The organism is Streptomyces sp. BBFR51 (genome assembly GCF_044591655.1).
In the GTDB taxonomy this organism is placed as follows: domain Bacteria; phylum Actinomycetota; class Actinomycetes; order Streptomycetales; family Streptomycetaceae; genus Streptomyces.
Genome location: NZ_CP172448.1, coordinates 339324 through 565038 on the forward strand (window position 1 = coordinate 339324; position 225715 = coordinate 565038).

The 225715-nt window shown below is 72.0% G+C and carries 205 protein-coding genes, 4 pseudogenes and 1 riboswitch (2 of these 210 only partly in view); of the genes and pseudogenes, 106 read left to right on the forward strand and 103 right to left on the reverse strand.

The window, feature by feature from the left end; all coding sequences use genetic code 11:
• The 4 genes from ACGH7X_RS01540 to ACGH7X_RS01555 form a co-directional block, all read right to left on the reverse strand.
• Positions 1–14, reverse strand: partial view of an FtsX-like permease family protein gene (locus ACGH7X_RS01540; protein ID WP_399880699.1) — the beginning only. The gene continues 2494 nt to the left of window position 1, outside the view; the window shows 14 of its 2508 coding nt (coding positions 1–14); its start codon is at positions 12–14; its stop codon lies beyond the left edge, outside the window.
• Positions 11–826, reverse strand: a complete 816-nt coding sequence (locus ACGH7X_RS01545; protein WP_399880702.1) for an ABC transporter ATP-binding protein — start codon at positions 824–826, stop codon at positions 11–13. The genes ACGH7X_RS01540 and ACGH7X_RS01545 overlap by 4 nt, the downstream gene beginning before the upstream one ends.
• Positions 827–974: 148 nt before the next feature.
• Positions 975–1349: a hypothetical protein gene (locus ACGH7X_RS01550; protein WP_399880705.1), complete on the reverse strand. Its 375-nt coding sequence runs from the start codon at positions 1347–1349 to the stop codon at positions 975–977.
• Positions 1350–1515: 166 nt separating this feature from the next.
• Positions 1516–1983 (reverse strand): FAD-dependent oxidoreductase, encoded by a 468-nt coding sequence (locus ACGH7X_RS01555; protein WP_399880707.1) that lies wholly within the window; start codon positions 1981–1983, stop codon positions 1516–1518.
• Positions 1984–2061: 78 nt separating this feature from the next.
• On the opposite strand from ACGH7X_RS01555, the gene ACGH7X_RS01560 reads away from it, so the two are divergent.
• From ACGH7X_RS01560 to ACGH7X_RS01570, 3 genes are all read left to right on the forward strand, one after another.
• Positions 2062–2628: a TetR/AcrR family transcriptional regulator C-terminal domain-containing protein gene (locus ACGH7X_RS01560; RefSeq protein ID WP_399880710.1), complete on the forward strand. Its 567-nt coding sequence runs from the start codon at positions 2062–2064 to the stop codon at positions 2626–2628.
• Between the two features lie 65 nt (positions 2629–2693).
• Positions 2694–3680: a LysR family transcriptional regulator gene (locus ACGH7X_RS01565; RefSeq protein WP_399880713.1), complete on the forward strand. Its 987-nt coding sequence runs from the start codon at positions 2694–2696 to the stop codon at positions 3678–3680.
• 27 nt (positions 3681–3707) lie between these two features.
• Positions 3708–4112, forward strand: a complete 405-nt coding sequence (locus ACGH7X_RS01570) for a hypothetical protein (RefSeq protein WP_399880716.1) — start codon at positions 3708–3710, stop codon at positions 4110–4112.
• 89 nt (positions 4113–4201) lie between these two features.
• On the opposite strand, the gene ACGH7X_RS01575 is transcribed toward ACGH7X_RS01570, so the two are convergent.
• On the reverse strand, positions 4202–4789 hold the full coding sequence (locus ACGH7X_RS01575) for a TetR/AcrR family transcriptional regulator (RefSeq protein WP_399880718.1): 588 nt from the start codon (positions 4787–4789) through the stop codon (positions 4202–4204).
• Between the two features lie 127 nt (positions 4790–4916).
• On the opposite strand from ACGH7X_RS01575, the gene ACGH7X_RS01580 reads away from it, so the two are divergent.
• Positions 4917–6365 carry an amidase gene (locus ACGH7X_RS01580; RefSeq protein ID WP_399880720.1) on the forward strand — a complete coding sequence of 483 codons (1449 nt, stop codon included), beginning with the start codon at positions 4917–4919 and terminating at the stop codon, positions 6363–6365.
• Between the two features lie 103 nt (positions 6366–6468).
• Here ACGH7X_RS01580 and ACGH7X_RS01585 read toward each other — a convergent pair whose 3' ends face one another.
• On the reverse strand, positions 6469–6927 hold the full coding sequence (locus ACGH7X_RS01585) for an ABC transporter substrate-binding protein (RefSeq protein WP_399880723.1): 459 nt from the start codon (positions 6925–6927) through the stop codon (positions 6469–6471).
• A 315-nt stretch (positions 6928–7242) separates the two neighbouring features.
• On the opposite strand from ACGH7X_RS01585, the gene ACGH7X_RS01590 reads away from it, so the two are divergent.
• Both ACGH7X_RS01590 and ACGH7X_RS01595 read left to right on the forward strand, forming a co-directional pair.
• Positions 7243–8409 carry an alanine--tRNA ligase-related protein gene (locus tag ACGH7X_RS01590; RefSeq protein ID WP_399880725.1) on the forward strand — a complete coding sequence of 389 codons (1167 nt, stop codon included), beginning with the start codon at positions 7243–7245 and terminating at the stop codon, positions 8407–8409.
• A gap of 102 nt (positions 8410–8511) precedes the next feature.
• Positions 8512–10386 carry a Na+/H+ antiporter NhaA gene (locus ACGH7X_RS01595; RefSeq protein ID WP_399896700.1) on the forward strand — a complete coding sequence of 625 codons (1875 nt, stop codon included), beginning with the start codon at positions 8512–8514 and terminating at the stop codon, positions 10384–10386.
• A gap of 12 nt (positions 10387–10398) precedes the next feature.
• Here ACGH7X_RS01595 and ACGH7X_RS01600 read toward each other — a convergent pair whose 3' ends face one another.
• Positions 10399–11022 carry a class I SAM-dependent methyltransferase gene (locus tag ACGH7X_RS01600; RefSeq protein ID WP_399880728.1) on the reverse strand — a complete coding sequence of 208 codons (624 nt, stop codon included), beginning with the start codon at positions 11020–11022 and terminating at the stop codon, positions 10399–10401.
• A gap of 71 nt (positions 11023–11093) precedes the next feature.
• Positions 11094–12035, reverse strand: coding sequence for a MurR/RpiR family transcriptional regulator (locus ACGH7X_RS01605; protein WP_399880731.1), 942 nt, complete (start codon positions 12033–12035; stop codon positions 11094–11096).
• Positions 12036–12278: 243 nt separating this feature from the next.
• Between ACGH7X_RS01605 and ACGH7X_RS01610 the strand changes: the two genes are divergently transcribed.
• Genes ACGH7X_RS01610 through ACGH7X_RS01620 form a run of 3 tightly spaced genes read left to right on the forward strand, consistent with a single transcriptional unit; the run spans position 12279 to position 16050 of the window.
• Positions 12279–13232 carry an N-acetylglucosamine kinase gene (locus ACGH7X_RS01610; RefSeq protein WP_399880734.1) on the forward strand — a complete coding sequence of 318 codons (954 nt, stop codon included), beginning with the start codon at positions 12279–12281 and terminating at the stop codon, positions 13230–13232.
• 8 nt (positions 13233–13240) lie between these two features.
• Positions 13241–14812 carry a sodium:solute symporter gene (locus ACGH7X_RS01615; RefSeq protein ID WP_399880736.1) on the forward strand — a complete coding sequence of 524 codons (1572 nt, stop codon included), beginning with the start codon at positions 13241–13243 and terminating at the stop codon, positions 14810–14812.
• Positions 14813–14868: 56 nt separating this feature from the next.
• Positions 14869–16050 carry an anhydro-N-acetylmuramic acid kinase gene (locus ACGH7X_RS01620; RefSeq protein WP_399880739.1) on the forward strand — a complete coding sequence of 394 codons (1182 nt, stop codon included), beginning with the start codon at positions 14869–14871 and terminating at the stop codon, positions 16048–16050.
• A gap of 24 nt (positions 16051–16074) precedes the next feature.
• Here the strand turns inward: ACGH7X_RS01620 and mgrA are convergent, their stop codons facing one another.
• The 5 genes from mgrA to ACGH7X_RS01645 form a co-directional block, all read right to left on the reverse strand.
• Entirely contained in the window at positions 16075–17121 is a 1047-nt protein-coding gene (gene mgrA / locus ACGH7X_RS01625; RefSeq protein ID WP_399880742.1) for an L-glyceraldehyde 3-phosphate reductase, read from the reverse strand.
• Between the two features lie 67 nt (positions 17122–17188).
• Positions 17189–18616, reverse strand: a complete 1428-nt coding sequence (gene rox / locus ACGH7X_RS01630; protein WP_399880745.1) for a rifampin monooxygenase — start codon at positions 18614–18616, stop codon at positions 17189–17191.
• Positions 18617–18824: 208 nt separating this feature from the next.
• Positions 18825–19619: a DeoR/GlpR family DNA-binding transcription regulator gene (locus tag ACGH7X_RS01635; protein ID WP_399880747.1), complete on the reverse strand. Its 795-nt coding sequence runs from the start codon at positions 19617–19619 to the stop codon at positions 18825–18827.
• Positions 19620–19699: 80 nt separating this feature from the next.
• Complete coding sequence (locus tag ACGH7X_RS01640) at positions 19700–21058, reverse strand: gluconate:H+ symporter (protein WP_399880749.1); 1359 nt, start codon at positions 21056–21058, stop codon at positions 19700–19702.
• On the reverse strand, positions 21055–22467 hold the full coding sequence (locus ACGH7X_RS01645; RefSeq protein ID WP_399880752.1) for a homoserine dehydrogenase: 1413 nt from the start codon (positions 22465–22467) through the stop codon (positions 21055–21057). The genes ACGH7X_RS01640 and ACGH7X_RS01645 overlap by 4 nt, the downstream gene beginning before the upstream one ends.
• 217 nt (positions 22468–22684) lie before the next feature.
• Between ACGH7X_RS01645 and otnK the strand changes: the two genes are divergently transcribed.
• Together otnK and ACGH7X_RS01655 are read left to right on the forward strand one after the other, a co-directional pair.
• Positions 22685–23986 carry a 3-oxo-tetronate kinase gene (otnK, locus tag ACGH7X_RS01650; RefSeq protein ID WP_399880755.1) on the forward strand — a complete coding sequence of 434 codons (1302 nt, stop codon included), beginning with the start codon at positions 22685–22687 and terminating at the stop codon, positions 23984–23986.
• Entirely contained in the window at positions 23983–24639 is a 657-nt protein-coding gene (locus ACGH7X_RS01655) for a class II aldolase/adducin family protein (RefSeq protein ID WP_399880757.1), read from the forward strand. Before otnK ends, ACGH7X_RS01655 begins: the two co-directional genes overlap by 4 nt.
• 6 nt (positions 24640–24645) lie before the next feature.
• Here ACGH7X_RS01655 and ACGH7X_RS01660 read toward each other — a convergent pair whose 3' ends face one another.
• Both ACGH7X_RS01660 and ACGH7X_RS01665 read right to left on the reverse strand, forming a co-directional pair.
• A complete protein-coding gene (locus tag ACGH7X_RS01660; protein ID WP_399880760.1) occupies positions 24646–25011 on the reverse strand; it encodes a darcynin family protein in 366 nt (121 codons plus the stop codon).
• Between the two features lie 44 nt (positions 25012–25055).
• Positions 25056–25949, reverse strand: a complete 894-nt coding sequence (locus ACGH7X_RS01665; RefSeq protein WP_399880762.1) for an NAD(P)H-binding protein — start codon at positions 25947–25949, stop codon at positions 25056–25058.
• A 104-nt stretch (positions 25950–26053) separates the two neighbouring features.
• Between ACGH7X_RS01665 and ACGH7X_RS01670 the strand changes: the two genes are divergently transcribed.
• A complete protein-coding gene (locus tag ACGH7X_RS01670) occupies positions 26054–27022 on the forward strand; it encodes a LysR family transcriptional regulator (protein WP_399880764.1) in 969 nt (322 codons plus the stop codon).
• On the opposite strand, the gene ACGH7X_RS01675 is transcribed toward ACGH7X_RS01670, so the two are convergent.
• The 9 genes from ACGH7X_RS01675 to ACGH7X_RS01715 all read right to left on the reverse strand — a co-directional run bounded on the left by ACGH7X_RS01675 (position 27019) and on the right by ACGH7X_RS01715 (position 37000).
• Positions 27019–27978, reverse strand: coding sequence for a DUF1152 domain-containing protein (locus ACGH7X_RS01675; RefSeq protein ID WP_399880767.1), 960 nt, complete (start codon positions 27976–27978; stop codon positions 27019–27021). The genes ACGH7X_RS01670 and ACGH7X_RS01675 overlap by 4 nt on opposite strands.
• Before the next feature lie 95 nt (positions 27979–28073).
• Entirely contained in the window at positions 28074–29546 is a 1473-nt protein-coding gene (locus ACGH7X_RS01680; protein ID WP_399880770.1) for an MFS transporter, read from the reverse strand.
• On the reverse strand, positions 29539–30792 hold the full coding sequence (locus ACGH7X_RS01685) for a 2-hydroxyacyl-CoA dehydratase (RefSeq protein WP_399880773.1): 1254 nt from the start codon (positions 30790–30792) through the stop codon (positions 29539–29541). The genes ACGH7X_RS01680 and ACGH7X_RS01685 overlap by 8 nt, the downstream gene beginning before the upstream one ends.
• Positions 30789–31913, reverse strand: a complete 1125-nt coding sequence (locus tag ACGH7X_RS01690; RefSeq protein WP_399880775.1) for a 2-hydroxyacyl-CoA dehydratase — start codon at positions 31911–31913, stop codon at positions 30789–30791. Before ACGH7X_RS01690 ends, ACGH7X_RS01685 begins: the two co-directional genes overlap by 4 nt.
• 59 nt (positions 31914–31972) lie before the next feature.
• Positions 31973–33211, reverse strand: a complete 1239-nt coding sequence (locus tag ACGH7X_RS01695; protein ID WP_399880778.1) for a CaiB/BaiF CoA transferase family protein — start codon at positions 33209–33211, stop codon at positions 31973–31975.
• Positions 33208–34350 carry a CapA family protein gene (locus tag ACGH7X_RS01700; RefSeq protein ID WP_399880781.1) on the reverse strand — a complete coding sequence of 381 codons (1143 nt, stop codon included), beginning with the start codon at positions 34348–34350 and terminating at the stop codon, positions 33208–33210. Before ACGH7X_RS01700 ends, ACGH7X_RS01695 begins: the two co-directional genes overlap by 4 nt.
• A complete protein-coding gene (locus ACGH7X_RS01705; protein WP_399880784.1) occupies positions 34347–35147 on the reverse strand; it encodes an amino acid ABC transporter ATP-binding protein in 801 nt (266 codons plus the stop codon). The genes ACGH7X_RS01700 and ACGH7X_RS01705 overlap by 4 nt, the downstream gene beginning before the upstream one ends.
• Complete coding sequence (locus ACGH7X_RS01710; protein ID WP_399880786.1) at positions 35144–36073, reverse strand: amino acid ABC transporter permease; 930 nt, start codon at positions 36071–36073, stop codon at positions 35144–35146. The genes ACGH7X_RS01705 and ACGH7X_RS01710 overlap by 4 nt, the downstream gene beginning before the upstream one ends.
• A gap of 3 nt (positions 36074–36076) precedes the next feature.
• Positions 36077–37000, reverse strand: coding sequence for a transporter substrate-binding domain-containing protein (locus ACGH7X_RS01715; protein WP_399880788.1), 924 nt, complete (start codon positions 36998–37000; stop codon positions 36077–36079).
• A 137-nt stretch (positions 37001–37137) separates the two neighbouring features.
• Between ACGH7X_RS01715 and ACGH7X_RS01720 the strand changes: the two genes are divergently transcribed.
• Positions 37138–38145, forward strand: a complete 1008-nt coding sequence (locus ACGH7X_RS01720) for a PaaX family transcriptional regulator C-terminal domain-containing protein (RefSeq protein ID WP_399880791.1) — start codon at positions 37138–37140, stop codon at positions 38143–38145.
• 49 nt (positions 38146–38194) lie between these two features.
• On the opposite strand, the gene ACGH7X_RS01725 is transcribed toward ACGH7X_RS01720, so the two are convergent.
• Entirely contained in the window at positions 38195–38692 is a 498-nt protein-coding gene (locus ACGH7X_RS01725) for a MarR family winged helix-turn-helix transcriptional regulator (RefSeq protein ID WP_399880794.1), read from the reverse strand.
• Between the two features lie 170 nt (positions 38693–38862).
• Here ACGH7X_RS01725 and ACGH7X_RS01730 point away from each other — a divergent pair, with 170 nt between their 5' ends.
• From ACGH7X_RS01730 to ACGH7X_RS01750, 5 genes are all read left to right on the forward strand, one after another.
• A complete protein-coding gene (locus ACGH7X_RS01730) occupies positions 38863–39774 on the forward strand; it encodes an SDR family oxidoreductase (protein WP_399880797.1) in 912 nt (303 codons plus the stop codon).
• A 16-nt stretch (positions 39775–39790) separates the two neighbouring features.
• Positions 39791–40663 (forward strand): amidohydrolase family protein, encoded by an 873-nt coding sequence (locus ACGH7X_RS01735; protein ID WP_399896702.1) that lies wholly within the window; start codon positions 39791–39793, stop codon positions 40661–40663.
• Between the two features lie 11 nt (positions 40664–40674).
• Positions 40675–42249, forward strand: a complete 1575-nt coding sequence (locus ACGH7X_RS01740; RefSeq protein ID WP_399880800.1) for a long-chain fatty acid--CoA ligase — start codon at positions 40675–40677, stop codon at positions 42247–42249.
• Positions 42246–42704, forward strand: coding sequence for a MaoC family dehydratase (locus ACGH7X_RS01745; RefSeq protein WP_399880803.1), 459 nt, complete (start codon positions 42246–42248; stop codon positions 42702–42704). Before ACGH7X_RS01740 ends, ACGH7X_RS01745 begins: the two co-directional genes overlap by 4 nt.
• Positions 42705–43135: 431 nt before the next feature.
• Complete coding sequence (locus ACGH7X_RS01750; RefSeq protein ID WP_399880806.1) at positions 43136–44656, forward strand: catalase; 1521 nt, start codon at positions 43136–43138, stop codon at positions 44654–44656.
• An 82-nt stretch (positions 44657–44738) separates the two neighbouring features.
• Here ACGH7X_RS01750 and ACGH7X_RS01755 read toward each other — a convergent pair whose 3' ends face one another.
• Positions 44739–45239 carry a cupin domain-containing protein gene (locus ACGH7X_RS01755; RefSeq protein WP_399880808.1) on the reverse strand — a complete coding sequence of 167 codons (501 nt, stop codon included), beginning with the start codon at positions 45237–45239 and terminating at the stop codon, positions 44739–44741.
• A gap of 138 nt (positions 45240–45377) precedes the next feature.
• On the opposite strand from ACGH7X_RS01755, the gene ACGH7X_RS01760 reads away from it, so the two are divergent.
• The 12 genes from ACGH7X_RS01760 (at position 45378) to ACGH7X_RS01815 (ending at position 56600) form a co-directional block, all read left to right on the forward strand.
• Positions 45378–45812 (forward strand): RrF2 family transcriptional regulator, encoded by a 435-nt coding sequence (locus tag ACGH7X_RS01760; RefSeq protein ID WP_399880811.1) that lies wholly within the window; start codon positions 45378–45380, stop codon positions 45810–45812.
• Entirely contained in the window at positions 45809–46726 is a 918-nt protein-coding gene (locus ACGH7X_RS01765; protein WP_399880814.1) for a DsbA family protein, read from the forward strand. The genes ACGH7X_RS01760 and ACGH7X_RS01765 overlap by 4 nt, the downstream gene beginning before the upstream one ends.
• A gap of 555 nt (positions 46727–47281) precedes the next feature.
• Positions 47282–48844, forward strand: a complete 1563-nt coding sequence (locus ACGH7X_RS01770; protein ID WP_399880816.1) for an ABC transporter substrate-binding protein — start codon at positions 47282–47284, stop codon at positions 48842–48844.
• Positions 48841–49818: an ABC transporter permease gene (locus ACGH7X_RS01775; protein WP_399880818.1), complete on the forward strand. Its 978-nt coding sequence runs from the start codon at positions 48841–48843 to the stop codon at positions 49816–49818. The genes ACGH7X_RS01770 and ACGH7X_RS01775 overlap by 4 nt, the downstream gene beginning before the upstream one ends.
• A gap of 2 nt (positions 49819–49820) precedes the next feature.
• Positions 49821–50708, forward strand: a complete 888-nt coding sequence (locus ACGH7X_RS01780; protein WP_399880821.1) for an ABC transporter permease — start codon at positions 49821–49823, stop codon at positions 50706–50708.
• The gene (locus ACGH7X_RS01785) at positions 50708–51625 is read left to right on the forward strand and encodes an ABC transporter ATP-binding protein (protein ID WP_399880824.1); all 918 of its coding nucleotides are present in this window, start codon (positions 50708–50710) and stop codon (positions 51623–51625) included. The genes ACGH7X_RS01780 and ACGH7X_RS01785 overlap by 1 nt, the downstream gene beginning before the upstream one ends.
• Entirely contained in the window at positions 51622–52482 is an 861-nt protein-coding gene (locus ACGH7X_RS01790) for an ABC transporter ATP-binding protein (RefSeq protein WP_399880827.1), read from the forward strand. Before ACGH7X_RS01785 ends, ACGH7X_RS01790 begins: the two co-directional genes overlap by 4 nt.
• Before the next feature lie 83 nt (positions 52483–52565).
• Positions 52566–53906, forward strand: a complete 1341-nt coding sequence (locus tag ACGH7X_RS01795; RefSeq protein WP_399880829.1) for an LLM class flavin-dependent oxidoreductase — start codon at positions 52566–52568, stop codon at positions 53904–53906.
• Between the two features lie 10 nt (positions 53907–53916).
• Complete coding sequence (locus ACGH7X_RS01800) at positions 53917–54948, forward strand: LLM class flavin-dependent oxidoreductase (RefSeq protein ID WP_399880832.1); 1032 nt, start codon at positions 53917–53919, stop codon at positions 54946–54948.
• A 1-nt stretch (position 54949) separates the two neighbouring features.
• Positions 54950–55729 (forward strand): alpha/beta hydrolase, encoded by a 780-nt coding sequence (locus ACGH7X_RS01805; RefSeq protein WP_399880835.1) that lies wholly within the window; start codon positions 54950–54952, stop codon positions 55727–55729.
• A gap of 72 nt (positions 55730–55801) precedes the next feature.
• A complete protein-coding gene (ssuE, locus tag ACGH7X_RS01810; RefSeq protein ID WP_399880838.1) occupies positions 55802–56359 on the forward strand; it encodes an NADPH-dependent FMN reductase in 558 nt (185 codons plus the stop codon).
• 19 nt (positions 56360–56378) lie between these two features.
• Positions 56379–56600, forward strand: coding sequence for a hypothetical protein (locus tag ACGH7X_RS01815; protein ID WP_399880841.1), 222 nt, complete (start codon positions 56379–56381; stop codon positions 56598–56600).
• On the opposite strand, the gene ACGH7X_RS01820 is transcribed toward ACGH7X_RS01815, so the two are convergent.
• The 3 genes from ACGH7X_RS01820 to ACGH7X_RS01830 all read right to left on the reverse strand — a co-directional run bounded on the left by ACGH7X_RS01820 (position 56567) and on the right by ACGH7X_RS01830 (position 59563).
• A complete protein-coding gene (locus tag ACGH7X_RS01820) occupies positions 56567–57856 on the reverse strand; it encodes a phosphatase PAP2 family protein (protein ID WP_399880843.1) in 1290 nt (429 codons plus the stop codon). The genes ACGH7X_RS01815 and ACGH7X_RS01820 overlap by 34 nt on opposite strands.
• A gap of 148 nt (positions 57857–58004) precedes the next feature.
• The gene (locus tag ACGH7X_RS01825) at positions 58005–58604 is read right to left on the reverse strand and encodes a sigma-70 family RNA polymerase sigma factor (protein WP_399880846.1); all 600 of its coding nucleotides are present in this window, start codon (positions 58602–58604) and stop codon (positions 58005–58007) included.
• A gap of 263 nt (positions 58605–58867) precedes the next feature.
• Positions 58868–59563 carry a hypothetical protein gene (locus ACGH7X_RS01830; protein WP_399880849.1) on the reverse strand — a complete coding sequence of 232 codons (696 nt, stop codon included), beginning with the start codon at positions 59561–59563 and terminating at the stop codon, positions 58868–58870.
• A 153-nt stretch (positions 59564–59716) separates the two neighbouring features.
• Between ACGH7X_RS01830 and ACGH7X_RS01835 the strand changes: the two genes are divergently transcribed.
• Both ACGH7X_RS01835 and ACGH7X_RS01840 read left to right on the forward strand, forming a co-directional pair.
• On the forward strand, positions 59717–60472 hold the full coding sequence (locus tag ACGH7X_RS01835; protein WP_399880852.1) for a molybdopterin-dependent oxidoreductase: 756 nt from the start codon (positions 59717–59719) through the stop codon (positions 60470–60472).
• Positions 60456–61166 carry a cytochrome b/b6 domain-containing protein gene (locus ACGH7X_RS01840; protein WP_399880855.1) on the forward strand — a complete coding sequence of 237 codons (711 nt, stop codon included), beginning with the start codon at positions 60456–60458 and terminating at the stop codon, positions 61164–61166. Before ACGH7X_RS01835 ends, ACGH7X_RS01840 begins: the two co-directional genes overlap by 17 nt.
• Positions 61167–61203: 37 nt before the next feature.
• Here ACGH7X_RS01840 and ACGH7X_RS01845 read toward each other — a convergent pair whose 3' ends face one another.
• Positions 61204–62277: an alkene reductase gene (locus tag ACGH7X_RS01845; protein ID WP_399880858.1), complete on the reverse strand. Its 1074-nt coding sequence runs from the start codon at positions 62275–62277 to the stop codon at positions 61204–61206.
• A 114-nt stretch (positions 62278–62391) separates the two neighbouring features.
• On the opposite strand from ACGH7X_RS01845, the gene ACGH7X_RS01850 reads away from it, so the two are divergent.
• Both ACGH7X_RS01850 and ACGH7X_RS01855 read left to right on the forward strand, forming a co-directional pair.
• Positions 62392–62769, forward strand: a complete 378-nt coding sequence (locus ACGH7X_RS01850) for a MerR family transcriptional regulator (RefSeq protein WP_399880860.1) — start codon at positions 62392–62394, stop codon at positions 62767–62769.
• A gap of 83 nt (positions 62770–62852) precedes the next feature.
• The gene (locus ACGH7X_RS01855) at positions 62853–63425 is read left to right on the forward strand and encodes a TetR/AcrR family transcriptional regulator (protein WP_399880862.1); all 573 of its coding nucleotides are present in this window, start codon (positions 62853–62855) and stop codon (positions 63423–63425) included.
• Between the two features lie 38 nt (positions 63426–63463).
• Here ACGH7X_RS01855 and ACGH7X_RS01860 read toward each other — a convergent pair whose 3' ends face one another.
• Positions 63464–65377: a glycoside hydrolase family 9 protein gene (locus tag ACGH7X_RS01860; protein WP_399880864.1), complete on the reverse strand. Its 1914-nt coding sequence runs from the start codon at positions 65375–65377 to the stop codon at positions 63464–63466.
• Positions 65378–65514: 137 nt separating this feature from the next.
• Here ACGH7X_RS01860 and ACGH7X_RS01865 point away from each other — a divergent pair, with 137 nt between their 5' ends.
• Both ACGH7X_RS01865 and ACGH7X_RS01870 read left to right on the forward strand, forming a co-directional pair.
• On the forward strand, positions 65515–66732 hold the full coding sequence (locus ACGH7X_RS01865; protein ID WP_399880865.1) for an AAA family ATPase: 1218 nt from the start codon (positions 65515–65517) through the stop codon (positions 66730–66732).
• Between the two features lie 20 nt (positions 66733–66752).
• Positions 66753–68372: a vWA domain-containing protein gene (locus ACGH7X_RS01870; protein WP_399880867.1), complete on the forward strand. Its 1620-nt coding sequence runs from the start codon at positions 66753–66755 to the stop codon at positions 68370–68372.
• A gap of 29 nt (positions 68373–68401) precedes the next feature.
• Here ACGH7X_RS01870 and ACGH7X_RS01875 read toward each other — a convergent pair whose 3' ends face one another.
• The gene (locus tag ACGH7X_RS01875) at positions 68402–69217 is read right to left on the reverse strand and encodes an SAM-dependent methyltransferase (RefSeq protein WP_399880869.1); all 816 of its coding nucleotides are present in this window, start codon (positions 69215–69217) and stop codon (positions 68402–68404) included.
• Positions 69218–69277: 60 nt separating this feature from the next.
• Positions 69278–70153: a helix-turn-helix domain-containing protein gene (locus ACGH7X_RS01880; protein WP_399880871.1), complete on the reverse strand. Its 876-nt coding sequence runs from the start codon at positions 70151–70153 to the stop codon at positions 69278–69280.
• A gap of 356 nt (positions 70154–70509) precedes the next feature.
• Between ACGH7X_RS01880 and ACGH7X_RS01885 the strand changes: the two genes are divergently transcribed.
• Positions 70510–70980, forward strand: coding sequence for a hypothetical protein (locus tag ACGH7X_RS01885; RefSeq protein WP_399880873.1), 471 nt, complete (start codon positions 70510–70512; stop codon positions 70978–70980).
• Between the two features lie 32 nt (positions 70981–71012).
• Here the strand turns inward: ACGH7X_RS01885 and ACGH7X_RS01890 are convergent, their stop codons facing one another.
• Entirely contained in the window at positions 71013–72122 is a 1110-nt protein-coding gene (locus ACGH7X_RS01890) for a glycoside hydrolase family 43 protein (protein WP_399880875.1), read from the reverse strand.
• Positions 72123–72381: 259 nt separating this feature from the next.
• Between ACGH7X_RS01890 and ACGH7X_RS01895 the strand changes: the two genes are divergently transcribed.
• Both ACGH7X_RS01895 and ACGH7X_RS01900 read left to right on the forward strand, forming a co-directional pair.
• The gene (locus ACGH7X_RS01895) at positions 72382–73575 is read left to right on the forward strand and encodes a glycoside hydrolase family 64 protein (RefSeq protein ID WP_399880878.1); all 1194 of its coding nucleotides are present in this window, start codon (positions 72382–72384) and stop codon (positions 73573–73575) included.
• Positions 73576–73681: 106 nt separating this feature from the next.
• Positions 73682–74533, forward strand: a pseudogene (locus tag ACGH7X_RS01900) (family 16 glycosylhydrolase); the annotation flags it as partial.
• Between the two features lie 96 nt (positions 74534–74629).
• On the opposite strand, the gene ACGH7X_RS01905 reads toward ACGH7X_RS01900, so the two are convergent.
• A complete protein-coding gene (locus ACGH7X_RS01905) occupies positions 74630–75469 on the reverse strand; it encodes a helix-turn-helix transcriptional regulator (protein ID WP_399880881.1) in 840 nt (279 codons plus the stop codon).
• Between the two features lie 176 nt (positions 75470–75645).
• Here ACGH7X_RS01905 and ACGH7X_RS01910 point away from each other — a divergent pair, with 176 nt between their 5' ends.
• Both ACGH7X_RS01910 and ACGH7X_RS01915 read left to right on the forward strand, forming a co-directional pair.
• Positions 75646–76668 carry an aldo/keto reductase gene (locus ACGH7X_RS01910; protein WP_399880884.1) on the forward strand — a complete coding sequence of 341 codons (1023 nt, stop codon included), beginning with the start codon at positions 75646–75648 and terminating at the stop codon, positions 76666–76668.
• 109 nt (positions 76669–76777) lie between these two features.
• Positions 76778–77227: a DoxX family protein gene (locus tag ACGH7X_RS01915; protein WP_399880887.1), complete on the forward strand. Its 450-nt coding sequence runs from the start codon at positions 76778–76780 to the stop codon at positions 77225–77227.
• Between the two features lie 43 nt (positions 77228–77270).
• On the opposite strand, the gene ACGH7X_RS01920 is transcribed toward ACGH7X_RS01915, so the two are convergent.
• Together ACGH7X_RS01920 and ACGH7X_RS01925 are read right to left on the reverse strand one after the other, a co-directional pair.
• On the reverse strand, positions 77271–77417 hold the full coding sequence (locus tag ACGH7X_RS01920; protein WP_217169051.1) for a hypothetical protein: 147 nt from the start codon (positions 77415–77417) through the stop codon (positions 77271–77273).
• Positions 77418–77527: 110 nt separating this feature from the next.
• Positions 77528–78268 (reverse strand): sigma-70 family RNA polymerase sigma factor, encoded by a 741-nt coding sequence (locus tag ACGH7X_RS01925; protein ID WP_399880891.1) that lies wholly within the window; start codon positions 78266–78268, stop codon positions 77528–77530.
• Between the two features lie 437 nt (positions 78269–78705).
• On the opposite strand from ACGH7X_RS01925, the gene ACGH7X_RS01930 reads away from it, so the two are divergent.
• Both ACGH7X_RS01930 and ACGH7X_RS01935 read left to right on the forward strand, forming a co-directional pair.
• On the forward strand, positions 78706–79053 hold the full coding sequence (locus ACGH7X_RS01930) for a hypothetical protein (RefSeq protein WP_399880894.1): 348 nt from the start codon (positions 78706–78708) through the stop codon (positions 79051–79053).
• 30 nt (positions 79054–79083) lie between these two features.
• Positions 79084–79509, forward strand: a complete 426-nt coding sequence (locus ACGH7X_RS01935) for a hypothetical protein (RefSeq protein WP_399880896.1) — start codon at positions 79084–79086, stop codon at positions 79507–79509.
• Here the strand turns inward: ACGH7X_RS01935 and ACGH7X_RS01940 are convergent.
• A complete protein-coding gene (locus tag ACGH7X_RS01940) occupies positions 79445–79996 on the reverse strand; it encodes a YciI family protein (RefSeq protein WP_399880899.1) in 552 nt (183 codons plus the stop codon). The genes ACGH7X_RS01935 and ACGH7X_RS01940 overlap by 65 nt on opposite strands.
• 125 nt (positions 79997–80121) lie before the next feature.
• Here ACGH7X_RS01940 and ACGH7X_RS01945 point away from each other — a divergent pair, with 125 nt between their 5' ends.
• On the forward strand, positions 80122–80466 hold the full coding sequence (locus ACGH7X_RS01945; protein WP_399880902.1) for an STAS domain-containing protein: 345 nt from the start codon (positions 80122–80124) through the stop codon (positions 80464–80466).
• 26 nt (positions 80467–80492) lie between these two features.
• Here the strand turns inward: ACGH7X_RS01945 and ACGH7X_RS01950 are convergent, their stop codons facing one another.
• From ACGH7X_RS01950 to ACGH7X_RS01965, 4 genes are all read right to left on the reverse strand, one after another.
• A complete protein-coding gene (locus ACGH7X_RS01950) occupies positions 80493–83417 on the reverse strand; it encodes an FAD-binding and (Fe-S)-binding domain-containing protein (protein ID WP_399880905.1) in 2925 nt (974 codons plus the stop codon).
• Between the two features lie 136 nt (positions 83418–83553).
• The gene (locus tag ACGH7X_RS01955; RefSeq protein ID WP_399880907.1) at positions 83554–83961 is read right to left on the reverse strand and encodes a RidA family protein; all 408 of its coding nucleotides are present in this window, start codon (positions 83959–83961) and stop codon (positions 83554–83556) included.
• Positions 83958–85085 carry a mandelate racemase/muconate lactonizing enzyme family protein gene (locus ACGH7X_RS01960; protein WP_399880909.1) on the reverse strand — a complete coding sequence of 376 codons (1128 nt, stop codon included), beginning with the start codon at positions 85083–85085 and terminating at the stop codon, positions 83958–83960. The genes ACGH7X_RS01955 and ACGH7X_RS01960 overlap by 4 nt, the downstream gene beginning before the upstream one ends.
• A 14-nt stretch (positions 85086–85099) precedes the next feature.
• A complete protein-coding gene (locus ACGH7X_RS01965; protein WP_399880912.1) occupies positions 85100–85873 on the reverse strand; it encodes a creatininase family protein in 774 nt (257 codons plus the stop codon).
• Positions 85874–85935: 62 nt separating this feature from the next.
• On the opposite strand from ACGH7X_RS01965, the gene ACGH7X_RS01970 reads away from it, so the two are divergent.
• The gene (locus ACGH7X_RS01970) at positions 85936–86874 is read left to right on the forward strand and encodes an ROK family protein (protein WP_399896705.1); all 939 of its coding nucleotides are present in this window, start codon (positions 85936–85938) and stop codon (positions 86872–86874) included.
• 11 nt (positions 86875–86885) lie between these two features.
• Here the strand turns inward: ACGH7X_RS01970 and ACGH7X_RS01975 are convergent, their stop codons facing one another.
• The 5 genes from ACGH7X_RS01975 to ACGH7X_RS01995 are packed head-to-tail and all read right to left on the reverse strand — an operon-like array spanning position 86886 to position 92098.
• Positions 86886–87761, reverse strand: coding sequence for an ATP-binding cassette domain-containing protein (locus tag ACGH7X_RS01975; RefSeq protein WP_399880915.1), 876 nt, complete (start codon positions 87759–87761; stop codon positions 86886–86888).
• Positions 87758–88618, reverse strand: a complete 861-nt coding sequence (locus ACGH7X_RS01980; protein WP_399880918.1) for an ATP-binding cassette domain-containing protein — start codon at positions 88616–88618, stop codon at positions 87758–87760. Before ACGH7X_RS01980 ends, ACGH7X_RS01975 begins: the two co-directional genes overlap by 4 nt.
• Positions 88615–89535, reverse strand: coding sequence for an ABC transporter permease (locus ACGH7X_RS01985; protein WP_399880920.1), 921 nt, complete (start codon positions 89533–89535; stop codon positions 88615–88617). Before ACGH7X_RS01985 ends, ACGH7X_RS01980 begins: the two co-directional genes overlap by 4 nt.
• On the reverse strand, positions 89532–90524 hold the full coding sequence (locus ACGH7X_RS01990; protein ID WP_399880921.1) for an ABC transporter permease: 993 nt from the start codon (positions 90522–90524) through the stop codon (positions 89532–89534). Before ACGH7X_RS01990 ends, ACGH7X_RS01985 begins: the two co-directional genes overlap by 4 nt.
• A complete protein-coding gene (locus ACGH7X_RS01995; protein ID WP_399880924.1) occupies positions 90521–92098 on the reverse strand; it encodes an ABC transporter substrate-binding protein in 1578 nt (525 codons plus the stop codon). The genes ACGH7X_RS01990 and ACGH7X_RS01995 overlap by 4 nt, the downstream gene beginning before the upstream one ends.
• A 54-nt stretch (positions 92099–92152) precedes the next feature.
• On the opposite strand from ACGH7X_RS01995, the gene ACGH7X_RS02000 reads away from it, so the two are divergent.
• The 4 genes from ACGH7X_RS02000 to ACGH7X_RS02015 all read left to right on the forward strand — a co-directional run bounded on the left by ACGH7X_RS02000 (position 92153) and on the right by ACGH7X_RS02015 (position 96145).
• On the forward strand, positions 92153–92989 hold the full coding sequence (locus tag ACGH7X_RS02000) for an IclR family transcriptional regulator (protein WP_399880927.1): 837 nt from the start codon (positions 92153–92155) through the stop codon (positions 92987–92989).
• Positions 92986–94047, forward strand: coding sequence for a serine hydrolase domain-containing protein (locus tag ACGH7X_RS02005; RefSeq protein WP_399880929.1), 1062 nt, complete (start codon positions 92986–92988; stop codon positions 94045–94047). The genes ACGH7X_RS02000 and ACGH7X_RS02005 overlap by 4 nt, the downstream gene beginning before the upstream one ends.
• A gap of 4 nt (positions 94048–94051) precedes the next feature.
• Positions 94052–94549 (forward strand): NUDIX hydrolase, encoded by a 498-nt coding sequence (locus ACGH7X_RS02010; protein ID WP_399880931.1) that lies wholly within the window; start codon positions 94052–94054, stop codon positions 94547–94549.
• A 399-nt stretch (positions 94550–94948) separates the two neighbouring features.
• Positions 94949–96145 carry a glycoside hydrolase family 64 protein gene (locus tag ACGH7X_RS02015; RefSeq protein WP_399880933.1) on the forward strand — a complete coding sequence of 399 codons (1197 nt, stop codon included), beginning with the start codon at positions 94949–94951 and terminating at the stop codon, positions 96143–96145.
• A gap of 109 nt (positions 96146–96254) precedes the next feature.
• Here the strand turns inward: ACGH7X_RS02015 and ACGH7X_RS02020 are convergent, their stop codons facing one another.
• The 4 genes from ACGH7X_RS02020 to ACGH7X_RS02035 form a co-directional block, all read right to left on the reverse strand.
• Positions 96255–97694 carry a GH1 family beta-glucosidase gene (locus ACGH7X_RS02020; protein ID WP_399880935.1) on the reverse strand — a complete coding sequence of 480 codons (1440 nt, stop codon included), beginning with the start codon at positions 97692–97694 and terminating at the stop codon, positions 96255–96257.
• A 136-nt stretch (positions 97695–97830) separates the two neighbouring features.
• Positions 97831–98754, reverse strand: a complete 924-nt coding sequence (locus ACGH7X_RS02025) for a carbohydrate ABC transporter permease (RefSeq protein ID WP_399880937.1) — start codon at positions 98752–98754, stop codon at positions 97831–97833.
• A gap of 12 nt (positions 98755–98766) precedes the next feature.
• Complete coding sequence (locus ACGH7X_RS02030) at positions 98767–99762, reverse strand: carbohydrate ABC transporter permease (RefSeq protein WP_399880939.1); 996 nt, start codon at positions 99760–99762, stop codon at positions 98767–98769.
• A gap of 109 nt (positions 99763–99871) precedes the next feature.
• Positions 99872–101182, reverse strand: coding sequence for an ABC transporter substrate-binding protein (locus ACGH7X_RS02035; protein ID WP_399880941.1), 1311 nt, complete (start codon positions 101180–101182; stop codon positions 99872–99874).
• Between the two features lie 336 nt (positions 101183–101518).
• Here ACGH7X_RS02035 and ACGH7X_RS02040 point away from each other — a divergent pair, with 336 nt between their 5' ends.
• Positions 101519–102532 (forward strand): LacI family DNA-binding transcriptional regulator, encoded by a 1014-nt coding sequence (locus ACGH7X_RS02040; protein ID WP_399880943.1) that lies wholly within the window; start codon positions 101519–101521, stop codon positions 102530–102532.
• Positions 102533–102548: 16 nt separating this feature from the next.
• Here ACGH7X_RS02040 and ACGH7X_RS02045 read toward each other — a convergent pair whose 3' ends face one another.
• The 3 genes from ACGH7X_RS02045 to ACGH7X_RS02055 all read right to left on the reverse strand — a co-directional run bounded on the left by ACGH7X_RS02045 (position 102549) and on the right by ACGH7X_RS02055 (position 104485).
• Positions 102549–103457, reverse strand: a complete 909-nt coding sequence (locus ACGH7X_RS02045; protein WP_399880945.1) for a GNAT family N-acetyltransferase — start codon at positions 103455–103457, stop codon at positions 102549–102551.
• A gap of 66 nt (positions 103458–103523) precedes the next feature.
• The gene (locus ACGH7X_RS02050) at positions 103524–103949 is read right to left on the reverse strand and encodes a hypothetical protein (RefSeq protein WP_399880947.1); all 426 of its coding nucleotides are present in this window, start codon (positions 103947–103949) and stop codon (positions 103524–103526) included.
• Between the two features lie 47 nt (positions 103950–103996).
• Complete coding sequence (locus tag ACGH7X_RS02055; protein ID WP_399880949.1) at positions 103997–104485, reverse strand: DUF6083 domain-containing protein; 489 nt, start codon at positions 104483–104485, stop codon at positions 103997–103999.
• Positions 104486–104657: 172 nt separating this feature from the next.
• On the opposite strand from ACGH7X_RS02055, the gene ACGH7X_RS02060 reads away from it, so the two are divergent.
• Positions 104658–105500, forward strand: coding sequence for a class I SAM-dependent methyltransferase (locus ACGH7X_RS02060; RefSeq protein ID WP_399896708.1), 843 nt, complete (start codon positions 104658–104660; stop codon positions 105498–105500).
• Between the two features lie 262 nt (positions 105501–105762).
• On the opposite strand, the gene ACGH7X_RS02065 is transcribed toward ACGH7X_RS02060, so the two are convergent.
• On the reverse strand, positions 105763–106725 hold the full coding sequence (locus tag ACGH7X_RS02065; protein WP_399880951.1) for a zinc-binding dehydrogenase: 963 nt from the start codon (positions 106723–106725) through the stop codon (positions 105763–105765).
• A 78-nt stretch (positions 106726–106803) separates the two neighbouring features.
• On the opposite strand from ACGH7X_RS02065, the gene ACGH7X_RS02070 reads away from it, so the two are divergent.
• The 4 genes from ACGH7X_RS02070 to ACGH7X_RS02085 all read left to right on the forward strand — a co-directional run bounded on the left by ACGH7X_RS02070 (position 106804) and on the right by ACGH7X_RS02085 (position 109184).
• Positions 106804–107421, forward strand: coding sequence for a TetR/AcrR family transcriptional regulator (locus tag ACGH7X_RS02070; RefSeq protein WP_399880953.1), 618 nt, complete (start codon positions 106804–106806; stop codon positions 107419–107421).
• Positions 107422–107485: 64 nt separating this feature from the next.
• Positions 107486–107689 carry a hypothetical protein gene (locus tag ACGH7X_RS02075; RefSeq protein WP_399880955.1) on the forward strand — a complete coding sequence of 68 codons (204 nt, stop codon included), beginning with the start codon at positions 107486–107488 and terminating at the stop codon, positions 107687–107689.
• Between the two features lie 178 nt (positions 107690–107867).
• Positions 107868–108740 carry a glycerophosphodiester phosphodiesterase gene (locus ACGH7X_RS02080; RefSeq protein ID WP_399880957.1) on the forward strand — a complete coding sequence of 291 codons (873 nt, stop codon included), beginning with the start codon at positions 107868–107870 and terminating at the stop codon, positions 108738–108740.
• Positions 108741–108839: 99 nt separating this feature from the next.
• Complete coding sequence (locus ACGH7X_RS02085) at positions 108840–109184, forward strand: hypothetical protein (RefSeq protein WP_399896711.1); 345 nt, start codon at positions 108840–108842, stop codon at positions 109182–109184.
• An 18-nt stretch (positions 109185–109202) separates the two neighbouring features.
• Here ACGH7X_RS02085 and ACGH7X_RS02090 read toward each other — a convergent pair whose 3' ends face one another.
• Entirely contained in the window at positions 109203–109835 is a 633-nt protein-coding gene (locus ACGH7X_RS02090) for a sulfite exporter TauE/SafE family protein (protein WP_399880958.1), read from the reverse strand.
• Positions 109836–109901: 66 nt separating this feature from the next.
• Here ACGH7X_RS02090 and ACGH7X_RS02095 point away from each other — a divergent pair, with 66 nt between their 5' ends.
• Positions 109902–110513 (forward strand): dihydrodipicolinate synthase family protein, encoded by a 612-nt coding sequence (locus ACGH7X_RS02095; protein ID WP_399880960.1) that lies wholly within the window; start codon positions 109902–109904, stop codon positions 110511–110513.
• On the opposite strand, the gene ACGH7X_RS02100 is transcribed toward ACGH7X_RS02095, so the two are convergent.
• From ACGH7X_RS02100 to ACGH7X_RS02125, 6 genes are read right to left on the reverse strand one after another with little or no spacing between them, the layout of a single operon-like run.
• Complete coding sequence (locus ACGH7X_RS02100; RefSeq protein ID WP_399880962.1) at positions 110510–111469, reverse strand: formylglycine-generating enzyme family protein; 960 nt, start codon at positions 111467–111469, stop codon at positions 110510–110512. The two genes, ACGH7X_RS02095 and ACGH7X_RS02100, sit on opposite strands and share 4 nt — an antisense overlap.
• A gap of 26 nt (positions 111470–111495) precedes the next feature.
• On the reverse strand, positions 111496–113016 hold the full coding sequence (locus ACGH7X_RS02105) for a sulfatase-like hydrolase/transferase (protein WP_399880964.1): 1521 nt from the start codon (positions 113014–113016) through the stop codon (positions 111496–111498).
• Positions 113013–114014, reverse strand: coding sequence for an aliphatic sulfonate ABC transporter substrate-binding protein (locus tag ACGH7X_RS02110; protein WP_399880966.1), 1002 nt, complete (start codon positions 114012–114014; stop codon positions 113013–113015). The genes ACGH7X_RS02105 and ACGH7X_RS02110 overlap by 4 nt, the downstream gene beginning before the upstream one ends.
• A 20-nt stretch (positions 114015–114034) precedes the next feature.
• On the reverse strand, positions 114035–114847 hold the full coding sequence (locus tag ACGH7X_RS02115) for an ABC transporter ATP-binding protein (protein WP_399880968.1): 813 nt from the start codon (positions 114845–114847) through the stop codon (positions 114035–114037).
• Positions 114844–115740 (reverse strand): ABC transporter permease, encoded by an 897-nt coding sequence (locus ACGH7X_RS02120; protein WP_399880970.1) that lies wholly within the window; start codon positions 115738–115740, stop codon positions 114844–114846. Before ACGH7X_RS02120 ends, ACGH7X_RS02115 begins: the two co-directional genes overlap by 4 nt.
• Complete coding sequence (locus ACGH7X_RS02125; RefSeq protein ID WP_399880972.1) at positions 115727–116992, reverse strand: ROK family transcriptional regulator; 1266 nt, start codon at positions 116990–116992, stop codon at positions 115727–115729. Before ACGH7X_RS02125 ends, ACGH7X_RS02120 begins: the two co-directional genes overlap by 14 nt.
• Positions 116993–117227: 235 nt before the next feature.
• Here ACGH7X_RS02125 and ACGH7X_RS02130 point away from each other — a divergent pair, with 235 nt between their 5' ends.
• From ACGH7X_RS02130 to ACGH7X_RS02140, 3 genes are all read left to right on the forward strand, one after another.
• Positions 117228–118577 carry a family 43 glycosylhydrolase gene (locus ACGH7X_RS02130; protein WP_399880974.1) on the forward strand — a complete coding sequence of 450 codons (1350 nt, stop codon included), beginning with the start codon at positions 117228–117230 and terminating at the stop codon, positions 118575–118577.
• A 114-nt stretch (positions 118578–118691) separates the two neighbouring features.
• Positions 118692–120851, forward strand: a complete 2160-nt coding sequence (locus tag ACGH7X_RS02135; RefSeq protein WP_399880976.1) for a SpoIIE family protein phosphatase — start codon at positions 118692–118694, stop codon at positions 120849–120851.
• Positions 120851–121522 (forward strand): CBS domain-containing protein, encoded by a 672-nt coding sequence (locus tag ACGH7X_RS02140; RefSeq protein WP_399880978.1) that lies wholly within the window; start codon positions 120851–120853, stop codon positions 121520–121522. The genes ACGH7X_RS02135 and ACGH7X_RS02140 overlap by 1 nt, the downstream gene beginning before the upstream one ends.
• 82 nt (positions 121523–121604) lie before the next feature.
• Here the strand turns inward: ACGH7X_RS02140 and ACGH7X_RS02145 are convergent, their stop codons facing one another.
• A complete protein-coding gene (locus tag ACGH7X_RS02145) occupies positions 121605–123848 on the reverse strand; it encodes an MMPL family transporter (RefSeq protein ID WP_399880980.1) in 2244 nt (747 codons plus the stop codon).
• 183 nt (positions 123849–124031) lie between these two features.
• Here ACGH7X_RS02145 and ACGH7X_RS02150 point away from each other — a divergent pair, with 183 nt between their 5' ends.
• The gene (locus tag ACGH7X_RS02150) at positions 124032–124763 is read left to right on the forward strand and encodes a TetR/AcrR family transcriptional regulator (RefSeq protein WP_399880982.1); all 732 of its coding nucleotides are present in this window, start codon (positions 124032–124034) and stop codon (positions 124761–124763) included.
• An 8-nt stretch (positions 124764–124771) separates the two neighbouring features.
• Here the strand turns inward: ACGH7X_RS02150 and ACGH7X_RS02155 are convergent, their stop codons facing one another.
• A complete protein-coding gene (locus ACGH7X_RS02155; RefSeq protein ID WP_399880984.1) occupies positions 124772–125719 on the reverse strand; it encodes a LysR substrate-binding domain-containing protein in 948 nt (315 codons plus the stop codon).
• Positions 125720–125814: 95 nt separating this feature from the next.
• Here ACGH7X_RS02155 and ACGH7X_RS02160 point away from each other — a divergent pair, with 95 nt between their 5' ends.
• Positions 125815–127128: an aspartate aminotransferase family protein gene (locus tag ACGH7X_RS02160; protein WP_399880986.1), complete on the forward strand. Its 1314-nt coding sequence runs from the start codon at positions 125815–125817 to the stop codon at positions 127126–127128.
• A 53-nt stretch (positions 127129–127181) separates the two neighbouring features.
• Here ACGH7X_RS02160 and ACGH7X_RS02165 read toward each other — a convergent pair whose 3' ends face one another.
• The 4 genes from ACGH7X_RS02165 to ACGH7X_RS02180 all read right to left on the reverse strand — a co-directional run bounded on the left by ACGH7X_RS02165 (position 127182) and on the right by ACGH7X_RS02180 (position 132364).
• Positions 127182–129401, reverse strand: coding sequence for an MMPL family transporter (locus ACGH7X_RS02165; protein ID WP_399880988.1), 2220 nt, complete (start codon positions 129399–129401; stop codon positions 127182–127184).
• A 235-nt stretch (positions 129402–129636) separates the two neighbouring features.
• Positions 129637–130215 (reverse strand): hypothetical protein, encoded by a 579-nt coding sequence (locus ACGH7X_RS02170; protein WP_399880989.1) that lies wholly within the window; start codon positions 130213–130215, stop codon positions 129637–129639.
• Positions 130212–131666 (reverse strand): ATP-binding protein, encoded by a 1455-nt coding sequence (locus ACGH7X_RS02175; protein WP_399880991.1) that lies wholly within the window; start codon positions 131664–131666, stop codon positions 130212–130214. Before ACGH7X_RS02175 ends, ACGH7X_RS02170 begins: the two co-directional genes overlap by 4 nt.
• Positions 131660–132364 carry a response regulator gene (locus tag ACGH7X_RS02180; protein WP_399880993.1) on the reverse strand — a complete coding sequence of 235 codons (705 nt, stop codon included), beginning with the start codon at positions 132362–132364 and terminating at the stop codon, positions 131660–131662. The genes ACGH7X_RS02175 and ACGH7X_RS02180 overlap by 7 nt, the downstream gene beginning before the upstream one ends.
• A gap of 145 nt (positions 132365–132509) precedes the next feature.
• Between ACGH7X_RS02180 and ACGH7X_RS02185 the strand changes: the two genes are divergently transcribed.
• From ACGH7X_RS02185 to ACGH7X_RS02195, 3 genes are all read left to right on the forward strand, one after another.
• Entirely contained in the window at positions 132510–133367 is an 858-nt protein-coding gene (locus ACGH7X_RS02185) for an SGNH/GDSL hydrolase family protein (RefSeq protein ID WP_399880995.1), read from the forward strand.
• An 85-nt stretch (positions 133368–133452) separates the two neighbouring features.
• A complete protein-coding gene (locus ACGH7X_RS02190; RefSeq protein ID WP_399880997.1) occupies positions 133453–134709 on the forward strand; it encodes an acyltransferase family protein in 1257 nt (418 codons plus the stop codon).
• 87 nt (positions 134710–134796) lie between these two features.
• Positions 134797–135873 (forward strand): MerR family transcriptional regulator, encoded by a 1077-nt coding sequence (locus ACGH7X_RS02195; protein WP_399880998.1) that lies wholly within the window; start codon positions 134797–134799, stop codon positions 135871–135873.
• A 39-nt stretch (positions 135874–135912) separates the two neighbouring features.
• Here ACGH7X_RS02195 and ACGH7X_RS02200 read toward each other — a convergent pair whose 3' ends face one another.
• Both ACGH7X_RS02200 and ACGH7X_RS02205 read right to left on the reverse strand, forming a co-directional pair.
• Positions 135913–137013 carry a winged helix DNA-binding domain-containing protein gene (locus ACGH7X_RS02200; RefSeq protein WP_399881000.1) on the reverse strand — a complete coding sequence of 367 codons (1101 nt, stop codon included), beginning with the start codon at positions 137011–137013 and terminating at the stop codon, positions 135913–135915.
• On the reverse strand, positions 137010–137432 hold the full coding sequence (locus ACGH7X_RS02205; protein WP_399881002.1) for a VOC family protein: 423 nt from the start codon (positions 137430–137432) through the stop codon (positions 137010–137012). Before ACGH7X_RS02205 ends, ACGH7X_RS02200 begins: the two co-directional genes overlap by 4 nt.
• Before the next feature lie 141 nt (positions 137433–137573).
• Between ACGH7X_RS02205 and ACGH7X_RS02210 the strand changes: the two genes are divergently transcribed.
• A complete protein-coding gene (locus ACGH7X_RS02210; protein ID WP_399881003.1) occupies positions 137574–138572 on the forward strand; it encodes a helix-turn-helix transcriptional regulator in 999 nt (332 codons plus the stop codon).
• A gap of 19 nt (positions 138573–138591) precedes the next feature.
• Here ACGH7X_RS02210 and ACGH7X_RS02215 read toward each other — a convergent pair whose 3' ends face one another.
• The 4 genes and pseudogenes from ACGH7X_RS02215 to ACGH7X_RS02230 all read right to left on the reverse strand — a co-directional run.
• On the reverse strand, positions 138592–139800 hold the full coding sequence (locus tag ACGH7X_RS02215) for a Cmx/CmrA family chloramphenicol efflux MFS transporter (protein ID WP_399896713.1): 1209 nt from the start codon (positions 139798–139800) through the stop codon (positions 138592–138594).
• Positions 139801–139921: 121 nt separating this feature from the next.
• Complete coding sequence (locus ACGH7X_RS02220; RefSeq protein WP_399881005.1) at positions 139922–142216, reverse strand: FdhF/YdeP family oxidoreductase; 2295 nt, start codon at positions 142214–142216, stop codon at positions 139922–139924.
• A 39-nt stretch (positions 142217–142255) separates the two neighbouring features.
• On the reverse strand, positions 142256–142774 hold the full coding sequence (locus tag ACGH7X_RS02225) for an SRPBCC family protein (RefSeq protein ID WP_399881007.1): 519 nt from the start codon (positions 142772–142774) through the stop codon (positions 142256–142258).
• Positions 142771–142884: pseudogene (locus ACGH7X_RS02230) on the reverse strand (hypothetical protein); the annotation flags it as partial. The pseudogene ACGH7X_RS02230 and the gene ACGH7X_RS02225, both read right to left, overlap by 4 nt.
• A 227-nt stretch (positions 142885–143111) precedes the next feature.
• Between ACGH7X_RS02230 and ligA the strand changes: the two are divergent.
• Positions 143112–145202 carry an NAD-dependent DNA ligase LigA gene (gene ligA, locus ACGH7X_RS02235; protein WP_399881009.1) on the forward strand — a complete coding sequence of 697 codons (2091 nt, stop codon included), beginning with the start codon at positions 143112–143114 and terminating at the stop codon, positions 145200–145202.
• A 15-nt stretch (positions 145203–145217) separates the two neighbouring features.
• Here the strand turns inward: ligA and ACGH7X_RS02240 are convergent, their stop codons facing one another.
• The 4 genes from ACGH7X_RS02240 to ACGH7X_RS02255 all read right to left on the reverse strand — a co-directional run bounded on the left by ACGH7X_RS02240 (position 145218) and on the right by ACGH7X_RS02255 (position 151604).
• Complete coding sequence (locus ACGH7X_RS02240) at positions 145218–147638, reverse strand: glycosyl hydrolase family 95 catalytic domain-containing protein (RefSeq protein ID WP_399881011.1); 2421 nt, start codon at positions 147636–147638, stop codon at positions 145218–145220.
• 78 nt (positions 147639–147716) lie between these two features.
• On the reverse strand, positions 147717–149510 hold the full coding sequence (locus tag ACGH7X_RS02245) for an alpha-galactosidase D (protein ID WP_399881013.1): 1794 nt from the start codon (positions 149508–149510) through the stop codon (positions 147717–147719).
• 173 nt (positions 149511–149683) lie between these two features.
• A complete protein-coding gene (locus tag ACGH7X_RS02250) occupies positions 149684–150868 on the reverse strand; it encodes an ROK family protein (protein WP_399881015.1) in 1185 nt (394 codons plus the stop codon).
• Positions 150869–150953: 85 nt separating this feature from the next.
• Positions 150954–151604: a GntR family transcriptional regulator gene (locus tag ACGH7X_RS02255; protein ID WP_399881017.1), complete on the reverse strand. Its 651-nt coding sequence runs from the start codon at positions 151602–151604 to the stop codon at positions 150954–150956.
• A gap of 193 nt (positions 151605–151797) precedes the next feature.
• Here ACGH7X_RS02255 and ACGH7X_RS02260 point away from each other — a divergent pair, with 193 nt between their 5' ends.
• From ACGH7X_RS02260 to ACGH7X_RS02300, 9 genes are all read left to right on the forward strand, one after another.
• Positions 151798–152886: a substrate-binding domain-containing protein gene (locus ACGH7X_RS02260; RefSeq protein WP_399881019.1), complete on the forward strand. Its 1089-nt coding sequence runs from the start codon at positions 151798–151800 to the stop codon at positions 152884–152886.
• A gap of 35 nt (positions 152887–152921) precedes the next feature.
• Positions 152922–154010 (forward strand): mandelate racemase/muconate lactonizing enzyme family protein, encoded by a 1089-nt coding sequence (locus ACGH7X_RS02265; RefSeq protein WP_399881021.1) that lies wholly within the window; start codon positions 152922–152924, stop codon positions 154008–154010.
• Entirely contained in the window at positions 154007–155083 is a 1077-nt protein-coding gene (locus ACGH7X_RS02270; RefSeq protein WP_399881023.1) for an ABC transporter permease, read from the forward strand. The genes ACGH7X_RS02265 and ACGH7X_RS02270 overlap by 4 nt, the downstream gene beginning before the upstream one ends.
• The gene (locus ACGH7X_RS02275; protein ID WP_399881025.1) at positions 155080–156156 is read left to right on the forward strand and encodes an ABC transporter permease; all 1077 of its coding nucleotides are present in this window, start codon (positions 155080–155082) and stop codon (positions 156154–156156) included. The genes ACGH7X_RS02270 and ACGH7X_RS02275 overlap by 4 nt, the downstream gene beginning before the upstream one ends.
• The gene (locus tag ACGH7X_RS02280; RefSeq protein ID WP_399881027.1) at positions 156153–157697 is read left to right on the forward strand and encodes a sugar ABC transporter ATP-binding protein; all 1545 of its coding nucleotides are present in this window, start codon (positions 156153–156155) and stop codon (positions 157695–157697) included. The genes ACGH7X_RS02275 and ACGH7X_RS02280 overlap by 4 nt, the downstream gene beginning before the upstream one ends.
• Before the next feature lie 173 nt (positions 157698–157870).
• Positions 157871–159193 carry an enolase C-terminal domain-like protein gene (locus ACGH7X_RS02285; protein ID WP_399896716.1) on the forward strand — a complete coding sequence of 441 codons (1323 nt, stop codon included), beginning with the start codon at positions 157871–157873 and terminating at the stop codon, positions 159191–159193.
• Positions 159190–159966, forward strand: a complete 777-nt coding sequence (locus ACGH7X_RS02290; RefSeq protein ID WP_399881029.1) for an SDR family NAD(P)-dependent oxidoreductase — start codon at positions 159190–159192, stop codon at positions 159964–159966. The genes ACGH7X_RS02285 and ACGH7X_RS02290 overlap by 4 nt, the downstream gene beginning before the upstream one ends.
• Positions 159967–159998: 32 nt before the next feature.
• Positions 159999–160991 (forward strand): aldo/keto reductase, encoded by a 993-nt coding sequence (locus tag ACGH7X_RS02295; protein ID WP_399896719.1) that lies wholly within the window; start codon positions 159999–160001, stop codon positions 160989–160991.
• Positions 160988–161848: an amidohydrolase family protein gene (locus tag ACGH7X_RS02300; RefSeq protein ID WP_399881031.1), complete on the forward strand. Its 861-nt coding sequence runs from the start codon at positions 160988–160990 to the stop codon at positions 161846–161848. Before ACGH7X_RS02295 ends, ACGH7X_RS02300 begins: the two co-directional genes overlap by 4 nt.
• 17 nt (positions 161849–161865) lie before the next feature.
• On the opposite strand, the gene ACGH7X_RS02305 is transcribed toward ACGH7X_RS02300, so the two are convergent.
• Together ACGH7X_RS02305 and ACGH7X_RS02310 are read right to left on the reverse strand one after the other, a co-directional pair.
• Complete coding sequence (locus ACGH7X_RS02305) at positions 161866–162582, reverse strand: GntR family transcriptional regulator (RefSeq protein WP_399881033.1); 717 nt, start codon at positions 162580–162582, stop codon at positions 161866–161868.
• A gap of 77 nt (positions 162583–162659) precedes the next feature.
• Entirely contained in the window at positions 162660–163310 is a 651-nt protein-coding gene (locus ACGH7X_RS02310; RefSeq protein WP_399881035.1) for a CatB-related O-acetyltransferase, read from the reverse strand.
• Between the two features lie 236 nt (positions 163311–163546).
• Between ACGH7X_RS02310 and ACGH7X_RS02315 the strand changes: the two genes are divergently transcribed.
• The 4 genes from ACGH7X_RS02315 to ACGH7X_RS02330 all read left to right on the forward strand — a co-directional run bounded on the left by ACGH7X_RS02315 (position 163547) and on the right by ACGH7X_RS02330 (position 167173).
• On the forward strand, positions 163547–164647 hold the full coding sequence (locus ACGH7X_RS02315; protein WP_399881037.1) for a serine hydrolase domain-containing protein: 1101 nt from the start codon (positions 163547–163549) through the stop codon (positions 164645–164647).
• 66 nt (positions 164648–164713) lie between these two features.
• A complete protein-coding gene (locus tag ACGH7X_RS02320) occupies positions 164714–165922 on the forward strand; it encodes an MFS transporter (protein ID WP_399881039.1) in 1209 nt (402 codons plus the stop codon).
• Between the two features lie 101 nt (positions 165923–166023).
• Positions 166024–166605, forward strand: coding sequence for a sugar O-acetyltransferase (locus tag ACGH7X_RS02325; protein ID WP_399881041.1), 582 nt, complete (start codon positions 166024–166026; stop codon positions 166603–166605).
• 10 nt (positions 166606–166615) lie between these two features.
• Positions 166616–167173, forward strand: a complete 558-nt coding sequence (locus ACGH7X_RS02330; protein ID WP_399881043.1) for a TetR/AcrR family transcriptional regulator — start codon at positions 166616–166618, stop codon at positions 167171–167173.
• Positions 167174–167223: 50 nt separating this feature from the next.
• Here the strand turns inward: ACGH7X_RS02330 and ACGH7X_RS02335 are convergent, their stop codons facing one another.
• The 5 genes from ACGH7X_RS02335 to ACGH7X_RS02355 all read right to left on the reverse strand — a co-directional run bounded on the left by ACGH7X_RS02335 (position 167224) and on the right by ACGH7X_RS02355 (position 173960).
• Entirely contained in the window at positions 167224–168522 is a 1299-nt protein-coding gene (locus ACGH7X_RS02335) for a YeeE/YedE family protein (protein ID WP_399881045.1), read from the reverse strand.
• 335 nt (positions 168523–168857) lie between these two features.
• The gene (gene htpG, locus ACGH7X_RS02340; protein ID WP_399881047.1) at positions 168858–170798 is read right to left on the reverse strand and encodes a molecular chaperone HtpG; all 1941 of its coding nucleotides are present in this window, start codon (positions 170796–170798) and stop codon (positions 168858–168860) included.
• Positions 170799–170876: 78 nt separating this feature from the next.
• Positions 170877–171857: a TAXI family TRAP transporter solute-binding subunit gene (locus ACGH7X_RS02345; RefSeq protein ID WP_399881049.1), complete on the reverse strand. Its 981-nt coding sequence runs from the start codon at positions 171855–171857 to the stop codon at positions 170877–170879.
• A complete protein-coding gene (locus ACGH7X_RS02350) occupies positions 171854–173290 on the reverse strand; it encodes a sensor histidine kinase (RefSeq protein ID WP_399881051.1) in 1437 nt (478 codons plus the stop codon). Before ACGH7X_RS02350 ends, ACGH7X_RS02345 begins: the two co-directional genes overlap by 4 nt.
• A gap of 10 nt (positions 173291–173300) precedes the next feature.
• Positions 173301–173960 carry a response regulator transcription factor gene (locus tag ACGH7X_RS02355; RefSeq protein ID WP_399881053.1) on the reverse strand — a complete coding sequence of 220 codons (660 nt, stop codon included), beginning with the start codon at positions 173958–173960 and terminating at the stop codon, positions 173301–173303.
• Positions 173961–174217: 257 nt separating this feature from the next.
• On the opposite strand from ACGH7X_RS02355, the gene ACGH7X_RS02360 reads away from it, so the two are divergent.
• From ACGH7X_RS02360 to ACGH7X_RS02405, 10 genes are all read left to right on the forward strand, one after another.
• Positions 174218–175243 carry an amidohydrolase family protein gene (locus ACGH7X_RS02360; protein ID WP_399881055.1) on the forward strand — a complete coding sequence of 342 codons (1026 nt, stop codon included), beginning with the start codon at positions 174218–174220 and terminating at the stop codon, positions 175241–175243.
• A gap of 1 nt (position 175244) precedes the next feature.
• A complete protein-coding gene (locus ACGH7X_RS02365; protein ID WP_399881057.1) occupies positions 175245–176162 on the forward strand; it encodes an amidohydrolase family protein in 918 nt (305 codons plus the stop codon).
• A gap of 59 nt (positions 176163–176221) precedes the next feature.
• Positions 176222–177580: an MFS transporter gene (locus ACGH7X_RS02370; RefSeq protein WP_399881059.1), complete on the forward strand. Its 1359-nt coding sequence runs from the start codon at positions 176222–176224 to the stop codon at positions 177578–177580.
• Positions 177581–177695: 115 nt separating this feature from the next.
• Entirely contained in the window at positions 177696–178568 is an 873-nt protein-coding gene (locus tag ACGH7X_RS02375; RefSeq protein ID WP_399881061.1) for an SGNH/GDSL hydrolase family protein, read from the forward strand.
• Positions 178569–178597: 29 nt separating this feature from the next.
• On the forward strand, positions 178598–179554 hold the full coding sequence (locus ACGH7X_RS02380) for a GlxA family transcriptional regulator (protein WP_399881063.1): 957 nt from the start codon (positions 178598–178600) through the stop codon (positions 179552–179554).
• Between the two features lie 137 nt (positions 179555–179691).
• Positions 179692–180690, forward strand: a complete 999-nt coding sequence (gene gap / locus ACGH7X_RS02385) for a type I glyceraldehyde-3-phosphate dehydrogenase (protein WP_399881065.1) — start codon at positions 179692–179694, stop codon at positions 180688–180690.
• A gap of 49 nt (positions 180691–180739) precedes the next feature.
• Positions 180740–181237 carry a peptidylprolyl isomerase gene (locus ACGH7X_RS02390; RefSeq protein WP_399881067.1) on the forward strand — a complete coding sequence of 166 codons (498 nt, stop codon included), beginning with the start codon at positions 180740–180742 and terminating at the stop codon, positions 181235–181237.
• Between the two features lie 156 nt (positions 181238–181393).
• Complete coding sequence (locus ACGH7X_RS02395; RefSeq protein WP_399881069.1) at positions 181394–182872, forward strand: glutamate--cysteine ligase; 1479 nt, start codon at positions 181394–181396, stop codon at positions 182870–182872.
• A gap of 29 nt (positions 182873–182901) precedes the next feature.
• Positions 182902–183735 (forward strand): class II glutamine amidotransferase, encoded by an 834-nt coding sequence (locus ACGH7X_RS02400; RefSeq protein WP_399881071.1) that lies wholly within the window; start codon positions 182902–182904, stop codon positions 183733–183735.
• 310 nt (positions 183736–184045) lie between these two features.
• Positions 184046–184984 carry a TauD/TfdA dioxygenase family protein gene (locus ACGH7X_RS02405; protein WP_399881073.1) on the forward strand — a complete coding sequence of 313 codons (939 nt, stop codon included), beginning with the start codon at positions 184046–184048 and terminating at the stop codon, positions 184982–184984.
• Between the two features lie 51 nt (positions 184985–185035).
• On the opposite strand, the gene ACGH7X_RS02410 is transcribed toward ACGH7X_RS02405, so the two are convergent.
• The 4 genes from ACGH7X_RS02410 to ACGH7X_RS02425 all read right to left on the reverse strand — a co-directional run bounded on the left by ACGH7X_RS02410 (position 185036) and on the right by ACGH7X_RS02425 (position 190192).
• Complete coding sequence (locus tag ACGH7X_RS02410) at positions 185036–186862, reverse strand: glycoside hydrolase family 2 protein (RefSeq protein WP_399881075.1); 1827 nt, start codon at positions 186860–186862, stop codon at positions 185036–185038.
• A gap of 79 nt (positions 186863–186941) precedes the next feature.
• The gene (locus ACGH7X_RS02415; RefSeq protein ID WP_399881077.1) at positions 186942–187841 is read right to left on the reverse strand and encodes a carbohydrate ABC transporter permease; all 900 of its coding nucleotides are present in this window, start codon (positions 187839–187841) and stop codon (positions 186942–186944) included.
• 2 nt (positions 187842–187843) lie between these two features.
• On the reverse strand, positions 187844–188797 hold the full coding sequence (locus tag ACGH7X_RS02420) for a carbohydrate ABC transporter permease (protein ID WP_399881079.1): 954 nt from the start codon (positions 188795–188797) through the stop codon (positions 187844–187846).
• 21 nt (positions 188798–188818) lie between these two features.
• On the reverse strand, positions 188819–190192 hold the full coding sequence (locus ACGH7X_RS02425) for an extracellular solute-binding protein (RefSeq protein WP_399881081.1): 1374 nt from the start codon (positions 190190–190192) through the stop codon (positions 188819–188821).
• 267 nt (positions 190193–190459) lie between these two features.
• Here ACGH7X_RS02425 and ACGH7X_RS02430 point away from each other — a divergent pair, with 267 nt between their 5' ends.
• On the forward strand, positions 190460–191515 hold the full coding sequence (locus ACGH7X_RS02430; RefSeq protein WP_399881083.1) for a LacI family DNA-binding transcriptional regulator: 1056 nt from the start codon (positions 190460–190462) through the stop codon (positions 191513–191515).
• 28 nt (positions 191516–191543) lie between these two features.
• On the opposite strand, the gene ACGH7X_RS02435 is transcribed toward ACGH7X_RS02430, so the two are convergent.
• On the reverse strand, positions 191544–193046 hold the full coding sequence (locus ACGH7X_RS02435) for a family 43 glycosylhydrolase (RefSeq protein ID WP_399881085.1): 1503 nt from the start codon (positions 193044–193046) through the stop codon (positions 191544–191546).
• A gap of 195 nt (positions 193047–193241) precedes the next feature.
• Here ACGH7X_RS02435 and ACGH7X_RS02440 point away from each other — a divergent pair, with 195 nt between their 5' ends.
• The 3 genes from ACGH7X_RS02440 to ACGH7X_RS02450 all read left to right on the forward strand — a co-directional run bounded on the left by ACGH7X_RS02440 (position 193242) and on the right by ACGH7X_RS02450 (position 196312).
• Positions 193242–194729 (forward strand): NCS1 family nucleobase:cation symporter-1, encoded by a 1488-nt coding sequence (locus tag ACGH7X_RS02440; RefSeq protein ID WP_399881087.1) that lies wholly within the window; start codon positions 193242–193244, stop codon positions 194727–194729.
• Positions 194730–194809: 80 nt separating this feature from the next.
• Positions 194810–195535, forward strand: coding sequence for an aspartate/glutamate racemase family protein (locus ACGH7X_RS02445; protein WP_399881089.1), 726 nt, complete (start codon positions 194810–194812; stop codon positions 195533–195535).
• Between the two features lie 126 nt (positions 195536–195661).
• Entirely contained in the window at positions 195662–196312 is a 651-nt protein-coding gene (locus ACGH7X_RS02450) for a GntR family transcriptional regulator (protein ID WP_399881091.1), read from the forward strand.
• Positions 196313–196439: 127 nt separating this feature from the next.
• Here the strand turns inward: ACGH7X_RS02450 and ACGH7X_RS02455 are convergent, their stop codons facing one another.
• On the reverse strand, positions 196440–197369 hold the full coding sequence (locus ACGH7X_RS02455) for a GNAT family N-acetyltransferase (RefSeq protein ID WP_399881093.1): 930 nt from the start codon (positions 197367–197369) through the stop codon (positions 196440–196442).
• Positions 197370–197547: 178 nt separating this feature from the next.
• Here ACGH7X_RS02455 and ACGH7X_RS02460 point away from each other — a divergent pair, with 178 nt between their 5' ends.
• A complete protein-coding gene (locus tag ACGH7X_RS02460) occupies positions 197548–197988 on the forward strand; it encodes a hypothetical protein (protein ID WP_399881095.1) in 441 nt (146 codons plus the stop codon).
• 74 nt (positions 197989–198062) lie between these two features.
• Positions 198063–198286: riboswitch (cobalamin riboswitch) on the forward strand.
• Between the two features lie 156 nt (positions 198287–198442).
• Positions 198443–200761, forward strand: coding sequence for a 5-methyltetrahydropteroyltriglutamate--homocysteine S-methyltransferase (gene metE, locus ACGH7X_RS02465; RefSeq protein ID WP_399896722.1), 2319 nt, complete (start codon positions 198443–198445; stop codon positions 200759–200761).
• A gap of 83 nt (positions 200762–200844) precedes the next feature.
• Here metE and ACGH7X_RS02470 read toward each other — a convergent pair whose 3' ends face one another.
• Complete coding sequence (locus ACGH7X_RS02470; RefSeq protein ID WP_399881097.1) at positions 200845–202668, reverse strand: RICIN domain-containing protein; 1824 nt, start codon at positions 202666–202668, stop codon at positions 200845–200847.
• A gap of 143 nt (positions 202669–202811) precedes the next feature.
• Entirely contained in the window at positions 202812–204641 is a 1830-nt protein-coding gene (locus tag ACGH7X_RS02475; protein ID WP_399881099.1) for a beta-galactosidase family protein, read from the reverse strand.
• 214 nt (positions 204642–204855) lie between these two features.
• Between ACGH7X_RS02475 and ACGH7X_RS02480 the strand changes: the two genes are divergently transcribed.
• A complete protein-coding gene (locus tag ACGH7X_RS02480; protein ID WP_399881101.1) occupies positions 204856–205899 on the forward strand; it encodes a LacI family DNA-binding transcriptional regulator in 1044 nt (347 codons plus the stop codon).
• On the opposite strand, the gene ACGH7X_RS02485 is transcribed toward ACGH7X_RS02480, so the two are convergent.
• Genes ACGH7X_RS02485 through ACGH7X_RS02500 form a run of 4 tightly spaced genes read right to left on the reverse strand, consistent with a single transcriptional unit; the run spans position 205889 to position 211105 of the window.
• Positions 205889–207814 (reverse strand): glycogen debranching N-terminal domain-containing protein, encoded by a 1926-nt coding sequence (locus ACGH7X_RS02485; protein WP_399881103.1) that lies wholly within the window; start codon positions 207812–207814, stop codon positions 205889–205891. The two genes, ACGH7X_RS02480 and ACGH7X_RS02485, sit on opposite strands and share 11 nt — an antisense overlap.
• Positions 207811–209235 (reverse strand): amylo-alpha-1,6-glucosidase, encoded by a 1425-nt coding sequence (locus ACGH7X_RS02490; RefSeq protein WP_399881105.1) that lies wholly within the window; start codon positions 209233–209235, stop codon positions 207811–207813. The genes ACGH7X_RS02485 and ACGH7X_RS02490 overlap by 4 nt, the downstream gene beginning before the upstream one ends.
• Positions 209232–210032: a sugar phosphate isomerase/epimerase family protein gene (locus tag ACGH7X_RS02495; protein WP_399881107.1), complete on the reverse strand. Its 801-nt coding sequence runs from the start codon at positions 210030–210032 to the stop codon at positions 209232–209234. Before ACGH7X_RS02495 ends, ACGH7X_RS02490 begins: the two co-directional genes overlap by 4 nt.
• Positions 210033–210058: 26 nt before the next feature.
• Entirely contained in the window at positions 210059–211105 is a 1047-nt protein-coding gene (locus ACGH7X_RS02500) for a zinc-binding alcohol dehydrogenase (RefSeq protein ID WP_399896725.1), read from the reverse strand.
• Positions 211106–211257: 152 nt separating this feature from the next.
• Here ACGH7X_RS02500 and ACGH7X_RS02505 point away from each other — a divergent pair, with 152 nt between their 5' ends.
• From ACGH7X_RS02505 to ACGH7X_RS02525, 5 genes are read left to right on the forward strand one after another with little or no spacing between them, the layout of a single operon-like run.
• The gene (locus ACGH7X_RS02505; protein WP_399881109.1) at positions 211258–212661 is read left to right on the forward strand and encodes an ABC transporter substrate-binding protein; all 1404 of its coding nucleotides are present in this window, start codon (positions 211258–211260) and stop codon (positions 212659–212661) included.
• 33 nt (positions 212662–212694) lie between these two features.
• Positions 212695–213726, forward strand: a complete 1032-nt coding sequence (locus ACGH7X_RS02510; RefSeq protein WP_399881111.1) for a carbohydrate ABC transporter permease — start codon at positions 212695–212697, stop codon at positions 213724–213726.
• Positions 213723–214607: a carbohydrate ABC transporter permease gene (locus ACGH7X_RS02515; protein ID WP_399881113.1), complete on the forward strand. Its 885-nt coding sequence runs from the start codon at positions 213723–213725 to the stop codon at positions 214605–214607. Before ACGH7X_RS02510 ends, ACGH7X_RS02515 begins: the two co-directional genes overlap by 4 nt.
• Before the next feature lie 18 nt (positions 214608–214625).
• Positions 214626–215828, forward strand: a complete 1203-nt coding sequence (locus tag ACGH7X_RS02520) for an ROK family protein (RefSeq protein WP_399896728.1) — start codon at positions 214626–214628, stop codon at positions 215826–215828.
• Between the two features lie 43 nt (positions 215829–215871).
• Positions 215872–216765: a Gfo/Idh/MocA family protein gene (locus ACGH7X_RS02525; RefSeq protein ID WP_399881115.1), complete on the forward strand. Its 894-nt coding sequence runs from the start codon at positions 215872–215874 to the stop codon at positions 216763–216765.
• Positions 216766–216787: 22 nt separating this feature from the next.
• Here ACGH7X_RS02525 and ACGH7X_RS02530 read toward each other — a convergent pair.
• Together ACGH7X_RS02530 and ACGH7X_RS02535 are read right to left on the reverse strand one after the other, a co-directional pair.
• Positions 216788–217107 (reverse strand): annotated as a pseudogene (locus ACGH7X_RS02530) (RidA family protein).
• 30 nt (positions 217108–217137) lie between these two features.
• A pseudogene (locus ACGH7X_RS02535) lies at positions 217138–217374 on the reverse strand (transposase); the annotation flags it as partial.
• Positions 217375–217630: 256 nt separating this feature from the next.
• Here ACGH7X_RS02535 and ACGH7X_RS02540 point away from each other — a divergent pair.
• Positions 217631–217993 carry a zinc ribbon domain-containing protein gene (locus tag ACGH7X_RS02540; protein ID WP_399896731.1) on the forward strand — a complete coding sequence of 121 codons (363 nt, stop codon included), beginning with the start codon at positions 217631–217633 and terminating at the stop codon, positions 217991–217993.
• 38 nt (positions 217994–218031) lie between these two features.
• On the opposite strand, the gene ACGH7X_RS02545 is transcribed toward ACGH7X_RS02540, so the two are convergent.
• Positions 218032–218505 carry a GtrA family protein gene (locus ACGH7X_RS02545; protein WP_399881117.1) on the reverse strand — a complete coding sequence of 158 codons (474 nt, stop codon included), beginning with the start codon at positions 218503–218505 and terminating at the stop codon, positions 218032–218034.
• A gap of 189 nt (positions 218506–218694) precedes the next feature.
• Here ACGH7X_RS02545 and ACGH7X_RS02550 point away from each other — a divergent pair, with 189 nt between their 5' ends.
• On the forward strand, positions 218695–219270 hold the full coding sequence (locus ACGH7X_RS02550) for a tellurite resistance TerB family protein (RefSeq protein ID WP_399881119.1): 576 nt from the start codon (positions 218695–218697) through the stop codon (positions 219268–219270).
• A gap of 7 nt (positions 219271–219277) precedes the next feature.
• Here the strand turns inward: ACGH7X_RS02550 and ACGH7X_RS02555 are convergent, their stop codons facing one another.
• Positions 219278–219850, reverse strand: coding sequence for a CGNR zinc finger domain-containing protein (locus tag ACGH7X_RS02555; RefSeq protein WP_399881121.1), 573 nt, complete (start codon positions 219848–219850; stop codon positions 219278–219280).
• Between the two features lie 38 nt (positions 219851–219888).
• On the opposite strand from ACGH7X_RS02555, the gene ACGH7X_RS02560 reads away from it, so the two are divergent.
• Positions 219889–221061 carry an MFS transporter gene (locus ACGH7X_RS02560; RefSeq protein ID WP_399881123.1) on the forward strand — a complete coding sequence of 391 codons (1173 nt, stop codon included), beginning with the start codon at positions 219889–219891 and terminating at the stop codon, positions 221059–221061.
• Positions 221062–221094: 33 nt separating this feature from the next.
• The gene (locus ACGH7X_RS02565) at positions 221095–222000 is read left to right on the forward strand and encodes an aminoglycoside phosphotransferase family protein (RefSeq protein ID WP_399881125.1); all 906 of its coding nucleotides are present in this window, start codon (positions 221095–221097) and stop codon (positions 221998–222000) included.
• Positions 222001–222007: 7 nt separating this feature from the next.
• Here the strand turns inward: ACGH7X_RS02565 and ACGH7X_RS02570 are convergent, their stop codons facing one another.
• Positions 222008–223471, reverse strand: a complete 1464-nt coding sequence (locus ACGH7X_RS02570; RefSeq protein ID WP_399881127.1) for a hypothetical protein — start codon at positions 223469–223471, stop codon at positions 222008–222010.
• Between the two features lie 269 nt (positions 223472–223740).
• Here ACGH7X_RS02570 and ACGH7X_RS02575 point away from each other — a divergent pair, with 269 nt between their 5' ends.
• Positions 223741–224958 carry an alginate lyase family protein gene (locus ACGH7X_RS02575; RefSeq protein WP_399881129.1) on the forward strand — a complete coding sequence of 406 codons (1218 nt, stop codon included), beginning with the start codon at positions 223741–223743 and terminating at the stop codon, positions 224956–224958.
• 22 nt (positions 224959–224980) lie between these two features.
• Here the strand turns inward: ACGH7X_RS02575 and paaE are convergent, their stop codons facing one another.
• A protein-coding gene (gene paaE / locus ACGH7X_RS02580) for a 1,2-phenylacetyl-CoA epoxidase subunit PaaE (protein ID WP_399881131.1) crosses the window boundary here: on the reverse strand, positions 224981–225715 show its 3' portion. 372 nt of this gene lie beyond the right edge of the window; only the last 735 of its 1107 coding nucleotides appear in the window; its start codon lies beyond the right edge, outside the window; its stop codon occupies positions 224981–224983.

Consider the following 225715-nt stretch of genomic DNA (forward strand, 5'->3'; position numbering starts at 1 on the left):
GCGAGACCTCTCACGCGGCGACCCCGGACACCGCGCCCGTACGGGAGGTGAGGGCGGCCATGCGTGCCGCGATCTGCTCGGCGGAGCCGTGCTCCAGGCCGCCGGCGAAGGCGCCGTCGGCGAGGAACAGCACGCGGTCGGCCCACGCGGCCGCGGCCGGGTCGTGGGTGACCATGACGACGGTGGCGCCGAGGGTGTCCACCGCGTTGCGCAGCAGGCCGAGGACCTCGGCGGCGGTGCCGGTGTCGAGGGCGCCGGTGGGCTCGTCCGCGAACACCACGTCCGGGCCGGTGACCAGGGCGCGGGCGATGGCGACGCGCTGCTGCTGGCCGCCGGAGAGCTCGCCGGGCCGGCGCCTCGCCTTGTCGGCGAGTCCGACCTGCGCGAGCACCGTCTGCGCCCGGCGCCGGTCCTGGCGCTGCCCGGCCAGGCGCATCGGGAGCAGCACGTTCTGCTCGACGGTGAGGGAGGGCAGGAGATTGAAGGCCTGGAAGACGAAGCCGAGGCGGCTGCGGCGCAGCTCGGTGAGCTGGTTCTCGCCCATGCCCGTGATTTCCGTACCGCCGAGGCGCACGGATCCCGCCGACGGCCTGTCGAGGCCTGCGGCGCACTGGAGGAAGGTGGACTTGCCCGAGCCGGAGGGTCCCATGACCGCGGTGAACGTGCCGCGCGGCAGGGCGAGGTCGACGCCCGCGAGGGCGTGCACGGCACCGGCGCCACGCCCGTAGTGCCGCCGGACACCGCGCAGTTCGACGGCGAGAGAGGGTGTGCCCTGGGCCTGCGGCCGGTCGTCCGTCTTGTGCCGCTTGCCCTTGCGCAACCTCATGGTCCGTCCTCTCGCGATCTTCCCGAGCCGATGACTCGAAGCTACGGATCACGGTCGTCGCGGACCATGGCGGTTACCGGCGGATCGGGGGTGGGGTTAACCCGAAGGCGACGCCTCCCACGACGTCGGTGATCGACGTCCGTTTCCTTCAGCCGGCGTCGCGGTCCGGGGGTTTTGGGAGCTTCCAGGCGCCTCCCCGGTCCTCCTTCGAGCGGCGCGCGACGAGCTCGGGGACCCGCAGGAAGCAGGCCAGTGCCGTGACGGCGTGAAAGGCGTCGATCGCCAGTTGCTTCATGGGCATGCCCAGGCGCAGGAGGCGCGGTTTCACCTGGGCCTGGATCTCGTCCACGAAGGGCCGCAGCGCGGTGTCGTAGTTCGCCAGGGCCCTGGGCAGGTCCTGGGCATGCCGGTTGAGCTCACCGGCCAGGACGTACGCGCCGACCAGGACGACGCGCCCCTGCGACCAGGTGGGCGTGCGCACCTGCACGACCTCCTGGGAGTAGAAGCTCTCGGTCGTCTCCATGCCTCGGAGGAAACCTCGGTCTGCCACCCCGCGTCGCGGAACCTGTCGGTCCAGAACTGCTTCTGGCGTTCGAGCGGTTGCCGGTGGACGGCCGAGGCTTCCGCGGACTGTTCCCGGAGCACGAAATAGGCCTGGGTCTGTGTCGGGTGGTGGCTCCTACGCATGATCATCCGGCCGCCGGGCGCGTTGTAGGTGTCCCGGATGCCGCTGTCCGACGCGATGCGCGGGACGAACCAGTAGGCCATGTGGACCCCCACCCGCCGGTACGGATCAGGAGTACCGGGCGGCAGGACGGCCCGCCGTGTGCGCGAGCCCTGCCCGTCCGCGCCCACCAGGAGGTCGAACTCGTCGCACGAGCCGTCGGAGAAGTGGGCGACGACCCGCTCCGCGCATGATCTCGTACTCGGACGACGAGCCTGCTCCTGACGGCGTCGAGGAGACCCATGCGCTCAACGGCGTCGATGCCCTGGCCCCGAAGGTCCACCTGTGCACCCGTCGCCCGCAGCGACGGGAAGCGTTCGACGACGGTCACCCGGTGACCGCCCCGGGCGAGCCAGTGGGCCAGGGCCTGCCCGGCGACCCCGCCGCCGCAGATGAGGACCTTCAGGGATGGGCTTCCCGATCCGTATGTCATGCCCGCTCACACTTTCTATCGGTGATAGATTCCTTTCGCCGAGTCGCCTATCGGCGATAGATTGTCAACGTGGCGAAAATGAACCGCGAGACCGTCCTCACCGAGGCGCTCGACCTGCTGGACGAGGTCGGCCTGGACGGTGTCAGCACGAGGCAACTGGCGAGGCGACTGGGCGTCGAGCAGCCGTCGCTCTACTACCACTTCCGCAACAAGAAAGAGCTGCTCGGCGCCATGAGCGAGGCCGCCATGGCGCCGCACGCGACGGCTGCGCTACCGGCGCCCGCCGACGACTGGCGTGAGTGGTTCCTGGAGAACACGCGCAGCTTCCGGCGCACCCTGCTGCTGCGCCGCGACGGCGCACGGCTCCACGCCGGCAGCAGCCCCGGCGTGCCGGATCTCGGCAGGATCGCCCACAAGATGGATTTCCTGGTCGCGTCGGGTGTGCCCGAACACCACGCCCGGACGGCCATGCTGGCGGCCGGCCGCTTCACGGTCGGCAGCGTCCTGGAGGAGCAGGCGGACCCCGACCCCGACCCCGGCGCGGACCGTACGGCCGACATGCCGCCGATCGACCACGAGTCCGCCTTCGAGGCCGGCCTGGCCCTCATCCTCGGGGGCCTGGACCGGCATGTGACAGGCATGTGACCGGGCATGTGACCCAACGGGCGGAGTGAGCCACAACCATTGGTTGCGCGGTCTATGCTCGATCCATGGATACCGAGGCGGTGCGATCGTTCGTCCGTGCGGCCGAGCTCGGCCAGCTCCGGCACGCCGCCGACGAGCTCGGCGTGACCCAGCAGGCCGTCTCGAAACGGATCGCCGCTCTCGAACGCGAACTCGACGTCCGGTTGTTCACCCGCACCGCCCGAGGGGTCGAGCTGACGCTCGACGGGCAGGCGTTCCTGCCGCACGCCCGGCACGTCATCTCGGGTGTCGACCGGGCCGTCACCGCGATCAGACCGGGCTCGCGGGCCCTGCGGATCGACGTTCTCGGCCTGCGATCCGCACAGGCAGTCGTCCTGCACGACTACTGGCGCTCACATCCCGAAACCGACCTCGACGTGGTGACGCTCAGGGTCAACGACCCGCTCCTCGCGGTGGCCGCCGTGCGGGCGGGCGACATCGACGCCTCGTTCCGCTCGGTCCCGGACCCGGCCGCGCTGCCGAGCGACGTGCAGATGATCCACGCGTTCCACTCCCCGCTGGAACTCCTCGTCGGCCCGAGGCACCCGCTCGCCGCCGCACGCACCCTGACGCCCGCCCAGCTGCTTCGGCACCGGATCTGGGTGCCCGGCATCGCGCCGCGCAGCGAATGGGCGGACTTCTACGACCGGCTCGCCGCCGACTTCGACCTCCACGTCGACGCCGCGGGCCCGAACTTCGGCAACGAGGTACTCCTCGACGTCCTCGCGGACTCCGACGACGTGGCCACCCTCGTGGGCTCGCGCGACCGGTACATCTGGCCGACCAACCACGACCTGCGCCGCATCCCGATCGCGAATCCGACGCTCGCCTACCCGCTCTCGCTCCTCCTCCCCCGAACGAATCCGCACCCGGGACTCCGGGCGATCATCAACCACTTCGCAGGCCTGGCACCGCCGCCCGAGCCGATCTGGCTCCCCTCCTGGGCAACGACATCACGCCTCGGCGACGGAAACCGCGACGACGACGGCGACATCGAGCGCACCCGTCGCTGACAGCCTCAGGCCGTGTAGCTCTACGGCATGATGTCCGCCGTGAACACCGAGATGCTGATAGACGTCTGGCAGCGGCTTCTTGCCGACCCTCGCAAGTCGTGGGTGCTGTTCGAGCATGGCACTTGTGTCGTGCTGACCGCTCCGGACGGAGAGCTGGCTGAACAAGCCACCGAGATCCTGAGGGAGTTCGGCCCGGCCCATGCCGGGTCGTCAGCGGGAGACTTCGGGGTGATCGACCTCGAGGATGCCGAGGGATGGGTCGTCACCGGACACCACCACGACGTCCTCACCCATGTCGGCCCTGATGAGCCCGTGGATGCGTCGGAGATCGCTGTCGGGCTGTTCGGACGTTCCAAGCGCCACCGCGACGGCACCGAACTTCACGTCGTCCACGTTGAGGACAAGCGAGGCTCAACGGCCCAGCGCAAGTAGCCGCGCTTCACCGCTGGAGGCAGCCCGGGGCGTATCGGCTCCGGGGTCCGCCGGCTTCGGTGACCAGGCGCAAGACGACGTGGGCGGTGCTACTGGTCCAGGATCCCCTCGACGATGCTCATCAACCGCTCCCCCGCCCGGTCGATGCTTCCGTTCTGTGTGCTGACCTGCGCGCCTTCGAGGACGAACGTGATCTGGGCCGCGACCTGCTCGGGGTCGGCCAGCCCCGCCTCGGCGCACATGCCGACCAGTCGGCGGGTCTGGCGTGCCTTGTGCTCCTCGATCACCTGCCGCGCGGGGTGGGAGCGGTCGGGCAGTTCCGCGAGGGAGTTGATGAAGGGGCAGCCCCGGTGCGAGAGCGCCGGCAGTCCCTCGGCGATGAAGCGGGCCAGACCCAGGATCTGTTCCCTGGGCCGGCCGGGGTGTTCGGCCTCCACACGGTCGAAGGCCGCCTGGTAGTCGGCGGCGACGATGCGCAGCCACTCGGCGACCAGCGCGTCCTTGGTTTCGAAGTGCCGGTAGATCGCCATCTTGGTCGTCTCGGCCCGCTCGGCGATCGCCTGGACACCCACACGCCGGATTCCCTCGCCCTGGAAGAGCTCCTCGGCCGCGTCGAGGATGCGTTCGCGAGGCGGCAGCTTCGCCACCCTGCTCGGCCTGCTGGCGGTCGATGTCATGACTGCTCCGTGACGTCCGGTCGGTGGGGGCCCCTCACCTGCTGCTACGGTACCAGTCCGTGCCAGGCGATACCGCTGGGTATCGTTCGGTACTGAACCGTACCTTTCTTTGTGCCGAGGAGTGACAGTGAGAGTTGCCGAGTACGTGCGCTTCGACGCGGTGGGGCTCGCGGAGCTGGTGGCCAGGGGCGAGGTGACCCCGGCCGAAGTGGAAGCGGCCGCACGCGAGGCCGCGCAGAGGGTCAATCCGCGGATCAACGCGATCGTGGAGACCTGGCCGGCCGACGACCGACCCTCGCCCGGCGCCACACCATTGGCCGGCGCACCCTTCCTGATCAAGGACTTCGGTGTCTCCATGGCGGGCCGGCGCACGGAGCTGGGCAGCCGTCTCGCGGGCGGGAACGTCGCCCGCGCCGACTCGTCCCTGATGCTGCGCTTCCGCCGCGCCGGCCTCCTGACCATCGGTCGTACCACGACGCCGGAACTGGCCTACGCCGTCACCACGGAACCGGTGCTGTACGGCCCGACCCGCAACCCGTGGAATCCCCGACTGAGCGCCGGCGGGTCCAGCGGGGGCGCGGGCGCGGCGGTCGCCTCCGGAGCGGTTCCCCTCGCACACGCCACCGACGCGGCCGGCTCCCTGCGCATCCCCGCCGCGTACAACGGTCTCTTCGGGCTGAAGCCCACCCGTGGCCGGGTCTCCATGGGTCCCGACGTCGACGAGGGCTTCAACGGCCTGGCCGTCCACGGAAGCGTCAGCCGCACCGTGCGGGACAGCGCGGCGCTGCTCGACGGGATACGCGGCCCGGAACCGGGTGACCCCTACTTCGCCGAGCAGCCGCCCCGGCCCTACGCGGAGGAAGTCGCCCGGCCTCCGGGCTCGCTGCGGATCGGGGTCCTCCCCCGGGCCTGGGGCGGGCGCCGGACGGCCGCCCCGGTGGCCGAGGCGCTGGCCCGTACCGTGCGCCTGCTCGAATCCCTCGGCCACCGCGCGGAGGAGGTCACGGTCGGCCTCGGTGTCGACTGGGAGGAGTTCGTGCTGGCCAACGCCCGTCTGTCGACGGCGAATCTCGCGGCCTCGGTCGACGAGCTGGCTGCCGCCTTCGGCCGGCCCGTCGACTCCTCGACCCTCGAGCCGGTGACACTGGCCGCCCACCGCTACGGGCGGGGAGTCAGCGGCGTCGAGTTCGTCGCCGCCCTGACGGTCCGCAACCGGGTCGCGCGCAGCCTTGCCGGGTACTTCGGCACCTACGACATCCTGCTCACGCCCACCCTGCCGGAGCTTCCCCCCGCGCTGGGCGCCTACGCCGAGGGCGCGGAGGCGTTGGACGGCCTGGGCTGGATCGACCGTCTCAACGACCGTTCGCCGTTCACGACGGCGTTCAACGTCGCAGGTACGCCCGCCATGTCCGTGCCGGTGACGGCGGACGCCGCGACGGGGCTCCCGATCGGTATGCAGTTCGCTGCCGGTTACGGGCTCGAAGGGCTTCTCTTCCGCCTCGCCGGACAGCTCGAACAGGCCCAGCCGTGGTCGGGCCGAACCCCTGCCGTGTGGGCGGGTGACCTCACGACCTGATGCGTCCGTGGAGGATCGTGGCCGAGGACGACCACGACGGCGGGGACCACGGCGGCGGGACCACGGCGGCGGCCATGGCCACGGCCGTTGAGGCCCGCGGAGATCACTTGCCCCGCAGGTCCCGGTAGTTCCCGAGGAAGACCGGTGAGCCCCGCTCCACGCGGTAGAGGAAGAGCCCTGCCGCGCGCTCGAACTCTCCGGTGTCCGAGGTGAAGCCGATCGGTTTGGCGAGGCCCCCGTACCGGGCCCGGCGCAGTCGCGCGGTGGTGGAGCCGCGTTCCGGGCCTCCGTCGGAGGGGCGGCGGAGCGCGGAGGCGACGAGCAGCAGGGCGTCGTAGGCCTCCAGGGCGAAGGGAGCGGCGGGGCCGGGTGGGGGCGCGGCGGGGAACCGTTCGGCGTAGGCGGTGGTGAAGGGCCGGGCCGCGGGGAGCCGGGGCGCGTCGGCGTACGTGGTGACGCACAGCCGGCCCTCCGCGGCCTCCCCCGCTTTTTCGATGAACGGGAAGCCCGGTGCGTGCCCGTCCTCGGTCGGCTCCGGGTACAGGACCGGTTCCGGTGCCATGCGGGGGCCGTCGAAGCCGGTACGTCGCAGGGCCCGCGCGCACCGGGCCGCGCGGGCCGGCGCGGAATATCAAGTGCCCTCGGGCGCAGGAGGCGTTATCGTCGTAGACATGAACGTCATCGGCCGAAGCATCTTCGCGACCGCGCGAGCGACCAGCTCGCCGGTTGCCGCCGTCTGACCTTCCCCACCCCCACCGGCGACCGGAAACGGTCCGTCGGTGGTTCACGTGGCGCTCTGACCTCCTCGCCTCGGTGCGACGACCGCACGCTTCCGTTCTCCGGTGCCGCTCCCGCCCCGACGCGAAGGAGTCACCCCATGAACACCGGGGACGTCGTCCGCACGTTCGTCGAGTTCTACGAGGAACAGGGTCATCGCCGGATCACCGGCTCGACGCTGCTGCCACCGCCCGGCGACCCCGTGCTGTTCACCACCTCCGGCATGCATCCGCTCACGCCGTACCTGGAGGGCCGTCCCCATCCCCTGGGCCGGCGGCTGGCCAACGTACAGCGCTGTCTGCGCACCACCGACCTGGAGGAGGTCGGCGACAGCACCCATCTGACGGTCTTCCAGATGCTAGGCACCTGGTCGCTGGGCGACTACGAGGGCCCGCGGAGCCTCGATTGGGGCTACCGGCTGCTCACCGAGGGGCTGGGTGTCGATCCGGGCCTGCTGCACGCCACCGTGTACGGGGGTGGCGAGCAGGTCGGGCCGGACACCGCTTCCCTGCGGCTGTGGCAGGACCGCGGTGTTCCCGTGGAGCTGACGGTGGAGGACAACTGGTGGTCCAACGGGCCGGCCGGCCCCTGCGGACCCGACTCGGAGATCTTCCTGTGGAGCGGTGACACCCCGCCCCGCTCCACGCCCTCCCGCGACGACCGATGGGTGGAGGTGTGGAACCACGTGATGATGCGCCATCGCCGGCTCGACGACGGCCGCCTCGTGCCGCTGCCGCAGCGCAACGTCGACACCGGTCTCGGCCTGGAGCGCCTCGTCTCGCTCCTCCAGGGCAAGTCGTCGGTGTTCGAGTGCGACGTCTTCGATCCGTGGCGGCGTCTCGTGCCGGCCCTGTGGCCGCTGGACGAACCGTCGCTCCGTCTGGTCTGCGACCACCTGCGCTCTGCCGTCGTGGTCGTCGGCGACGGGGTCCGTCCGGCCAACACCGGCAGGGGCTACGTGCTGCGCCGCCTGGTACGCCGGGTGCTCACCGTGCTGTGGCGGGACGATCCCTCCCGCGGGCTCGGGGACCTGCCCGACGAGTTGGTCGCCCACACGTGGGACCACTTCCGGCAGGAAGGGGATCCCGACCTCGCACGGCGACTGCTGGTGGAGGAGGAGCACCGGTTCGGCCGGCTCCTGGAACGCGGCCGGAAGGTGCTCTCCCGGCCCCGCTTCCGGGGTCCGCTGGGAGAGGAGGACTTCCACTACCTCCACGACACCCACGGTCTGCCGCGGGACCTGGTGACGAGCCTGCGCGAGGGCTGACGGGCCCGGGCCCGTCCGGACCGTCCCCCGGGGCGGACCGGGGGAGGCACGGTGATAATCGCCCGTGTGAGCGATGGTGAGTACTTCGGGACGGGGCAGGGGATGTCGACCCGGGGCGATGCGCGCTGGCGGTCCTTCGTGCAGACGGAGACCGGCAGCGCCGCCCTGCTGCTGGCGGCCGTGGTCGTGGCGCTGCTGTGGGCCAACATCGACATCCACTCCTACGAGGCCGTGTGGGGCGCGCGCTTCACGATCGGTTTCGACGCCCACCACCTGTCGCTCGACCTGCACGAGTGGGTCAACGCGGGGCTGATGAGTCTGTTCTTCTTCGTCGTCGGCCTGGAGGCGCGGCGCGAGTTCGACATGGGGGAACTGCGGGACCGGCGCTGGGTGCTGCTCAGCGCGGTGGCCGGCCTCGGCAGCATGGTCGTTCCGGCGGTGATCTACGTCCTGATCAACGCGGGGCACGACTCGGTGCACGGCTGGGGCACGGCCATGTCGACGGACACCGCCTTCGCGCTGGGCATCCTGGCCGTCTTCCGTTCCCGGCTGCCGGCCTCCCTGCGGGCGTTCATGCTGTCGATCTCGGTCGTCGACGATCTCGTGGCGCTGCTCGTCATCGCCGTGTTCTACAGCGACGACGTCCATGTGCCCGCCCTGCTGGTCGCCCTGGGCACGCTGCTGGTCATCGCCGTGCTGCGGTGGGTGGGAGTGCGCGGCGGCGGGTACTGCGCGGTGCTGTCGGTGGTGGTGTGGGGGGCGCTGCACGAGGCGGGCATCGATCCGGTCGTGACGGGGCTGGCCGTCGGGGCCCTGGTCCTCGCGTACCCGGCGCCCCGTGGGGACCTGGAGCGGGCGAGCCGCCTCTTCAGGCTGTTCCGGGAGCAGCCGACGCCGGAGTTGCAGCGGTCGGCGGCTCGCGGGCTGGCCTCGGCGATCTCGCCGAACGAACGGCTGGAGCAGAGGTTCCTGCCGTGGGTGAGCTACGGCATCGTGCCGTTGTTCGCGCTGGCGAACGCGGGGATCGAGCTGAGCGGCGCGCGCCTGGCCGACGCGTTCACCTCGCCGATCACGCTGGGCATCGTGTGCGGCTGTGTGGCCGGCAAGATCGTGGGGGTGGTGGGGTCCATGGCGGGCTCGCAGGTGCTGTCGGGCGGGCGGCTGCGGCCCAACGTGGGCTGGGGTGCGGTCACCACCGCCGGAGCGATCGCCGGGGCCGCCTTCACGGTGTCGCTGCTGATCGCCGCCCTCGCCTTCGAGGGCGAGGAACTCAACCAGGCCCGCATCGGCATCCTCGCCACGCTGCTCGGCTCGTTCGCGGCAAGCTGGGCGGTCTCCGGAGTGATCGGGCTCCTGCCGGCGGCGCGGAAGGCGCGGGCCCTGCTGGGCAGTTCCGATCCGCTGACGGATCTGGCGGTGGCCGTCGACGAGCGCCACGACCGGGTCCGCGGTCCCGAGGACGCCGCGGTGACCCTGGTGGAGTACGGCGACTTCGAGTGCCCGTACTGCGGTCGGGCCGAGGCCGTGGTCCGCGATCTGCTGGGCAGTGAGAGCGACGTCCGCTACGTGTGGCGGCATCTGCCGCTCACCGACGTGCACCCGAACGCCCAGTTCGCGGCGGAGGCGTCGGAGGCGGCCGCGCGCCAGGGGGCGTTCTGGGCCATGCACGATCTGCTCCTGGAACGGCAGGACGAGCTGAGCGAGCGGGATCTGCTGCGGCACGCCCGGGAGCTCGGCCTGGACGTGGACGTGTTCCGCCGGGACCTGGACCGGCACCGCGGCGCCCGCCGGGTCGCCGAGGACGTGGACTCCGCCGACCTGAGCGGGGTGTCGGGCACGCCGACCTTCTTCATCAACGGCAGGCGCCACCACGGCGCCTATGACATCGCGGCGCTGACGCGTGCGGTGGACCAGGCCCGCCGGCGCGTCCTGGCCAACCGGACGGGGGCGGGGCGGCGGGCCCCGGAGGCCGGGTGAGTGTACGTGTGATCAGTGAGGCCGTCGGGCCCAGAACAGCGCATGGCCGGCGTCGCCCTCGGGGACGAACTCCTCCTGCTCCACCGTGAGGCCGGCGGCGCCGATCCAGCCCCGGTTGGTGGCCGCGTCGGCATGGCTCCACCACATCGCGACGCCGCCGCCCAGCCAGTCCTCGTCGACGCCGCTCCACGCGTGCTGACCGGTGCTGCACAGGAACCAGCCGCCGGGGCGGAGCCACGAAGCGATCTTCGTCAGCAGCGCGGGCTGCTCCTCCAGCGGGATGTGGATCAGGGCGTAGAGGGACACGACGGCGTCGAAGGACGCGGCGGGGAATTCCACCGAGGTGGCGTCGGCCCGGATGAAGTCGGCCCGGGGCACGCGCTGTCGGGCCCGGCGGATCTGCGTCGCGCTGATGTCGACGCCGGTGACATGGTGGCCGGCCGCCGCCAGGTCACGCACGACGGGGACTCCGCTCCCGCAGCCCAGGTCCAGCACCCGGCTGCCGGCCGCGAGCCGAGCCGCGAGGCTCTCCATCCACCCGCGGTACTTCGCGTCCGAGTCGTAGGCCTCGTCATAGCGCACCGACAGCGCGTCGTACCCGCGGCGCACCAGGTCTTTCAGGTCTTCGGACGACATGGTCGGCCACACTGGTCGCTTCATCCCGGCGGGACGCGACGGCGCAACGGGCCCGGCTGTGGGCCACCGCGTCAGGTGGCGGTGGGGCGGCGTGTGGGGCGCCGGCGGCGCTGGACGGCTCCGTAGGTCTCTTCGAGGGCGGTGGTCGCCGCGTCGTAGGAGCGCTGGGCGACGCCGACGAAGAGGCAGTCGATGACGGCCAGCTGGGCGATGCGGCTGACGGTCGCGCCGGAGCGGAACGGCGTTTCCCGGACGCAGGTCGTCAGCACGAGGTCGGCGCTCGTGGCGAGGGTGGAGCCCGGGTCGTTGGTGAGGGCGATCGTGGTGGCGCCGCGTTCGGCCGCGGCCTGGAGGGGTTCGGTGGTGTCCTCCGTCTCCCCGGTGTGGGAGACGGCCAGGGCCACGTCGCCGGGCCCCAGCAGGGCCGTCGCGGTGAGCGCCGCGTGCCGGTCGCTCCAGATGAACGCCATGTGGCCTATGCGGTGCAGCTTTTGATGCAGGTCCTGGCCGACGAACGCGCTGGCCCCCACACCGAAGATGTCGACCCGGCGGGCCTTCGCCACCGCGTCGACCGCCCGGCTCAGCGCGTCGACGTCGAGTCCGGCGCCCGAGTCCTCCAGGGCGCGGACCTCGTTGTAGATGATCTTGCTGACTATCCGGTCCAGCGAGTCCGTCGGACTGATGTCCGTGCCGCCGTGCGCCGCCCGCTCGCCGCCCAGGGCGTGTTCCCGCGCGGCCGCGGCGGCCAGCGCCAGACGCAGCTGGGGGTAGTTGCCGGTGCCGATGGTGCGGCAGAACCTCATGACGGTGGCCGCCGACGTGCTCGCCCTCTCCCCCAGCGCGCCGATGGACAGCTCCGCGACCTGTCCCGGGTCGGCCAGGACCGCGTCGGCCACCCGGCGTTCCGAGGGGGCCAGGGAGGGCAGGGCGGCGCGGACGCGCGTGAGGATGTCGGCGAGCGGGGCGTCCTGGGCGGACTGCTCCGGCACGTGGGACGAGGACTGCCGGACCATGGCCCCTCCTGGGTGTGATGGACACAGGGTAATGGGGTGACCCGAGGGGGTCAAAAAGTTACGTGCCGAACAACGAGCCGTTACTTATTGACATCCGGAGGGCGGCGTTCCCATACTCGGACGGCGATCCGCGCCGGTCACCGACGACCTGGTGGCTCTCGACGTGCCGGGTCCCTGGGGCAAAGGGCAAGCCGTATGACTTCAGTAGTGGCGGTAGATCTCGGGAAGACCGGGTGCCGCGCCATGCTGTGGAACCCCGCCGACGCGTCACGGGCCGTCAGTTCCGTAGCCGGCGCTCCCGGTCTGGCGGCGCCCGACGGTGTCGCCGCGGCCCGTGCAGCGGTGCGCGCCGCCGTCGAGCCGCTTCTGCGGGAGGCCGGCGCCACCCGGCCGGAGTCGGTCCTGGTGGGGGCCGCCGGAGCGGCTTCGGCCCCCACGGCGGCTCGCGCCCTGGTGGGCGCCCTCCTGGAGGACCTGCCCGTCCAGGAGGCCGCCGTCACCAGCGACGCCGTGACCGCCCACGCCGGGGCGCTCGGCGGCCGGGCGGGTGTGGTCCTGGCGATCGGCACCGGGGCGGTCGCGGTCGGCATCGGCGCCGACGGCTCGTACGCCCGTGTCGACGGATGGGGTCCCCTGCTCGGCGACGACGGCAGCGGCGCCCGGATCGGCACGGCCGGACTGCGCGCCGCCCTGCGGGCCCACGACGGACGGGGCCCGGCCACCGCTCTGCTGGACGCGGCCGTCGCCCTCTTCGGTGACCCCGAACGGCTGCCGGCGAGCGTCGGACGGGACGGCAATCCCGCCCGTACGGCCGCCTCGTTCGCCCCCGAGGTGGCACGCGCCGCCGACGCGGGGGACGCCGTCGCCTCGGCGATCGTCCGGGACGCGGCCGCCGACCTCGCCGAGACCGCCCTCGCGGCCGCCCGCCGCATCACGTCGGACGGCGGCCCGCTGCCCGTGGCCGTCACCGGCGGCCTGACGGGGCTCGGCCCGGTCCTGATGGCGCCGCTGACCGCGCGGATCAGCGGTCGCGGACTCCCCCTGCGTCTCAGGTCCGCACTCGGTGACCCCCTCGACGGGGCCCGGCTGCTGGCCCTGGACCGCACCACCCCTCATGCGTCCCTCGTCGTCCGTGTCCGCCGGACGACGCCTCCCACCCCTCTCCCCACGCCGGCGACCCCACCGGCCAGTGTCTAGGAGCAAGCGTGCGCCAGCTCGACCTCGTGGTGATCGTGGTCTATCTGATCGGGATCGCCTGGATCGGCCTGCGGAAGGCCGGCCGGCAGAAGTCGGCGAAGGACTACTTCGTCGGTGAAGGCCACATGCCGTGGTGGACCGTGTCCTTCTCCGTCGTCGCCACCGAAACCAGCGTGCTGACCGTGATCAGCGTCCCCGGCGGCGCCTACAGCGGCCAGGGCTTCGGAAACGTCGAACTCGCCCTGGGTTACGTCATCGGACGCGTCGTCGTGGCCACCGTGCTGATCCCCCTCTACAAGCGCGGCGGATTCGTCAGCGCCTACCAGTACCTGGGCGACCGGTTCGGACTGAAGCTGCAGGGGCTCGCCTCGGTGACCTTCGTCTTCACCCGGCTCCTGGCCGAGGGCGTCCGGCTGTTCGCCTCGGCCATCCCGATCAAGCTGCTGCTCGACGAGTTCGGTGTGCACGCGAGCTACCGCGTGATCATCATCGTGATCACGCTGATCACGGTGGTCTACACCTACCTGGGCGGCATCAAGGCGGTCATCTGGACCGACGCCATCCAGATGGTCCTCTACCTCGGCGGCGCGGTCCTCGCCGTGGCCGTGCTCTCCGCCCACGTCGGCGGTGACGGCTACACACGTGCCCTGGACGCCGGGAAGTTCGCGCTCTTCGACACCGACTTCGACCTCGCCCACATCCTCACCAGTCCGTTCGCCCTGCCCACGGCCATCATCGGCGGCGCCATCTTCGCCATGGCCTCGCACGGCTCCGACCAGCTGATCGTCCAGCGCGTGCTGGCCACCCGGACGCTGCGCGAGGGCCAGAAGGCCATGATCGCCTCGGGTGTCTTCGTCACCATCCAGTTCGCCGCCTTCTCGCTCGTCGGCGCGCTGCTGTGGTCGTACAACGAGGGCAAGTCCTTCTCGGAGCTGGGGCTGTCCAGTTCGGACAACCTCTACCCCGAGTTCATCCTGCACGGGCTGCCCGTCGTCGTCTCGGGCCTGCTCGTGGCCGGCATCCTGGGCGCCGCGATGGGATCGCTGTCCGCGGCCCTGAACTCCATGTCGAACTCGACGGTCGCCGACATCATCCACAGCTTCTTCCGCAGTACACCGTCCGAGGAGGCGCTGCTGAGGCTCGCCAGGTGGATGACGCTGGTGTGGGCGACGCTCATGGCCGTCTTCGCCTGCGCGTTCAGCGCGAGCACGGGCAACGTGTATCTGACCGGACTGACCATCGCGGGCTACACCTACGGCGCGCTGCTCGGCGCGTTCCTCCTGGGGCGGCTCGTCAAACGCGCGGGCGAGGTCGACTCGGTCGTGGCCTTCCTGGTCACCATCGGGGTGATGACCTACATCGTGCGCGTGGTCAAGATCGACGTCACCACGGGCGGGACCACTACGTCCCAGGCGATCGCGGCCCAGTGGCTCGTGCCGATCGGCGTGCTGATCACCCTGCTGGTGGGTGGTGTGCTGAGTCTGTTCCACCGGGCCCCGGCGACCGGTGGGGGCGCCGCGCAGGACGAGGAGCCGGGAGCCGGCCCCGACCAGCTGACGACGACGGCCGGGCGGAGCTGATCCCGGCCGCCCCTCCGTCGTCGTCCGACCCGCTCAACCTCTCGCAGGAGAACATCGTGCGTGTGATCGGCCTGATGTCAGGCACGTCCTACGACGCCGTCGAGGCGGCCGCCGCGGATCTCGTACTCCAGGACGAGGTGCTGGTGATGCGCCCCCTCGGCCATCTCTCCGCCTCTTATCCCGACCACCTGCGTGACCTGATCGCGGGGGGCCTGCCGCCGTCCGCCACGACGGTCCGGACCGTCGCCGAGCTCGACACCGGCATCGGCCGCGCGTTCGCCGACGTGGCGGTGCGCGCCGTGCGCGAGCTGTGCGACGGGAGCGCCGATCTGGTGGTCTCGCACGGGCAGACCATGTACCACTGGGTCGAGGACGGCGCCGTCCGCGGCACCCTGCAGCTCGGCCAACCCGCCTGGATCGCGGAGGCGACCGGCCTGCCCGTCGTCTCCGACCTGCGCAGCAGGGACGTCGCGGCCGGCGGTCAGGGTGCGCCGCTGGTGGCCATGACCGACGCCCTGGCCCTGGCGGCGCTGCCGGGCGTTCCCGCGGCCCTCAACCTGGGCGGCATCGCCAACGTCACCGTCGTCGCCCCGGGCGCGGAGCCGCTCGCCTTCGACACCGGGCCGGCCAACGCCCTGATGGACGCCGCCGTACGGCACTTCAGCGCCGGGGCCGCCGAGTACGACGAGGACGGACGCCGGGCCGGGGCGGGCCGGGTCGATCCGGCGCTGCTGCGGGTGCTGCTGGACGACCCCTACTACCGCAGGCCGGCCCCGAAGAGCACCGGCAAGGAGCGGTTCCACCTGCCGTACCTGCTCCAGGCGCTCGCCGCGGCCCCTGTTCCGGAGCCGGACGACGTCCTGGCGACACTGGCCGAGCTCACCGCCGTCACGGTGGCCGACGCCTGCCGCGCGCACGGGGTCACGCGGCTCGTCGTCTCGGGCGGCGGCGCGCACAACCCCGTGCTGATGGGCATGATCGCCGAAGAGCTGCCCGGAGTGCCCCTCGGCTCGAGCGACGCGCTCGGGCTGCCGTCCGACGCCAAGGAGGCCCTGGCCTTCGCCCTGCTGGGTTTCCTGACCGTCAACGGCCTGCCCGGCGCGATCCCCTCGGGCACGGGTGCGCGCCGGGCGTCACTCCTCGGCAGCATCACGCCGGGGCTGGAGCCCTTGCGGCTGCCCGAACCCGCCGCCGGGCCGCCCAGGATGCTCCGCGTCACCGGTGACCCCCTGTCCTGACCGCCTCCGCGTGGCGGGGGGGCTTCAGCCGAGGTCGCCGGTGCGAGCCTGACGCCACAGGTCGACGTCGCCGTCGACTACCGCGTACTTGTCGATCTCGGCGAGCTCGTCGTCGCCGAAGGCGAGGTTGTCCAGGGCTGCCACGTTCTGCTCCAGTTGCTCGGTGCGGGAGGCACCGATCACCAGGGAGGTGACGCGTGGGTCGCGCAGGGCCCAGGCGAGCGCCATCTGGGCCAGGGTCTGGCCGCGGCGGGCGGCGATGTCGTTCAGGGCGCGCAGACGCGTGAGGGTGTCCTCGCTCAGCCAGCCGGTCTCGAAGGACTTGCCCTGGGTGGCACGGGACCCCTCGGGGACGCCTTCGAGGTAGCGGCCGGTGAGCAGCCCCTGGGCGAGCGCGGTGAACCCGATGACACCGAAGCCCTCGTCGGCCGCGGCGTCGAGCAGGCCCTCGGTCTCGATCCACCGGTTGAGCATGTTGTACGACGGCTGGTGGATGAGCAGGGGCGTGCCCAGGTCGCGCAGGATCGCGGCGGCCTGCCGGGAGCGCTCGGCGTCGTAGGAGGAGATGCCGACGTAGAGGGCCTTGCCCTGCCGCACCGCCGTGTCCAGGGCCGTCATGGTCTCCTCCAGCGGGGTGGAGGCGTCCAGGCGGTGGGAGTAGAAGATGTCGACGTAGTCCAGGCCCGTGCGCTTCAGGGACTGGTCGAGGGAGGCGAGCATGTACTTGCGGGAGCCGCCGCCCTGGCCGTAGGGGCCGGGCCACATGTCCCAGCCGGCCTTGGTGGAGACCACCAGCTCGTCCCGGTACGGCGCCAGGTCCTGCCGCATGATCCGGCCGAAGTTGAGCTCGGCGGATCCGTAGGGCGGGCCGTAGTTGTTGGCCAGGTCGTGGTGGGTGATGCCGAGGTCGAAGGCGCGCAGGGCGATCCGGCGCTGGCTCTCGAACGGCTTGTCGTCGCCGAAGTTGTGCCAGTAGCCCAGGGACAGCGCGGGCAGGTCGAGCCCCGAGTGCCCGGTGCGGCGGTAGTGCATGGTGCCGTCGTAGCGGTGGGGGTCCGCGACGTGGTTCATGGGGGTTCTCCGGGTTCTCCGGGTTCTCCGGTGGGGATGCGGGGACGGGCGGCCCGTGACGGGGAGGTCAGTCGGTGGCGGCGCCGAACCACCGGGGCAACCGGTCGAACAGGTCCTGCTGGTCGTCACCGACCCATGCCACATGACCGTCCGGCCGCAGCAGCATCGCGGGCACGGTCAGTTTCTCACCGTCGTCGACTACATGATCGACCCGGTCCGACCAGCCCTTCACCGACAGCCGGCCGGTACGGTCCAGCAGCAGCCCGCGGCCGGAGTGCATCCGGCCGTAGAGGTGCCCCCGCTTCAGCTCGACGTCCCGCATCCTGCGGCCGAGCAGCTCGTGTCCCGGGCCGAAGTCGTAGTGGACGTCGAGCGCCGTGACCTTCTCGGTCAGGTGGCGGCTGACCTCCTCGAACCGCATCAGTTCCGACAGCAGCCGGCGCACCGCCCGAGGGCCCGGCTCGGTGGACAGCAGTTCCATCTGTGCGCGGGTGTTCTCCAGCACGCCGGCGGCCACCGGGTGCCGTTCGGTGTGGTAGCTGTCCAGCAGTCCCCCGGGCGCCCAGCCGTTCACCTCGGCGGCCAGTTTCCAGCCGAGGTTGAAGGCGTCCTGGATGCCGAGGTTGAGTCCCTGCCCGCCGACGGGCGGATGGATGTGCGCCGCGTCGCCGGCCAGCAGTACCCGGCCGGTCCGGTAGCGCTCGGCCAGCCGGGTGGTGTCGCCGAAACGGGACAGCCAGCGCGGTGAGTGCACGCCGAAGTCGGTGCCCGCGCACTGGCGCAGCTGCTCCTTGAACTCTTCCAGGGTCGGTGGGACCGACCGGTCCTCGGCGACACCCGCGGCGGGGGCGACCACGCGGTACACCCCGTCCCCCACGGGCCCGAGGCCGAACCGCTTCTGGGTCCGGCGGACCTCGGCCACCCGGGCGGCGACCGTCTCCGGCTCCGCCGTCACGCGCATCTCGCCGATCAGCGTCTCGGTACGGGAGGGTTCCCCGGGGAAGCCGACGCCCAGCAGCTTGCGTACCGTGCTGCGGCCGCCGTCGCAGCCGACGAGGTAGCGGGAACGCAGTCGCGTGCCGTCCGCGAGTTCCGCGTCCACCCCGTGCTCGTCCTGGCTCAGCCCGGCCAGTTCACGCCCGCGAGCGACTTCGGCGCCGAGTTCGGTGGCGCGCTCGGCCAACAGGCGGTCGGTGGTGGGCTGCGGGATGCCGAGGACGTAGCCGTGCGCGGTGTCCAGCCCGTGCGGCGTGGACTTGTCGATGGCGGCGAAGAAGCCTCCGACCGGGTGCCGCCGGCCGTGTTCGAGGAAGCGCTCCAGCAGTCCGCGCTGGTCCATCACCTCGATGCTGCGCACGTGCAGGCCCAGTGAGCGCACCACCCGCGTCGGCGCCGGCTCCTTTTCCAGCACCAGCACCTGTACTCCGTGCAGCCGCAGTTCGCCGGCCAGCATCAGGCCGGTCGGTCCGCCGCCGACGACGAGCACGTCGATCATGAGTCCCCCATGGAGCGAAATCGTCAGGTCGGGCCGCCCGCGCTGTACGCAGCGCGGCGGCCGAGGGCGACGATTCTGCGCCATGAACGGGCCCTTGCCGCAAGGCCCCCCATGCGCTATAGGTTGATAGTGGCGGGAGGAAAGCGTTCCTCGTGCCTTTTTGTTGCCGCTCTGGTTGCCGCTTTCGTTGCCGCTCAGTCGCCGCGGGTCAGGGCTGGGCCAGGACGAGAGACGAACCGCCGGACCGGATGCCCTCGGCGGCGGCGTCGGTCAGGTCGGTGTCCGTGACGATGGTGTCGAAGGCCGTCAGCGGCGCCACGCGGTAGCGGCCGAAGGTGCCGTACTTGGACGAGCCGGCCACCAGGACGGAGTGCGCGGCCGAGGCCATGGCCGCCTGTTTGACGTCGACCTTGGACTCTGAGGGCGTGGTCGTGCCCCGGAGCAGGTCCCAGGAGCTCGTGCTGATGAAGGCGACGTCCAGGGCGAGTTGGCGCAGGGTGTCCGCGGCGAGGCGGCCGACGCTGGAGCGGTTGGAGACGTCGACGCGGCCGCCGACGTGCACCAGTTCCAGGTTCTCGGCGTCCATCAGCCGGCCGATGGTGGTGAAGTCGTTGGTGACCACGGTGAGGTGGGGCAGTTGGGCGAGCGCGGGCGCCATGGCGAGCAGGGTGGTGCCCGCGTCGAGGTAGACGGTCATCCCGTCCTGGACCAGGCGGGCGGCCTCGGCGGCCATCGCCCGCTTCTGCGGCTGCTCGAGCTGCGACTTGTCGAGGAACCCCGGTTCGCTGCTGATGGTGCTGGCGATACGGACGCCGCCGGGGACGGAGAAGACCAGGCCGCCTCGTTCGAGTTCGGCGATGTCGCGTCGCACGGTCATGTGGGAGACACCGAGGAGCCGGGTGATCTGCTGGACGCTGAGCACGCCGTCGCGCCGCAGGTGTTTCAGCAGCTGTTCGCGGCGCTGGTCGGGGATCAGCGGAGGGTGCTCGCCGTCCGAGGTCATGGTCTGGTCTCCCTTCGACCGTGATGACGTTAGCCGATGATCATGCCGGTGACGGCCGGGACCGTCACCGGCAGGTGGTCTCAGCCGTGCACGACGGTGCTGAGCAGCATCACGCCGCCCAGGCTGAGGAGTGACTGGAGGGACAGCATCAGGGTCCAGGTGCGGAAGGTCTGCGCCACCGACAGCTGGAAGTACTCCTTGAACAGCCAGAACCCGGAGTCGTTGACGTGCGAGAGCATGACCGCTCCCGAGGCGGTGGCCAGCACCATCAGTTCCGGCGAGGTGCCGGGCGAGGCGCTGAGCAGCGGTGCGACGATGGCGGTCGCCGCGGCGGTGGCGACGGTCGCCGAGCCGAGGCAGATCCGCAGCAGGGCGGCGACCAGCCAGCCGAGGAGCAGCGGGGGTATCGCCCAGTCCACGGCGTAGTCGGAGATGAGCTGGTCGATGCCGGTCTCCGTCAGCATCGCCTTGAAGCCGCCGCCGGCGCCCAGGATGAGGATGATCGCGCCGACCGGCGCGAGTCCCTTGGACGCCATCTTCTGCAGCTGGCCGAGGCCGAATCCGGACCGTACGCCGAGGGCGAAGAAGGCGAAGATCACGGCCGCCAGCAGGGACAGCACGGAGGAGTTGCAGGCGTCGAAGAACTGGTAGGGCAGTGTGCCCTCGGCCGTGTTGGCCGTGCCGAGGGTGCCGATGAGCATCAGGCCCGGCGGGAGCAGCACGGTGATGAGCGCGAGAGTGAAGGAGGCGGGCTTGCGCCGGTTCTCGGGCTCGGTGGTGGCGGACTGGACCGGGCCGCGGTCGAGGTCGGGCGCGGGGCCGAACCAGCGGCTGATGAACCTGGTCAGCACCGGGCCGGTGAGCACGGCCATCGGGATGCCGATGATCAGGCCCCACAGGATGGTGAGTCCGGTGTTGGCGCCGTACGCGGCGACGGCCAGGGTCGGTGAGGGGTGGGGCGGCAGCAGGCCGTGGGACACGTAGAGTCCTGCGGCCATCGGCAGGCCCACCCACAGCAGGTGGGTGTTGCTGCGCTTGGCCACGGTGTACACCAGCGGCACGAGCATGACGAAGCTGACGTCGAACAGGTGCGGCATACCGATCAGCAGGGCCGCGGCGGTGATGGCGGCCGGGATCCACTTCACGGGCCGGGAGCCGATGAAGACGGTGGCGATGCGGTCGGCGCCGCCGGAGCCGAGGAGGATGCCGCCCAGCAGGGTGCCGAGACCGATGGTCGGGCCGCTGCCGGCCAGGGTGTCGCCGAAGCCGTCCTGGAAGGCGTCGACGGCACGCACCGGGGCGATGCCGGACGCGACGCCGAGCCCCAGGGCGGACAGGGCCAGCGCGAGGAACGGGTGCAGCTTGGTCTTGGTGATCAGCAGGACCAGGACGACGACTGCCGCGGCGCCGAGGAGGAGGTGCTGGAGGTCGGTGCTCATGCGGCGGTGCTTCCTTCCGTGCCGTCCGGGCAGCCGCGCGAGGCGCGTCCGGCCCGCCAGGCCCGCAGCAGGCCCGCGTCCGGGTCGGCCAGGTCGGCGACGCGGATCAGCTCACCGGCGGGCACCGGCCGGGCGAGCGTGGCGTGGGCGGCGAGGTAGAGCGGAGCGATGTCGTCCGGTGCGTCCTCGCCGCGCAGCAGGACGGCCTGGACGCCGGTGACGTCGTGGTGGTGGCCGCCCATGGCGAGGGCGGTCCCGGCGGGCAGGGTCGTGCGGGCGCGGCCGGCGAGTACGGCGTGCGAGCGGGGGTCGGTGCCGCCGGAGGGTCGGTGGTGCAGTACGGCCGACAGCAGGCTGACCGGGGTCTCGACGCCCATCAGGTGGTAGGGCAGGTAGATCGCGGCGTACCGGCCGTCCTTGCTGAGGACGTGGCCCTTCTCGCGCAGCGTCTCCCAGGTGACCGGGTCGTCGGTGCGCACGACCACGAAGACGCCGCCCGCGAAGGAGGCCTCGCCGGGCAGGCGCAGGGCGCTGAAGACGTCCACGACCGCGTCGTGGGTCAGCAGGCCGCCCTCCTCGCGGGGGCGGTAGACGTCGGCGAGTTCGGCGATGCGGGCGACGGGGTAGTGCAGGCGTTCCGTGTCCGGGCGGAAGCCGGTGTTGTTGGCGACGACGGCCATCTCGCAGTAGTCGGCGGTGGCGCCGGTGGGCAGGTCGGCCACGGCCGCGGCGCGGGCGTCGAGGGTGGCGCGCACGTCGTCGCCGAGTCCGAGGAGTCCGGAGAGCTCCGGTGCGGGAACCGTGGTGTCGAGCTGCGTCACCTCGCCGGTCTCGGGGTCGAACACGAGGTCGTACTCGGTGGACTTGCCGATCGCCACGACGTCGAGGCCGAGCACTTCCGCCCAGGTCACCAGGCCGATGAGGTTGGCGGGCTGGTCGCCGTCGGCGGTGGTGTAGACGAGGTCGCGGGCGGCGGCGAGGTCGGCGAGGTGGAGGCCTGCGACGGAGTCGACCTCCTTGCTGACCATCGCGACGTGCCGGTCGGCGGCGAGGGCCGCTTCGGCCATGGCGAGGCCGTCCGCCGGGCTGCCGGTCGCCTCCACGAGGATGTCCCAGGGGGCCGCGGTCAGCAGGGCCGCGTCGGAGACGAGGGCGATGCCGCCCCCCGCGACGGCGCCCGCCACGGCGGTGGCATCGTGGCACTCGGCCGGCAGCGTGGCGTCGTAACCGAGTTCGTCCAGCATGGCGCGCAGTCCGGGCAGGTCGCGGTCGCACAGGACGGCCGGGACGAGGCCGGGCAGGCGTCGGCTCTGGGCCAGGAGGGTGCGCGCGAATCCGCCGCCGGCCCCGGTCAGTGCGTACCGCACCGTCCGGCCGCCGCCGTCGGCGAACAAGTGATGCAGGTTCATGAGGCCCTCCTGGATGAGCGCGCAAGGTGGTGATAGGGGCTTCTCGCGCGGTCGACGGGGCGACGGTGTGCTGTGGGGCGCGCGTTCTAGAAGCAGCGAATGAACAACATGTATCACCAGATCCCATCTGCGTAAAGTCTGGTAACATAATTTCACAGATCATCACGAGTGGCCTCAGGCCGCACCAGGAACCCGGACACCAACGCAGGAGCACTTGATGCCGACCCTCGGGGCCATCGCAGACGACTTCACCGGCGCGACCGATCTTGCGACGATGCTGGTCGCCCGCGGCTTCCGGACCGTGGTCGCCGTCGGCGCCGACGCGGTCGCGTCCTCCCCGGAGCCGGGCGAGCCGGGCGCGCAGGGCCGATGGGCGGACGTGGACGCGGTCGTGGTGGCCCTCAAGTCCAGAACGGCCCCCGTCCCGGAGGCTGTGGAGGAGTCACGCCGGGCACTGCGCGCCCTGCGCGCGGTCGGCTGCCGGCGCTTCTACTTCAAGTACTGCTCGACGTTCGACTCCACGCCCCGAGGCAACATCGGGCCGGTCACGGACGCGCTGCTGAAGGAGATCGGCGAGCGGCGCACGGTGGTGGTCCCCTCCTTCCCGGCGACCGGGCGCACGGTGTACCGGGGCAGGCTCTTCGTCCACGACGACCTGCTCGACGAGAGCCCCATGCGCCACCACCCCCTCACCCCGATGCTCGACTCCCGCGTCGACCGGCTGCTGCGGCCGCAGACGGAGCACCCGGTCACGCGCATCGGCCTGGACACGGTCCGGGCCGGCACGGCCGCCCTGCGCGCCGCCCTGGACGAGGACGCCCACGCCGACGCGCTCACGGTCGTGGACGCCGTCGACGAGGAGGACCTGCGCACCGTCGCCGCCGCGACCAAGGACTTCGGCCTGGTGACCGGCGCCGCCGGGCTCGCCGTGGGACTGACCGGCGCGCATCCCGACCAGGCCCGCGCCCGGCCCGCTTCCCGCCCCCGGGACCCGGGTGTGGTCCTCGCGGGCAGCGCATCCGCCGCGACACGGGCGCAGGTCGGCCATGCTCTGGGCCGGCTGCCGCACCGGCGGCTCGACCTGGGCCGGCTCCGCGCCGACTTCGACGCCGCCGTCGCCGACCTGACCGGGTTCGTGCGCGAGCGGTGGGCGGCCGACCCCGCCCGGCCGCCCCTGATCTACGCCGTCGCCGCCCCGGAGGACGTCGAGACCGACACCCCGCCCGGCGCGGAGGCACCCTCGTCGCTCGTGGAGAGAGCACTCGCCGCCTGCGCGACGGCCCTGGTGGACGCGGGAGCGCGGCGGCTGCTGGTGGCCGGCGGGGAGACGTCGGGCGCCGTCGTCACGGCGCTGCGCGCCCGCACGCTCGCCGTCGGGGCGCCCATCGCGCCGGGTGTCGCCTGGGCCCGCACCGAGGTGTGCCCCACGGGGACGGCGCACACGATCGATCTCGCCCTGAAGTCGGGGAACTTCGGCGGCACCGACATCTTCATGCAGGCATGGGAGCAGCTCGTATGACCGCCCTCGCACACGAACTCGTCGCGGCGGCGGCCCACCTGGCCGGACTCGGACTGAGCCCCGGCTCCTCGGGCAACGTCAGCGCCCGCGACGGCGACCGCGTCCTGGTCACGCCGACCGGCACCGACCTGGCCGCGCTGGACCCCCGGAACCTGTCGGTCCTCGACCTCGACGGCAGCCACCTGGACGGACCGGCGCCGTCCAAGGAGTATCCGCTCCACCTGGCCTTCTACCGACGGGAGCGCGCCACCCGCGCCGTCGTCCACCTGCACTCCCGGCACGCCGCCGCGGCCTCCTGCCGCACCCCGTGGTCGGAGCGCAGCGCGCTGCCCCCGCTGACGCCGTACTTCGTCATGCGGGTCGGGCAGATACCGATGCTCCCGTACGCCCCGCCCGGCGACCCCGTCCAGGCCTCGGACCTGGAGCTGCTCGCCTTCCCCTGCCGCGCCGCGCTCCTGCAGAACCACGGCCCGGTCGTCGCGGGCACCTCCCTGCGCGGGGCGACCGAGGCCGCGATCGAGGTGGAGGAGGCCTCCGCGCTGTACCTGCTCCTGGGAGACGGGCCGGTACGCCACCTCACGCCGGCCGAGGCGACCGCGCTGGCCCGGAAGTACGGCACGTACTGGGAGCCGGACGCGCGGCCGCAGCCGTGACGGGTGTCAGGTGGAGATGGTGGTGACCGCGTCGACCCCGTAGGTGCGGGCGTAGCCGTTCTCGGTGCCGACGAGGAGGTCGACGACCTCGAAGTACCGGTCCCAGAAGGGTGTTTCGCGCAGGGCGTCGACGAGGAGTTGGTAGGCGTGGTGGTCGTCCGCCTCCCAGACCCAGACGTCGGTGACGCGCGCGGAGTAGAACTCCGTGTCGTAGAAGCGTGACCGGACGCCGCTGGTCCTGGCCTTTACGGCGGGGACGACCTCGGTGGTGAAGGCGTGCACCCGCTCCTCGACGGTCATGGCGAGCCACTCGGGTGTGGTCTTGACGAGCATGAACGCGGTGACCGGGGTTTCGGTGGTCTCAGCAGGCATGGTTGATTCCTGTTCGGGGGGTGGGGGCCGCTTGGGGCGAGGGTTCAGGAGAGGATCGCGGGCATGAGGGTCTGGGCGACCCAGTGCTCGAAGGTGGTCGGGGCGGTGGTGCCCGGGGTGCGGGTGACGCCCGCGTCGAGGCCGTCGTCCTTGGCCCGCTTCATGTCGACGACGCCCTCCACGAACTCCTTGTCGAGGCCGTGGCCGACAAGGGTGGCGCGCAGGTCGTCGAGCGACTGACGCTCGTAGCGGACGGGGCGGCCGAGTTGCCCGGTCATGACGCGGGCCAGGTCGTTGGGCGACAGGTCCTGCGGGCCGAGGACCGGGACGCTGCCGGTGCCTGTCCAGGACCGCTCCAGGAGCAGCCCCGCGGCCACGGCGGCGATGTCGGCGACGGCCACGAAGGGAGCCTTGCGGTCGGCGTCGGCGGCGTCGCTGAAGACGCCGTTCTCGCGGATCGAGTCGGTCTCCTCCAGGAGGTTCTCGAAGAACGAGGGGTTGGCCAGGGCCCGGTAGGCGACGCCGGTTTCCGAGAGGAGGTCGTCCATGGCGAGCGAGGCGGTGACGAGTCCGGCGCGCCCGGCGACCGGGGTGCCGCGACCGAGGGCGGAGACGCCGACGACGTGGCCGACGCCGTGCACGGCGAGCGCGTTCGCGGCGGGGCGGGTGAAGCCGCGGTAGGCCTGGTCCGGGGTGCGGGAGGAGTCCGGCGGGACGAGCCAGAAGACGGCGTCGGCGCCGTCGAAGGCCCGGTCGACGACCGCGGCGTCGCCGTGCGAGCCGGTGACCACCTCGACGCGCTCGCGCACCGCGTCGGGGAGGCGCGCGGGGTCGCGCACGATCACACGCAGTTCCTCGTCGCGGGCGGGAGCGGATTTCAGGAGCAGCGGCAGCAGGTGGCGGCCGATGTTCCCGGTGGGAGCAGTGATGACGATCATGAAAACCTCGTGGGTCGTGCCGGATCGGTACGACCTCGATCCTGCGAGCCCACGAGGTGTTGCCACAATGGGAACTTCAGCAAGGGATAATTGCCCGGAACGGAATGACACAGGTGAGCAGTACGGATCCTCTGGCGCCGGTCATCGACGCCAACCTCGCCGTCGCCCTCGACGCCCTGCTCACGGAGCAGAGCGTCACCCGCGCCGCGGCCCGCATGCACACGTCCCCCGCCGCCATGAGCCGCACCCTCGGCCGCCTCCGCCGCATCCTCCAGGACCCCCTGCTGGTCCGGGCCGGGCAGAGCATGGTGCCCACTCCCAGGGCGCTGGCCCTGCGGGACGAAGCCGCCGCCGTGGTGCGCCGGCTCGGCGCGCTGCTGACCCCGGCCGCCGACGTGGACCCGGCCACGCTGCGCGGCACTCTCACCCTCCAGGCCGCCGACCTGGTCGGTGCGGCGCTCGCCGCCGGCCTGCTGCCCCTGGCCGGGCAGGAGGCACCCGGGGTGTCCCTGCGGTTCCGCGCCGAGGAACTGGAGGCCGGTCCCGCCCTCCGTGACGGCCGGGTCGACCTGGAGGTCGGGGCCATCGACCACGTGGACCCCGAGACCCGGGTCGAGGAGCTGGTCACCCTGCGGATGACGGCGGCCGTCCGGCCCGGCCACCCCCTCACCGCGGAGCCCCTGACCCCGGCCCGGTTCGCCGCCGCCGAGCATGTCGCGGTCAGCCGGCGCGGACGCTTCACCGGTCCCATCGACGCCGCCCTCGCCGAGCACGGTCTCAGTCGCCGGGTCACCGTGGTCCTTCCCGGCCACCTGGCCGCGTTGGGCCTCGCCGCCCGCAGCGACGTGGTCGCCCTGGTCCCCACCGCACCGCCCGGCGCAGGCCCCTCGCCACTGACCGAGCAGGCGACCGCCCTCGGCCTGCGCCTCCTCGACGTTCCGCTGCCACTGCCCCCCGTCGTCATCGGCATGGCCTGGCACCCCCGGCACACCGCCGACGGAGCACACCACTGGCTGCGCGGTGCCGTCCGCAGGGCCCTGCGCGCCCGGCCGTCCGGCCAGGACGGGTCCTAGTGCGGGAAACCGCGGGGCGGGCGGGTCACGACACCCTCTCTGAACTCGGCTATACGCGTGTGCACTTGGCGCATCAGGTGGGTGTCCTCGATGCGGTCCAGGTACAGGCAGCGGGCCGCCAGGCCGGGGAGATCGAAGGCGAAGTACAGGGACATCAGGGGGTTCACGAAGAGTTCGCCGCCCCGGGTGCGGTCGGTGAACCGGACGTCGCCGAAGGAGCCTTGAACGGCCGCCGCCACGGAGCCGTTCACGATGCTGGGGTGCTCCGAGGTGTGCTCCTGGGCGTGTGCCACCGCGTCGAGGTACAGCGCGCCCTCACGGGTGGCGCGCGGGACGGAGAAGGCTCCGAGATAGGCGCCGTCGCGCTCCAACGCGGCGATGTTCTCCAGGACTTGTACGTGGTTCACACCGTGGTACGCGTCGATGCCGAACCCGAGCGAGACCACGAGGCGGTGCGGCACGTCGTCCAGCGCGGCCAGGGCCGCCACGCTGGTGAGGTCCTCCTCGGGGGTGCCGAGACCGGCCTCGTCGCCGCGCAACAGGATGTCGGTGCCTCCGTCCACGAGTACGACGGCGTCGATCGCGTGCAGCGCGATCAGGGCTTCGTAGGCGGCGCGCAGCGGCTGGACCCCGGTCTGCGGGAAGGCGTGGACGGTGGCCGGGTAGCCGTGCCCGTCCAGCCACTGGGCGAGGGTCCGCTCCGGGAAGTAGCTCTGGTGCGGCGCCGATTCGGGCGTGATGACGGCCAGGTCGGGCGCGGCCCAGGCGTCGGGGGGAAGTCCGGCGAGCGCGCTGAAGGAGAGGTTCGCCAACTGCACCTCCCTGCCCTGGTGCAGGAGGGACAGGGCCAGGGGCAGACCCGAGTAGATGTCGAACCCTCCGCCCGCGCCGGCGACGAGGATCCGCTCGGCGTCCGCGAGCCGGTCGAACAGCGGGTTGGTGTGCAGAGAGGTCATGTCGATCATTGTCGGCGATCCCACCGGGGACTCGGCCTCGCGAGGCAGGGTCCTGCCGGACGGACGCCGGCAGGGCCCAGTGCGGTCCGGTGCGGCTACCCGCGTGTGTCGAGCGGGGTCTCGCGGATCAGCAGGACGGCGGCGAGGGCGGCCGCGGCGAGCGGTACGGCGACGAGGAAGACGGACGCCAGCCCGGCCGTGTAGGAGGCCCGTACGGAGTCGGCGACCTGGGCGGGCAGTTCGGCGACCCGCTCCGGGGTGCCGAGCAGTCCGCCGGGGTCCTGGCCGGCCGGCACGCCGGACCGCAGCCGGGCCGAGATCATCGCCCCGAACGCGGCGACGCCGACCGCTCCGCCGAGCGTGCGGCTGAAGGTGGCCGCGGCGCCCGCCACCCCGACGTCGCCGGTGCCGACGGCGTTCTGCGCGACCAGCACGAGCACCTGCTGGGTCAGCCCGGTGCCCACGCCGAGGACGGCCATGGCACCGGCGAGGCACCACGGGGAGGTGTCCGGCGCGATCGGCGACAGCAGGACGGCGCCGGCCGTCACCAGGGCGCAGCCGACGACGGGGAACACCTTCCAGCGGCCGGTCCTGTTGATCAGGTAGCCGGAGAACGCGGAAGCCGCGATCATCGTGCCGACCTGGGGCAGCATCAGGAGCCCTGCCTCGGTGGCGCCGTGGCCCCGGACCACCTGGAGGTACTGGGGCAGATAGATGACGCCGCCGAACATGACCGCGCCGACCAGGAAGCTCGTCGCGCACGCCACGGCGAGGCCGGGCCGCGCGAACAGCCTGAGCGGCAGGATCGGGTCCGCCGCACGGCGCTCGTGGCGCACGCAGGCCACCGCATGCACGAGGACCGCGCCGCCGAGCGCGAGTGTGGGCCAGGACGCCCACGGCCAGGCCCGGCCGCCGGCCGACAGCAGCAGGACGAGGCCCGAGGCACAGGCCGCGAGCAGCGTGCCCCCGAGGACGTCCACGCCGCCGCGTGGAGCCTCGGGCACGCGGTGCGGTGCGAGCCGGACCAGCAGGGCTGCGGCCAGGGCGACGGGGATCACGCCGAGGAAACACCAGCGCCAGCCGAGGCCGGGCAGACCGACGAGCAGCCCGCCGGCCAGTGGTCCGGCGACGGCGGCGGTGCCGAAGGCCACGCCGAACCACCCGGTGTAGAGCCCTCGTTGCCGGGCCGGGACCAGCCCGGCGACGAGGGCGTTGGTGAGCGCGAGGACGCCACCCGCACCGACCCCTTGAAGCGCGCGTCCCGCGACGAGTACGCCCATCGACAGGGCGCAGCCGGCCACCAGCGAGCCCGCCACGAAGACCCCCAGCGCGGCGAGGAGCAGCGGCCTGGGCCCCTTGCGGTCGGCGGCCTTGCCCCACAGCGGCGTCGCCACGGTCATGGTGAGCAGCGCGGCGCTCGCCACCCACGGCACCTGGTCCTGGCCGCCCAGTTCACCGGCGATCGTCGGCAGGGCGATGCCGACGATCGTGTTGGTCAGCGAGCCGACGAACAGCGCGGCCAGCGCCCCGGAGAGCACCGCCCGCATGGACGGCGCCGGGTCAGTCACCGGCGAGGACCCGCCCCTCGAGCCAGTCGCCGACGGTGCGGGTGAGGGCGTCGCCGTCGGCGCTGCGCGCGTCCACGTTGTCGGCGTGCAGTTCGAGCACCGGGATGCCGGCGGCCTCGAGCGCGCGCGTCGTGAAGTAGCTGCCGCGCGCGTCCTCGGAGACCAGGTGCACGACCCCGTCGACGCCGTGGTGCCGGGCCTCCTTCACGTACCACTCCGCGGACCAGGGCGGGGTGTAGAGCTGGTCGGAAAAGGCGGCGAAGCGAGCGGCGAGGGCGCGCAGGGGGTCGCCGCCGTAGCGCAGGTAGCCGTCGGCGGCGATCGCGAGGTACATGGACCAGACGAAGACCGCGCCGTGGCTCTCCTCGAAGCGCCGGTAGAAGTCGAGGTCGAACCAGAGTCCCCGCCCGATCCACATGAGCCGCGCCCGCTCGTCGGAGCAGACCGCGGTCTGGGCGGACACCCGCTCGGCGACCTCGTCGTGGAAGGCGCGGGCGGCGTCGCGCGCCCAGGTCGTGCCGCGGTGCCACTGCGGGATCATCACGCTGGGGATGCTGTCGTTGACGGGCAGCGGGCAGGGGCGGGCCCGCGCGATCAGGTCGCGGGTGCGGCGGTTCCATTCCTGCTGCTCGTTGACGAGGTTCATGACCTCGGCGAAGCGGGTCTCGGAGAACACCCGGCCGGTGGTCTGCTCCAGGAACCTGATGAGACCTTCGAGTTCGCCGGTCATCAGGTCCAGGCGGTCGCTGCCGACGGCCCGTTCCCAGTCGCGCGGCATCAGTTCCCACCACCGCGTGGGTACGTCGTTCTCGGCGGCGCTCTCCAAGGGGTAGAAGGAGACGCCGGGTTGGGTGTCCCAGATGTCGAAGATCTTCCGGGACACGTCGCCCGTGGTCTCCGCGAGCACGATGGAGGGCCTGGGCAGTCCGCCCCAGGGCGCGTTCGCCGGGTCGGGGTCGAAGGCCGACGCGAGAGGTATGGAGCTGTACTGCTCGGTGTCGTCGGGGTAGCCGCGCTCGCGCAGGAGGCCGAGGTAGTCCTGGGCGCGTCGTTTGGCCGTGACGATCGAGGACCACCACTGGTTGACGACGTACGGGATGCCCATGGTGCGGAAGATCTCCTGCGGGGCGTCGGCGTTCACCAGCGCGAGGTCGCCGCCGTCGGCCACCTCCTTCCTGAGGTCGGCGAACCACTGCCGCTGGTAGGCGGTCGCCGCCGACGCGGAAGCCAGTCGGGGGGCGCTCATCGGGCCACCTCCGCGTGGGGGCGCAGTCCGGTCAGGGCCTCGGCCGCCTCCTCGTCGAGTCCGCCGTACGGCTGCCGGCTCAGCAGCACGGAGGGCAGCCCGGTCACCTCCCGCTGGGCCGGGTAGTCCCAGCGCGGGGCGTCGTCGTGTGTGCGGGCGTAGCCGACCAGGGCCTCGGCGCCGCAGTCCCGCGCCGCACGCCGGGTGTGCTCGGCGCGGGCGCGGATCGACGCGCGGGGTGCCGCGGGCCCGTTGTACTGGTAGCGCTCGGCGAGCGCGTCCTCGGTCGGGGCGGCGACCCGGCGCAGGGAGAGCAGGTCGCCCCAGTCGTGGTCCTCGCCGACGACGAGCAGGCCCCTGTCCTCCAGGGCGGTGTAGAGGTGGCCCGTGTCGTGCGGGCTTCCGGTGAGGAACACTCTCAGTCCTTCGTGCTCGGGCAGGTGGTCCGCCCCGGTGAGCAGTTCTTCGAGCAGCGCGGTGGCGCGGTCGGCGGGCAGTGCGGTGGTCGCGGCCACGACGGACAGCGCCTCGGCGCCCGTGAGCCGGGCCGGGCGGAGCCGGCGCAGTGCGGCGACTCGGGTGAGCAGCTCGCGCAGCCGGTCGTGGGCGGTGATGGCGTCGGCGAGTACGGTGTCGTCGATGCTCCGGCCGGCCCAGGTCTCGACGGTGGCGCGCAACTGGCCGAGTTTGGCCCGCACATAGCGGGTGGTCGTGCGGTGCGGCAGGTGCAGTACGTCGACGAGGTGCACCGGCGGCAGGGCCAGGGCCGGGTCCACGCGCCGCAGTTCGCGCAGTGCGTAGAACAGCCTGAGGGACGCCTCGCAGTCCCGGGAGACGACGATGCCGTCCAGCGGTCCGAAGTCGTGGTCCAGCAGGCGGGTGAGGACGGAGCGGGCCGCGGGGTCCAGGCCGGTGCCGAGACAGCGGTCGCCGGCCGTGCTCGGGGTGCCGGGGCTGCCGGACAGCCGCAGGGGCATGAGGCTGGCCGCGGTGATGTACTCGACGGGGACGTCGGCGCCGACGTAGCCGATCACTCCGCCGTGGTGGCGTGCTCTGAACTCGTCGGCCGCCGCGCGGCGGTCGGTGCCGTGGGAGGTGAGCTGCGCGAGGGCAGCGGACATGAGATTCCTCCAGGTGGTACGGGTGTGCGGTGGAGCGGCGGCCCGAGTGCGGGAGGGGGTCAGATCACCGACTCGGCGGCCAGCTCGGCGATGTCCTCGGCGCTGTAGCCGAGCTTCTCCCGGTACACCGCGTCGTTGTGCTCGCCGAGCGCGGGGGCGGGCCGGTCGAAGCCCGCGCGCGCGGCGGAGAACCGGATGGGGACGCCGGTGGTGGCGAGGCCCTCGACCGGGCCGTGCTTCGGGTGCAGCACCGGTACGACCTCCTCGCGATCCCGCACGAGCGGGTCCCGTACGGCGTCCCGGGGTTCGCGCACCTCGGCCGCGGGCACGCCCTGCGCGGTGAACGCATGGATCGCCTCGGCGGTGGAGCGGGCGCCGCTCCACTCCCGTATCAGGGCGTGGATCTCGTCGGCGTGGCGGACGCGCTGGTCACGGCTGTGGAAGCGGGCGTCGTCGATCAGGTCGGGGCGTCCGACGGCGCGCAGCACGCCGTGCGCGAAGGCGTCGGTGGGTGCGGACAGGGCGATGTGGCCGTCGACGGTGGGCAGGATGCCGAAGGGGGCGAGGCGGGGCACCATGGCGCCGGTGCGCTGCGGCATGCCGACCGCGGCGAAGGCGTCGAAGGGCTCGCACGCCACCAGGGAGGTGAGCGCCCCCAGCATCGACACGTCGACGTGCTGGCCCTCGCCGCTCTGGTCGGCCTGCATGAGGGCCGAGAGGGTGCCGATGACCGCGAACAGCGGGGCGAGCATGTCGCCGACGGGCAGGCCGAAGCGCACCGGTCCCTCGTCCGGCTCGCCGGCGGTGAGCATGACGCCGGACAGCGCCTGGATGATGGAGTCCATCGCCTTGCCGGAGCCGGGCCCGCCCTGGCTGCCGAATCCGGTGATGGTGGTGTAGACGAGCCGCGGGTTGAGCGCGTGGACGGCGGCGTAGTCGATGCCGAGGCGATCGGTGACGCCGGGGCTGTAGTTCTCCACGAGGATGTCGGCGTCGCGCACGAGGTCCGCGAAGACCCGCTGGGAGCGCTCGTCCTTGAGGTTGAGGGTGACGCTGAGTTTGTTGCGGCCGCGGGCGAGCATCGACACCGACATGTCGTCCGGGTTCTGCCGGGACACGGAGAGCCCGTCGCCGCCCACGTAGGGCGCGTTGTTGCGCGAGGAGTCGCCGCCGGTGGCCGGGTTCTCGACCTTGATGACGGTGGCGCCGAGGCCGGCCAGGAGCAGGGTGGCGTAGGGGCCGGCCAGCGCGGTGGTCAGGTCGATGACGGTACGTCCGGCCAGTGGCTGGTCGCTCATGATGCCCTCTCGGTGTGCAGTTCGATCAGTACGCGGCCGTCCTCGCGGACGAACCGGCCGTTCAGGCCCGCGGCGCGGGTGATGTGCTCGATGTAGTCGGTGACCCGTCGTCCTTCGTCGGTGTCGCCGCACGGCACGGGACGTCCCCGGTCGTCGATCCGGCAGGGTTCGAAGCCCGCCTGGACGAGTCCTTCGCCGTCGAAGCGGCACACGGCGATCGCGGTGTTGCGGCTCTCCGGGTGGAAGGGGTAGGCGGGCATGCCGGGGTCGGGGGCGAAGCCGTACAGCTCCTTGCGGCGCTTGGCCCATGCGGTCAGCTCGGCGCCGGCGCGGCTGCTCGCGTCCGGGGTCAGTGCGCGGGTGACGGTGACGAAGTTGCCGAGGCCGTGGAAGATCGGGCGGCCCCGGTAGGTCTCGATGCCGCGCATGATGTGGGCGTGGTGGCCGAAGACGGCGTCGGCGCCGGCGTCGATGGCGGCACGGGCCACCGGTGACTCGTACATGGCGACGGCGGCGGGGGTGTGGCCGACGCCCTTGTGGAGTCCGACGAGGACCACGTCGGCCCGCTCGCGCAGGCGTGCCACGTCCGTCTGGAGGGCGGCCAGGCTGTCCGGGTCGGCGAAGGTGTAGATCTTCGGCGGGCCGCCGGGGCTCGCGTGGTCCAGCTCGTAGTGGGTGAGGACGTGCACGTAGGCACAGCCGGCCTTGCGTGAGGTGGCCCAGGACTCGCGCGGGCCCACGCAGTTGTAGGAGAGGACGCCGATCCGCAGCCCGCCGCGTTCGACGACGGCGGGGGTCCTGGCCTCGTCGAGGTCGGCTCCGGCGCCGACGGTGGCCAGGCCCGCCCGGCGGGCGTGCGCGACGGTGTCGGCGACGCCGGTGTCGCCCGCGTCGTAGATGTGGTTGCCGGCCAGCGTGACGACGTCGAAGCCGGCCTCGGCGAGCGCGGTGAGGGCCGCGGGGTCGGCCGGGGGCGCGGGGACGTCGGTGCTCTGCTGGACGGTGGTGGCCGAGTGCGGGACCTCGACGTGCCCGACGGTGACGTCCGCGGCGCTCAGCAGGGGTGCCGAGGGCGCCAGGAACGAGGCGGGGTCGGGTTCGTCGAGGATGAGGTCCCCGACCGAGGCGACGGTGATCACGAGACGTGCTCCTGAGGGGTGGCGAGGCTGTCGCGGTGCCGGGCGAGGAACGAACGCAGGCGCGTGGTGCGGGGGTTGGTGAACATGTCGTCGGGCGTTCCGCTCTCGACGATGCGGCCGGCCTCCATGAAGACGCAGCGGTCGGCGACCTCGCGGGCGAAGGCCATCTCGTGGGTGACCACGACCATGGTCATGCCTTCGGCGGCCAACTGCCGCATGACGCCGAGTACTTCTTCGACCAGTTCCGGGTCGAGGGCGCTGGTGGGCTCGTCGAAGAGCATGACGCGGGGCCGGGCGGCGACGGCCCGCGCGATCGCCACGCGCTGCTGCTGGCCGCCGGAGAGCTGGCGCGGGAAGTGCTCGGCGCGGTCGGCCAGGCCGACCCGTTCGAGCAGTTCGCGGGCCTCGGCCTCCGCCTCCCGGCGGGACCTGCCGTGGACGCGCACCGGGGCCTCGGTGATGTTCCTGAGCACCGTGAAGTGCGGGATGAGGTGGAACTGCTGGAAGACCATGCTCATCCGGCCGCGCTGGGCGGCGACCCGGCGGGCGCCGAGGGGGCGCAGGGTGCCGCGGTGCCGTTCGTGGCCGAGCAGTTCGCCGTCGAGGTGGATCGCGCCGGAGTCGATGGTCTCCAGCTGGTGCACGCACCGGATCAGGGTCGACTTGCCGGAGCCGGAGGGGCCGATGATCGTGACGACCTCTCCGTCGGCGACGTCGAGGTCCACTCCGTCGAGGGCGGCGTGGTCGCCGAAGTTCTTGCGTATGCCCCGCACGCGCAGGGCGGGTTCAGTGGTCATGCGGACGCTCCGTGAGAGGTCTTCTTCGGGCGGCGGGTGAGGCCGCCTGTGGTGTGGCCCCGGGAGAAGTGCCGCTCCAGCCAGCGCTGTCCGACGGTGAACAGGGTGACCACGGCGAGGTACCAGAGGCAGGCCACGATGAGCATGGGGACGATCTCGTAGGTGCGGTTGTAGACGACCTGGACCGAGTGCAGCAGGTCGGCCATGGCGATCACCGAGACCAGCGCGGTCCCCTTGAGCACGCTGATGAACTGGCTGCCGCCCGGCGGGATGATCACGCGCATCGCCTGCGGGAGCACGACCCGGAAGAAGGTCTGGGCGGGGGTGAGGCCCATCGCGCGGGCCGCGTCGCGCTGGCCCTGCTCCACGCCCAGCAGTCCGCCGCGGATGATCTCCGCCATGTACGCGGACTCGACCAGCGACAGTCCGATGACGGCGGCCGTCACCGGCGTGATCACCTCGTTGGCGTCCCAGGAGGCGAACTCCGGTCCGAAGGGGATGCCGATGGAGATGCGCGGCAGGAGGTAGGCGAGGTTGAACCAGAAGATGAGCTGCACGAGCGGCGGGATGCCGCGGAACACGCCGATGTAGAGCGTGGCCGCCCAGCGGACCGGCGGGAACGTGGACATCTGCGCCGCCGCGAGGAGGGCGCCGACGACGGCTCCGACGACGGTGGCCGCGACGGCGAGCCACACCGTGGTGCCGAGTCCGGAGAGCACCGAGGGCTCGAAGAGATACTGCCCGACCACGTCCCACTCCAGGCGCGGGTTGGTCACCAGGAAGTGGACGAGGAGCACGGCGACGAGCGCGAGCACCACGCCGGCCACCACCCGCCAGGGCCGTACGCGCCGCTTGGAGAGGGCGACGTCGTCGCCCTTCGGGTCGGTGGAGCTCTTGCTCTCCGTCAGTGAGATGGGTCCGGCCACGGTTCAGCTCTCTTTGCTGGCGATGTTGAGGACGGGCTTGTCGACCATCACGTCCTTCAGCCCCCAGTGCTCCATGACGCGTCGGTACTCACCGTTGTCGACGAGCTTCTGGAAGGCCTTCTGGAGCACCGGGCCGAGCCCGCTCTCCTTGGGCGCGAGGAGGGCGAGGTTGTCGGTGGTGGCGCCCTGCTCCTCGGTCTGGGTGACGTAGCCGTACTTGTCCGACTGGGACTCGGTGACGTCGATGGCGGCGGCCTGGGTCATCCCGGCGGCGTCGGCGCGGCCGGACTGTGCGGCCAGGAGGGTGGCGTTGGTGTCGTCGAGCCCGATCGACCGGGCCGGCTGCTTGCCGTGGTCGGTGCAGTACTCGGAGAGCTTGGCCAACTGGCCCTCGACGACGCTGGACTTGACCACGGCGACCTGCTTGCCGCACAGGTCGGTGGCGGAGGAGACCTTGGCCTTGGACGTCTTGGGCACGACATAGGACGTGCGGCTGGTCATCCAGGTGATGGTGTCGAACTGGCGCTCGCGTTCGGTGGTGGCCTGCACCGGCCCGTTGAAGCCGTTGTAGCGCCCGCCGAGCATGCCCTGGAGCGCGGCCGGAAGGTTGTTCACGATCTTGATCTCGGTGCGTACTCCGAGCACCTGCCCGAGTGCTTCCTGCAGGTCCTTGTCGATGCCCGTCACCGAACCGTCGGCGCCGACCGAGCGGAACGGCGGGTGCGAGTCACCGGCGAACCGCAGGACTCCGGAGTCCTTGACCGACTGCGGCAGGGCGTCGTGGAGCGCGCTCACCTCGGGGATGGAGGGCTTGGAGACGCCTTCCTCCTCGTCCGCGGCACAGCCGGCGAGGGCCACCGCGGAGACGAGCGCGGCCGTGAGGGTGCAACATGTTCGCCACCGACGGTGGCCTCGATAGTTACGCATGAAGGTGGTCCCTTGCATGGAGAGAGATCCGCGTCATTGTCGGTATCGATGCCGAGCGTCGCATGAGGTGTCGCCTATAGCAAGAGTCGTGCGATACTTCGGTGCGACGCGAAGGCCACCGAGGGAACTGAGGTGCCATGGGGAAGGACCTGCCGAAGGCCGAGCTGCCCCGGGCTCAGAACGGGGCGGAGCCCCAACTCCTGCTGACGTCTCTGCTGGGCGACTTCTGGTACTGGCGGGACGAACACATCCCCGCTACAGCGCTGGTGAGACTGCTCGCCGACTTCGACGTGACGTCCGACGGGGCCAGAGCCGCGATGCGCCGGCTGGTGGCCCGCGGACTGCTGGACACCTCGCGCAGCGGACGCACGACGGCGTACGGGATTCCGGCGCGCACCTCCGAGGTGATCGTCGAACGCACGCACCGCATGCTGACCTTCGGCACCACCGCGCCCGAGTGGGACGGAATGTGGACGGTCGTCGCGTTTTCCGTCCCCGAGCAGGCCCGCGGTCTGCGCACCACGCTCCGTTCGCGGCTGCGGCTGCTGCGGTTCGCGGCGCTGTACGACGGCGTGTGGGTGTCGCCGCACGACCTCGGCACGGACGCGCAGGCCCTGCTGCGGGAGCTCGGCATCGAGACCGCGACCGTGCTGCGCGGTGCCGCGGTGCCCGGCGGGACGCGGCAGGGCGACCCGGTCTCCGCGTTCGACCTGACGTCGCTGAGCAAGGAGTACCGCGCCTTCACCGAACGCTACGAACCGGTGCTCGAGAGTCTCGCCGCGGGCCTGATCAGCCCGGCCGAGGCACTGCGCACCCGCACCGAACTGCGGGTGGCCTGGCGGCGCTTCCCGGAGACCGACCCGGACCTGCCGGCCGAGCTGCTGCCGCCGGACTGGGACCGGCCGCGCGCCCAGCGGGTCTTCCTGGAGATCTACGACCGTCTGGGTCCGCTGGCCGAGCTGCGGTTCCGGCAGATCCTCGGCACGGTCTCACCGGAACTGGCCGAACTGGCGTCCCATCACGACTCTGCCGCCATCGACGACTTGTACGTCTCGCTGGGCGACCGCAGGGCCCATGGGGACACCCCGTTCGAGCAGGCGGCCCAGGCACGCCGGCTGGACGAGGTGACGCGCTCGAAGGCGTGACCGCGGCGGCCGCGCACCAGGTGCGGCCGCCCGCTCCTTCCGGCGCGGGTCAGGACAGCGCGCGGTGCGCGCTCTTCAGGGCGTCCCGGAATCGCTCGACGTCGACGGGCCGCAGGTCCGCCACCATGCGCCGCTCCAGCCGGCGGGCCGGCTCGGCGTAGTCGGCCAGCAGTCGCCGTCCGGCGTCGGCGAGGAGGATCACCTTCTCCCGCCGGTTGCCCGGGTTCGGCTCCCGCCGGACCAGACCGCGGCTCTCCAGGGCGCGGACCATGTCCGCCATCGACTGCGCCGTGACGAACGAGTCCCGGGCCAACTGGGCGGCGGACACCCCGTCGTGCCGCTCCAGCACGGTCAGTGCCGTGTACTGCAACGCGGTGACCCCGGCGGGCTTGAGCAGCTCCTCCAGGCGTGCGCGTACGACGAGTTCGGTCCGCTTGAGCAGGTAGAGCAGGGACGGCCCCCCATCGGCTCCCGCCTCGACTCCCCCCTCGACCTCCGCCCCGACCTCCGCCCCGGCGTCCGCCGCCGGCTCCGCTGCTTGCGTCATCCCCTGCCTCCACTGGCCGCCGCTCCGTGTCCCACAACCGATCACCCTAAGCCGTTGACAGGATTCCTGTTAAAAGAGAACACTGAGCCCAACCGACAGGATTCCTGTCGATCCATCGTGTGGGGTGACGGCCCGGCCGGCCGCGCCGCCCGTCAGGAGGAGGCACAGTCATGGATCTGCAAGGCAAGGTCGCCGTCGTCACCGGGAGCGGACGCGGACTGGGACTCGCCTACGCCCGGGCCCTGGCCGCGGCGGGCGCCGCCGTCGTGGTCAACGACGTCGACGCCGACGTGGTCGACGAGGCGGTCGGCACCATCACCGCGGCCGGCGGCAGGGCCGTCGGCGTCGTGGCGGCGGTGGGCGACAGCGAGGCCGCCGAGCAGCTCACCGAGGCGGCGGTGCGGGAGTTCGGCCGGCTGGACGCCCTGGTCACCAACGCCGGCATCCTCCGCGACCGGGTGCTGTGGAAGATGACGGACGACGACTTCGACTCCGTCGTCAAGGTCCACCTGCGGGGCACCTTCACCTGCGCCCGGGCCGCGGCGGTACGGATGCGCGAGCAGGGCGAGGGCGGGCGGCTGATCCTGATCTCCTCCCCCGCCGGCCAGCGCGGCAACTTCGGCCAGACCAACTACGCCGCCGCCAAGGCCGGCATCGTGGCGATGGCCCGGACCTGGGCGATGGAGCTGGCCCGGGCGGGCATCACCGTGAACGCGGTCGTCCCCGTCGCGGCCACCGAGATGACCAAGACCGTCCCGGCCTTCGCCCCGGCCATCGAGGAGGCCGAGCGCACCGGCACGCCGTTGCCCGACTGGCTGCGCAAGGACGAGGGCCTGGGCACCGTCGAGGACGTCGCGGGCCTGATCACCTTCCTCGCCTCGGACACCGCCAAGGACGTCACCGGCCAGGCCATCGGCGTCGGCGGCGACCGGCTGGCCCTGTGGGCCCACCCCAAGGAGACCGCGGTGGCCTTCGCCGACGGCGGCTGGAGCGCCGACGCGATCGCCGAACGGTGGCACGACGGCGTCGGGGCCGAGCCCGAGACGTACGGCATCCCGGCTCCCAAGGCACCGGAGGCCTGAGATGAGCGACCCGGTCATCGACGTCGACGCCCTGACCGCCATCGACGTCCACACCCACGCGGAGATCTCCCGGACCGGTCACGGCGCGCTGAGCCCGGAACTCTTCGGGGCCTCCGAGGACTACTTCAAGGCGCACGGCCACCGGCAGCCGACCATCGACGAGATGGCGACGTACTACCGGGAACGGCGCATGGCGGCGGTGGTGTTCACCGTGGACGCCGAGCACGCCACCGGCCATCCGCGGATCGCCAACGAGGAGGTCGCCGAGAGCTGCGCCGCCCACGCGGACGTGCTCGTCCCGTTCGCCAGTGTCGACCCGCACAAGGGCCGCGCGGGCGTCCGGGAGGCACGGCGCCTGGTCGAGGAGCACGGGGTGCGCGGCTTCAAGTTCCACCCCAGCATCCAGGCGTTCGCGCCCAACGACCCGATGGCGTACCCGCTCTACGAGGCGATCGAGGAGCTGGGCGTGCCCGCGCTGTTCCACACCGGGCAGACCGGGATCGGCGCCGGTGTGCCCGGGGGCGGCGGCATCCGGCTGAAGTACTCCAACCCCATGCTCGTCGACGACGTGGCCGTGGACTTCCCCGAGTTGCGCATCATCCTGGCGCACCCGTCCTTCCCCTGGCAGGACGAGGCGCTGGCCGTCGCCACGCACAAGCCGTACGTGCACATCGACCTGTCGGGCTGGTCGCCCAAGTACTTCCCGCCGCAGCTGGTGCGGTACGCCAACACGCTGCTCAAGGACAAGGTGCTCTTCGGCTCCGACTACCCGGTCATCACCCCCGACCGCTGGCTCGCCGACTTCGAGAAGCTCGACATCAAGCCCGAGGTGCGGCCCAGGATCCTCAAGGACAACGCCGCCCGTCTGCTCGGCCTGCGCAAGGACTGAGGGGAGACGCCGTGTTGAACCAAGGCATCGGCTCCTGGCCGGCCCGCCGGGCCCGCAAGACACCCGGGCGCACGGCGCTGGTCCACCGGGACACCGAGATCACCTACCGCCAACTGCACGAGCGGGTCCTGCGCCTGGCGCACGGTCTGCGTGCCCTCCGGGTCGCCCGCGGCGACCGCGTCGCCCACCTGGGCCCCAACCATCCGGCCTTCCTGGAGACGCTGTTCGCCGCCGGTGCCCTGGGGGCCGTCTTCGTCCCGCTCAACACCCGGCTGGCCGCGCCGGAGTTGGCGTACAACCTGGGTGACTCGGGCAGCACGGTGCTGGTCCACGGCGCCGATCAGGCCGGGACGGCCGCGGTGGCCGCCGCGGAGGGCGGCGTCCGGCACCGCATCACGCTCGGCGCGACCGACGACGGCGCCCTCGGCTACGAGGACCTGCTGGCCGGCGGCGGCACCGAGCCGCTGGACGAGGCCGTCGCCCCGGACGACCCCTGCGTCATCATGTACACCTCCGGGACCACGGGGCGGCCCAAGGGTGCCGTGCTCTCGCACGCCAACATCACCTGGAACAGCGTCAACGTCCTCGTCGACACCGACCTGACCGGTGACGAGGTCACCCTGGTCGTCGCCCCGCTCTTCCACACCGCCGGGCTCAACATGACCTGCCTGCCGACCCTGCTCAAGGGGGGCCGGGTCGTGCTGCTCGAGGCCTTCGACCCGTCGACCGTCCTGGAGGTCGTCGAGCGCAGGCGCGTGACGTACATGTTCGGCGTGCCCACCATGTACGACGCGATGGCCGCCCACCCGCGCTGGGAGTCGGCCGACCTGTCGAGCCTGCGCTCGGTGAGCTGCGGCGGCGCACCGGTGCCGGCGCGCACCATCGACCGGTACCTCGCGCGCGGCCTGGCCTTCAGCCAGGGGTACGGCATGACCGAGGCGTCCCCCGGGGTCCTCTTCCTCGACCGGGAGCAGACCTCGGCCAAGGCGGGCTCGGCGGGCGTGCCGCACTTCTTCACCGACACCCGCGTGACTCTCGCCGACGGCAGCACCGCCGGGCCCGGGCAGCGCGGTGAGGTCCTCGTCCAGGGTCCCAACGTCATGTCCGGCTACTGGGGCCGGCCCGAGGACACCGCGGCCGCCTTCACCGACGACGGATGGCTGCGCACGGGCGACGTCGCCCACACGGACGAGGACGGCTACGCCTACATCGTCGACCGGGTCAAGGACATGTTCGTCTCCGGCGGGGAGAACGTGTACCCGGCCGAGGTGGAGGACGCCCTGCTCGGTCACCCGGCCGTACGCGAGTGCGCGGTCGTCGGGGTGCCGGACGACGTCTGGGGCGAGGTCGGCCACGCCGTCGTCGTCCTGGAGGCCGGTGGCCGCGCCGACGGGCCCCGGATCCTCGCGCACCTGCGGGGCCGGCTGGCCAAGTACAAGATCCCGAAAACCGTCGCGTTCGCCGAAGACCTGCCCCGGACGGCCTCCGGAAAGATCATCAAAGCGGCCGTGCGCGAGGCCCACCCGGTCCGCCCCACCGGACCCACTCCCCCAGCCCCGACCCCATGGAAAGGCAGCACCCCGTGACCACCACCGCCCAGGGCATCGAAGGTCTCACCTCCCTCGCCGGCCGCGACCTCGGCCGTACCGACTGGCTGGAGATCACACAGGAACGGGTGAACACCTTCGCCGACGCCACCGACGACCACCAGTGGATCCACACCGATCCGGAGCGGGCGAAGCAGGGCCCCTTCGGCGGGCCCATCGCCCACGGCTACCTCACCCTGTCCCTGATCATCCCCATGTTCGGTGACCTCCTGGAGATCTCCGGCATCTCCATGAGCGTCAACTACGGCCTGGAGAAGGTGCGCTTCCCGAGCCCCGTGCCGGTCGGCGCGAAGATCCGCCTGCACGGCGCGGTGGACTCCGTCGAGGAGGTCAAGGGCAACGGCGTCCAGATGGGTCTGACCTTCACCGTCGAGGTGGAGGGCAGCGAGAAGCCCGCCTGTGTGGCGCGGGCCGTGTACCGGCACTACGCCTGACCGGCGAGGCGGCCCCACCCTCCCCGGAGTGCCGATTCGTGTCGCCGCCGCCACCGCCTCCGCTTGCGAGGTCCGGGCGGCGACGGAGACTGATACGGACGACGGCACTCCGGAGGGTCCTGGACGCATGGGCGAGTACGCGGTGCGTCCCGACGTCGGGACGCGGCACGGCAAGCGGCACGGCAGGCACGGCAGACGGGCCGACGGGCTCGGCCCCGGGCGGCCCCGTTCGGCGTCCGGCCGCACCGGGACCGGATTGGCGTGGCCGCTGTGGGGCACGCGTCCGGCGGGGTCCGCGCGGGCCGGGGGCCCGGCCGCGGCTCGGGCCCCGGCGGGACCGCTCCGCCGGGCAGAGCGGAGAGGATCCCGTCCCCCGTGCCCGTGTCGCGCGGCCCCCGCGCGTCAGCCACTCCCCGACGAAAGGCAGTCCCATGACGGACACCCCGCCTGCCACCACCACGGACTCCGGCGCACCGGCGGAGAGCGACGAACACTCGCTCACCGCGGGCCCGGCGGGTCCGGTCCTCCTTCAGGACGCCTATCTCATCGAACAGATGGCGCAGTTCAACCGGGAGCGCATCCCCGAACGCCAGCCGCACGCGAAGGGCAGCGGCGCGTTCGGCCACTTCGAGGTGACGCACGACGTGAGCGCGTACACCAAGGCGGCCGTATTCCAGCCGGGCACGCGCACCGACCTGGTCACACGCTTCTCGACCGTCGCAGGTGAGCGCGGCAGCCCGGACACCTGGCGCGACCCGCGCGGTTTCGCGGTGAAGTTCTACACCAGCCAGGGCAACTACGACATGGTCGGCAACAACACGCCGGTGTTCTTCGTCAAGGATCCGATGAAGTTCCAGCACTTCATCCGGTCGCAGAAGCGCCGGGCGGACAGCAACCTGCGCGACCACGACATGCAGTGGGACTTCTGGACGCTCTCGCCGGAGTCCGCGCACCAGGTCACCTGGCTCATGGGAGACCGCGGCATCCCGCGCTCCTGGCGCCACATGAACGGCTACACCTCCCACACCTACATGTGGATCAACGCCGCCGGCAAGCGGTTCTGGGTGAAGTACCACTTCAAGACCGACCAGGGCATCGAGTACTTCACCCAGCACGAGGGCGACCAGATGGCCGCGGCCGACACCGACTACCACACGCGGGACCTCTTCGAGCACATCCGTGACGGCGACTACCCGAGCTGGACGCTGCACGTGCAGGTCATGCCGTACGAGGACGCCGCGGGCTACCGGTTCAACCCGTTCGACCTGACGAAGGTGTGGCCGCACGGCGACTACCCCCTCATCCCGGTCGGCCGGATGACGCTGGACCGGAACCCGACGGACAACCACGCCGAGATCGAGCAGGCGGCCTTCCAGCCCAACAACCTGGTCCCGGGCATCGGCCCGAGCCCGGACCGCATGCTGCTGGCCCGGCTCTTCTCGTACGCCGACGCCCACCGCTACCGGATCGGCGCGAACTACCAGCAGCTCCCCGTGAACGCCCCGGTCGTCGACGTCCGCACCTACTCCAAGGACGGTGCGATGGCCTACCGGAAGACGACCGATCCGGTCTACGCACCGAACTCCAAGGGCGGTCCCGCCGCCGACACCGAGCGGTTCGGCACGCCGCCCAGCTGGGAGACGGACGGGGCCATCACCCGCAGCGCCTACGTCAGCCATCCCGAGGACGACGACTGGGGCCAGCCGGGCACCCTGGTGCGCGAGGTCATGGACGACGCGGCCCGTGACCGGCTGGTCGACAACGTGGTGGGCCACCTGCTCAACGAGGTGACCGAACCCGTCCTGAAGCGGGCCTTCGAGTACTGGTCGAACATCGACAAGACCATCGGTGAGCGCATCGAGCGGGGCGTGCGGGCGAAGGCGGGCGAGAAGGACCCCAAGGCCGCCGAGCAGCACAATCCGGCCCGGCGGTCGATGCAGGACAAAGCCTGACACCTCCTGCGGTCTCCGCTCTCGCGGGGCGTGCGCCAACCGGCGCGAAGTACGGGACCACGTACGCGGGCGCCCGCCTGATCTACACGGCCGGAAGCGCGTACAGCCGGGGCAGGTTGACCACGATCGCCTCCTGCGTGCTGCGGGCGATGACGACCACCGCCTCGTCGGCGGGGTCGGGGTTCTCCTCCCGGTGCGGGACGAACGGGGGGACGAAGATGTAGTCGCCGGGGGAGGTGCGCAGCCGTACCTCCCGCGGCCCCTCCCCCGAGTCGTCGAGGAAGACGAACTCGGGATGGCCGCTGACGACGTAGATGGCCGTCTCCGACTCGCCGTGGTGGTGGTCGGAGGAGGACGTCGCGGGGGCGACGTGGGTCTGGCCCATCCACAGCTTCTCGGAGCCCGCCACGCGCCCGCTGACGGCCGCGAACCTGCGCATGCCGCCGGTCTGCGCCGTGTCGCCGTCCAGGGCGTCGGCACGGATGTGGTGCAGGCGGCTACGCAGGGGGGTGACCGGACGCCCGGGGGCGTCATGGAGATGGGGGTGGAAGCCCTCACCGGGGGTTGTCGACGGCTCGCTCATGGCGGGGACGCTAGAAGGATGCCGGAAAAGATGTCAAGAGGTGTCCATTGCGTTTCACCTGCGGCAATGTTCCCGCAATGGATGCGGGCAGCCTGTGAAGGGCCTTGGCGCGGCGGTCGTGTCGGGCATCATGGGCGCATGCATATCTCCGCGAAGGCGGACTACGCCACGCGGGCCCTTCTGGAGCTCGCCCGTGAACCTGCCCGTCCGTTGACCTGTGAGGCCATCGCCTCCTCGCAGCAGATCCCGTTCCGATTCCTGAAGTCCGTCGTGGGCGAGTTGCGCAGGGCCGGTCTTGTCCGCAGCCAGCGCGGCTGCGAGGGCGGCTACTGGCTCGGCCGGCCCGCCGGCGAGATCACCCTGCTGGACGTCTCGCGCGTCGTGGACGGCGAGTTGCTCACCCTTCGTGGCGAGGCCCTGGCCGCGCTGGACTATCCCGGTGCCGCGTCGGGGCTGCCCGGAGTGTGGCGCCGGATCGAGGCGGACGCGGCGGCCGTCCTGGGCGCGGTGACGGTGGCCTCCCTGCTGCCCGTGCCGGCGGGTGAGGGGCTGGCCGGGAAGGGCGCCGCGTGACGGCGCCGCCGGACGGGCCCCCGGTGGAGGTGGTCGAGTACACCGATCCCCTGTGTCCCTGGGCGTGGGGCTCGGAACCCGAGTTCCGACGGCTGCGTGCCGTACTGCCCGACGGGGTCCGCCCGCGCCGCGTGTTCTGCATCCTCTTCGACGAGGACGACGACCCGCCTCCCGATCCGGCGGCGGAGACCGCCTGGTACACGCGGTACGTCGAGGAGATCACCGGTCACACCGGCGCCCCGCGGGCCGTTCGGCTGAGCCGGGTGGCGGCGAGTTCGTGGCCCGCCTCCCTCGTCGCCAAGGCCGCGGAACTCCAGGGGGCGGACGTCGCGGACCGGGTGCTGCGCCGGCTGCGCGAGACGGTCTTCGTGCTCGGGGAACCGGCCGACACGCATGAGCTGGCGCTGTCCGCGGTGTGGGGTGTCCAGGACCTGGACCTGGCGCGGCTGTCCGCCGACGCGCTGTCCGGCGCCGTACTGGAGCGGGTCCGTGCCGACCGGACGGAGGCCCGTCGGCCGGTGCCCGAGGCGCGGTCGGTGCCGGGCGGCTCGCCGCATCCCGGCGCCGCCAAGGAGACCGCGGACGGCGGGTACCGGTACGCCTTGCCGACCGTGCTGGTCCGGGCGGCGGGCGGGCACCGCGTCGTCGCGGGCCGGCGCCCCTGCGCGGCGTACGAGGCCGCGGTCGCCGAGGTGTGTCCCGGGGCGGTGCGGGAGGACGTACGACGGTCGCCGGACGAGGCGCTGGTGCGCCACCGGAGTCTGACCGGGCCCGAGTTGGAACTGCTGACGGACGGGCGGGAACCCCCCGCGTGGGCGGTCCGCGTCGAGACGGGCAACGGCCCCCTGTGGCTGCATCCCAAGGAGGCGGCGACGCACCCGGCGACTCGCCACCGCTCCCCCGCCCCGCCGTGACAACGCTCTGATCTGCGATCGCGTCCCGTCCCGCCCAATGAGACACCAATTGGTGTCCATTGACAGGTCCTCATGACTGCCCCCAGGATGAGCAGCATGCTCACGACGCACCCCGCCGTGGTGTGCCGCTACGTGGACCTGCGGCGCACCTGCAGCGCTCTCTGTCGCTGACCGACCGCCGCCCACGGCCCGGCGGCGCCTGACCTCCCGGTCGGCGCCGACCGACCGCCGCTCGGCCGAGCCGGCCCGCCGCCCCGCCATCTGGCGTTCCGCCGTCTGCTTCCCTCCCCCCCCGGTCCTCCCCCCGGTCCGCATCCGGGCAGCCGCCGACATCCGCGCGCACCGAACGCGACGTGCCCCGACACGGGCACCGAGCCCCTGCCCGCCCAGGACGCCTCCAGCACGCCCCGCCCGCCCCAGCACACCTCGGCACGCCCCGGCACGCCTCGGCACGCCCGAACCGGCGTCACAGGTGCGGTCGGGCGACCACCCCCTTGCCCCTGTCCGTGCCGGCCTGCCCGGACACGGCCCGGGGACCGTCACAGAAAGTACGAGATGCCCGGACGACTCACGCCCCGCCGCCCCGGACCGCACCGCCGATCCGGCCGACTGCGTGCCACCGCACTCGGCGCCGCCCTCGCCACCGTGCTCGTCCCCGCCCTCAGCGCGTGCGGCGGTGACACGGCCTCCGCGAGCGGCGACGCCACCCTCAGGTGGACCTCGACCTACTTCCCCACGCACTGGGACCCGGTGGTCGGGGGCAGCGGCGCCCAGTTCCGCGAACTGTCCCTCGTGTACGCCTCGTTGACCCGCACCGACGCCACCGGCAAGGCCGTACCGGACCTGGCCGAGAGCTGGGAGTACAACGGCAAGGGCGACCAGGTCACCTTCCACCTGCGCTCCGGGCTGAAGTTCAGCGACGGCGAGCCGGTGAACGCCGCCGCCGTCAAGGCCGCGGTCGAGCGGGCGCAGCGGCAGAAGAACTCGGCCCTGTTCGGCGACCTGACGTCGATCGAGTCGGTGGCGGCCGACGGGCTCGACGCCGTCGTCAAGCTCAATCAGGTCGACTATCAGATACCGCAGTTGCTCGGTCAGCGAGTCCTTCAGATCGCCAGCCCGAAGGCGGCCGCCGCACCGGAGAAGCTGGACCAGAACCCGGTCGGCGCCGGCCCGTTCACCGTCACTCAGATCGTCCCGGGCACCAAGGCGGTCCTGAAGAAGAACCCCGAGTACTGGGACGCCGAGAACATCCACATCGACAACGTCGAACTGACCTCCGCGCCCGACGCCTCCACGGTCGTCTCCGGGTTGCAGACCGGCGTGTACAACTTCGCCGACATCGACCCGAGTCAGGCGGACGCCGCCAAGAAGGCGGGCCTCGACGTGTTCGTCCAGCCCGGCTTCAACGCCTCCAACATCAGCCTGAACATCAACAAGGCGCCGTTCGACAACGACAAGGTCGTCGACGCGGTGCGGCACGCGGTCAACCGTGAGGAGTTCGTCGACAAACTGACCTTCGGCTACGGCGAGGAGACCAACCAGCCGTTCCCCAAGGGCTATGTGGCCTACGACCCGGAGTCCGAGGACGCCTATCCCTACGACCCGGCCAAGTCGAAGAAGCTCCTCGCCGAGGCCGGCTACCGGGCCGGTGACATCAAGCTCGACCTGGTCATCCCGTCCGAGGACCCGCAGGCGGAGATCGTGCAGTCGCAGCTGGCCAAGGTGGGCATCACCGTCGACATCAAGATAGACAAGAACTGGGCGACGCCCTTCTTCGCCAAGGACCTCACCTTCTCGCTCTACGGCACCACCGGCCGTGACTCGGCGGCCCAGACCCTCACCGCCCACTTCGGGCCCGACGGGCCGCTCAACCTCAGCTCCCCCTACGAGCCGGACGGCTTCGAGGCTGCGGTCGCCAAGGTACGGCAGACACCGCTGGACGCGCCCGAGTACCCGCAGGTGCTGCAGGCTGCGACGCGGGCCGGCCTGGACAGCAAGGCCCTCGTCTTCACGTACTCCTCTCCCAACCTCGTCGCCAAGAGCAAGTCGGTCTCCGACCTGCCGAAGAATCCCGCCCACATCGACTGGACCGGTGTGACCATCGGCGGCAAGCCGTGAAGCGGGCGCGGCACGCGCTGGGGCGGTTCCTGTTCATCCTCGCCAGGTCGGTCGCGATCTTCGTGCCCGTGTTCCTGGTGGCGACCTTCGTGACGTTCGCGCTGCGCTCGCTCAGCGGGCTCAGCCCCGCCCGGATCCAGCTGGGCGAGGAGGCCACTCCCGAGGCCATCGCCCGGGTCGAGGCCGAGTGGGGCCTGGACCGGCCCTTCCTGGTCCAGTACGGCGACTGGATCGGCGGCGTCCTGCACGGGCAACTCGGTTCGAGCTGGACCAACGGCGCGGACATCTCGACGCTCATCGGCCTCGGCCTGGGCGTCAGTCTCTCCGTCGCGACGTTCGCGCTGGTCATCGGTGTGGTGGTGGGCTTCGCGCTCGGCACGCTCGCGGCACTGCGGCGCACCACGTGGGTGGACCGCGCGGTCACCGGTTTCGTCACGGTGATCTCGGTGATGCCCGCCTTCGTGGTCGGCATCGTGCTGGTGGCCGTTCTCGCCGTACAGCTGCACCTGTTCCCCTCCGCCGGATACGTCCCGGCGGAGCAGGGCCTCGGGCCGTGGCTCGCGCACATCACGCTTCCGGCGCTGGCGCTGAGCTTCGACGTGATCGCCGACGTCGCCCGTCAGCTGCGCTCCAGCCTCGTCGCCGCCTATCAGGAGAACTACGTGACGGGCGCGGTCGTCAGGGGGCTGGGCCCGCGGCGGATCTTCTTCGTGCACGTGCTGCGCAACGGTCTGGGGCCGGCGCTCGCCACGCTGGGGCTGAAGTTCCCGTCCCTGGTCGGCGCCTCCGTGGTCACCGAGTGGATCTTCGGACTGCAGGGCTTCGGCCGGTTCGCCAACGACTCCGCCCAGGCCGGTGACGTACCGGCGGTGCAGGGGGTCCTGGTGGTGTCGATCGCGCTGGTCGTGGCCTTCAACCTCGTCGTCAACCTGGTGCTGGCGCGCGTCACGCCGGCCTCGCAGCGGGGAGTCTGAACATGGTGCGTCGCGTCCTGTCCCTCACCTCCGGCCGCATCGCCGTCGTCATCCTGACGGTGGTCGCGCTGCTCGCGATCCTCGGGCCGCTGATCGCCCCGCAGGATCCGCTCGCCACCAGCGACAACGCCCTCGCCGCCGCGTCCGGCAGCCACTGGCTGGGCACCGACTACCTCGGCCGGGACGTCCTGAGCCGCCTGCTCGACGGCTCCCGGGTCAGCGTGCTCGGCGCGCTCGAAGTCGCGCTCACGGCACTGGTCGTGGGGGCGATCCCCGGAATCCTGTCGGTGTATCTCGGCCGGATCTTCGAGTGGATCACCCTGCGGCTGGCCGACACGCTCGTGGCCCTGCCGTTCCTGCTGTTCGCCGTCGCCGTGATCGCCCTGCTCGGCAACGGGCTCACGCAGGCGATGCTCGTGACGGGGGTGCTGGTGTCGCCCCTGTTCTACCGGGTGTCCCGCGCCGCCACGCTGGCGGTGGCCCGCTCGCAGTACGTCGAGGCCGCGCTGATCTCGGGTGCATCGGTCGGCTGGGTGGTACGCCGCCACGTCTGGGTCAAGGTGCTGCCGCCCATCGCGGTGGCGTTCGCGCAGACCATCGGAACCGGCTTCGTCATCGTCTCCAGCCTGACCTTCCTGGGCATCGGCGTGCAGCCCCCGGAGCCGACCTGGGGCGGCCTGCTCGCCTCCGACCTCGGCTACCTCAGCCATCGGCCGTGGGCACCGCTGACCCCGGCGCTGCTGATCATGGTCACCGTCTGGGCCGGCAACCTGCTCGCGGACGCGATCCGCGACGTGTCGGGCGAGGCCGGCCGTGCCCTGGTCAAGGGCCGCGGAGCCCGCACGGACCGGCCCGAACGAACCGAACCCGCCCCCGCAGGAGGTGCGTGATGACGACGGTTTCCGAGAAGCTCCTCACCCGGACCGAGGAGGCCGGCACGTCCGGCCCCGCAGACCCGCCCGACCGGACGGTGCCCCTGCTCTCCCTGCGCGACGTGCGCATCGGCGACGGCAGCGACGGCAGCGACGGCCGGGAGATCGTGCACGGGGTGAGCTTCGACCTCACCCCCGGCAAGGTGGTCGGCATCGTCGGGGAGTCCGGCAGCGGGAAGACCCTCACGTGCCGGGCCGCCCTGGGCATCCTGCCGCCCCACTTCGAGGTCACCGGGGGGTCGATCGAGATCGACGGCACCGACATCTCCGCCCTCACGCCGGCGCGCTGGACCGCGCTGCGCGGGGCCACGATCAGCGCGGTCTTCCAGGACCCGGCGTCCTACCTCAACCCGTCGCTGCGGATCGGCAAGCAGATCGCCGAGGTCGTCCGGGTCAAGAAGGGGCTCGGGCGCCGCGCGGCACGCGAGCGCGTCCTCGCCCTGCTGCGCGCGGTGCATCTGCGGGACCCGGAACTGGTCCACGACCAGTACCCCTTCGAGCTGTCCGGCGGCATGCTCCAGCGGGTGCTCATCGCGGCCGCCATCGCCGCCGACCCGCGGATCCTGGTCGCCGACGAGGCCACCACCGCGCTGGACGTCACCGTGCAGGCGGAGATCCTCGACCTCCTGGCCGACCTGCGCGAAAGAGCCGGGCTCGCCCTGGTCGTCGTCTCCCACGACCTCGCCGTGGTGGCCCAGTTGTGCGACGAGGTCCTGGTGATGCGGCAGGGCGAGGTGGTCGAGCAGGGCCCGACCCGCGGGGTGCTGGACGACCCGCGGCACGACTACACGCGGCTGCTGATCAGCGAGCACGAGCAGTACGGGCTGGAGAAGTTCCTGGCGCCGAAGGCCCTCGCACCGAAGGAGGAGGCGTGAGCACCGACCGACCGGACGACAGCGCCGCTGCCCCCGCCCGCCCCGTCCTGGAGGTCACCGGGCTCGAGGTCCACTACGGCGCCCGCCGCAAGCGCCGCCGGGCCCTGCACGACGTCTCGCTGCGCGTCGCGCCGGGTGAGACGGTCGGCCTGATCGGCGAGACGGGCTCGGGCAAGTCCACCCTCGCCCGCACCGTGCTCGGGCTGGTGCGGGCCACCTCCGGGTCCGTCGTCCTCGACGGCGAGGACGTCACCGGCCACGGACCCCGCCAGTGGCGCGAGCTGCGCCGCCGGGGCGTGGTCCAGTACGTGTTCCAGGACCCGCTGCGCAGCCTCGACCCGGACCTCACGGTCGAGGCGTCGCTGACCGAGCCGCTGCTCGTGCGGGGCGTGGCCCGTCAGGAGGCGGGGGCGCGGGTGCGTGCCTTCCTGCCCCGCGTGCGGCTGACCGAGGATCTCCTCGGCCGGCTGCCGGGTGAGCTGTCCGGCGGGCAGCGCCAGCGCATCGCGGTGGCCCGTGCGCTGGTCACCGAGCCTCGGCTGGTCGTCCTCGACGAGCCGGTCAGCGCCCTCGACTCCGCCAACCGGGTCCAGGTCCTGGAGATCCTCAAGGAGCTGCGCGCCACCGGCGTGGCCCTCGTGTTCATCTCCCACGACCTCGGGTCCGTCGCGGGGATCGCCGACCGCATCGCCGTGCTGTACCGGGGCGAACTGGTCGAGGCCGGTGCCGCCCGCGACGTCGTGGGCCGGCCGGAGCATCCCTACACGCGGCTGCTGGTCGGCTCGGCGCCGACGCTGCGCGGGGCACCCGCCGACCGTTCCGAGCGCGCGGCGCTGCGCGCACTCCTGCCAACCTGACCCCCCACACCCACACCCACACCCACACCCACACCCACGGTCTCCGCGCTCCCGCGCCTTCATCGAAGACAGGAAGAAGAACCATGTCCCGACGGATCCATCTCGCCCTGCACCCCTACGGCGTCGGCGGCCCCGGCCAGCACGGCCTGTGGAAGGACCCCCGTGTCGCCAAGAACGCCAGCATCGACATCGACTACTACATAAAGCAGGCCCAGGCAGCCGAACACGCCCTGTTCGACGCCCTGTTCGTCGTCGACAGCCAGTTCATCAACGCCACCTACCCGGCGCACTACCTCAACCGGCTCGAACCGCTCACCCTGCTGTCGGCCGTCGCCACCCACACCCGGCACATCGGCCTGGTGGGAACGGCCAGTTCGACGTACAACTCACCCTTCAACCTCGCCCGCCGCTTCGCCTCGCTGGACCTCATCAGCGGCGGCCGGGCCGGCTGGAACGTCGTGACCAGCTTCGACACCGGCACCTCGCGCAACTACGGGCTGGACGAGCACCTCGACTATGCCACCCGGTACGGCCGCGCCCTGGAGTTCGTCGAGGTCGCCCGCGGGCTGTGGGACTCCTACGAGGACGACGCCTTCCCGGCGGACGTGGCGCGCAACGTGTTCCTGGACCCGGCCAAGCTGCACGAACTGAACCACGAGGGCGAGCACTTCAAGGTCGCGGGACCACTGAACATCTCGCGTTCCGCGCAGGGCCAGCCGGTCATCTTCCAGGCCGGTGTGTCCGAGGAGGGACGCGATCTGGCCGCGCGGGTCGCCGAGGGCATCTACGCGCCGGGCGGATCGCTGGAGCAGGCCCAGGAGTACTACGCCGACATCAAGAAGCGGACCGCCGCGTACGGCCGGGACCCCGAGCACATCAAGATCTTCATCCACGGTGGTCCCGTCGTCGCCGCCACCGACGAGGCGGCCCGCCGCCGCGAGCGGGAGATCTTCGAGGAGGACAACGACTTCGACCGTCATCTGGCGCTGCTCGGCCGCTCCTTCGGCGCCTACGACTTCAGCGTGCACGACCTGGACGCACCGTTCCCGGACGTCGCCCATCTCGCCGAGAAGGGGGGCCGCACAGGCGCTGCGAAGATCATCGAGCGGGCACGTGCGGAGAAACTGACGCTGCGCCAGGTCGCGCAGTCCGTCGCCGAGTTCCGCCGCTCCCCCTTCGTCGGGGCGCCGGAGACCGTGGCCGACACGATCGAGCGGTGGTTCGACGCCGGCACCTTCGACGGCATCAACCTCGCCTTCCGCACCCAGGACGAACTCGACCTCTTCGTCGACGGGGTGGTGCCGATCCTGCAGAAGCGGGACCTGTTCCGCACCGAGTACGAGGCCGACACGCTGCGCGGCAACCTGGGCCTGCCGGTCCCGGCCAACCGGCACAGCCTCGAGCGCCGTCCCGTGAACGGCTGAGGGGCCCGCCATGACCGAGCAACCCCGATTCAGACTGGGCTTTCTCACCCACGTCCAGGGCCGCGACGCCGACCTCGCCCGGACCTACCGCAACGCCCAGGAGCTGTTCGTCGTGGCCGACGAACTCGGCTTCGACGTCGGCTGGGTGGCCCAGCATCACGTGCCCCTCGGCGGTGGCGGACTGTCCTCGCCGTGGACCTTCCTCGCGCACGCCGCCGCGCGCACCACCCGGATCCGGCTCGGCACCGCCATCACGGTGCTCCCGCTGGAGGACCCGATCCGCCTCGCCGAGGACGTCTCGACCGTCGACGCACTCAGCGGCGGACGGGTCGAGCTGGGCGTGGGCAGCGGTTCGAGCGACCTGGAGTACGCCGCCTTCGGCCGGGACGTGGCCCGCAGACGCGAACTGACCAGCGAACACCTGGACGTCGTGCGACGCGCTCTGAGCAACGAGGAGGTGGGCGCCCCCGGCTTCCGCGTCCAGCCGGCGACCGGTGACTTCACCGACCGGATCTGGCAGGGCGTCTTCAGCGAGCGCGGGGCGACGCACGCGGCGAGCCGTGGCTCCAACCTGCTGCTCAACCGGGCCGCCTACGGCCACGACGCGCCCACCGACGCGGTGCAGCGCCCCTGGGCGGACGCCTTCCTCACCGCCTGGGACCGGCCCCGCAGGCCCCGCATCGGTCTGTCCAGACTGGTCTTCCCGGCGAAGGACCGCCGTACGGCGCTGCGGTACATCGGGGACGACGTCCATCGCGCGGCCCTGCGCATGGCGGAGCACGGGGCGTTCCCGAAGGGACTCGACCTCGACGAGGCGCTGCGTCGCTTCCACGCGTTCCACGGCTCCCCCGAGGAGATCGTCACGGCCTTCCGGCAGGAGCAGGTCCTGCCCCTCGCGACCGACCTGATCACGCAGTTCAACCCCGCCGTACCCGACCACGACGCCACGGTCCGCGCGCTGGAACTCATCGCGACCGAGGTGGCGCCCGCCCTGGGCTGGCGCCCGGCGGCCCGCAACGAGCCCGCACCCGCAGGAGTCTGACATGAGCGACCACACCGACCACCACGCCCCCGAGGGTCTGCACACCCGCGGCACGATCGTCGTGGTGCCCGGCCGGGGCGAGACCCGGGCGACCTACGGACGGCTGGCGGCGCGCCTGGCGGCCGACGCGTACCGCGTCCGCGTCGTCGACGCGCCCGACCTCACCGACCCGTACGCCGACGACCCGGGGGCCGCGCCCACCCGCTTCGGCGCCCTGCTGACGGAAGCGGTGGACGGCACCGCCGGTCCCGACGGGGTCACGGAACCCGTCGTCCTGCTGGGCGCCGACGCGGGTGCCGCCGCGCTCGCCGCACACCTCGGGCGGGCCGGGCGGCTCCCCGGCGGCCGGCGGCCCGACGCCGTCGTCCTCGCCGGACTGCCGGGACGTGCGGCGCCCGGCGTCGACACCTGGGACGAGGAACTCGACGTACGCACCTTCTGCCCCACCCACCGGGGCACGCTGAGCAACGACACCGAGGTGCGGCGCGGTTCGCTGGGCGAGCCTCTCCCGGACGCGCTGCTCACGGCCGCCTACGACGCCGAACTCGCCGTCCCCGCACTGTTCCTGGTCGGCGACGCGGACCCGCTCGCGGACCGGGACGCCCTCGTCCACACGGCCAAGTCCCTGCCCCGGGCCCGTCTGTCGGTGGTCCGGGGCGCCCATCACGACGTCCTCAACGACGTGCAGCACCGCACGGTGGCCGCGGAGATCGTGACGTTCCTGGAGACCCTGCGCGACGAGCTGGTCCCGGTTCTCTCCGTGGAGACGAGCTCCTGGTGAGATCGGGGACCGCCAACCCACTTCCCCGCTTCGGCCGCCCCGCCTGAACCCCGACCGCGAAAGGGTGCCCACATGGCCGCCATCCTGTCCGTTTCCGGAAGCCCCTCCCCCACCTCACGCACCGCGCGCCTCCTGCGCCATCTGGACGACCGGCTGCGCCTGCACGGCCACGAGGTCACGCCGCTCGACGTACGCACCCTGCCCGCCCAGGCGCTGCTTGGGGCCGACTTCCGGCACCCGGCGATCACCGACGCCACCGCCCTGTTCGAGCGGGCGGACGGAGTGGTGATCGGCACCCCGGTGTACAAGGCCGCCTACTCGGGGCTGCTCAAGTCGCTGCTCGACCTGCTCCCGCAGTACGCGCTCGCCGGCAAGACGGTCTTCCCGCTGGCCACCGGCGGCAGTACGGCCCATGTCCTGGCCATCGACTACGCGTTGCGCCCGGTGCTCAGCTCGATGGGGGCGCTGCACATCGTCCCCGGCTGGTTCACCCTGGACAAGGACATCACCGTCGACGACAGCGGGGCGACGGTCGTCACGCCCGCGGCCGCCGAGGCGCTGGCCCAGGTGACGGACCAGTTCTCGGCGGCGCTGGGCGGGCGTACGACCGCACTCGCGTCGACGGCGTGAACGCCCGTCAGCAGCGCGAGTGGCGGCGGCCCGGCTGGACGCCTACGCCAACGCGCACTACCGGTCGCTCAAGAACGCCCGGACGGACGACGTGGACGTGCGGCGGGAGTCATTCGCCCGGGTCGAGGCCGTGGCGCGCGAGGCGGGTCATGCGCCGGCGCTTGACGCCTGGGGCGAGGACCTCGCGCTGATGCGTCCCGGCCCCGTTCAGACCAGTTCGGGCTGCGCCTCCGCGGGCTGAGGAGGTTCCGGTTGCCGTGCCGGCGGGGCCGCCGGCTCCCAGAGCCTGGTGGTCCGCACGTAACCGAGGATCACGGAGGCCATCGCGAGGACCAGCAGCGGTCCGGCGGCCCACGGGTGCTCGGCCATCTCCTCGGGCAGGTAGCGGTACGACACCAGCAGTACGGCGAACACCGTCGTGCCGTGGGCGACCAGCCGGACGCCCGCGCGGTCCCAGCCCCGCGCGAACGAGCGCATGGCGGTCTCGACCGTGAGCGCGAACACCACACCGGCGATGAGGTCGGCGCCGTAGTGGTAGCCGAAGCCGAGTGTCGCGGTGAGCGTGGCGACCAGCCAGAACGTGCCCGCGAACCGGATGGCCCGTGAACCCCTGCGGGAGTGGATGAAGAGCGTGGTGGCCCACGCCGTGTGCAGGCTCGGCATGCAGTTGCGCGGCGTGATCTCGTCGAACGGCATCGAGTGCGGGGCGCCGGTCGGCGGCAGCGTGTCCGGCCACAGGTTGGCCACCGCCCACTGTCCGCCGTCGGCGCCGTAGGCGAAGACCGGTCCGACGACCGGGAAGATCATGTAGATGGCGGGCCCGAGCAGGCCGATGGCGAGGAAGGTGCGTACGAGGTGGTGGCTCGGGAAACGGCGCTCGACGGCGACGTGACGCAGTTGGTACAGCCCCACGAGTGCCGCGGCCAGGGGGAGCTGACCGTAGACGAGGTGGAGGACGTGGTCGCCGACCGGTTCGGTGGCGTCGACGAACCGGCCGACCAGCCACGAGGGGTTCCCCAGCGCCTGGTCGGCGGTGGCCACGTAGGGGTCGAGCACCGCCTTGCGGGTCTCCGAGGTGATGAGCAGCCAGGTGTCGCCCGTCTTGTGTCCGGCCACCAGCAGCAGGCCCAGCCCGACGCCCTTCAGCAACAGGGCACGCTCGCCGCCCCCGCGGCGCGTCACGGCGACGACCGCGCAGCCCAGCACGACCCATAGCGCCCCGTTGCCGAAGTTCATGTCGGCGCCGACCACCCAGCGCACCAGCCAGAAGACGACGTCGATGCCGATCGCGGCACCGGCCGCGACGAACCGCTGCCGCCAGGTCAGTACCACCATCGTCAGGGCGAGGCCGGCGTACAGCAGCGGCCCCGAGTCAGGGGCGAAGATCACCTCTCGCGCCTGATTGGTGATCGGGCCCCGCACGCCGTAGTGGCGCGCGGCGAATTCCAGCGCGATGAGGAAACCGAGGGTCACCACACCCGCCGCGGTCCACAGCACGGCCCGGGGCCGGCGCCGGGCGGCGATCAGGGACCCGCGGTCTCTTCGCGAGGATATTCGTGTTGGTATGGTTTTCAATTGTTTGGGCCCGTTTGCTAGGGGTCGGACAAATAGGTCGCTCGTGCGGATCGTCACGAGTTCGAACATGCTAACGGCACGGCGTGGGGGCCGGAATCGCCCGATCCGCGTACTCGGCGTCACGCAGGGACTGGATCAGCGCGGCACGGGCCCGCGCGACGCGTGAGCGGACCGTACCGACCGGGCAGTCGATCAGCTCGGCCGCTTCGGCGTAGGGCAGTCCGACGAGTTGGGTGAGGACGAAGGCCTCACGGCGGTCGTCGGGCAGCGCGTCGAGCAGTTCGGTCAGCGCGACGCCGTCGTCGAAGCCCGGCAGACCGGGCTCCCCGGCGCGCTCGGCGGCGGCCTCCCAGTCGTCGGTGGCGAGGAGCCGGGGCCGGGCGGAGGCGTGCCGGTAGCTGTCGATCACCGCGCGGCGGGCGATGGCCAACAGCCAGGTGCGGGCGGAGGAGCGGCCCTCGAAACGGTGCAGGCTGCCAAGAGCCCGCAGGAACGTGTCCTGGGCCAGGTCGTCGGCGGACTGGGGGTCGGCACTGAGGTGCGTGACGAAGCGGCGGACGTCCCGGTGGAGGGCGCGGACGAAGCTCTCGACGGCCTCCGGGTCACCACCGCGGGCGGCCAGCGCCCACGTGGTCGCCGTGTCGTGCGTGGACGGGGCAGGACTGATCACATGCTGTCCTTCTCGTGAGTCCGGACCTCACGCATGCGACGCACACGTACGGTGCGCGGCAGACGACTCGGCATGCGGCTCGCACACGTACGGCACGCGGCAGGCGGAAGTCCGGCTTCCGGACCGGGCGGCACGGGGCTCGCGGGGGTCCGGTGAGGGTGTGGGGATGGCGGACGTACGCGCGCGCGTGATGGCGGCGTGCGCCCGTCGCCCGAGCCGGCCCGGCGGACAGCGCCCGGCACGGCATCGGGAAACCGGCTGTCTCAGGCGACAGCGGTCTCCGCGGGCGGGCCCCGGTATGTGATCGCGTACACGAGGAACGGCCGACTCGGCCGGCGGGCCGCACGGCCGCGCCGGGCGACGACGCGCGGGCGGTCCGGCGGCGCCGGGAGGGTGAGGATCAGCCGCAGCGGCGCGGCCAGCCGTCCGGCCACGGCCCGCAGGACGCGGAAGGCCGCGCGCTCGCCGTACGCCAGCCACAGACCGCAGAGCAACGCGGCCAGGAGGTGGGCGGCGAGCATGCCCGTGGAGGACATGCCGCCCCCGGTGTGGCCGCCACCTGATGGGGACCCCATGGCGGACACGGAGTCCATGGCGGAGGCAGGGTCCATGGCGGGCATGGCATGCCCCGTGTGCGCCATGGCGGCCGTGTCCCCCATGACCATGGCGGGCATGGACGGCGTCGCCGAAGCGGACGGCGTCGACAGCTCCTGGGCGTACGAGAACCACTGGTGCAGTGCCGCTTGGGCGGCCACCATCGCGCCGGAGACCAGCAGGAGCCCACGCTCCCGGCCGGCCAGGCACCACGCCGCACCGCCGGTCACCGCCACCGCGGCGACCAGGGCCCACCAGGCCACCGGGGTACCCGACATGAGGACGTGTCCCAAGGTGGCGAGCAGCACGCAGACGGCCGCGAACACCGCGGCCCTCGTCGTGCGGAAGCACCACCCAGCAGTCATGGCGGCTCATCCTCGCATTCCCGGGCCCGCCGTCATGGAGGGATACGGAACTTCCTCGCCCGACGGTCAACCCCTACCCTGTGATTCACACCACAGCGACCGACTGGACCGGCGACCGTTCAAGACACCACCGCGGGGATGCGTAGACAAGGCATGAGCAACTCTGATTCCGAGGTGCCGGCACCTCGCAAGGATCACGGCGCGGACCGCCGCGGCACTCCGGTGGGGCGGCGCGTACTGCTGGGGATGGTCGGGCTCGGGGCCGTGGGCGTCGTCACCGGCGGTCCGCTCGAGCGTCTGGTCTCCGGCGGCCTCGACGTCGTCGCCCGGAAGGATCCGACCGGCCTGTCGGACCTGCTTCCGGGCAACCGCTTCCGGTACTACTCCGTGACCGGCTCCGTTCCCGAACGGGACGAGACCGACTACCGCCTCAAGATCGACGGGCTCGTGGCCGAGCCGAAGACCTACCGGCTGGCCGACCTGGCGGCACTCCCCCAGGAAAGGCTCGTCCGCGACGTGCAGTGCGTGACCGGATGGCGGGTGCCGCGGACGCCGTTCGCCGGCGTGCGCCTGTCCACGATCCTCGACGCCGCCGGCGTGTCACCCGACGGCGGTGCCGTCCGGTTCACCTGCTTCGACGGCGAGTACACCGAGAGCCTCACCCTGGAGCAGGCCCGCAGACCGGACGTGCTGGTCGCCACGGCCATGGAGGACAAGCCGATCAGTCACTCCCACGGCGGCCCGGTACGGCTCTACGTCGCTCCCATGTACTTCTACAAGTCCGCCAAGTGGCTTTCCGGCATCACCGTCACCAAGGACGTGCGCCCCGGATACTGGGAGCGCCTGGGCTACGACGTGGACGCGTGGGTGGGCCGCTCGAACGGACGTGACGATGCTCCCACCGTCTGACCGTCACGCGCGGCCGGTCCCGCCCCGGTCCGCCAGGTTCGCGCGCTTCACTCCCGCGGAGCGCTGGGTGCACCAGGCCACCGCCCTCCTGGCCGGGGTGTGCATCGCCACCGCGGCCTGCCTGTACGTCTCGCCCCTCGCCGAACTCGTCGGCCGCCGCAGGCTGGTGGTCACGGTGCACGAGTGGTCCGGGATCGCACTTCCCCTGCCGGTACTGCTGGGCCTCGCCTCCCGTGCGCTGCGCTCCGACCTGGGGCGGCTCAACCGCTTCGGCGCCCACGACCGGCGCTGGCTGCGGGCCGCCCTGAGACGGCAGGGGACGTCCAGGGTCCCCTCGGGCAAGTTCAACGCGGGTCAGAAGGTCTACGCGGCCTGGACCGCGGGGGCCGGTCTCGTCATGGTGGGGACCGGTCTCCTGCTCTGGTTCCCTGACCTCGTGTCCCTGTCGCTCCGGACGGGCGCGACGTTCGTCCACGACTGGCTCGCCCTGGCGATCGGGGTGGTCGTGGCCGGTCACATCTGGCGGGCGGCGAGTGACCCGGGCGCCCTCGAGGGCATGTGGCGCGGGTCCGTGTCACGGGAGTGGGCGGATCGGGAGCACCGGTTGTGGCGGCGGGAGGTGGACGGGGAGGCGGGTTCCGACGGCCCCGCGGACCGTCCGGCTCCGGCTCCGTCGGCGACGGAGCCGGACTGACCCGCGGCCGCGCCGGGCCGCCGACCGCCGACCGCCGTCAGACGGTGTGCTGATACGCCGAGTACGTCAGGTAACCCGCGTCACCGCCCTGGTAGTACGTGGCCTCGTCCACCGGTGCGACGGGCAGTCCCGTGCGCAGTCGCTCGACCAGGTCGGGGTTGGCGATGAAGCCGCGGCCGAAGCTGATGAGGTCCGCTCCGAGCCCGAGCCAGTGATCGGCGTCCTGGCGCCCGGCCTGCTTCGGCCCCATCGGAAGCACCGGGTTCATGATGAGGGCGCCCGGCCAGGCGCGGCGCAGGCCGATCAGCACCTCCTCGTCGGCGGTGGCCTCGATGTGGACGTAGGCGATCCCGAGGCGCGACAGCTCGTGCAGCAACTCGGCGTAGAGCTCGGGGACATCGCTCTCCTCGACGCCCCAGAACGTGCCCGCCGGAGAGAGGCGGATGCCGGTCCTGGCGGCGCCGACGGCTTCGACGGTCGCGGACACGGCCTCGACGGCGAAGCGGATCCGGTTGGCCACGGAGCCGCCGTAGAGGTCGGTGCGCAGGTTCGCGTTCGAGGAGAGGAACTGCGAGATGAGGTAGCCGTTGGCCCCGTGCAACTCGACGCCGTCGAAGCCGGCGTCGACGGCTCGGCGGGCGGCCCGGGCGTACGACAGGGCCTGCTCGGGCACTTCCGCGGTCTCCAGGGCGCGCGGAGTCGGCGCGGGCTGGGGCCCGTTCGGCGTGAACACGTCTCCGACGGCGGGGACGGCCGAGGGCCCGACCGGCCGCGTACCCGTGGTGTCGGGGTGCGAGACGCGTCCGCCGTGCATGATCTGGGCGAAGATCCGTCCGCCGTTGGCGTGCACGGCCGCGGTGACGGGGCGCCACGCGGCGACCTGCTCGTCGGTGTGCAGTCCCGGCGTACCCGGATTGGACTGCCCGACCAGGCTCGGCTGCACGCCCTCGGACACGATCAGCCCGGCCGTGGCCCGCTGGGCGTAGTACGTCGCCATCGACGGTGTGGCCAGACCGCCCGCGGCGGCACGGACCCGCGACATCGGGGCCATCACCGTCCGGTTGGGCAGCGTCAGACCGCCGAGCGGGAAACTGTCGAAAAGAGACGTCACGTCAGGACTCCTCGTCGTCCGGGGCCCGGATCTCGGGCACGACGGCTACGCTAGAACCTGACACTGACGTCAGAGGCAAGATATTGTGCCGCAGATCACAGTCGGGAGTACGGCATGCGCATCGGAGAGGCCGCCGCACGGGCCGGAGTCAGCGTCCGGTCCGTGCGTTACTACGAGGACCAGGGGCTGCTGGCCAGCGTGCGCAGCGCGGGCGGGCAGCGCCAGTACACGGAACACGAGGTCGAGCGGGTCAGGTTCCTCCAGCGGCTGTACGCGGCCGGGCTGTCCAGTCGCACCATCGCCGACCTGCTCCCGTGCGTCGACACGCCCAGCGAGGACAATTCCGACGCCGCGCTGGAGCGGATGGCCCAGGAGCGCGACAGGCTGTCCGAGCACATCGCCGACCTCGTCCGCACCAGGGACGCGCTCAACACCCTGATGGACACGGCACGCGAATACCGGGAGTCCCTGCGCGTCACGGTGCGCGACTGACCGGCGGGACACAGTTTGCCTAATCCTGTTAGGCAAGCCCATAATCGTCCGCGGCTGCTGGGAGAGCGATACGGAGGACGGGTGTGGCGCGGGTAGGGCTGACGACCGAGGGCCTGATCAGGGCCGGGGCCGAGACGGCCGACGAGATCGGCTTCGAGCGCACCACTCCGACGGAGCTCGCCCGGCGGTTCGGCGTCAGGACGGCGAGCCTGTACTCGCACGTGAACAACGCGCACGACCTCAAGACCGGGATCGCGCTGTTCGCCCTCGAGGAGCTGGCCGACCGGGTCTCCGAGGCGGTCGCCGGCCGAGCGGGCAAGGACGCGCTGACGGCTTTCGCTAACGCCTACCGCGACTACGCCCTCCAGCACCCGGGCCGGTTCGCCGCCACCAAGTTCCCCCTCGACACCCGGACGGCCGCCTCCAGCGCCGCTGTGCGGCACTCCCGGATGGCGCGGGCGATCCTGCGCGGATACGACCTGGCCGAGCCACATCAGACGCACGCCGTACGGCTGTTGGGCAGCGTCTTCAGCGGCTACGTCGGCCTGGAGTCCGCCGGGGGCTTCAGCCACAGCGCCCCCGATGCGCAGGAGAGCTGGACGGAGATCCTCAACGCGCTGGACGCCCTTCTGCGCACCTGGCCGACCGGCTCCTGAACCGGCCCCCGGGCGCGGGCACCGCGGGTTCCGTCGTGTCAGGGCCGCGCGGCGGTCAGGGAGAGCGCGTACAGGGCCGTCGAGGCGAAGTCGTCCGCCGGCTCCACCGTCTGCCAGGAACGGACGTCGTCGAGATAGCCGGCCCCGTGGCCGTCGAAGTCCGACCACTTCCCGCCGTCCGGCGCGAAGGAGCAGGGGCGTCCTCCCTCGAGGGCGCCCGGTTCCTTCAGCAGGTCCGCGTCGTTGGGCCCGTTGACGACGGCTCCGCGCAGGATGTCCCCACGGCCGGTGTGACTCATGGCGAGGTTCGCGACCTGGTGCTGGGGACAGTGCGGATAGAGGTCGCCCGCGCCCACGACGAAACTGGTGCCCCAGGCGTTGGCCCCGAAGACCCAGGCCAGCTGCTGGGCGGCGAAGTCGTCGTACCGGTGGTCGCCCGTGACGCGGGCGTACAGTTCGGCGGTGGCGAGCAGGCCGAAGGTGTTCGGCGCCGCGTCGAAGTCGCTGGGTATGACGCCCGACCGGAAGGGGTCCCCGGCCGCCCGCTTCCGTCCCGTCTCCACCTGCCGCCTCAGCTCCGCCTCCAGTGCGCTCGTGAGCCCCGCGTCGGGGTCCGCCGAGGACAGCACCTCGGCGTGGGCCAGGGCACTGACGTCGGCGGCGCCCAGGGTGCCGCTGCGCTCGTCCCGCAGGGCCGCGCGGGCCCAGGTGAGCGCCTCGCCGCTCCAGCGCGAGGCGCGTGAGTCGCCCAGGGCGTCGGCGCCGCGCGCGAGTTCGGCGGCCGCCCACTCCATGTCGTCGCGCCAGGAGTCCTCCTGGTAGTAGTCCGCGGGGACGGTGGTGACCAGGGCGCCCTTGTCCGGCCGGGTGTCCGCCTTCGCGTAGACGGCGGCCGCCTTGTCCAGCCACTCACGGGCCTGCACGGGGTCCTCTTCGGCCTCGGTCTGCGCGGCGAGGGCGAAGGCCGCGCTCACCCGGCCCGCGAGGTTGGGGCTGATGGGCTCGCCCGGTTCGTTGACGCGGAAGACGGGCCGGTACTTGATCAGGTAGTCGGCGTCCCCCGGCCGCACGGTGAGGTGGTCGTCCTCCTCGGGCAGCCGCCACACGTCGTGGTCACCACGGACCCGCTTGCCGCCGGACCCGAGCCCCACCTGGGCGTAGAGGGTGCCCGTATCCGCGTCCCACATCCTGTCCAGCCAGCGCAGACCGTGCCGGGCCTCGTCCCGCAGCCCTGGCACCGACGGTGTGTCGCGGACGGTGCTCAGCATCTGTGCGACCACGTAGGACGTCGTGTGTGTGAACTTCAGGAAGTCGCCGGCGTCGAACCACCCTCCCGACACGTCCACGGGCCCGCCCGCTTCGGACAACGCCGGGTCGGCGGTCGTCCCGTCGGCCGAGTCGGGATCGGGGTCGGCATCGGGGGTCTCGTAGACGCGGGCCCGTTCGTCGGTCAGGTGCGAGGGCACCCGTCCGGTCGCCTCGGTCAGGACGTCCTCGCCGTCCCGCTGGGTGCCGAAGAAGTGCACACTGTCCGCACGCAGCGGATCCAGCAGCTGCCGCGCCGTCGCCACGCGGAAGCGGACCGACGGGCCGGCGTCCGCCCCGACCAGGCGCAGCCGATAGGTGCCGGCGCGGCTGAGCGACGAGAGGTCGATGGAGTGCACGGCGCCGTACGTGCTGTTCCACTCACCGAGAGAGGGGCCCACGCTGCCGTGCTCGGCGGTGTTCCCCCGCTCGTCCAGGACCTCGAACTCCGCGTCGGCCAGCTTGTCCCGGTCCCCCATGACGTAGGCGAACTTCTTCTCGCCCGCCACGTATCCGACCTGGTTGACGCGTAGGGCCGCCGGGGCGTCGTCCCCGTCCTCGGAGCATGCGGAGAGGCAGCAGGCCGCCAGTACGCAGGCGGCCACGGCCGACACGGCGCGAGCCGACGGCGAGAAGAAGTGGTTCATGGTGGACAGTCTGGTCGATGGCACCCCCGCGCCGTGGGCCGAGGTCCCGGTCGGGGTGGGACGACGAGGGCGGACGTTTGTGCGGGATAGGCTCTGGTCTGCCCGCCCCCACCCGGACGCCACAGGAGGAGTCGGCCATGGGCCCACAGGACCCGCAGGAGGTGCCGGCCGCGCAGGACACGGCCGAGCGGCTCCGGGCGATCTGCGACGAGTTGTCGGACCGCTTCTACGAGCGGGCCGACGTGGTGCGGACGCTGGTGGTGACGCTGCTGGCCGGTCAGCACTCCCTGGTGCTGGGCCCGCCGGGAACGGCGAAGTCCGAGCTGGCCCGGGAACTCACGAGCAGGATCGAGGGCGCGTCCTACTGGGAGATCCTCCTGTCCAAGTTCACCGCGCCGACGAGGATGTTCGGTCCCATCGACGTCGCGGCGCTCGCCCGCGGTGAGTACCGCCAGGTCTACGACGGCCGCGCCACCACCGCGCACGTCGCGTTCATCGACGAGATCTTCAAGTGCTCCACGGCGGCACTCAACGAGACGCTGGGTTACCTCAACGAACGGATCTACCACCCCGAGAGCGGCGGTGAACCCGTCCGCTGCCCCCTCATCGGCGCCATCACGGCCAGCAACGAACTTCCTGAGGGCGAGGACACGGCCGCGATCTACGACCGGCTGCTGGTGCGGATCGAGGTCAAGTACCTGGAGGATCCCTCCAACTTCGCCGCCCTGGTCCGCTCCGCCGTCAGCCGCCCGGCCGCACCGCGGCGGACGACCCTGCAACTGGCCGCGCTGCGGCAGGCCGCGACCGAGGCCGTCCCCGCCGTCGAGGTCTCCGACGCGGTCGTGGACGCGCTGTGTACGCTGCGGGCCGCCCTGCGCCGCAAGGAACTGGTCGCCTCCGACCGCCGCTGGCGGCAGGCGGTGGGCCTGCTCCAGGCGTCCGCGTACCTCGACGGGCGCCCCACGGTCGCCGAGAGCGACCTGTCGGTGCTGACCCATGTGCTGTGGAACTCCCCCGCCGAGCGCCCCACCGTCGAACGCGAGGTGCTGCAACTGGTCAACCCGGACGCCAAGGAGGCCCTCGACCTCGCCGACACCATCGACGAGCTGGAGACCCAGCTCGACGCGATGGCCGGACAGTCCCGCGAGGCGCTGAGCGAGTGGGTCATCAAGAAGGCCCACAACCAGCTCGCCATGGCGGGCAAGCGGCTGGAGAAGCTGCGCGAGGAGGCGGCGGGCGCCGGGCGCTCCACCGCCGCCATCGACCGGGTCACCGGCCGCCAGCGCGCCGTCCGCGCCCGTGTGCTCACCGAGGCCCTGGGCGTCGACGCGAGCACGGTGCAGGCCCAGCTCTGAGAGCGGGGGCACAAAAAACCATGGACCAGGCACCGAACCGGCTGGACGAGCTGGCGAACCGGGCCGCCAAGTGGCTGGCCCTGTCGGCCGCCGCTCCCGCACGGCACACCGCGGCCGTGGTCGCGGACCGCTTCGACCGGCTCACGTGGCGGGACACCTACGAGCAGTCGGCCGCGCTGCGGGAGCTGGCCGGGGAACTGGGCGAGCGCCACGCACACACCGCCGACCTCCTCACGGACGCGTTCCTGGCCGCCTACCGGGCCGGCCCGCGGTTGCGCGAGCCCGCCGAGATGGACCCCTCCCGCATGGTCAACCACCGGATCGTCGGCGCGCTGCTGGAGTCGCCCGGGTTCGCCGAGCTGCACCGGGAGACGGTCGGCGACCCGTACGCCGCCGCCATGGCCGTGCTCGCCCAGGCCACCGCGCTGCGCCGGATGCTGGACGAGTCCGGGCCCGCCCGGGAGCGGGACGAGCGGGCGGAGCGGACGCGGCAGCGCGCCGAGGACGCGGCAGCCGCCGTCGCCGAGGCGCTCCGGCAGGCCGCCGACGAGGCCGACGAGGACGGCACCGTGTCCGGTCCGGCCGCCGACGCCGTACAAGCCGTACAGCAGGCGGCCGAGAGCGCGGAGGCCGCCGCGCGACGGGCCGCCCTGGACGCCGGGCAGGCCCATGCCGTGGCGCTCCCCGGCATCCGTGCCGCCGCGCGGAGCGGGGTGGCGAAGTCGGCGGCCGCCGCGCGGGAGGAGGCGGCGCTGATGCGGGCCTGGGGCGTCGGTTCCGGCGAGCTGGAGCGGATGCCGTTCGACGGGCGCGCCCGGCTGGCCGAGCGGCTGCGCACCGGCCGGCTCGCACAGTGGGCCGAACTGATCGGCCGCTTCCGGCAGATGGCCGAGGGCGAGCGCGCCCGCAAGGTGGAGAACGCCACCGGTGAACTGATCGGCGTCACACTCGGCGACGACCTCTCCCGCGTCATCCCCTCCGAGCTGGCCAACCTCGGCCTGCCCGAACTGCGCGCGGTGTTCGCCGCGCGCTACGCCGCCGGGGAGCTGATGCTCTACGACAGCCAGGGAGAACAGGCCACCGGCCGGGGCGCCGTCATCGCCTGCGTGGACACCTCGCACTCCATGTACGAGGCGGGGCCCGGCGGCATCACCCGGGAAGCGTGGGCGAAGGCGTGCGCGCTGGCACTCCTCGACCAGGCCCGCCAGGCGGGGCGCGACTTCGTCGGCATTTTGTTCTCCGCCGCCGACAAGCTCCAGGTCTTCCGCTTCCCGGCCGACCGGCCCGCCCCCCTCGCCCGCACCCTCGACTTCGCGGAGACCTTCCTCGGCGGCGGCACCAGCTACCAGCGGCCGCTGTCGGCGGCGGGCGAACTGCTCGAGGAGGAGTTCAACGACTCCTCCCGCACACGCGGCGACATCGTGATGCTCACCGACGACGACTGCGGCGTCACCGAGGAGTGGATGCGCGGCTGGAACGACGCCAAGCGCAGGCTGGGCTTCCGGGTCTTCGGCGTGGGCATCGGCGCCCCGCGCGTCGCGGAGGCCGGCTCGGTCCTCGAGGCCCTGTGCGACAACCTCAGGTCCATCGAGGACTTCACCGACGTCCACGCCGCCGCCGACCTGTTCCGCGTGATCTGACCGGCCGCCGGCGCCTTTCGCGCGGGGCCTTACGGCTTGCGGGCCACCGCCCCGTACATCGCGATGTCCTCGTCCCGGATGCCCTGTTCGCCCGTGCCGTCCGGATGCCACTTGTGGACCTGGACGATGCCCGGTCCGGCCAACTCCAGGTCCTCGAAGAACTCGTGGGCCTCGTCGATGGTCCGCAGCCGCATCGGCATGTCGCGGGCCGCGTACTCGCGCGCGACCCGGCCCACCTCCTCGGGGGCGAACTCGGCGGTGCCGATGGTCATGGCCAGGTAGCTCCCGGAGGGCAGGGGCTCCAGGAGCCGGCGCACGATGCCGACCGCGTCGTCCTCGTCCAGGACGAAGTGGACGATCGCGATCACGGTGAGTGCGACGGGCTCGCCCAGGTCCAGGGTCTTGCGGAACTCGGCCGATTCGAGGACGGCTTCCGGGCGCTGGAAGTCCGCCTCGATGTACGTCGTCCGGCCCTCGGGCGTGCTGGAGAGCAGACCCTGGGAGAGGGTCAGGACGATCGGGTCGTTGTCCACGTAGACCACCCGCGACTCGGGGGCCACCGACTGGGCTATCTCGTGCAGGTTGGGCGAGGTGGGGATGCCGGTGCCGATGTCGAGGAACTGGCGGATGCCCGCCTCCTCGGCCAGCCACCGCACGGCGCGGTTCATCCAGTCCCGGTTGGCGCGCATGTGGACGGGCAGGGCCGGCCATTCCCGGGCCATCGCGTCACCCGCCTCCCGGTCGGCGGGGTAGTAGTCCTTTCCTCCCAGGATGTAGTCGTAGATCCGGGCCGAGTGCGCGTGCTCGGTGTCGATTCGGTCGGCCGGCCATCCGCTGTCGGACAACGTTCGCCCCTCTCTGGGTCGGGTCGTGCGGTGCGAGTGAACTCTCGGTGCGGAAAGTCTTCACAGCTCCTTGCGCAGCGCGCCGAGGAGTTCCTCGGTGCTTCGGGCCGGGACCGCCTGGGCGCCCAGCCGGTCCAGGGCCTCGCGGTAGACCACCACGTCGTCGCCCTTGTCCAGATAGACGGCGCCCACGAGTCCGCCGAGGTAGACGATGTCGGGGAGTTCGGGGGCCCGGAACCGGAAGAGGTCGAAGGCGCCCGCGCGCATGGCGGGGTGCGGGCCGCCGGCGAACGGCATGATCTGGAGTGTGACGTTGGGCAGCCGGCCCAGCTCGATCAGCCGGTCCACCTGCTGCCGCATCACCTCGGGGCCGCCCACGGGCCAGCGCAAAACCGTTTCGTCCATCACGACCCACAGGCGGGGCGGGGACGGCCGGGTGAGGATCTCCTGGCGCCGCATGCGCAGGGCCACCCGACGTTCGGTGGCCACGGAGGAGGCGTGCGGGTTGCCGGCGCTCAGCAGGGCGCGTGCGTAGGCCGGGGTCTGCAACAGGCCGTGCACGACGCCGGACTCGTAGGCGCGAATGTGCAGGGCCGCCTGCTCCAGGCTCAGATAGGCCGCGAACCAGTCCGACATGACGTCACGGTAGGTGTGCCACCAGCCCCGCTTGTTCGCCTCGCGGGCCGACTTCAGGAAGGTGTCGATCTCCTGCCGGTCGCGGACACCGTAGACCTGGAGCAGCTTCTCCACGTCCGGAAGCCGCAGCCGCGCCACCTTCGCCGCCTCCAGGCGGCGGATCGTGGAATGACTCATCCCGATCGCCTCACCTGCCTGCTCGAACGTCAGACCGGCGCGGGTGCGCAACTCCTCCAACTGCCTGCCGAGGATCATGCGCAGCACGGAGGGGGCGCCGCCCCAATCGGTCTCCGCGGTCACACCGTCTTCCCTTCGCCGTCCCGCGCCCGGGCCCCGGATGCGCAAGTCTGCCACGAGCGCCACCCCGTCCGAGGAGCATGCGTCCAGGCAGCTGCAATTTTCAACTTGCCGGTTGCGCAGGGTTGTTGAAGGATGACACAGTGGCTTCACCGCCCCCTGTTCTCCCCGACCGATGGCCAGGACCGCCCTGCTGGACACGCGCCCCCACCCCACGGGACGGTCTCGCATGACAACGTTCTCCTGGTGATCCGTCGGTCGCGCGCGCCAACAGACCGACAGCGCGCCGAAGTGGAGCGTTCGGCCGCGCCGGTCCCAACCGGTCCGCCCGCTCCCCGCCCGGCCAAAGGACACCCCCCATGGACCTGCAGCGCACCCGTGATCCACGTCCGTCCGCGGCCACCGCCCGTGACCGCTCAGGTACGTCCAACACCGCGTGCCCACCCCGCCGACGCCGCTCCGGCCCCGCCTCCCTCCCCCTTCCCGCCGGATTGCGTACCGGCCTCGGTCACGATGCCGTCGGCACCTGCGCGGAACACGGCGAACGCATCCTCAGTTCCCTGCCCCGCGCGGGCTGCGTGTTCGCCGACGAGGGGCTCTGGTGGTGGATCGTCCCCTCGGGATCCGACATAGGGGTCGCGTGGCCCGACAGCACGCATTACGTCTCCGGCGACCCTTCCTGGACCCGGCCGCGCCCGGCCGACGGGCCGACCGGGCCGCGCCTGATCCACGGCCCCGACGGCGACTCGCCCTACACCGCGCCCATCCCGCTGTACTTCCTCGTCTGCCGGCTCACCGGTGTGCCGCCGCGCTGGTCCCTGGCGCCCTGAGCGCCGCGTGCCCTGCCGTCCCGACGGCGGCCCTACTCGAAGAACTTGAGGCTCCATCCGGTGTCGCTGGTGGGCCCGGGGACGTTGGCACGGCTGTAGGTGGTGTTCCCCCACCAGCAGAAGGTGCCGGTGTACCAGTACCGGTTCTCCCACGCGTACGGCGTTCCCTTGGCGACGGCGTGGAACATCAGGGGGAACCTCGGGCCGGCCGGCGGGCTGGTGGCGATGTCGCCGTCGAGCAGGACGAAGCTGTGGTGGCCGGGGCCGTCGACGTGGAGCGTCGGGTCCCAGCCGGCCATCATGGTCTCGCGGTGGGAACCGAAGAGACAGCCGTTGGACTTGTACCAGTCCCACACGTAGGTCGGATCGCCGCCGGCCCGCAGCCTCAGGTCGGCCAGGCAGTACTGGTCGCTCCAGCTGCCGTTGGCGGAGTACGCGATGTGCAGCTGACCGCCCGGATCCTTGACGGGCTCGGGGCCCTCGTTGATGAACGGGTTGCCGACCACCCGCTCCCAGCTCTCCCGCGGCTGCGAGATGACGTACCGTCCGCCGGTCGGTGTGGCCGGGTCGCTCATCCGCGCGATGTAGAGGTTCTGCTCGACGTTGGTGTCGCCGGCCCAGCCCGACCAGACGAACCACCGCTGCCCCTCGAAGGTGAACAGGGTGCCGTCGATGGCCCACTTGTCGTCCGGCAGGGCCAGCTTCGTCTCGGCCGTGTATCCGCTGTCCGCGGCGGCGGAGCTGATCACGTACATCCGGTGGGCCGGTCCGCGGCCGGCCGAGAAGTAGATGTAGTAGCGGCCGCCGTCCCGCACGATCTCGGGTGCCCACACCTCACCGCGGTCGTGGGTGTCCGACCAGACCTGCCGGGCGGGCGCCGACGCCAGCGCGGCCGTGGAGGCGGCCTGGCGTACGGCGATGCCGCCGCCGGTGGACTGCACCGAGACATAGGTGCCGCCGACCCGGATCACGCTCGGGTCGGCGGCCCGCAGACCGGTCCGGTCGGCCCGCGCGGGCCCGGCGGAGGACACGAGGAGCAGGAGGACGGCGAGGACGCCGGACAGCACGGCGGCGCCGGCGACGGAAACGCGGCGGGAGAGCTTCCCGATCCCGTTCGGTCGACTTCCAGACAGGAGTGACATGTCCCTCCGCTTCCACGGCCGTGTTTTACATCGATGGAAGTAGGCACGTCCAGGATCGTAATTGGCGGCGGACATGTCAATGAGGGCGCCGACAGCGTTGTCGCGTCCGACTCCCGGACGTACGAGGACTTTGTCCGCTTCGCCTTCCGCTTCACCTTCCGAACCTGGAGTGCCTTCTTCCGATTGATCTCGTTCAACTAGTTGACATGCACAGGGAAGCACTACAACGCTGCAAGTCCCCCACACCAAGGAGGACCGTGTGCTTTCCCCACGCAAGCTGACGGCGTCTCTGGCCGTCGCGGCGTCGATCGGCGCCGTCGCCGTCGTCGTCGGGCCGGCCGAACCGGCTTCGGCGGTACCGGACACCATCCCGCTCACCCTGAAGAACGACTCGGGCAGCGCCGAACAGGTCTACGTGTACGTGATCGGCACCGAACTCGCTTCCGGGCAGCAGGGATACGCCGACGAGAGCGGCGCCTTCCACGCCTGGCCGGCCGGTGGAGCCCCGCCGGTCCCGGCCCCCGACGCCTCGTTCGCCGGCCCCGCAAACGGCGGGTCAAAGACCGTTCAGCTTCCGAAGTTCTCGGGCCGGGTCTACTTCTCGTACGGCCAGAAGCTCGACTTCCGGCTCGCCGACGGCGGACTCGTGCAGCCGGCCGTCCAGAACGCCGACGACCCCAACCACGACACGCTGTTCAACTGGACCGAGTACACGCTCAACGACTCGGGTCTGTGGATCAACTCCACCCAGGTGGACATGTTCTCGGCGCCCTACTCCGTCGGCCTGACCGCGGGCGACGGCTCGACGAAGCAGACCGGTTCGCTGAAGCCGGGTGGATACAAGGCCGTTGCCGACGGCCTCCAGCAGCAGGGCGGCGGCTGGGAGGGTCTGGTCCAGACCCGGAGCGACGGCTCGCCGCTGCGGGTGCTGGCTCCCGGCCACGGCATCGGCTCCGGAGACATACCGGCCGACGTGATGAGCGACTACATCGACCGGGTGTGGAGCAAGTACGCCACCGACACCCTGACGGTCACGCCGTTCAAGGACCAGCCGGACACGAAGTTCTTCGGCAAGGTCAACGGCGACAAGATGGACTTCACCGACGGCACCGGTGCCGTGGTCACCTCCTTCGAAAAGCCCGACTCCGACTCCGTCTTCGGCTGCTACAACAAGCTCGACGCACCCAACGACCAGGTCCGCGGCCCCATTTCGCGGACCCTGTGCGCCGCGTACAACCGCTCGACGCTGCTCACCAACTCCGAGCAGCCCGACGCCGACGCCGCCGGCTTCTACCAGGACGGTGTCACCAACCACTACGCCCGTCTGATCCACGCGCAGATGCGGGACGGCCAGGCGTACGCCTTCGCCTTCGACGACGTCGGCAACCACGAGTCGCTCGTGCACGACGGCGACCCCAAGGACGCGGCCATCACGCTCGAGTCCTTCGGCTGACCCGAGCCTTCGACCGACCCGGGCCGGCCCCACCCGCGCCCGTACCTTCCCCCCACCTCAACGCCCGCTCCCGCTTCGTGGGAGCGGGCCCACGAAAGGGAGAGACATGGCCTCCCCACGACTGCTCCGCAGTTGCCTGCTCGCCACACTGTCCGCCACCCTCGTCGCGGCCGCCGCGGTGGCCCCCGCCCAGGCGGAGCACCAGCCGAAGTCCGCCGCGGCGGTGACGTTCTCCGACACGTTCGACGGGCCCGCCGGCTCCGGCGTCGACTCCGCCAAGTGGCAGCTCGAAACCGGAGACAACGTCGACAACCACGAGCGGCAGTACTACACGTCCGGCACCGACAACGCGAAGCTCGACGGCCAGGGCAATCTGGTGATCGAGGCCCGGCGCGAGAACCCGGGCAACTACCAGTGCTGGTACGGGACGTGCGAGTACACCTCGGCGCGGCTCAACACCTCGGGCAAGTTCACCGCCACCTACGGGCACGTCGAGGCCCGGATGAAGATCCCGCGCGGGCAGGGCATCTGGCCCGCGTTCTGGATGCTGGGCCAGGACATCGGCGAGGTCGGCTGGCCCAACTCCGGTGAGATCGACATCATGGAGAACGTCGGCTTCGAGCCCTCGACGGTCCACGGCACCATCCACGGCCCCGGCTACTCCGGCTCGGGCGGCATCGGCGCGGGCTACACACTGCCGAACGGTGAGGCGTTCGCGGACGCCTTCCACACCTTCGCGGTGGACTGGGCGCCCGACAAGATCACCTGGTCGGTCGACGGCAACGTCTACCAGACCCGTACGCCGGCCGACCTGAACGGCAACCGCTGGGTCTTCGACAAGCCGTTCTTCCTCATCCTGAACCTCGCGGTCGGCGGCTACTGGCCCGGCGACCCCGACGGCTCGACCTCCTTCCCGCAGCAACTGGTGGTCGACGAGGTGAAGGTGACCACGAGCGACGGCTGACGGCTTACGGCTGACGCCTGACGTCTCCCGAGCCCGAACCGGACACGAAGTCGACCGCCCCCTCCCGCGAGGTGGCGGTCTTCTTCGCGTTCAGCCGCGGGTCAGGTCCTGGAGGCCGACCACCCGCAGCAGTTCCAGCCGCTCGTGGGACTCGCTGCCCGGGCGGGCGGTGTGGACGGTCAGCCGCTGGTCGTGCTCGGGGCTCAGCAGGACCTCGCAGTCGAGCTCCAGCAGACCCACGACCGGATGCAGGAAACGCTTGACGGCGGCTTGGCGCACGGCCACCTCATGGGTGTCCCAGAGCGCCGAGAACTCCTCGCTCCGGGCACGCAGCAGGCGTACGAGTGCCCTCAGCCGCGCGTCGTCGGGGCGGCGGCCGAGAGTGGCGCGCAGATCCGCCACCGCCGTGCGGGCGGCCCGGTCGTGGTCCTCGGCCGGGAAGAGCTCCCGCGCGGAGGGGTCCATGAAGAAGCGCCGGACGACGTTGGGCTCCGCACCGGGAGCGGAGGCGTCGCCATGCAGCGCCTTGGCCATCGCGTTCTGCGCGAGGATGTCGCCGCGGTCGCTCACCACCTGGGCCGGGACGTCGGTCAGCCGGTCCAGGAGGAGGAGCAGGCCGGGGCGGACGTGGTCCGTGGGGGTCCGGTCGCGCGAGGGCTCCTCGCCGGCCAGATGGAAGACGTGGTCGCGTTCGTCGTCGGTCAGCCGCAGCGCGCGGGCGACGGCGGCGAGCATCTGGCGCGACGGGCGCGATCCCCTGGCCTGCTCGATCCGCGTGTAGTGGTCGGTGGACATGCCCGCCAGCCGCGCCACCTCCTCGCGGCGCAGCCCCGGAGTGCGACGCCGTGCGCCCGGCGAGAGGCCCACGTCGGCAGGGGTGAGCCGGGTACGGCAGCGGCGCAGGAAGTCGGCCAGTTCGGTTCTGTCCACCCGTCCACCATGCCGCGTGCCGCCGGCCGGAGCCAGGGACGGCCGGTCCCTGGACAAGGACGTCTCTCCCGCCCCGGCCGGCCCCGCCGCACGCTGGAGGCCCGCGGGTCCACCGGCCCACCTCGCCGGTGTCACGCGCTGCCCGGAACCCCTTCGCAAGGAAAGGCACGTCCGCCATGGAGTACCGCACGCTCGGCCGGACCGGCATCAAGGTCAGCCCCTACGCGCTCGGCGCGCTGATGTTCGCCACGTCGGTCGGCAATCCCGACCCCGACGACTCGGTCCGCGTCATCCACAAGGCGCTGGACGCCGGGATCAACCTGATCGACACCGCCGACGCCTACCGCGACTCCGAGGAGATCGTCGGCAAGGCGCTCAAGGGGCGGCGCGACAACGTCGTCGTCGCGACCAAGGTGAGCCGCCCGCTGGGGGACGATCCCAATCAGCAGGGGGCCTCACGGCGCTGGATCATGACCGCCGTGGAAGACTCGCTGCGTCGCCTCGGGACCGACCGCATCGACCTCTACCAGATCCACCGGCCGGATCCCGACACGGACGTCGAGGAAACGCTCTCCGCCCTCTCCGACCTGATCCGCAGCGGCAAGGTCCGTGCGATCGGGACGTCCGCCCTGCCGGCGTCCGACATCGTGGAGGCCCAGTGGGTCGCCGAACGACGCGGTCTGGCACGGTTCCACACCGAGCAGCCGCCGTACTCGCTGCTCAACCGCGGCATCGAACGCGAGGTGCTGCCGGTCGCGCGGCGCCACGGGCTCGGCACCCTGGTGTGGGCGCCTCTCGCGCAGGGCCTGCTGACGGGGCGGGTGCGCAAGGGCGGGCACAACGAACTGCGCCGCGCCGGGCTCCTGCGGCACGTCAACGACGAGCGCCGTCTCGACGCCGTCGAGCGGTTCGTCTCGCTCGCCGAGGAGGCGGGCCTGCCGCTGACGCATCTCGCGATGGCGTTCGCCATCGCCCACCCGGACGTGACCAGCGCGATCATCGGGCCGCGCACGATGAGTCACCTCGACGACCTGCTGGCCGGCGTCGATGTCGCGCTCGGCGACGACCTCCTCGACCGGATCGACGAGATCGTCCCGCCCGGCACGGACGTCGGCGTCCTCGACCAGGCCTTCGTACCGCCGGCGCTCCAGCGGCCGGGCCTGCGCCGCCGGCCCGTGGGTGAACGTTCCGCCGCCTGACGTTGAGCCGAACGCCTCGCGCGCACGTATGGGGTACGGGAGGGCTCTCGCCCGCCCGGCCCGCGTCCGCGCGAGGACACGCACCGATCGACTCGAGGAGAGCGCACCGATGAGCACCGCACGCCTGAACGACCGGCTGACCAGGCGGCAGCCACTGGTTCTCGGACTGTTCCGCATCGTCCTGGGCGTGCTGTTCACCAGCGAGGGCGCCGCCACGGTCTTCGGGGTGCTGGACCGGCGGGCCGGCACCGTGGGCGACTGGCCGTTCTGGTACGCCGGTGTCATCGAGCTGGTGGCGGGGGGTCTCGTCCTCCTCGGCGTGGCGACGCGCGGGGCGGCGTTTCTCAGCTCGGGGATCATGGCCTTCGCCTACTTCACCGAGCACCAGGGCGACGGCCTCTTCCCGCTCCAGAACGGCGGACTCGCCCCGGCACTGTTCTGCTGGGGCTTCCTGCTGCTGGTCTTCTTCGGGCCGGGCGCGCTGTCCCTGGCGGGGCTGCTCCGCCGTGGCAGCACCGCCCCGGGCGCGGCCCGGCCCGCGGCCGGACAGGTCTCGTGACCGGGCAGGTCTCGTGACCGGGCGGCGTGTGTGCCGGCTCTTCTCAGGGGGAGGTCGTTTCGGCGATGTCGGCACCCGGAGCATCCTCGTCCGGGGCCGCCGGGGGCGGAAAGATCAGGTCTTCGAGCGCGTCTGCGGCGAAGAGGAAGGCCATCATCACAACCGGTAGGAGCAACGCGAGCAGAATCACAGGACCTCCCGGTAGGTCGGTCTGTGGGCGTCGTGGCCCGGCTTCCAGGATGGGCCCGAATGGCGGAACCCGCACGGCGGGACGCGCCACGGGACGTCACCGGCGGCTGATCAGCGCAGGTGAGGGGCGCTCCGTACCGGTGTCGTGGTCGCCGGGGCTGCGGACTGCTCGGACTGCTCCATGCCTCCGTCCGCCGTGAGGACTTCTTCCAGCCGCGCGAGGTCACCGAACCGGGCCGCCGCGAGAAACGCCTGGACGAGCCGGCGGTGCTCGACCGAGTCCACCGGCCGCTTGCAGCGCTCCGCGCCGAGGCGGTCCTGGGCGCGGGCGACCTGCTGCCTGGCGTTGACGACGCTGAGGCCGAGGATCTCGGCGATCCGCGCGTAGGGGTAGCCGAATCCCTCCCGCAGGAGGTACGCCGTGCGCTGCCTCGGGGTGAGTGTCTCCAGCAGCAGGAAGACGGCCCGCTCGACGGCGTCCTGGCGTTCGGCCACCGCTTCCGGGGTCACCCGGTCGTCCGCGGATTCCGGGAGCCAGGGGCTGGCGCTGGATTCCCGGCGCCTGCGGGCCGAGTGGAGCACGTTGATGGCCAGCCGGACGGTGGTGGTCCTGAGCAGTGCCGACGGGTTGAGGACGACGGTCCGGTCGGTTCCCTGCCACCGGACCCATGTCTCCTGAAGGACGTCCTCGGCGTCGCCCGCGTCGCCCAGGATGTGGCCGGCGATCCTGAGCAGGCCCGGCCTGGCACGGACGAACACCGACACGGCCTCGCCCAGCTCGTCGCTCCCCTGGTCGGCCAGGGCGCCCGGCGTCTCCCGGGGGCGCCTGGTTTCGGTCGGGTGGGTGTTCACGACCGGCTCCTCTCGATGGATCGGCTGCCCGGAAGGGCGGCTGGTTCCAACGTCGCGCCCCGGGGTGGCCCGTCGCGCCCCGGGGAAGCCGTAGGCGAGTTCGTAGTGCTCCGTAGTGCGTGCGTGGTCCGGGCGGTGAACACCCGGGTCGTACGTGGCAGGGACACGGCGGTGCGTCCCGGAGCTCGGGCGACGGGATCACGGCCCATGCGGGCGCTTATGCCTCCTCAACGGCTTCGACAGGATCAGATGCCGAAGACCTCACCCGTCGGAAAGCACCGGCGAAGGCGGACATCGTGGCCGAGACCACTGCATTGCGGGGATGAGGGCGCGAGTCGGCGGAGCTGGACGCGCTGGTGAACCGTGCCCGCGCGGGCCACAGCGGCGCGCGCCGCGGCTCATGTCCGGGTCGAACGCATCGTGGACAGCAGTCCGAGATGGAGCTGGCCTACGCCGGTCTGCACCAGTTGTGCGGACACATGATGGCCTCCGCGGGGCTGCTGCCCGCCCCGCAGCGCGAGGCGATCGAGGCCGCGTTCGGCCTGCGTCAGGCCTCCGCGCCCGGCCCGTTCCTGGTCGGGCCCGCCCTGCTGGGCCTGCTCACGGAGACCGCGGGCGACCGGGCGCTGCTCTGCGTGGTCGACGACGCGCAGTGGCTGGACGCGGAGGGCATCGCCCTCGTGCTCGCCATGCGCAGGGTCGACGAGGTGTTCGCCGGTCTTTGGCGGCTGGACGTCGAAGGGCTGTCGAAGGGCTGGGGCACGGCGACGCGTCCGGTCCGCTGAGCTGGCGGCCCCGGCGGTCTCGACCGGCGGGTGCGCGACCGGCTGATCGCCGAGGCGCGCGGCAATCCCCTGGCGCTGCGGGAACTCCCCCGGGCGCTGAGCCCGGCCGAGATCGCCGGCGGCTTCACGCTGACCAGCTCGATGCCGCTGGAGCACCGCATCGAGCAGAGCCTGCTCGTGCAGCTCGAGCCGCTGCCCGGGCCCGCACGCCTGCTCCTGCCGCTGGCCGCCGCGGACCCGACCGGCGATCCCGAGCTGCTGTGGCGCGCGAGCGCGGTGCTGGGACCGGGACCGGACGCCTTCGACGCCGCCAAGGACGCCGACGCGCTCGTCGTCGGCACGCGCGTCGGCTTCCGTCATCCCCTCGTGCGACGACCGGCGGCTCCCCGGTTCAGGTCGGCCTCCCGCCGAACTGCCAGTGGTGGACCTCGATGCCGGCGTACCGGTCCGCGGTGAGCACGGCCCGTGCGGTGTCCGTGTCCGCGGCCCGCACCAGCGCGGCCGTACCCAGCCAGGCCTCGCCGTCGTCGGACAGCAGGGGGCCGTACGCGATCAACTCGGCCCGTCCGTTCGGCACTTCCAGGTCGGCGGGCTGCCCCGCGCCCAGCCCGAGTACCAGGAACCTGTCGCCGCCGGTCCGGCCACCGGGGAAGTCCCACATGGTGCGCCCGAGGGTGTTGCGCCACCGGCGCAGCATCACGTCGCGGTACACGCCCGCCTGGTAGCCGGGCTCGCCGAAGGCGAACGCCCGGGCGGCGGCGGGATCGGGCAGGTCGAGTACGTGCACACTGCCCGTGGGCACCTCGCGGTCGTCGGTGAGGGTCGGGCCGCGCGCGATCATCTCCGCCGCGTACCCGTCCATGTAGGACCAGTGCGCCTCGACCAGCTCCTCACGCAGCGTCAGGGAGCCGGGCCGGTCGCGGTGGTGGCAGAAGAATTCCATGCCTTCAGTCTGATCCCTCTGAGGCCTGTCCCCTCTACCTGGGGTGATTCTTTGGCCTGCCGTGTACGCATATGCAGAACGAACGTGCGGCGCAACCTCTGCCCAGGACTTGCCGTTGGGTACGTATGGAACCTCCCATCGAGATCAGCTACGGCGACGTCGGCGACTGGACCATCGTGGAGATCCACGGAGAGGTGGATGTGTACACCGTGCCGACGATCAAGCAGTACATGATCGAGCGACTCGCGGACGGCCACCGTCGGTTCGTCGTCGATCTGCGCGGGGTGGCGTTCATCGACTCCATGGGCCTGGGCGTGCTGGTCGGCGCACTCAAACGCGTCCAGTCCGTCCATGGGGAGCTGAAACTGGTCATCACCGACGCCAACACCAAGCAGCTCTTCGCCCTGACCGGCCTGCGCCACGTCTTCCCCATCTACGACTCGGTGTACCAGGCGAGGCGAACGTCCTAGGAGCGAGCGCTCTTTCAACGGCGTGTTCATGGCCGGGTCGCCCGGTCCAGTTCGATGAGGACCGAGTAGTACTCGCGCCCGGTGGCGCGGTCCATGCCGATCTCGCACATGCGGTTGGCGGACAGGTGCGCGTCGTAGGCGCGCGAGGTCACCTCCTCGGCCTCCTTCGCCGTCGCCGACGCGGTCAGCTCCTTGTGCAGCATGCCCCGGTCACCGGCGAAGGCGCAGCATCCGGCGTCGTCGGGGACGACGACCTCGTCGGCGATCGCCTCGGCGACCTGCCGCAGCTGGTCCACGTCGCCCAGGTGCTGCATGGAGCACGTCGGGTGCAGCACCGCCGAACCGGTGGTGCGCCGGATCGTCAGCCGTGGCAGGAGTTCGTCCGCGGCCCAGACGACGGAGTCGACCACCGTCAGTCGCCGGTGCAGTTCCCGGTTGGCGTCGGTGAGATAGGGGACGACCTCGTGCTGGATGCCCAGCGTGCAGGACGAGGCGTCGACGACCAGAGGGATCCGCCCGCCGTCGGTCCAGGCCCAGGCAGCCTCGACGACGCGGTTGGCCATCACGGTGTTGCCGTCCGCGTAGCCCTTGGAGTGCCAGATCGTCGAGCAGCAGGTGCCCGCGACGTCGTCGGGGATCCAGACCGGCCGGCCGGCGCGGGCCGAGACGTCGACCACGGCCTGCTGCAATGAGGGGGTGCCGTCGCCCTCGGGGCCGGCGAAGATCCGGTTGACGCAGGCCGGGTAGTAGACGGCGCTCGCTCCCGTCCGGGAGGTGGGCGGCACGGCGCGGGCGGCGGCGCCCGGGATCTGGGGCAGCCACTCCGGCATCAGGTCGGGTCGTACGGCCTTGCGGGCGAGGCCGGTTGCGGCGGTCAGGAGCCGGTCGCTGATCCGGTCCGCCGCGCCGACCGCGAGCCGTGCCGAGGCCTCGACGGCCTTGAAGCGCTTCGCGGTGAGGGCGGCGACGCGTTCCTCGCGCGGTGAGTGCCGCCGGTGGCGGAAGTCCTTCATCATGGCGCCGGTGTCGATGCCGACCGGACAGGCGATCGCGCAGGTGGAGTCGCCCGCGCAGGTGTCGACGGCGTCGTAGCCGTAGGAGGCCAGGAGCTGTTCCTCCACGGGGGAACCGGCCGGCTGGCGCATCATCTCCCGCCGCAGCACGATCCGTTGGCGTGGAGTGGTCGTCAGGTCGTGGCTGGGGCAGGTGGGTTCGCAGAAACCGCACTCGATGCACGGGTCGGCGACCTGCTCGATCCCGGGGATCGTCTTCAGCCCGCGCAGGTGGGCCCTGGGGTCGCGGTCGAGGACGACCCGGGGTGCCAGTACGCCCTCGGGGTCGATGACCTCCTTGACGCGCCACATCAGCTCGGTCGCCCTGGGCCCCCACTCCATCTCCAGGAAAGGGGCGATGTTGCGCCCGGTGGCGTGCTCCGCCTTCAGCGACCCGTCGAAGCGCTCCACGGTCATCCGGCAGAAGTCGTCCATGAAGGCGGCGTACCGGTCGACGTCGGAGGCCTTCGACGCGTCGAAGGCGAGCAGGAAGTGCAGGTTGCCGTGGGCGGCGTGGCCGGCGACGGCGGCGTCGAAGCCGTGCTCGGCCTGGAGCCCGAGGAGGTCCTGGCAGGCGTCGGCCAGTCGGGACGGCGGGACCGCGAAGTCCTCCGTGATCAGGGTGGTGCCCGCCGGGCGGGAGCCGCCGACCGCCGTGACGAAGGCCTTGCGGGCCTTCCAGTAGCCGGAGACGACCTTGGCGTCGCGGGTGAACTCGTTGGTCACCGAGGCGACCGGCGCGACCAGTTCCAGCCGCTCGACGACCCCGGCCGCCGCCCGCTCGAAGGCCTCCTGCCCCGCCTCGTCGGGAGCCCGGAACTCCACGAGCAGCGCCGCCGTCTCGCGCGGCAGTCCGGCCCAGTCGGCCGGCACTCCGCGCACGCTCACCGAGGCGCGCAGGGTGTTGCCGTCCATCAGCTCGACGGCGAGGGCTCCGGCCTCGTTGAACAGGGGCACGGCCGCCGCCGCGGCGGTCAGCGAGGGGAAGAAGAGCAGGCCGCTGGTGACCTTGCGGTCCAGCGCCAGGGTGTCGAAGACGACGTCGGAGATGAACCCGAAGGTGCCCTGGGAGCCGACCATCAGCCCGCGCAGGATCTCGACGGGCGTGGCACCGTCCAGGAAGGCGTCCAGCCGGTAGCCGTTGGTGTTCTTGATCTCGTACTTGGCGCGGATGCGGGCGGTGAGTTCCGCGTCGGCCTCGATCTCCGCCTTGAGCGCCAGCAGCCCCGCGCACAGCTCCGGCTCGGTCCGCGCCAGCTTCTCGTCCGCGTGCGGGTCGGCCGTGTCGACGACGGTGCCGCTCGGCAGCACGAAGGTCAGCGAGGCGAGGGTGCGGTAGGAGTTGCGTGTGGTGCCCGCGGTCATCCCGGAGGCGTTGTTGGCGACGACCCCGCCGACGGTGCAGGCGATGGCGCTGGCCGGATCGGGCCCCAGGATCCTGCCGTACCGGGCGAGGGTCGCGTTGGCCCGCATGACCGTGGTGCCGGGGCGGATGCGTGCCCGCGCTCCCCCGTCCAGGACCTCGATGCCGGTGAAGTGCCGTCGTACGTCGACGAGGATGTCCTCGCCCTGTGCCTGGCCGTTCAGACTGGTGCCGGCGGCGCGGAAGACGACCTGGCGGCCGCCCGCGCGGGCGTACGCCATGACCGCGGCGACGTCGTCGAGGTTCTCGGGGAGGACGACGACCTGCGGGACGAACCGGTAGGGGCTCGCGTCCGAGGCGTACTTCACCAGGTCGGAGACCTTCCAGCGGACCTTGTCCGGTCCCAGCAGGGCGGTCAGCCCGCTGCGCAGCGGCTCGGGCGTACCCGTTGCCCCGCTGTCCGGGACCCGGTCGGCCGCCGCGGTGCGGACCGCTGCGGGGCGGAGGGTTTCCGGCTTGGGCTCCAGCAGGGGCATGGCGTTCGTCTCCCACACAATCTCGAACAGTGCTGATCAGCGTACGACTCCGGGCGCGGGCGGCCCCCCGGGGTGCGCGGGGCCCGCTACCGGTGTGCTCGCCGGCTCCGGCGAGGGGCCGGCGAGCACGAAGGGGTCACCCGGACGGGTCCTGGCCGGGCAGGAGGGCCACCACGTCGATCTCCACGAGGATGTCCATCAGGTCGGACCCGACGGTGGTGCGCACCGGGCAGGGCTCCTCGAAGAACTCGCGGTAGGCCGCGTCGTACGCGGCGAAGTCCCGCTTGAGGTGTTGCAGGTGCGCGGTGACCTTCACGACGTCCCGCATGGTCAGCCCCTGGCCGGCGAGGACCGCGGCGACGTTGCGCAGCACCTGCGCGGTCTGCGGTCCGACGCCGTCCGGTATGTCCCCGGTGGCCGGGTCCTGCGGGCCGAAGCCGGCCGTGAACAGGAATCCGCCGGCCACCACACCCTGGGAGTAGGCGCCCGCGGGGCGTGGAGCCCCGGGCGTGTGCACGGCTCGCTTGCCGGTCCGCTCGCTCATCCGGTCAGGTCACCGTCCCGCTCGTTGACCCCGGCGTAGTGGTGGAGCTTGTCCTCGTCCACGCTCACGCCCAGGCCCGGCCCCGACGGCACGCGCAGCCGGCCGTTCTCCAGGTGCAGCGGCTCGATGATGTCGTCCGCGTGCAGGTAGTACATGCTGTCGATGGCCCGCGAGAGGACGGGCGTGCTCGACACCACGGCCAGGTGCGCCGCGGTGGCGATGCCGAGTTCGCCTCCGCTGTGCAGGTTCATGCCCAGGCCGAAGGTCTCGCAGTGTGCGGCGAGCGCCTTGGTGGCGGCGATGCCGCCCCACTTGTAGACGTCACCGTGGATGACGTCGACCGCGTTGAGCCGCATGGCGGGCGCGAAGTCCTCGAAGCGGACGACGCACATGTTGGTGCACAGCGGGATGCGTACCTTCGCCTTCACCTGGCTCATGCCCTCGATGCCGACGCAGGGGTCCTCCAGGTACTCCAGGTCCAGTTCCTCCAGGGCGATCCCGGCGCGCACCGAGTCGGGGACGGACCAGGCGGCGTTCGGGTCGACGCGCAGGTTCACGTCGGGCAGTGCCTCGCGGACGGCGCGCAGGATGGCGACGTCGCCCTCGCAGTCCCTGGTGCCCTTGAGCTTGACGGCCTCGAATCCGCCCTCGGCGACGACCCGTACGGCGTGCTCCGCCATGGCCTTGGGCAGGTCGGCGGGCGTGGCGCCGGGCGCGTCGGCGCGGGTGATCAGCGCGGTGATCGGGACCTCGTCGCGGACGGCGCCGCCCAGCAGGTCGGTGACGGACTGGCCGGTGGCCTTGCCCATGGCGTCCCAGCAGGCGACGTCGACGGCGGCGATCGCCGCGTAGCCGAGGTAGCCGTAGAAGAACGGCACCATGTGCTGCTTGCGGTGGAAGCCCTCCAGCGCGAAGGGACTGGTGCCGATCAGGTCGGGGATCATCTGCCGGACGACCGCGGCGACGGGCGCGCCCCACATCGTCTCGCCCCAGCCCTCGACGCCCTCGTCGGTGCGGACGCGGACGACGGTGCGGGTCTCGCCGGTCTTGGTCTCGAAGGAACTCGTGAAGGGATTGACGAGTGGGAGGTTGACGACCCACACGTCGACGTCGGTGATCTTCATTTCTTCTCCTCGCATCATCGGGCTGACCGGCTCGCGCTGTCGAAGGCGCGGATCGCGCGGGCCAGTCCTCGGGCCCGGTCGTCCAGGAGCCGGCCGCCCAGGCCGGCGTCGGCGCCGGAGGCGTCGTCCGTGGAGCCGTCGACCCGCTCCCATTCGCCGTGGCGTTCGACGGTCAGGCCGGGGTGGGGCGGGTTGTCGAACAGGGGCGGTGGGTCGACGGGAGCGCGGGCGGGCACGGGGGTGCGCACCAGACCGGGGTGGGCCGCCAGCATGAGTGACGTCTCGAACCACCCGGCGTGCCCCGGGGTGACCTCGGGCCGCCCGGCCGTGTCGTCGCCCGCGCTGAGCGTCCAGTACGAGCAGGCGGCGACCGTCACCTCGGCGCGCAGCGCGAGGCGCTTCACGGCGAGCCGCATGATCTCGTCGTTGCCGCCGTGGCCGTTGACGACCATGATGCGGCGGTAGCCGCTGGTCACGAGGGAGTCGAGGACGTCGTCCAGGACCGCGCCGAGGGTGGCCGCGGAGAGCGAGACGGCCGCCGCGAACAGGTGGTGCGGGCTGTGCCCGAAGGGCAGGGCCGGCAGCCGCACGATCTCGGGTGGGGAGGTCTCCCGGTCGAGGAGGTCGAGCGCCCGGTCCACGACCGCCTCGGCCAGCAGGGTGTCGGTCCCCATCGGCAGGTGCGCGGCGTGCTGCTCCTGCGAACCGATGGGCAGCAGGGCGATGCCCGCCTCGCCGGCCCGGCGTACCTCCCGCCAGGTGAGTTCGGTCAGTCTCGATTGGCTCACAGTGCTACCTCTCCGAAACGGGGCCATGGCAGAGTCGGCGCATGGTCCACAAAAGTTCTCCGTTGCGACTGGTCCCCGACGCCGCGGAGCAACCGGCCTCCCCTCCCGCGGTGCGGCGGCTGGGCGCCGTCGAGCTGGTGCCGGGGCGGGTCAGGGCGGCCGTGCTGTCCATGGCGGGCCGGGTACTGGACCGGACCGAGTCGTCGTACGACGCGGCCACGGCGACCCCCGCGGACATCGACAGGGCGCTGGCCGCGGCGGCCGGGTTCTTCTCCGCCCACGAGCTCCAGGGGATCGGGGTGGCCGCCGCGGGCCTCGTGGACCCCCTCGCGGGGCTGATCCTCGAGGTGAACGACGTGCCCGCGCTGCACGGCTATCCGGTGACGGAGCGGCTCGGCGCGCTCACCGGGACCGGGGTGCGGGTGGAGCACCGGGCGCGGCTCCAGGTGCTCGGCGACCGCTGGTTCGGCGCGGGCCGCGGACGGCGCACCTTCGCCTCCGTCTCGACCGGCGAGGTGCTCGGGGTGGGTGTGCTCTACGACGGGGAAGTGATGGCCCCGCCCGGCGGACGCAGCGGCGCGCACATGACCGTCTCCGCCAGTGGTGAGCGCTGTACGTGCGGGAACCGGGGCTGCTGGAAGACGCTGGCCACGACCGGCTGGCTGCGGGCCCGGGCGCGCGCCGCCGGCCTCGGGGACGCGGTGTCGCTGGAGGCCCTGGTGAACAGCGGCGACGCGCTCGCCGACCGGGTGGTCGAGGAGTACGCGCACAACCTGGCCCTGGGGCTGGTGAACGTGCAGCAGCTCTTCGCGCCCGGCCTGTTCATCCTGCACGGTGAGGCCCGTGAGGGTGGTGAGCGCTTGCGCACCGTGGTGGAGGAGCGGCTGCGGGACGCGGTGGCCTTCGTGGGCGCCGAACAGCCGCGGGTGCTGGTCGGTACGGCAGCCGTCGACGACGTGGCGCTGCTGGGCGGGGCGGGACTCGTCCTGTCCCACCTGTAGTGCGTGAGGGGTCATCGGCTGTCCGCGCCCGCCGCCGAGGAGGCCCGCTCGGCGGCGCGACGGCCGCGGCGCGGGTCCAGGACCGGTACGGCGTCGAGCAGTTGCCGGGTGTAGGGGTGCCGCGGGCTGTGCAGTACGGCCGCCGCCTCGCCCACCTCCACCAGGCTGCCCCGGCTCATCACCGCGACCCGGTCGGCCACCTGTGCCACCACGGCCAGGTTGTGCGAGACGAACACGTAGGTGAGACCCAGCCGTTGCTGCAGGTCGGCCAGAAGATCAAGGACGGTCGCCTGTACGGACACGTCCAGGGCGCTGGTGGGCTCGTCGAGCACCAGCAGCCGGGGGTGGAGTGCCAGGGCCCGCGCGATCGAGACACGTTGGCGCTGGCCGCCGGAGAACTCGTGCGGGTAGCGGTCCTGGATGCCGGCGTCCAGGCCCACGGCCTCCAGGAGTTCCCCGACCCGCTCCCTGGTGCGGGCCCGTGCGCGCCGTCCGCGTGCCTCGGGGTCGTGGGTGACCAGGGGTTCGGCGACGATGTCGGTGATGCGCATACGGGGGTTCATGCTGGAGTAGGGGTCCTGGAGGACCACCTGCATCTGCCGTCGTACGCCGCGCAGTTGGGAGGCGGAGAGGGTGGCGAGGTCCTGGCCGTCGAAGCGGACGCTGCCGGCGGTGGGTTCGAGGAGACCGAGCAGCAGCCGGGTGAGGGTGGTCTTGCCGCAGCCGGACTCGCCGACCAGGGCGAGGGTCTCGCCCTCGTGGACTTCGAGCGACACGTCCTCGACGGCGACGTTCGTAAGCCGGCTGCCGAACTCCTTGCGCAGGCCGTTCAGTTCCAGGATGACCTGGCCGGCCGGGGGCGCGGGTGCGGTTGCTTCGGTGGTCATGCCGCCTCCAATCGCGGGGTGGCCGCCAGCAGCTTGCGGGTGTAGTCGTCGGCCGGCCGGTCGAAGACGTCGAGGACGTCGCCGCTCTCGACGACCCTGCCCTTGTTCATGACCGCGACGCGGTCGGCGGTCTCCGCGACGACCGCGAGGTCGTGGGTGATGAGCACGACGGCCATGTCGTGCTTGTGCTGGAGGGTGACGAGGAGGTCGAGGATCTGGCGCTGCACGGTGACGTCCAGGGCGGTGGTCGGCTCGTCGGCGATGAGTACGCGGGGCCTGGCCACCAGCGCCGTCGCGATCATCACGCGCTGGCGCAGGCCTCCGGAGAGTTCGTGCGGGTACTGGCGGCTGCGCAGGGCCGGGTCGGGGATGCCGACCTCGTCCAGGGCCTCCAGCGCGGCCTCCCTGGCCTCGGCGCGGGACATGCCGGTGTGGTGCCTGAGCACCTCGGCGACCTGGGCGCCGACGCGCTGGAGCGGGTCGAGGCAGGTCATCGGGTCCTGGAAGACCATGGCGATGTCGCGTCCGCGGACCTTGCCGAGTTCCTTCTCGGAGAGTTTCAGCAGGTCCCGTCCGTCGAAGCGGATCTCGCCGCTCGGGTAGACGCACGGCGGGCTCGGGTTGAGCCGCAGGACGGAGAGTGCGGTGGCGCTCTTGCCGCTGCCGGACTCCCCCACCACGGCGAGGGTCTCGCCGGCGCGGACGTGCAGGGAGACGTCCTGGACGGCGTGGACGACGGAGGTCTCCAGCCGGAAGTCGACGCTGAGGCCGTCGATCTCCAGCAGCGGCTGTTCGTCCACCGGTGGCCGGGAGGGGTCGGTGGTGGGTAGGTCGGTGGTGGGTCGGTCGATGGTCATCGGCGGTAGGCCTTCGGGTCCGCGACGTCCCGCAGGGCGTCGCCGGTGATGTTGATGGCGAGGGAGGTCAGCATCAGCGCGATGCCGGGGAAGACGGCGACCCACCAGGAGGTGCCCAGGTAGAGCTGGCCGTCGGAGAGCATGGCGCCCCAGGTGACGGTCTCCTTGGGCACGCCCAGTCCGAGATAGCTCAGGGAGGCCTCGGCGACGATGGCGGCGGCGACGTGCAGGGTGCCGATGGTGGCCAGCGGTGCCATGACGTTGGGCAGCAGGTGGCGGCGCATGATGGTGACGTCTGTGACGCCGATCGCGCGGGCCTCGGTGACGAAGTCGCGGGTGCGCAGCGACATCACCTCGGAGCGCACGACGCGGGCGTAGGAGACCCAGCCGGTGAAGCCGAGGACCAGGATCACCATCCACAGGCCCGAGCCGAGGAAGCCGACGATGGCGAGGGCCAGCAGCAGTGAGGGGAAGGCGAGTTGCACGTCGGCCAGGCGCATGAGGGTGCGGTCGACCCAGCCGCCGAAGTAGCCGGCCGACAGCCCCACGACGGTGCCGATGACGCCGGCGAGCAGGGCGGCGCCGGCGCCGACGAGCAGGGAGACCCGGGCGCCGTAGACGACGCGCGAGAGCAGGTCGCGGCCGAGCTGGTCGGTGCCCAGGAGGTGGGCGCCGCTGCCGCCGTCCTGCCAGGCGGGGGGCCGCAGCCGCAGCAGGAGGTTCTGGGTGTTGGGGTCGTAGGGGGCGATCAGCGGCGCGAACAGGGCGGCGACGAGCAGCAGTACGAGTACGGCGAGGGCCACCACGGCCAGTTTGTTGCGCAGCAGGGCCCGCAGGACCACGGCCCGGGGGCCGGAGCCGCCCGAGGGTGTCTTTGCCGTGGCCCGGTCGGCCGCGGCGGGGGTCATGACGGTCATCGTGACGTCCTCACCCTCGGGTCGAGGAAGCTGTAGGAGAGGTCGACGAGCAGGTTCACCACGACGAAGGTGGCGGCGAAGAACAGGACGGTGGCCTGGACGAGGGGGAAGTCGCGGTTGGAGATCGCCTCGATCGTCAGCTGTCCGACCCCGGGCCAGGAGAAGACCCGTTCGGTGAGGATCGCCCCGCCGAGCAGGTTGCCCACTTCAAGGCCGACGACGGTCACCACCGGCAGCGAGGCGTTGCGCAGTCCGTGCCGCAGGACCACCTTGAGCGGCCCGAAGCCCTTGGCGCGGGCGCTGCGGATGTGGTCCGAGGAGAGCACGTCGATCAGCGAGGAGCGCAGCAGTCGGGCGACGACGGCGACGGAGTACACGGCGAGGGTGATCGCAGGCAGGATCAGGTTGGCGAAGGTGCCGTATCCGGAGGCGGGCAGGGCCCGCAGCCAGACGGCGAAGACCAGGATGAGCAGGATGCCCACCCAGAACGGCGGGGTGGACTGGCCGAGCAGGACACCGGTCATCACGGTGTTGTCGGTGCCCCTCCCGCGTCGCATGGCGGCGAAGATGCCTGCCGGGATGGCGATGACCAGGGTCACCGCGAGTGCGGCGGCGGCCAGTTCGAGGGTGGCCGGCAGCCGGTCGGCGAGGATCTCGCTCACGGGCTGGCCGTAGACGAGGGAGTCGCCGAAGTCGAGGTGGAGCAGTCCCCAGAGGTAGTCGAGGTACTGGGAGAACAGGGACTGGTCCAGGCCCAGGGAGTGGCGCAGCACCTGCTCCTGTTCGGCCGTGGCGTCCGGCGGCAGCAGGATCTTCACGGGGTCGCCGGACAGTCGTACGAGGAAGAAGGCGACGGTCGCCGTGCACAGCAGGACGAACAGGGCGGTGGCCAGGCGCCTGACCACCTCGCGCAGCAGGCCCGTCCGGTCGGTGCGGCGGGGCGTGGTGACCGCCTGGGTGGGTGGTTTGTCGAGGGTCGGGGCACTCACCGGGACACCTCCGCGCTCTCCATGGCGAGGACGCCCGCCGCTCCCGGCGTCCAGCGCGGCCGGTCGTTGCGGGCGTAGATGTTGTCGATCTGGTAGAGGAAGACGAAGGGGGCTTCCTCGCGCATCAGCCGTTGCAGGTCCGAGAAGGCCCGGGTGCGCTCGGTGGGGTCCTCGGACAGTTCCTCGGTGTCGATGAGCCGGTCAGCCTCCTTGGAGTGCCAGCGGCTCTGGCGGCGGTCGCTGCGCACGTTGGACTGGACGATGCTGGCGCCGTCCAGCGTCCAGACGGTGCTGGCCGCGAGGTAGATCGGGCCGAGGGCGCCCCGGTTGTCGGAGGTGAGGCGTGCGGAGTAGGTGCCGGGGTCGAGCAGGTTGACGCGGGCGTCCACGCCGGCCCGGGACAGCAATCCGGACAGTGCCTCGGCGACGTTGGCGTCGATGTTGGAGGCGGTGATCGTGGTGGAGAAGCCGTGCGGGTGGCCGGCCTCGGCGAGGAGCTTGCGCGCGGTGTCGACCGAGCGGGTGAAGGGCTTGACGGTGGGGTCGAAGCCGAAGGAGCCGCGCGGGACGAGTGCGGGGGTCTCGGTGGCCTTGCCGCCGAGCACGGCCTTGATCAGCAGGGGCACGTCGATCGCGTGGTTGAGGGCCTGCCGCACGCGACGGTCCTGGAGCGGGCCGCGTTCCAGGGTGTTGAGGGAGAGGTAGGCGGTGCGGATGCCCGTGTAGCCGTCGAGCGTGATGCCGCCGTAGCCCTCGAGTTGCTGGGCCGCGTCCGGGGTGAGCCCGGCCACCAGGTCGACGCCGCCGCTCTGGAGGGAGGCCAGCGAGGACGAGGCGTTGGGTGCGGGGCTGAAGACGAGGCCGTCGACGGACGGGCGGCCGTTCCAGTGGTCGTCGTAGGCACGCATGCGCAGTTCGTGGTCGCGCTGCCAGCTCACGTAGGTGAAGGGGCCGGTGCCGACGGGGTGGTCGGCGAAGGCCGCGTCGCCCACCTCGGCCAGGTGGCGGGGCGGTACCACCACGCCGCCGAACAGGGAGAGCTTGGCGGGCAGGATCGGGTCGTGCACCGTGGTGTGGATGTCCACGGTGAGCCGGTCGACCACGGTGACGCCCTTGACGAAGCGCAGTTCGACGATGGGTGACTTGGTCGCGGGGTCGAGCAGTCGCTCGATGCTGAAGGCCACGGCCCGCGCGTCGCACACCTCGCCGTTGTGGAAGGTCACGCCGGGGCGGAGGGTGAAGCGCCAGGTGTGCGCGTCGGTCGCCTTCCAGGAGAGGGCGAGCCTGGGGTGCAGCTTGTTGTCCCGGCCGCGGGTGGTGAGCGTGTCGAACATGTTGATCAGGACGTTCATCGACACCATGTCGCCCTGCTTCTGCGGGTCCAGCGTCTTGGGATCGCCCGGCTGGGAGACCCGCAGGACGTTGCCGGCCCGGTCCGCGGCGGCCGTCGTGCCGCACGCGCTCAGGAGCGCCGGAGCGCTGAGGGCTCCGAGCAGCAGACCACCGGTCCGCAGGACGCGGCGTCGACTGGGACCGCTGCGGTCCACCGTGCGCCCCTGAAGAATTCGTTCCATTGAACAACACCTCCGTTCCGTCAGATGGAATGCGGTTGGGTTAAGCTAAGCGACATGGTGAAAGCGGTCAACACCCGGTCGGTCGACCAGGAACTCGTGAAGGGCCCCGTCGACAAGGCGATGGAGGTGCTCGAAGCGCTCGTCCAGCCCGGCGGTCCCCACCGGTTGGGGGAGATCGCGCGCCGCACGGGACTGACCAAGCCCACCGTCCACCGGCATCTGCGGACGATGGCGGAGTACGGCTTCGCCGAGCCCGCCGAGGGCGGCAGCTACCGCCCGGGCCCGCGCCTGCTGGGCCTGGCCGCCGCCGCGCTGAGCGACAGCCCCGTCCTGGAACTCACCGGGCCCGTCCTCGCCGACCTGCGCAGGCGCACCGGTCACGTCGCGTTCTACGCGGTGCGTCACGCGTTCGACGCCGTGCACCTGGAGCAGTCGGAGCCGGCCCGTGAGTACCGGATGAGCACGCGGCCGGGTCACCGGTCGCCGCTGTACGCCTGCGGTGTGGGGCTCGCCATGCTCTCGGCCCTGCCCCCCGAGGAGGCCGCGGCCGTCCTGGACGCACCGGACCTGGAGGCCCGCACCCCGCACACGCTCACCGACCCGGCCGCGCTCCGGTCGGTGCTCGCACAGGCGGCGCTGTGCGGCTACGCCGTGGACGACGAGTACGACGAACCGGACGTGCGGTCGGTGGCGGCCCCCGTCCTGGACGCGGAGGGGCTGGTCGTGGGCGCGATCGGCGTCTCCGGGCTGACCTTCACCCTGGACCCCGAGAGCGTGGAGGTGTTCGGGCCGATGGTGCGGGCCGCCGCGCGTACGGTGTCGGCGGGCCTCGGCGCGCGCACCCCGGTCCTCGGCGTGGTGAACACGACCGCCGGAGGTGAGCGGTCATGAGCGCCTTGGCCGAACTGCTCGCCGAGGGACGGGAACAGCGGATCTACTCGGGCGCCGCCTGGTCCGTGGGGAACGCGGAGGGACCGCTGGACCGGGGCTGGACCGGCACGCGGAGCTGGGACGGGCCGCCTCTGGACGGCGCCGACGTGTGGGACCTCGCCTCGGTGACGAAGCCGATCGCCGGACTCGCGGTCATGGCGCTCGTCGAACGCGGCGCGCTGGGACTTGACGCCACCGTGGGCACGTATCTTCCGGAGTACCGAGGCGGCGACAAAGCGGAGTTGACGGTGCGTCAACTTCTCACGCACACCTCGGGAATTCCGGGCCAGGTGCCGCTCTACCGCGATCACCCCACCCGTGCGTCGCTGCTGGAGGCGGTGCGCCTGCTGCCCCTGACCGCGAAGCCCGGCACCCGCGTCCAGTACTCCTCGCAGGGGTTCGTCGTCCTGGGCCTGATCGCCGAGGCGGCGGCCGGACAGCCGCTGGACACCCTGGTGGAGCGGCTGGTGTGCGCGCCGCTCGGGATGCGGGACACGGTCTTCTGCCCGGACTCCGGGCGGCGGGCACGCGCGGTGGCCACCGAGGACTGCCCCTGGCGGGGCCGCCCGGTCGTGGGCGAGGTGCACGACGAGAACGCGGTCGTGCTCGGCGGGGTCGGCGGCCACGCGGGCCTGTTCTCCACGCTGGAGGACATGGAACTGCTCGGCGCCGCTCTCGCCGGTGGCGGCCGGGGCCTGCTGCGCCCCGACACCTTCGCCGTGATGACGGCCGCCCACACGGACGGCCTGGCGCTGCGGCGGGCTCTCGCCTGGCAGGGCCGCGATCCGGTCGGCTCCCCCGCCGGGGAGGTGTTCGGCCCGGACTCCTACGGCCACACGGGCTTCACCGGCACCAGCCTGTGGGTCGACCCGCGTACCGGGCGCTACGCGGTGCTGCTCACCAACCGGGTGCACCCGACGAGGACGGGCGACGGGATCGTCGCCGTGCGCCGTGCGTTCCACGACGCCGCCGCCCGGACACCCTCGTTGGCCCCGGGCGGCCACCACGGTGTGGAATGACCCGATGAGCTCTCCCGCACCCGGCGCCGAACGCCCCGAACGCGCCCGCCCCACCGCCCAGAGTCTCACCGGCGTCGGCCTCGCCGTCCTCGACGGCGCCGGCCGGGTCCTGCTCGGGCTCGGTCATGACGGACGCTGGGAACTTCCCGGCGGCAAGGTCGACGCGGGTGAGGACTTCGAGACGGCCGCCGCCCGTGAACTGGCGGAGGAGACGGGGCTGGGGACGGCCGCCGCCGACGTGCGGGTGCTGGCGGTGCTCGTCGACGGCACGGCCGGGCTGACCAGGGTGACAGCGGCGGCCGTCACCGAGCGGGCGAAGGGTGCGCCCCGGGTCACCGAGCCCGACAAGATCGAGCGCTGGGCGTGGTTCGCCCGCCAAGACCTGCCCTCGGCGCTCTTCCCGCCGTCCGCCTCGGTACTGGACCGCCTGTGGCCCGAGGCGGAGCGGCGGGGCGCCGAAGGGGTCCGCCACTACACGGTGGCCGCGCCGGGCCAGTCGTGAACGGCGGCACGAGCCGGGACGGGTGCGCGGCGTCGCGGTAGGTCCTGTGCATGACGGGGCGGCCCAACGGCAGAAACGTTGCCCCATCTGCCGGAGGGGCTCGTCGTCGTGAACGGCCTGCCGCCCGGCGGTCCCGTGATCGACGGCGCACGGACTGGCCCGCCGGCCGTCGCCGGGACACGACGGCGAGCTGATTCGGCCCTCGTCAAGTAGGCGGCCCGGCCACAGCCACCTCCCGAGCAGGGCCGCGTACGCGGCAGGCACCGGCCGTCGTCGCGGCCGAAGCCGTCCGCGCCCGATTCGCGGCATCCATTGACATGAACGCATCCCGGCGCAACTCTGAGAGCGCTCTCATCATCGGTACGGACCAATTCCCCCACACCCGCACGGAGGTGGAGAGTGCTCTCCGGACTCAGACACCGTCTGCTCGCCGTGGCCGCGGCGGCAGGCCTCACCGGCGCCCTGCTCACGTTCGGCGCCGCACCGCCCGCGGACGCCGCGGTGCCCGACACCATCCCCCTGAAGATCACCAACAACTCCGCCCGCGGCGACGCCGTTCACATCTACAACCTGGGCACTTCGCTGACGACCGGTCAGCAGGGCTGGGCCGACGCGAACGGCACCTTCCACGCCTGGCCCGCCGGGGGCAATCCCCCCACCCCCGCACCGGACGCGTCGATCCCCGGACCGGCCGCGGGACAGACCAAGACGATCCGGATTCCCAAGCTGTCCGGACGCGTCTACTTCTCCTACGGCCAGAAGCTCGACTTCCGGCTCACCACCGGCGGCCTGGTCCAGCCCGCCGTCCAGAACCCGAGCGACCCCAACCGCAACATCCTGTTCAACTGGTCCGAGTACACACTGAACAACGACGGACTGTGGCTGAACAGCACCCAGGTCGACATGTTCTCCGCGCCCTACACGGTCGGCGTGCAGCGCGCCGACGGCGGCGTGACCAGCGCCGGACAGCTCAAGGCCGGTGGCTACAACGGGGTGTTCAGCGCGCTGCGGGCCCAGCCCGGCTGGGGCGGGCTGATCCAGACCCGCCCCGACGGCACCGTCCTGCGGGCGCTCGCGCCGCTGTACGGAGTGGAGACCGGGGCGCTGCCCGCGTCGGTCATGGACGACTACATCAACCGGGTCTGGCAGAAGTACACGACGGCCACGCTCACCGTCACGCCCTTCGGGGACCAGCCCAACACGAAGTACTTCGGACGTGTCTCGGGCAACGTCATGAACTTCACCAACAGCTCGGGCGCGGTCGTCACGAGCTTCCAGAAGCCCGACGCCTCCAGTGTCTTCGGCTGCCACCGGCTCCTGGACGCGCCCAACGACCAGGTGCGCGGACCGATCTCCCGCACGCTGTGCGCCGGCTTCAACCGCTCGACGCTGCTGAGCAATCCCAACCAGCCCGACCCCTCCGCGGCGAACTTCTACCAGGACTCCGTGACCAACCACTACGCCCGGATCATCCACTCCCGGATGGCCGACGGGAAGGCGTACGCCTTCGCCTTCGACGACGTCGGCAACCACGAGTCGCTGGTGCACGACGGCAACCCGGCCGAGGCCAGGCTCACGCTCGCGCCCTTCGACTGAACCGGCACCTGACGCGGGTCCGCCCCCGGCCTCCGCTCGTGCGGCGGTCGGGGGCGGACTCGTGGTGCGGCACCTTGCGGGGCGGCGGTGCGGTGCCGCACCGGGCCGGTCAGGCGCCGGGCAGTACGCCGGTGCGGGCGACCTCGGAGTACCAGCGGGCGCTGGCCTTGGGGATGCGGGTGCCGGTCGGGTAGTCGACGTAGACGGCGCCGAAGCGCTTGCTGTAGCCGTGGGCCCACTCGAAGTTGTCCAGCAGCGACCACAGGAAGTAGCCGCGTACGTCCGCGCCGTCCAGGATGGCCTGGTGGACGGCGGCCAGGTGACCGCGTACGTAGGCGATCCGGGCGGGGTCGTTGACCTGGCCGTCAGGGCCCGCGTAGTCGTCGAAGGCGGCGCCGTTCTCGGTGATGACCAGCGGCACCCGCGGGAAGTCGGCGGACAGCCGGCGCAGCAGGTCGTACAGGCCGGTGGGGTCGACGGCCCAGCCCATGGCGGTCGTGTCGCCGGGCGGCTGGTGGAAGGCGACCCTGTCGGCTCCGGGCCAGGGGCTGTGCGAGCTGTTGCCGTGCCCGTCGGAGGTGTGGGCGCCGCTGTCGTCGGCCTCGGAGACGACGGTGGGGGTGTAGTAGTTGACGCCCAGGAAGTCCAGCGGCTGGTGGATGCGTCGCAGGTCGCCGTCCTGGACGAAGGACCAGTCGGTCAGCTCGGCGGTGTCCTTGAGCAGGTCCTCGGGGTAGGCGCCGGTCAGCATCGGGCCGGTGAAGACCCGGTTGGCGAGCGCGTCGATGCGACGGACCGCGTCGGCGTCGCCGTCGCCGCCGGTGAGCGGGCGGACGTGGTGGACGTTGAGGGTGACCGAGACCTGGGCGTCGGCGCGGACCCTCTCGCGCAGCGCCTGGACGGCCAGGCCGTGTGCCAGGTTGAGGTGGTGGGCGGCGCGCAGGGCGGCGACCGGGTCGGTGCGGCCGGGGGCGTGCACGCCGGAGCCGTAGCCGAGGAAGGCGCTGCACCAGGGCTCGTTGAGGGTGGTCCAGCTCTTCACCCGGTCACCGAGGGCGTCGGCGGCGAGGGCCGCGTACTCGGCGAACCGCTCGGCCGTGGCGCGCTCGGGCCAGCCACCGGCGTCCTCCAACTCCTGGGGCAGGTCCCAGTGGTAGAGGGTGGCGACAGGCTGGATGCCCTTCTCCAGCAGCTCGTCGACGAGGCGCCGGTAGAAGTCCAGGCCCTTCTGTACGGCGGGGCCACGGCCGGTGGGCTGGATCCGGGGCCAGGCGAGCGAGAAGCGGTAGGCGCCCAGGCCGAGTTCGGCCATGAGGGCGACGTCCTCGCGCCGGCGGTGGTAGTGGTCGGTGGCGACGTCACCGGTGTCGCCGTTGCGCACCCGGCCGGGGGTGCGGGCGTAGGTGTCCCAGATGGACGGGGTACGGCCGTCCTCCGCGGCGGCCCCCTCGATCTGGTAGGAGGCGGTCGCGGAGCCCCAGAGGAAGCCGTTGGGGAAGGTGCGGGCGGCGTCCGGGGCGGACGCGGTCTGCTGTGCTGCGGTGACCACGTAAGTCCTTTCGGGGTGAGGTGTTCGCGGCGGGGGCGCGCGAACACCGGTGGGGGTGGCGCGCGGGCGCACGGGCGCCGGAAGGGGAGGTGGTGCGGGCCCGGTGGCGCGGTGACCGGGCCGCGCGGGTGGCGGGTCAGCCCTTCACGGCGCCCGCCATGATGCCGCTGACGATCTGGCGCCCGAAGACGATGAACATCGCCAGCAGCGGCAGCGTGCCGAGCAGCGCGCCCGCCATGATCAGCGACTGGTCGCGGACATAGCCCGCGCTGAGCTGGGTGAGCGCGACGGGGACCGTCGGGTTGGTCATGTCGAGGACCACGAACGGCCAGAAGAAGTCGTTCCACGCGTGCACGAACGTGATCATGAACAGGACGGCCATCGCGGGCCGGGCGATCGGCAGCACGATGCTCCAGAAGATCCGCAGCGAGTGCGCCCCGTCCACGCGTCCGGCCTCGACGAGTTCGTCCGGCAACGCCTCCGAAAGGTACTGCCGCATGAAGAAGACCCCGACCGCGCTCACCAGCGTCGGGAAGATGACGGCGGGCAGCTGCTGCGACCAGCCCAGGTCGGCCATCAGCATGAACAGCGGTACGACGGCGAGCTGCGGCGGCACCAGCATGGTGCCGATCACCAGCATGAGCAGGGCGTTGCGCCCCTTGAACCGCAGCTTGGCGAAGGCGAAGCCGGCGAGCGTCGCGAACAGCACCGTGGACAGGGCGATCACCCCGGCCACGATGAGGCTGTTGACCATGGCCTTGCCCATCGCCGCCTCGTCCCAGGCCCGGGCGAGGTTGCTGAACAGGTTCGGGCCGGGCAGGAAGGGGGGCGGCGTCTGGCTGACCCGGGTGTTGTCGGTGGAGGCGGCCACCATCGTCCAGTACAGCGGGAAGATCGACAGGATCGCCATGACGGCGAGCAGCACGTAGGCGAGGGGACCGGCGTGGTGCTGGCGGCCGGCGCGCTGGCGCAGCAGCCGGCGGCCACCGCGGCCGGCCGCCTTCTCGGCGGGGGTCCGGGCCGCGGCGTCCGTCCGGGCCGGGAGACTCTGAGTGGTCATGGTGACTCCAGGTCAGGACGTACGGGAACGCAGGCGCTTGATGACGCGCTGGAGGACGAAGACGAGGACGAGCAGCATGAACATCGCCCAGGCGACGGTCGCCGAGCGGCCCATCTGGTAGTTCTTCCAGCCCTCCTCGTACAGCAGGAGACCCAGCGTCTGGTACTGGTTGTCCGCGCCGCCGGTGACACCGTTGGGGCCCTGGCCGAAGATCAGCGGCTCGCCGAACAACTGGGTGGCGCCGATCGTGGAGAGCACGATGGTGAAGACGATGGTGGAGCGGATGCCGGGAACGGTGACGTGGATGAACTGCTGCCAGCGGGAGGCCCCGTCGAGGGAGGCCGCCTCGTACCGGTCGGCGGGGATGGCCTGCATCGCGGCCAGGTAGAGCAGCGCGTTGTAGCCGGTCCAGCGCCAGATGACGATGGTGGAGATCGCGACCTGGGAGGGCCACTTGTCTGCCTCCCAGTCCACCGGGTCGATGCCGACCGAGCCGAGCGCCCAGTTGATCATGCCGAAGTCGCGCTCGAAGATCATGGTGAAGACGAGGGCGGCCGCGGCGACCGAGGTGGCGTAGGGGACCAGGGAGGCCACGCGGAAGAACAGCGAGGCGCGCATCCGGTAGTTGAGCAGGTGCGCCATGCCGAGCGCCATCATCAACTGCGGGACGGTGGAGATGACGCCGATGGTGATCGTGTTCTGCAGCGCGTTCCAGAACCTGGAATCGCCCCACAGCTCCACGTAGTTGTCGAACGCCACCCACTCCATGACGTCGAGGGTGGCCAGCTCCACGTCGTGCAGGGAGATCCACGAGGTGTAGACGAGGGGGTAGAAGCTGAACGCGGCGAAGACCACGAAGAACGGCGCGACGAAGACGTACGGGGCGCCCTTGATGTCGAGCCGGTGCAGGAGCGCACCGCGCCGCCGGGCGGTGCGCTCGCCGTCCGTCCCGCGGGACGGACCCGGAGGCTCGTCCCCGGCCAGGGCCTTGGTGGTGGAGGTGGCCACCGGAATTCCTTCCTGAGAGCGGATGGGTGAGCCGGGCGCCGGGCCCGCGGCGTCGGCGCGGCGATGGCGCTGGACGCGGGCGGGCCCGGACGGCCGCGGGAGCGGAAGGTCAGCCGACCGCCTTCTCGATGCGCTCCCCGGTGGTCTTCCACGCCTCGTCACGCGAGGCGTCTCCCTGCTCGATCAGGGCCAGGCCCTGGGAGAAGGTGTCCTTGATCGTCCCGTCCTTGCGGCCGAGGACCTGCTTGTCCGGGATCTCCTGGGCGGCGGCACCGAAGATCTGGCCGATCGGCGCGCCGCTGAAGTACTCCGACTTGGCGTTCTTCACCTCGGCGCTGCCCAGTGCCTCGCGCGAGGACGGGATGTTGCCGATCTCCTTGAAGATGTGGGCCTGCTGCTCGGGGGCGGTCAGCCAGGCCACGAGCTTCTTGGCCTCCTCCTTCACCGGGCTCTGCTCGACCACGCCGAGGAAGGAACCGCCCCAGTTGGCGCCCTTGGGGGCCTTGGCGACGTCCCACTTGCCCTTGTTCGCCTCACCGGCCTTCTCGCTGATGTGGCTGAGCATCCAGGCCGGGCACACCGCGGTGGCGAAGGTGCCGTTGGCCAGGCCCGGGTCCCAACCCGGCTGGAACTGACGGAGCTTGGCCGTCAGGCCGTCGTCCGCCGCGTCGGCGGAGAGGTTCCACGCCTCCTTGACGGCCGGGTTCGTGTCGTAGATCAGCTCACCCTGCTCGTCGTAGTACTGCTCGGGGTAGCCGTAGACCATGGCGTTGAACAGGCCGCTGGCCGCGTCCATGTAGGCCACGTCGCCGCCCTTGAAGTCCTTCTTGAAGGTGCGGCCGACCTCGACGTACTTGTTCCAGTCGCCCTCCCACAGCTTGGCGACCTCCTCGCGGTCGGTGGGCAGGCCCGCCTTCTCGAAGTAGTCCTTGCGGTAACAGACGGCCATCGGGCCGATGTCGGTGCCCAGGCCCAGCACCTTGCCGTCCTTGGTGCTGATCTGGGACTCCTTCCAGGGCAGGAAGTGGTCGGTGCCCGGCACGTCGGCGAAGTCCGCGAACTTGTCCGACTGGGTCTCGGTGATCTCCTTGGCCCGCCCGATCTCGATGCCCTGGATGTCCTTCAGGCCCTTGCCGGCGGCGAGCCTGGTCTGCAGCGCGGTGTAGTACGTCTGCTCGTCACCGGCGATCTCGGCCTTGATGTCGACGTTGGGGTTCTCCTTCTCGTACTGCTCGAGAAGGCCCGTCTCCTTGATGCCCATCACCCCGTACATGCCCATGGTGATGGTGACCTTGCCGTCCTTCTTGCCACCGCCGGTGGCCGAGTCGTCACCGCTGCTGCAGCCGACGACCAGTGCCAGCGCGCCGACGGCCGCGGCTGTCGCCACCGTCCTTCTGCGCAATGAACCGAGAGTGCCCATGGATCTCCTCCTAGCGACGGCGCTGACACATCGGAGTGACGAGTTCTGCGATGACTACTGCGATGGCTACAGCGGCAAACAGCGTGAAAGACAGCGGCTCAGACACGAGGTGGGAACGTGCCCAATTTTGGTGGGCACGTTCCCACCGGCGCATCGAAGACTCGTGGGAGCGGGCCGATCTGTCAATAACTTGAAAGCAACTTGTCACCGGTTCCCGGGCTCGGCGTTCGCGTTCCGACGCCCGGGGGGTGCTCCGCCGACGGCGGTGTCTGCAAGAATTGCCGCAGGTCACCTCCGCGGTAGGCACCGCCGCCGCGGCCGCCGAGGGGGGAGTACATGACCGGCAACCGCCGTCCAACGATCAAAACGGTCGCCGCCCGCGCCGGCGTGGGCCGCACCACGGTTTCCCGTGTCGTCAACGGCTCGGACCTGGTCAGTGCCGACGCACGCGCCAGAGTCCTTGCGGCGATCAAGGAACTCAACTACGTTCCCAACTCGGTCGCCCGCGGCCTGGTGACCAACCGCACCAACGCCGTGGCCCTGGTGATCCCGGAATCGGAGAGCAGGCTCGGTTCGGAGCCGTTCTTCGCCGCGCTGATCCGCGGTGTCAGCGGCGCCCTCGCCGAGAGCCGCACCCAGCTGCAGCTGATGCTCGTCCGCGACCAGGCCGAGCGGGACCAGCTCACCGAGTCGGTCGCGACCCGCCGCGTGGACGGTGTGCTGCTGGTCTCGGTGCACGCGGAGGACCGACTGCCGGGCATGCTGGAGGAGATGGGCCTGCCCACCGTGCTGGCCGGCCGCCGCGACGCGGGCGAGCGGCTGAGCTACGTCAACTCCGACAACGCGGGCGGGGCCGCCGCCGCGGTGCGGCATCTGCTGAGCAGCGGACGGCGGCGGGTCGCCACCATCACCGGTCCCCTGGACATGGACGTCGGCCGCAGCCGGCTGGCCGGCTGGCGCGCCGCGCACCTGGAGGCGGGCGCGCCCGCGACGGAACTCCTCGTCGAGGCCGGTGACTTCACCGAGGAGGGCGGCGCTCGCGCCATGCGTTTGCTTCTTGAACGCGCCCCGAATCTGGACGCCGTCTTCGCCGCCTCCGACCTCATGGCGGTCGGCGCCCTGGCCGAACTGCGCCGGCAGAAGCGACGGGTGCCGGGGGAGGTGGCGGTCGTCGGGTTCGAGGATTCCGTCCTCGCCCGCCACACCAACCCGCCTCTGACCACGGTGCGTCAGCCGGTGGAGGAGCTGGGCCGGACCATGGCCCGCATCCTCACCGACATCACGCAGCACGGTGCGCCCCGGCAGCAGATGACGCTGCCGACGGAGCTGGTGGTGCGCGAGTCCTCGTAGGGCCGTCGGTGGCTGCTCAGTCGTCCGCCGCTTCCGCCCGGTCGGCACCCGGCGGAGCCGAGGGCGTTGCGGCCGGGAAGTCGTACACGGCGAAGTCGGCCACCGGCAGGTAGCCGATGCGCCGGTAGAGGCCGTTGCTCGTGGGGTTGGCCAGGTCCGCGAACAGCACGACCTCCTGGGCTCCCGCGGCCAGCGCCGCCCGGCTCGCCGCTACCGTCGCCGCACCGGCGTATCCGCGTCCTCGCAGGTGGCCGGGGGTGTAGACGGGAGCCAGCCGGATCTGACCGGCGACCAGCGGGCTGAGTCCCGCCATCGAGACGGGAGCGCCGTGCGGGCTCTCCCAGAACGTGACGCGTCCACCGGCGATGCGCTCGTCGGCCCACCGGCCTCCCCCGGTGGGGACGCCGCCGATTGCGGCCGCGAACTCGTCGTGCCAGCGGATAAGTTGCTCCCGGTCCCGGGCACCGGCGACTCTGCCCCGGCCCTCGGGCTGCGGCTCGGGTGGGGTGAGCGTTCCGAGGCGGTAGAGGCGGTGCCGCTCGCGGAGGGTCGGCACGGCGCCCGTGTGCCGCTGCCAGGCCTCGGCGAAGGCGGTGGCCGTGTCCTGGTCCGCGTTGACGCCGGGGAGCGGGTGCCCGAGACGCGCGAGGCGTGCGGCGAGGGCGTCGGCGTCCTCGGGGGCGAGCAGCGTGAGGCTCAGTGGGCGCGGCGGGGTGCGGAAGAAGGTGGCGACGACCTCGCCCGCTCTTTCCAGGCGGCCGAAGACGGGTGCCCCGGCACCGTACGAGTCCGCGCCCTGGGTGCGCAGGGTCTCGGTCACCGTCAACTGCACGGTGTGCAGGCCAGGGCGCGAGTGCAGGAAGTCTCCGGCGCGGGCGAGGAAGTCGTCGAGGTCTTCGGTGAGATGCCAGTCGTCCGGGTGCATGCCTCATGATTTCTCACGCCGCGGGGTTCGCGCCCGTGCTTTTGCGCACGGCGGGACGGCAGGTGATCACTCGGACGACTGGGCACCGGCCGGCCGTGCGGCCGACGTCCACTGCCCGCCGAGCGCCTCCAGAACACGGCGGCGAAGCAGTTCGTACTCGGCACGGAGCCTGCGTATCTCGGGCGGCCGCGGGACGGCGACACCGCCGGTGACGATCTCCTCGGGGGCGAACTGTTCGCGGGTGAGGTCGATCTCAAGGCCCATGCCCAGACGGTTCCACCAGTGGTAGTCCACCCGCCTGCCCTCCACGTGGACCTCTCCCCTGATCAGCTCGCCGCCGAGCAGGTCGTTGAGCACCATGGCGGTCACCCCGGACTGGTCCCTGGCCGGATTGCCCGGGGTCCACCGCGAGCGGAACTCGGGCGTGCACGTCTCGGCGCTCCAGCTGCCGCGGACGGCGCACTCGATGTCGGTGAGCAGCAACGGCGTCATACGTCGATTGTGTCGGCAGCCACTGACAATGCCCCGCCGCGGGCCGGTCAGCCCGCGTCGGGCAGGGCTACCGGGCAGTCGGCCTCGTCCGCCTGCCGCCGGGCCCGCCGGGCGTTCTCCTCGCGCACCGCGACCACCCACCGCCACGGTTCGATCTCGTCCAGGGTGAGGCCGGGGCAGGTGAGCCGGTGCGGGACGCGGCAGGTGGTGCCGGGCGGCGGCTCGTCCAGGCCGCCGTTCCAGGCCTGCCCGCCCGAGTCGACGTGCCAGCGGTGCCCGCCCGGGACTAGGTGGGCGGGGACGGCGAGCAGGGGTTCCAGCAGAACGTGCCGGCCCGTATAGGTGCGGCGCCGTTCCCCGGCGAGGCCGCAGTTCGGGCAGACCGGCCGGGCCGGTGGCTCGGGCCCGTCGGCCCCGTCGCGTGCTGCTTGCCCGCGGTCCACGCCCTCCCAGACCCTGGGAGTCTCGGCGGACGGTTGCCGGTGGCTGTCGGGGCCGGGCAAAGGGAAGAGGTCCGGTTCGTGTGTATCCCCCATGAAGGCGAGCGTGCGGCGACGGCCGCGGGCGGGCCAGGGCGCGGGGCGGGCGCAACGGCAGCACGGGGCGGGGCGTGCGGGCGCGAAGCGTCACGGTACGGCAGGATCAGGACGCCGTGGAAGCATCCGCGGGCGGGCAGGCGGGGATTCCCGGCGGAAGTGGTGGGTGGACGTGGCGGCCGGCTGGGAGTGGGACGACACCTTGTTCTCGGGTACGGCCGCCTACTACCGGCGCGGAAGACTTCCGTACGCTCCCGGGCTGGCGGACGTACTCGGCGAGGTGCTGGCCCTCGACGGGCGGGGGCGGCTGATCGACCTGGGGTCCGGGCCGGGCACGATCGCCCTGGATCTGGTCGGTCTGTTCGACGAGGTCGTCGGTGTGGACCCGGACGCCGGGATGATCGACGCGGCCGCGCGCGAGGCCGAGGCGCGGGGAGTGTCCGGCAAGGTGCGGTGGGTACGGGCCCGTGCCGAGGAACTGCCCGCGGGACTTGGGAGTTTCACGGTCGCGACCCTCGCCCAGTCCTTCCACTGGATGGATCGCGAGCTGGTGGCCGCGAGCGTCAAGGACTTGCTCCGGCCGGGCGGCGCCCTGGTGCACATCTCGGACCTCAAGACACGGACTCGGACCGTCGACGGGCTGCCGTACCCGGCGCCTCCCCACGCGGCGATCGGGGAGTTGGTCAGGCACCATCTCGGGCCGGTCCGCCGGGCCGGCCGCGGGGTGCTGCCGGAAGGGACGCCGGGCGGCGAGGCGGCGGTGCTGGCCGGGGCGGGGTTCGCCGGCCCGTACCGTCATGTCGTGCCCGGCGGGCAGGCGTTGGAGCGGACGTGGGACGACGTCGTCGCGGGGGTGTTCTCCATGTCGTTCTCGGCCCCGCACCTGTTCGGCGCGCGCCTCGGCGCCTTCGAGGAGGACCTGCGCGCCCTGTTGCGCGAGGCGTCGCCCTCGGGCCGGTTCTGCGAACGGCAGCCGGGCACCGAGGTGTTCGTCTGGCCGCGCGGGCCGGAGTGATCACCCTCGCCGGAGTCCGGCCCAAGCGGCGGCCGTCGGCGGCCGGGGCGCGTGCGGCCGGGTGCCGGTGCGGCCGATCCCGGGAGTCGCGGCGTCACGGCGTCACGGCGTCGCGGCGTCACGGCGTCACGGCGTCACGGCGTCACGGCGTCACGGCGTCACGGCGTCACGGCGTCACGGCGTCACGGCGTCACGGCGTCACGGCGTCACGGCGTCACGGCGTCACGGCGTCACGGCGTCACGGCGTCACGGCGTCACGGCGTCACGGCGTCAGCACGATCCTGCCGAACACCTCTCCGTCGTCCATCTTCCGGTGCGCCGAGGCGGCTCGTTCCAGGGGCAGCACCTCGTGGACGACCGTGCGCAGCTCGCCGCGGCTCGCGGCGGCGAACTGCTCGGCCCTGACGGCGTTCCGGTCGGGCACCGAGACGGTGGCGGCGCTGAAGGTGGCGAAGGACATCGACTTCTGGAACGCCGCCATCAGGTGTGTGCCGAAGTCCGCCGGCGGTTGGCCGCCGACCGCGCCGACGACGACCATGCGGCCGTTCGGCTCGAGCCTGGGGAAGAAGGAGGGCAGGTGCGGGCCCGCGACGACATCCACGATGACGTCGTAGCCCGCGGGCGCGCCCGCGCTCCCCTGGCCGGAGCGGTCCAGGACGTGGGTCGCGCCGAGCCCGCGCAGGCGCTCCCCCCGCTCGGCCGAGGACGTCGTCACCGCCACCGCTCCGGCACCGCCACGGGCCGCGAGCTGGACCGTCATGATCCCGAGGCTTCCGGCGGCGCCCCGCACCAGCACCGACTCGCCGGGCGTGAAGTGGGCGTGGGTGAGGCCGAAGTGGGCCACCACTCCGGAGCTGCCGAGCGTCACCGCGTCGACGGCGGAGAGACCCGCCGGAAGGGGCAGGAGCTCGTCGGCCGGGGCGAGGGTCAGCTCCGCGTAGCCGCCGCCCACGCCGGTGGACGCCCACACGCGCCGGCCGATCCAGGAGGTGTCGACGCCGTCACCGACCGCGGTCACGGTGCCCACCACCTCGCCCCCGGGGACGTGGCCCTCGGTGAAGCCGTAGGAGGCGAGAGCGCCGCTCCGGATCACGGCGTCGGCACCGCTCACGCCGATCGCCTCGGTGGTGATCAGCACCTGTCCGCCGGCGGGGGCGGGGTCGGGGAGGTCGACGACCACCAGACCACCGGGTCCTCCGAACGCCTGGATCTCCACTGCCTTCATCGCCGCTCCTTGTTCACCGATACCGTGCCCTTCGGACGCTAACGGACGCCCCCGTCCACTTTGGCTAAAGTGAGAGTGGTGACCGATCGATTGCCTCACCCGCTGCGCGCCGACGCCCTGGACAACCGGGAGCGCATCCTGGACGCGGCCCGCACCCTGTTCGCCGCCGAGGGCCTGCACGTGCCGATGCGGGAGGTCGCCCGGCGGGCCGGTGTCGGCCCCGCCACCCTCTACCGGCGCTTCCCGACCAAGCAGGCGCTGGTCACCGAGGCCTTCACGGATCAGCTGCGGGCGTGCGAGGCCATCGTCGACGAGGGGCTGGCCCATCCGGATCCCTGGCGCGGGTTCTGCCTTGTGATCGAGAAGACCTGTGAGCTGCACGCACGGCACCGGGGTTTCACCGAGGCCTTCATGGCGGCCTACCCGGAGGCGATGGACTTCGCGGCGGCCCGTAGGTACACGCTGAGGTCGGTCGGTGAACTGGCCCACCGGGCGAAGGGGCCCGACGGGCTGCGCCAGGACTTCGTCCTGGACGACCTGATTCTGATGATCATGGCGAACAGGGGCATCCGTGCCGCGTCGACGACCGCCCGCGTCGCCGCTTCCCGGCGCTTCGCCGCGCTCGTGATCCAGGCATTCCAGGCCTCCCCCGACCACTCGGCGCTGCCGCCGGTGCCGCGGTTGGCGCCCGCGTGACCCGACTGGGCCAGTGAGGTCACGGCTAGCGTTTCTCCTCGGGCCGCCGTTCGTTAGGGCGGACATGATCAAGAAGCTCGCCTGTGTCTCCGTCCTGGCCACCGCTCTGCTGGCGTCCGCTCCCGTCGCCGAGGCCGCCCCCGTACCCGGTCCGTCCGCCGGGGTTCCGGGCGGTCCGCTCCTGGACGGTCTCCTCGGATCGCTCGAGGTCGGGCATCCGGCCACCTCCCCGCAGTCCCTGCTGCCCGAGGGCATCCTCGGCAGGTGACGGGCACCGGCGGAAGGGGAGCGAATGCGCGCAATCGCCCCCTCCGCCTCGGATGACCGGTTCACGGCCGCGCTCCACCGGGCGATCCCGCCGCCGCCAGACCGCGGCAGGTTTCCCGTAACCGCCGTCCGTCAGCCTCCAGTGAGTCATTCGAATCCAGGAGGCTGCAGTGAAGCACGTGAGCAGGAGGGGCGCCGGTGCGGTGGTGGCCGCGCTCAGTGGTCTGGCCCTGGCGATGAGTTCCACCACCGCGCACGCCGCGACCGGCCCGGACGTCATCGCCCACCGCGGCTCCTCGGGCATGGCACCCGAGAACACCGCCGCAGCCATCGACCTCGCCGTCGACCAACGCGCCGACTACGTGGAAATCGACGTCCAACGCACCAAGGACGGCGAACTCGTCAACTTCCACGACTGCACCATGGAACGCACCACCGACGTCGAAGACCTCTACCCCGACCGGCCTAGCTACCGCGTCTCCGACTTCACCTGGGCCGAACTCCAGCGCCTGGACGCCGGCTCCTGGTTCCACCCCCGCCACGCCGGCGAACCCCTCCTCACCCTCGACGACGTCATCGACCACATCGACGACACCCGCACGGGGCTCCTGGCCGAAATCAGCCCCTGCGACCAATACGGCACCAGCGTCGCCGCCGACCTCGCCGGCCACCTCAAGAGCAAGCCCCGCTACGTCCGCAAAGCCCTCGCCCGCCACCAACTCGCCGTCCAGTCCTTCCAGACGGACGACGCCCACACCTTCCACACCCGGCTGCCGGACGTCCCCATCGGCATCCTCGACGCCGAGCGCCCCACCGACACCGAACTCGAACAACTGGCCCGGTGGGCCGACCAGATCAACCCCCAGCACACCGTCACCGATCAGACCCTCGTCGACCGCGTCCACCAACTCGGCATGGACATCAACGTCTGGACCGTCGACGAACCCGGCGCCATCCGCACCATGACAGGCCTCGGCGTCGACGGCATCATCACCGACTACCCCCAATCCCTCACCCAGCGTCAGCAGGGCGCCGGAAAGCCGGCCCTTTGACACGCACGGCCGTCGGGCGTTGACTGTCGGTACGGCGCAGAGCCATGCCGCTCCGGGGAACCCGGTGACCCAAGCAGCCCAGGAAAGCGGCACACGATGATGTACGACCAGACGCGCGCACAGCAGCCGTCGGACCAGCCCCCGCGCCGCCCAGAGCACCGTTCCGCGGCGCCGGACACGCTGGTGCCGTCGGCGGAGCGGGACGCGGTCCTGGACCGCCTCCGCAAGGCGATCAACACCTTCGCCGACACTCCGCGCGAGGCCCTGGAGGAAGCGGAGGCCGCCTTCGACGACGCCGCGGCCCACCTCGCGCACGCCCTCGCGGAACGACGTCGAGCCCTGCACGAGAGCTGGCAGGACCAGGACTCCGACGCACAGGCCGAGGAACTCCGGCTCGCGCTGAGGCAGTACCGCGAGATCACGCAGCGGCTGCTGCGCACGTAGCGACCGGTCCCCCGGCGGTCAGAGGAACTGCCGCACGACCAGCGTCACGGCCCCCGCGACCGCGAGTGCCGCGGCGGCCGTGCGGGTCCGTCGTACGTTGAGCCGCCGGGTCAGTGGCCGGGCGACAAGCACCCCAACCACGGCGGCGGGGGCGAGCAGCGCGGTGCCGCGCAGTGCGTGCGGGGCGACCGCGCCCGCCGCTGTCAGCGCGGCGAGACTCATCAGGGAACCGGCGAGGAAGAACGCGCTCATCGTGGCGCGCAGTTCCGGGCCGCTCAGCCGCTGCCACACCATCGCCATGGGCAGGCCGCCGATGGACGTGGCCGTGCCCATCAGTCCCGAGGCCATCCCGGCCAGGACGACCGAGGAGCGCCGCCGGCGCGGTACGTAACCGGCGGCGCTCACCGTGACGCCGGTGAGGACCACCGCCGCGACGAGCAGCGCGAGGCAGCGGGCGGGAAGGGCGACCACGAGCAGGGCACCGGCCGGCGCTCCGGGCAGCCGGCCGACGAGGGCCCAGCCGCAGCCGCGCAGGTCGGCCCGGCCTCGTTCGCGCACCAGCACCGTCGCGGTCACCCCGGTGGCGAGCAGCAGGACCGCCGTGGGTGCGAGGGCCGGGTCAACGAGCGAGAAGACCGGTGCGGCGATCATGCCAAGGCCGAAGCCGATGGAGACCTGGAGCAGGGCGCCGATGCCGGTGCGGACGGCCTGCTGCTCATGCCTCCCTACCTGGTCGATTCGCCCGCCGCGGGGCTCGTCGCCTACGCCCGCGCGGTCGGGCGGGAGACGGAGCTGCCGCTGATCGTCTACAGCCGGGCGAACGCCCGCTTCGACGAGACCTCGGCGGCGGCGGTGGCCCGGCTGCCGACCGTGTCCGGCTTCAAGGACGGCACCGGCGACCTCGATCTCGTCGCGCGGATCGTCCCCGCCGTGCGTGAGACGCTCGGCGCGTCCGGCAAGAGCTTCCAGTTCTTCAACGGCATGCCCACGGCCGAGGCGAGCCAGCCGGCCTACCGGGCACTGGGCGTCGAGCCGTACTCCTCGGCCGCCTTCGCTTTCGCGCCGGACATCTCCCTCGCCTTCCACCGGGCGATCGTGGAGGGCGACCAGGAGCGGATCGACGCGCTCCAGCGGGCCTTCTTCCACCCCCTGGTCCGGCTGCGCCGGCGGGTGCCGGGGTACGCGGTGTCGTTGGTGAAGGCGGGGGTGACCCTGTCCGGCGTCGATGCCGGGCCGGTCCGCCCGCCGCTGACGCCGCTCACGGCGGCCGAGACCGAGGAGCTGGCGGCCATCGTCGCCGAGGGGCGGGCCGTGCTCGGCCGGCCCTAGGTACCGGCCGAGTCGTTGGCGCAGCGGAAGCCGAGGTTGCCGGACGAGGACTCCGGGGTGTTGGCGGAGCGGGCGGCGACCCGGTAGCGGTTGCAGTAGGAGTCGTGGCACAGGTAGGAGCCGCCGCGCAGGACCCGTGCCGTCCCGGTTTCGGGGCCGCGCGGGTCCGCGGCCGGCGCGTCGGCGTAATAGGAGGGTGAGAACCAGTCGGAGCACCACTCCCACACGTTGCCCGCGGTGTTCCACAGGCCGAAGCCGTTGGGCCGGTAGGACTTCACGGGAGCGGTGGTCAGGTGACCGTCCTCGGCCGTGTTGACGTGCGGGAAGCGGCCCTGCCAGATGTTGCAGCGCCACCGGCCGCCCGGGGTCAGCTCGTCGCCCCAGGCGTAGCGGCGGCCGGCCAGTCCCCCGCGGGCGGCGTACTCCCACTCGGCCTCGGTGGGCAGGCGCTTGCCGGCCCAGCGCGCGTAGGCGGTGGCGTCGTTGAAGGAGATGTGGACGACGGGATGGTTCTGCCGGCCGGTGATGTCGGAGTGGGCGCCCTCGGGGCGACGCCAGTGGGCTCCCCGTACGTTGATCCACCAGGGGGCCCCGGCGGCGTTGCCGAGGACGTCGGCGGCGGGTGCCGCGACCACCAGGTGGAAGACCGCCGAGGAGCCGTAGCGTTCGGCGTCGGTCACATGGCCCGTCGCCTTGACGAAGCCGGCGAACCGGGCGTTGGTGACGGCGGTCTCGTCGATGTGGAACGGCGCCAGACGCACCGGGTGGACGGGCGTCTCGCCGTCGGCGGGATACCCCTCCGCGAAGGCGTCCCCCATCGCGAACTCACCGCCCGGCACGAGCACCTGACCGCGGGTCGAGCGCGCACGGGCGGCGTGCCCCGATGCCGGCGGGGACATGGCGACGGCGACGGGCGAGGCGGCGGGGGTGCAACAGGGGCGGTGGTCGCGGGTCATGGGTCCTCGAATGGGGTCGCCGGCTGCTACGCCTGGTAGGTGGACTCGTCGAGCCCGCTCAGGGTCGGGTCGTGTCCCACTTCGCCGACCTCGTACATCGACGTCATCCAGTGGTAGAAGTTGTCGCCGCGCTCGCGCAGTACGTCGTACAGCCGGCGCATCATCCGGCCGCGGACCTCCGCCCGCTCGGGATGGGCGTAGACGTTCTGCAGTTCGTCCGGGTCGGTGCGCAGGTCGTAGAGCTCGTTGACGGAGTCGGGGTTGACGACGAGTTTGTACCGGTCCTCGCGCAGCATGCGTTGCGGGTAGGGGAAGTGGTGGCCGTGGAACTCGCAGACGATGTCCTGGTCCCAGTCCACCGTCTCGCCCCGCACCAGGGGCAGCAGGCTGCGCGAGTCGACGGCGGGTTTCGGGTCGACGCCCGCCAGTTCGAGGATGGTGGCGGTGCAGTCGAGGAGGCTGACGAACTCCTCGCGCACCTGGCCGCCGGGCGCGCCCGGGACCCGGAGCAGGCCAGGGGTGCGGTAGATGTCCTCGTACATCGCGGGACCCTTGTCGTGCAGCCGGTGCGAGCCGGTGAACTCCCCGTGGTCGCAGGTGAAGAACACCGCGGTGTCGTCCACGAGCCCGAGGCGTTCCATGGCCGCCATGACGCGGCCGATCTGCATGTCGATGAGCGCCACGTAGCCCCAGTAGACCGCGATGAGCTTGCGGGTCGTCTCGATGGGCATCGTGTCGAACGTCCAGTGCGCGCTGTAGTTGCGCTGGACCGGGGGTTTGCCCTCGAAGGTCTCCGACACGGACCGCGGCAGCTCCACGTCCGCCGGGTCGATCAGGTCGAAGTACTCGTCGGGCAGGATGTACGGCAGATGCGGTCCGAAGAAGTGCAGGGCCAGGAAGAAGGGTTGGTCGCGCTCGTGGACGTCCGCGGCGTACCGCTCGAGCTGTTCGATGGCGCGGGTGGCCAGGTAGTGCTCGAAGGTGGCCTCGACGGGCTGGTGCAGTCGGGCGGCCAGCAGGTTGCCGGGGCCGCCGTTGGGCAGGGTGCCGCGGACCCGGTCGCTGATCTCGTACGGCGGCAGCCCGTGTTCGGCGAGGTAGGCGAGGTAGTCCGGGTTGTCCACGGGGTTGTGCCAGCCGGGCAGTTCGGGGCCGTCGAAGCCGTAGTCGGCCGCCGTCCGCCGGTTGCCGGCGTGCCACTTGCCGACGAGACCGCAGTTGTAGCCGTGTTCCCTGAGCGCCCTGGAGAACGCGAACTGGTCCTCGGCCAGGTCCTCGAGGTAGCCCACGTTGCGTTCGTGGTTGGCGAGGAGCTTGTGCCGGAAGGGCGCCTGACCGGTCAGCAGGCTCGCGCGGGCCGGGGTGCAGATCGCGGTCGGGGTGTACCAGCGGTCGAAGCGGGTTCCCGTGGCGGCCAGTTCGTCGAGTACGGGGGTGTGCGCCAGCCCGTTGCCGTAGGCGCCGAGCGTGTCCGTCCGGTGCTGGTCGGTCATGAGGAAGAGGATGTTCTTCCGGGCCGCGCCGGGCTGGGCGCCGGACTCGGTCACTTGGCCGCTCCCGTGAAGAGGTCGCCGGTGTAGTAGGTCTTCGGGTCGACGGGCTTCTTCAGCTTGCCCGTGTCGACGAAGTAGTCGTTCATGCCCTCGAGCCAGGTGACGACGGTGCCGTCCTTGGTCAGCTTGTCGAGTTCCTCGACGCTGAGCACCTTGTTGTTCGCGGCGTCGGCCTTGACCTGGTCGACGGGGATCTTCAGTTTGTCCGCGGTGAGTTCGATGGCCTCGTCGGTGTGCTCGGAGCGGAACGTCATGGCCTCGCGCAGTACGGCGAGGACCTTCTTGGTCTTCTCCGGCTGCTTGTCGACCACCTTGTTGCCCGCGACGAACGCGGTGGGGAAGGAGACGTCCTGCTCGAAGTCGGCGTTCTTGGCGAGTTCGACCAGGTCGGGGACCTGCTTCTTGATCGTCGCGGCGGCCGGGTACCAGAAGCCCGCGCCGTCGACCTGCTTGGAGGAGAAGGCGGAGACGATGGTGGACGGGTCCATCGGGACGACCTTCAGGTCCTCCTTGGTCATTCCGGCCTTCTCCAGCGCGAGGGAGAGGATCATGTCGCCGGAGGTGCCCTCGGGCACGGCGACGGTCTTGCCCTTGAGCTGCTGCATCGAGGTGATGCCCGGCTGGGCGAGGACCCGGTCGGAGTTGCCGAGCGTGTTGATGGCGACGACCTTGGCCTGTCCGGAGGCGGGGAGCCACATGGCGCCCGGGCCTATGTAGCCGAAGTCGAGGTTGTCCGTGCCCAGGGCCTGGATCTGGAGCGGCCCGTTGGTGAAGACCTTGGCGTCGGCCGACAGGCCGTGCTTCTTCCACAGGCCCTTGGCCTCGGCGATGGCGATGAGGCTGGCGCCGTTGAAGTCGTTGATGTAGCCGAAGCGGACCTTGTCCGACGATCCGCCGGAGGACGAGCCGCCGCCGCACGCGGCGAGCAGCGCCATCGCGGCCACGCCGGCGAGGGTGGTGGAGAGGCTTCTGCGGGTGAGGACGGGTGACATGGGAGTGGGTCCCTTCCGGGTCATGACGTCGAGGAGTGGGAACCGGAAAGGGCGGCGGTGCGGCCTTCCTGGTGGTAGACGGAGTGCCACACGCGGTTGCGCAGTGCGGCGAACTCGGGGCTGAGCCGGAACGCCTCGTCCCGCTCGATGGCGGGGTCGACGTCGATGACGTCGTAGACGCGTCCCGGGCGGGCCGCCATCACGATGACGCGGTTGGCCAGGAACACGGCCTCGTCGACGTCGTGGGTGATGAACAGGACCGTGCGCTTGTCCTGGCTCCAGGTCTTCAGCAGCTGTTCCTGGAGTTTGACCCGGGTGAGCGCGTCGAGGGCGCCGAAGGGTTCGTCCATCAGCAGGATCGAGGGGTCGACGGCGTAGGCGCGGGCGATGGCGCAGCGCTGGCGCATGCCCCCGGAGAGGGTCTTGGGAAGGGCGTCGGCGAAGCGTTCCAGGCCGACCAGTTCGATGAAGTGCTCGGCTCGGCCCCGGCGTTCGTGCTTCGGCACGCCCGTGGTCCGCAGGCCGAACTCGACGTTCTGACGGACGGTCAGCCAGGGGAAGAGGGCGTACTGCTGGAAGATGACGCCGCGCTCGGGTCCGGGGCCCGAGACGGGGACGCCGTCCACCAGGGCACGGCCCGCCGTGGGTGTCTCGAGACCGGCGAGGATGTTCATCAGGGTGCTCTTGCCGCAGCCCGAGGGGCCGACGACGGTGACGAACTCGTGGTCCGCGATGTCCAGGGAGACGTCGTCGAGGGCGGTGAAGGTCTCCCGGCCCAGGGAGAAGGTCTTGGTCACGTTCTGGACGGAGATCTTGGCGGGTGTGCTGGTCATCGGCGTTCCTGCCATCGGGTGAGCCGGCGTTCGGCGAGGAGGAGGACGCGGTCCATGAGGAGACCGAGGATCCCGATCGAGATGAGTCCGACGAAGATGGTCGGGAGGTCGTAGTAGAGCTGGGCGTTCTGCATCCGGTACCCGAGGCCCTCCTGGGCGGCGATCAGCTCCGCGGCGACCAGGGTGGCCCAGGCCGAGCCGAGGCCGACCCGCATGCCGACGAGGATGAAGGGGGTGGACGCCGGCACCACCACGCGGGCGAAGATCGTGGCGTCGCCCGCGCCCAGCACCCGGGCGGCGTTGATCAGGGTGCGGTCGACGTTGACCACGCCCTGGAAGGTCGAGATCACGCAGGCCAGGAACGCGGCGAGGAAGATGACGAAGATCTTCGGCGTCTCGTCGATGCCCATGGCGACCACGGCCAGCGGGATGATGGCCAGCGGCGGAATGGTGCGGAAGAACTGGATCCAGGGTTCGATCAGTCCGCGCAGGATGCCGTACCAGCCCATCAGGAAGCCCACCGGGACGGCCACGGCCGTGCCCAGGGCGAAGCCGATGAGCACCCGCGTCAGGCTGGCCAGGGCGTCGTCGGCGAGCGTCCCGTCGCTGATCAGTGTGCCGGCCCGGGACACGACCTCCGGCGGGGTCGGCAGCTTGAAGCCGGCGGACGCGGCGGCCCACCAGATCGCGATGCCGAGCGCGACGGACACGGCGTTGAGCGCCAGGGGCAGCCCCCGCCGGCCGGAGCGGGCCCGCTCCGGCGTTGTCTTGGTGTCGGCCGTGTCGGCCGTGTCGGCCGTGTCGGATGCGTCGGCGTCGGGCGAGACCCCTGGCCGCTTGTCGGAAGGCTGTGGGTGCCGCTGGTCGGCGCCCTGCTTGTCAAGGACGGACATGGGCGGCTCCTTCGGTGGCGGAGTCGGGTTCATCGGAACGGCCCTTCACGTCGGCGGTTTCGGGATACCTCGCCAGGAGGGGAGAACTGTGGAAGACCGCGGCCAGTGCGCCGATGGCGCCGTCGTCGTCCGAGAGCCGGGCCGCGGCGACGACGGGGCCGGCCGAGGCGGTCGGGAAGATCTCGGCGGCGAGGGTGGCGGCGACCTGCTCCACGAGGACGGGCGCCAGCCGGGTGATCTCGCCGCCGACGACCACCTTCGCGGGGTTCAGCATCATGGTCGCGGCGCCGACCACCCGCCCCAGCGCCCCCGCGGCCTCCCGCAGCACCCGGTCCACCACGGGGTGGGCGCGGGCGACGGCGGCCGCCAGGTCGTCGAGGTTCTCCAACTGCAGGCCGAACTCCCAGCAGGCGGCGAGGATTCCGGGCACCGAGGCCACGGTCTCCAGACAGCCGCGTTTGCCGCATCGACAGGGCCGGCCTGCCGGTTCGACGGTGACGTGCCCCAACTCGCCGGCCAGCCCCGACGAGCCCGTCACCAACTGGCCGCCGACGACGAGTCCGCCGCCGACACCGTCCGACAACCGTACGTACACCAGGTCGGCGACGCTGTCGGCGCCGCTGATCGCCTCGGCGAGGGCGGCCAGGCGGGTGTTGTTGTCGACGATCACCGGTGCGTCGAAGCGTTCGGCGAAGGCCACGTCGACGCCTTCGGGTGCCGGGCGGAGCACCGTGGACCCCGTGGTGGAGCGCGGCCAGGCCGCTCCCTCGGGGGCCGGATAGGGGCCCGGCACTCCGATGCCGATGCCCTGCAACGCCCCGTAGTGGACGCCGGCCTCGCTGCTCAGCCGGTCGACCAGCCCCAGGGCCAGCTCGGTCCGGGTCCCCCAGGTCGCGGTGTCCTCGTACCGGACGGAGCCGGAGACCATGATCTCGTGCGCCGCGTCGGCGACGACGACGTGGACGCGGCGGTGTCCGAAGTCGACGCCCATGAACTGCGCCGACGCCGGGTCGAGCGCCAGCCGTTCGGCCGGCCGTCCGCTGCCCTCGCGCCGGGAGGCGTCGGTGTCCACGACGACGATGGCCCCTCGCTGCAGGAGGTTGCCGGTGATCTCGGACAGGGTGGTGCGGGACAGCCCCACGACCCGGGCGATCTCGCCGCGGCTCATGGCGCCGTTCTCCTGCAGCGCACGCATCACGCGTTCTTCGTGGGTCCGCCGGACCAGTGCATGCACTCCGCTGGGCATCTGCATGCCGGTCAAGGTAGGGAGGCTCGATTATTCCGTCAACACTCCGACAGAAAGATGCAATGAAGCGTTCACAATGCCTGGTGGGCCGGGCCTCGTAGGTGTCGGTTGAAGTGGATTATTCGTCCGCCCTGTTGACGTAAATGTGCGGGCGTTCGCATGCTGTGCGCCATACCCCCGTCGTGCGGCTCGTGTGCCGCCCTCGGTTCCCGGACGGGGACGACGAAGGAGAACGCGTCTGATGACCGATGCCGAGCACGGACTGCACCGACGATCCCTGCTGGCCGGCGCGACCGGCCTGGGGGCGGCGTTCGCCCTGCCCGCGAGCGCCGCGCAGGCGGCTGACGCGACGGCTCCCACGACGGCAAAGGCGTCGCGGCGGCACCCGCGGAACTGGCCCGACCCGGAGCCCTACGGCGTCGCGGACACCCGGGTGGACCTGTGGCCGCGCGAGGACAACTCGTTCGTCCTGCCGCTGGAGTTGCGCCCCCGCGACAAGGAGCGCGGCACGGTCTGGATGCGCGACACCTACGTCAACTGCTTCGTCGTGGACGGCCGACCGCTCTACGTGGCGACCGGCACCTCCAGGGTCCCCGGCCTCGAGGCGGCCGCCCCCTGGAACGACGGCATCTTCGTCTGGACGTCCCGCTCCCTCGAGGGCCCCTGGAAGCTGGCGGACACCACCCGCATCCGGCCCGGCGCGGAGAAGGGCAAGGTGTGGTCGCCGGAGTTCGTCGGCGAGAACCGCCCCGGTCGCACGGTCGTCGCCCCCTGGCAGGAGTACTGGCACGACGACAGGTTCGGCAAGCGCGGTCACGCCTGGGCCCCGGAGCTGCACCACTTCCGCGGCAAGTGGTACCTCGTCGCGTGCACGGGCGACTACGCCAAGAAGGTCGGCTCGTTCATGCTCGTCAGCGAGGGCGGGGTCGAGGGACCCTACCGGCTGATCGAGGGCAATCTGGACAAGCCCTTCGGCGACTCGTTCATCGGGGGGCCGAGCTTCATCGAGCCCGGCGCGTACCACCACATCGACGGCGGCCTCTACTCCGAGGGCGACGACGCGTGGCTCGTCCTGCACAACAACCTGTACGCGAAGTTCCGGGACGACATGGAGGACATCGTCACGACGACGAACCTCCCGACGTTCCGGCAGCAGCCCTACTCGCCCGAGCCCTATCTCGAGGGCGCCTACGTGTTCAAGTACAAGGGCAAGTACCACCTGGTCCACGCCGCGTGGGACCGGACGTCCGTCAACGCCGACGGCACCGTCCGCCATGCCTACGACGTGCCCGCCGCCGGGCGGGTGCAGTACCAGTACGACGCGATCGTCGCCGTGGCCGACCGGTTCGAGGGTCCGTACTCGAAGCGGTACACCGCGGGTGTCGGCGCCGGTCACAACAACTTCTTCGTCGATCACCGGGGCGACCTGTGGGCGACGTACTTCCTGAACCCGGCCGCCGGCTACTACTCGAACGACTCGCGCACCGCCGAGTCCGCCGTGCCCGGTGTCGTACGGCTGGAGTGGACCGGCCCGTCGGACGGCCGGCTGTACGTGAAGCGCGGGTCGGACGGAGGCGGCACCCGGCACTGAGCGGCGGCGGCGGCCCTCCGGGGCCGCGCCCTCGCGTGCCGTCGCGGCGGGACGGGCGTAGTGTCCAGATATGCGTGATGTTCGGGGTGGCCGGCGTCGGGCAGTGGACGGCTGATGGACTCCGCGATGGCCGCCGTGGTGCGGGCGAGTGGTGCGTTCGGAGGACTCCTGTACGTACTGCCGCCGGGCGACCACGCCGTGTGGCAGATCCTGGTGGCGGGAGTTCCGCAGGAGATGGCCGCTCCGTGGCGGCGGGTCGGCCTCAAGGATCCGATGCCCGTCGCGGACGCCATCCGGGAGCGTCGCCTGGTGTGGGCCGGCGGCCGGGAGGAGATGGCTCGCGAGTATCCGCGGCTGGCGCTGGTACTGCCGTACGACTTCGGGCTCGCGGCCGCACCGCTCGTCTCGGGCACCGCCGTCCGGGGCGGGCTGGTGCTGCTCTGGCCCGGCAACCATTCGGCACGGCTGAGCACCGCTGAGCAGGACGTCATCCGGGCGGGCTGCCGCCGCCTGGGCGAGAGCCTGCAGCGGGCGGCCGACCGAGGCGAGCCGCTGCTGCCCCCGGACCGGCCCCGGACCCTGCCGCCGCCCGCCCCCCGCACACCCTCCCCCGTGGAGGCGGCCGCGCTGTCCGCCTTCGTGGACCGGCTGCCGGGCGGGTCCTGCACGCTGGACCTGGACGGACGCCTCACCTTCGTCACCCCGGCCGCGGCCGAACTGCTCGGTGCCGATCGCTCCGACCTCGTGGGCGCGCTGCCGTGGGAGGCGCTGCCCTGGATGGACGTGCCGCATGTCGAGGACCGCTACCGGGCCGCGCTGGTCAGCCGCCGGCCGCAGGCCTTCACCGTCCTGCGGCCCCCGCAGACATGGCTGGCCTTCGAGCTGTACCCGGACGCCACCGGGCTGAGCGTCCGCATCACTCGCGGCAGCCCGGAGGCGGACGCGCCCCCGCCCCGGTCCGTACCGACCTCCGGGCCCAGCCGCGCCACCGTGCTCTACCACCTGATGCACCTGGCCTCCACGCTGACCGAGGCCGTCGGCGTGCAGGACGTGGTCGAACAGACCGCCGACCAGCTGATGCCCGCCCTGGGCGCGCAGGCCATGGTGGTGATGACCCCGCAGGACGGCCGCCTGAAGATCGTCGGGCAGCGCGGCTACCGCCCCGAGATCCTGAAGCACTACGACGGGGCTCCCCTCACCTCGGCCATCCCCGGCGTCGACGCCATGGCCACGGGTGTCCCGGGCTTCTGGACGACCTTCCACGAACTCCACGACGCCTACCCGGCCACCGTGCACGAAGACGGGATGGCCGCATGGGCGGTGCTGCCGCTGATCGCCTCCGGCCGCCCCATCGGCTCCCTCCTCCTCTCCTACCGGCGGCCCCACGTCTTCCCGCCCGGCGAACGTGCCGCCCTCACCTCGCTGGCCGGCCTGGTCGGGCAGGCCCTGGACCGGGCCCGTCTCTACGACGCCAAACACCACCTCGCCCACCGCCTTCAGTCCGCCCTGCTGCCGCACACCCTGCCCCGTGTACCGGGCCTGAACGTCGCCGCCCGCTACCTTCCGGCTGCCCGGGGCCTGGGCATCGGCGGCGACTTCTACGACGTCATCCGTCTCGACGAGCACACGGCGGCCGTCACCATCGGCGACGTACAGGGGCACAACGTGGACGCCGCGGCGCTCATGGGGCAGGTTCGCACCGCCGTGCACGCCCACGCCACCGTGGGGGCGCCGCCCGACGACGTCCTGGCCCGCACCAACCGGCTGCTCACGGACCTGGACCCCGGCCTGTTCACCAGCTGTGCCTACGTCCACCTCGACCTCGCCACGCATCGCGCCTGCGTGGCCCTCGCCGGCCACCCGCCTCCCCTCGTGCGCCACGCCGACGGACGCATCGAACGCCTGCGGGTGCCGCCCGGTCTGCTGCTGGGCATCGAGCCGGACACCGTGTATCCCTCGCTGGAGTTCCCGCTGCCGCCGGGCAGTGTGCTCGCCCTCTACACCGACGGACTCGTCGAGGCGCCCGGAGTCGACCTCGACGACGCGATCGCGGCCCTCGCCGGGCTGCTCGAGCACGGCGATCCCGGCGACCTCGACGCCATGGCCGACACCCTCATCCGGCACGCGCCCACTCCGGGCGACGACATCGCCCTGCTCCTCATCAGTCCCCGCGTGTCGGCGGCGGGGCACTCCAGCGGCGGACCGATCGTTTTCACAGGCAAGAAGGACGAACGCCGGTCGACGCAGGCCGGCAGCGGAGGAGAAGACCCTTAATGAGACACCAGAGGGTGCGCGATCTGATGAGCGACGCCGTGGTCCGCGTCCAGCGCGGCACACCGTTCAAGGAGATCGCCCACCTGCTGCTGGAGTACGACATCACCGCGGTGCCGGTCGTGGACGCGGAGAACCGCCCCGTGGGGGTGGTGTCGGAGGCGGACCTCCTGCAGAAGATGTGGGGCCAGGAGCCCGAAGGCTCACCCGAGTTCGCGAACGGGTCCCGGCCGGCCGGGGGCAAGGCGTCCGCCACGGACGCGGCGGGGCTCATGACCTCGCCCGCACTCTGTGCGCGCGACACCTGGAGCGTCGTCGACGCCGCCCGTGTGATGGCGCGGCACGGCATCAAACGGCTCCTGGTGGTCGACGAAGCAGGGCGGCTGACCGGGGTCGTCAGCAGAAGCGACCTGCTGCGGGTCTTCCTGCGCACGGACCGCGCGATCCGCACCGAGATCATCGAGGAGGCCCTGGTCAAGGCCCTCGGCCTGGCTCCCTCGTCGGTGCAGGTGGATGTGACGCACGGACACGTGGTGCTCAGCGGCCGGCTCCCCGGCCATGTGTCCGCGCCGGCGCTGGAGGAGCACTGCAGGAGCGTGGACGGCGTCGTCGCCGTGGAGTTCAGACCGGCGGGAGAGACCGGGGCCGGGGGCTCGGTCCCGGTCGCTTCCTGACCCCTGGCCCGGGTGGGACGGGCCCGCCCGTGCCGGGCTCCGGGGGGTGGAGACGGACACGGGCGGAGTGCGGCGGGGGTCCTCAGACCCCGGTCGAGTCCTTCACCTGCGGCGGCTCCGCCCGGGGCGCCGGCACCGCGGCCGGTGCGGGCGCGGGGCCGCCCTCGCTGAGCCCGAACCGCCCGTGGAACCTGCGCAGGAAGGGCGGTGCGTACCAGGCCGAGCGGCCGAGCAGACGCATCGCGGCCGGTACGAGGACGCCGCGTACGGCGACGGCGTCGATGAGGATGGCCAAACCGCTGCCCAGCCCGAACATCTGCATGAAGCTGATCTTCGCGGTCCCGAAGGCGAAGAAGCTCACCGCGAGCAGGCAGGCCGCCGCGGTGACGATGCGTCCGGTGTGGCCGAGGCCGTCGGTCACGGCGGTGCGGGTGTCCGCGCCCTGGTCGTGGAGCTCCTTGATCCGGCTGGTGACGAACACCTCGTAGTCCATGGAGAGACCGAAGGCGATGCAGAACATCAGCACGGTCATCGACGCCTCCATCGGCTGCGGTGTGACGCCGATCAGGGAGGCGAGGTGGCCGTCCTGGAAGATCCAGGTCATGACGCCGAGCGTCGCGCCCAGGCTGACCACGTTGAGGACCAGCGCACGCACCGGCTGCACGACGCTGCCGGTGAACAGGAAGAGCAGGACGAAGGTCGTCAGCGCGACCAGGCCCAGGGCGAGCGGGAGCCGGCCGCTGATGGAGTCCTTGGAGTCGACCAGTTGGGCGTCCCCGCCGCCCACCAGGGCCTTGGTCCCGGCGGGCGGCGCGACCGCCCGCACCTCGTGGACCAGTTCCTGGGCGTCGTCCGACCTCGGCGTCAGACCGCTCACCACGGTGATCCGCTGCGCGTCGGGGCGGCCGAGGGCCGTGTTGCCGGGTCCGGCCGCCTCGGTGCGTCCCCCCACGTAGGTTCCGGTGCCGGTCTCGACGCGGACGACCCCCTCGAGGCCGGACAGTTCGGCCGCGTAGGAGCCCAACGGGGCCTTGTCCACGGCCTCGTCGATGACGACGTGGAGGGCGGCGTCGTCGTTGCCGTTGAACTTCTCCCGCAGCACGGAGGCGACTTGGCGGCTCTGGGCGTCCTCGGGCAGTACGCGTTCGTCCGGGGTGCCCAGGGTGATGCCCAGCAGCGGGCTCGCCGCCACCAGCAGGACGGCCAGCACGGGCAGCGCGGTGAGCGCGGGACGCCGCATCACGGTGCCGGCCAGCCGTCCCCACAGGGGCGGCCGGGATGCGGTGCGGGGGCGCTTCGCCCAGGGCAGCCGCCCGCTGTTGACCCGGTGGCCCAGGACGACGAACAGGGCCGGCATCACGAACAGGGTGCCGATGGCCGCGATGGCGACGACACCGACGCCGGCGTAGCCGAAGGAGCGCAGGAAGTACTGCGGGAAGACCAGGAGGGCGGCGAGCGCGACGGCCACCGTGGCGGCCGAGAAGGCGACCGTGCGGCCCGCGGTCCGCACCGTGTGACGGACGGCGTCGTCCACGGTGGAGCCGGTCGCGAGCTGCTCCCGGAACCTGCTGATCATCAGCAGGGCGTAGTCGATGCCCAGGCCGAGCCCGAGGGCGGTGGTGAGGTTGGTCGCGGACACGGACACGTCGACGGAGCCGCCGAGGAGGGCGAGTTCGGCGAACGTGCCCGCGATGGCGATGGTCCCGATGGCCAGCGGCAGCAGGGCCGCGACCACGCTGCCGAAGACGACCAGGAGCAGCAGGAGGGTCAGCGGTACGGCGATGGCCTCGGCCAGCAGGAGGTCCTTGGGCGTCTGCGTCTCCATGTCGTTGCCCACGGCGGCGCCGCCCCCGGCCTGGACGCTGAGCCCATCCTCGCGCGGTCCGGAGAAGTCGTCGATGACGCTCTTGGCGTTCTCCCGCTGCTGTGTCTCGTCGCCCTTCACATGGGCGAGGACCAGGGCTTCACGGCCGTCCTCGGAGCGCAGGGCGGACTTCTTCGCGTCCCAGTACGAGACGACGTTCTCGAGGTTCGGGTCCTGTCTGAGGTCCACCACCAGGGCCCGGCCGCCGCGCTCGGCGGCCGGCGCGTCGACGCGGCCGTCGGGGCTGCGGACCAGCAGGACCAGGTTGGTCTCCCCGCCGAACTTCTCCTCGATGGCCTTCCCGGCCCGGGTGGACTGGGAGGCCGGGTCGTCGTAACCTCCCCCCTTCAACTTGCCGAACGCCCCGGCTCCGACGGCACCCATGAGGGCCACGGCCACGACGGCGACCACGAGTACCAGCCGGGACCGGCGAATCGCCAGTTCGGCTATGCGTTCAAACACGCACGTTCTCCCTTGTGTCTTGCGGTGAAGGCGACGGAACGCGACCGGAATTGACCTCGAACGGGCCGGCGTCGCCGCGACATGACGTTAGTGAGACGCCGCGAGATCTGGCAGTGTGAGATTTACCTAACAATGTTCGGCTTCTTGATGGCGCGTTCTGTACCCGCGCCCTAGGCTCGCCGTATGCCCGCAGACCGAACCACCCCGGCTCCCGTCTCCCTGCGCGAGCGGCGCCGGGCCGCCGCGGCCCAGGAGATCGTGGACGCCGCCGAGGAGCACATCAGCCTGCACGGACCCGCGGCACTGTCCCTGCGCGCCGTCGCCCGCTCTCTCGGCATGACCGTGCAGGCGCTCTACCACTACTTCCCGAACCGGGACGCCCTCGTCACGGCGCTCATCACCAAGGCGTACGGCGACCTGTCCGACGTGCTGCGGGCCGCCGCCGGCACCGTCGTCGAGGACTCCTCCACACCTCGCCTCGTGGTGGTGGCCGAGGCCTACCGAGGCTGGGGCATCGCCCATCCGGAGCGTTTCCAGCTTCTCTACGGGACGCCCCTGCGGTACTACGCGGCGCCCGCCGAAGGCCCGACCACCCAGGCGGTCCGGCGGATGGGCGCGATCTTCCAGCGCGAGCTGTTCGACGGCTTCACCCCGGCACAACTCGCCGCGGCCGACGTGCCCGCGCCCTCACCCCCGTTCCGGGATCATCTGCGAGAGCTTCCCCCGAACGCCCAGGGAGACCTGCCGCCCGCCGCGGCCTCCCTCTTCCTGAGCGCGTGGGGGCATGTGCACGGCCTCGTCGTGCTGGAGGTGTTCGGGCACACCTCGTTCCTCGGTGACCATCAGGCGGAGATCTTCCGCACGTCGGTCCGGATGATGATCGAGGACATCCACCGCCGGATACCGGCCGCCTGACCCCGACTTCAGGGGCGGTGGCCGTCGTCCCGGGGTTCGCGGACGGGGTCCGGGGCGGTCAGGGCCGGGATCTCTGGGTGGTCGCGGAGCGCGGCGATGACCGCGTTCACCGCGGCGCGCCGGGGAGTGCCGCGCCGCACCACGACGGCGACGTTGCGGTGCACCGGTGGGCTCAGCCGCCGGGTGACGACGGCATGGTCCGAGGTGACCGCCAGGGCGGGCAGCAGGGCGATCGACCCGGCCGACTCGACGTGCCGCAGCAGCATCAGGTAGTTGCTGAACCGGCAGGCCACCCGGGGTTCGAAGCCCGCCTCGCGGCACAGCCGCACGGTCAGGTCCGCCATGTACGACTGCGGCCGGTCGCAGGCCCAGGTCTCGTCCTTGCACGCCGCGAGGTTCACCGCCGTACGGGAGGCGAGCGGGTGACCCCGCGGCAGCACCAGCACGACGGAGTCGCTGCCCAGCGACACGACCTCGAGATCAGCTCCCCGGGACAGACCGGTGTAGTCGGTGGTCGTGACGATGACGTCCGCCTCCCCCGAGCGCAGGGCGGGGCCGCTCTCGTGCGGCTCCATCTCGACGAGTTCGAGGTGCAGGTGCGGATGGGTGGTGGCCAGGCGGGCCGCCGCCGGGACCGCGAGGCTGTAGATCGCGCTCTGGAACACCCCGAGCCGGACGGTGCCGATGGGCTCGTCGTTCAGGGCGCGCAGTTCCGCCTCGACCTCGGTCATCCGGTCCAGGATCTCGCGGCCGCGGCGGGCCAGCAGAAGTCCGGCCGGGGTCAGCCGCACCCGCCGCCCGGTCCGCTCGATCAGCCGGCACCGGGTCTCGGTCTCGAGCACCGCCAGTTGCTGGGAGACCGTGGACGCGCTCAGATGCAGCGTGTCGGCGACCGCGCGGACGGTACCGAGCGTGTCCAGCAGGCTGAGCAGTCGCAGTCGTCCCGAATTGAGCACGCAGCGATTGTAGGGCGCTTGTACGGTTCTGTCGTACAGCGACGTCGACTCCGTGCGATGGACACGCGCAGCGATGCGTCCTTAACGTCGGTCGCATGCCTTTCGAGACTCCCGGCGCCGACCAGGGGCGCCATCTGATCCGCTACTCCGGCCACGCACCCTTCTCGCCGGAGGTCGTCGTCCGTGCCGCGGGCACCTCCGTGTTCACCGAGAGCGGTCGTGAGCTGCTGGACTTCACGTCCGGTCAGATGAGTGCCATCCTCGGCCACTCCCACCCGGCGATCGTCTCCACGGTGCGCGAGCAGGTCGCGCACCTCGACCACCTGCACAGCGGCATGCTCAGCCGCCCGGTAGTCGAGCTCGCGCGCCGGCTCGCCGGCACCCTGCCCGAGCCACTGGAGAAGGCGCTGCTCCTGACCACCGGGGCGGAGGCGAACGAGGCCGCGGTGCGGATGGCGAAGCTCGTCACCGGCCGCCACGAGGTCGTCTCCTTCGCACGGTCCTGGCACGGCATGACCCAGGCCGCCGCGAACGCCACCTACAGCGCCGGACGCAAGGGCTACGGCCCCGCCGCGCCGGGCAACTTCGCGCTGCCGGTCCCGGACCGCCACCGCCCCTCCCTCGTCGACGCGGAGGGCGCGCTCGACTGGCGCCGCCAGCTCGACCTGGGCTTCGAGATGATCGACGCCCAGTCGGTGGGAAGTCTGGCCGCGTGTCTGGTCGAGCCGATTCTCAGCTCGGGCGGTGTCGTCGAGCTCCCGCCGGGCTATCTCGCCGCCCTGGCCCACAAGTGCCGGGAGCGCGGCATGCTGCTGATCCTCGACGAGGCCCAGACCGGGCTGTGCCGCACCGGCGACTGGTACGCCTTCGAGCACGAGGGTGTGGTCCCGGACATCCTCACGCTGTCCAAGACGCTCGGCGCGGGGCTGCCGCTGGCGGCCGTACTGACCAGCCCGGAGATCGAGCAGCGGGCGTACGACCGCGGTTTCCTGTTCTTCACCACCCATGTCAACGACCCGTTGCCGGCCGCCGTCGGCAACACCGTCCTGGACATCCTGGTCCGCGACCGGCTCGACGAGCGCGCCCGCAAGCTCGGCGCCCTGCTGCGCGGGCACCTCGACCGGCTCGCCGTCCGCCACGAGGTGGTCGGCGACGTCCGCGGCCGCGGGCTGCTGCTGGGCATGGAACTGGCCGGGGACGAGGTCCTGGGCGCCGGTGGCGCGGACCGCCTCGGCGCCGACGTCACCCGGCGCTGCTTCGATCTGGGGTTGCACATGAACATCGTCCAACTCCCGGGAATGGGCGGCATCTTCCGTATCGCACCCCCGCTGACCGCGAGCGACGACGAGATCGACCGGGGTGTCGCCATCCTCGACCAGGCGCTCACCGACGCCGCGCGGGAGCTCTGACGCGAAGGCCCCGGTGACCTGGGTTCCAGATCACCGGGGCCATGCGGGCGGTGTCAGACTCCGGCCGTCTCCGGCTCGCGGGTCGGCTCCGCGGGCGCGGCGGTGTCACCGAGCTCCTTGTGGAGCTTCGCGCCCTCGACGTCGACGTTCGGCAGGAGGCGGTCCAGCCACTTGGGCAGCCACCACGCCTTGGTGCCGAGCAGGGCGAGCACCGCGGGAACGATGGCCATGCGGACCACGAAGGCGTCGAAGAAGACCGCGATCGCGAGGCCGAAGCCCATCATCTTGATCATGGCGTCGTTCTCCAGGATGAAGCCGGAGAACACGCTCATCATGATGATCGCGGCCGCCGCGACGACCCGGCCGCCGTGGGTGAAGCCCGTGATGACGGACTCGGCGGCGGACGAGCCGTGGACGTACGCCTCTCGCATGCGGGTGACGAGGAAGACCTCGTAGTCCATGGCGAGACCGAAGACCACGCCGATCATGAAGATGGGCATCATCGACATGATCGGACCGGGCTGGTCCACACCGAAGAGGTCCGCGAGCCAGCCCCACTGGAAGACCGCGACCACCGCGCCGAGCGCCGCGGCCACCGAGAGCAGGAAGCCCAGGGCCGCCTTCAGCGGGACGAGGACCGAGCGGAACACCAGCATCAGGAGCAGGAAGGCGAGGCCGACGACCAGCGCCAGGTAGGGGATGAGCGCGTCGTCCAGGGTCTGGGAGAAGTCGATCGTCATCGCGGTCGCGCCGGTGACCAGCATGGTCGCGCCCGTGTCGGTCCTGATGTCACCGGACAGCGAACGGATGTCGTGCACCAGCGACTCGGTGGCGGCGTCGCTCGGGCCGGTCTTGGGCACCACGGTGAGGACGGCGGTGTCGCCCTCCTCGTTGAAGTTGGCCGGGGTGACGGCCTCGGCCGCGCCGAGTCCGCTGATCCTGTCGCGGACGAGGTCGGCGGCGGCCGTGGGGGCCTCGGCGTCCCGGGCGTCGACGGTGACCATCAGCGGGCCGTTGAACCCGGCGCCGAAGGAGTCGGACAGCATGTCGTAGGCCTTGCGCTGCGTGGTGTCCGGCGCCGAGCTGCCCTCGTCGGGCAGGCCCAGCTCCATGCCGGCGGCCGGTACGGCGATCACGCCGAGGCCGAGGACCGCGGTCAGCAGCACCGTCACCGGGCGCCGCAGTACGAAGCGGGCCCAGCGGGTGCCGAGCTTCGGCTTCGCGGCCGCCGCCCGCTGTCCGGCGGGCGCCTTGCGGTCCTTGCGGCTGAGCGCCTTCTTGCCGGCGAAGCCGAGCAGCGCCGGGGTGAGGGTGAGGGCGATCAGCACGGCGATGCCGACCGTGCCCGCGGCGGCCAGGCCCATCTTGGTGAGGATCGGGATGTTCACGATCGTGAGGCCCGCCAGGGCCACGACGACGGTCAGTCCGGCGAAGACGACCGCGGAGCCGGCCGTGCCGACCGCGCGTCCCGCCGCCTCCTCGGGGGCGCGGCCCTCGGCGATCTCCGCCCGGTAGCGCGAGACGATGAACAGGGCGTAGTCGATGGCGACCGCGAGGCCGATCATCATGGCGAGCGTGGAGGTCGTCGCGGACAGTTCCAGCGTGCTGCCGAGCGCCCCGATGGCGGAGATGCCGATGCCGACACCGATGATCGCCGACAGCAGCGGCATGCCGGCCGCGACCAGCGAGCCGAAGGTCAGCAGGAGCACGACCGCGGCGATCCCGATGCCGATCAGCTCGGCGGTCCCGCCCATCTCCTGCTCGGCCACGACCGCGTCGCCGCCGGTCTCGACGGTGAAGCCGTCGGCGCGCGCGTCGTCGGTGGCCGCGGTGAGCGCGTCGCGGGCCTGGTCGGTCAGCTCCATCGCGTTGACCTTGTAGGTCACGGAGGCGTACGCGGTGGTGCCGTCCTCGCTGACGGCGTCCGCCTTGAACGGGTCGTCGACCGAGGCGACCTGCGGGCCCGCGCCGAGGGCGCTCACCAGTTCCTCGACCTGGGCCTTGCCGGCCGGGTCGGAGATCTTCCCGCCCTCGGGTGCACGGATCACGACGCGTGCGGTCGCGCCTTCGGCACTGGCGGCCGGGAACTGCTCGTCGAGGAGGTCGAAGGCCTTCTGGGACTCGGTGCCGGGCATCGAGAAGGAGTCTTCGGGCGCGGCGGGCGCGGTGGACGCGGCGACGCCGGCGCCCACGAGTATGGCCACCCAAAGCAGGGCGACGAGACCGCGGCGCCGGAACGCCCGTCGGCCGAGTCGATAGAGGAACGTAGCCACCTGGTACCAATCCGTCGGGTTGCGGGCAGGACTAAGACCCGGCGCATGGGGGGAGGCAGAGGCGCTGACCGGGGTACATATCCATGCTCACCCGGCGTCGTCCGCGATTGATCCGACCCTGGGTCTGGACTGGTGTACTGCATCGGGTGTAGTGCGCCCCCGTGCCCCTCTCCCCCGGGTGTAGATCTCGGCGATGGGTGTACGCCGCATTCCGTTGCCGCGGGCAGCCGACGGGTCAGCCGGTCACCGGTGTCACGTTGCCGCCCGGGCCGCAGCGGACCGTCCAGGGGGTGCGGGAGCGGTTCAGGTTCTCGTGGATGCGGATGTCGACCCGGGTGGCGGGCGAGTCGCCCGGGACGTCGGCGTGGGCCGCGGTGCAGGCCAGCTGGCCGACCGCGGTGACGTCCAGCTCGCCGGTACTGACCTGGACGGGGACGACGACGTCGACGGCTCCGTCGCTCGCGGTGGCCGTCAGCTGCCCGTCCATGGGGGGCACCCGGGTCGTCAGACCGCGCTCGCGCTCGGCGGGGGTGGGGCCTTCGAGGAGGAGTTCGAGGGCCTGCTGGGGGCTGGGCGGCCGGTCCACGGAGCGGGTGACGGACTGGACGCCGTAGGGGCCGGCGAAGTAGAGACGCGCGGTGCGCGCCTCGCCGCCGGGCCGCTGGACGCCGGACGCGGGCGCCCCGGCGTGCACCGGGCCGGTGGGGCCGATGCCGCAGCCGGCGACGGCGACGGCGACCACGGCGACGAGCAGCGGGGCCGCCAGGGCGCCGGCGGTGGCCCTCCTCGTGCGCGGGGCGGGGCGGTGGGTCATGGCTGTTCCCCGGTGGCGGCGGCCGACGGCAGGTTCAGGGTGAATGCTGCGCCGCCGCCGGGAAGGTTGGCGGCGGTGAGGGTGCCGCCGTGCAGGACGGCGTTCTCGTGGGCGATGGCCAGGCCGAGGCCGCTGCCCGAGGAGCGGGTGCGTGCCGCGTCGGCCTTGTAGAAGCGGTCGAAGACGTGCGGGAGCGCCTCGTCGGGGATGCCGGGTCCCCGGTCGGCGACGGTGACGACGGCGCGGTCCGCACGGGCGCGGACGGTGACGGTCACGGGCGGACCTCCGTGGTGCAGCGCGTTGGCGACGAGGTTGCCCAGGACGACGTCGATCCGGCGGGGGTCGACACGGACCGGGACCGGGTCGGGGAGGTCGGCACGGACGCGCTCGTCGTGGGCCCAGCCGCGCAGTTGGAGTGTCTTGGTCACGAGGGTGCGCAGGTCGACGTCCTCCCGGTGGAGGGGGGCGGCGCCGGCGTCGAAGCGGGAGACCTCCATCAGATCCTCGACCGTGCGGGCCAGGGTGCGGATCTCCTCGCTGATCAGCCGGACGGCGTCCTCGGTGTCGGGGGGCAGGACACCCGAGGCGGCGTCCTCGTCGAGGACCTCGGTGACGGCGGCCATGGCGGCCAGCGGGGTACGCAGTTCGTGGGCGACGTCGGCGGCGAAGCGGCGGGCCCCGGCCTCCATGCGGCGCAGTTCGGCGGCGTCCTTCTCCAGGGTCTCGGCCATGGCGTTGAACGAGCGGGTCAGATCGGCCAGTTCGTCGCGGCCCTCGGTGGCCAGGCGGGTGTCGAGTTCCCCGGCGGCGATGCGCTCCGCGCCGTGACGCAGCCGGCGTACCGGGCGCAGGACGCCGCGCGCCGCGAAGAGGGCCGGTACGAGGGCGAGGCCCAGGGCGGGGACGGCTCCGGCCTGGGCCGCGGTGACCAGGGCGGCGATGTCGGCCTGGTCGTCGTCGAGGGGGAAGGCGGCGTACACGGTCAGTCCGGAGGGGGCGCCCGCGCCGGCGTAGACGACGGGCATGCCGAGGGTCAGCCAGGGGCGGCCGTCGTGTTCGACCCGCTGGTGGACCGCCTGTCCGCTCTCCCGGACCTCCTCGCGCAGCTCTTCCGGCACGGGTGGCGGCTCCGGGGAGGCCGCGACCGGTTCGCCGTCCCGGTAGGCGGCCGCGGAGTGCCAGCCGCGCGAACCTCCGGCCTGGTCGATACGGCGGCTCAGCGCGCGCAGGTCCTCGGTGCGGGGCGGGAGGTTCAGGTCGGGGGCCAGGGAGTCGAGCTGGGTGCGCAGTTCGGAGACGGCGGTGTCCTCGGCGCGTTCGAGGATGGCGGCGCGGGCCCGGTGGAAGGTGAGGCCGGCGGTGAGCAGCGCGCCGAAGGCGGCGGCCAGCAGGAAGGCGACGACGAGTCGTACCCGTAGTCCACGGGGTCCGCGCGGCCGGAGCCTCAGCACAGGGGACCGAAGCGGTATCCGAAGCCGCGGACGGTCTGCACGTACACGGGTTTGCGCGGATCGTCCTCGATCCGGGCGCGCAGCCGCATCACGCAGGCGTCGACGAGGCGGACGTCACCGTAGAAGGAGTGCTCCCAGACCTGCTCCAGGAGCTGCTGGCGCGAGTAGACCTGGCCGGGGGTGGCGGTGAGGAACAGCAGCAGCTTCAGTTCGGAGGGCGCCAGGGGCAGTTCGGAGCCGTGCTTGGCGACGACCAGGGTGGTGCGGTCGACCGTGAGGTCGGCGTGGTGCTCCGGGCCCCGCACGGGCGAGGGCCCGGCGGGGCCGTCCTGGCCGGGCGCCACCCGGCGCAGGACGGCCCGGATCCGCGCCTGGAGGATCTCCGCGCCCGCCGGTTTGACGATGTAGTCGTCGGCGCCCGCCTCCAGGCCGACGACCATGTCGATCTCGTCGCCGCGCGCGGAGAGGATGATGATCGGGATCTGTTTGCTCTCCCTGATCCGGCGGCACACCTCCAGACCGCTCATGTTCGGCAGCATCAGGTCGAGCAGCACCAGGTCGGGCCGGTGCCGCTCGAGACTCAGCAGTCCCGTCTCGCCGCTGCCCGCGACCGCCACCTCGTGTCCCCGGCGCTTCAGCGCGAGAGTGACGCCTCTCTGGACGGCGGGGTCGTCTTCGATGAGCAGGACTCGTGCCATGGGGGTGCGTTCTTCTCCGGTCTTCGGCTCGGCGGACGGCGTCTTCTGCCAGCGTGCTCGAAGGGTATGACGCCCGGTTCCGCATTGGGTGATGAAACGATGACAGGCCTCCTGCGCCGGGGGCGGGACGGTTTGTGCTGGAGACATGAACTCCAAGACCACCTCCATCCCACGACCGCGACCCGCCCGCCGCGTCGCCGGGTACGCCCTCGTCGCCGTGGCTGCCGCTCTTCCCCTGACCGCGTGCCAGGACTCCGGCACCGGCGTCGAGGTCTCCGCCGGCGGCAGCACGGCGGCCGACGCCTCGGACGGTGGGAAGGCGTCCGACGGCGGGAAGGGCTCCGCCGGCGGTAAGGGGGACGGCGGGCCGCGACGGCTGCTGTGGATGGGCGACTCCATCGGCGAGGCCCAGGCCCCGGCCCTCGGCGCGGCCATGAAGGCCGGCGGCGTCGGCTTCGAGACGGTGGCCGCCACCGGCGGGGGCGGTGTCGTCGGCGAGATCGCGGCACCCACCTGGGACCGCCTGCCGAAGACACTCAAGTCCTTCGCACCCGACGTCGTCGCCTACCAGGTCACCACCTACGACTGGGGCACCCCGGCCGAACAGCGCGCCGCCTACGAGCGGCTGGTGAAGACGGTGAACGAGGCGGGCGCCGACCTCCTCCTCGTGTCCGCGCCGCCCTTCAAGCTCGACGACTTCTACAAGCCGCACCGGGCGGAGATCGAGTCCGCGCCGCGGTCCGCGCGGAGCGTGGCCGAGGAGCACCCCGACACGGCCGGTTTCCTGGACGCCTCCGCCCTGTGGGGCGACGACACGGGTGCGCGCAAGGCGCAGCGCAGCAAGGACGGCATCCACTCCTGCCAGCAGGGCTCGGCCGCGTTCGCGGTCTGGTTCGGCGGGGAGCTGGAGAAGCGGTACGGCTTCGAGCCGGCCGCCGCCGAGGAGTGGGCCACCGGGACGTGGACCGGCGAGAAGGTCTACAGCCGGCTCGGCTGCGAGTAGCCCGCCGCGGTCGCGGACCCGACCTTCCCCTCGCGAGGCGTTCCCGGGCCGGGGACGCCTCGCCCCCTCGACGGAGACCAGCCCCATGACCCTGCCGGCCACACCCACGCCCGCCCAGCGCGGCACCCGCGCCGCCCCCTCCCCCACGCCCCGGACCGCGCGGCGGCACATCGCGCCGCTCGACGGCCTGCGCGGTCTCGCCGTGCTGGGCGTGCTGTTCTTCCACGCCGGTCACTTCGACGGCGGGTTCCTCGGCGTCGACCTCTTCTTCGTGCTGTCCGGCTTCCTCATCACCGGCCTGCTGCTGAAGGAGGCGCGGGCCCGCGGCGGCCGGATCGACCTCCTCGCCTTCTGGGGGCGGCGCGCACGGCGGTTGCTTCCCGCCCTCGCGGTCGTGCTCGCCGGCACCCTGCTCCTCGTGTGGGCGCTCGGCCCGCCGAACCTGCTCCGCTACGCCCTCGACGACGGTCCGTGGGTGGCCGCGAACCTCGCCAACTGGCACTTCGTCGCCGACCGGGTCGGCTACTGGGACTCCGCCGACACCAGGGTCTTCAGCCACCTGTGGAGCATCGCCGTCGAGGAGCAGTTCTACGTGGTGTGGCCGCTGGTGCTCTGCCTGGTGGCCCGCGGCCGGGACGCGGGCCGGCGCGTGGCAGCCGTGGCCGTGGCCGGGGCCGTGGTGTCCCTGGTCCTGATGGTCCTGCTCACCACCCCGGCCGACACCACCCGCGTCTACGAGGGCACCGACACCCGTGCGTTCTCCCTCCTCCTCGGTGCCCTGGCGGCGACCCCACCGGTCACCCGGCTGCTGTCCCGGGCCGGCGAACGCGCGGCCGGCCGGTGGAGCCTCGCGCTGGCGTGCGCGATCGGGGCGTACTGGATCACGGCCGACGGCCAGGACTCCCCCTCGCTCTTCTACGGCGGGCTCTTCCTCCACGCCCTGGCCGCCGCCCTGCTCATCGCCTGTCTCGCCCGGGCTCCCCGCACACCGGCCGGCCGCTTCCTCGCCGCCGCCCCCCTGCGTCGGCTCGGTCTGGTCTCGTACAGCCTGTATCTGTGGCACTGGCCCGTGTACCTGCTGCTGAGCGAGGAACGCCTCGGCCTTCAAGGCGCTCCCCGTACGGCCGTGCTGCTCGCCGTGTCGGTGGCGCTCGCCTGGCTCTCCAAGGTCCTGGTGGAGGACCCGGTCCGGTTCCGGGCCCGCTGGGCGAAGGGCCGCACCGGGGCGATCGCGCTGGTCGCCGTCTTCGCCGCGCTGGCCGCGCTGTGGGCGTGCGTCCCGCAGCCGCGAACCGGTGAGGGCTCGGTCGACGTCACACGTCTCGTGCGGGGCGAGGGCTGACGGCTGACTGGCCGTTGACCTTCACCTTGGGGGAGGCCACAGCATCGGTGGTGCCGGGCGACGTGCCCGGTACGAGGAGGGGTGGGCATGGGGTTGCTGACCATCGGGTCGTTCGCGAAGGCGTCCCGGCTGTCGCCGAAGGCGCTGCGTCTCTACGACGAGCTGGGTCTGCTGCCCCCCGCCCGCGTCGACCCGGTCACCGGATACCGCCTCTACGCGCCGGAACAGGTGGAACGGGCCCGGCTCGTCGCCTGGCTGCGGCGCCTGGGGATGCCGCTGGTCCGCATCCGGCACGTCTGCTCGCTGGACGCGGCCGCGGCGGCCCGGGAGGTCCGCGCCTTCTGGGCGCGTACCGAGGCCGAGACCGCCGCCCGACGGGACCTGGCCGCCTTCCTCGTCGACCACCTGGCCCGAAAGGACCCTGCCATGTCTCCCACCGCTCCTGCCCTGAGCATCCGTTACGCCGCCGCCTCCGACACCGGGCTGGTCCGCGAGAGCAACCAGGACACCGCGTACGCAGGGGCCCGCCTGCTGGCCGTCGCCGACGGCTACGGCGGTGACGGGGGCCCGGCGAGCGCCGCCGCCGTGGAGGCGCTCAAGCGTCTGGAGACCGACGGCGTCCCGGCGGGCGGTCTCCTCAACGTCCTCGCGGACGCCGTCGAGGAGGCCGAGCGGGCCGTGCACGACGCCGTCGGAGCCGGCTCCGCGCCGACGGAGGCGGGCACGACCCTCACCGCGATGCTCTGGACGGGCTCGCAGCTGGGCCTCGTCCACATCGGCGACTCCCGCGTGTATCTGCTGCGCGAGGGGGAGCTGTTCCAGATCACACACGACCACACCGTGGTGCAGGCGATGGTCGACGAGGGCCGCATCACCCCGGAGGAGGCCGTCTCCCACCCCCAGCGGTCGCTGCTGATACGGGCCCTGGGCGCGGGAGCCGACTCCACCGCCGAGATGCGGTTGCAGGAGGTCCGGTCCGACGACCGCTATCTGCTGTGCTCCGACGGCCTGTCGACGGTGGTGCCGGCCGACGCGATCCGCCGGGTGCTCGCCGGCCCCGGGGAGCCCGAGCGGGCCGTCCGTGAACTGGTCGACCTCGCCAACGGGTCCGGCGGCCCCGACAACGTCAGCTGCGTCGTGGCCGACGTCGTGGCGGGCGGCTGACGCCTCGGGGCAACGGTCCCGGTCCGGGCCGGCCGCCGCTCAGGGCGGTACCGCGCCGACCCGCACCCGGTCGCTGTCGCCCTCGGAGAGGAAGGACGCCAGGGCCCGCCCCTCCTCCTCGACCTCGGTGCGCTCCGCCCGGCCGAGCGGGCGCAACGGGGTGACGGTCACCGTGTCGTCCTGGACGGTCCAGGTCGCGCAGACCCGGCCGTCGACGAGGACGACACGGGCGCCGGTGACCGACAGACCGCGGTGCGCGTCGTCGATGATCCGGCCGCGGTCGTGGTAGCCGAGGACCGCGTTGTCGAACGCCGGCAGGAACCGCACCGGGGCCGGGGTGTCCGGGTCGGGGCGCGGTGCGTCGGGGAGGTCCAGCAGTTCGCGGCCCCGCTCGTCGCGGAAGGCGACCAGTTCCCCGCGTACCGCGGCGACCGCGGCGGGCAGTCCGGTCAGCCCGCACCAGGCGCGCAGGTCCGCCGAGGCGGCCGGCCCGAACGCGGCGAGGTAGCGCCGTACCAGTGCCTCGCCGACCGGATCGGTGCCGGGCGGGGCCGGCGGGTCAACCTCGCGGCCCAGCCAGGCCGCGACCGGGGCGTTGCGCACCCCGGCCCTGGTGCGCCACAGCCCGCGCGGTGGCAGTTGCACCATCGGGATCAGTGCGGCGACCAGCATCTCCCCGAGCGGCCGGGGTCCGACGTCCGGCCAGCGTCCGGCCACCGCCCGCGCGAAATCGCCCATGGAGCGGGGTTCGCCGTCGGCGAGGACCGCGCGGCCCGCCGCCGCGAGCTCGTCGAGGTCCACTCCTTCGAGCTCGCGGCGGTAGGTGCCCAGCACGCGACCGCGCAGCATGGCGTCGTGCCGGGAACGCCAGGCCAGTGCGTCCTCGGCGGTGACGAGGTGGACGGTCCGGCGCATCAGGTGGGTCCGCACCACCCGACGCCCGGTCAGCAGGTCGGAGAGCGCGGACGGTGCGAAGCCGCGCAGCCGCGACCAGAGCCCGACGAAGGGTTCCTGCGGCTCCTGCGCCTGCATGCCGCCGAGGTGCGCGACGACGTCCAGGACCGGGCGGTCCGCGCGCTCGAGCAGCGACTGCCGGGCGAGTGCCGCCCGGTTCAGCGACCGGGCGTCGAGTACGCTCACGCGTTGTACTCGCTCACCACGTCCAGGACCCAGGTGACGCCGAACCGGTCCCGCAGCATGCCGTAGAGGGGCGCCCACTGGGCCGCTCCCAGGGGCCGCAGGACGGTCGAGCCCTCGGACAGCTTCTCCCAGTAGGCGGCGATCTCCTCGGCCGTCCCACCGCGGACCGAGACGAAGAACGCGTTCTCGCCCTGGTTCCACGGCAGGTCGGCCGGCACGTCGTAGGCCATCACGCTCAGACCGTCGGCGGTGGACACCTGGCCGAACATCACCTGGTCGGCCGCGGCGGGATCCTGGACGTCGCCGGCGTCCTTGTACGTCACGACGGTCACGTCCCCGCCGAACGCGGCCTGGTAGAAGGTGAGGGCCTCGCGGGCGTCACCACGGAAGTTCAGGTGGGTCACGGCTTTGGCGGTCATGACGGGCTCCTTGCCTCGTACGAACACGGTGCGGCGACCCACGGGAGTGGGCCGGCGGCGGGGCCCGTCCGGCCCCGCTGTGCTCACTCTGCTTCAGGTAGCGGTCAGGTTGTGGCCGCTACCTGCGGGAGCATGGTGGTCATGCAGAAGACCTCGGCCCGGCTGCTGTCCCTGCTCTCGCTGCTCCAGGCACGCCGGGACTGGCCCGGAGCGCTGCTGTCGCAGCGGCTGGACGTCAGCCCGCGCACCCTGCGCCGCGACATCGACCGGCTGCGCGAGCTGGGCTACCCCGTTCTGGCGGTCAAGGGTCCGGACGGCGGATACCGGCTCGACGCCGGCACCCAGCTGCCTCCCCTGCTGTTCGACGACGAACAGGCGGTCGCGCTCGCCGTGGCCCTGCGGACCGCCACCGGCACGGGCGCCGGCATCGAGGACGGTGCGGCACGCGCGCTGACCACCCTGCGCCAGGTCATGCCCGCCCGGCTGCGGCACCGGATCGACGCCCTCCACGTCACCCCTGTCGAAGGGCCCGCGTCCCGGCCGCGGCCGCAGGCGGACACCGGCGTCCTCATGGCGCTCAGCGCCGCCGTCCACGCCCGGGAGGTGCTGCGCTTCGACCACGCCGTGCCCGGCCCGGCGGACACCGGCGACGGCGCGGTGCCGCCCCCGCGCCGGGTGGAGCCGCACCACCTCGTCACCCGTGGCGGACGCTGGTACCTGGTGGCCTGGGACCTGGACCGGGAGGACTGGCGCGTCTTCCGCGCCGACCGGATCACCCCGCGCACGCCCACCGGGCCCCGCTTCACTCCCAGGGAACTGCCCGGCGACGACGTGGCCGCGTTCGTGACCGGCAGGTTCCGCGGCTCGGACCACTCTCCCGACTGGCCCTGCCGCGGACAGGTCGTGCTCGGTCTGCCCGCCTCCGCGGTGTTCCCGTACGCCGCGGAGGGGACCGTCGAGGAGCTGGGCCCGGACCGCTGCCGGCTCACCCTCGGCTCCTGGTCGTGGCCCGCGCTCGCCGCCGCCCTCTGCGTCTTCGACGCCGACATCGAGGTCGTCGGCCCGCCGGCGCTCAAGGAGGCGTTCGCCCGGCTGGCCGACCGCTGCGCGAGGGCCGCCGCCGGCCCCACGTCCCCTTGAGGAGGCCGGACGGCCGGCGTCACACCCGCTGGGCCCGGTCCGCGCTCGCGGGCTCCGCCGCCATGGCGCCCATCACGACACGCGAGCGGCTGTGCAGCCGCAGTGAGACGGTGACGAAGGCGATCGCGACCAGGGTCATCGCCGCGCCCGCCCAGGCGGTGGCGGCGTACCCGAGGTCCGCGTCGATCACCGTGCCGCCGAGCCAGGGGCCGCCGGTGTTGCCGAGGTTGAAGGCGGCGGTCGTCGTCGCGCCCGCGAGGGTCGGCGCGGCGCCCGCGACGTTGAACATGCGCGCGTTGAGCGCGGGTGCCGTGTAGAACGCGGAGATTCCGAGCAGCAGCGACAGGGCGATCACGACGGCGGGGCTGGAGGCGAACAGCGCCAGCGCGGCCAGCAGCACCGTCGAGGCGGTGATGCCGGACAGGAGCACGCCGAACAGGTGCGCGTCGGCCACCCGGCCGCCGATCGTCGTGCCGATCAGCGCGCCGACCCCGAACAGCGCGAGCACGGTCGGCACCCAGCCCTCGGCCAGTCCGGCCACGTCGGTGAGCAGCGGCGAGAGGTAGGAGAAGGCGCAGAACACGCCGCCGGCGGCCAGTGCGGTCACGACGATGGACAGCCAGACCTGGCGGTCCCGGTAGATCGCCAGCTCGCCCCGCAGCCGTGGCCGCCGCTCGGGCAGCGGAATGCGCGGGATGAGGGTCACCACGCCCACGAGCGCGACGGCGGAGGCGGCGCCCACGGCCCAGAACGCGGACCGCCAGCCCAGGTGCTCGCCGAGGAAGGCGCCCACCGGGACGCCGAGGACGTTGGCGATGGACAGTCCGCCGATCATCACGGCCATCGCCCGGGCCCGCGCGGTGATCGGCACCATCGCGATGGCCACGGCCGCGCCCACGGCCCAGAACCCGGCACAGGCGAGCGCGCTCACGACCCGCGAGACGAACAGGATCTCGTAGCTCGTGGCCAGCGCTCCCGCGACCTGGCCGATGCCGAACACCGAGATCAGCGCGACCAGGGTGGTCTTGCGCGGCAGCCGCAGGGTCGCGACCGCGAGCAGCGGCGCGCCGACCACCACGCCGATCGCGAACGCGGATATCAGCAGCCCGGCTTGCGGGATCGACACGTCCATGTCGTCGGCGATGGGCGGCAGCAGACCGGAAAGCATGAACTCGCTGGTGCCGAGCGCGAAGACGGACAGGCCGAGGATGTAGACGGCGAGCGGCATTCGGCCGGCCGCGGGCCGTGGGGAAGTGTCGGGCATGACAGGTGTCAACGGTGCCCTGCTTCCCGCCATTCCCGTACCGGTCGCCGTCTCACGATGCGGTTCGACGCGGTTGCGCGGGGCGCTACGGTGCCGCGCGTTCCAGCCGGACGACGATGCCCTTCGAGGTGGGCTGGTTGCTGATGTCGGCCACGCTGTCCAGCGGCACCAGGACCTGGGTCTCGGGGTAGTACGCGGCGGCGGATCCGCGCGCGGTGGGGTACGGGACCACCTCGAAGCCCTCGGCGCGGCGCTCGGCGTCGTCGTGCCAGACGCTCACCAGGTCGACGTGGTCTCCCCCGGTCAGCGCCAGGGCGCTCAGGTCCGCCGGGTTGACCAGGACCACCCGGCGGCTGCCGTGGATGCCCCGGTAACGGTCGTTCTGCGTATAGGGGATGGTGTTCCACTGGTCGTGGGAGCGCAGGGTCTGCAGCAGCAGGTGTCCTTCGGGAACCTGCGGCACATGAACCGTGTTGCTGGTGAACATCGCCTTGCCGGTGGCGGTGCGGTAGACGCCCTCGTTGACGGGGTTGGGCAGGCGGATGCCGCCGGGGCGTGCCACGCGCCGGTTGAAGTCGTGCAGGCCCGGCACGATCCGGGAGATCCGGTCGCGGATCGCGCTGTAGTCGGCCTCGAACTCCTCCCACGGCACGTTCCCCGGACCGTCTCCCAGGGTGCGGCGGGCGAGCCGGCACAGGATGGCGACCTCGCTGAGCAGCAGGGAGGACGCGGGCTTGAGCCGTCCCCGGGAGGTGTGCACCTCGCTCATCGAGTTCTCCACCGTGACGAACTGCTCCCCGCCCGCCTGCTGGTCGCGTTCGGTCCGGCCGAGGGTGGGCAGGATGAGCGCGGTCTGCCCGCAGACGGTGTGGGACCCGTTGAGCTTGGTGGAGACGTGGGCGGTCAGCCGGCAGCTTCGCATGGCCTCCTCGGTGACCGCGCTGTCGGGGGCGGCCCGTACGAAGTTGCCCGCGACTCCCAGGAAGAACTTGATCCGGCCCTCCCGCATCGCCTTGATCGAGTTCACCGAGTCGAGGCCGTGGGCGCGCGGCGGATCGAATCCGAACTCCCGTTGCAGCGCGTCCAGGAAGGAGTCCGGCATCTGCTCCCAGATGCCCATCGTGCGGTCGCCCTGGACGTTGCTGTGGCCGCGCACCGGGCAGGCTCCGGCGCCCGCCCTGCCGAGGTTGCCGCGCAGCAGCAGGAAGTTGACGATCTCCCGGATGGTGGGGACGCCGTGCTTGTGCTGGGTGATGCCCATCGCCCAGCAGACGATGACCCGTTCGCTGCGCAGCACGTCGTCGCGTACCTGCTCGATCTCCTCACGGGTCAGGCCGGTGGCGGTGAGTACGTCGTCCCAGGAGACGTCCCGGGCGTGCTCGGCGAACTCCTCGAAGCCGCTGGTGCACCCGTGGATGAAGTCGTGGTCCAGCACCTTTCCGGGCCGGGCGTCCTCGGATTCCAGCAGCAGCCGGTTCAGTGCCTGGAACAGGGCCATGTCGCCGCCGGGGCGGATGTGCAGGAACCGGTCGGCGATCCGGACGCCCTGACCGATCAGCCCGCGTGCCTTCTGCGGGTTCTTGAACCTCAGCAGCCCCGCCTCGGGGAGCGGATTGACCGCGACGATGCGGGCGCCGTTCGACTTGGCCTGTTCCAGCGCGGACAGCTGCCGCGGGTGGTTGGTTCCGGGGTTCTGTCCCACCAGGAAGATCAGGTCGGCGTGGTGGAGGTCGTCGAGACTGACCGTGCCCTTGCCGGTGCCGAGGGTCTCGTGCAGCGCGAAGCCGCTGGACTCGTGGCACATGTTGCTGCAGTCGGGCAGGTTGTTGGTGCCGTAGGCGCGGGCGAAGAGCTGCAGGACGAAGGCGGCTTCGTTGCTGACCCGGCCCGAGGTGTAGAAGACCGCCTCGTCGGGCGTGTCCAGCGCCTTCAGTTCCTCGGCGAGCAGGTTCAGGGCGTCGCGCCAGCTGATCGGCTCGTAGTGGTCGGAGCCCGGCCGCTTGACCATCGGCTCGGTGAGGCGCCCCTGCTGGTTCAGCCACATGTCGGAGCGCCGGCCCAGGTCGGAGACCGAGTGCTCGCGGAAGAAGTCGGCGGTGATCCGCCGCGTCGTCGCCTCGTCGTTGATGTGCTTGGCGCCGTTCTCGCAGTACTCGTTGCGGTGCCGGCGGCCGGGTGCGGGGTCCGCCCACGCACATCCCGGGCAGTCGATCCCGTCCACCTGGTTCATGGTGAGCAGGTCCACCGCACCCTGGCGCGGGGAGGTCTGCTCCAGGGAGTACTCCAGCGCGTGCACCACCGCGGGAACACCCGCGGCCCAGGTCTTGGGCGGGGTGACGGTCAGGTCGTCCCGGGGTTCGTCCCTGGGCGGCTTCTTCATCGGGGGATCGCCTCTCGTTCGCTGTGTTCCCGCACAAGCTCAGCCGACGGGCCAGACGGCCACCCGGCTCCTCGGCGGTTCCGGCTCGCCCGGCCGTACCTGCCCGCCCCGGATGGTTCCCCGCCAGGCTCCGCTCGCCTCGCCGTGTCCTTCGATGAACGCCTTGAAGTTCGCGAGCTCCCGCCGTACGGCACGGCCGGTCGCCCCGGGGATCGCGGCGAGTACGCCGACCGGTCCGCGTGGCTCGACGGACATCCGCACGGTCACCGCCGTGCGGCCCTCCTCGGTGGGCCGGAACGTCACCTCGCCCCGGTGGCCGTGCCGCTGTCCGAGGCTCCGCCACGTCAGATGCGAGTCGGGCACCTGTTCTACGATCTCGGTCACGAACTCCCGGCACACCGGACCGACTCCGACGACCCACAGCGTCACCGCCGGCCTGAGCTGCTCGACCCGCTTCACGGCGGTCATGAACCGCGGGAAGCTCTCGAACTGGGTCCACTGGTCGTACGCGGTGCGCACCGGTACGGCGATCCGGATCGTTTCCTCGACGCTGTTCATGTGCCACTCGCCTTCGCGGGTTCCGCGACGTCGGCCTCGCCGCCCAGCAGCAGGTCGGCGACGCGGTTGTCGAGTTCGGCCTGGATCGTGCGCCTGAGCGGACGGGCACCGCCCGCCTGGGGCGAGGACGGGGGCGACGTACCGAAGAACCGGTTGAACAGTTCACTGAACGGATCGGACGAGCCGAAACCGAGCGACGACATCGACATGACAGCTCCTGGGGCGGTGGCGAGTCGGTTCCACCGAACCCCCGGGGCGGCGGCCGCGCAAGCGGAGCAGCCGCCGCGCGGGCGCGGACGGAGGCCCGTTGTCAGTGGTGGGCGGCATGATTCCGTCCATGACTACTCCTGCTGCAGTGATCGTCGACGCCATCGCCTACGCCCAGGCGGTCGAGGACGCCGCGCGCGCGGCCGCCGCCTACTACGCGGGCGGCTCCTCGCCGCTGGACGACGACGCCTACGACCGGCTGGCGAGAGGGATCGCCGCGTGGGAGGCCGAGCACCCCGACGAGGTGCTGCCCGACTCGCCGACGGGGAAGGTGGCCGGCGGCGCGGCCGAGGGCGACGTGCCGCACACGGTGCCGATGCTCAGCCTCGACAACGTGTTCTCACCGGACGAGTTCACCGCCTGGACGGCGTCCCTGGCCCGACGGATCGACCGCGAGGTCACGCGGTTCAGCGTGGGCCCGAAGCTGGACGGTCTCGCGGTCGCCGCCCGCTACCGCGAGGGGCGCCTCACCCGGCTGATCACCCGGGGTGACGGCACGGCCGGTGAGGACGTCTCGCATGCCATCGGCACCGTGGAGGGGCTGCCCGAGACGCTGGCCGAGCCGGTCACCGTCGAGGTGCGCGGCGAGATCCTCATGACGACGGCGCAGTTCGAGCACGCCAACGAGGTGCGCATACAGCACGGTGGGCAGCCCTTCGCCAACCCGCGCAACGCGGCCGCGGGCACTCTGCGGGCGAAGGAGCGCGCCTACACGGTGCCGATGACGTTCTTCGGGTACGGCCTGCCGGCCCTGCCCGACACCGACGCCGCGCTCGCCGGGCGGCTCGAGGAGTCGGCGTACAGCGACCTGATGTCCATGGCGGCCGGACTGGGCGTGCACACCAGCGCCGGCACCGCGGTGCCGGACGTGGTCGTCGAGACGCCGGAGCAGGTCGTGGCCCGGGTCCAGGAGATCGCCGCGCTCCGTGCCGAGCTGCCCTTCGGCATCGACGGGATCGTCGTCAAGGCCGACCTCGCCGCCGATCAGCGGGCCGCCGGGTCCGGCTCCCGGGCGCCGCGGTGGGCGATCGCGTACAAGCTTCCGGCCGTCGAGAAGATCACCCGGCTGCTCGCGGTGGAGTGGAACGTCGGCCGTACCGGCATCATCGCCCCGCGCGGCGTCCTGGAGCCGGTGGTCATCGAGGGCTCCACGATCACCTACGCCACCCTGCACAATCCGGCCGACATCACGCGCCGTGGTCTGCGTCTGGGCGACCACGTCATGGTGCACCGCGCGGGTGACGTCATCCCGCGCATCGAGGCCCCGGTCGCGCATCTGCGGACAGGTGAGGAACAGCCCATCGTGTTCCCCGAGACGTGTCCGCGCTGCGGTTCGGACATCGACACCGGCGAGGAGCGCTGGCGGTGCGCACAGGGCCGCAACTGTCACCTGGTCGCCTCTCTCGCCTACGCCGCCGGCCGCGACCAGCTCGACATCGAGGGCCTGGGCACCACCCGCGTCGTCCAGCTCGTCGAGGCGTCTGTCGTCTCCGACCTGGCCGACCTGTTCACCCTGCGGCGCGAGGAGCTGCTCGCCCTGGAGCGGATGGGTGAGACCAGCACCGACAACCTGCTCGCCGCCCTCGCCGGGGCCAAGGAGCAGCCGCTGTCGCGGGTGCTGTGCGCGCTCGGTGTCCGGGGCACCGGGCGGTCCATGTCCCGGCGCATCGCCCGGTACTTCGCCACCATGGACCACATCCGCGCCGCCGACGCCGCCGCGATGCAGCGGGTCGACGGCATCGGCGCGGAGAAGGCGCCCTCGATCGTCGCGGAGATCGCCGAACTGGCCCCGCTCATCGACAAGCTCGCCGCCGCCGGCGTCAACATGACCGAGCCCGGCGCCACCCCGCCGCCGGCCGCCGACGACGCCGAGGGCGAGGACGAGGGCGAGGCCACCGCGGCCCAGGGCGGTCCGCTGGCGGGCATGAAGGTGGTCGTCACCGGCGCGATGACCGGAAACCTGGAGCGGCTCAGCCGCAACGAGATGAACGAACTCATCGAGCGGGCCGGCGGCCGCTCCTCCTCCAGCGTCTCCAAGAACACGACGCTCGTCGTCGCGGGTGAGGGCGCGGGATCGAAGCGGGCCAAGGCGGAGCAGCTGGGCGTCCGCCTGGCCACCCCGGAGGAGTTCGCCGAGCTGGTCGCCGGGCTGCTCGCCTGAGTCCGGGTCCTCCCGTCACCGCCCCAGGTCGCGCAGGGTGGTGGACCGGCCCGGGGTGAGGGTGACCCGCCGGGTCGTGGCCGCGTACGAGACGGTGGCGGTCCGGCCGCCGACACTGCGGACGGTGACCCGCGTCGGCCGGCCGTCCTTCCAGGCGAGGTCGACGACGAAGCCGCCACGGGCACCGACCCCGGTGACGGAGCCGGACGCGGCCCACGCGTCCGGCAGGGCCGGCAGCACCTCGATGTGACCGGGCCGCGAGTACACGAGCATCTCGATCACGGCGGCGGGGGTGCCGAAGTTGCCGTCGATCTGGAAGATCCCCCGGCCCTTCTCCGTCTCGTAGATGTCGAAGAGGTTGGGGGCCGTGCCGTTGCTCCCGTTCGTGGACGGACGCAGGTTGTTCACGAACAGCCGGTAGGCGTTGTCGGCGTTCTTCAGCCTGGCCCAGCACAGGCTGCGCCAGGCGTTGGCCCAGCCGAAGCTCTCCATGCCGCGGGCGGTCAGCAGGGCGGTGGCACCGTCCACGATCTCCTCGGGTGTGGAGCCGTCCGGGCGGATGCGGTCGCCGGGGAAGAGCTGGATGAGCGGGGAGAGGTGGCGGTGGGTGGTCTCGCCCAGGTTGTCGGGCGACATCCACTCCTCGAGCCATCCGGTCTTCGGGCTGACCCGGGGCAGGTACAACCGTTTCTGGAGTGCGGCGACCGTCCTCGCGTAGGCCCTGTCGGCGCCGAGAACGGAGCAGGTGGTGCGGTAGTTCTCGAAGAGGGCCCACACCGTTTCCTGGGCGTAGGTGTTGCCCTTGGCGTCCTGCGGTCCGTGCTCGGGCGACCAGTCGCCGTCCGCGACGAGGACTTCGTGTTCGGTCCCGGTGGCGGGATCGGTGACCGTGGTGGTGACCAGCCGCGCCTCCCAGAACTCGCAGGCACCCTTGAGCAGCGGCCGGATGCGCTCCAAATGGTTCCGGTCCTGGGTGAACTCGTAGTGTTCGTAGAGGGAGTTGCAGAGCCAGGCGTTGCCCGCGGGGTGCCACCACCAGCCGTTGCCGCCGTGGATGTTGGTGGAGAAGGCCACGGCCCAGCCGGCGATCCGCCCGCTCGAGTTGCGGAAGCGGTTGCGCGGGTCGTTGAAGTGGGTGCGGGTGAGTTCGGTCCAGGACGGCAGTTGGGCGAGGCAGTAGTCGGTGAGGGCGTCGAAGCAGTCGGACAGGGCGGCCCGGTCCGCCATCCAGTAGTTCATCTGGAGGTTGATGTCGGTGTGATAGTCGCCCATCCAGTCGGGGTCGTTGCCGTCGAGCCACAGCCCCTGGAGGTTCAGCGGGAGGCTGCCCCGCGATCCGGCGATCATGAGATAGCGGCCGTACTGGAGGTAGGCGGCCTCCAGCTCGGGGTCGGGCACCCCGTCGGTGTGGCGGGCCCTGATCCGCGTCCAGGTGTCCATGCGGCGCTGCCGGTTCGTCGAGGTGCCGAGCGAGAGGTCCATGCGCTCGAACAGGGAACGGTGGTCGGCGACATGGGTGTGCAGGAGCGTGTTCGCGGAGTGTCCGGCGGCGTCGCGGACCTTGGTGCGGGCGAGTTCGCCCGGATCGAGGTCCGGGTCGCGGAAGTCCCGGTCGGCGTCGGGCACGTAGTTGGTCCCGCCGCTGACGACGACGGTGAGGGTACGGCAGTTCCGGAAGGAGACGCGGGCGCCGTCGACGCTCACGGTGCCGCCGCTGCCGTGCGCGGTGACGGCGGCGCCGTAGCGCAGTCCGTTCGGGAAGGCACCGTCGAAGGACACGAGTCCTTGCGGCCGGTCGCCGCCGGTGGTCTCCCCGTGCGTTCCGTCCAAGGTGATGGTGCCGGTGTGGCGGCCGCCGCCGCTCTGGGTGAGGTGGAGGACGACGACGTCGTCGGGTCCGCTCGCGAAGACCTGCCGCCGGTAGGTCACGCCGGAGCGCTTGTACGAGGCGGTCAGCAGGCCCTGGCGCAGGTCGAGGTCGCGGCGGTAGTCGGACACGGCGGACAGGTCGTGATCGGGGATCTCGACGGTGAGATGCGCGAGCAGGGTGAAGGAACCGAAGTTCTCGCGTGCGTAGGGGAACTGTCCGTCCTGGTCGAGGGTGTCGTTGCGGCCGCCGGTCCACATGGTGGCGTCGGTGATGAACAGCCGTTCCCTGCCGGGGTCGTTGCCCACGAGGGCGCCCAGGCGTCCGTTGCCGACGGGCAGGCCCTGTTCGATCATCGATCCGTCGTCGGCCGGGGCCCGCCACCACAGGGAGGTGGCGGCGTCCGGCGGGAGCACCTCGGACGCGGTGGGGCGTGCCGGTGCGGCGGAGGCGGTGAAGGCGGGCAGGCCGCCGAGGGCGGCGAAGGTTCCGGTGGCGGCGGCGAGGGAGAGCAGGCCGCGCCGGCTGGGGTGGTTCCGGTCGGACGGGTCGGGGCGCTGGATGTCCACGGTTCACTCCGATGCGGTGGGGCGGTGCGGGGAATTCCGCCGGTGGCCCGGGTCGGGAGCCGGGCCACCTGCGGGCGGTCAGCGTGTCCGGGGTACGGCGATCGCGTCGATGTCCGGGGCGTAGCCGTCGGCGCTGTCGAAGGTGAGGGAGTTGGTGCCGGCCCTCAGCGTGACCGGCACCCCGACCGTCGCGACGGTTCCCCAGTCGCCGGTCGAGGCGAACCTGTGGGCGACGGGTCCCTGTCCGTTGGCGGACACGCGCACGGAGCGGGTGTCACCGCCTGCGTAGGCGACGTCGACGACGTACCGTCCGGCCCTGGGCACCTTGATGTCGTTCACGGTGAGCCTGCCGCCGAGGTAGAGGTTGCCGACCTTCTTCCCGCCGGAGCAGTTGGCGCAGTCGGCTACGGAGGCGTTGCCGCCGAGGGTGTTGCCCGCCGCCTCGGCCTCGTAGCGGGTCTTGTGCGGGGCTGGGCCGTGCGGGGTGACGGTGAACAGGCGGGATCCGTGGGCGGGCAGGGCCTGGGTGATCCGGTTCCTGTGGGTTCCCAGGTCCTCGTGGTTCCACAGGTCGCGGACCTCCGCGCGGCCGGTGAACCCGAACGCGGCCCAGTCGGCGGTGACCGGCGCGGGCGCGTCGCCGAGGTTGAACAGGGCGACGGTGTAGCCGCCGTCGGGGTTCTTCGCGCCCCAGACCTGCTGGTCGTTGGAGGGGGTCACGGGCCGGGCCGGCGGTGTGGGGCCCTGGTTGAGGGCGATCACCTCCCGGTTGGTGAGGAGGGACAGCCCGTAGGCGTCGAGGCGGGTGAGGTCGTCGCCGGTGTAGAGGGGGGACTTGGCGATGGCCCACAGGGTGGCGTAGCTCTGCCGTTCGGCCTTGGTGAGTCCGTCCATCTCGCCGTTGCCGACGTTGAGGGAGTCGAGGTCGTTCCAGCCCCCGGGGGCCGCGTGCCGGGTCCAGGCCGGGGCGTCGTCCCAGCGGTTGTCGACGGAGTTCTCCCAGGTGACCAGGGTGTCGCAGTAGCACTCGACGTCCGTGTCGATGCGCCAGCCGTTGGAGTACCTCTTCCAGTCGGCGGCGTGGCCGATGTCGAGGGACCAGGAGAGTTCGAGGTGGAGCGGGCGTCCGGCCGAGGCGATGGCCTGCTGCCAGGCGGCCACGTCGGCGACGTTGTCGTAGTTGTCGCCGGTCTTGAAGGAGCCGGGGCCGACGCCGTCGAGTTTGAGGAAGTCGTAGCCCCAGTCCGCGAACAGCCGTGCCTGGGAGTCGATGTACTTCTGGGCGCACGGCCGGGTGAAGTCGATCTTGTACGCGCTGTCCCAGCCGTTGGTGGTGCGCAGGTCGTCGTGGACGATGTCGGCGGTGGTGCAGTTGTCGGCGTTCCAGATCGGGACCTCGCCGCCGCCGTAGGCCTCCTTCTCCAGGCCGACGGGGAGGTAGATCCCCGCCTTGAGTCCCTCGGCGTGGATGTCGTCGGCGACGGCCTTCATCCCGCGCGGGAAGCGCTCCGGGTCGGGGGCCTGTCTGCCGTAGGCGTCGAAGCGCGGCGTCCAGTCCTGGTCGCGCCACCAGCCGGCGTCGATGTTGACGTACTCGTAGCCGAAGGGCTTGAGTTTCGTCGCCATGGCGTCGGCCTGCTCGAGGACGTTCTTCTCGGTGAGGTAGCTGTAGTCGCCGTCCGGGTTGAGTCCCGGGTACTTGGAGGACTGCATGCTCCAACTCGTCCAGCCCATGAAGGGCTTGGCGGCGAGCGGGGCCGTACCGACGACCGCTGGATCGGCGGCTTCGGCGGCGTACGCGGTGGGCGTGAGCGTGGTCAGGCTCGCGGTGAGCGCGAGGACGAGCACGGCCGGGTAGGGGGATGACCGCATGGGTGTTGCCTCCTGGTCGGGTGGCGGGCGTGCGGAGGGCTGGGGGCGGGGGCCTGGCGCCTGGCCTGCGGGAGCGGTGCGGCCGGACTTCGGCCCGCGCCGCAGGCCGATGACACCGTGGTGCGCGAACAGGACACGATCGCGGGAGAGTTGCGATGCGCGACTTCGCCGAGTCAGCGCTGCTCCTCCCTCGCGTCCGATCCGATGAAGGACTGGATCGCCGTGGCGGCGGCCCCGCGCGCCCACTGTTCGAAGGGCAGGGGATGCGTCCGGACGTCGCAGCGGGCCGCGGTGCCGAAGGCGGAGGCGGTGAAGGCGTCCCGGATCTGTTCGGCGAACAGGTCGTAGGCGGCGAGCCCCTCGCCGGAGATGATCACCCGTTCCGGGCCGAGCAGGTTGACGACCGACCCGATGGCTCGCCCGATCGCCTCACCCGCCCGCGCGTAAACCTCGCGCGCGCCGGGGTCACCGGCGTGGGCCAGCGCCAGGGCCTCGGCCGCGTCGGCGACCGGGACCCCGGTGCGGGCCCGTACGTCGCGCACGATCGCGGAGTCGGCGGCGATCGCCTCCACGCAACCGCGGTTGCCGCAGTGGCACTCGGGCCCCGCGGGGTCGAGGGGGAGGTGTCCGATCTCGCCGGCCACGCCGTGCGCGCCGGAGACGACCCGGCCGCCGACGACGATCCCGCAGCCGATGCCCGCGCCGACGGTCACCAGCGCGAAGTCCGAGAGCCCCACGCCCGCGCCGAACCACTGCTCGGCCACGGTCAGCGCCCGGACGTCGTTGTCGACGGTGACGGGCAGCCCGGTGGATGTGGCGAGAAGTTCGCCGAGCGGAACGTCCCGCCACTCCAGGAAGGGCGAGTAGCGCACCGTGCCGTCGGCTCGGGCCACGTCTCCCGAGAGCGCGACTCCGACGCCCCGGACCGCCACCCCGAAGCCCTCGGCCTCGGCGAGCAGTTCGGCCACCAGCTCGTTCACGGTGACCAGTACGCCCTCGGGCGACCGGTCGCCGAGCGCCACGTGACGTGCGACGCGGACGCGACAGCACAGGTCGGCCAGTACGGCGATGACCGCGTCGCCGGTCACCTTGACGCCGACGAACAGGGCGCGGCCTCCGTCGACCCGCAGTGGGGTGGCGGGCCGGCCCAGCGCGGACCTGGACTCCTCGCCCGCCTCCTCCACGAGGTAGCCGGCCTCGATCAGGGGCCGCACCGCCTTCGTCACCGCGGCGGGCGACAGAACGGCTCGGCGTGCGATCTCCGCACGGGTCACGGGACCGTGGGAGAGCACGATGGTGAAGATCTGCACAACGGTCGGCGTGCTGACCGGGAACGCCTCGAACCGGGTCGATCGCATGGCCGGGAACCTATGGGCAGTTCTTTTCCGCTGTCAATGAAAATAAGCATGATCCTTGAGATCCTCTCCCGTCGGCCATGGATGCCTATGAATATCTGCCCAGGTGGCGCCGCAGGCTGAGTTCGAGATGATCACGCATGGCTTCTGACGCCCGCTCAGGGCTGCGCCGGAGCACCGCGCGCAGGATGCGGTCGTGCTCCGTGACCGTGGCGGGGCTGCCGCCACGGACGGCGCCGAGCCGGAACAGGTGCAGGTGGGTGTGCAGTCGCTCCACAGCCGCCGCGAGCAGGGGGCGTCCCGTCGCGTCGGCGAGGGTGTCGTGGAACCGCTGGTCCAGTACGGCGAACCGGCCGTAGACGGCGTAGCTGCGCCCTTTGTCCGGCAGGCCGCGCATGTCCTCGACCAGCGCCTCGATCCGGTCGAGGTCAGTCTCCGTGACGTGCTCGGCGGCCAGCGCGGCGGCCCGCGGCTCCAGCAGCAGCCGCATCTCGAACAGTTCTTCCACCCCCTGCCTGGTCAGCAGCTCGGTGGTCCGGTAGCCCGACAGTGACCGCTTGACGACCAGGCCGTCCGCCTCGAGCCTGGCCAGCGCTTCGCGCACCGGAGTGGCCGACACGCCCAGTGAGCGCGAGAGCGCCTCGATCCCGACCCGCGCGCCGGGCTGGATCACGTGGTCCATCACCATCGCCTTGACCGCCTCGTACGCAGTGTCGGCCAGGGCTTCCCTCAGCGGCACGGCCTCGCCCCCTCCTCGCAGTGAAACCCACGTACTGAAACCCGTGATCCCGCAAAATCCTATGCGATCTGAGCGAGGACGACACGGCAGAACAGTGCGAAGGCATTCACTGCACGGGTATTGACGAGCCCAGCGAGCCTGCTCCAGCATCACGGTCAACGAAATCCTATTTGATTCCAGTGGGGCGACAACCATGACTCTTCGAAGCTCCGTGCTGTCTGCCGCCGTCACCCTCGTGCTCCTGTCCACCGCCTCGGCGGCCTGCACCATCAAGAACTCCGGGGAAACGGGCCCGGCGGACGCCGCCTCGGCGAAGGCGGGCGGCGGCTCGGCCGAACTGGCCGACGGTTCCGGGACCAGGGTCGCCCTGGTGCCCGGCGGGGCCCACCCGTACTTCCAGCCCTGGAAGAAGGCCGGCGCGGACGCCGAGAAGGCCCTCGGACTGGGCGACGTCACGTTCGACGAGACCTCCGAATGGGACCAGCAGAAGCAGAACAACCTGGTCTCGACCCTGGCCGCCCGCGGTTACAACGCCTTCGGCGTCTTCGGGGTGTCGCCCACCGACATCAACACCACCTTCGCCGACCTCAAGTCGCAGGGCTTCGCCGTGGCCTCGCTCGCGTCCTGCCCCGCCGGTGACCGCAACGAGGCCGACTTCTGCCTGTCGACGGACGTCGAGCTGGCCGCGTACAAGGCCGCGCGGGCCGCCGTCGACGCGATGGGCGGCAAGGGCGCGCTGGTCCACCTCACCGGCAACAACGTCGACGCCAACACCAGGTTGAGGATGCGGGGCGTGGAGAAGGCGGTGCGGGAGACCGGCGGCAAGGTCACCGTGCTCCAGACGATCACCGACATCGACAAGGACCTCCAGACCGCGCAGAAGGCGGTCTCCGACCTGCTCGCCGCCAAGGGCGCACAGATCCAGGGCATCGTCTCGACCGCCTACAACCCGGCGGTCGCCGCGGCCGAGGCGGTGCGCGAGTCCGGTGCGAAGGCGAAGGTCGTGGCCATCGACGACGACGCCAAGATCCTCGGGTCGATCAGGAACGGCTCCGTCAGCGCCACCGTCGTGCAGAACCCCGTCGGCCAGGCGGAGATCGGCGCCTGGGCGCTCGCCCTGCTCCAGAGCGGACAGTGCACGATGACGAAGCCCGGGCGGATCGTCGACTCCGGTTCCTTCGTGGTCACGAGGGCGAACGTCGACGACTACGACAGCGCGCGGCAGGCCAGGACCGCCCGGCTGAAGAAGCAGTTCGCCGACGAGTACCTCTCCTGCGGCTGAATCCCCGGGCCACCGACAGAAAGCCGGCACACGACATGAGCATCATCGCGAACGCCACGGCCCTGCTGGCCGACATCGCGGTCGAGACCGACCGCACCGACGCGGTGCAGTCGTTCGTCAAGCAGGAGACGATCCTCGTCCGACTGGCGACCGCGGACGGCACGGAGGGAACCGGGTACGCGTACACGATCGGGACCGGCGGAACCTCCGTGCTGGCCCTGCTGCGCGACCACCTCCTGCCGCTCCTCGCCGGGAAGGACGCCCGCAACGTCGAGGGGCTCTGGCAGGAGCTGTTCGCACTGACCCGCGCGACGACCACCGGCGTCATCACCTCACTCGCGCTCGCGGCCGTCGACACCGCCCTGTGGGACCTGCGCTGCAAGCGGGCGGGTGAGCCCCTGTGGCGGCTCGCCGGCGGCCACCGGCAGCAGGTCCCCGTGTACGACACCGAGGGCGGCTGGCTCCACCTCTCCCCCGACGACCTGGTCAAGTCGGCCCTCGCGGCGAAGGAGGCGGGCTGGGCCGGCGTCAAGATCAAGGTGGGCAAGCCGCACGCCGCCGAGGACGCGGCGCGCCTGCGCGCCGTGCGCGAGGCCGTCGGACCCGACCTGCACGTCATGACCGACGCCAACCAGTCGCAGTCGCTGTCCGGTGCCCTGCGGCTGGCGACCGCCCTGGAGCCGTACGACCCGTACTGGCTGGAGGAGCCGATGCCCGCGGACGACATCAGCGGTCACGCGAGGCTCGCCCGAGCGACCAGGATCCCCGTCGCGGTCGGTGAGTCGATGTACTCGCCGGCGCAGTTCCGCTCCTACCTGGAGTCGGGTGCGGCCTCGGTCGTGCAGGTCGACGCGGCGCGGGTCGGCGGCATCACCCCGTGGCTCAAGGTCGCCCACCTCGCGGAGGCCTTCAACGTCCTGGTCTGCCCGCACTTCCTGATGGAACTGCACGTCAGTCTGGTCGCCGCGGTCGCCAACGGCGCGTACGTGGAGCACATCCCGCAGCTTCGCGCGGTCACCCGCACCGAACTGGCCGTCCGGGACGGCCTGGCCGTGGCCCCCGACGCGCCGGGCATCGGCATCGACTGGGACATGGACGCCGTCGACGACCGGAGGGTGGCATGAGGGCGGCCGTCACCGAGCCCGGCAGCGGGACCGACCGCCCCGTCGAAGGGGCGCGCCCCGCGCACCGCCTGCCGTTCTGGGTGAACCAGCGGCTCGGCCTGCTGGTACTCGTCGTCGTGCTCGCCGCCGTCTTCGGCGTTCTGCGCCCGGCGTTCTTCGACGAGCGGCTGGTGCTCTTCCCGCTCCTGCGGGACATCGCCACGCTGACCGTGGTGGCGCTCGCGCAGATGGTGGTGCTGTCGGTCGGGCACATGAACCTGGCCGTCGGGCGCATGGCCGCCTTCGGCGCGTTCTTCGCCGGGTTCGGCTACGACCGGCTCGGACTGCCGCTCGCGGTGGGCCTGTTGCTGTGTCTCGCGGCCGGCTGCGCCGTCGGTGCCGTCTCCGGCTGGATCATCGCCCGCACCGGGGTGAGTTCCTTCGTCGTGACGCTGGCGACGGACTTCGCCCTGCTCGGCCTCGTCTCCCTGCTGTACTCGGCGCTCACGGAGAACGCCGCGTTCACCACCCGACCCGCCGGGCTCGCGGAGCTGCGCTCCTACTCGCTCGCCGACATCTGCGTCGGTCCCGTCTGCGGCTCCCCCGCCGTTCCGCAGCTGACCCAGTTCACCGTACTGGCCCTGGCCGGCCTCGGCTTCCTCTACGCCCGGACCCGCACGGGGCGTGAACTGCTGCTCACCGGCGCGAATCCGGCCGCCGCCGAACTGTCCGGCATCCCCACCGGCCGCCGGATCGTCCTGGCGCACGCCCTGTCCGGGCTGCTCGCCGCGCTCGCCGGCTTCATGGCCGCCGTGGGCACGGGCACGTTCCGCGCGTCCATCGGCGACGACTTCATGCTGCCCTCGTTCCTCGGCGCGGTCCTGGGCGGGACCCTGCTCACCGGTGGTGTCGTCTCCGTCTTCGGCGCCCTGCTCGGCACCTCGCTGGTAGGTGTCATCCGCAAGGGCCTGGACCTCCTCGGCGTAGGCCTGGAGAGCCTCAACATCTATCTCGGCTGTGTCCTGCTGCTCGCCCTGTCCGCGGACCGGGTGCGCACCGTGGTGTCCTATCGCAAGGTGGTGCGCTCCACATGACCTCGCTTCACGACCGGCGAGCGGCCGCCCTGCCGGCGCTGCGGCGCTTCGCGCGTTCCACGACGACGACCCTGCTCTGCGTGGTCCTCGCGGGGTGCGCGGTCCTGGGCGTCGCCTCGTCCGGCTCCTTCTTCGAGGGCCCCTCCGTCCGTACGTTCCTCCAGTACCTCGCCACGCCGATCCTCATCGGGCTGGCCCAGATGGTGGCCCTGTGCGTCGGCCAGCTCAACCTCGCCGTCGGCGCCCTGGGCGGCTTCAGCGCCTGTCTGATGGGGGTGCTGATGGCCGACAGCGGCGTCCCGGCCGCTCTCGCCGTACCGGCGGGCGTGCTGGCCGCCACCCTGATCGGCCTGGTGACCGGCGTGTTCATCGTCGCCACACGCATCAACGGCTTCATCGTCACACTCGGCACCATGACGATCCTGCTCGGGGCGCAGTACCGGCTGGCCGGGACACGCACGATCGACGGTTACTCCCCCACCCTGCGCGACCTCGGCCGTGCGGCGCCGCTGAACATCCCGCTGGTCTTCGTCACCGCACTCGTCGCGGCGGCCCTGCTGGCGGTGTTCATGTACCGTGCCGTCGCCGGACGCCGGTTGCTGGCCGCCGGGGGCAACCCGCTCGCGGCCCGCCTGTCGGGGATCTCCCACGACCGGCAGATCGTGCTGGCCCACACCCTTTCGGGTCTGCTCGTCGGCGTCGCCGCGCTGACCGCCACCGCCTCGCTGCCCGGAGTCAACCGCAGTGTCGGGGGCGACTGGCTGCTGCCGAGCTTCGCGGCGCCCATCATCGGCGGAGTCGCCCTGACCGGCGGGTCCGTAGCGGTCATGGGCACGGTGCTGGCGGCGTTCGTGATGCGCCTCATCGACGCGGCGCGCGCCCAGTTCTCGCTCGACCCGAGCTGGGTCAACTTCCTCATCGGTGTCGTCGTCCTCGGTACGGTCGTCGGCGGCCGGGTCCGGCAGACCCGCCTCCAGACCAGGGGCAGGGCACGGGGAGACGGGCCGCCCGCACCGGAGGAGCGGGACGCTCGGCCGGCCGCCGCCCTGCCGGAGACGGGAGGCGCCCGATGAGTGAGGTCCTGCTCGCATGCGAGGACATCGTCAAGGTCTTTCCCGGTGTGCGCGCCCTGGACGGCGTGGGCCTGAGGCTGACCGCCGGTTCCGTGCACGCGCTGCTCGGCGAGAACGGCGCGGGCAAGTCCACGCTGATCAAGGTGATCACCGGCGTGCACCCGTCCGACGGCGGCAGGCTCGTGCGGGGCGGCGAGGAGATCCGTCCGCGTTCCCCGCTGGAGGCGGCCCGGGCCGGGATCGGCGTCGTCCACCAGGAGCGCAACCTGATCCCCGGCTTCTCCGTAGCGGAGAACATCACCCTGCAGAGCCCACCCGCGCGCCGCGGCCTGCTCGACCGGGAGGCGATGACCGCCCCGGCACGGCGCTGTCTCGCGGAACTCGGCCTGGATCTCGACCCCCACCTGCCGGTACGCGAACTGTCGGTGGCCCAGCAGCAGTTGGTGGAGATCGCCAAGGCGCTGCACACCGAGAGCCGGGTGCTTCTGCTGGACGAGCCGACTGCCTCCCTCTCCCCGCGGGAGGCCGAGCACCTCTTCGACGTCGTCCGGCGCCTCACCCGGCGCGGCACCTGCGTCGTCTTCGTCAGCCACAAGCTGGAGGAGGTCTTCGCCCTCTGCGACACCGTCACCGTGCTGCGCGACGGCCGTTCGGTGCTCGAGTCCGCGCCGCTCGCCGAGCACACCCAGGACGACGTGGTGACCCTCATGGTGGGCCGCGCCCACGCGGTGACCGGTATGACCCCGCGCACCGTGGACACGTCCGCGGCGCCGGCGCTCTCCCTCACCGGCCTCTCCACGGCCGCAGGCCATCGGAACGTCTCCCTCGACGTCCGCCCCGGGGAGATCGTCGGACTCTACGGGCTGGTCGGCGCCGGCCGCAGCGAACTGGTCAAGGCCGTCCTCGGCCTGGACCGGGTCACCGGCGGCGAGATCCGGGTGTACGGCAGGACGGCGAGGATCGGGTCGCCGCGCGAGGCGCTCCACGAGTACGGCATCGGCTACCTCACCGAGAACCGCAAGGAGGAGGGCGTCTTCCTGGAGCAGCCCGTCGTCCGCAACATCACCGTCACCGTGTGGCGCAGGCTCGCCAGGGCCTTCGGACATGTCTCGTCACGTCAGGAGAGGGAGGTGGCGCAGGACCTCGTCGACCGGCTCGGCATCCGGATCTCCGGACTGGACCAGAACGTGGGTCAGTTGTCCGGCGGCAACCAGCAGAAGGTGAGCCTGGCGAAGTGGCTCGCCGCGGACACCCGGCTGCTCGTCGTCGACGAACCGACCGTCGGTGTGGACGTGCGCACCAAGCACACCTTCCACGAACTGATCTGGGAACTGGCCCGCGGCGGGCTGCCCATCCTGCTCATCAGCAGCGATCTGCCCGAGATGATCACCCTGGCCGACCGCGTGGTCGTCATGGCCGACCACCGGGTGCGGGGCGAGTTGGCCAACGACCACGACTACGACCGGATGAGCGGCAGGATCATCCGTGTCATCCACGAGCGTGCCGCCCCGGCCGTGCCCGCGGGGGACGGTACCGGGTGAGGCTCCTGCCACGAACCGTCCCGACCCCCGAACCGCCCCGTGGCGCCGAGCGCCACGCCCGCAAGGAGAAGCATGTGAAACTGCCGCGCCCCGGCGCACCGGACGCCCCGCGTCCGGACCTCGCCGCCGACGCACGGACACCCGCCCCGACCGGCCCGGCCGGAACGGCGCGCATCACCGACCTCGACGTGGTCGACATCCGTTTTCCCACCTCGCGCGAGCTCGACGGCTCCGACGCCATGAATCCCGACCCCGACTACTCGGCCGCGTACGTGATCCTGCGGACCGACGCGGGCGACGGGCTGGAGGGTCACGCCTTCACCTTCACCATCGGACGCGGCAACGACGTCCAGGCCGCGGCGATCGCCGCGCTGCGCGACCATGTCGTGGGCCTGTCCGCCCAGGCGGTGTGCGCCGATCCCGGTTCGGTGTACCGGGCCCTGACCGGCGACAGCCAACTGCGCTGGCTCGGCCCGGAGAAGGGCGTGATGCACATGGCCGTCGGCGCCGTCGTCAACGCCGTGTGGGACCTGGCGGCCAAGCGGGCGGGCCGGCCGGTGTGGAGGCTCCTCGCCGAGGGAGAACCGGAGTGGCTGGCGGACCAGGTGGACTTCCGCTACATCGAGGACGCGCTCACCCGCGAGGAGGCCGTGGACCTGCTGCGCCGGGGCAAGGACGGCGCCGCCGAGCGCGCGGCGCACCTCATGGCGCACGGCTACCCGGCCTACACCACCTCTCCCGGCTGGCTCGGCTACTCCGACGAGAAACTGGTGCGGCTCGCCGAGCAGGCGGTCGCGGACGGCTTCACGCAGATCAAGCTGAAGGTCGGCGCCGATCTCGCCGACGACCTGCGCAGGCTGCGTGCGGCGCGCGCGGCCGTCGGCCCGGACGTGCGGATCGCCGTCGACGCCAACCAGCGCTGGAACGTCGCCGAGGCCGTCGAGTGGACCAACGCGCTGGCCCCGTACGCCCCGTACTGGATCGAGGAGCCCACCAGCCCCGACGACGTCCTCGGGCACGCGACGGTCCGCAGAGGGGTCGCGCCGGTCAAGGTCGCCACCGGTGAGCACGTCCACAACCGGGTCGTCTTCAAGCAACTGCTCCAGGCCGGCGCGATCGACGTGCTCCAGATCGACGCGGCCCGCGTGGGCGGCGTCAACGAGAACCTGGCGATCCTGCTGCTCGCCGCGAAGTACGGTGTCCCGGTCTGCCCGCACGCCGGCGGCGTCGGCCTGTGCGAACTGGTGCGCCATCTCTCGATGTTCGACTTCGTGGCCCTGACCGGAACGACCGAGGACCGGGTGATCGAGTACGTGGACCATCTGCACGAGCACTTCAAGGATCCCGTGGCCATCGCGGACGGTCGCTACGTGGCACCCACGGCGCCCGGCTTCTCCTCCCAGATGCACGCCGCCTCGATCGCGGCGTATCAGTATCCGGACGGTTCCTTCTGGGCCGCCGACCTCGCCGAACGGCGAAAGGGGACCACCCTGTGAGTGAACTGAGTGAACCGACGAGTGATCTGTCCGGACTCAAAGCCCTGGTGACGGGCGGCGCGTCCGGCATCGGCGCGGCCACCGCCGGCCTGCTGGCCGACCGGGGCGCCGACGTCGCCGTACTGGACCTCGATCCGTCGCCGGTGGACAAGCCCCTGCGGGCCTATTGTGGGGACGTGTCCGACGACGCCTCGGTACGCTCCGCCGTCGCCGCCGCGGCCCACGAACTCGGCGGTCTCGACATCCTGGTCAACAACGCCGGCATCGGCGCGATCGGCACGGTCGAGGACAACGAGGACGCCGAGTGGCACCGGGTCCTCGACGTGAACGTCCTCGGCATGGTCCGCACCACTCGCGCGGCCCTCCCCCATCTGCGGGCCTCCGCGCACGCCGCGGTCGTCAACACCTGCTCGATCGCGGCCACGGCGGGTCTGCCGCAGCGGGCCCTGTACAGCGCCAGCAAGGGCGCGGTGCTGTCCCTGACCCTGGCCATGGCCGCGGACCACCTCCGGGACGGGATCCGCGTCAACTGCGTGAACCCCGGTACGGCGGACACCCCCTGGATCGGCCGCCTCCTCGACCGCGCGCCCGACCCGGCCGCCGAGCGGGCGGCGCTCGACGCCCGCCAGCCCATGGGGCGGCTGGTCACCGCCGGAGAGGTCGCCGCGGCCATCGTGTACCTGGCGAGTCCGGCCGCCGCCTCGGTCACCGGCACCGCTCTCGCGGTGGACGGGGGAATGCAGGGGCTGCGGCTGCGGCCTCAGGCACGGTGACGCGGCCGGGCGGCAGCGGCGCAGGCCCGTCGCTGCCGAGCCACGCCCTCGGTCGCGGCGACGTGTCCGTCACCGCCCTCGGTTTCGGCGCCGCGGCCGTCGCCGGTCTCTACACGCCGGTGAGCGAGGAGGAGGCGGCGGCCGCCGTGGACGCCGCCTGGGAGGCGGGCGTCCGCTACTTCGACACCGCCCCGCACTACGGGCTCGGCCTGTCGGAACGCAGACTCGGGGCGGCGCTGCGGGACAGACCCCGGGACGACTTCACGCTGTCGACGAAGGTGGGGCGGCTGCTCGTCCCGCACGACGGCGGCGGGGACGACCTGGCCAACGGCTTCGCCGTACCGGCCACGCACCGGCGGCGCTGGGACTTCAGCGCCGACGGGGTGCGCCGCTCGCTGGAGGAGAGCCTGACCCGCCTCGGGCTCGACCGTGTCGACCTGGTCCTGCTGCACGATCCGGACGACCACGAGGAGCAGGCCTTCCGGGAGGCCTACCCGGCACTGGAGGAGCTGCGGGCGCAGGGGGTGGTCCGGGCGATCGGCGCCGGAATGAACCGGACCCGGATGCTGACGCGGTTCCTCACGGACACGGACGTCGACGCCGTGCTCTGCGCGGGGCGCTACACCCTGCTCGAACAGGGCGCGCTGGACGACCTGTTGCCCGCCGCGACGGCGGCCGGCAAGAGTGTGATCGTGGGTGGTGTCTTCAACTCCGGCCTGCTGGCCGACCCGTCGCCGGGCGCCACGTACGACTACGCGGCGGCGCCCGCGGAACTCCTGCGCCGGGCCGAGCGGATGCGCGACGTCACCGAGGCCCGCGGAGTACCGCTGCGCGCGGCCGCGCTCCGCCTCCCGCTCGGGCATCCGGCGGTCGCGTCCGTCCTGGTCGGACCTCGGTCGGCCGCGCAAGTCGCCGACGCGGTGGAGCAGTTCCACCGGCCCCTGCCGGACGCCGTGTGGGAAGGGCTGCGCACAGAGGGCCTGCTGCCGGGCGGTGTACCGGTGCCCGTCGGGAGGCAATCATGACCGTCATCGACGCCCACCACCACGTGTGGGACCTCGGCGTACGCGACCAGGAGTGGATCACCGGCCCCGAACTCGCCCCGCTGCGGCGCTCCTTCCACCTCGCGGAACTGGCTGCCGAGGCCCGCGGCGCCGGGGTGACGGCGTCGGTACTCGTGCAGACGGTCACCGTGCCCGAGGAGACGCCGGAGTTGCTGGCGCTGGCGGCGGACAGCGAGTTCGTCGGCGCGGTCGTCGGGTGGACCGACCTGGCGTCGCCCGGGGTGGCCGACGAGCTGGACCGGCTGCGCTCGCTGCCCGGCGGCCGCTTCCTGCGCGGGATCCGGCACCAGGTCCAGGCGGAGCCCGACCCGGACTGGCTGACCCGGCCCGGGGTGCTGCGCGGACTGCGCGCGATCGCGGCGGCCGGGCTCGGCTACGACCTGGTCGTCCTCCCGCACCAGCTGCCGGCGGCGGCGAGGGCGGCGGCCGCCGTTCCCGGACTCACCTTCGTCCTCGACCATCTGGGCAAGCCGCCGATCGCGTCGGGGCAACTGGAACCGTGGACGGCCCGCCTGCGGGCGCTGGCCGCCCTGCCGAACACGGTGTGCAAGCTGTCCGGCATGGTGACCGAGGCCGACCCGCGGTCGTGGACGGTGGACGACCTCAGGCCGTACGCCGACACGGTGATCGAGGCCTTCGGTCCCCGCCGGCTGATGTTCGGCTCCGACTGGCCGGTGAGCACCTTGGCCGCCGGGTACGGCGACGTGGTGGCGGCCGTCCGGGAGCTGATCGCCCCGCTCGGCGCGGCGGAGCGGGACGAGGTGTGGTCCGGCACCGCGCGGCGCGTGTACGGGATGGCCTCAGTCCGCGCCGGGTGACCGGAGCCGGCCGCGGGTCACGTCTCCCGGAACCGGCCGAGCTGTCGCTCCAGGCTGCGGGTGAGATGGTCGGCCATCGCCTCGGCGGCGCGCTCGGCCCTGCGGCGCAGTATCGCGCGGACCACGCGTTCGTGCTCCGCGAGGGTCGGTGCCCCTTCGCTCTGGAGGCTGCTGAGGCGGAAGATGTGCAGGTGGGAGTGGAGCCGCTCCACCGCGTCCGCGAGCAGCGGCCGGTGGGCGGCCTCGGCGACCGCGTCGTGGAAACGCTGGTCCAGGGCGGCGAAGTCCCGGTAGGCCGCGTACGGTCCGGCGGGTCCGGGGTGGGCCTGCATGTCCTCCAGGATCGCCTCGACGGCGTCGAGTTGGGCGTCGTCGGCGTGGCGGGCGGCCAGTGCCGCGGCCCGCGGCTCCAGCAGCAGCCGCATCTCGAACAGCTCCTCCACGCCCTGCCGGGTGAGCAGTTCGGTCGCCCGGTACCCGGACAAGGAGCGCTTGACGACGAGACCGTCGGACTCCAGCCGGGCGAGCGCCTCGCGTACGGGGGTCGGGGAGACGTTGAGCGTGCGTGCCAGCGCCTCGATGCCCACGCGGGCGCCCGGGGCGATCTCGTGGTCCATGACCATGGCCTTGATGTTCTCGTAGACGCTGTCGGACAGCACCTGCCGGACGGGCGCCGCCGACGGTCCGCCCGCCTCGGCCGCGTCGTCGGAGACGGACCGCTCGTGTGCCGGCATCCGGGTCTCCTCAGTGTGCTGTGCATTACGGCGATCGCCAGTTTACCGAGGTGGGCGCGTGGTGAGAGGGCGTACGGTCACCCGCGCCGCCGCTGTGGGGCCACCGCTTCGAGGTCGGCGATCGTGCCCGACATGATCGTCCGCACGTGCTCGGTGACGAGCCGCGCCGGCCAGTCCCACCAGGCCACCGCCAGCAGTCGGGCGACGTCCTCGTCGGAGTACCGGGTGCGGATCAGACGGGCCGGGTTCCCGGCGACGATCCCGTAGTCGGGCACGTCCCGGGTGACCACGGAGCCCGCGCCGACGATCGCGCCGTGGCCGATCCGTACGCCGGGCATGACGGTCGTGCCGTGGCCGAACCAGACGTCGTTGCCGACGACCGTGTCGCCGCGGTTCGGCAGGCCGCCGAGCAGGTCGAAGTGCTCGGCCCAGGAGCCGCCCATGGTGGGGAAGGGGAAGGTCGAGGGGCCGTCCATGCGGTGGTTGGCGCCGTTCATGATGAACCGCGTGCCCGTCCCCAGCGCGCAGAACCCGCCGATGACGAGCCTCTCGGGGCCGTAGTGGTAGAGCACGTTGCGCGTCTCGAAGGCCGTCGCGTCGTCCGGATCGTCGTAGTAGGTGTACTCCCCCACCTCGATCAGCGGGGAGGTCACCAACGGCTTGAGGAGCACCACCCTGGGCTGCTCGGGCATCGGGTGGAGCGCCGTCGGGTCTGCGGGCACGGGCATGGCGGGTGGTTCCTCACGGTCGCGTGGCTTGACTCGGTTCCATGATCGCTGTCACGGCCTCCGGTGGACACCGGTTTGCCGGCCGGGGGGTGGTCCCCCCCCTGCCGGTGGGCGCGGTGACACCCCCCTGCCGGGGGCCAGTCCCACTGATCTTCCGCCAGGGTCCTGACAGGGTCGTCGACGGACGAACCGATCCGCCCGCTCCCGTCGGGCGACCACGACCAGGGGGAACACTCATGCGCCGCAAGCGCCTCGCCGCCGCAGTCCTGCTCGCCGCCGCACTCACCGGGGCGTTCGCGCCGGTGAGCGCGGCGGCGCACTCCGATCCGGTACAGCGGCAACTGGACCTGCTCACCGAACGCGACGGCGTGCCGGGCGCGCTCGCGTACGACGGCCGGACGACGCGCACCTCGGGCGTCGCGGACGTGGACTCGGGCCGCCCGATGGTCGACGAGCGGGGCAGGTTCCGGCTCGCCAGCGACACCAAGGCGTTCACCGCGACCGCCGTGATGCGGCTGGTGGCGGACGGCCGTCTCGGCCTCGGCGACCGCGCGGGCGCCTACGTGCCCCAGCTGGCCCACAGCACCATCACCGTACGGCAGTTGCTGAAGCAGACCAGCGGGCTGCCGGAGTACTCGGCGCTGGTCGACTGGACCCGGCCGGGCACGCCCGAGGACTATCTGGCCCTCGCGCTGGCCGAGGACCCCGACTTCGAGCCCGGCACCGGCTGGGGCTACTCCAACACCAACTACCTGGTCCTCGGCATGGTCATCGACGAGGTGTCGGGCGTCGGCTTCCGGGCGTACGTGGAGCGCACGATCCTGCGTCCGCTGCGCCTGGACGACACCTACTGGCCCGCGCCCGGCGAGCTGGCGCTGCGCGGCCCGCACGCCCGGAACTACGGCGTCCACCCGGCGTACCCGGAGGCCGGGAGGGTGGACGTGACCGAGCTGCCCGGGTACGAGTTCGGCGCGTCCGGCGGACTCGTCTCCACCCCCGAGGATCTCAACGCCTTCTGGGACGGTCTGTTCGGCGGCCGCCTCCTGCCCGGCTGGGCGGTGCGTCTGATGACGCGGGACACCACCGACGTCGGGGGCCGCGACGTCTACCCGGCGGGCAGCCGGTACGGCTACGGCGTCGCCTCGATCCCGCTCAGCTGCGGCGGCGCCTACTGGGGCCACGGCGGCGATCTGCCCGGCGGCTCGGTGGGCGGCGGGCGGGCCACGGGCGGCCGGGGCACCGTGACCGTCTACACCACGACGTGGGCGGCCGAGGGCGACGGCCTGCGTCATCTCCAGGGAGCGGTGGACGCGGCCCTGTGCGCCAAGGGGCGCTGAGCGCGGCAGCACGGCCGCGGGGGTGAGGAGTGTACGTTCGTACGCCCCACCTGTAGGCTCCCGCGCATGACTGTTGACGTACTGCGCCGGCCCGCCCTGGCCGAGCGGCGGGCTCGCGTGGCCGTCGCCGTGCTGTTCTTCACCAACGGGGCCCTGTTCGCCAACCTGCTGCCAAGGTATCCGCAGATCAAGGCGGACCTCGGCATCGGCAACGCCGCCTACGGACTGGCCGTGGCGGCGTTCCCGGCGGGGGCCATCACGGCCGGGCTCGCGGCCGGGATACTCGTGCGGCGGTTCGGCTCGGCGCGGGTGGCGGTCGGCGGCACGCTGCTGACCGGGGTGGGCATCCTCGCCGCGGGCCTCGCGGACTCGGTGGCGGTGTTCGCGGGGGCGCTGTTCCTGGCCGGGGCGATGGACGCGTTCACCGACGTCGCACAGAACGCCCACGGTCTGCGGGTGCAGCGCCGTTACGGGCGTTCCATCATCAACTCCTTCCACGCCATCTGGTCCATCGGCGCCGTCACCGGCGGGTCCATGGCCGCCGGTGCGATCGCGCTGGGCGTCGCCCGGGGCCCGCATCTGCTGTTCTCCGCCGTGGTGTTCGCGGTCGCGGCGTGCGCCGCCCTGCGGTTCTGCCTGCCGGGCCCGGAGACCGAGCCGGCCGGGGAGATTGACGCCGAGGACCGCGCGCCCGGGGAGCAGCGGGCTCCGGCCACGGGACTGCGGACCGGCTATGTGCTGGCCGCGCTCGTCCTCATCGCCACGGCCGGCACCCTCGTCGAGGACGCGGGCAGTTCCTGGGCCACTCTCTACCTCTCCGACTCGCTGCACGCGACGGTGGCGCTGGCCGCCTCCGGCTATGTCGCCCTGGTCGGCGCCCAGTTCGTCGGCCGCATCGTCGGCGACCGGCTCGTGGACCGGTTCGGCCAGCGTGCGGTGGCCCGCTCCGGCGCCCTGATCGCCGCGGTCGGCATGGGCCTGGCACTGGCCGTGCCGACGGTGCCCGGGACGGTCCTCGGGTTCGCGGCGGCCGGATTCGGAGTGGCGACGCTCGTTCCGGCGGCGATGCACGAGGCCGACGAGCTGCCCGGCCTCAAGCCCGGGTCCGGGCTGACCATCGTCTCCTGGCTGATGCGGCTCGGCTTCCTGCTCTCCCCGCCGGTCGTGGGACTGGTCGCCGACGCGGCGAGTCTGCGGGTGGGACTGCTGGTCGTGCCGCTCGCCGGGCTTCTCGTGCTGCTGTGCGCGGGAGTGCTCCGCCCGCGCCGACAGTGAGCCGTACGACCCGGGACGGCCTCGGGGCGGGCGACTTCGTGGCGGGCCGCCTCCCGCCAGGGAGTGTACGTTCGTACGCTTTCAGGGGTACGATCGGACGCATGCCGACGGACCACTTCGCGGGCGACCCGCGCACGAACCTCGAACGCATGCTGGCGGGCGAGCTGTACATCGCCGACGATCCGGAGATCGCCCGCAGGCAGCAGCAGGCCGTGCGGCTGGCCGCCCGCTACCAGGCCGCGTACGCGGAGGACACGGAGGCCGCGCGGCCCCTCCTCGCGGAACTGCTCGGCTCCCTGGGCGCCCAGGCACACGTACGGCCGCCGCTGTACGTCGACTACGGCAGCAACATCACCGTCGGTGCGCGCACCTTCGTCAACTACAACCTGACGGCACTGGACGTCGCGGCGATCACCATCGGCGAGGACTGCCAGATCGGGCCGAACGTCCAACTGCTCACTCCCACACACCCCCTGGAGGCGGAGCCCCGGCGCGACAAACTGGAGGCCGCCCGCCCGATCGTCATCGGCGACAACGTCTGGCTGGGCGGCGGCGCGATCGTGCTGCCGGGCGTGACCATCGGGGACAACTCGGTCATCGGCGCCGGAGCGGTCGTCACCAAGGACGTGCCGGCGAACGTCGTGGCCGTCGGCAACCCTGCCCGGCCGGTGCGGAAGGTGTAAGTCTGCTCCCATGGCAACCGGACACACGGATCCGCAGCGGCGTGAGCGCATCCTCGACGCCACCCTCGACCTGATCGCCGAGGAGGGCATCGCACGCGTCTCCCACCGGAAGATCGCGACGCGCGCCGGGGTACCCCTGGGCTCGATGACCTACCACTTCAGCGGCATGGACGAGCTGCTGCGGGAGGCGTTCGGCCGCTTCACCGACCACATCGTCGCGGTGTTCGACGCCCATCTCGGTGCCGCGGGCGACCGCGACCAGGCCCGGGCGGCGGTGGCCGACCTCGTGCACGAGCTGTCCGAGGAGAGCCAGCGGGACCTGGTGCTCACCCAGGAGCTGTACACGCTCGCCGCCCGCCAGCCGGCCTACCGGGAGCTGACCCACGAGTGGATGCGCCGCAGCCGTGTCCATCTGGAGAAGCACTTCGACCCGGACACGGCCCGGCAGCTCGACGCCCTCATCGAGGGCCTGACGCTGCACCGTGCCCTGGCCCGCGAGCCCCACGGTCGGGCTCTCACCCTGGAGGCCATCGCCCGCGTCACCACCACGGACCGGCGGGCACCCTAGCGGCCCGTGCGGCGCAGGCCTGACCCCCGCGCCGCACGGGCATCCCCTGTTCAGCAGACGCCGTCGCCCGGCTTGGGGTTGCCCAGGCCGAACAGCGGCCTCAGTTTGAGGCCCACCCAGGTGCCGGCCAGCGCGAAGGCTCCCCACAGCCAGCCGCTGAGGCTGCCCGAGGCGATGCCCGCCAGATAGGCGCCGATGTTGCAGCCGCCGGCCAGCCGGGCGCCGATGCCCATCAGTACGCCGCCGAGCACCGCCGCGACCGCCGTGCGCCAGGGGATGCCCCGGTGCAGCGCCCAGGTGCCGCCGACCGCGGCGGCGACGGCGGCGCCGATCATGATGCCGATGTCGGTGAGGCTGGTCTTGTCGGCGAGCACCGGGCCCGCCAGCATCTCGGCGTTGCCCGGCTGCCGCCACCAGGTCCAGTTCTCCGGGTGGCCGCCGAGCGCGCCCACCAGCTCCGAGCCCCACAGGCTGAAGGCGCTGGTGACGCCCCAGGCGCCGCCGGAGACCAGCAGGACGCCCGCGCCGAGCAGGGCCAGCGCGAGGGCGCCGGCGGCCAGCGGCCACGAGCCGCGCAGCGCCCGCAGGGCAGCGCCGCGCGCCGAGGGCACCGCTCCGAGGGGCGGCGGATTGCGGCGGGCCTGGATACGGCGCGAGACCACCACGACGAGCAGCAGCGCGGCGATGGTCACGCCCCAGGAGCCGAACCAGCCGATGTGGTCGGACAGCACGACGGGCTCCCAGGCCGGGAGGTCCTTCCACAGGTCGAACTGCCAGGCGGCGAGAGTGGCGCCCGCGACGAAGCCGCCGAGGGTCAGCACGATCGACGTCTGTCCCGAGCCGACGGCGAAGAGGGTGCCCGAGGCGCAGGCGCCGCCGAGCTGCATGCCGATCGCGAAGAGCGCCGAGCCGGCGAACAGACCGACGCCGATCGGTCCGGCGGACGGCGCCGGCTGGGAGCCGAACAGCCCGGTCTGGGTGCCGATGAGCAGCGCGAACAAGGTCGCCGTGGTGCCGAGCAGCAGGGCGTGCGCCCGCAGCCCGGAGCCGTTGCCGACGGCGACCAGCTGCCGCCAGGCGGAGGTGAAGCCGAACCGGGAGTGGAAGAGGGCGACGCCCAGGCCGAGGCCGAGCAGGAGCAGCACGCCCGGTTTGGCGCCGTGCGCGGACCACACGTACGCGGTGAGGGCGGCGGCGAGCAGCCCGGACACCACGAGCGGCGTCCGGCGCACCGGAGGCAGCGGCGGTGCCTCGGGCCGTGCCGAGGAGGTGGGCGAGGGGGCGAACAGGACGGCGGGCGGGCGCGGCGGCGCGGCCGGGGCGGACCCGGCCGGGGGTGCGGTGGTCACGGAAGATCTCCGGGGTGGTGCACGGGGACGGTGGGCACGGCGCTGGGCGGACCGGCGGCGGGGTTCACGCGGCCGGTCCGGAGTTCAGCGGCGACAGAGACCGTCGTCGACGCACCACGCCGAGTTCGCGAAGAGCGCGAGGCACAGCAGCGGAGCCGATGCAGACATGCGCTCGAATATACGGACGAAGGCCCTCCGGACGCCATGCCGTCTCGCCATGCGGATGGAGCGTACGAATGGCGAGACAGGCACGTACGAAAGCCGGGACGGACCGGCCGGAGCACCGGTGGGGCCCCGGGCGCTGCCGCGGGGCCCCGCCTCGTGACCGGGGACGGCTACACGGTGCGCTCCAGACGGTCCGCGACCAGCTTCACGAACCGGGCCGGGTCCTTGGGCCGGCCGCCCTCGGCGAGTACCGCCAGAGCGTGCAGCAGTTCGGCGCTCTCGGTGAGTTCCGCGCGGTCCCGCCGGTCGGACCAGGCCCGGTTCAGGGTCTTCACCAGCTGGTGCTCCGGGTTGAGCTCGAGGATCCGCTTGGCGCTCGGCACCTCCTGGCCCATCGCCCGGTACATGTTCTCCAGGGCGGGCGTCAGCTCACCCGCGTCGGAGACCACGCAGGCCGGCGAGACCGTGAGGCGGGAGGAGAGGCGGACCTCCTTGACGTCCTCGCCCAGGTGCTCCGTCATCCAGCCGAGCAGCCCGGCGTACTCCTCGCCCTGCTTGTCCTTCTCGGCGTCGCTCTTGTCGTCCTGCTCCCCGCCGAGGTCGATCTCCCCCTTGACCACCGAACGCAGGGGCTTGCCCTCGTACTCCCCCACCGCGTCGGCCCAGACCTCGTCCACGGCGTCGGTGAGCAGCAGCACCTCGACGCCCCTGGCCCGGAACGCCTCCATGTGCGGGGAGTTCTCGACGGCCTGCCGGGACTCGCCCGTCATGTAGTAGATGTCGTCCTGGCCGTCCTTCATCCGCTCCACGTAAGCCTTCAGCGTGGTCGGCTCGTCGGCGTCGTGCGTGGACGCGAACGACGAGGCGGCGAGGATCGCGGCACGGTTGTCGGAGTCGGTGACCAGTCCTTCCTTCAGGACGGCGCCGAACTCCCGCCAGAACGTGGCGTAGCGGTCCGGCGCGGACGCCATCAGGTCCTTGACCGTGGCCAGGACCTTCTTCGTCAGGCGGCGCTGGATCATGCGGATGTGGCGGTCCTGCTGGAGGATCTCGCGGGAGACGTTGAGCGAGAGGTCCTGCGCGTCGACGACGCCCTTGACGAAGCGGAGGTAGGGCGGCAGCAGTTCCTCGCAGTCGTCCATGATGAAGACACGCTTCACGTAGAGCTGGACGCCGCGCTGGTAGCCCTGGGTGTACAGGTCGTGCGGGGCGTGCGCGGGCACGAAGAGCAGGGCCTGGTACTCGAAGGTGCCCTCCGCCTGGAGCCGGATCGTCTCCAGCGGGTCGCGCCAGTCGTGGCCGATGTGCTTGTACAGCTCGTGGTACTCGTCGTCGGACACCTCGTCGCGCGGGCGCGCCCACAGGGCCTTCATCGAGTTGAGCGTCTCGGCCTCGCGGGCCTCGGCGGCGTCCGCGCCCTCGGCGCCCTCCTCCTCGCGAGGCTCCGGCAGCAGGCGGACCGGCCAGGTGATGAAGTCCGAGTACCGCTTGACGATCTCCTTGATCTTCCACGTGGAGGTGTAGTCGTGGAGCTGGTTGTCGGAGTCGGCCGGCTTGAGGTGCAGCGTGACCGCGGTGCCCTGCGGGGCCTCGTCGAGCCGCTCCAGGGTGTACGTGCCCTCACCGCGCGACGACCAGCGGGTGCCCTGGGCCTCGCCGGCGTGCCGGGTGACCAGGGTGACCTCGTCCGCCACCATGAAGCCCGAGTAGAAGCCGACGCCGAACTGGCCGATGAGCCCGTCGGCCCCGGCCCCGGCCACGTCCTTGGCCGCGTCCTTGGCCTCGCGCAGCTCCTGGAGGAACTGGGCGGTGCCCGAGTTGGCGATGGTGCCGATCAGCCGGGTGACCTCGTCGTACGACATGCCGATGCCGTTGTCCCGCACGGTCAGCGTGCGGGCCTCCTTGTCGACCTCCAGCTCGATGTGCAGGTCGCTGACGTCGGCGTCGGGGGCGTCGTCGCGCAGGGCGGCGAGGCGCAGCTTGTCCAGCGCGTCGGAGGCGTTGGAGACGAGCTCGCGCAGGAAGACATCCTTGTTCGAGTAGACGGAGTGAATCATCAGCTGCAGGAGCTGACGCGCCTCTACCTGGAACTCAAACGTTTCGGTCGTCATGGCTGGTGAGTACCTCACAGGTCCGCGTTGTCAGCACTGGCGTGAGCAACTTTAGAGCAGCGCGGGCGGCCGTCCGGGCTAGCCGTGCAACGACCGGTACGCCTCCACCGCCCCCGGGTGCAGCGGAACACTGCCCGTGCCGATCAGGCTGCGGACGTCCAGGAACTGGGCGCCCACCGCGTGGTCGGGCACGAACTCGGGCGCGCGTTGGACCAGGAGCCGCGTGATGGCGCCGGCCACTGCGGGGTCTAGGTCGGGGCGGCACACCAGCAGGTTGGACACGCCGACGGTGGCGACACCGGCCGAGGAGCGGTACGCGCTCTGCGGCAGTGAGACCTCCTCCAGTCCCGCGCCCGCCATGCCGTCCCCGCCGGCGAGAGCGGGCAGGAGGCCGGCGAGCGGCAGGAACCGCAGGCCCGGGTCCCGGTCGAGGGCGGAGAGGGTGGGCAGCGGCACACCGCCGGCCACGAGCAGACCGACGACGGAGCCGGCGCGCAGGGCCTCGGCCGCGTCGGCCAGGCGCAGGTGCCGTACCGGTACGTCGGTGCCGGGCGAGAGCCCGGCGGCGCTCAGGAGACGGGCGCCGAGCAGGGCCGCGCCGGAACCGACGGCGCCGAGCGAGACCGGGTGCCCGGCGAGGCCGGCCACGGTGCGTACGGGGGCGTCGGCGCGCACGGCGAACTGGAGGTACGTCTCGTAGACCCTGCCGATCGCCCTCAGGGGCACGGGCCGCGGGAACAGGTCGGTGCCCTGGGCGGCGCGGGCGGTGTCGGTGAGGACGAGCGCGAGGTCGGCGTGGCCGTCACGGAGCAGTTCGATGTTGGTGATGCTGCCTGCGGTGGTGCGTACGCGGCAGCTCAGGCCGGGGTGCGCCGCTTCGACCTGCGTGGCGAGGAGCCGGCCGAAGGCCGCGTAGAAGGCGGTGGGTTCGCCGGTGGCCAGCCGCAGCAGGCCGCTCGGGCCGGAGCCGTCGCGTGCCAGGTCGCCGGCGAGCAGCCCGCCGAGGGTGCCGGCCGCGGCGGTCGCGAGCGCGGCGCGCAGTACCGTACGCCGGTTCACCGGGCGCCTCCCGCCGGCCGGGCGGCGGGCACGACGGCGCGGGCCCGCAGGCCACGTGGGTGTGCCGGGGCGAGTTCCAGGCGGCCGTCGCGTCCCGCGAGGAGCTGTTCGGCGATGGCCAGTCCCAGGCCCGTTCCGGACGTCCCGGCCTGGTGGGCCGCGCGCCAGAACCGGGTGGTGGCCCGGTGGATCTCCTCCGTCCGCAGGCCGGGGCCGTCGTCCGTGACGGTGACGACCGCGTACGGGCCCTCCGTGGTGCACGCCAGCCGGACCCGGGCCCCGCGGCCCGCGTACTTGATCGCGTTGTCCAGGAGGATGTCGGTGACCTGGGCCAGTTCCCGGTCCGTGCACAGGGCGGTGACGGGCTCGCCGGCCTCGGCGTCGAGGCGGACTCCGGCGCGCCCGGCGAGGGGCTCCCAGAGCCGGTGCCGGTTCAGCGTGACCTCGGCCGCGTCGCATCCGGTGTCCGAGTCGTCGGTCACCGTGAGTTCCCCGGCCCGGTGTTCGGCGGCGGCGAGGGCCAGCATGTCGTCGAGCAGGGTCTCGAGCCGGTCGAGTTCGGTGTTGACCCCGGCGTAGGCGCGGTCGGCCGAGGGCCGCAGGTGGGTGTGGAGGGCGTCCACCCGCAGCCGGAGCGCGGCCATGGGGTTGCGCATCTGGTGCGAGGTGTCGGCGACCAGCCGGCGCTGCTGTTCGAGGGCGGCGGTGACGGTGCGCGCCATGCGGTTGAACCCGGTGGCCAGCTGGCGCAGCTCGGGCGGGCCGCCGGCGGCGGAGCCGCGCCGGCGCTGCGCGACCCTCGGCAGGGTGTGCTCGGGCGGGAGTCCCGCGGCCAGCTCGCCGACCGCCCGGTCGAGACGCCGCAGCGGGCTGACCACCCACCGGGTCGCCGCGCGGGCCAGGACCGTGCAGGCGAGGGCGACCAGGGCGGTGCCGGCCAGGACGGCGGCCCACCGCAGGGCGATGTCCCCGGCGGCCGTGTCCACGTCGGCGCGCAGCACCACGGCGCCGGAGACCTGTGTCCCGGTGCCGGCCGGTTCCGCGAACATCCGGTCGCCCCGGGACCAGGGGCGCAGGGCGGCGCGGGGGTGCGCGGTCTGGTTGCGCAGGGCCGCGTCGATCAGCCGGGCGACGGAGGGATCGGCGGCGCGCATGCCGCCCGTCTGGACGACGGGATGCCCACGGGTGTCGGTGACGACGAGGGGTTCGCCGTAGAGCAGGGTGTAGCGGCGGGCCTCGGCCGTGATCGCCGACGTGTCCCCGGTGCCGGCCGCCCGGTCCATGAGGGACGCGAAGCGGTCCAGGTCGGAGCTGCGGGCGAGGACGAGCTGCTGGGTGCGGTCGGAGGCGGTGAACAGCAGCAGCGGGACGGCGAAGGCGGCCACCGCCAGCACGCCGAACAGCAGCAGCACCGTCTGTACCCGGGTACGCACGCGCCGGCCCTCAGTCGCCGAACCGGAAGCCGAAGCCGCGGATGGTGGTGAGCAGCTCCGGGCGGCCCAGCTTGGCGCGCAGCTGGGTGAGGTGCACGTCCAGGGAGCGTGACACGGCGTGGTAGGCGTCGCCCCAGACCTCGTCCAGCACCTGTTCGCGGCTGACCGCCGTCCCGGTCCGGCGGGCCAGTACGGCGAGGACGTCGAACTCCTTGGTGGTCAGCTCGACCTCCGTGCCGCCGACGCGGACCTGCCGGGCGTCGAGGGCGATCTCCACGTCGCCGACCCGCACGGTCCGCGGGGCGGGCGGCGCCTGTGCGGCGGTGCGCCGGGTGACGGCCTCGATGCGGGCGAGCAGTTCGGTGAGCCGTACCGGCTTGACGAGGTAGTCGTCGGCGCCGAGCCGCAGCCCGCGCACCACGGAGCGCTCGTCGCCGCGTGCGGTCAGCACCACCACCGACAGCTCGCTGACCGTCCGGAGTCTGCGCAGCACCTCCAGGCCGTCGATGTCGGGCAGGCCGAGGTCGAGGAGCAGCAGGTCCGAGCTGCGGTGGTAGGTCAGCACGTCCCTGCCGCGGGTGACCCTGCGGGTGAGGTGGCCGTGGTCGTACAGGACCTCGACGAGCGCTCCGGCGACCCCGTCGTCGTCCTCGGCCAGCAGAATCCGCATTCTGCCGCCTCCCTCCGGCGGCGTCCGCGCCGCCGCCCCGTGTGCGGGGCCTGGTGTCGGAATGTGGTGTCGGAATGTCCGCGTCCGAATGTAGACCACGATCGGTGGCGTGTTTCACCAGGTCCGCAGGGTGGACAGGGGGCGGCGGGCCGCTTTGTTAAGGCGGGGTTAGTTCTGTGTCCGGCCGTCTCCCGGCCCCTCGACGGCGGGGAGAGGCTGCCGCGGTCGACGACGAGACGACCGCGAAGGACACATTCATGATCATCGACTGTCACGGTCACTACACCACCGCCCCGCCGCCCCTGGCCGACTGGCGGGAGCGGCAGATCGCCGCTCTCGCCGATCCGTCCGCCCCGCCCTCGCCCGCCGACCTGCGGATCGGCGACGACGAACTGCGCGAGAGCGTCGAGCCGAACCAGCTGCGCATGATGGACGAGCGCGGCATCGACGTGACCGTCTTCTCGCCGCGCGCGTCGTTCATGGCCCACCACGTCGGCGACTTCCGCACCTCCGCCGCATGGGCGGCCCTGTGCAACGAGCTGTGCCACCGGGTCGCCCTGCTCCACCCCGAGCGCTTCGTCCCCGCCGCCATGCTGCCGCAGTCGCCGGGCGTCGATCCGGCCACCTGCGTCCCGGAACTCACGCGCTGCGTCGAGGAGTACGGCGCGGTCGCGGTGAATCTCAACCCGGACCCCTCGGGCGGCCACTGGACCGCTCCCCCGCTCACCGACCGCTCGTGGTACCCGCTCTACGAGAAGCTGGTCGAGTACGACGTCCCGGCGATGGTCCATGTCAGCACCAGCGTGAACCCGGCCTTCCACACCACCGGCGCGCACTACCTGAACGCCGACACCACCGCGTTCATGCAGCTCGTGCAGGGCGACCTGTTCGCGGACTTCCCGACCCTGAGGCTGGTGATCCCGCACGGCGGCGGTGCCGTCCCCTATCACTGGGGCCGGTTCCGGGGCCTGGCCATGGCGCTGGGGAAGCCTCCGCTGGAGGAGCACGTCCTGGGCAACGTCTTCTTCGACACCTGCGTGTACCACCAGGCGGGCATCGACCTGCTGCTGGACGTGGTCCCGGCGCGCAACGTGCTGTTCGCCTCGGAGATGATCGGCGCCGTGCGGGACGTCGATCCCTGCTCGGGCCACCACTTCGACGACACCCGGCGCTATGTCGAGGCGTCCTCGCTGCCCGCGGAGCACGTCGCCGCCGTCCAGGAGCTCAACGCCCGTGCCGTCTACCCGCGTCTCGACGCGCTGCTGAAGCGACAGGGGCGATGAGATGACGACCCTCGCTCCCAAGACCCCGGGCTGGCTTGACTGGCACCCGGACCCGGCCGTGCCCTCCTTCCGGCTGCCACCCGGCACGGTCGACGCACACTGTCATGTCTTCGGCCCCCAGGCCGAGTTCCCCTTCGCCGCGGTGCGCAAGTACACGCCCTGCGACGCGGGCAAGGAGCGGCTCTTCGCCCTGCGTGACCATCTGGGCGTCTCCCGCACCGTCGTCGTCCAGGCCACGTGCCACGGCGCGGACAACAGCGCCATGCTCGACGCCGTGCGCGCGAGCGGCGGGCGGGCGCGCGGCGTGGCGACCGTCCGGCCGGACGTCGGCGACGCCGAGTTGCGGGCGCTCGACGCCGCCGGCGTGCGCGGGGTGCGGTTCAACTTCGTACGACGGCTGGTGGATTCGTCGCCCAAGGACGAACTGCGGGCCGTCGCGCGGCGGATCGCCCCGCTCGGCTGGCACATCGTCCTCTACTTCGAGAGCGCCGACCTGCCGGAGCTGGAGGACTTCTTCGCCTCGCTGCCGACCCCGCTCGTGGTGGACCACATGGGCCGGCCGGACGTGACACGGCCGGTGGACGGGCCCGAGTTCACCCGCTTCCTGCGCTTCACCGAGCGCAACGACGTGTGGGTCAAGGTGTCCTGCCCCGAGCGGCTGAGCGTGATCGGGCCCGCCGCCCTGGACGGTCAGCGGCGTCCCTACACGGACGTCGTCCCCTTCGCCCGCCGCGTCGTAGAGGAGTTCGGCGACCGCGTGCTGTGGGGCACCGACTGGCCCCACCCCAACCTCACCGGCCACATGCCGGACGACGGGCTCCTCGTCGACCACGTACGACGGGTGGCCGTCACCGAGGAGCAGCAACACCGGCTGCTGGTCGACAACCCGACGCGCCTGTACTGGCCCGGCGAGGCCTGAGCCGCCCTCTCCCCCGCCGCCCCCGCCCCCGTTCCCCGCCCCACCGACTAGGACCCACCATGCAACAGGCCAACGCGCTGAACCGGCTGGACCGGCTGCCGATCGCCCGGTTCCACAAGGTCACCCTGCTCGCCGTGTCGTTCGCGTACTTCTTCGAGTTCGCGGACATCAACACCTTCGCCACCACCGCCCCGAGACTCGTCGACCTGTGGGGCATCACGGTCGACCAGGTCGCCTACGTCACCTCGCTCTCGTTCGTCGGCATGTTCCTCGGCTCGATCGTCGCCGGAACCGTGGCCGACCGTCTGGGCCGCAAGCGCACACTGCTGCTGACGACGCTGTTCTTCGGCGTGTTCTCCTTCGCCTCGGCGTTCTCCTGGGACCTCGTGTCGCTGACCGTGTTCCGGGTGCTGACCTCGGCGGGCCTCGCGGCGATGACCGTCGTCGCGGTCATCTACGTCAACGAGATGTACCCGTCCGCCGTCCGCGGCAAGTACCAGGCGTACGCCATCGTCGTCGGCATCTGCGGCACCCCGGTCACCAACCTGATCGCCAGCGGAGTCGTGCCGCTCGCCGACTGGACCTGGCGCCTGGTCTACCTCTGGGGTTCCCTCGGCATCCTGCTCGTCCTGTTCACGCGGCATCTCAAGGAGTCGCCCCGCTGGCACGAGAGCCGGGGCGACCACGCGAGCGCGGACGCGGTGCTGCGCGAGATCGAGGCACGGGTGGCCGCCGAGCACGGGCCGTTGCCCGAGCCGGCGCCCCCGGTCGAGGAGGAGCCGGTGGCCAAGGCGCCGCTGCGGCTGCTGCTCCAGCGCAAGTACCTGCTCCCCACACTGCTGCTCACCGTCCTGTGGGTCACCCAGACCATCGGCTTCTTCGGCTATTCGAGCTGGGCGCCGACGCTGCTGGCCAAGGAGGGCTTCAGCGTGGAGAAGTCCGTCTTCTACGTGGCGCTGACCACCGTGGGCGCGCCCCTCGGTTCCTATCTGGCGGCCCTGGTGACCGACCGGTTCGAACGCAAGTGGTGCCTGGCCGCCTTCGGCACGCTGATCGCGCTGTGCGGGCTCCTGTACGGCCTGACGTTCAACCCCGTGCTCATCATCGTGTTCGGCTTCCTGGTGAACCTCTTCGAGCGCGGCTACACGGCTCTGGGCTACGCCTACTCGCCCGAACTGTTCGACACGCGCGGTCGTTCGCTCGGCACGAGCGTGTCCTACGGCCTGGGCCGTCTGTCGAACGCGGCGGGACCGCTGATCGTGGCGGCCCTCTACAACGCCCACGGCTACCGGAGCGTCTTCTACTTCATCGCCGGCACCTGGCTGGTCGGCGCAATCGCCCTGAGTGTCTTCGGACCCCGTACGCGACCGGTCGTTCCCGCTCCGGCTCCGGCGCCCGAGGCGGCGGGCCGCTCCTGACGACGAGTTCGGTCGGCAGCGTTGACTTCGAGTCAACAGCCCTGCACCTTACTTAAAAGTAGAACCGTTCAGTAACCCCCGCTGCCGGCCCCTCCTCCCCGAGAAGAGAGCGCACATGCCGAAGCATGCCCTTCGCCGTGTCATGACCGCGACAGCCGCCGCCGTCGGCACGCTCGCCCTCGGCGTCACCGACGCCACGGCCCACGCCACCCCGGTGCTCGACTACGTCGCCCTGGGCGACAGCTACAGCGCGGGCTCGGGCGTCCTGCCCGTCGACCCCACCAACCTGCTCTGCCTGCGCTCGACGGCGAACTACCCCCACGTCATCGCCGCCTCGACGGGCGCCCACCTCAAGGACGTCACCTGCGGCGCCGCGCAGACCGCCCACTTCACGCAGGCCCAGTACCCGGGCGTCGCCCCACAGGTGGAGGCGCTCGACGCCGGCACGGACCTGGTCACGCTCACCATCGGCGGCAACGACAACAGCACCTTCATCAACGCCATTACGGCCTGCGGCACGGCGGGTGTCCTCAGCGGCGGGAAGGGCAGCCCCTGCAAGGACCGACACGGCACGTCCTTCGACGACCAGATCGACGCCAACACCTATCCCGCGCTCAAGGCCGCGCTGCTCGCCGTCCGCGCCGAGGCACCGGGCGCCAGGGTGGCGGCCCTCGGCTACCCGTGGATCACCCCGGCCACCGCCGACCCGTCCTGCTTCGCGAAGCTGCCGGTCGCCGCCGGTGACGTGCCCTACCTGCGGGCCGTCCAGGCACACCTCAACGCCGTCGTCGAACGGGCCGCCGAGGAGACCGGTGCCACCTATGTGGACTTCTCCCGGGTGTCCGACGGTCACGACGCCTGCGAGGCCCCCGGCACCCGATGGATCGAGCCGCTCCTGTTCGGGCAGAGCCTCGTCCCGGTCCACCCCAACGCCCTCGGCGAACGGCGCATGGCCGAGCACACCATGAGCGTCCTCGGCCTGAGCTGACCCGCGTGACCGCCGCGTACGCTTTCCCCGTGCCGTCCTCCCGCCTGCGCCGCGTCGCCGTCCTCGTCCTCGAAGGCGCGAAGCCGCTCGACGTCGGGATCCCGGCGCAGGTGTTCACGACGCGCGCGAGCATGCCGTACGAGGTACGGGTGTGCGGGGCGGCGCCCGGGCTGGTGACCGGCGGTGACGGCCTGTCGTACCACGTCGCCCACGGCCTGGCCGCGCTGACGTGGGCCGACGTGGTCTTCCTCCCCGGTTACCGGTCCCCCGACGTCGACGACCCTCCCCGAGCCGTCGTCGACGCGCTGACGGCGGCCCACGACGGGGGCGCCCGGCTCGCCGCCATCTCCACGGGCGCGTTCGCGCTCGCCGCCACGGGCCTGCTCGACGGCAGACGGGCCACCACGCACTGGCACTACACGCGGGCGCTCGCGGCGAAGCATCCGCTCGTGCGGGTCGACGAGAACGTGCTGTTCGTGGACGAGGGCAGCGTCCTGACGTCCGCGGGCGCCGCCTCGGGCATCGACCTGTGCCTGCACATCCTGCGCGGCGACCTCGGGGTGTCCGCGTCCAACCACGCGGCCCGCCGCCTCGTCGCGGCCCCCTACCGCAGTGGCGGTCAGGCCCAGTACGTGCCGCGCAGCGTGCCCGAGCCGCTGGGTGAGCGGTTCGCCGCCACCCGCGAGTGGGCGCTGCGCCGGCTCGGCGAGCCGCTCACCCTGGAGGCACTGGCCCGGCACGCGGCGGTGTCGGCGCGCACCCTCTCCCGGCGCTTCGTCGACGACACCGGGTACACGCCGATGCAGTGGATCATGCGGGCCCGTATCGACATGGCCCGTGAGCTGCTCGAACGCTCCGAGCGCGGCATCGAGCAGATCGCCGCCGACGTCGGTCTGGGCACCGGCGCGAACCTGCGGCTGCACTTCCAGCGCATCCTCGGCACCACCCCCAGCGAGTACCGGCGCACCTTCGCCCAGGGCGAGTAGTCCCGCGGGCTCGGGACCTGCCGCGGAGTGTGGCGTGATCCTTGCGAACCGTGGCACTCACGCCGCTGCCACGCGCGGACGGCGCGCGCGAGCCTGGTGGTGAAGGACCTGGTGGCGAACGAAGGGACACACCACTCATGACTCGCATCGGCATCAACGGTTTCGGCCGCATCGGGCGCAACGTGCTGCGCGCGCTGCTCGAACGCGACACCAAGCTCGAGGTCGTCGCCGTCAACGACCTCACGGAGCCCGCCACCCTGGCCCGGCTGCTCGCCTTCGACTCGACGGCCGGCCGGCTCGGCCGCCCGGTGACCGTCGACGGGGACACCCTCGTCGTCGACGGGCACCGCATCAAGGTGCTCGCCGAGCGCGACCCGGCTCGGCTGCCCTGGGCGGAGCTCGGCGTCGACCTCGTGCTGGAGGCGACCGGCCGCTTCACCTCGGCCGACGCCGCCCGCGCCCACCTCACCGCGGGCGCGCGCAAGGTGCTGGTCAGCGCGCCGTCGAGCGGCGCCGACGTGACGCTCGCGTACGGCGTGAACACCGACGCCTACGACCCGGCCGCGCACACCGTCGTCTCCAACGCGTCCTGCACCACCAACGCCCTCGCGCCGCTCGCCTCGGTGCTGGACGAGCTGGCCGGCATCGAGCACGGTTTCATGACGACGGTGCACGCCTACACGCAGGAGCAGAACCTCCAGGACGGCCCGCACCGCGACCCGCGCCGCGCCCGCGCCGCCGGGGTGAACATCGTGCCGACCACGACGGGCGCCGCCAAGGCGATCGGCCTCGTGCTGCCGGGCCTGGACGGCAAGCTGTCGGGCGACTCGATCCGCGTGCCGGTCCCAGTGGGTTCGATCGTCGAACTGAACACGACCGTGGCCCGGGACGTGACGCGCGAGGACGTGCTGGCGGCCTACCGCGCCGCCGCCGAGGGACCGCTGGCCGGCGTGCTGGAGTACTCCGAGGACCCGCTGGTCTCCTCCGACATCACGGGCAACCCGGCCTCGTCGATCTTCGACTCGGCCCTGACCCGCGTCGACGGCCGGCACGTCAAGGTGGTCGCCTGGTACGACAACGAGTGGGGCTTCTCCAACCGCGTGATCGACACCCTCGGGCTGCTCGCCACACGCTGAAGGGGCAGCCGGTTCGGCATCACGGGGGCCGGCACGTCACAATGGTGCGATGAGCAATTCCAAGGTTTACTTCGACATCGACATCGACGGCCAGGATGCGGGCCGCATCGTCTTCGAACTCTTCGAGGACGTCACCCCCAAGACGGCCAAGAACTTCCTCGAGCTGTCCACCGGCGAGCACGGCTTCGGCTACGCCGGATCCCCGTTCCACCGCGTGATCCCGCAGTTCATGCTCCAGGGCGGTGACTTCACCGAGGGCAACGGCACCGGTGGCAAGAGCATCTACGGCGAGAAGTTCGCGGACGAGAACTTCCAGCTGAAGCACACCGAGCCGTACCTCCTCTCCATGGCGAACGCGGGTCGCAACACCAACGGCTCGCAGTTCTTCGTCACCACCGTCCCCACCCCGTGGCTGGACGGCAAGCACGTCGTCTTCGGCAAGGTCGTCGAGGGCACGGACGTGGTGGACCGGATCGAGGGCTACGGCTCCTCCCCGTCGGGCCGCACCTCCGCGAAGATCACCGTACGGGAGTCCGGCAAGCTCTGACGGCCTGCTCGGCCGCACCGGCGTCCGAACCTGTGGGGGCCCACCGCGCGCGGCGCGGTGGGCCCCCGTTCCGTTCCGTCCCGCCTGGTGGGGTGTGCCCGGTGGTGCGACGCTGGGGTGGAGGAGCGTCCGAGGAAGGAAACCCCGGGAGGACCGATGGGACGGGACGTCCCGGCGCTGGTCTTCACCCGCGAGGACCGCCGCCGGTACCGGATCAAGATGCAGGAGTGCCTCGAGGCCTTCGCGCAGATGCTGCGCGAGTCCCGGTTCGAGACCGAGCGGCCCCAGGTGGGCCTCGAGATCGAGCTGAACCTGGTCGACGACGGGGCCGAACCGGCGATGCGCAACAGCGACGCGCTCGAGGCGATCGCGGACCCCGCCTGGTCGACCGAGCTGGGCCGGTTCAACCTGGAGATCAACATCCCGCCCCGGCGGCTGACGGCGGGCGGCCCGGACGCCTGGGAGACCGAGATCCGCGCCGCCCTGAACCACGCCGAGGACCGCGCCACTTCGGTCGGAGCCCATCTGATCATGGTCGGCATCCTGCCCACGCTGCGCCAGTCGGACGTGGGCGAGGCGGCGCTGTCGGAGAACCCGCGCTACCGGCTGCTCAACGACCAGGTGTTCGCGGCCCGGGGCGAGGACCTGCACATCGAGGTGGACGGCGTCGACCGCCTGCGGACCTACGCGGACACGATCACCCCGGAGGCGGCCTGCACCAGCACGCAGTTCCACCTCCAGGTGACCCCCGAGGAGTTCCCCGACTACTGGAACGCGGCCCAGGCGATCGCCGGCGTCCAGGTCGCGCTCGCCGCCAACTCGCCCTTTCTGCTCGGCAAGGAACTCTGGCACGAGAGCCGCATCCCCCTGTTCGAGCAGGCCACCGACACCCGGCCGCAGGAGATCAAGGCACAGGGGGTGCGGCCCCGGGTGTGGTTCGGGGAGCGGTGGATCAACAGCGTCTTCGACCTCTTCGAGGAGAACGTGCGCTACTTCCCGGCGCTGCTTCCCCTGTGCGACGACCAGAACCCCGCCGAGACCCTCGACCGCGGCGACATCCCCGAGCTGGGCGAACTCACCCTGCACAACGGCACCATCTACCGCTGGAACCGGCCCGTCTACGCCGTCGCCCACGACAAACCGCACGTCCGCGTGGAGAACCGCGTACTGCCCGCGGGCCCCACCGTCGCCGACACCCTCGCCAACGGCGCCTTCTACTACGGCCTCACCCGTGCCCTCGTGGAGGAGGAGCGGCCGGTGTGGTCGCGGATGTCCTTCTCGGTCGCCGAGGACAACCTGCACACCGCCGCCCGGCACGGCATCGAGGCACAGCTGTACTGGCCCGGGGTGGGAGAGGTGACCGTCCCCGAACTCGTCCTGCGGCGGCTGCTGCCACTCGCACACCGGGGGCTGGAGCTGTCCGGCATGGACGCGGCCTGGCGGGAGCCGCTGCTCGGCATCATCGAGCAGCGGTGCGTCACCGGCCGCAACGGCGCGGTGTGGCAGAAGGAGATGTTCCACCACATCGACGCCACCGCCCGGCCGGGCCGGCACGAGGCCCTGCGCCGGATGACCCGGCAGTACATGGACTACATGCACCTCAACGCCCCGGTCCACACCTGGCCGGTCGACTGACGTCCGGGAACCATGGAGGCGACGGAGCAATGTGCCGATGGCTCGCCTACTCGGGGACACCCGTACTCCTGGAGTCCCTGCTCTACCAGCCCGAGCACTCGCTCATCGACCAGAGTCTGCACGCCCGCCTGGGCGTCGAGACGACGAACGGGGACGGGTTCGGCGTCGGCTGGTTCGGGCCGGAGATGACGACACCCGCGATCGTCCGGGAGGTCGGTCCCGCCTGGAGCAACCGCAACCTGCGGGAGATCGCGAGCCATGTCCGTTCGCCGTTGTTCTTCGGGCACATCCGGGCCTCGACGGGCAGCCCGGTGCAGCAGACCAACTGCCATCCGTTCCGCCACGGCCGTTGGATGTGGATGCACAACGGCGCGATCGCCGAGTTCCACCGGCTGCGCCGGGATCTCGCCCTGGCCGTCGATCCGCGGCTCTTCCTCGACATCGAGGGATCGACGGACTCGGAGCTGATGTTCTACCTGGCGCTCACGCTCGGTCTGGGGGACGACCCTCCCGCGGCCGTGGCCCGGATGGCGGGGCTGGTGGAGGAGATCGGCCACGAACACGGCGTGGAGTTTCCGCTGCAGATGACCGTTGCCGTGACCGACGGACGACGGCTGTGGGCCTTCCGCTACTCCAGCCAGGCACAGTCACGGTCGCTCTACTACAGCAGCCGGGTGGAGAGCCTGCGCGCGCTGCATCCCGGGTTGCCCTTCCTGAAGGAGGCGTCCGACAACACCCGCCTGATCGTGTCGGAGCCACTGGGTGACCTGCCCGGCGTCTGGAACAAGGTGCCCGAGAGCAGCTACGGGGTCGTCCAGCCGGAGGGCGACGACCTGCTTCCCTTCGTTCCCCGCGCTCCGTGACCCCATTGACACGGGCGAGGAAAGATCACACAATCGGTGCCATGACCACATACCGGTTCGGCACCACGGCGGAGTGTCCCCGCGTGCCCGAACGAACCGGCTGTGAGCGTTCCGGCCTTTAACGGCCTTCTTCGCACCGACCGCCCGGCGCCCGTCGCGTCGTAGCCCGTCGGCATTCTCTTCGGACCACGGCCCGGAGCACCCGTAGCACCTTCGTTTCGCACCTTCGCTTCCCCCGGCCGTCCGGCGGTGCCCTCGCGCCACCCCTGGCCGGGTTTCACGCGCACAGTCATCCAAGAGGAGGACTCCCATGTCCGTCACGGCCGTCGGCCCGAGCACCGTCCTGCGCGAAGCCCGCATCCCGGGGGACGGAATGTACGAGGGCCGGCGCACGCTGCGCCGACTGCCCGAGGGATCGGAGGAACGGCCCTACGAACTCTTCGAGGTCGTCCCGCAGGCCCGCACCATCGGCGCCGAGATCAGGGGCGCCGACCTCACGCGTCCCCTCACCCCCGCCCTGCGCGAGGAGTTGAACCGGGCCCTGCTGGAGTGGAAGGTGCTGTTCTTCCGCGGCGCGCACCTCACCTCCGACCAGCAGCGCGACTTCGCGGGCAACTGGGGCGCCCTGGAGACCAACCCCCTGCTCGCCGCCGGTTCGCGCGAGGACGTCGTCCGCTTCGACAAGGGCGCCGGCAGCGCGCCCACGTACGAGAACGTGTGGCACACCGACGTCACCTTCCGTGAACGTCCCGCGCTCGGCGCGGTGCTCCAGCTGCGCGAGGTGCCGCCGTTCGGCGGGGACACGATGTGGGCGGACATGGCGGCGGCCTACGACAACCTGCCCCAGGAGGTGAAGGACCGCATCGACGGCGCCCGGGCCGTGCACGACTTCATCCCGGGCTTCGCCAGGTTCTACGGACCCGAGCGGCTGGTCCCGCACCAGGATCTCTTCCCGCCCGTGGAGCACCCCGTCGTCCGCACCCACCCCGAGACGGGGCGGCGCATGCTCTTCGTCAACACGTCCTTCACGACGCACATCACCGGCATGGACCGGGACGAGAGCGACCGGCTGCTGCGCTTCCTCTTCCAGCAGGCGCACGTGCCCGAGTACCAGGTGCGCTTCAGCTGGCGGCCCGGAGACGTCGCCTTCTGGGACAACCGCGCCACGCAGCACTACGCCGTGGGCGACTACGGGTCCGAGCGGCGGGTCGCCGAACGGGTCGCCGTCGAGGGCGACCGTCCCTTCTGATCCGGCGCGCGGGCGGGGCCGGAGGACGCGGTGCGCCTCCGGCCCCCGAGGTCACCGCGCCGAGTCCTCCCGCTCGATCGCGGCCGGCCTGAGCTGCGCGGCACGGATACGGGCGATGTCGAGCTTCTCGCCGCGGTCGAAGCGATAGACGCCGTTCTGCTCCTGGAAGACGTCGGTCAACTGCGTGTAGCAGTAGCCGAACATGTCGGGGTCATCCAGCAGCACTCCGGTCAGATTGGCGAACCGCTCGTGGAACTCGTCCTCGTTGCGGACCCGTTCGCCGTAGCCCCAGGACTCGGTGCGGTCCTCGCCGGACCGGTCGGCCGCGGCCTCGGGGTCCCACCAGATGCCGCCGAACTCGCTGACGAAGTACGGCTGGCCGCGGTAGGGCTGCGAGTAGGAGGCGCCGTTCTCGTAGGCGTTGACGAACGGCTCGCCCTTGGCGAGTCCGGACATCAGCTCCTTGAAGGCCACCGGGTCCTGCTCGTAGTTGTGCGAGTCGTAGATGTCGGTCTCGGCGACCCGGTGGGCGTAGCCGGACGCGTCGACGACCGGGCGGCTGCTGTCCGCGGCCTTGGTGGCCAGGAACATCGCGCGGGTCACGTCGTCGAGCTGGGTGATGCGGTCGTGCAGCTTCTGGTACGTCTCGTTGAGCGGGCACCAGCCGATGATCGACGGATGCGAGTAGTCGCGCTCGACGGCCTCCATCCACTGGGAGACGTACGAGGTGTCGGGCTTCTGGTTGTCGCCCGAGGAACCACCGACCTCGCAGCCCCAGTCGCCGAACTCGCCCCACACCAGGTAGCCGAGGCGGTCGGCGTGGTAGAGGAAGCGCTCCTCGAAGACCTTCTGGTGCAGCCGGGCACCGTTGAAACCGGCCTGCATGGCCAGCTCGATGTCCCGCACCAGTGCCTCGTCGGTCGGGGCGGTCATCAGACCGTCCGGGTACCAGCCCTGGTCGAGGACGAGACGCTGGAAGACCGATCGGCCGTTGATGAGAACGGCCTTGCCGCGCAGGGCGACGGCGCGCAGACCGGCGTAGCTCTCCGCGCTGTCGACGACCTCGCCCGCCGCGTCGAGGATCTCGAGGCGCAGGTCGTACAGGTACGGGTCCTCGGTGCTCCACTCGCGGCGCCGGTCCTGCGGCACCGGCAGGTACAGGCGCGGGGCCAGGTCCAGGTCGGCGCGGGCCTCGGCGGTGGCGACCTCTCCGGCGGCGTCGCTGAGGACGGCGCGCACCCGGTGGCCGGGGCGGTTGCCGGACAACGGCAGTTCGAGGTGGAAGGCGGAGCCGGCCAGGTCGGGGGTGATCCGGGGGCGGCGCAGGTGCGTCTCGGGGACGGGCTCCAGCCAGACGGTCTGCCAGATGCCGGTGACCCGGGTGTAGTTGCAGTCGTGGTTGGCGTACTTGATCGCCTGCTTGCCGCGCGCCTGCGGGCCGGACTTGGGGTCGCGGGCCCGGACCGTGACGACGACCTCCTCGCCCGCCCCGGCGATGTCGCCGAGGTCGGCGGTGAAGGGGGTGAAGCCGCCGCGGTGCCTGGCGACCTCCCTGCCGTCGGCCCACACGGTGGTGTCGTAGTCGACGGCGCCGAAGTGCAGCAGCACCCGGCGTCCGGCCCACTTTGCCGGCAGGGTGAGGGCCTTCCGGTACCAGACGGCCTCCAGGAAGTCGGTGTCGCCGATGCCGGACAGCTCGGACTCGGGCGGGAAGGGTACGAGGATCTCGTCGCGCAGCTCACGGTCGAGCAGACCGCGCTCGAGACCGCTGTCCCCCCGGTCGGTCTCGAACTGCCAGGCGCCGTTCAGGTTGAGCCAGTCGCGACGCGTGAACTGCGGTCGCGGGTACTCCGGGCGCGGTACGGAGTTGGTGGGCAACACATGCTCCAGTCGATCAGTGGGCCGGCGTGGGACCGCCGGCCCGGTGTACAGCGGGCGGGACGAGGGGTGGTTGCGGTCAGGAACCGCCGAGGCCGGTGGTGGCCACGGAGTTGACGATGCGACGCTGGAAGAAGAGGAAGACCACAATCAGCGGCAGCGCGGCGAGCAGGGCCGAGGCCATGGACGACGCGTACTGGATGCCGTAGGCGTCCTTCACGGTGGCCAGGCCCACCGGGAGGGTCATCAGGTCGGAGTCGTTGGTGACGATGAACGGCCACAGGAAGTTGTTCCACGCCCCGATGAAGACGAAGATCGAGACCGCGGCGACGATCGGCCGCGACAGCGGCAGCACGATCGACCAGAAGACCCGGAACTCCGAGGCGCCGTCGATCCGGGCCGCTTCCTCCAGCTCCCGGGGGATGCCGTCGAAGAACTTCTTGAGGATGAACACCATGATGGGCGCGACGACCTGGGGCAGGATGACCGCCGCGTAGGTGTCGACCAGGTTGAACAGCTGCATCTGCTTGAACAGCGGCACGATCAGCAGCTGCGGCGGGATCATGATGGCGGCCACCGTGACGGCGAGCAGGGCCTTGCGGCCGCGGAAGGTCCCGCGGGAGAAGGCGTACGCCGCGAGGGTGGAGACCGCCACCGTGATCAGGGTGACCAGGCCGGCGATCAGAAAGCTGTTGAAGGCCCAGAGGGAGACGTTGCCGCGTTCCAGGATCTGCTGGTACCCGTCCAGCGTGAAGGCACCCTTGAACGGGGACAGACCGGGGGTGGAGACGTCCTCCTCGCTCTGGAACGAGGTGGCGACGGCCCAGACGAACGGGATCAGCCAGACGATCGCCAGGACGACCAGGGCCGTACCGGCGATGATCTTGGGCGTGCGGCCGTGGCCGAGGAGCAGCGGGGAGCCGGACTCCTCGCGAGGTCGACGGCGCCGTGTGCGGGCGGTGGTGGCGGTTGCGGACACGGTCAGTCCTCCTGGCGGAAGAGGCGCAGCTGCACGAGCGAGACGACGATGATCACGGCGAAGAAGAGGTAGGAGATCGAGGAGGCGTAGCCCAGGCGGTAGCCGGTGAAGCCGACGTCGTAGACGTACTCCAGGACCGGGCGGGTCGAGCCGTTGGGTCCGCCCTTGGTGAGGATGTAGATCTGGTCGAACACCTTGAGCGACGCGAGGATCTGGAGCATGGCCACCAGACCCGTCGTCTTGCGCAGCTGCGGCAGGGTGATGGACCACAGCCGCCGCCACGCGCCGGCGCCGTCGAGCGCCGCGGCCTCGTCGAAGGTCGTGGGCAGGGACTGCAGGGCCGAGAGGTAGAGCAGGAAGTTGAAGCCCACCGTCCACCACACGGTGAGGGCGGCCACCGACCACATGGCGACGGACTCGTCCGACAGCCAGCCGACGGGCCCGAAGCCCAGTGAGTCCAGGAGCTGGTTGCCCAGGCCCAGTTCCGGCTGGTAGAGCCAGGTCCAGATGAGGGTCACCACGGTCACGGGCAGCAGGTAGGGCGCGAAGAACGCCAGTCGCCACACCCACTGGCCGGCGAGCCCGCTGTGCACCAGCAGCGCCATCGCGAGCGCCACCAGCACCAGCGGCACGCTGGAGATGACGGTGAAGAAGACGGTGTTGCCGAGGCTGCTCCAGACGTCCGGGTCGCCCAGCGCTTCGGCGTAGTTGTCGAAGCCGACGAACTTCGTGTCGCGCAGCGCCAGCGAGCTGTCGGTGAAGCTCAGCCACAGACCGTGCACGATCGGCCACACCATGAAGAGGCCGAAGACGATCAGGAACGGTACGACGAAGACGAAGCCGTTGCCGGAGGGGATGCGCAGTCTGCGCAGCCCGGCGCGGCTTCGGCCGTCGGCGCGGACGGCGGCGGGCGGGCCTGCCTGCGCCTCGGCGCCGAGGGGTGCGGTGGTGGTCACGTCGGTCACTCCTTTAGCTGGTCAGGCCACCGGGTTGGGCTGCCGCAGCAGCATGTCGGCCTCGTGGACCATCTGCCGTACCGCCTTCTCGGGGGTGGTGTTGCCCAGCAGCGCCGACTGGAGCGGCTGGCACATCCGGTTCTGGAAGTTCGAACCGGCGCCGGCGAACCAGTTGGGCGGGTCGAGCACCGCCACCTTCGCGGCGTCGGCGTAGGAGGACTGCGGGTCGAGGGCCGCGTACTTCGGGTTCGCGAGGACGGGCTGGTACGCGGGGATGTGGCCGGCGCTCGCCCAGGTGAGGCTCTGCTTGAGTATCGCGGCGACGTACCGGTGGGCCTCGCGGCGCCGGGCCGGGTCGGGGCTGTTCTGGTGCGGAAGGACCAGGCTGTGGCTGTCGGTGTAGACGGCCGGCTCGTCGAAGACCTGCGGGAAGGGCGCGGCGCCCAGGTCGATGCCGGACTCCTTCAGCGTCGGCAGCTCCCACTCGCCGAGCATCGCCATGCCGCCGCGGCCGCTGGTGAAGGCGGCCAGCGCGCCGTTGTAGTCCAGGTTGTTGGGGTTGGTCCTGCCGTCGAACAGCTGCGTCATGAGGGTCACCACACGTACGGCGGCGTCGACGTCGATCTTCGGAGGGCCGCCGTCCGGCAGGGTGAACTCGGCACCGGTCTGCGCGTAGAGGCCGGCGAACAGGCGCCAGTTCTGTGCGGTGTCGGTGACGTGGCCGAACAGGATGCCCGCCTCCCCGGTCGCCTCGGCGAGGGCCTTGCCCGCCTCCAGCAGTGCCTCGGGCGAGCCCATGGGGGCCAGTTGACCCGAGGGGCCCAGGAGCCCGGCCTTCTCGGCGGCCTTCTTGTCGTAGAACACGATGAAGGGGTGGACGTCCAGCGGGATCGCGTAGACCGTCCCCTCGTGCTGGGTCCGCGACCAGACCGCCGGCGTGAAGTCCTTGCTCGTGACGCCGAACTCTGCGAGCAGATCCAGGTCGAAGGCGTCCACCAGGCCACCGGGGGCATAGCCGGCGAGCCGGGACAGGTGCATGGCGGCCACGTCGGAGGCCCGCCCGCCGGCGGCGGACATGGCGAGCTTGGTGTAGTACGAGGGGCCCCAGTCCAGGATCGTGCGGTCGACGTCGAAGCCCTTCGCCCCGCCGGCGCCCTTGGACACGGCGTCGATCATGTCGTCCATCAGCATGCCGTCGCCGCCCTGGAACAGGTCCCAGACGCTCAGCGCGGACGCCCCGGAGGCCGAGGCCGGTGAGGCACAGCCGGACAGCGGGCCCGCGGCGAGCAGGGCGCCCGCTCCGGCCAAGGTGTGACGCAGGAGCCGACGGCGGCTGAGGCGGCGTACCGGATCGGACGCGGCCGGCACCCCCCGGGCAGGCAAACGGGAACTCATCGCGGACCTTTCGACGGCCGGACGCTGTGCCGCAACGCCGGTGGACCGGCCTCGAAGGCCGTCCAATGCGCGTAGGCAGATGGTGGACGCACCAGCTGAAAACAGTGCGGTGGCTAGTTTTTACATCGATGTACATTGGCTGTAAAGAGCTGGAGCCTCTGTTCGTCACGGATGACGACGCGATCCGGGCGATGCCGACCTGGGCCCCGGCCCGTGGTGTCCCGGGGACATAGACTCGGCAGTCGGGTGAAAGGCGGGGAGGTCTCGGTGGCACGGCCCAGGATCAAGGACGTTGCACGTCATGCGGGCGTGTCGGAGAAGACGGTGTCCAATGTCATCAACGACTACGCCCATGTCTCGGACCGGACGAGGCAGGTGGTGCGCGCGTCCATCGAGCAACTCGGCTACCGGGTGAACCTGGCGGGCCGCCATCTGCGCAAGGGGCGTACCGGCATCATCGCCCTCGTCGTCCCGGAACTGGACATACCGTACTTCGCGGAGCTGGCCCGGCATGTCATCCGCGAGGCCGAGGCACGCTCCCTGACCGTCCTGATCCACCAGTCCGGGGCGGACCGCGCCCACGAGCTGGCGGCGCTGGCCGGGTTCGGCTCCACCTTCGTGGACGGAATCATCCTGAGTCCGCTCGCCCTGACCGCGGACGACCTGCGTGATCGCGCCGGCTTCCCGCCCACCGTGCTGCTCGGGGAGCTGCTGGAGGAGGGGGCCGATCATGTGGCCATCGACAACGAGGGTGCCGCGCGCGAGGCCACCCGTCATCTGATCGGCCTCGGGCGCCGGTCGATCCTCGCCGTCGGCGGCCACGACGCCCCGGGGCTGGGCACGGCCGAGGCCCGCACCCGCGGTTTCCGGGCCGCCTTGGCGAAGGCCCGCATCGCCTACGATCCGGCCGCCCTGGTGCCGGTCGACGCGTTCAGGATGCCCGAGGGCGCGCGGGCCGTGGCGCGGGCGCTGCGGGAGGGCCCGCGATTCGACGCGCTGCTCTGCCTCAACGACCAGCTGGCGCTGGGCGCGTTGCGCGCGCTGCACGAGCACGGCGTCAAGGTGCCCGAGGACGTCGCCGTCATCGGGTTCGACGACGTGGAGGGCGGGCGGTTCAGCGTGCCGACGCTGAGCACGGTGGCCCCCGACAAGGGGGCGGTGGCCAAGGTCGCCGTCCAACTGCTCCAGCACCGCATCGAGGAGGCGACGGCACCGGACGGCGCGCCCGACGGCGCCGATGCGCGGGTGCAGGCGCCCCAGGACCGCATCGTGGCCCACCGGCTCGTCCTGAGGGAGAGCACGGAGGGCCACGCGGGACGCTGACGCGCCGGCCGGTCGCGGTGGGTGCGGGTCAGTTCGTGTAGACCTCGGCGCGGTCGACGCTCACGAAGGACGCCCCGGACTGGGAGTTGTGCTCCCCCGTGACCCGGATCCGCAGGGTGTGGCCGCCGTTCGCGAGCCGTGGGCTGACGTACTGCACCGCCTCACCGACGCGGATCGAGTTGTGGAAGTCCACCCGCTGCTCGGCACCGCCGTCGACGCTGATGGCGGCATAGCCGTTGCCGGTGTCCTTGACGGAGAGCAGGGCGATCCTGGTGCCCGTGAAGGAGAAGGTGGCCGTGGCGCCCGCCCGGTCGCTCCAGTGGTCGTCGCTCCAGAAGCACTGCGTGGCGCAGCCCGTGCCGGAGTTCCAGTCGCCGGTGTAGGTGACACCGCCGGGACCGCTGGAGCGCCCGTCGTCGTTGATCCAGTAGTTGCCGGAACCGGGGTCGCCGGAGGGCAGGTTCTGGGTGGCGCCCATCGCGAGGGGGCGTCCGAAGTCGGGGCTGCCGTCGGCCCGCCAGGTGAACTTCTGCGCCCTGGTGGTGCGGTTGCTGTAGGTGTTCACCGACGTGGTCTTGGCGTGGTAGACGATCCAGTCCTCGGTGCCGTCCGGCGACTGGAAGAAGGCGTGGTGGCCGGGGCCGAAGACGCCCCGGTCGTCGGCCCGGGAGAAGACCGCGCCCTGGTGCTGCTGCCAGTTCCCCGGCACCAGCGGGTCGGCGTTCTGCGGCATCGACATCATCCAGACCTGGTAGTCCGGCTTGCCGGTGTCGCAGGTGGAGTACGTCATCCACACCCGTCCGTTGCGGTACAGGAACTCCGGCCCCTCCCGCACCTCGGGGCATCCGCCGGCCGCGTTGATGGCGACCGCGTTGCCGGAGACGGTGTACGGGTTGGACATCGGCGCGATGTTGATCCCGTTGTGCTGGTACTGGTTGATGCCGCTGTAGGCGAGGTAGAGGCGGCCGCCGAGCTGGAGGATGCCGGCGTCGATGGCGAAGTCGTCTCCGTGGTTGGGCGGGGCGAGCTTGGCCTTGAAGTGGTACGGCCCGGCCGGGTCGTCGCGGTCCGACTCGAGGACGTACAGCCGGTGGTGGTCGTCGACGCCGTCGTCGGCCGTGTAGTACAGGTACCAGCGGTCGCCGAAGCGGTAGAACTCCGGGGCCCAGATGTTGCGGTTGCGGGACGGGTCGGTGTCCGTCCACACCGTGACCGGGTCCGCGGTCGCCAGGGTGCCCAGGGACGGGGAGCGCCACATCTTGATGCTGCCGCCCTGGGTGGTGGTGAGGTAGTAGTTGCCCTTCCAGTGCGTCATGAAGGGGTCTGGCCCGCTGTTGAGCGGGTTGCGGAACGTGCCGGCCGCCGCGGCCCCGGCACGGGGTTCGGACGCGGACGGCGCCGCGGCGGCCGGTGCGGTGAACGCGGGCAGCAGGCCCACGACGAGCCCGAGAAGGGCGGCGAGGAGCAGGCCGAGGTGCGCCCGGGGACGGTGTGAGGGGCTGGGAGGCACGGAGGGTCCTTTCCGCAGCATCTTTTACATCGATGTAATGGCGGGGCGTCAGGTTAGGGAGGCTCCGGCGGGCTGTCAACAAGGCCAGAAATGGTATTCCATTTGCCGCAGACCCCTTGACGGTGCGGTTTGGCGAAAACTACGTTCTGTGCACCGGAAAGCCGCTTCCGCTTTGTGGAATCATCCAACCCCCGCACCTGATCCCAGGAGTCCCGTATGACTGCCCTGGAAGACCCCCGCTCGTCCGCGCAGGCCGGCGACGCCGCCACCAGCTCCGGCCTCTACACGTACGACCTGGCCCCGACGAAGCGGGAGGGACGCCGCTGGGGCGCCTACAACGTCTTCACCCTCTGGGCCAACGACGTGCACAGCCTGGGCAATTACGCGTTCGCCATCGGACTGTTCGCCCTCGGCCTGAACGTGTGGGGCATCCTCGCCGCCTTCGCGCTCGCCTCGGTCCTGCTCTTCCTGCTGCTGACCCTGTCCGGATTCATGGGGCACAAGACGGGCGTCCCGTTCCCGGTCATGAGCCGCATCGCGTTCGGCATCAGGGGAGCGAAGATTCCGGCCGGCGTCCGCGGCGCCGTGGCCATCGCCTGGTTTGGTATCCAGACCTATCTGGCGTCCGCCGTACTGAGTGCCCTCCTGGTGGCCATGTTCCCCGGCCTGGCCCGGCTGGACACGAACTCCCTGCTCGGGCAGTCGACGCTCGGCTGGATCACCTTCCTGGTGCTGTGGGCCCTCCAGGTACTCATCGTCAGCTACGGAATGCAGATGATCCGCCGGTACATGGCGTTCGCGGCGCCCACCACCCTGCTCACGATGTGCGCGCTCGCGGTGTGGATGTTCGTCCGGGCGGACGGCTCGGTCTCCGTGTCGATCGACGAGCCGCTCACCGGCGGCGCGATGTGGCTCCAGGTGTTGCAGGCGGCCGCCCTGTGGGTGGTGATCTACGGGACCTTCGTACTGAACTTCTGCGACTTCACCCGCTCCGCGCGCAGCCGCGGCTCCATCGTCCGCGGGAACGTGATCGGCATCCCGGTGAACATGCTCTTCTTCGCCGGCATCGTGGCGGTCCTCAGCGGCGCCCAGTTCACCCTCGACGGGCAGGTCATCACCAGCCCGACGGACATCGTCAGGACCATCCCCAACATGTTCCTGCTGGCCGTCGCCTCACTGTGTCTGATCGCCCTCACGGTGGCGGTGAACCTGCTGGCCAACTTCGTCGCGCCGATCTACGCCCTGGTCGACCTGTTCCCGCACCGGCTCGACTTCCGCCGTGCCGGTCTGGTGAGCGCGGTCCTGGGCCTGGTGATCACGCCCTGGAACCTCTACAACAGCCCGGTCGTCGTCAACTACTTCCTCGGCGGGCTCGGTGCGCTGCTGGGACCCCTGTTCGGCGTGATCATGGCGGACTACTGGCTGCTGCGGAGGTCACGGGTGAACGTGCCGGCGCTCTACACCGAGGACGCGGGCTCGGAGTACCACTACCGGCGCGGCTACAACCCGCGGGCCGTGGCCGCCTTCGTCCCGAGCGCCGCGCTCGCCGTCGTGGTCGCCCTGGTCCCCTACTTCCACGCCGCGGCCGGGTTCTCCTGGTTCGTCGGCGCGATCATCGCCGCCGCGCTGTACGCGCTGATCGCCGACCGTGCCTCGCCGCTGCGCGACGTGGACGGCGAGTCCATCGCCGTCGCCGCGGAGTAGCTCCACCGCCGTCGCGGAACACCCCGGCTCCGCCGCCGTCGCGGAACACCCCCACCCGAGCGGAAGGCCCACGCCCACCCATGCGCATCCTCGTGGTCAACGTCAACACCACGCAGTCCATCACCGACGCGATCGGCAAGCAGGCGGCCGGCGCCGCCCTGCCGGACACCGAGATCGTCCCGCTGACACCGGCCTTCGGCGCGGAGTCCGTGGAGGGCAACTACGAGAGCTACCTCGCCGCGGTCGCCGTCATGGAGACCGTCCGTGCCCACCCGGAGCCCTTCGACGCGGTGATCCAGGCCGGATACGGCGAACACGGCAGGGAGGGACTCCAGGAACTGCTCGACGTGCCCGTCGTCGACATCACCGAGGCGGCGGCCAGCACCGCGCAGTTCCTGGGCCGCCGCTACTGCGTCGTCACCACCCTCGACCGTACGGTCCCCCTCATCGAGGAGCGGCTGGAGGTGGCCGGGCTCAGCGCCAGGTGCGCCTCGGTGCGGGCCAGCGGGCTCGCCGTACTCGAGCTGGAGCGGGACGAGCAGGCCGCCGTGGACGCCATCACCGAGCAGGCCGCCCGCGCGGTCGAGGACGACCGGGCCGAGGTGATCTGCCTGGGCTGCGGAGGCATGGCGGGGCTCGCCGAACGCGTCGTGGAGCGCACCGGCGTGCCCGTGGTCGACGGGGTCGCCGCCGCGGTGACTGTCGCGGAGTCCCTGGTCCGGCTGGGCCTGTCCACGTCCAAGGTGCGCACCTACGCCCGTCCGCGCCCCAAGCGGATCGTCAACTGGCCTCCCCGCACCGGCTGATCCCTGCGCGCGCCTCCCGCACCGCGGCCCGCCGCAGGCCGCGGGGTATTCTGACGGGCCGCCCGACCACCGCTGTGCACGGCGCGGTCGGCGTGACTCGGAACGGGACGACGACGAAGGACGGCGATGGCTGCGTCAGAGGGCTTCACGCCCGAGTCCGAGCGGGTCACGCGGCGGTTGCGGGACGACATCATCGACGGGGTGCGGGGCCCGGGCAGCCGACTGGTCGAACGGGAGCTGGCAGAGTCCCTCGGGGTGAGCCGGCTCCCCGTCCGGGAGGCCCTCAGGACGCTGGTGTCCGAGGGTCTGGTGACGCCGAGACCACGGACCTGGGCGGTCGTGCGGGAGTTCACCACGAGCGACATCGCCGACCTGGACGAGGTCCGTTCGGGCCTGGAGACCCTGGGGTTCCGGCTCGCCGCCCAACGGCACACGCGGGAGGGCCTCGACCGGCTCCGCGCGACGGTGGACGCCGAACTCGAGGCGGCCCGCGCGGACGACCCGGTACGCGCCCGCCGGGCGGCCGCAGACTTCCACCAGACGGTCATCTCGCTGGCCGCCAACGAGCTGCTCAACGAACTCGAGCGGGTCCTGCGCAGCCGGCTGCGCTGGCTCATGGGCCAGCACGACGACCTGCTGGCCGTCGCCCTCGAACACGACGCCCTCTACCAGGCCATCGCGGCCCGCGACGTGGACCGCGTCCAGACGCTGGTCCTCCATCACCTGGCGACGAGCCGCAGCGCGGCCCTGGGCCACCATGCGAGGGAGCGCTCCTAGCGGGGCCGCTCCAGGTGACTCCTGGACGTACGTCGCGCTGCTCGGTGCGGTGACGGTGGCGATCGCGATGGTGCTCTGAGGGACCGCGGTCCCCGCCCGGAAGGCACCGCGCCGGGCCCGGGCGCCGTCAGGCGAGCACGGCTTCCCAGGTGTCGACCGCGAAGTGCACCGTCATGCCGTTGCGGCCGTACAGCCGCGGGGCGCCCGTCGCGTTCGCGGTGTCGACACCGAGGCCCACCGTGTCCCGGCCCCGGGCGGCGAACTGCGCGAAGGCGTGGCGCAGGAGGAACCCGCCCAGGCCCCGGCCGCGGGCCTCGCGCACCACGCCGATGCCGCGGATCCAGCCCATGGCCTCGCGGTCGTCCCGGGCCAGCAGGAACGCGGCGTCCCCCAGGTCGTCGGTGGCGGCGATCCACACCAGGGACCAGTCGAGACCCGCGGCGTCGATGTCGTCCAGCCACAGCCGGTACTCGCGCGGCTGGAAGTCGAAGTGCCGCGCGAACGACCGCTGGTACAGCTCGTGCACGCGGACGCGGTCCGCCTCGGTGGTGCAGGCCCGCACCCGGACACCGGCCGGGGCCCGGGGCGGGAGGTCGGCCGCCGGGTCCACCGCGCGGTGCAGTACGTGGTGGCACCGGACGATCTTCCAGCCGCGCTCCTCGAGGAGTGCGGTGTCGGTCGTGGGCCGGGTGTTGAGGTGCAGGTGGACCACGGCGCGCTCCGCGCCGTTCGCCCGTGCCTTGGCCAGGGCGCGGGTCTCCATGGCCGCCAGCACGCGCAGACCGGTCCGCTGGTGGTCGGGCAGCACGTAGTGGTCGATGTCGACGCGCTCCCCGCCGGACTCGTCCCACAGCAGCCCGTAGGCCACCAGCCGGCCGTCGTCGAAGGCGAGCCACGAGTCCCGCGTCAGGTCGGTCTGCTGATGCTTCAGGTCGGCTTCGACGGTGTGCTGGTCGGTCTCGGGCCTGCCGATCTCGATCCGGTCTATCTCGTTGAGGAGTCCGGTGATGGCGGGGGCGTCGGCGAGTGTGGCCGGCCGCAGGTCGGCGGGAGACATGAGGAAAGGGTCGGGGGCGGCGGCGGGTGCCCGCAACGGGTTTTCCGCCGGGCGCCGGCGGGGCCGGACCCGGTCGGCGGCTCCGGAGGGGGCGACCGGGGGACGTAGGACGGCGAACAGGGGGCATACGGATGATGACCCGAGCCCCTCTCCCCCGCCGACCCACGGGAGTCCCCCTGTGACGCCGAGCCTGCGCACCGCCCGCGCGTGCCGTGCCGCCGCCGCGCTCCTTGTCGTTGCCGCCGGATACGCGGCCACCCACCATCCCTGGCTCGCCGCGCCCGGCCTGTACGCCGCCGCGGTGTTCGCCTGGTGTGCCGCCCGTGAGAGCGCGTTGCACCGGCGAAGTCTCGTACGGGCACAGCGCGCCGAGCGCCTGGCCCGCCCCCGGCTGCGGCAGCCGCTCGGGACCGGTCTCGAGCCGTGCTGCGCGTTCTGGCGGCACTCCGACGGCGCCGTGCACGGCCCGGAGTGCACCCGCCCCGCCGCCGCCCGCGTCCTCCTGGGCGACGACTGCTGCGAGCGGTGGTGGACGTCCCTCGGCACACGGCACGACGCGGACTGCCGTCGCCGCTCCGGCACCCCGGACCAGGATCGCGCGCACCCGGCCCAGCAGTAGGACGCGGGGCGGCGTGCTTCACCTCGCCGTCCACGTGCCGGACACGACCGGCCCCTCCCGCGCCCGGTCCCGGTAGGGTGGGTGGTGCAGCTGGTTCGCCCCGTCCGCCAGGCGGGACGCGTCGCAAGAGGGAACCCGGTGGGAATCCGGGACTGCCCCGCAGCGGTGAGTGGGAACGACCGCCGTCATACGCACTGGGTCCGGCGACAAGGACCTGGGAAGCGACGGCCAGTAGGCGTCCTGGACGACAGGGACGGGCCCGCGAGTCCGAAGACCTGCCAACTGCCCGTGCGCGAGCCACTCGTGCGCGGACATCCCGGTGACCTCGAGGGCGGGTCGGCGAACACACCAGGCGGACGACGCGCCGTGCCACGCGCGTTTCCACCGCCCGGTCCGCCACCCTTCGCTGCCTCGTCCCGTCCCCGGGATCTCAGGGATTCGTCTCGCGAAGGAGATCTCCGTGACCCGTACGTCCGCCGCCGCACACGCCACCGTGTACGGCTACCCGCGCCAGGGCCCGAACCGGGAGCTGAAGAAGGCGATCGAGGGCTACTGGAGGGGTCGCGTCGACGCCGACGCCCTCCACTCCACCGCCGGGGAGTTGCGCCGCGCCACCTGGCGGCAGTTGGCCGCAGCCGGCCTCGACGAAGTGCCCACCGGTGACTTCTCGTACTACGACCACGTGCTGGACACCACCGTCATGGTCGGCGCCGTCCCCGAACGCCACCGGGCCGCGGTGGCCGCCGACGCGCTCGACGGGTACTTCGCCATGGCCCGGGGCACGCAGGACGTCGCGCCGCTGGAGATGACCAAGTGGTTCGACACCAACTACCACTACCTGGTGCCCGAGTTGGGCCCGGACACGCGGTTCGCGGCGGACTCGGGCAAGCAGGTCGCGGAGCTGCGCGAGGCCCTCGCCCTCGGACTGACGGCGCGCCCCGTCCTGGTCGGGCCCGTCACCTACCTGCTGCTGGCCAAGCCAGCGCCCGGCGTCCCCGCCGGCTTCGAACCCCTCACGCTCCTCGACCGCCTGCTGCCCGTCTACGCGGAGGTCCTCGCCGACCTGCGCGCGGCCGGCGCAGAGTGGGTGCAGCTCGACGAGCCCGCCCTGGTCCAGGACCGCACCCCGGCCGAGCTGAACGCCGTCGCGCGGGCCTACCGAGAGCTGGGCGCCCGCACCGACCGGCCGAAGCTGCTCGTCGCCTCCTACTTCGGCCACCTGGGCGAGGCCCTGCCCGTGCTGGCCAAGGCGCCGGTCGAGGGCCTGGCGCTGGACTTCACCGAGGCCGGTGCGGCCACCCTGGAAGGTCTCGCCGCGGTCGGCGGACTGCCCGGAAAGCGGCTGGTCGCCGGGGTGGTCGACGGCCGCAACATCTGGGTGAACGACCTGTCCCGGTCGCTGAGCACACTCGGCACCCTGCTCGGCCTGGCCGACCGCGTCGACGTGTCCGCCTCCTGCTCCCTCCTGCACGTCCCCCTCGACACGGCCGCGGAGCGGGACGTCGAGCCGCAGATCCTGCGCTGGCTCGCCTTCGCCCGGCAGAAGCTCGCGGAGACCGTGACCCTCGCCCGGGGCCTGGCCCGGGGCACCGGTGCCGTCACGGCCGAACTCGCCGCGAACCGCGCCGACCTCGCCTCCCGAGCCAGCTCCCCCATCACCCGGGACCCGGCCGTCCGCGCCCGCGCCGCCGCCGTCACGGAGGCCGACGACCGCCGCTCCCAGACGTACGCCGAGCGCTCCCCGGCCCAGCGCGCCCACCTGCGGCTGCCACCGCTGCCGACGACCACGATCGGCTCCTTCCCGCAGACCGGTGAACTGCGCACCGCCCGCGCCGACCTGCGGGCGGGCCGCATCGGCACGGAGGGCTACGAGGAGCGGATCAGGGCGGAGATCCGGGAGGTCGTCGCCTTCCAGGAGAAGACCGGCCTGGACGTCCTGGTGCACGGCGAGCCCGAACGGGGCGACATGGTCCAGTACTTCGCCGAGCGGCTGACCGGCTACCTGGCGACCCAGCACGGCTGGGTGCAGTCCTACGGGACCCGCTACGTACGGCCGCCGGTCCTGGCCGGAGACATCTCCCGCCCCGAACCGATGACGACGCGCTGGACGGCGTACGCCCAGTCCCTCACCGACCGGCCGGTCAAGGGGATGCTCACCGGCCCCGTCACCATGCTCGCCTGGTCCTTCGTCCGCGACGACCAGCCCCTCGCGGACACCGCGCGCCAGATGGCCCTCGCCCTGCGGGACGAGGTGAACGACCTGGAGGCGGCGGGCACTTCGGTCGTCCAGGTCGACGAGCCCGCGCTGCGCGAGACCCTGCCGCTGCGCGCGGCGGACCGGGCCGCCTACCTGGCCTGGGCCACCGAGGCGTTCCGGCTCACCACCGGCGGCGTGCGGCCGGACACCCAGATCCACACCCACATGTGCTACGCGGAGTTCGGTGACATCGTGCGGGCCATCGACGACCTCGACGCGGACGTCATCAGTCTGGAGGCCGCCCGCTCGCACATGCAGGTGGCGCGCGAACTGGCCGCCTCCGGCTACCCGCGCGAGGCCGGACCCGGCGTGTACGACATCCACTCGCCGCGCGTGCCGAGCGCCGGGGAGGCGGCCGAGCTGTTGCGCACCGGTCTGCGGGCGATCCCCGCGGAGCGGCTGTGGGTCAACCCGGACTGCGGTCTGAAGACCCGCGGCTGGCCCGAGATCCGCGCCTCGCTGGAGAACCTGGTCGCCGCCGCGCACACGGTCCGCGGTGAGCTGTCCGGTTCCTGAGCGGGGACGGGCGAGCCGGGCCGGGGCACCTCACGTGTCCCGGCCCGGCTCTGCTCGGCTGGGCTGGGCTGGGCTGGGCTTCGTCAGTCCGCCGTCCCGGTCGGGGTCAGGGTCAGGACCTGCTCGCCGGGGCCGCGTGAACCGCCGACGGGGTCGCCGGTGGTGTCGGTCCAGGAGCGGACGGGGGTGGTCTCGACGCGCCGGTGGGGGTTGCCCCAGACGCCGATCACCAGGCCGCTGTAACGGTTGACCAGACGGTACGTACCGGTGGCGGTGCCGTCGGCGGAGGCGCCCGGGATGACGAACCACTGCTGTCCGACGGAGGGACCGTCGCTGCCGGAGGCGGTGACGGTGGGCCTGGTGCCCCAGGCGCGGGCGGTGGTGGTGGAGGAGTCGACGCCGAGCAGCCGGCCGGACTCGGCGTTGGCGATGCGGTAGGAGCCGTCGCCGTTGGCGGTGAAGACCCACTCCGCGCGTTCCGTTCCGGTGGGCCTGCGCGTCGAGGTCGTGGCGGAACCGTGGCGCGAGGCCTGGGCGAGTGCCCGGCCGTCCGCACCGCTGATGCGGTAGGTCTTGTCCTCGTCGACCGGAGCGGCGGGTTCGGACGTGCCGATCGAGAGGTCGACGTATTCGCTCGACTTTCCGTCCGAGCAGCCGAAGGAGCAGTAGGAGCGGAACGACCTGCCCACGATGCCGGAACCGGTCCCGTTGACGCCGTCGAGGAACCAGCGGTACCAGGAGGCGTTGGTGTGGTCGCCGGTGTCACCGATCGGGAACCACTTCTGGGTGGCGAGGTCGTCGGTGGCGTAGAACTGCTGCGGGGCGTCGCCGCTCTGGTCGACCGACTGGGGCTCGCCGATGTACAGGCCCAGGTATGCGTTGTACGTGATGTCCATGACGAACAGGGGCGAGGTCGGCGGCATCTCACCGGCCGCCACCTGCTCGCTCACCGTGCCGGGGGTGGCCGGGTCGTACTCGTCCCGCACGGGGGTGTAGCCGGTCTCGCCGGCGGCGCCGACCGGCACCATGTTGCTCTCGCGGCCGCCGACGCCGGGTTCGGACCAGGCGCCGTCGTACCACTTCTGCCAGGAACCGGGGGCCATCTTCGCGGACATCGGGGCGCGGGCCACGTGCGCGTGGAAGGCCTTCCAGGTGCCGCCCTTCTCCACGATCCGGGAACCGTAGTAGACGTAGAAGTAGCCGGAGGCGGTGTCCACGAACAGGCGCGGGTCGCCGTCGCCGTAGTGGAAGGTCTGCTCCCCGAACGCCTCGGTGTCGCCGCGTTCGGTGCTGTACGGCGAGGTGATGACGTGGTCCTTGATCGTCCACGTGCTGCCCTGGTCGCGGGAGACCGCGTAGTCGATCCCGTCGTAGTGCAGGCCGTCGCCGAAGGGCTGCGGGGTGAACTCGTTGTGCACCAGGCCGTACCAGTCGCCGGTGTCGGGGTCGACCCATACGCCGGCCAGGTCGCAGTAGTTCTTCTGCGCGTAGCGCGATCCGGCGGGCGGGAAGGTGGACTCCTTGCCGGTCGGGCTGTTGTTGCACCGCCAGGTGGTGTCGTCGTTGCGGTCCCTGGGCTCGTCGGGGTCGGCCGCGTCGCTGATCGCGGAGCGTTCGGCGGTGTCGAAGTCGGTGCCGGTGTAGAAGCTCCACGCGCGGCTGTCGTCCGCGCCGTACAGGGCGTGGGCCTGCTGGTAGTAGAAGGTGCCGTCCTTGTCGATGTAGGTGGCGGCCGGTGTGTCGTCCGGCCGGGTCCAGGGGCCCTTCGAACCGACCGTGACGGTGTAGGTGGCGTCGGCACCGCCGTCGGCGGCCGACGCGGGCGGCGCGCCCAGCGGGCCGCCGCCCGCGAGGGCGAGTGCCGTGGCGACGGCCGCGAGGGCGAGTCTGCTTCGGGGAGCGGTCAACCGTGACACAGGTACTCCTCAACTCGTGTTGCTACCAGTGGGGTGGTGCGCGGAGGTGCGGGCTGCGGGCTGCGGGCTGCGGGCTGCGGGCTGCGGGCTGCGGGCTGCGGGCTGCGGGCTGCGGGCTGGGGACTGTGGTCCGGTCAGTCGAACGTCTCGATGTACTCCTCCGCCGGGCCGAGTTCGGGCCGGTCCCGGAGGGCGAGGTGGTCGCCGAACCGTTCGAGTTCGAGGACGGTGAGCGTGTTGGCGCCGGGGCGGAGGAAGGGCCCGGGCAGGTAGAGGGTGGTCTGCGGGCCGACCTCCCAGTAGCGGCCGAGCAGCGCGTCGTTGACCCAGACGAAGCCCTTGGCGAAGCCGGGCAGGGCGAGGAAGGTGTCGGCGGGTTCGGAGACGTCCAGGCGTGCGGTGGCGAAGCCCGCCGTGCCGCCCGGGGCGGCGGCCGACGCGGCGCGGGCGAGGTCGGGCGGCGCCCACTCGTCCAGCGGGAGCCGGTGCATGGTCCAGCCGTGCACGAACCGCCGCTCCACGCGTACGCCGCCGAGGATGCCCTTGCCCTGGCCCAGCAGCGGCCCGTAGTTGATCCGCCCCTGGTTCTCCACCAGCAGCTCCAGCCGGACGCGCGTTCCCGTGCCGGTCAGGGTGAACGAGGACGTCTCCCGGTCGAGTACGGCGACGGGCAGGCCGTCGGCGAACACCTGGGCACGGTCGTGCAGGCCGGTCACGGTCACCTCCTGCGCGCCGCGGGGCAGCAGCGGCCGGGCCGCGTAGAGCACCAGGCCCGCGGACTGCCCGAGTTCCTCGAAGCCGAGCGGTACGGGGGCGTGCACCGGTTCGGCGGTGGCGCGCAGCGCGTCCAGCAGGGCCGCCCGCCGGGTCACCGGCAGCGTCCTGGGCGGCAGGAGGGGCGGATCGGCGGGCAGGGGCCGCAGCGGCACGCTCGCGTCCGCTGCGGCGGTGAGCTTCTCCCGCAGCACGTGGAACTTCGGTGTGAGCGCGCCGTGTTCGGCCACCGGGGCGTCCGAGTCGTAGCTGGTGACGGTCGGCCGGTAGGTGTCGCCGTCGTGGTTGGCACCGGCCCACAGACCGAAGTTGGTGCCGCCGTGCGCCATGTAGAGGCTCAGCGAACCGCCCGCGTCCAGGAGATCTCCCACGTCCTGGGCGGCGCTGTCCGGCGACCGTACGTGGTGCTTCTCGCCCCAGTGGTCGAACCAGCCGTTCCAGAACTCCGCGCAGAGGAAGGGCTCTTCGGGCCGGCGCGCGCGCAGGAGCGCGGCTGCGTCGGCCGGCCGGGAGCCGAAGGTCGCGGCGGCCAGGTGTCCGGGCAGGGTGCCGCCGTCGAGCATCAGCGGGGTGGGTCCGTCGGCGGTGTAGAGGAGTTCGGTGATGCCGCGGTCGACCAGGGCGTCCCGCACCCACTGGACGTAGGCGCGGTCGTCGCCGTAACTGCCGTACTCGTTCTCGATCTGCACGGCCACGACCGGACCTCCGCGCACGGCCTGGAGTGCGGCCACCCGCGGGACGAGTTCGTCGAACCAGCGTCCGACCGCGTCCAGGTACGGCTGATGGCTGGTGCGCGGCCGCATGCCGGGGGTGCCGGTGAGCCAGGCCGGCAGTCCGCCGTTGTCCCATTCGGCGCAGATGTAGGGGCCGGGCCGCACCATCACGTCGAGGCCGGTCCGCTGGGCCAGCCGGGCGAAGCGCGCCAGGTCCCGCCAGCCGTCGAAGCGGACCGCTCCGGGGCGCCGCTCGTGGAAGTTCCACGGCACGTAGGTGTCCACGGTGTTGAGCCCGAGGGCCGCCAGCCGCTCCAGGCGGTCGGCCCACTGCTCGGGGTGGACGCGGAAGTAGTGCAGCGACCCGGACAGGACGCGGTGCGGCCGGCCGGCCCGCAGGAACCTGCCGTGGGCGTGGGTCAGGGTGGCCGTGGGGGCCGCGGTGCCCGTGGCGGGCGGGGTGCTGGGGAGGGTCACTCGACGGCTCCGGTGGTCGTGCCCGTCCCGGCCCCGGTTGTTATCGATCTCTCGGCGGAGGCCGGTGCTGTTCGGGTCGACTATGGCAGACGATGTTATCGATGCCAATGGCTTGCACACAGGCGTCCGGAGTCCCCCGGAGACAGCGGACGACGGCCGATGTCAGCGATATCATCGCCGGGAGCCCGCCGAGAGGGCATCGGGGAAGGAACGCATGACGAAGCAGGGCGGCGGCGGGCAGCGCCCGCCGGGGATGACGGACGTGGCCCGGGCCGCCGGGGTGTCGGCGCAGACGGTGTCGCGGGTGCTCTCCGGGCATCCGCACGTGCGGGAACGGACGCGTGCCGACGTCCTGGCCGCCGTGGCCCGGCTCGGCTACCGCCGCAACAACGCGGCCCGCATGCTCTCCTCCGGACGCAGCCGCACCATCGGCGTGGTGACCCTGCGGACCACCTTCTACTCGCGTGCCGCGGTCACCTCCGGCATCGAACGGGCCGCCCACGCCGCCGGGTACGCGGTGAGCACCGCGACCACCGCCTCGCTGGACACCTTCGCCATCGAGACCGCCCTGTCCCGGCTCACCGACCAGGGCGTCGAGGGCGTCATCCTGTCGGTGCCGCTGATCAGCGGCAGTGCCCGCCTCGAAGAGCTCACCCGTGCCACGCCGACCCTCACCATCGACGGTTCCCGCACCGACGCCACCGAGGTCGTGGCCGTGGACCAGTCTCTGGCGGCCCGCCTGGCCACCCGGCATCTGCTGGACCTGGGCCACGAGACGGTCTGGCACCTCGCGGGCCCCGAGGAGTGGCTGGAGGCCGCCAGCCGACGGGTGGGGTGGCGTACGACGCTCGAGGCGGCGGGGCGCACGGTGCCGCCTCCCCTGGAGGGCGACTGGTCGCCCGCCTCGGGGTACCGGGCGGGACTGGTCCTCGGCCGGATCCCGGACGTGACCGCGGTGTTCGTGGCGAGCGACGAGATGGCGTTCGGTGTCCTGCGGGCCCTGCGGGAGCTGGGCCGGCGCGTCCCCGAGGACGTCTCCGTGGTCGGCGTCGACGACATCGAGCTGGCCGAGTACTGCGCACCGCCCCTGACCACCGTCGCCCAGCCCTTCGCGCAGATGGGCGAACTCGCCGTCGCCCACCTGCTGCGCTACATCGCCGCCCCGGAGACGGTGCCCGAACCGGAGTCGGTGGAGCCGCGCCTCGTCGTCCGCGCCAGCACGGCCGCGCCGGCGGGGACGGCGGCCCTCACGGACTGAGCGGCCCCTCCCCCAGCGCCGTGCGCAGGGCCAGCGGGGTGGCGGCCGCCCAGGCCTGCGGCGAGCAGGAGTGGGGGTAGGGGACCGGGGCGGCGGTCGCCGTGCGGTCGTAGCCGGCGAGGACCTCGGGCAGCCGGTGCCCGTGGTGGGCCGCCGCCGCGACGAGCCCCTCGGCGACGGTGCGCACCTCGGCGGCGAGGCCCTGGCGGGCCAGACCCAGGACGATGACCGCGTTGTCGTGCGGCCAGGCGCTGCCCCGGTGGTACGACAGCGGGTGGTAGGGCCGTTGGCCTGCCGCGAGGGTCCGGATCGCCCAGCCGGAGAAGAAGTCCGGCTCCAGCAGCCGTCGGCCCACCCGGTGGGCGCGCTCCGCATCGAGGATGCCCGACCACAGCAGGTGCCCGGCGTCCGAGGCCAGCGCGTCGACCTGGCGGCCGGCGCCGTCCAGGGCGAGGGCGGGGAAGTCCGCCCCCGCCATCCAGAAGTCCGCCGTGAAGCGGTCCCGCAGCCGGGCGGCCTCCTCGCGGAGCCGGCGCGCGTAGGGCGCGTCTCCCCAGATGCCGTCGGCGAGTTCGGCCGTGCGCAGCAGCGCGTCGTAGGCGTAGCCCTGCGCCTCGCCGACCGCGACGGGCCCCTCGGCCTGGGTTCCGTCGGCGAAGCAGACGGCGCCCGCGGAGTCCTTCCAGTTCTGGTTGACGAGGCCGCCGGGGTCGGGGCTGTACACGAGGTACCCGTGCCTCTCCAGGCCGCCGTCGGTGAGCATCCAGTCGACGGCCCGCCTGGCGTGCTCCTCCAGGCGTTCGGCCAGGGTCCGGTCGCCGGTCGTCTCGTGGTGGGCGTGGAGCAGGACGAGGAAGAGCGGGGTGGCGTCGACGGCGCCGTAGTACCGGCCGTACGGGACCTGCCGGAAGTGGGCGAGTTCGCCGTGCCGGGTCTCGTGGACGATGCGGCCGGGCTGCTCGCCGCTGAAGGGGTCGTGCCGCCGTCCCTGGGTGGCGGCGAGCGCGCTGAGGACGGCGGCGGCCGTCGCGGGCCGGTACGGCAGCAGGAAGTAGGCGGTCAGCAGTGAGTCGCGGCCGAACAGGGTGAGGAACCACGGGATGCCGGCGGCGGGAACGCGCACGTCCTCGCCGTCGACGCCGGGGACCGGGATGCTCAGCAGGTCGAGGTCGGCGAGACCGCGCTCGCAGGTGCGCGTCAGGTCGTCCGTCGCGGATGCGTGCCGTCGCGGACGCGGTGCGGCGGTGGGAGCGGCGGGCAGGGGGCGTCCGTGCGGGTGGGCGCGGACGGTCAGGTGCAGGTCGGCCCGGCCGTGTGCGTCCAGGGGCAGGTGCCAGGTCAGGGTCCGGGCGGTGGCTCCCGGTTCCGTCGCCGCGGGGGCCGCCGTGTCCGGGGCGGGGTGACAGGTGAGTTCCGTCCGGGCGTGCCAGTCGGCTCGCCGGTAGCGGAACAGCAGCCCGTCGTCGGTGTCGTGGGTCGCGTGCTCCGCGCCGGGCTTGGCGTAGTGGCGGTCGTCGGCGCGGAGTTCGAAGAGGTCGGCGAAGTCGGCGTCGACGGTGAGCTCGAGGCGGGCGGTCACGGGTTCGGGCCGGTTGCCGACCAGGCTCAGGTGTTCGGTGAAGGTGCCCGCCGTGACGCTCTGCCGCCGGAAGACGGTGTACGCGGGCGGGTTGTCGCGGGTGCCCTCGGGGGTCAGCACGCAGGCGGCCGTGTCGTCGTCCTCCGCCGTGGCGGGCACCAGCGCGGTGGGGGCGGTGCCGTCGACGGTCAGGCGCCAGCGGCTGAGGTGCCGGGCGTCCTGGAAGAACAGCCCGTCGGGCGCCGCTCCGCGGATGCCGCTGATCTCGCCGTCGGTGCCGAGGCGCGCGAAGGTGGCGTCGCGGACCAGTTGGACGCCGGGGTCGGCCGCGGTCATGGCAGGGGCTCCGTCGAGTCGTGGTCCACCTGGGCGTGGTCCGTGCGGTGGTGGTCCGTGCGGTCGTGCGCCGCGGTGTCGGCGCTCAGCAGGTCCAGGGTCAGGGCGGCGGTCCAGGAGAAGTGCCGGGTGCCGCAGGCCGCGCCGGTGGCGGGATCGACGTACTCGGCGAATCCGGAGCGTCCGGCCTCCGCGAGGAAGCCGGTGCGCAGGCGTGCGGCGTCCTGTCCGAGGCCGTGGGTGCGCAGTCCTCGCTCGATCAGCCAGGCGGTGTTGAACCAGGCGGGACCGCGCCAGTACCGGGTGGGGTGGAAGGCGTGTCCGGTCAGGTCGTAGCTGGGGACGAGCCGGGTCGCCGGTGCGCTGAAGTGCGGTCCGGCGAGCGTGGTGTGCAGGCGCCGGACGACGTTCTGCGGCAGGTGCGGGACCAGGAGCGGGATCAGTCCGCTGACGGTCCGTTCGTCGACCGGTGTGCCGGTGTGCAGGTCGCGCGCGCGGAACAGGCCGGACTCCTCGTCCCAGAGCCGGTCCACCAGCGCCCGGGTCAGCTCGGCGGCCCGCTCGGTGTGCCGCCGTGCGGGCCTGCCCAGTTCGCGTGCCATGGCGGCCAGGGCCAGCTCGCTCACGATCAGCAGCGCGTTGAAGGCGGGGTCCTCCACGGCGAACCGGTGGCGTACGAGGCGGTCGTCGTAGCCGGCTTCCCGGTACTCGGTGGCCAGCCGGACGTACCGGCCGTAGTCGAGGTCGGTGGGCCGGTCGGCGGGAAGGCCGTGGTCGAGGTCGGCGCGCCGGAAGGTGTCGGGCGGGATGGGCTCGACGCGCTTCAGGGCCCGGTCCCAGCCGGGGCTGTTGTCCATGCCGGGCTCCCAGGGGTGGACGACGGCCGCGAGGCCGCCGCCGCCGAGGTCACGGCGGTCCAGGAGGTAGTCGTGCCAGGCGGCGAGCCGCGGCTGGACGCGGGCGAGGAAGCCTCGGCGCCGTGACTCGGCGGGGTCGGCCCGGTGGACGAGCCAGGCGGCCAGGGCGTGCACGGGCGGCTGGACGATGCCGGAGGTCTCGGCGCAGGACGGCGCGCCCGCGGCCCGGCCCGCCGTGGAGGACTGCCAGAAGTCGGGGCTCGGGAAGTAGGCGTCGTGGGGCAGGGCGGGGTTGAAGACGATGTGGGGCACGCGTCCGTCGGCCCACTGCGCGGCCAGCAGGGACTCCAGTTCCCGCTGGGCGCGGCGCACCGAGAGGTGGCGCAGTCCGATGGCGACGAAGGCGGAGTCCCAGCTCCACTGGTGGGGGTAGAGGGTGCGGGAGGGGACGGTGGAGGCGCCGGTCCAGTTGTCGATGAGGACCCGCGCCGCACCGCGCCGCAGGGTCAGGTCCGCGGGCGCGGTGGGCGCGGGCCGGTCCAGGAGGTCCAGGGGGCTGTTCACGCGCCCGACCTCTTGAGGAAGGCGGGGACGGAGCGCACGGCCTGGACGGGGTCGCCGGTCAGCCGGCATTCGAGGGCGAGGTGGCCGTCGTAGCCGATGGTGTGCAGGGCGCCGAGCCAGGCGGGCCAGTCGAGGTGTCCGGCGCCGGGCTGGAAGCGGTTGGAGTCGGAGACCTGGGCGTGGCCGATGACGTCGGCGTGGGCGAGGATCGCGGCGGCGGGATCGGTCTCCTCGATGTTCATGTGGTAGCTGTCGATGCCGATGCGGACCGAGTCGAGGCCGACGGCGCGGATCAGGTCGGCGGCCTGGTCGAGCCGGTTGACCATGTGGTCCTCGTAGCGGTTGAGCGGCTCCAGGAAGAGCGTGACGCCCTCCTCGCGGGCGTGCTCGCCGAGTTCGGTGAGCCCGGCGAGGAGCACCTCGCGGTCCTCCTCCTCGGAGCGCGGCGGTTCGAAGGGCGGCAGGCGGCGGGAGAACATGCCGTACGAGGCGGGGGTCTGCGCGCCCACGCCGCCGATCTCGGCGACGACGGTGAGCTGGGACTTCATCTGGGCGACGGCGTCGCGGCGCAGGTCCTCGTCGAAGGCGCCGAGGAAGTGCAGCATGTCGACGCAGACGGTCGGCATGACGACGCCGTCCTTGCGGGCCTGCTTCAGTTCGTCGCGGCGGGCGGCGAAGTGGAGGTCGCCCTTGCCGCGCAGTTCGATCGCGTCGTAGCCGGCCTGCTGGGCGAAGTCCCACTTGGCCTGGAGGGTGTCCCCGGGCAGGAGCTGTTCCTGGACGGCGGTCTTGAGCATGGGGGGGCCTTTCGGAAAATCCGGTCTCAGAATTCCAGGACGACCTGCAGCGCCTCGGCGGGCCGCTCGTCCAGCAGTACGTAGGCGTCGGCCGCGTCGGCGACGGGGACGACGTGGCTCACCAGGGAGTCGATGTCCACCTGGCCCTCGGCGACCAGGCGCAGGAAGGTCTGCTGGAGGCGTTCGACACTCCAGCGGTTCGACAGCTGGGGCGGGACGCCGCCGATCTGGGAGCAGATCAGCTGGACCCGGTTGTGGTGGAACTCGTCGCCCAGGCGCAGTCCGATGCCGTCGCCCTGGTAGAAGCCGGAGGCGACCACGCGGCCGCCGGCGGCCACCGAGCGCAGCGCCTCGTGCAGGGCCGGGTAGGCGCCGCTGATCTCGATGGCGAGGTCGGCGCCGAGACCGCCGGTGGCCTCGCGGACGCGTTCGGCGACGGCGTCGGTGCGGGCGTTGAGGGTGTGCCGGGCGCCGTACAGCTTCGCCGTCTCCAGGCGGCCGTCGAGGGCGTCCACGGCGGTGACGCGGGCGCCGCTGAGCCGGGCGAGCCGGGTGGTGAGCAGGCCGATGACGCCCTGCCCGAACACGGCGACGTCCTCGCCGAGGTGGATGTCGCCGGCCAGGACGGCGTTGTACGCGATGGCGCCGACCCGGGCGAACGCCCCGGCCAGGGGTTCCAGGCCGGCCGGCAGGGTGTGTCCGACCATGCGCTCGGCGGGGACGATGCCCTCGCTGCGGTGGCCCCAGATGCCCCACACCAGGTCGCCGGGGGCCGGCAGGCCCGGGGTGCCGGTCAGTTCCGGGGAGACCTCGACGACCTCGCCGACCTCGGAGTAGCCCCAGCCCGCCACCGGGTACTCGATGCCGGGCGCGCCGTCGCGGAAGAGCCGCGCCTCGGGGTCCCAGGTCCGGGTCAGGTACGGGTTGGTGCCGCGGTAGGCGGTGAGTTCGGTGCCGGCCGAGATACCCGAGTAGCGGGTGCGGACCCGCAGGTGGCCGGGCGGCAGTTCGGCCCTGACGTGCTCGGCCACCTCCACCTGACGGGGGCCGGTGAACTGGACGACGCGCTCCACGGATGACACGGCTGGCACGGATGACACGAAGGGCTCCGGAAGGGTTGCTGATGCAGTTGCGTCGACAATATCCGCAACTTATGTCTTGTCAACCAGCAAAAGTAGTGCTGTGATGCGTGGCGAGCAGACGTAAGCCGGAACGAGGACACTCAATGCGCATCAGGACCCTGCGGTCGAGGACGACCGCGGTCGGCGTCACGGCAGCCTTGGCAATCGGGTTGCTCTCGGGCTGCGCGGGCAGCACCGGGCCCGGCAAACCCGACCGGGAGATCACGGTCTGGTCTCAAGAGAACCTGCCAGACCGCGTCGCCGCGACGCAGAAGGTCATCGACGGGTTCGAGAAGAAGAGCGGCGTCAAGGTGAAGCTCGTCGGGGTCGACGAGAAGCAGATGCCGCAGCTCATCATGTCGGCGGCGGCCTCGGGCACGCTGCCCGACGTCATCGGCGCCGCCCCCATGGGCCAGGTCTGGCAGATGTACACCAACGGCCTGCTGAACACCGACATCCCGAAACGGATCGTCGACGGGCTGGGACGCGACACCTTCAACGCCAACGCGCTGGAGCTGACGTCCGACGGCGGCACCAGTCTCGGGGTGCCCTCCGACGCCTGGCTGCAACTGCTGGTGTACCGCAAGGACCAGTTCGGGCAGCAGGGCCTGCCGGCTCCCGACACGTACACGAAGGCGCTGGCCGCCGCCAAGGCGCTCACCACCAAGGGCCACGACGGCATCTCGGCGGCCACCGATCCCAGCGACGCCTTCACGTCCCAGAGCTTCGAGAGCATCGCCCTGGCCAACGACTGCCAACTGGTCGACGACCGGCACGAGGTCGCCCTCGAGTCCCCGCGGTGCGAGGAAGCCTTCCGCACCTACGACCAGCTGGCCCGCGCCTACGGCGCACCCGGCACCCAGACCGTGGACTCCACCCGCGCCACCTACTTCGCCGGGCGGTCCTCCATGGTCATCTGGTCCTCGTTCCTGCTCGACGAGCTCGCGGGCCTGCGGGGGGACGCACTGCCCAGCTGCCCCCAGTGCGCGAAGGACCCCCAGTACCTGTCGGACAACAGCGGCATCGTCACCGCCATGAAGGGCCCCGACGCCAAGGAGGCGGCCCAGTTCGGCGAGATCACGTCCTGGGTGACCACCAAGACGGCCGAGACGGCGGCCTCCCGCGAGTTCATCGAGTACATGATGGGCACCGGCTACGAGTCCTGGTTCGGCATGGCCCCCGAGGGCAAGATCCCGGTCCGCAAGGGGACGGCCGCCGACCCCGAGCGCTACCTGGACGCCTGGCGGCACAGCGACATCGGCGTGGACACCCGCAAGCCCCTGGACGAGGTCTTCCCCAAGACCCTGCTGGACCAGCTCGCCGACGGCGTCAGCAACATGCGCCGCTGGGGCATCACCCAGGGCGAGGGAGCCCTGGTCGGCGCCACCAACGGCGAACTGCCCGTGCCGAAGGCCATCGGCGCCATGACCAGCGGTCAGAGCTCGCCGTCCGAGGCGGCACGCGACGCCGACGACGAGGTCTCCGCCCTCAAGAAATCCCTGCAGTAGCCGACCGCCGCCTGCACATCACGAAGGTCTCTCATGCCCACAGCCCCAGCCGGCGCACCGCAGCGCCGGGACACCAGCCGCCGGTCCACGGACCCTTCCACGGACCGGTCCGCCGCGGCGGGCCGCCGCCCGCTGACCGCCAGCCGGCGCGCCAACCGCGCGGGACTCGCGTTCGTCTCCCCCACCTTCCTCGTCGTCCTCGTGGTGGTCGTGCTGCCCATCGCGTGGACCGTGCTGCTGGCCTTCCAGAAGGCCAAGCTCGTCGACATCCAGGGCATGGGCCTGTTCGGCAACTGGTCCCTGGACAACTTCTCGCAGGTCTTCGACTCGGCCGGCTTCTGGTCCAGCCTCGGCACCACCCTGCTGTACACGGCCGGCGCCACGCTCGGCTCCGTCGTCCTCGGCCTGGTCGCCGCGCTCGCCCTGCGCAAGCCGTTCAAGGGCCGCGGGCTGCTGCGCGCGGCAATGCTGCTGCCGTACGTCGCGCCCGTCGTCGCGGTGGCCTTCGTCTGGGAGGTCGCGCTCAGCCCGCAGTACGGCGTGGTCAACGACTGGGGCCGGCGGCTGTTCGGCTGGGACGACCCGATCGCCTTCCTGTCGACGCGAGAGTACGAAGTCAACCTGCTGGGGCTGCACTTCGACATTCCGCTGGCGCTGCTGACCGTCATCGTCTTCGAATGCTGGCGCTACTTCCCCTTCGCCTTCCTCTTCATCCTGGCGCGGCTGCAGGCGGTGCCCGACACCCTGGAGGAGGCCGCGCTGGTCGACGGCGCCACGCCGACCCAGCGCTTCCGGCACGTGCTGCTCCCCCAGTTGATGCCGGTGATCGCGCTGTTGTGCGTGCTGCGCTTCATCATGACGTTCAACAAGTTCGACGACGTCTACCTGCTCACCGGCGGCGGTGCGGGCACCGACGTGGCGGCCGTGCGGGTCTACGACTTCCTCACCGCCCGCTACGACGTGGGAGCGGCGGCGGCCCAGGCGCTCGTCCTGGCCCTCTCGCTGATGATCCTGCTGGGCTTCTACTTCAAGTTCTTCGGCAACAAGGTCCAGGAGGAAGCGTGACCGGCAAGACGGCCCTGACCCGGGCCCGGTTCGAGGAGAAATTCTTCGGTGTCGCGCGCTGGTTCGTCATCGCGTTCCTCGCCGTGATCACCCTGCTGCCCTTCTACTACATGGTGCTGCTGTCGCTGAAGCCCATCGACGCACTGCTGCTCGACCCCGGCTCCCTGTGGATCTCGGCCAAGGACTTCACCCTGTCCACCTACCGGGACGTGCTGCGCTCCACCGACGACGGCGGCCAGGGCTTCCTGAAGTTCCTCCTCAACTCCGCGCTGGTGTCCCTCGGCACGGTGGTGCTGACCCTCGTGGCGGCCGTGCCCGGCGCCTACGCGGTGAGCCGGCTGAAGTTCTTCGGCCACCGCCAGGTCAGCGCGCTGTTCCTGGCCGTCTACCTGTTCCCGGCGACGCTGCTGGCCGTCCCGCTCTTCGTCATCTTCGCGAGGGTCGGGCTCTCCTCCAGCCTGGTCGGCCTCGCCATCGTGTACGTCGCGCAGACCGTGCCGGTGTCGATCTACATGCTGAAGAACTACCTCGTCACCATCCCGGCCTCCATCGAGGAGGCGGCCGCGCTCGACGGGTGCTCCCGGCTGCAGACCGTCCGCAAGGTGATCCTGCCGCTGGCCCTGCCGTCCCTGATGGCGACCGGTCTGTACGTCTTCATGATCGCCTGGAACGAGTTCCTCTTCGCGCTGCTGTTCCTGGCCGCCGACCCCGGCGAGTGGACCGTCTCCCTGGGCCTGGCCCAGCTGTCCAACGGCATCGAGGTGCCCAAGACCGTCCTCATGGCCGGTTCCGTGGTGCTCACGATCCCCGTGGTACTTCTGTTCTTCGCCGCCGAACGCCTGCTCACCGAGGGGCTGACCAGTGGCGCCGACAAGAGTTGAGCCGTGGGGGACTCCATGATGACGTCAAGTCAGGCCAGCGCGGGCGAGCTGCTGCACCTGATCCGCAGCGGCCGCGCCAACACGCGGGCCGACCTCCAGCAGGCGACCGGCCTGTCCCGCTCCACCGTCGGACAGCGCCTGGACCTGCTCAACCGCTCCGGGTGGCTGCGCCACACCACGGGTGCCTCCACCGGCGGCCGCCCCTCCCACCGGATCGTCTTCGACCCGGGCCACGCCTCCGTCATCGCCTTCGACCTGGAGACCCGGCACGCCCGCGCCGCCGTGCTCGATCTCGCGGGCACCATCCTGGCCGAGCACACCGGGCCGATGGACGTCGGCGAAGGGCCCGAGCGCGTCCTGGACCAGCTGGCCGAGTGGTTCCCGGACCTGATCGCGGCGGCCGGTGTCCCGGCGTCCCACGTGACGGGCATCGGCCTGTCCGTGCCCGGTCCGGTCGACTGGGAGTCCGGGCGGGTGATCGAGCCGCCCATCATGCCGGGCTGGGACCGGTACCCGATCCGGGAGCGGCTCCAGAAGGCGTACGCGGCGCGCATGGGCCTGGACCCGGCGGCCGCCGACGCCGTACCGGTCCTCGTCGACAACGACGCCAACCTCATGGCGCTGGCCGAGTACCAGGCCAACCACCGCGACTGCGCCTCCTTCGTGCTGCTGAAGGTGTCCACCGGCATCGGTGCGGGTGTCGTCATCGGGGACCAGCTCTACCGCGGCATCGACGGCGGGGCGGGCGACATCGGGCACATCCGCCTGCACGACCGCTCGGACGCGCTGTGCATGTGCGGCTCCCACGGCTGCCTCGCGGCCGTCGCCAGTGGGCGGGCGATCGCCAAGGAACTGGCCGCCCTCGGCCTCGACACCGCCTCCGGGCGGGATGTCAGACGGCTGCTCAACGAGGGGCACCCCGACGCCGTCCGGCTGGCCCGCGAGGCGGGACGACGGGTGGGCGAGGTCCTGGTGACTGTCGTGACCCTGCTCAATCCCGGGGTGCTCATGATCGCGGGCGAGCTGTCCGGAGTGCCCTTCCTGACCGGCGTGCGGGAGCTGGTCTACCAGCGCGCCATGCCCCGGGCGACGGCCAATCTCCAGGTCGTCACCTCCCGGCTCGGCGACCACGCGGGGCTCGTCGGAGCCGCCGCCATGGTCGTGGAGGACCTCTACTCCCCCGCGGGCGCCGACGCCCGGCTGGAGCGCCTCGCGCCGTGACCGCATTGTCGCCCCACGCACCGACTCGCCAGACAGGAACACCGTGACCGCTGCCCCCGCCCCCTGGAACCACCGTCCCGTCGAGGTCGGGCTCGTGGGCGCCGGCCCCTGGGCCCGCGCCATGCACGCCCGGGTGCTCGCCGCCGGTCCCGAGACCCGGCTCGCCGCGGTCTGGGCCCGCCGTACGGACGCCGCCCGCGAGGCCGCCGCCCCCTACGCCGCGCATGTCGCCGCCGACTTCGAGGAGTTGCTGGACCACTGCGAGGCCGTGGCGTTCGCGGTGCCGCCCGCCGTCCAGGCCGAGCTGGCGCCACTGGCCGCGAAACGCGGCAAGGCCCTGCTGCTGGAAAAGCCGCTCGGGCCCGACCTGGCCGCGGCCCGCCGCGTGGCCGACGCGGTGACCGAGGCCGGCGTCGTCTCCCAGCTCGTGCTGACCAAGCGCTATCACCCGGCCACCCGGGCCTTCCTCGAAGCCGCCCGCTCCTTCGAGACGACCGGGGCACGCTCCTGCTACCTCCACGGCGCCTTCCTGCAAGGGGAGTTCGCCACCGGCTGGCGTCTCGAACACGGCGCGCTGCTCGACCTCGGCCCCCATCTGCTCGACCTGCTGGACGCCGCGGTGGGCCCCGTCACGTCGATCCGCGCCACCGGCGACCCGCGCCGCTGGGTGGAACTGACCTGCGAACACGAGAACGGCGCCGTGAGCCAGGCCTCGCTGTCCGGTTCCGTGGCCGTCCCCCGCGCGCTCACCCGCCTAGAGCTCTTCGGCGCGGCCGAACCCCTCGTCTACGACACGGCCGGCCTCGACCACGAGGAGTGCTGGCCCGTCCTGCGCCACGACTTCGCGACGGCCGTCCGCACCCGCACACCGACGCCGGTCGACGCCGGGCGCGGCCTGTACCTGCAGCGCCTGCTCGACGGGGTCGTGTACGGCTGAGGGTCCGGCCGGGGGGCGTTGGTCAGTCGACGACCGCGGTGGCCTCGACCTCGATCAGATACTCGGGCACGTCCGGTGCCGCGACGCCCAGCCGGGCGGCCGCCCGCACGATGCCTTCCAGGAGCCGGGGCATCTTGTCGGGGAAGGAGGCACCGGCCGCCGCCAGGACGGTGGCGACGTTGAGTAGCACTGCTCGGCCTGTGCTGTCAGATCGCCTTCGCCGACGGTGACGCCGTCGACGTACCAGGCGACCTGCCCGGCGACGAAGACCAGCTTCGATCCGGCTGCGATCGACACCTGCCGGTAGACGTCGACCTCCGGCAGGGGGTTAGGCGTGTCCAGTAGACGGCTGCTCCAGGCCAGCCGGGACAGGGCGATCTTGGGGGATGGCGGACCAAGGAGGTGGACGTGGTCGGTTTCGCCGTTGGACTCCGTCAGCTCGGCGCCGAAGTCCGCGCAGACGTCCCGCATGGCCTCCTCGCAGTGGACGAGGATGTAGTCGGTTAAGGGGCCGCGCCGATACTTCGGGGTGACCAAGTGCGCATGGAGGGCGTGGACAATCGTTCTACCCCTCCTCAGATCGGGGTTGGGTTCCCGTCGAGGTGACATGGACTGGTGGTGGGAGCGTTGCTGTCACCGTCATGAAGCTGGTGGTGCGGGTCAAACTCCTCCCGACGCCCGCAATGAAGACGCGACCTGGGTCTCGATCTGGACCACCCCGGGCCGCTGAAGGGCGTGGCGTTCACCGGGCAGACCGAACAACTGGCCGTGCTGGCCGTCCACCGCCGGGGCGAGTCCGACCTGGTCCGCCGGGGCGGGAAGTGGTTTCTCATCGCGACCTGCGAGATCCCCGAGCGGGCGCCGGATCAACCGCAAACGCGCCCACGACCGGACGCTACGGTCCAAGCTACAAAAGAAGGGCACGAAGTACTCCTGGCCCTTCGCCCAGCTCGGCACTCTCATCGCCTACAAGGCGCAGAAGGCCGGGGTACCGGTGATCTACGTCGACCCGGCGTACACCAGCCAGGAATGCTCCCAGTACCACCACACCGCACGCACGAACCGGACCTCCCAGGCCCGCTTCGCGTGCAAGGTCTGCGTCTTCGTCGAGCACGTGGACCACAACTCGTCCCACAACATCTCCCGTCGCGGGTGGATGGCGTGGGTCTGCGGGACCGGGTCAACGGCCCAGCCCTCACACTCATCACGCAGCCGCTTCGGCGCCTGACGCGTGCCGGGCGTCACGCGCGGTTCGGCGGCAGGGGGTCAGTCGCGCCGGCGCTCGGGACCGCGGAAGACCGCCAGCCGCAGGACGACGAAGCGTACGACGGTGACGGCGACCGACGTGGTGGCGAGGACCGCGGTCTCGGCGGCCGGTGAGGCACCGGGCCGCTCGTGCTTGAACCACAGCACGGCGCCGGAGGTGACCAGGTAGCCGAGCAGGAAGAGAGCGCCGGCTCCCAGGTGGGCGCGGGCCGCTCTCGTGGCGGCGCGCCGGAAGGTCAGCCGCCGGTTGGCCTCGGTGTTGAGCACGGTCAGCACGAGAAGGGAGACCAGGTTGGCGGCGGCCGGGGCCCACCACAGGCGCAGTCCCCAGTACAGCAGCGCCTGCCCGGCGGTCGAGACGACGCCGATCGTGACGAACCAGCCGACCTCCCGCGACCACATCCGGCGCCGCGGGGCGGGAGTGCGCAGCGGTCCGCGGGGCTCGGCGACCGACGCGTCCTTCAGCCGAGCCACCTCTTACGCCCCCGCCCAGCCGACCGACAACTCCCTGATGGCGCAGCCTACTACGGCACCCACGAAACGCTTTGCCTTTTCTTTGCCTTTGGGGAACCCTGTGGTACCCGGACGCGTTCATCCTGGTGACCGCGGGAAACCGCGGCCGGGACAGACCGATACGCAGCAACTGAAGCCGAGGTGGCACGAGTGGCGATGTGGGACAAGATCAAGGACCAGGCCAAGACCTTCCAGCAGTCCCAGGGCACTCGGGGAGCGAGCGGATCCGGGCAGGGATCGCACGGACCGGCGGCCACCGGCAGGTCGGGCTCGTCCTCCGGCGGCTCCAAGGCCCAGCTGCTCGGGATGTTCAAGTCCCAGCTCGCGTCCGCCAAGGCCGAACTCAAGAGCGGGGCCTACCGGGACGCCAGCATGGCCATGTGCGCGCTGGTCGCCGCCGCGGACGGTCAGGTGGAACCGGCAGAGCGGCAGCGCGTGGAGGAGCTGATCGTCTCCAACGAGGTGCTGCAGAACTTCCCGGCGGACCAGCTCCGCCAGCGGTTCAACCAGCATGTGGACCGGCTCCTGACCAACTTCGAGCAGGGCAGGACCGAGGCCCTCCAGGTGATCGCCAAGGCCGCGAAGAAGCCCGCGGAGGCCCGTGCGGTCGTGCAGACCGGCATGGTCGTCGCCGGCGCCGACGGAACCTTCGAGCCGTCCGAGCAGTACGCGATCCGTGAAGCCTGCACCGCGCTCAACATCTCGCCCTCGGAGTTCGGCGTCTGATCGCCCCTCAGCCCCGGCGCCGGTGCGCCGCGACCCGCTCCCGGGTCGCGCAGCGACGTGAGCAGTAGCGGCGCTCCGGACCGCTGCCCCGGGCGATGAAGACGTCGCGGCAGCCGTCGGACGCGCAGACCCTGCCGGGCGGGCTCTGGTGGTCCCACACCAGGACCACCAGCGCCATGCAGGACGAGGCGAGGAACCACTGCGGCCACGGCGCGTCGTCGTCGTGGTCGAGATGGGGGTGCCACGGAGCAGCGCCCTCGTGGGAGGTCAGGCGGAGCTGTCCCGTGTGCGCGCCCAGGAGACGGTTCAGGACGTGGGCGGCGGCGTCGGCCGAGTCCGCCGCGAACACCTCCCGCAGCAGGGCGGCGGCCTCACGCATCCCGTCCACGTCACCCGCGGTCAGCTCGAGCGGCCCCTTCTCGCCGTAGGCACGCAGCACTTCGGCGACCGCCCGGGGGTCGGGTGCGTCCCCCGCCAGCGCGTTGACGAGCGCGGCGGTGCGCCGGGCCGTGGTCAGCACGGAGTGCCTGGTGGACCAGTCGTCGTCGAGAGGAGAGGACACCGGCCGAATGTAACGCATATTGCGGAGTTTTGAGTTACCTCCGTAACGTCTCGCTGGTGCCAAAGGGTTACTCCATACGGTCCTACCTGGCCGGGGCGGTGGCGGCGCGCGCCGGGGACGAGATGTCGGGGCCGGCGCTGCTGCTGGCCGGCCTCGCCCTCACCGGATCGACCACGGACGCGTCGTCGCTGCTCGCGGGCATCACGATCTCCGCGGCGATCGGCGGACCGGTGCTCGGGACGCTCCTCGACAGGGCGGCGCGGCCGGGCCGTCTCCTGGCCGGCGCACTCGCGCTGTACGCGGCGGGGCTGAGCGCGGTCCTCGTCGGGCTCGGCCGGCTCCCGATCGCCTGCACCGTCCTGCTCGCGGCGCTCACGGGGCTGCCGGGTCCGGCCCTTTCGGGCGGCTGGACCGCGCAACTCCCCCGGGTGGCAAGGGACGGACACCTGCCCAGGGCCAACGCGCTGGACGCGATGACCTTCAGTGCGGCGAGCCTGGCCGGCCCTGCCCTGGCCGGCGGCGTGGCCCAGACGCTGGGAGCCTCCACGGCGGTCGCGGTCTCCGCGGCACTGGTCGCCACGGCGGTGCCGGCCGCGTGGCGGTTGCCGTCGCGCTCCGGGGCGGCCCGGGCAGCACGGCCGACCCCGGCGGCCGGAGCCCTCGCCGCCGGATTCCGGGTCATCCTCCGGCGTCCGCTGCTCGCCCGGGCGACCCTCACCTCGGTCGTCTCCTGTGCCGCCCAGGGCATGCTGGCGGCCTGCGTCCCGCTCCTGGGCGCACAGGTCCTCGGCGCGGCCGGGCGCGGCGCCCTGCTGTTCTCCTGTGCGGCGGCCTCTGCCCTGGTGGCCAACGCCGTGCTCGCGCGACGTCCGCACTCCGTCGCCCCGGACACGATCGTCCGGGCGGGTGCCCTGGTCCAGGCGGCCGCGTTGGCCCTGGCGGCGACGGGCCGGCCCGCCACGCTGCTCGTGGCCGCGCTCGTCCTCGGCGTCGGCGAGGGTCCCCAGCTCACCGCGCTCTTCGCGGTACGTCACCGGGAGGCCCCGGACCACCTGCGCGGCCAGATCTTCACCACCGGGGCGAGCCTCAAGATCACCGCCTTCGCCCTGGGAGCCGCCGTCGGCGGTCCGCTCGCCGCATGGTCCCTGCCGGGCGCCCTGACGGTGGCGGCGGGCACGGCGGCAGGCGCGGCGTTCGTGGGCTCGTGGATCGGCAGGGAAAGGGTTTGACGGCCGTCCGCGCCGAAGGGTCGGATGAGGTCCATGAGTTCAGGCCAGACGCATCCGGGCCCGTACCCCCTCGACGACCGTCTCGTACGGCGGCTGGTGGACGGGCAGTTCCCGCAGTGGGCGGGGCTGCCCGTCGAGCGCTTCCCGTCCGGCGGCACGGTCAACGCGATGTACCGGCTGGGCGACGCCATGGTCGTGCGGCTGCCGCTGATCGAGGGCGGCGTGGAGGACGTGACGACGGAGCGGGAGTGGCTCCCCCGGCTGTCGCCCCTGCTGCCCGCCGCCGTCCCCGAGGTGCTCGGCGCCGGTGCGCCCGCCGAGGGCTATCCGTGGCCCTGGTCGGTGTACCGGTGGCTGCCCGGTGAGATCCCCGAGGCCGGAGCACTGACCGATCCCGTGCGACTGGCGACGGATCTGGCCGGGTTCGTGGCGGCGATGCGAAGCGTCACCCTGCCCGGCGCGCCGCAGGCGTACCGCGGCGGTCCGCTCGCCACCCTCGACCAGGCGACGCGGGCCGCGCTCGACGAACTGCGGGGCCTTCCCGAGGAGGGCGTCGACTGCGACGCCCTGGCCGCCGTATGGCAGGACGCGCTGCGGGCCCCGGCCCCGGAAGGGCCGCCGGTCTGGCTGCACGCCGACCTGATGCCGGGCAACCTGCTGGTGGCCGGCGGCAGGCTGTCCGCGGTGATCGACTTCGGCTGCATGGGGGTGGGCGACGCGGCCTGCGATCTCTTCCCGGCGTGGAATCTGCTGCCGGCCGCCGCGAGGGAGGTCTTCCGCGAGGTACTCGGCGTGGACGACGCGACCTGGCGGCGCGGCCGGGGCCGCACCCTCTCCCAGGCGCTGATCGCGCTGCCGTACTACCGGAAAACCAACCCCGCGATGGCCGGCAACGCCCGCCACGTGATCCGGGCGGTGCTGGCCGAAACGCGCCGCTAGGGCACGGCTAGGGCGCGATCCCCACGCCGTCGATCCTGCCCCACGCGCGCTCTTGGGCGGCGGTCATCGCGGGCCAGCCGAGTCCGCCCGGCCGGGGCCGCACCCGTGAGGCGTACGGGGAGGGGCGGAACCCGGGATCGTAGAAGCAGCCGCTGCCGTAGGTGGCGTCGAACGCCTCGCAGGAGGCCGCGACGGAACGCGGGCTCGGCCTGCGGCCCGTGCGCACCCATGTGTCCAGTGCGGAGATCGAGTTGGCGTACTCGGAATCGCTCAGCGAGCTGTGCTCGGTCTCCTTCGTGAACGTCTGGACGAGGTTCCCGCCCCGGCCCGCGCCTCGGAGCGTGGCGCGGTAGGCCGCCTCGTGCTCCACGAACGCCGTCGGGTCGTCGATGGCGTGCAGGGTGAGGACGGGGAGGGAGACCCGGCCGGTGAGGTCGCTGTCGTAGGACAGGTCCCGGCGTGCGGTGGGGTCGGCCGAGAAGCGCTCGACGCCCGCGTTGAGCGCCTTGTCGTCGTGTGAACCCGAGTAGCGCACGCCCCGGTTGCTCCACGGGTTCCGTCCGTCGAGCCGGTTCGTCACGATGTCCCGGAAGGTGAAGGTGGCGAAGCGCAGATGCGACTCGAGGGTGCGCTCCGGGATGCGGGTGACGGCGAGGATGTCGTCGAGGTTGCGCTGTTGCAGCGCGGTGCGGTCCGCCGGTTCGGAGGCGTAGCCGGTGCACTCCTCAAGGCGTGCGCGCAGCCCGGCGTTCGTCATCGTGGAGCCGGGGCGCAGTCCCTGCCACAGCGGGTACTGCGGCTCGGTCGGGCGCGGATGGTTGTGGCAGTAGTACTGGTAGACCACCCGCAGGTCCACGCGGTAGTCGTAGCCGCGCGAACCGCCGCCGAGGACGCCGTTGGTCAGCAGCACTCCGTCGTACGCGCCGCGCCGCGTGCCGTAGGTCTCCGCGACCTTGGCGGCCACGTCTCCGCCCCAGGACTGGCCGTGCAGGTAGGTGCGTTCCGGCCGGCCGAACCGGGCGGTGAACAGGCGGCGCACGTTCTCGGTGTCGGTGGCGGCCATGCGGGCTCCGTAGCCACCGCGCCGGTAGGCGGAGCCGGCCCACGCGTACCCCTGGTCGACCATCACCGCCCAGCGTTGCAGGTCCTCGGTGCTGCGGGCCGGGTCGGAGGCGTCGCCGAGGTCGGGCCCGCCGTGGGCGTGCACGACGAGGGAGCCGTTCCAGTCGTGCGGCACCGCCATCGTGTAGTGGGCCCCGTTGGCGTCCTGGCCGGTGTAACACGTGGCGTTGTCCGCCAGCTCGGGCGGGCAGTCGGCGGCCACGGGCCGTTCGGCCGCCTGCGCGGGGGCGGCGGACACATTGCCGAGCGTGCCCAGGAACACGGCCGCGAGGGCGGCCGCCACCACGGCCGGACGGCTTCGGCGGCGCGCCGCCGAGGTGAGCTGCGTGGGAGCGTCGGGTGTGGTCAAGGTGCGGGCTCCTGTACGTGCTGGGTGCCGGCGCGAAATCGCGCTGCGAGCTGGGATGTTAGGAATCCCCCGGAGCCGTGGCCACCCCTTCGATCATTGCGTTCATAGTGTTCCCCCGGCGCCGTGTGCCGACGCCGGATGCCGGACCCCGTGCGCGGACTCCTGCGTGGCCTCTTGACGCCCCATTGGTCTCTACCTATCGTCACCGCCCAGTCGAACGTTCAGAACAACACTCAACGTTCACATACCCGAACGGATGGACCCCCCACATGTCCTCTGCTCCCACGCGCCGTCATCGCAGATCCCGTGCCGTCCTCCTCGCGACCCTCACCGCCGCCCTCGTCGCCGCCCTGCTGGCCGGCCCGGGCTCGACCGCGCACCGCGCGGACGCCGCACCGGCCGCGTTCACGCATCCCGGAGTCACCGTCTCCGAGGGCCAACTCGACTTCGTCCGCGCCAAGGTCGACGCCGGGGCCCAGCCCTGGAAGGGCGCCTTCGACCAGATGATGGCGAGCAGGTACGCCGACCTGAACCGCACCCCTAAGCCCCGCGCGGTGGTGGAGTGCGGTTCGTACTCGAACCCCAACTACGGCTGCACGGACGAACGCGAGGACGCGATCGCGGCCTACACCAACGCGCTGGCCTGGTACTTCACCCGCGACGAGCGGTACGCGCGCAAGGCCATCGAGCTGATGGACGCCTGGTCCGCAGTGATCCGGGACCACACCAACAGCAACGCGCCGCTGCAGACCGGATGGGCCGGCTCCTCCTGGCCCAAGGCCGCCGAGATCATCAAGTACACGTACGGCGGCACCTGGGCGAACTCCGGCCGCTTCGCCGGCATGCTCCGCGACGTCTACCTGCCCGAGATCATCAACGGCTCCAACTCCAACGGCAACTGGGAGCTGACGATGACGGAGGCCGCCGTCGGCATCTCCGTCTTCCTGGAGGACAAGGCCTCCTACGACAAGGCCATGGCCAAGTTCCGCACCCGCACGGCCGCCTACGTCTACCTGGAGTCCGACGGAGCCCTGCCCAGGACGGTGCCGAGTCAGAACCTCGATTCCCGGGACAAGATCGTCAAGTACTGGCAGGGCCAGTCCACCTTCGTCACCGGCCTCACCCAGGAGACCTGCCGGGACTTCACCCACACGGGATACGGCATCTCGTCCATCTCCCACGTCGCCGAGACCAGCCGGATCCAGGGGCAGGACCTGTACGGCACCGACGTGGGCGAGCGGCTGCGGCACGCGCTCGGCTTCCAGGCGAAGTACCAGCAGGGCGCGGGCGCACCGAGCTGGCTGTGCGGGGGCGACCTCGACCTCGGCCTGGGGCCGGTGACCGAGGTCGGCTACAACGCCATGCACAACCGCCTCGGCTTCGCCATGGACAACACCCAGGCGCTGACCGAGCGCACCCGCCCCTCCGGCACGAACAACCTCTTCGTCGCCTGGGAGACCCTCACCCACGGCGACAATCCGGCCTGAGGCGGCGGGCGGTGGCCCGCGCTCAGCCGTCGTAGTCCACGGTCAGCTTCTCGGAGACCGGGTACGACTGGCAGGTCAGGACGTAGCCGGCGTCGACCTCGGCGTCCTCGAGCGCGTAGTTGCGGCGCATGTCGACCCGGCCGTCGGTGACCAGGGCCCGGCAGGTGCCGCAGACCCCGCCCTTGCAGGCGAAGGGCAGGTCGGGCCGCGTCTGCTGGGCCCCGTCGAGGACGGACCGCTCCCGGGACAGGGAGGAGGTCGTGGAGCGGCCGTCCAGGGTGATGGTGACCTCGCTGACGGGTCCCCGCGGGCCGGTCTCCTCGTGGTGGACCTCCCGCACGGGTTCGTCGTCGGCGTAGAACAGCTCCCGGTGGACGCGGTCCGCCGGGACACCGAGGCCGGTCAGGACCTGCTGGGCGTCGGCGACCATGCCCTGCGGGCCGCACAGCCACCAGTGGTCGGCGGCGGGTACGTCCACCAGGGAGCCGACGAGCGCCGAGAGCCGTTCGGCGTCCAGCCGGCCGGAGAGGACCTCTGCCTCGCGGGGTTCACGGGAGAGCACGTGGGCGAGGTGGAAGCGGGTGGGGTGGAGGTCCTTCAGGTCGGCCAGGTCGTCGGCGAACATCACCGTGTCGCTGCGGCGGTTGCCGTAGAAGAGGGTGACGGTCGAGCGGTCGTCGGCGGCGAGCACCGACTCCGCGATGGACACCATCGGGGTGATGCCCGAACCGGCGGCGATCAGCACATGGTGGCCCGG

Coding starts and splice junctions, on each gene's coding strand:
- ACGH7X_RS02180 (WP_399880993.1), bottom strand. CDS start 132,364: ATGGCACGAGTCCTGCTCATCGAAGACGACCCCGCCGTCCAGAGAGGC.
- ACGH7X_RS01665 (WP_399880762.1), bottom strand. CDS start 25,949: ATGATCGTCATCACTGCTCCCACCGGGAACATCGGCCGCCACCTGCTG.
- ACGH7X_RS02210 (WP_399881003.1), top strand. CDS start 137,574: ATGCAGAAGACCTCGGCCCGGCTGCTGTCCCTGCTCTCGCTGCTCCAG.
- ACGH7X_RS02310 (WP_399881035.1), bottom strand. CDS start 163,310: ATGCCCGTGCCCGCAGACCCGACGGCGCTCCACCCGATGCCCGAGCAG.
- ACGH7X_RS01955 (WP_399880907.1), bottom strand. CDS start 83,961: ATGAGCGAGCGGACCGGCAAGCGAGCCGTGCACACGCCCGGGGCTCCA.
- ACGH7X_RS02125 (WP_399880972.1), bottom strand. CDS start 116,992: ATGCAGATGCCCAGCGGAGTGCATGCACTGGTCCGGCGGACCCACGAA.
- ACGH7X_RS02325 (WP_399881041.1), top strand. CDS start 166,024: ATGCCGACGGACCACTTCGCGGGCGACCCGCGCACGAACCTCGAACGC.
- ACGH7X_RS01655 (WP_399880757.1), top strand. CDS start 23,983: ATGACCGCCCTCGCACACGAACTCGTCGCGGCGGCGGCCCACCTGGCC.
- ACGH7X_RS01545 (WP_399880702.1), bottom strand. CDS start 826: ATGAGGTTGCGCAAGGGCAAGCGGCACAAGACGGACGACCGGCCGCAG.
- ACGH7X_RS01590 (WP_399880725.1), top strand. CDS start 7,243: ATGAACACCGGGGACGTCGTCCGCACGTTCGTCGAGTTCTACGAGGAA.
- mgrA (WP_399880742.1), bottom strand. CDS start 17,121: ATGAACCACGTCGCGGACCCCCACCGCTACGACGGCACCATGCACTAC.
- ACGH7X_RS01570 (WP_399880716.1), top strand. CDS start 3,708: ATGATGTCCGCCGTGAACACCGAGATGCTGATAGACGTCTGGCAGCGG.
- ACGH7X_RS01705 (WP_399880784.1), bottom strand. CDS start 35,147: ATGACCACTGAACCCGCCCTGCGCGTGCGGGGCATACGCAAGAACTTC.
- ACGH7X_RS02205 (WP_399881002.1), bottom strand. CDS start 137,432: ATGACCGCCAAAGCCGTGACCCACCTGAACTTCCGTGGTGACGCCCGC.
- ACGH7X_RS01840 (WP_399880855.1), top strand. CDS start 60,456: ATGCTCCCACCGTCTGACCGTCACGCGCGGCCGGTCCCGCCCCGGTCC.
- ACGH7X_RS01685 (WP_399880773.1), bottom strand. CDS start 30,792: ATGAGCGCCCCCCGACTGGCTTCCGCGTCGGCGGCGACCGCCTACCAG.
- ACGH7X_RS02120 (WP_399880970.1), bottom strand. CDS start 115,740: ATGTCCGTCCTTGACAAGCAGGGCGCCGACCAGCGGCACCCACAGCCT.
- ACGH7X_RS01885 (WP_399880873.1), top strand. CDS start 70,510: ATGGACCTGCAGCGCACCCGTGATCCACGTCCGTCCGCGGCCACCGCC.
- ACGH7X_RS01985 (WP_399880920.1), bottom strand. CDS start 89,535: ATGACCGTCATGACCCCCGCCGCGGCCGACCGGGCCACGGCAAAGACA.
- ACGH7X_RS01945 (WP_399880902.1), top strand. CDS start 80,122: ATGGAACCTCCCATCGAGATCAGCTACGGCGACGTCGGCGACTGGACC.
- ACGH7X_RS01695 (WP_399880778.1), bottom strand. CDS start 33,211: ATGAGCGACCAGCCACTGGCCGGACGTACCGTCATCGACCTGACCACC.
- ACGH7X_RS02315 (WP_399881037.1), top strand. CDS start 163,547: ATGCGCCGCAAGCGCCTCGCCGCCGCAGTCCTGCTCGCCGCCGCACTC.
- ACGH7X_RS02140 (WP_399880978.1), top strand. CDS start 120,851: ATGAGACACCAGAGGGTGCGCGATCTGATGAGCGACGCCGTGGTCCGC.
- ACGH7X_RS02250 (WP_399881015.1), bottom strand. CDS start 150,868: ATGCGATCGACCCGGTTCGAGGCGTTCCCGGTCAGCACGCCGACCGTT.
- ACGH7X_RS02270 (WP_399881023.1), top strand. CDS start 154,007: ATGAGGGCGGCCGTCACCGAGCCCGGCAGCGGGACCGACCGCCCCGTC.
- ACGH7X_RS02195 (WP_399880998.1), top strand. CDS start 134,797: ATGGGGTTGCTGACCATCGGGTCGTTCGCGAAGGCGTCCCGGCTGTCG.
- ACGH7X_RS01585 (WP_399880723.1), bottom strand. CDS start 6,927: ATGGCACCGGAACCGGTCCTGTACCCGGAGCCGACCGAGGACGGGCAC.
- ACGH7X_RS01850 (WP_399880860.1), top strand. CDS start 62,392: ATGCGCATCGGAGAGGCCGCCGCACGGGCCGGAGTCAGCGTCCGGTCC.
- ACGH7X_RS02455 (WP_399881093.1), bottom strand. CDS start 197,369: ATGTCTCCCGCCGACCTGCGGCCGGCCACACTCGCCGACGCCCCCGCC.
- ACGH7X_RS02000 (WP_399880927.1), top strand. CDS start 92,153: ATGGTGAAAGCGGTCAACACCCGGTCGGTCGACCAGGAACTCGTGAAG.
- ACGH7X_RS01715 (WP_399880788.1), bottom strand. CDS start 37,000: ATGCGTAACTATCGAGGCCACCGTCGGTGGCGAACATGTTGCACCCTC.
- ACGH7X_RS01670 (WP_399880764.1), top strand. CDS start 26,054: ATGACACAGGTGAGCAGTACGGATCCTCTGGCGCCGGTCATCGACGCC.
- ACGH7X_RS02300 (WP_399881031.1), top strand. CDS start 160,988: ATGACCGTCATCGACGCCCACCACCACGTGTGGGACCTCGGCGTACGC.
- ACGH7X_RS01930 (WP_399880894.1), top strand. CDS start 78,706: ATGGAGCTGGCCTACGCCGGTCTGCACCAGTTGTGCGGACACATGATG.
- ACGH7X_RS02435 (WP_399881085.1), bottom strand. CDS start 193,046: ATGCTGCGGAAAGGACCCTCCGTGCCTCCCAGCCCCTCACACCGTCCC.
- ACGH7X_RS02280 (WP_399881027.1), top strand. CDS start 156,153: ATGAGTGAGGTCCTGCTCGCATGCGAGGACATCGTCAAGGTCTTTCCC.
- ACGH7X_RS01910 (WP_399880884.1), top strand. CDS start 75,646: ATGGAGTACCGCACGCTCGGCCGGACCGGCATCAAGGTCAGCCCCTAC.
- ACGH7X_RS02565 (WP_399881125.1), top strand. CDS start 221,095: ATGAGTTCAGGCCAGACGCATCCGGGCCCGTACCCCCTCGACGACCGT.
- ACGH7X_RS01635 (WP_399880747.1), bottom strand. CDS start 19,619: ATGACCTCGGACGGCGAGCACCCTCCGCTGATCCCCGACCAGCGCCGC.
- ACGH7X_RS01660 (WP_399880760.1), bottom strand. CDS start 25,011: ATGCCTGCTGAGACCACCGAAACCCCGGTCACCGCGTTCATGCTCGTC.
- ACGH7X_RS01890 (WP_399880875.1), bottom strand. CDS start 72,122: ATGTCACTCCTGTCTGGAAGTCGACCGAACGGGATCGGGAAGCTCTCC.
- ACGH7X_RS02575 (WP_399881129.1), top strand. CDS start 223,741: ATGTCCTCTGCTCCCACGCGCCGTCATCGCAGATCCCGTGCCGTCCTC.
- ACGH7X_RS01865 (WP_399880865.1), top strand. CDS start 65,515: ATGGGCCCACAGGACCCGCAGGAGGTGCCGGCCGCGCAGGACACGGCC.
- ACGH7X_RS01950 (WP_399880905.1), bottom strand. CDS start 83,417: ATGCCCCTGCTGGAGCCCAAGCCGGAAACCCTCCGCCCCGCAGCGGTC.
- htpG (WP_399881047.1), bottom strand. CDS start 170,798: ATGACGACCGAAACGTTTGAGTTCCAGGTAGAGGCGCGTCAGCTCCTG.
- ACGH7X_RS01975 (WP_399880915.1), bottom strand. CDS start 87,761: ATGACCACCGAAGCAACCGCACCCGCGCCCCCGGCCGGCCAGGTCATC.
- ACGH7X_RS01555 (WP_399880707.1), bottom strand. CDS start 1,983: ATGACATACGGATCGGGAAGCCCATCCCTGAAGGTCCTCATCTGCGGC.
- ACGH7X_RS01600 (WP_399880728.1), bottom strand. CDS start 11,022: ATGTCGTCCGAAGACCTGAAAGACCTGGTGCGCCGCGGGTACGACGCG.
- ACGH7X_RS01830 (WP_399880849.1), bottom strand. CDS start 59,563: ATGACTGCTGGGTGGTGCTTCCGCACGACGAGGGCCGCGGTGTTCGCG.
- ACGH7X_RS02040 (WP_399880943.1), top strand. CDS start 101,519: ATGACCGGCAACCGCCGTCCAACGATCAAAACGGTCGCCGCCCGCGCC.
- ACGH7X_RS02495 (WP_399881107.1), bottom strand. CDS start 210,032: ATGCTCAAGACCGCCGTCCAGGAACAGCTCCTGCCCGGGGACACCCTC.
- ACGH7X_RS02185 (WP_399880995.1), top strand. CDS start 132,510: ATGAACTCCAAGACCACCTCCATCCCACGACCGCGACCCGCCCGCCGC.
- ACGH7X_RS02245 (WP_399881013.1), bottom strand. CDS start 149,510: ATGCGGTCATCCCCCTACCCGGCCGTGCTCGTCCTCGCGCTCACCGCG.
- ACGH7X_RS02365 (WP_399881057.1), top strand. CDS start 175,245: ATGACGACCCTCGCTCCCAAGACCCCGGGCTGGCTTGACTGGCACCCG.
- ACGH7X_RS02480 (WP_399881101.1), top strand. CDS start 204,856: ATGACGAAGCAGGGCGGCGGCGGGCAGCGCCCGCCGGGGATGACGGAC.
- ACGH7X_RS02275 (WP_399881025.1), top strand. CDS start 155,080: ATGACCTCGCTTCACGACCGGCGAGCGGCCGCCCTGCCGGCGCTGCGG.
- ACGH7X_RS02265 (WP_399881021.1), top strand. CDS start 152,922: ATGAGCATCATCGCGAACGCCACGGCCCTGCTGGCCGACATCGCGGTC.
- ACGH7X_RS02135 (WP_399880976.1), top strand. CDS start 118,692: ATGGACTCCGCGATGGCCGCCGTGGTGCGGGCGAGTGGTGCGTTCGGA.
- ACGH7X_RS02035 (WP_399880941.1), bottom strand. CDS start 101,182: ATGGGCACTCTCGGTTCATTGCGCAGAAGGACGGTGGCGACAGCCGCG.
- ACGH7X_RS02555 (WP_399881121.1), bottom strand. CDS start 219,850: ATGCGTTACATTCGGCCGGTGTCCTCTCCTCTCGACGACGACTGGTCC.
- ACGH7X_RS02045 (WP_399880945.1), bottom strand. CDS start 103,457: ATGCACCCGGACGACTGGCATCTCACCGAAGACCTCGACGACTTCCTC.
- ligA (WP_399881009.1), top strand. CDS start 143,112: ATGACTACTCCTGCTGCAGTGATCGTCGACGCCATCGCCTACGCCCAG.
- ACGH7X_RS01795 (WP_399880829.1), top strand. CDS start 52,566: ATGTCCCGACGGATCCATCTCGCCCTGCACCCCTACGGCGTCGGCGGC.
- ACGH7X_RS01960 (WP_399880909.1), bottom strand. CDS start 85,085: ATGAAGATCACCGACGTCGACGTGTGGGTCGTCAACCTCCCACTCGTC.
- ACGH7X_RS02485 (WP_399881103.1), bottom strand. CDS start 207,814: ATGACCGCGGCCGACCCCGGCGTCCAACTGGTCCGCGACGCCACCTTC.
- ACGH7X_RS02400 (WP_399881071.1), top strand. CDS start 182,902: ATGTGCCGATGGCTCGCCTACTCGGGGACACCCGTACTCCTGGAGTCC.
- ACGH7X_RS01595 (WP_399896700.1), top strand. CDS start 8,512: ATGTCGACCCGGGGCGATGCGCGCTGGCGGTCCTTCGTGCAGACGGAG.
- ACGH7X_RS02370 (WP_399881059.1), top strand. CDS start 176,222: ATGCAACAGGCCAACGCGCTGAACCGGCTGGACCGGCTGCCGATCGCC.
- ACGH7X_RS01575 (WP_399880718.1), bottom strand. CDS start 4,789: ATGACATCGACCGCCAGCAGGCCGAGCAGGGTGGCGAAGCTGCCGCCT.
- ACGH7X_RS01750 (WP_399880806.1), top strand. CDS start 43,136: ATGACGGACACCCCGCCTGCCACCACCACGGACTCCGGCGCACCGGCG.
- ACGH7X_RS02075 (WP_399880955.1), top strand. CDS start 107,486: ATGATCAAGAAGCTCGCCTGTGTCTCCGTCCTGGCCACCGCTCTGCTG.
- ACGH7X_RS02395 (WP_399881069.1), top strand. CDS start 181,394: ATGGGACGGGACGTCCCGGCGCTGGTCTTCACCCGCGAGGACCGCCGC.
- ACGH7X_RS01720 (WP_399880791.1), top strand. CDS start 37,138: ATGGGGAAGGACCTGCCGAAGGCCGAGCTGCCCCGGGCTCAGAACGGG.
- ACGH7X_RS02445 (WP_399881089.1), top strand. CDS start 194,810: ATGCGCATCCTCGTGGTCAACGTCAACACCACGCAGTCCATCACCGAC.
- ACGH7X_RS02190 (WP_399880997.1), top strand. CDS start 133,453: ATGACCCTGCCGGCCACACCCACGCCCGCCCAGCGCGGCACCCGCGCC.
- ACGH7X_RS02150 (WP_399880982.1), top strand. CDS start 124,032: ATGCCCGCAGACCGAACCACCCCGGCTCCCGTCTCCCTGCGCGAGCGG.
- ACGH7X_RS01730 (WP_399880797.1), top strand. CDS start 38,863: ATGGATCTGCAAGGCAAGGTCGCCGTCGTCACCGGGAGCGGACGCGGA.
- ACGH7X_RS01980 (WP_399880918.1), bottom strand. CDS start 88,618: ATGACCATCGACCGACCCACCACCGACCTACCCACCACCGACCCCTCC.
- ACGH7X_RS01785 (WP_399880824.1), top strand. CDS start 50,708: ATGACGACGGTTTCCGAGAAGCTCCTCACCCGGACCGAGGAGGCCGGC.
- ssuE (WP_399880838.1), top strand. CDS start 55,802: ATGGCCGCCATCCTGTCCGTTTCCGGAAGCCCCTCCCCCACCTCACGC.
- ACGH7X_RS01770 (WP_399880816.1), top strand. CDS start 47,282: ATGCCCGGACGACTCACGCCCCGCCGCCCCGGACCGCACCGCCGATCC.
- ACGH7X_RS01940 (WP_399880899.1), bottom strand. CDS start 79,996: ATGGAATTCTTCTGCCACCACCGCGACCGGCCCGGCTCCCTGACGCTG.
- ACGH7X_RS01835 (WP_399880852.1), top strand. CDS start 59,717: ATGAGCAACTCTGATTCCGAGGTGCCGGCACCTCGCAAGGATCACGGC.
- ACGH7X_RS02130 (WP_399880974.1), top strand. CDS start 117,228: ATGACCGATGCCGAGCACGGACTGCACCGACGATCCCTGCTGGCCGGC.
- ACGH7X_RS02010 (WP_399880931.1), top strand. CDS start 94,052: ATGAGCTCTCCCGCACCCGGCGCCGAACGCCCCGAACGCGCCCGCCCC.
- ACGH7X_RS02050 (WP_399880947.1), bottom strand. CDS start 103,949: ATGACGCCGTTGCTGCTCACCGACATCGAGTGCGCCGTCCGCGGCAGC.
- ACGH7X_RS02510 (WP_399881111.1), top strand. CDS start 212,695: ATGCCCACAGCCCCAGCCGGCGCACCGCAGCGCCGGGACACCAGCCGC.
- ACGH7X_RS02440 (WP_399881087.1), top strand. CDS start 193,242: ATGACTGCCCTGGAAGACCCCCGCTCGTCCGCGCAGGCCGGCGACGCC.
- ACGH7X_RS02160 (WP_399880986.1), top strand. CDS start 125,815: ATGCCTTTCGAGACTCCCGGCGCCGACCAGGGGCGCCATCTGATCCGC.
- ACGH7X_RS02320 (WP_399881039.1), top strand. CDS start 164,714: ATGACTGTTGACGTACTGCGCCGGCCCGCCCTGGCCGAGCGGCGGGCT.
- ACGH7X_RS02450 (WP_399881091.1), top strand. CDS start 195,662: ATGGCTGCGTCAGAGGGCTTCACGCCCGAGTCCGAGCGGGTCACGCGG.
- ACGH7X_RS01995 (WP_399880924.1), bottom strand. CDS start 92,098: ATGGAACGAATTCTTCAGGGGCGCACGGTGGACCGCAGCGGTCCCAGT.
- ACGH7X_RS01560 (WP_399880710.1), top strand. CDS start 2,062: ATGAACCGCGAGACCGTCCTCACCGAGGCGCTCGACCTGCTGGACGAG.
- ACGH7X_RS01605 (WP_399880731.1), bottom strand. CDS start 12,035: ATGGTCCGGCAGTCCTCGTCCCACGTGCCGGAGCAGTCCGCCCAGGAC.
- ACGH7X_RS01780 (WP_399880821.1), top strand. CDS start 49,821: ATGGTGCGTCGCGTCCTGTCCCTCACCTCCGGCCGCATCGCCGTCGTC.
- ACGH7X_RS02260 (WP_399881019.1), top strand. CDS start 151,798: ATGACTCTTCGAAGCTCCGTGCTGTCTGCCGCCGTCACCCTCGTGCTC.
- ACGH7X_RS02025 (WP_399880937.1), bottom strand. CDS start 98,754: ATGACCACTCAGAGTCTCCCGGCCCGGACGGACGCCGCGGCCCGGACC.
- ACGH7X_RS01610 (WP_399880734.1), top strand. CDS start 12,279: ATGCTGTGGAACCCCGCCGACGCGTCACGGGCCGTCAGTTCCGTAGCC.
- ACGH7X_RS01800 (WP_399880832.1), top strand. CDS start 53,917: ATGACCGAGCAACCCCGATTCAGACTGGGCTTTCTCACCCACGTCCAG.
- ACGH7X_RS02085 (WP_399896711.1), top strand. CDS start 108,840: ATGTACGACCAGACGCGCGCACAGCAGCCGTCGGACCAGCCCCCGCGC.
- ACGH7X_RS02095 (WP_399880960.1), top strand. CDS start 109,902: ATGCCTCCCTACCTGGTCGATTCGCCCGCCGCGGGGCTCGTCGCCTAC.
- ACGH7X_RS02225 (WP_399881007.1), bottom strand. CDS start 142,774: ATGAACAGCGTCGAGGAAACGATCCGGATCGCCGTACCGGTGCGCACC.
- ACGH7X_RS01565 (WP_399880713.1), top strand. CDS start 2,694: ATGGATACCGAGGCGGTGCGATCGTTCGTCCGTGCGGCCGAGCTCGGC.
- ACGH7X_RS01640 (WP_399880749.1), bottom strand. CDS start 21,058: ATGAGCACCGACCTCCAGCACCTCCTCCTCGGCGCCGCGGCAGTCGTC.
- rox (WP_399880745.1), bottom strand. CDS start 18,616: ATGATCGACGTGCTCGTCGTCGGCGGCGGACCGACCGGCCTGATGCTG.
- ACGH7X_RS02055 (WP_399880949.1), bottom strand. CDS start 104,485: ATGGGGGATACACACGAACCGGACCTCTTCCCTTTGCCCGGCCCCGAC.
- ACGH7X_RS01860 (WP_399880864.1), bottom strand. CDS start 65,377: ATGAACCACTTCTTCTCGCCGTCGGCTCGCGCCGTGTCGGCCGTGGCC.
- ACGH7X_RS02090 (WP_399880958.1), bottom strand. CDS start 109,835: ATGATCGCCGCACCGGTCTTCTCGCTCGTTGACCCGGCCCTCGCACCC.
- ACGH7X_RS02360 (WP_399881055.1), top strand. CDS start 174,218: ATGATCATCGACTGTCACGGTCACTACACCACCGCCCCGCCGCCCCTG.
- ACGH7X_RS02355 (WP_399881053.1), bottom strand. CDS start 173,960: ATGCGGATTCTGCTGGCCGAGGACGACGACGGGGTCGCCGGAGCGCTC.
- ACGH7X_RS02520 (WP_399896728.1), top strand. CDS start 214,626: ATGACGTCAAGTCAGGCCAGCGCGGGCGAGCTGCTGCACCTGATCCGC.
- ACGH7X_RS02220 (WP_399881005.1), bottom strand. CDS start 142,216: ATGAAGAAGCCGCCCAGGGACGAACCCCGGGACGACCTGACCGTCACC.
- ACGH7X_RS01690 (WP_399880775.1), bottom strand. CDS start 31,913: ATGTCCGCTGCCCTCGCGCAGCTCACCTCCCACGGCACCGACCGCCGC.
- gap (WP_399881065.1), top strand. CDS start 179,692: ATGACTCGCATCGGCATCAACGGTTTCGGCCGCATCGGGCGCAACGTG.
- ACGH7X_RS02170 (WP_399880989.1), bottom strand. CDS start 130,215: ATGACCCACCGCCCCGCCCCGCGCACGAGGAGGGCCACCGCCGGCGCC.
- ACGH7X_RS02375 (WP_399881061.1), top strand. CDS start 177,696: ATGCCGAAGCATGCCCTTCGCCGTGTCATGACCGCGACAGCCGCCGCC.
- ACGH7X_RS02405 (WP_399881073.1), top strand. CDS start 184,046: ATGTCCGTCACGGCCGTCGGCCCGAGCACCGTCCTGCGCGAAGCCCGC.
- ACGH7X_RS01675 (WP_399880767.1), bottom strand. CDS start 27,978: ATGACCTCTCTGCACACCAACCCGCTGTTCGACCGGCTCGCGGACGCC.
- ACGH7X_RS02115 (WP_399880968.1), bottom strand. CDS start 114,847: ATGACCAGCACACCCGCCAAGATCTCCGTCCAGAACGTGACCAAGACC.
- ACGH7X_RS02005 (WP_399880929.1), top strand. CDS start 92,986: ATGAGCGCCTTGGCCGAACTGCTCGCCGAGGGACGGGAACAGCGGATC.
- otnK (WP_399880755.1), top strand. CDS start 22,685: ATGCCGACCCTCGGGGCCATCGCAGACGACTTCACCGGCGCGACCGAT.
- ACGH7X_RS01550 (WP_399880705.1), bottom strand. CDS start 1,349: ATGGAGACGACCGAGAGCTTCTACTCCCAGGAGGTCGTGCAGGTGCGC.
- ACGH7X_RS02065 (WP_399880951.1), bottom strand. CDS start 106,725: ATGAAGGCAGTGGAGATCCAGGCGTTCGGAGGACCCGGTGGTCTGGTG.
- ACGH7X_RS02305 (WP_399881033.1), bottom strand. CDS start 162,582: ATGCCGGCACACGAGCGGTCCGTCTCCGACGACGCGGCCGAGGCGGGC.
- ACGH7X_RS01870 (WP_399880867.1), top strand. CDS start 66,753: ATGGACCAGGCACCGAACCGGCTGGACGAGCTGGCGAACCGGGCCGCC.
- ACGH7X_RS01725 (WP_399880794.1), bottom strand. CDS start 38,692: ATGACGCAAGCAGCGGAGCCGGCGGCGGACGCCGGGGCGGAGGTCGGG.
- ACGH7X_RS02110 (WP_399880966.1), bottom strand. CDS start 114,014: ATGTCACCCGTCCTCACCCGCAGAAGCCTCTCCACCACCCTCGCCGGC.
- ACGH7X_RS02505 (WP_399881109.1), top strand. CDS start 211,258: ATGCGCATCAGGACCCTGCGGTCGAGGACGACCGCGGTCGGCGTCACG.
- ACGH7X_RS02425 (WP_399881081.1), bottom strand. CDS start 190,192: ATGAGTTCCCGTTTGCCTGCCCGGGGGGTGCCGGCCGCGTCCGATCCG.
- ACGH7X_RS02100 (WP_399880962.1), bottom strand. CDS start 111,469: ATGACCCGCGACCACCGCCCCTGTTGCACCCCCGCCGCCTCGCCCGTC.
- ACGH7X_RS02215 (WP_399896713.1), bottom strand. CDS start 139,800: ATGCCGCTCGCCGTCTACATCCTCGGCCTGTCCGTCTTCGCGCTCGGC.
- ACGH7X_RS01915 (WP_399880887.1), top strand. CDS start 76,778: ATGAGCACCGCACGCCTGAACGACCGGCTGACCAGGCGGCAGCCACTG.
- ACGH7X_RS01755 (WP_399880808.1), bottom strand. CDS start 45,239: ATGAGCGAGCCGTCGACAACCCCCGGTGAGGGCTTCCACCCCCATCTC.
- ACGH7X_RS02390 (WP_399881067.1), top strand. CDS start 180,740: ATGAGCAATTCCAAGGTTTACTTCGACATCGACATCGACGGCCAGGAT.
- ACGH7X_RS02330 (WP_399881043.1), top strand. CDS start 166,616: ATGGCAACCGGACACACGGATCCGCAGCGGCGTGAGCGCATCCTCGAC.
- ACGH7X_RS01645 (WP_399880752.1), bottom strand. CDS start 22,467: ATGAACCTGCATCACTTGTTCGCCGACGGCGGCGGCCGGACGGTGCGG.
- ACGH7X_RS01760 (WP_399880811.1), top strand. CDS start 45,378: ATGCATATCTCCGCGAAGGCGGACTACGCCACGCGGGCCCTTCTGGAG.
- ACGH7X_RS01805 (WP_399880835.1), top strand. CDS start 54,950: ATGAGCGACCACACCGACCACCACGCCCCCGAGGGTCTGCACACCCGC.